This window comes from Glutamicibacter sp. NPDC055354, from assembly GCF_053644955.1.
On record NZ_JBSHMB010000002.1, the window covers coordinates 437,986 to 649,383 of the forward strand.

The window sequence follows — 211,398 nt, forward strand, 5'->3', positions numbered from 1 at the left end:
AGATGCTGCCAGGCTGCACGGTGAAGTCCAGTCCGCGCAGCACGGGCAGCTTCTTGAATGACTTGACCAATCCGGTGACCTCGATGGCCGGTTCCGGGGCCAATGCGGTATTCACGTCATTGCTCCTTCGATTCGTTCTCTGCTTCGGAAATGGTGTCGGCCAGGCGGCTGCGTTCCTTGTCGGTCCAGCGCTTGCCCCCGTAGGCCTGGGCGAAGTCATCGGCGAATTCCGCCGGGTCCTGGCCAAGCAGTTCGCGCAGCGCGGTGCCGTTGGCGGCTGCTCCTTCGAAGAGGTCGGCCAGGTCCGAATACATGGAGATCATCGTTTCGGCATCGGTGACCCCGCTCTGGTTCAGCAGGTAGCGCTGCACTCCTGCAGCGGCCTTGGCATAGGGCTGGGGCAGGGCCTTGAGGCGTGCCATGCTCTGCTTGTACTGCTTCTTCTGCTCCAGTGAGCCGGTGAAAGCTTCAATCCATTTGGCGACCATGATCAGTGCCCTTTCTGCGGGGTGCTCGGGTGGGGGAGGTTGTTGATGCGGGAGACGAGCAGGTTCCAGGTGGTCCAGAAGTCGTCGAGCTGCTGCTTGCCGCTGGGGTTGAGGGTGAAGACCTTGCGGGGAGGCCCTTTTTCGGACGGGACTTTCTCCACCGAAACGAGGCCTTTCTGCTCGATGCGCACCAGCAGCGCGTAGATCGTTCCCTCGGCCAGATCGGTGAAGCCGCGTTCGCGCAGTTCCGTGGTGATCTCGTATCCGTAGGCCGGGCATTCGGCCAGGATCGCCAGGACGATCCCTTCCAAGGTGCCTTTGAGCATCTCGGTCATCTGTGTGGCCATACTGCACCCCTCTCTACTTAGTGTCATTGAGTACGAGTAGATAGTAGAACTAAGTAGCGGTATTTAGCAATACTTAGTACCAAGATTTTCCAGATATTTTTCGTGGCTTTGGAGAACCGCCATTTGACCAGTGGCAAGATGGCGCAACCGGAAATCCGGTATGCTCCTGGAAGCTGAGCCGGTACTGGATCTATGGGGATGAGGCGCCATGAAGGATGCGAGATGGCATTGGGAGATGGTCCATGCCGAGCGTGCGCGGTTGGCAGGATTGCTGGGCAGCTTGGCTCCGGAGCAGTGGAACGCCCCATCGCTATGCGCGAACTGGCAGATCCGCGATGTGGCGGCGCACCTGGCGGCCGCCGGATCCACTTCGACCGCCCGCTGGCTGGTGAATATGGCTCGTTCCGGATTCAATGCCGACCGGCACAACGAGCGGCTGCTGCGCCCGCAGCTCGGGAACGGCGCCCGGCAAACGCTGGATAATTTCAATCGTTCTGCCAGCAAGTCCATTGCCCCGCTGAACTCGGTGACCGGTTTGCTGGGCGAAGTGGTAGTGCACGGTCAGGACATCGTCCAGGCGCTCGATCTGATCCTGCGGCCTGAACCCACGGCACTGCGAGCGGTGGCAGGATTCTTCGCCTCCAAGGACTTCGCAGTCAATAGCAGCACCCTGGTTAAGGGGTTGCGGATGTCGGCGGTGGACGACGCTTTCAGTTGCGGGAACGGTCCCGAGGTGCGTGGCGAAATGCTGGATCTGGTCCTGGCGATGGCCGGAAGGGAACAGGTCCTCCCGCGGCTTCAGGGCGCAGGGGTCGGCGAGCTGGCACGCAGGATCACGGCACAGCCGCGGAAATAGCAAGCATCGCGCCGCACGATGACTGTACGGCGCGATGCTGGGGAAGCTGGCAAATCAGCCAGCGGGAATGAGAGCGGTGGCCAGCGGGTTCTCCAGATCGCCTGCGTAGACCAGGCCTCCGGACTGGTCGGCGAGATCCAGCATCTGCTGGTTGTTGCGCAACTGCAGGCGGTTCAAGCACGACAGCGGGAAGTTCTGCGCAAAAAGTCCCAGCTGATCAAAGCGTTCAGCGAACTGCGGGTGCTGCCCGCGATAATCCAGCAGCCGTTGAACTACGGTCTTCCAGAAATCTGCTTCGGAAAGCAGTTCTTCGGCATCCAGCAGCGGCGCGAGGAAGCGGAAGAACGAATCAAAGACATCCGTGAAGACCGACAAAACCGGATCTCCACCGGTGCGTACCCGGCGAATCTCCTCCGGGAGTTCCACCCGGTCCGAGAGCACGGCAATCTCTTCGCCCAGATCCTTGAGCAGGACCTTCTTCACAGCACCGTTCTCAAGCACCATGATCACGTTTTCGCCATGCGGCATGAACACCAAATCATAGGCAGCCAGGCAATGCACCAGCGGAATGAGGTAGGCATCGAGGTAACGGCTTAGCCAGTCGGCCGGTGCTAGCCCGCTGCGGCGAATGAGGGCGCCGGCAAAGGACCTGCCGGACGCATCGACATGCAATAGGCTGGCCATCGTAGCCAACTTTTCTTCCGGGCCCAGCAGGCTGATCGGGGACTCCCGCCACAGCGCAGCCAGCATCTTCCGCTGCGGATCGCTCTTGCCGGTGGCTGCTTCGAACTGCGGGTTGCGGTAGCCTACGGCCGCAATTTCACGCAGCAGGGCGACCGGCTGGATCGAGAGCACCGGGTCCTTTGCGAACAACTCGCCCAACCACTGGTTGATCGCGGGAGTCACCTTCATGTACTCGGCACTGAGCCCGCGCATGAACCCCATATTCAAGATCGACATTGCCGTCTTGACGTAGTGTCGTTCCGGGTTGGACAGGTTGAAGAAGGTGCGGATCGACTGCTGCGCCTGGTACTCGTCAACGCTGGTGCCCAGCCAGATCAATTGCTTGCGCGCAATATCATTGGCGAACGTGATCGACAGGCGGTTCTCCCATTGCCAAGGGTGCACCGGAATGAAGATGTAGTCCCCGGCTGCATAGCCGGTGCCGGACAAGGAGGCCTCCAGGGCCGCATCCAAGCGCTGGCGCTCGGCTGGATCCAGCTCGGCGGCCAGCAGCCCTTCGTAATCCAGCGAATCCACGGCGTCGAATTGTGCTCGGGACTTGTGGGCGGCAGCCCAGCCAAGGTGCAGGGCGGAACCGGTTTCGGGGGCGTACCTCAGGTAGTCGGTGCGCCCGATGCCCATTCTTCCGTTGTTGGCTATGAAGCACGGGTGGCCCTCGGTCATGGAAGATTCGATGAGCTGGAAGGACTGAGCGGCTGTGCCGTCGAACCGCGCCAGCTGTGCTGAATTATGGGTTGCATGAACCAGCTTGTAGCAGTGGCTGGCCAGTGTGGATGAGAGCTCTTCAAGGTAGGTGGGCAACTGCACCGGGGAAAGCGTGAGTTCCTGGCAGAAGTGGGTGATGAACTCAATGGCGTCCACCTCTGCCTGCTGCCAGCTGCCGTCAACGAAGTGGTGGTGTTCCACGGACTGCGGTGAGACCAACCAGTGGTTCAGCTGGTACCGCTGGGCGCTGAAGCTGTAGCGGTGGGCATCCTTCTGGACTGAGTAGCGGTTTTCTCCATGGCCGGCAGGCTCCAGGAGGCGCTCATGCGAAAATTCGCCCAGGGCCTTGGCCAAGACATGGCGGTTGGCGATGTCCCAACGTGCAGGGGAGAGGAATGAGGATTCCAAGCCGCGGCCGGTAGCGGTTTCGAAGTCCTGGCGAGTGCAGATGGACAGCAGTGCCTGCTTGATTGAGCCGTCTGCTTCGGAGAGCTCCACTGGACGTACCGGGCGGAAGCCAACTCGGGCATTCAGGGCATGGATGGCTTTGTTGCGCAGGTCAGGTTCCACGATGATTCGTTCGGTTCCGGGCAGGGCGAAAGCCTGGACCATGGCCGAGGAGAGAGCTTCGAGGGTGAACCCAGGCTGCGGCTCGGTGGCTGCCGGAGCCAGGAAGTGCAGTCCACGGTCGCCGCGGACGCAGTTGTACGCATCGGCCAGGGGCGATGCTGCGGGGTCGTAGAGCTCGACAAGGAATTTCTCGTCTCCTGATGCGTCGATGCCGAAGAGGACTTCGTAGCCTGGGGTGCCAAGCAATGTGCGGTATTCTGCTTCGATTTCCTTTTCGGTTGCGTTGGCCATGCACCAGAAGGAGGCATGCGCGGTGGCAATCCACGAATGCAGCAGCGCAGTATCCCCGGGCAACGTCACGGAACGGAAAGTGTAGTTGGTCATCGGAAGTTCCTTAGGCTCGTGCGCTGGCAGTGGCGGAAGTGGGCAAGCCGCTGAGTTCGGCGGCGCCGAATCGCTGGAAAGCGATCCGTCGCTCGACCGGGTAGACCTCGCGTCCAGCCAAGCGGTTGATAATTACTGAATTGCGGTAGGCTCCCATGCCCAGATCCGGAGCGGTGAAGCCGTGGGTGTGCAGTTCAGCGTTCTGCACGAAGATGTCCTGGTCCAACCCGATGGAATATTCGCGATCTACATTGAAGCGGCCATCGGGAAGGTAATCGATGCGTTGGCTGATGCCTTGCAAGAAGTCCGGAGTGCCTGCGCGGTAGCCGGTTGCCATGACTAGGTGGTCGGCGAGGAATTCCAGGTCTTCTCCGGTGCGTTCATGGCGCAAGCTGATGGCCAGGTGATCCGTGTCAGCGCCGATGCTCGTGGCCGCGCAGCCGGTACGCAGGTGCACATTCGCTGCGCCATTGACGCTTCGCTGGTAGAGCTCCTCGTGGATTTCGTTGATCAAGTCCGCGTTGATCCCCTTGTAGAGCCCCTTTTGCTCTGCTGACAGGACATCCCGCTGATCCATGGGCAGGGCATGGAAGTGGTCGATGTATTCCGGAGATGTCATCTCCAAAGTGAGCTTGGTGTATTCCAGCGGGAAGTAGCGTTCTGAACGCGTTGCCCACACCAGATGATCCTCTTCTGGCAAGCTGCGCAGAAGATCCAAGAAGATTTCTGCGGCGCTCTGGCCGCTGCCGAGCACAGCAGTTACTTTCGGGCCGGAACCTGCGGTCCGGGAGGATAGGAGTTTCTCGCGGTGGAAGGCGTAGTCGCTTGAGTGCACCAAGTTGCCGGTGGCTTGTGCTTCCGTGGTGAGAACCGGCGGCAGATAAGGCTGGGATCCGGTGCCCAGCACCAACTTGTCTGCGGTGAAGCGGGTCAGTCCTGCGGCAGTGAGCACCGACAACCGGTAGACCCCGTCGTGGTATTCGGCTTCGAGCACCCGGTGCCCGAATCGTACGCTTTGAATATTTTCTGCGGCCCACGCCAGGTAGTTGGAATACTCCTCGCGCAGCGCGTAGAAGTCTTCGCGGATATAGAACGGGTAAAGCCGCTGTTTTTCCTTGAGATAGTTCAAGAACGAATGCTTGCTGGTCGGGTCCGCCATGGTCACCAGATCTGCCATGAAGGGAACCTGGAGATGGGTTCCGGGAAGCATCATGCCAGGGTGCCAGACGAACTTCTCTCCTGCTTCCAGAACTGCAACGTGCAGATCATCCAATCCATCGGCCAAGGCGGCAAAACCCAGATTGAAAGGGCCAGCGCCAATAGCGATGACGTCAAAGTGCTCGGTAGGTTCAATCATTTCTTCTCTCCAAGGGTGCGTTCGGCCAGCAGTCCGGAACCAATCCGGCAGATAGCGTCGAGGATCTCGCTGATATCGGCCAGGGTCGTATTCGGGTTGAGCAGCGTCAGTTTCAGCAGGCGTTTGCCTTTGACCGTGGTGGCGGCGATCATCGCTTCGCCGCTGGCATAGAGGCGTTGGCGGATCTGGTTGGCCAGGGCATTGTGCTCGTCCAGTTCCAGTGGGTGCTGTGGATCTTCAAAGGAGAAGACCAGCGTGCTCAGCTGCACGTCGGCTGCCATCCGTAGCTGGGCGCGCATGGCAACTTCCTGTTGAGCGTCCTCTGCCAAGGCGATGACCTGGTCGAACATGGCACCCAAACGGCTGGCCCCCAAAGAGCGCAACGTGACCCACAGCTTCAGCGCATCGAAGCGCCGTGTGGTCTGCAGGGACTTCGAGACCTGGTTGGGGGTGGACTCGGCCTCCGCACGCGGGTTCAGGTACTCGGCATAGTGGGCGATGGATTCCATGGAGGCCGCCGAGCGGACCACCAAGGCGCTGGAGCCGATGGGCTGGAAGAAGGACTTGTGGTAATCCACGGTGACCGAGTCGGCCAATTCAATGCCGTCCAGCCGGTGGCGGTGGGAGTTGGAGACGAGCAGGCCGCAACCGTATGCGGCATCCACATGGAACCACGCGCCTACTTCTGTGGCGATAGCACGCAGCTGGGGCAACGGATCGATGGCCCCGAAGTCGGTATTCCCGCTGGTGGCGGAGATGGCCATGGGCACCAAACCGGCGGCGAGGTCTGCGTCCAGGCGCACGCGCAATGCATGCGCATCCATGCGGTGCTGGGCGTCTGTAGGGATCGCCACGGCCGCGTCGTAGCCCAGGCCAAGGAGCATCGCGGCGTTGCGAATCGAGAAGTGCGCATCTTCCGAGCAATAGATCCGCAGATTAGCCAGCCGTTCAGGCAAGGTGCCCCGCAGCTTTGCGGTTGCGGTGTTTCGTGCGATCAGCATGGCCTGAAGGTTGGATTGAGTTCCGCCAGAGGTAAAGATTCCGTCGGCCTGCCCGGTCCCGAAGCCGATCAGATCGGCGGTGAAATCGATGAGTTTGCGCTCGATCAGTGTTGCTCCAGCGCTCTGGTCAAAAGTGTCCATCGAGGTGTTGATGCTAGTGACGAAGTTCTCGGCGACCACCGCAGGGATCACGACGGGGCAGTTCAAGTGCGCCGCGTACTTCGGGTCGTGGAAGTAGACCGCGTCGTTGAAATACAACTCATTCAGCTCGGCGAACGAGTCCTGGGTTGAACCCAACGGACTATGCAGGTCGACCAGGTCGATGCGTTCCTGCAACTGCTGCGGAGTCGGTCCGGTCGTCGGCGCGTTCACCGATGCCAATCGGTGGGCCACGCGTGAAATGGCTTCACGCGACTCGTTTTCGTAGACACGGGCGGTGTCTGCGCAGAGCAACGAATCATCGTAGATCGGCAGTGGTAGATCAGGCATTTGCAGGGTAGGCAGTGAGGCACCCAAAAGCATGCTCCTCAGATAGAGACAATCAATAGTTGGTCAGGCTCACCTAACAAGAATCTATTAACAACACACTTCAATTAGTTAATGCAAGCCGAGTAATTCACTCTCTCCGCCAGGAGAAAAGTTTCTACATTTTCCTGCGGACGGCACCCGGCTGTGATAAGTTAGCCGCTGACCTGCATCTGAGCGGGGCTGAAGTTGGACCCCTGCGAGGTTGAAGTGGAGAGAACTTCTCGACTTCCAATGTCCCGGAATTATCACTAATCGTTTGATTGCACTTTCAAGCTAGAACTGTATGATCAAACAGTTAGAGCAAGGGAGGGCAAGTGGCCACGGCAAGCCAGGGAAAAGTCCAGCGATCCCAGCGTCTGCTCCTCGGGTCGAACGCAACGGACGCGGCAGGACGCTCACTTTCTGATATCACGATTGATCTGCTGTTCGTGGGTACCCTTGGCGCAACTGCCATGCAGATGGGAGTGCTCAATGCGCTTGGTTCCCTTTCCTTTGTGCTCGCCAGCATCCCCGCGGGCCATTTGGTCGACAAGTATTCCGCGTTGCGGGTCCTGCGCATCGGTCTCGGGTCCAAGCTTTTCCTGCTGGGGTGCCTAGCGGCGCTGTCCTTCGCCGAGGAGCTAACGATCCCGCTGGGGATGCTGTTGTGCGCATTGCTCGGCTTCTGCAATGTTTTTTCCGAAACGTCCCAAACCACTGCCGTTCCGCAGCTCATCGGAGATGAGCCTGAAGTCCGAGCGGCGAGCATTAGCAAGTTGATCGCCTCGCTGGGAGCTGCGGACCAGTCAATGACCGTGATTGTCCCGGCCTTGGCGGGAACCGGCTTCGCGCTGTGGGGAGCGCCAGCGCTGCTGAGCATCTCGACGGCTCTGGGCCTGCTGGCAATGCTGATGGCCCTGCAGGTGCGTTCCTCTCGCCTGTCGCCAGGCCCTGGCCGCCGCCCCGGGCCGTCGACCGAACGGGGCGGCATCCTGGCTGGCCTCAGGTATCTGGCCCGGCACCGCCTGCTCTTGGCAATTACCGTTGCAGTGATGTTCTCCAACTTGGGGCTGGCCATCGGGTCATCGGTGGAAGCGATCTTCATTATCAACGAGCTCGGCTTTGGCGAATTCGGGTACGGCCTTTTCGCCTCGGTGAGTGGCGTTGGCGGGCTAATTGGAGCTGCTATCGCAGGAACGCTGGCTGGAAAATTCGCTCCGGCAACCTTGCTGATCTACACCGGTTCGATGCAGGCAGTTTTGGCGGGCTGCGTATTGGCCGCGGCTTATGCAACCGAAATGTGGTCCATGGTGCTGCTGGGAATTTTCGCGCTGGGATGGGGAATCGTCGTGCTGCTCTTCAACATTGCTGCCTCGTCCTGGATTGTGCAGATCGTTCCGGAGCAGCTGCTGGGCCGGGTCCTAAGCGCACGCCGGTTATTCACCTTTGGAGTCGTACCCGTTGGCGGATTGGCGGGCGGCGCATTGGCCAGCGCGTGGGGGATTACCGCTGGACTGCTTGCCTGGGTCGTTGCCGCAACCCTCTCAGTTATTAGCTACCTAGTGATGCGCGGCCCCGCAAGCCGTTAGGCTGGAAAGCATACGCACCACGAAGTAAAGGCAACCGCGCACGTGAAACTCGTTATCGACGCTCGATACACCCGCATCACCCACCATGATGGCATTAGCCGGTATACCGCCGGGTTGATCGAGGCCGCCAGCAAGCTTGCCGAGGTCACGATGCTGGTCAACGACACCAGGCAGCTGGCAATGCTCCCCGATGTTCCGTATCTGAAGATTTCCGGCCCCACGAGCGTGCTCGAGCCATTCGTCGCCCTGCAGATCAACAAGCTCAAGCCGGATGTCGTGTTCTCGCCCATGCAGACCATCGGATCGTTGGGGCGGAAATATCCCTTGGTCTTGACCTTGCATGATTTGATCTACTACTCGCATCCGCATGCACCGAAGTTCCTGCCTGCTCCGATTCGCGCTGGATGGTTCTTGTTCCATCAGGTCTACTGGCCGCAGCGGATGCTCCTGAATCGTGCCGACGCGGTGGCTACCGTTTCCAACACCACAGCCGATCTCATGCGCAGGCATCGACTGACCAAGAAGCATATTGGACTGGTGTCCAACGCCCCCACCGGAAATTTTGCTCGTCGAGACCAAGCGAAGCGTCCCAAGAAGACCTTGGTCTATATGGGTTCCTTCATGGAATACAAGAACGTCGAGACACTCATCCGCGGCATGGCGCACCTGCCGGACTATGAGCTGCACCTGCTAAGCGGGATCAACGAGCAACGTCATGCTGAATTATCCAAGCTCATCCCCTCGCAAGCCACAGTGGTATTCCACCGCGGTGTCAGCGACGAGGAATACGAGCAGCTGCTCAGCGAATGCACTGCCTTGGTAACCCTTTCGCGAGAAGAAGGCTACGGGCTTCCCCTGGTCGAAGCGATGAGCATGGGAACTCCGGTGATTGCCACCGATATGCCGATTTTCAGGGAAGTCGCGGATGACGCCGCGCTGTACGCTTCGGCAGATGATGTACAAGGCTTCGCGGACCAAGTACGCACTTTGGATGAGCAGGCTACCTGGAGACAGTATTCGCAACGCGCCGTGGAACGAGCCAGGCACTATTCATGGGAACAATCAGCGCAGCAGCTGCTGGATTTGGCCAGATATGCGGCAGATCACAGAAAGTAGTTTGCTGCTGCTTGGTGGATAAGCATCCGGTCTCGCCCGGAAAATGGCGGAATTTCGGGGCAGGGAACGCATGCTCCGCAACGGGAACTTCCGATTTGAAAACGGCACTTGGCCAGTGCTAAAGTATTACTCGTTGCATTCCTCCATAGCTCAATTGGCAGAGCATTCGACTGTTAATCGAAGGGTTACTGGTTCAAGTCCAGTTGGAGGAGCCAAAGAAACCTCCCAGCTCCGCAAGTAGCTGGGAGGTTTTGTTTTACCCAAAAGCGGTCGTTGCCATGCGCAAATTCGAAGTGAAAACCCAACAACACCCGAACCTCCTATAACCACAGGTGATTAGACGATAGACTTTCGAATCGTTAACAGTTACACCCACAGCATGAGATAAATGCAGTGGGTTTTACGCCTGAAGACTGAGTCGTATGCGGCAACCGGGGTGTTAGCGTTTGATGTACCGGTTGCTGAGCGATCGAGAATATGGAGAAACCATGTCTGAAGCTGAATCGACGCAAGCTGACGAAAGCCTTAAGTCGAGTGTCAAGAGTGCTAAGACGCAGGTTGATGGTCTCAAGGAGCTTGTTCCACAACAGCTCTCGGACGAGATCAAACTCGCGACTACGGTACTCAAAGGCAAGGGAATCAGCATTGGCATGGCGGCGGCGCTCGCCGGAGCTGCACTGCTCGTAGTGCTGCTCTTCGTCATTGCTGTTGTAGTTACCCTGGTCAATGTATTGGCTCTCTGGTTGCCCGGTTGGGCAGCCGCATTGATCGTTGCAGGATTCTTCTTGCTGGTTGCTGCCATCTTGGGATTGGTTGGATATGCCAAGGTCAAGAAGGCACTGCCGCTGAAACCGGAAGCAGCTATTCGCGGACTCCGCCACGACTTGGGCGTGCTCAAGGACGGCAGCGCCTTCGATGTCAGCACTCTTGATGAGCCGCTGAAGAAGAAGTCGGCTGAGGATGACGAGAAGGCTGAAAAGAAGAAGGAACCGAAGCCTCCGGCACCGAGTGTCGATGAGCTGATCCTTCGCACCAAGCGTCGCCGCCGCCAGATCCAGGCTCTGCGTGACAACCTGGGCGAGAGCGTGCAAGCGCCACTGGCCAAGATCGACAAGATTCGTTCCTTCACCCAGGGAGCTGGGGAAAAGTTCTCCGGAGCAGCTGCCAAGGCGAAGGGATTCGTTCGCCCTTCCTCGTCTTCGTCTTCCGAAGACCAATCGGAGGCTGACAGAGCCGGCTCAAACCGCTTAGAGCAGGCACGACCGTATATCGTGATGGCAGGTTCCGGGCTGGCGCTGATGGCTGTTGTCCGCGCATTGTTCAAGCGCTCCTAGGTCTTTCGCCGACGGGGCCAGGCATTAGCCGTACCAAGCGTGCGCGTGCCCCGTCGTATGAAAACTTAGGCTAGAAAGGCACTGACATGGTTTGGATCGCTATTGCAGCGGCACTATGCAGTGCCTTTTGTCTTGCCTTTGGAGCGCACTTCCAATCGCAGGCAGTCCGCAGTGCTGTTGGCGGTCTGGACCTGACAATTAAGAATGTCGGGAAGCTGGCCCGCAACAAACGCTGGATGAGCGGACTGGGGCTGATGGCTCTTGGCATGGCCTTGAATGTTTTCGCGCTAGCCAGCGCGCCCTTGACGGTGGTGCAGCCAATTGGTGCCATTGCATTGGTGATCACTGCGATGGTCAATGCCAAGGAAACCGACCTGACGATGAATCGTCCCACCGTATTGGCGATCATCAGCTGCATGGTGGGTTCGGTTGGCTTCGTGCTTCTGGCCGTCACTGCCACTAGCAGCAACCAGGAGGTAAACGACTACGAAGCGCACTTGATTGAAATGATCTTGGCGGTAGTCGTTGCCATCGTGGGATTGGCCACCATCTTCTTCCACAAGAAGCTCGGTGCGTTCTTCTTCATCCTCGGTGCTGGCGTTCTATTCGGATTCGTCGCCGTACTGGTTCGAACCATTGCAATCGCCGTGATGAATATCGGCGACGGCAGCTTTGTCCAGCTGCCTTGGCTGGCTGGCCTAGCGGTAGTTGTAGCTGGCCTTCTCGGCTCGTATTTTGTGCAAAAGGCCTACTCAAAGGGACCTCCTGACCTTGTCATCGCAGGGTTGACGGTGATTGACCCGATAATTGGCATTGCCATTGGAATCGGCATCCTCGGGGAGCTGCGTCCTGATGTTCCGGTACTGGTCACCGTGCTGATGCTGGTGGCTGCTGGTTTGGCTATCGTCGGTGTGACCGCACTGTCCAGGCATCACCCGGATGTTATTGAACGCCGGAACCAGTCTGAAGCAGAAAAATCCATGCCTGATTCCAAATAGACTGAAGCTGCAGATTTTAATAGAAACTACAACGCGTGTGAACGCCGAAGGATGCTCGTGGCCAAGGAAAAACCGCTGACCATCGTCATTGCTGCTGACACTTATCCGCCAGACGTCAACGGTGCAGCGATGTTTTGCTACCGGTTGGCTACTGCGATGCATGCACGCGGCCACCGGGTGCATGTGCTGGCGGCCCGTGGAGATAAGGGCAAGACCTACACCGAGATCCGTGATGAAGCAATTGTGCATCGTCTGGAATCGCATTCGGTACCTACCCACGAGTACTTCCGCATCGTGTTCCCGTGGGAGGTCAATCGGCAGATCAGCAAGCTGCTCTCGGATATCAAGCCCGATGTAGTCCATGCCCAGAGCCACTATATGATTGGCCAGCGCACGATCGGATGGGCTCGCAAGAACAAGGTTCGTTCCATCGCCACGAACCACTTCATGCCGGAAAACCTTGACCCATTCCTGCCTTTCCCGCAGTGGTTCAAGCGAATTGTCGCGCAGAATTCGTGGAGAGACATGGGGAAGATCTTTGGGCGGGCAGACGCCGTCACGACCCCGACTCCACTGGCGGCCAAGGCAATGCGTGAGCGTGCCAAACTGAGCCGGGTGCTTCCGCTGTCTAACGGGATCGAGATCGGCAACTACGAGCTGGCGGCAGGGGAAGAAATCATTAAAAACGAGTTCCCCACGATCTTGTTCGCAGGCCGTCTTGCCGTTGAGAAGAACATCAATGAACTCATCGAGGCATTGCCTTTAATGAGCCAGGTGCCGGATGCCATCATTGAAATTGTTGGCGGGGGAGAGCAACGCCCTCACTTGGAGAAGATCGCTGACGAATTGCAGCTGCGAGACCGTGTCCGTTTCCTTGGGCATGTAAGTGATGAACAACTGCGCCAGGCCTACCTGCGTTGCGATGTGTTCTGCCAACCAGGCACCGCCGAACTGCAGTCATTGGTAACCTTGGAAGCACTCTCGGCTTCCAAACCCGTCGTTCTGGCCAACGCGATGGCCCTGCCGCACCTGGTAGACGAAGGCATCAATGGTTACATGTTCACGCCGGGAGACCGGCAGGATCTGGCCAACAAGCTAGACCAGGTTCTGGCCTTGGATGAGCAGCGCCGTGCCAAGATGGGTGAAGCCGGGCATGAAAAGGTGAAGAACCACGCGCAGGAAAAGACGATGAACTCCTTCGAAGCCCTTTACCGCGGCCACGAAGTTTCCAGCCATTAATAGGTTCATCGTCATCGGGTGCGTCAAATCGGTGTTTCGGCTAGTGATGCCCTAGAATATTTCGAGTGTGGTTACACCGCTTCGGCGATGGGCCCATGTGGGGAGTTAGCTCAGTTGGTTAGAGCAGGGGACTCATAATCCCTTGGTCATGGGTTCAAGTCCCATACTCCCTACCAAACAAGATCGTCCAGCAGCTTATGCAAGAAAGCTGCTGGGCGATTTTTCGTTCCGGGGTATGGAAACTGGAAGAAGCAAGTTCCCGGCCATTGCGCGGTGCCAACTTGCAACTCTCATGGCAGTCCAAGGAACAGGCTGCGCGGCTGCGCGGCATGGAGCTCTCGCCAGGGGCAAGAACACGCAGAGGATCCGGTCTGCAAGACCCGCGACAGTAACCGTGGCTCTTCATGGTGCACCCCTGGGAGCCTTCACGGTCATTCGTGCAGCGGCAAGAGTATTGATGGACGCATGTCGCGGATCAGCAACACCGGGTCAATGTATTCGCCGTCGAGTCGCACGCCCCAGTGAATGCATCGGCCCGAGCAGTGCGCCCCGGTTGCTACCTGTCCCACCTTCGCGCCAGCCTCGACCCAATCGCCCACCGAGACTCCGGCGGCTACCGGTTCGATGCTGGTCTTGAATCCGGAACCGTGGTCGATGACCAGCACGGGTCGATCCACGATCACTGAAGCGAAGGCGACTTGGCCGCGCTGGGGCGCGAAGACCGAGTCTCCGGAGCTGGCAGCCAAATCCACGCCGCGATGACCGGGAAGCCAATTCTCCTCCGGCTTATCGAAGGGCTCCAGAATTTCCGGTTCGCCAGCTAGTGGCCAACGCCAGCCGTTGCCGGCGGCGAGTGCAGCTTGTGCTTGGACTGGTTGTGGCGCCGCAGTCAGGGGCGAGGCCGGAGGACCACTGAAGGCCAGCAGCAAAACCTGCAGCCCGGCGACTAGATACTTGGATTTCATGCTCTCAGGCTGGACCCAATAGCCGGATCTTGAGCAGTTGGGAGAGCGAATTGTGGGCAAGCGAATGGGCTGCAGATCACCGATATCGCCGTGTAAAGCGTTGAGTTCTCTGTAGTACACTTGAAACAGCAGTGTCCTGTCACAGGTGTGTCCAAAACTGGGTGCGTCGGGCAGGGGATTGACTTCGCGTATGAGTATCCACAGCTTCATGAGCTGTGGCCTGAGGTTCCAGTGGTCCGAGAGAATCGGTGGACCGAAGGCGAGATGCCAAGCATCTATCGGTATTCATGCTAGGGCGGATATCCACAATGGCTATCTGCATCAACCCGAACAAACAAGAGCAGTTACCGCGGGCGCATGCGCGCCCGGTCCGCCACTGCTGAAAGGAGTTGCGACATGCCAGTCGTAACCATGCGAGAGCTGCTTGACAGCGGCGTCCACTTCGGCCACCAGACCCGTCGCTGGAACCCAAAGATGAAGCGCTTCATTTTCACCGAGCGCAACGGCATCTACATCATCGACCTGCAGCAGTCGCTGTCGTTCATCGACCGCGCTTACGAGTTCGTCAAGCAGACCGTTGCCCACGGCGGCACCGTACTGTTCGTCGGTACCAAGAAGCAGGCTCAGGAATCGATCGCCGAGCAGGCTAACCGCGTTGGCCAGCCATACGTGAACCAGCGTTGGCTCGGCGGTATGCTGACCAACTTCCAGACCGTCTCCAAGCGCGTTCAGCGCATGAAGGAACTGGAAGAGATCAACTTCGAGGACGTTGCTGGCTCCGGTCACACCAAGAAGGAACTGCTGCTGCTGAAGCGCGAGCTGACCAAGTTGCAGAACAACCTCGGTGGTATCCGTAACCTGACCCGCACCCCTTCCGCTATCTGGATCGTTGACACCAAGAAGGAACACTTGGCTATCGACGAAGCACAGAAGCTGGGCATCCCAGTTGTGGCCATCCTGGACACCAACTGCGATCCGGACGAAGTTACCTACCCAATCCCAGGCAACGACGACGCAATCCGCTCCGTCAACTTGCTGACCCGCGTTGTTGCTGACGCTGTGGCCGAAGGCCTCATCGCCAAGAACAACAAGGCTGCCGGCAAGACCGAGGGTGCTGCTGAGCCAATGGCTGAGTGGGAGCGCGAGCTGCTTGAGGGCGAGAAGGCCAAGGCCGAAGCTCCAGCTGCAGAAGCTGCAACTGAAGCACCAGCTGCAGACGATGCAACTGAGGCACCAGAAGCCAAGTAGTCACCTCGGTGACTCCAGAAGTTTGCCTGGGCGCACTAGCGTGTAGCTCGGGGTGAACTTCACCAAGTCTTGTGGGACGGGCCGGAAATCCGACCCGTCCCATAAGCAAAATAAACTTGAAACTCCTAGCTGAATGGGATTGCACGTGGCAAACTACACCGCTGCTGATATCAAGGCACTGCGCGAGCGCACTGGCGCCGGCATGATGGACGTTAAGAAGGCACTGGACGAGGCTAACGGCGACGCCGAGAAGGCCATCGAGATCATCCGCGTCAAGGGCCTGAAGGGCGCTACCAAGCGCGAAGGCCGTTCGACCGCTGAAGGCCTGGTTGCTGCCAAGGTTGAAGGCAACGTCGGCGTCATGATCGAGATCAACTGCGAGACCGACTTCGTTGCCAAGAACGAGAAGTTCATTGCACTGGCCAACAAGGTCCTGGATGCCGCTGTGGCTTCCGGTGCTGCAGATGCAGAAGCACTGCTGGCTTACGAGCTGGACGGCAAGACCGTTGGCGACATCGTTATCGAAGAGGGCGCAATCCTCGGCGAGAAGGTTGTTGTACGCCGTGTTGCACGCATCGAGGGTGCCAAGGTTGCTTCGTACCTGCACAAGACCAGCAAGGACCTGCCAGCTCAGGTTGGCGTTCTGATGGCTGTTGACGCTGACAGCGAAGCTGCCGCAACCGTCGCACACGACGTTGCTGTCCACACCGCTGCAATGGCTCCTACCTTCCTGTCCCGCGAGGAGGTTCCAGCTGACAAGGTTGCCGACGAGCGCCGCATCGCAGACGAAACCGCTCGCGCGGAGGGCAAGCCAGAAGCTGCACTCACCAAGATCGTTGAAGGCCGCCTGACCGGTTTCTTCAAGGAAATCGTCTTGGTTGACCAGGCTTTCGCCAAGGACGCAAAGAAGTCCGTAGGCAAGGTCTTCGAAGAAGCTGGCACCAAGCCAGTTGCCTTCGCACGCTTCCGCGTTGGTGCCTAAGCTTTTACAGCTCTAAGCATTAGCCGTACGCATTAAGCGAACCGCGTTCAGGGCAACCTGAGTGCACAAGATCAAAGGGAGGTGAGCACCGAGAGAAAACTCGGTGACTCGCCTCCCTTTTCTTGAGCCCGGATCTCACGATAGCTTGGGATCTGGGAAGTAGTACCCCCAGCTTGATTCCGACCTCCAGGAGTAAGACACCTCATGCCAAGCACCCCAGAAACCAAACGACGCCGCGTACTGCTCAAGCTCTCCGGTGAAGTATTCGGCGGCGGCAAGATCGGCGTTGACCCGGATACCGTTCGCGGCATCGCCAAGCAGATCGCTGAAACCGTAGGCGAAGTAGAGGTCGCAATCGTGGTTGGCGGCGGCAATTTCTTCCGCGGCGCAGAACTCTCGGCCTCCGGCATGGACCGCTCGCGCGCAGACTACATGGGCATGCTTGGCACCGTCATGAACTGCCTGGCACTGCAGGACTTCCTGGAACAATGCGGCGTCGAAACCCGCGTCCAGTCGGCCATCGCCATGGCCCAGGTCGCAGAGAACTACATCCCACGCCGTGCCATCCGCCACATGGAAAAGGACCGCGTTGTCATCTTCGGCGCTGGCGCAGGCCTGCCGTACTTCTCCACCGACACCGTGGCCGCGCAGCGTGCCCTGGAAGTCGATGCTGACGAAGTTCTGATGGCCAAGTCGGGCGTCGATGGCGTGTACACCGCGGATCCGAAGAAGGATCCGACCGCCAAGAAGCTGGAGACCTTGACCTACAGCGACGCGCTGGTCAACGACATCCGCGTGATGGACCAGACCGCCATGACCATGTGCCAGGACAACAAGCTCAATATGCTGGTCTTCGGCATGGAAGGCGAAGGAAACGTGGCCGCGGCAATTCGCGGCGAGCGGATTGGCACCACCGTCACCGTCTAATCGGTGATCGTGGCTTAGGATTGAAGTAGATTTAATTTCCCGTAGCGGAAACACAGATGAAGTACTTGAGGAGTACCGGTGATTGACGAAACGCTGGCGGAAACCGCCGAAAAGATGGAACGCACCATTGAGGCCGCCAAGGAGGACTTCGCGACGATCCGTACCGGTCGCGCCCACCCAGGCATGTACTCGAAGGTCATGGTGGACTACTACGGTTCCCCGACCCCACTGCAGCAGTTGGCTTCCTTCGCAGTGCCAGAAGCACGCACCATCACCATCACCCCATTCGATGTGACCGCTATGCGCGCAATCGAAAAGGCTCTGGGCGATCCAGAAGTTGGGGCAAACCCATCTTCGGACGGAAAGATGATCCGCGTTGTCCTTCCAGTGCTGACCGAAGAACGCCGCAAGGAATACGTCAAGCTGGCCAAGGCCAAGGGTGAGGACGCCCGCGTTGCGCTGCGTAATCACCGCCGCAAGGCAAAGGACTCCATCGACAAGTTGGTCAAGGATGGCGAAATTGGCGAGGACGAGGGCACCCGTGCAGAAAAGGACCTCGACGCGCTGACCAAGAAGCACGTTGACGCAGTTGACGAGATCTTGAAGAAAAAAGAAGCAGAGCTGCTGGAAGTCTAATGCCAGGCTCGACAGACAACACTGAGGGCAACGCTTCGGCGGTGCCCTCAGTGGCATCCGGAGAATCCCAGCCCCTGACCCGACGCGAAGCTCGTGCCCAGCGTGAGGCTGCCGCCAAGGGGAAAAAACGCGGTTTCATGAAGAACCGCGCGGCCAGGGAAACTCCAGAACCTGCCACTGGAATCCAAGAACCGGTCACGACTGAACCGGCCAATCCGGTAGCTGCTCCAATGGCCACGCCAGCACCGGCACCAGCCGTGGAGCAAGTTGTCGGCACCGATGGCGTTTTGCCGACCCCTCAGCCAGGGGCTGGCGCGAGCCCGGCAGCCGAGGTTTCCCCAGGCAAGGATGCAGCCGCTACGGCTGATACCGGGCAAGCGAAAGAGCGTGCCAAGGCAGCCTTCAAGGCTGATACGTCCAAGTCGGTGGCGGCCCCGGGGCCAATCGCTGCCCAGCAGGCCGGACCAGCCGAGGAACCGGCTGAGCCCGTAGAATCGGCGGAACCCGGCAAAGCCAAGATCTTAGCGGCCCCAGCTGCCCAGGGTGGTATGCCAGCGAAGGGCGAAACGACCAAACCGGAAGCCGAATCAGCGGCGCAGAATCCAGCGCCTGCCGAGGGCAAGATGCCTGCTCCACCGGTTTCCGACTCCACGGACCTGGCCGAGACCGGCCAGCCCGACGCGGCAGAAGCAGACATCCCTGCCGAGCTGTTGGTAGGAACCCCGGAGCCGAAGAAATCGCGCGCCGGACGCAACCTGCCCGCGGCAATCGGCGTAGGCTTGCTGATGCTCGGCGTCGTCCTCGTTGGCCTGATGTGGTCGCAGCCATTGCTGGTCATCGCGCTGATAGCCCTCAGCGGCATTGGCTGCTGGGAAGTTGCGAGAGCTACTACTCACGCCAAGACCGCGGTGCCTCAATTGCCGTTGTACCTGTCCTCGGTCTTGCTGCCGGTCAGTGCCATTTGGGGCGGGGTGGAAGCCCTTGGATTCAGCTACATTGCCTGTATCCTCATCGCTTTGCTCTTCCGGCTCATGGAAGGACTCAAGGGTGCTGTGGCCTCGGTGATGAGCAGCGTGTTCATCATCAGCTGGGTGCCGCTGCTGCTTTCCTTCGCCCTGCTGATTCTTGATTCCGAGAATGGCCAATGGCTCATTGCCACGCTTTTGCTGCTCGCGGTCGCCAACGACACCTTCGGCTACATCGTGGGTGTGCTAGTAGGCAAGCATCCGATGGCGCCAAAGATTTCTCCGAAAAAGTCCTGGGAGGGCTTCGCCGGATCAATGATTGGTTCGATGGCTATTGGTGCTTGCGCAATGCACTTCTGGCTGGAAATGCCATGGTGGACGGGCGTCATCTTGGCGTTCTTCACCACCATTGCCGCGACCACTGGCGACTTCGCGGAATCCATGGTCAAACGTGAACTGGGCATCAAGGACATGAGCAACTTGCTGCCGGGCCATGGCGGAATCATGGATCGCTTGGACTCGATATTGTTTGTCATTCCTCTGGGCTACGTGATTTCGCATGTGTTGGCCTGGAGCGTCGAAGTCTTCTGACCGGTCCCGCCAGCGGGTGTGATCCTCTACTGGAATGCACTGGCTGGTGTGGCCATTAAGCCAACTATTGGCCCAAGCCAATAGAATATGAGGGGTATCGCCTTACCGGGGTACCCAACTGATATCTCTCTAGAGAAAAAGGAACTGTCGTGTCGCAGCAGCAAGATGCTCCGTTTTCCCGCGTACCGGACTCGGAATTCGGCTACAACGCAAAGCAAGTTGATGCATTCCTGAGCCGTGCCCGCGCCACCTTCAACGGTGGAGGAAACGACGACAGTGTGGTCACCAGCCACCTGATCCGCCGCACCACTTTTGCGCCGCAGAAGGGCGGGTACCAGGCCCGCGAAGTCGATGGTGCGCTGGACCGCTTGGAAGATGTCTTTGCCAAGCGCGAGCGCGACGACTTGATTGCCCATCAGGGCGAGGAGGTCTGGCTGCAGCAGGTAGGCCGCCTGGCCGCGATCCTGCGTGGCCGCCTGCACCGTGCCAAGGGTGAGCGTTTCCGTCGCCCGTCGCGTTCCAACGCGTCGAGCTACAACATCGAAGATGTCGATCGCCTATGCGATCAGCTCATCGACTATTTCGAGAACGACGTGCCCATGGCCGTTGACACCGTACGCCGCGTGGAATTCCGCTCTTCGCAGGGAACCGATGGCTACGAGGAATCGCAGGTCGATGCATTCCTTGACCGCGTGGTCGAGCTGATGGCTTCGATCGACTAGCAGCTGTCTCCAGCGCAAACGCATTGCCGCGCAGGGCAGTGGGAAATTCTTCCCGCTGCCCTGCGCGGCTTTTTGCATTCTTGGCGACGCGCTGGCCGATAAGGCTAGGGCCGGGTCTGTTCATAGTGGGCCAACCAGTTTCGCAGCATTTCTTCGAGCACAGGACGATCAGCGGGGGCCAGCTGGTCCACGAGGCGCTTTTCGTTGCGCATGTGGGCGGTAAACGCTTCATCGATTTTCTTCTTGCCGCTAGCCGTCAAGGAGATGCGGCGCCCACGCCTGTCATCACCGGATAGCGCGCGGGTGACCCAGCCGTTGCTGACCAGCTTGTCGAGCCGCTTGGTCATGGCTCCGGTGGTCACCATCGTCTGCTGTGCCAGCTCGCCGGGGGCCAGGGAGTGGGGTTCTCCTGCCCGCCGCAAGGCCGCGAGCACATCGAATTCGGCTTCGGTCAGCCCATGCTCTGCATAAACCGTGCAGAGCTCCTCGGTCAGGTAATTAGCCAAGCGATGCAGCCGGCCGATGATTCCCTGGGGAGCTGGGTCGAGATCCGGCCGTTGTTCTGCCCACTGCTGTTGAATGCGCGATACGTGGTCGTTTTGCTCCATGCCTTTATTATATCTTCCAAGGAAGCTAAAGTATCTTCCATGGAAGATACTTTGAATTCCGCGGGGCACCGGCTTCGAACGCTGGGCTGGGTAGCACTGACCGCGATAGCCCCGATCGCGTGGGGCTCCAATTACTATGTCACCAAGGAATTTCTTCCCGACGGCTCAGCGCTCTGGGGTGCGGCGATCCGCGCATTGCCGGCGGGCTTGGTGTTGCTGGGGCTAGCCAGGAAACTCCCGCAGGGCAGCTGGTGGTGGAAATCCGCGGTTCTGGGAGTGCTGAATATCGGTGCCTTCTTTGCCCTGATCTACGTGGTGGCGCAACTTTTGCCATCGGGTGTCGCTGCTACGACCATGGCGATTTCTGCCGGTGTGCTCATGCTGTTCGCATGGCTATTGCTCGGTGAACGTCCTGCACGTTGGCCTTTGGTTGGGGCCCTCTTGGGCTTCGTCGGCGTGGGCATCATGGTATTCGATGCACAGGCCGGCATCGATATCCTGGGGATCGTCTTGTCGCTGGTAGCAATGGTCCTGTCCAGTGCCGGGTTCATCCTGACCAAACGATGGTCTGAAGGGATGCCGATTATCCGTGTCACCGCCTGGCAGCTGGTGGCCGGAGGGGCAGTACTGGTCCCCTGCGCGCTGTTCGTGCATGGAGCACCCCCTCAGCTTGACCTGCAGGCGATGGCGGGCTTCGGCTATGTCAGCCTCATTGCCACCGCGGCTGCCTATCTTGCCTGGTTCACCGGGCTGCGCCATCTCCCTGCATCGTCAGTTGGCCTCATTGGCCTGCTCAATCCAGTGACAGGGGTCCTGCTGGGAACATTGCTGGCAGCGGAAAGCCTCGGCCTCCAAAGCCTGATCGGGATGGGCTTGGTTCTCGGCGGAGTCCTTCTGGGGCTGGCCAAGGGATCCCGGCGCAGATCAGCTTCGGCACGCGAAGCATCTGGCCGCGACGCGCCTGCCGGAGAATCCGTGGAGACTGGCTAGAACTTCGTCCGCCAGTCCGGGACATGGAGCAACGCCATGACGCGTTCAACGTTGGCGGGCACGCTCCGCTTGGTGCTGCGCGATACGAAGATCATCACCATGAAGGCCAAGGGAACGCTCCACGCCGCAGGCTGGCGCAAGAGGTGGATCCAGATCTCATCTTCCTGGGGCAGGAAGGCGCCGGTCATCAAGGCCAGCCCGCAGGAGATGCCGCCAGCCAGCAGTCCGGCAACAGCACCTCGAGCGGTCAGTGAACGCCACCAAATGCCCAAGAGCAGCAGCGGGCAGATGGTGGATGCAGTGAAGGCGAAGACGTTTCCAATGGCGCCCGCCAAGGCCAATGAATTGGTCACCACCGCGACCAGGACGGGCAGGGCGGTGGCCAGCACGGTAGAGATCCTGAAGCCCCGCACGGTACCCGAGAAGAATTCCTGGGACAGCGCACCAGCCAGGGATACCACCAAACCGGAGGTGGTGGAGAGGAAAGCTGCGAATGCGCCACCGACGACAATTGCGGTCAAGGCGTCGCCCAGGAATCCGTCGAAGAGGCGCCCGGGCAAGAGCAGGATGGTGGCATCGGTTTCATTGGTGGCACCGAGCTCCGGGGTGTAGAGCAAGCCCAGCACGCCCAAAGTCGTCGGCAAGAGGTAGAACGCGGAGAGCAGGCACAGCACAATCACCGTGGTGGTACGCGCAGCCTGGCCTGTGGGGTTCGTGTAGAAGCGCACCAGCACATGCGGCAGCCCCAGGGTGCCGAAGAGCAATGCCAAGATGATGGATACCGTCTCGTAGAGGTTCATCGCGTTCACGGACTCCAGCTGCGCATACAGGGCCTGGGCATGCCCGGATGCCGAATGCTCGGGGATGGCCCGCCCCAGCAGGAAAATCGTGGGAATAACCAAGGCCGCCAGCTTGAACCAGTACTGGAAGGCCTGGACGAAGGTCACCGAGCGCATCCCGCCGGACAGCACCGTCACGCAGACAACCGCGGCAACAATGACCGGACCGGCCCAACTCGGGAATCCGGTAGCGATGGATAGGGTCAGGGCTGCTCCGTGCATTTGCGGAACGATATAGAGCCAGCAGATCACCACCACCAGATAGGTGGTGATTTTCCGCAGCATCGGCGAGCCTTCGAAACGGATCTGCGCGAAATCGGGAATTGTGTATGCCCGGGAACGTCGCAGGGGAGCGGCAACAAACAGGAGCAGCATCAAGTAGCCTGCGGTGTAGCCGATGGGGAACCACAAACCTGATTGCCCAGAGAGCACAATCAGCCCGGCAACGCCCAGGAACGAAGCTGCCGACAGGTATTCGCCGCCAATCGCAGAGGCATTCCACCACGGGCGTACGGTGCGTGAAGCTACGTAGAAGTCGGAAGTCGTGCGGGACAGGCGCAGGCCGTGGAAGGCAATCAGCATGGTGGTGAGGCAAACGATCACCAGGGAGGAAACGGACAGCAGGCTAGCCACGGCTGATGCTCCGATACCGTTCTTCATTGCGTCCCGCGGCCCTGTTGTAGAGCATTCCGGCCACGATGATCAGTGGATACATGCCGATGCCCAAAACCCACCATGGCAGGGGCAGGCCTAGCAGGTGGATGTCCTCGAAGACCGGCCAAAAGACGAGCAATGCACTGATGCCTACCAGCATCGCCAGCAGGCCCGCCGCGACGGCACAGGCCAGCCGCAGCTGGGAGCGGATCAGCTGGCGAACATAGAATTCTTCTGCTGTGTGCTCGGGACGGTCGGGGGAGACAGTCAAGGATGCATCCTGCGGAGCCTGGACACGCACGCGTTTTGGACGCTGCTCAGCGAAACGTCCGGGCATGAGGGGCTCTCGCCGGCTGTTGTCTTGGGGAAGGTGCTCCACGGAAGGCCAACAGCTTCCTACAGCGGGCGGACGCGGTTGGCAGCCAAGCGTTCCCGCAGGTATGGCAACGCGCGACGAGAAATCGGAAGTTCGGTGCTGTTGACCAGCACAGCGGCCTTGCCGGTCTGCAAGCGAACGGTTTCGATCTTATCCATGCACACCAGGTAGGAACGGTGGATCCGAACGAAACCGGACTCGCCCCACTGCTGTTCCAAATCGTTGAGCGGAACCCGGATGAGATAGCTCGAATCCTTGGTGTGCAGCCGGGCGTAGTCTCCCTGGGCTTGAACGTAGGCGATATCCGCCCGAGGGATCAGCTTGGTGATGCCTCCCTGGTCCACCGTGATCATTTCAGGCTTGGCAGGGGTCTCCTCGACCAGCTCGCAGATGCGGCGAACGGATTCGGCCAGGCGCTGCGGGCGAATGGGCTTGAGCACGTAGTCGATGGCGGCCAACTCGAATGCTTGCAGCGCTTGATCTTCATCGGCGGTGACAAAAACAATCAGTGGGGGATTGGTGAAGCGGGAGATGACGCGGGCAATATCCAAGCCTGACAAAGCCGGCATGTGGATGTCGAGGAAAAGTGCGTCGACAGTATTTTCCTCCAGCGCCTTCAGCGCCGCGGCACCAGAGGTGGCGCGGTGAATTTTCCCGATGCGGGAATCCTGGCTGAGCAGAAAAGCGATTTCTTCTACCGCTGGAAGTTCATCATCGGCGACCACCACGTTAATCATGCGAAAATTCTACCGTTTATTGGATTTTTCTATGCATCGGAAGTGATCGTGTTGGGCGGACGGAACTTCGGGACACGCAAAGTGATCAGCGTTCCGGCCCCCGGCGCGGTCTCCACCACCAGTCCATTGGAATTGCCGTAGAGCTGGCGCATGCGCAGGTCGACGTTGCGCAGGCCTACGTGCATATTCGGGGTATCGCCAGCTAGCACACTGGACAGCTGCTCGGGATCCATGCCCATGCCGTCATCTTCCACGCTGATAACTGCGTGCATTCCGTCTTCGGTGGCCGTGATGGAGATGACTCCGCCATCTGGCCGGGCTTCGAGTCCATGGCGTACCGCGTTTTCAACCAGCGGCTGCAAGGCCAGGAAGGGAATTTGCGTGGGCAGCACCTCGGGAGCGATCTGCAAGGAGACCTTGATGCGCTCACCGAAACGGGCCTTTTCCAGCAACAGGTAGCGGTCGATCGCTTCCAGTTCCTCGGCCAGGGTGGTGAATTCACCGCGGCGGCGGAAAGAGTACCGGGTGAAGTCGGCGAATTCTATGACCAGCTCACGGGCTCGAGCGGGATCCGTATTGATGAACGAGGCGATCGCATTCAGCGAGTTGTAGATGAAGTGCGGGGAGATCTGAGCGCGCAAGGCACGCATCTGCGCTTCGAGCAGCATGGCCTTGGATTCATCGAGCTGGGCGGTGGAAACTTGCGCGGATACAAAGACCGCTACCTCGGAAACTGCCCGAACGAAGCTGGCGCCGGCCCTGCGTGATAGCGCGGTCACCGTTCCCACGCTTTGATCTCCTACGGTGATCGGAGCGGACACGAAGTCCATGCCGGAGGAACGTTCTACCTGGGTTTTGCCGGTTGCCAGCGCGCTTTTGGAAACCTTGGAGGCTGCTTCTTCGAGTTCCGCGGTGAAATCGGCCCCTGCATCGGTGGCCAGCACATGGGTGGTGTCGCTGATCAGCAATACCTGGCAGTTCAAGAGCCTGCGCAGCGCCTTGGCGCTTTTGGCCGCCCCGTCCTCAGTCAGGCCGCGCTCCAAATGGGGAACCGCAACGGACATGTGGTGCAACGTCTTGTAGGTGGCTTCCTCGACGTCGGTACCCATTTCCGTAGTGGAGCGGGAAATCCTGAAACCGATGTAGCCGACAAGAGCGATTCCGACCATCGCAATGGCGACGATCAGGGTGACTTGCAGCGCTGGAGACATGTATCCCATCTTAGGGCCCTGCCTGATCTGCCGACCGTTCAGCGCGCCATGCTGCGCCGTTGGGCGCAGAAAGCAGTCCGTTGAGCCACGAGCTGTGCAGGCCCCCTAGTCGCCAACGGGTTTATCGCCAATAGTGAACTTAGTCACAAAACCGATGTGCGCCCAGTCACATCATCAACTCGCTCAAGGAGGGCATCATGAGTGCCAACCCGGAACACGGCGTCGCTGCTGACGTTGATTTCGTCAAGGAGAGCCAATCCGAGGAATTCCAGGAACTGCGAAAGACCCACCGCAGTTTTGTTTTCCCGATGGCAGTCTTCTTCCTCGTCTGGTATTTCGCCTATGTGCTGCTAGCCGACTACTTCCACGACTTCATGTCCATCAAGGTTCTCGGCAATATCAACATGGGTATTGTTCTCGGGTTGCTGCAGTTCGTGTCGACCTTCGCGATCACCGCGGCCTACGTCAGTTTCTCGAATAAGAAGCTCGACCCCAAGGCAACCAAGATCCGTGAACGCCTAGAGAGCGAGGGAGTGAACTAAATGAACCAGCTCAGTATCCTGGCCCAGGCCGCGGGAGAGTCGACCCAGGTCGGCAACCCCTTGGTCAATATCGCCATCTTCCTGGCCTTCGTGGGCGTCACCATGGTGATCGTGCTCCGCGCCTCCAAGAACAACAAGACCGCTGCGGATTACTATGCAGGCGGCCGTTCCTTCACGGGAACGCAGAACGGCACCGCAATTGCCGGTGACTACCTCTCGGCAGCCTCCTTCCTGGGCATCGTTGGCGCTATCGCCATCCAGGGCTACGACGGCTTCCTCTACTCGATCGGCTTCCTGGTTGCTTGGCTGGTTGCCTTGCTGCTGGTTGCGGAGCTGCTGCGCAACACCGGCAAATTCACCATGGCCGATGTGCTGTCCTTCCGCCTCAAGCAGCGTCCGGTGCGCATCGCCGCGGCCATCTCCACGCTGGCAGTGTGCGTCTTCTACCTGCTGGCGCAGATGGCTGGCGCCGGCGCGCTGGTTTCCCTGTTGCTGGGTATTGACGAGAAGCTGGGACAGTCGCTGGTGATCGTTATCGTTGGCGCATTGATGATCCTCTATGTGCTGGTTGGCGGCATGAAGGGCACCACCTGGGTGCAGATCATCAAGGCCTGCCTGCTGATCGCCGGCGCGCTGATCATGACCGTGTGGACGCTGGCCATGTTCGGCTTCAACTTCTCCGACCTGCTGGGCAAGGCAGCTGAAGTAGCCGGCAACCCCGAGATCCTGAATCCGGGCATGAAGTACGGTGTTTCTGAAACTGCCAAGCTGGACTTCATCTCGCTGGCCCTGGCCTTGGTGCTTGGCACCGCCGGCCTGCCGCACGTGCTGATGCGCTTCTACACCGTTCCTACCGCGAAGGAAGCCCGCAAGTCCGTCGTCTGGGCTATCTGGCTGATCGGCGCCTTCTACCTGTTCACCCTGGTGCTGGGCTTCGGCGCCGGTGCACTGATTGGCCCGGATCGAATCCAGGCGGCTCCAGGCGGCGTGAACTCTGCGGCACCGCTGCTGGCCTACGAATTGGGCGGCACAGTGCTGCTGGGCCTGATCTCTGCAGTGGCCTTCGCAACCATCCTTGCTGTGGTGGCGGGCTTGACCATCACCGCGGCGGCATCCTTCGCCCATGACGTGTACGCGTCGGTGATTGCCAAGGGCAAGTCCACTCCAGAGAAGGAAATGAAGATTGCCCGCCGCACGGTCTTGGTTATCGGAGTCTTCGCTATCGCTGGCGGCATCGGTGCCCAGGGGCAGAACGTGGCCTTCCTGGTGGCATTGGCCTTCGCGGTGGCCGCTTCGGCTAACCTGCCAACCATCTTGTACTCGCTGTTCTGGAAGGGCTTCAAGACCCGCGGCGCAGTGTGGTCCATGTACGGCGGCCTGGGTTCGGCTTTGCTGCTGATCATCTTCTCGCCAGTGTTCTCGGGCTCGGAGACCGCAATGATCCCAAGCATCGATATGGTGATCTTCCCGCTGGCTAACCCGGGTATCGTCTCCATTCCGCTGGCCTTCTTCCTAGGCTGGCTGGGCTCGGTTACCGACAAGCGTGTCGAGGACATTACCAAGCAGGCGGAAATGGAAGTTCGTTCGCTGACCGGTGTCGGTGCCGAGAAGGCAGTCGACCACTAAGGCGAAGAATTCATAAAACTCAATAGCGAAGTTCCGGGAACCAGCCAGCAGGCTGGTTCCCGGAACTTTTTGCTGCCCTGTGCGCTACGCGTTATTGGCTAGCGAGTGCTGAAGCAAAGCGGTGGTGCGGTAGGGGACGAGCTCGGCCATGGATAGTGCCGAGTCCGCACGATTCACTCCGTCTATATGCAGCAGATGTCCATGGACCCGAAACAGCTCCTCGGCGTCTTTGGCCGCTACCCGCACCAAGATGTCGGCAGAGCCGGTGAGCCCGTGTGCTTCAAGCACCTCGGGGATGGCTTCGAGCTTGGCGGCGATATCCCCGAGATGGCGTTGCTCAACATGCAGCTCGACAAAGGAGAGCAGCCCGTAGCCCAGCACTTCGGGCGGGATGCGGCGGTCAATGGAATCAAGAACTTCATTCTCCAGGCGGGTCATCCGCGTCTGCACGGTATTTCGCCCGAGGTTCAAAGCCGTGGCGATAGCCGAGCCGGTGCGTTTGGCTGCGGTCGAGAGGGCCAGCAGGATGCGCCGGTCGGTAGTGTCCAGAAGTTGCATAATGTGCACGTTAGCACTGACCGGTTCTCATAAACAGTGCGTTTTGCTCTAATTCCAAAAACACCATTGTGCATCCTGCCTTGCGTGAGTAGCATCACATTAAGCGGTGTTTGTGAATGAAAACCCGCAACCGACTACGTGAGAGTAAGGATGCCGATCGTGTCCACACAGCACATTGACGTAGCCGCCGGATGCCTACCCACGCATCAGCTGCTGAACGTCGACGGGAAACGAATCCCGGACGAAGAACTTGACCATTATCTGAAGGACCTCAAAGAAGCGGACCTTGCAGATTTCCTTCGCGACATGGTGGTCCTGCGCCGCATGGACAATGAAGCCACCGCATTGCAGCGCCAGGGCCAGCTAGGACTCTGGGCCCCGTTGCTCGGCCAGGAAGCCGCACAAATCGGCTCGGTCCGCGCCACCGAAGCGGATGACTTCATTTTCCCTTCCTACCGCGAGCATGGCGTCGCATGGGCCAGGGGAGTGAAAGCAGAAGATCTGCTCAGCGTGTGGCGCGGGGCCCAGGCCAGCGGCTGGGATCCGAATGAAGTCAATATTGCTTGCCAGCAGATTGTCATTGGCTCCCAGGCTTTGCACGCAGCCGGATACGGAATGGGAATCAAATTCGACGGGGGCAAGCAAGTTTCTGTGGCCTACTTTGGCGATGGCGCCACCAGCCAGGGCGACGTGAGCGAAGCCATGGTCTTCGCCGCCAGCTACCAGGCGCCAGTGCTGTTCTTCTGCCAGAACAACCAGTGGGCCATTTCCGAACCAGTCCACCTGCAAAGCCGCACCCAGATTGCCGACCGTGCCCACGGCTTCGGGCTGAAGACCTGGCGGGTGGATGGCAATGACATCCTTGCAGTCTACGCAGCCACCAAGGCCGCCCTGAATCACGCGCGCAACGGCCTGGGCCCAACCTTCATTGAAGCGGTCACCTATCGCATGGGGTCGCACACCACCGCCGATGATCCAACCCGCTACCGCAAGAGCGAGCAGCTCGAAGAGTGGAAAGCCAAGGATCCTATCGACCGCCTGGTGAAGTACCTGCATGAGATGGGTGCCGATGTGCAGTCCTACGAGCAGCGTGCCCAGAACGCAGCCGATGATCTGGCCGCGAAGCTTCGCGCCGCGATCACCACCATGGAGGACCCCAAGGTGGAAGAGCTGTTCACCAATGTATATGCCGAGAAGCACGAACCAACCGAACGCGCAGCCAAGAACTATCTGGACTACTTGGCAGATTTTGAAGGTGGAGAGTAACTGTGGCAACCACCATGCTCAAGGCGCTGAACAAGTCGCTGCACGATGCCCTGGACGAGGACGAGAAAGTCATCCTGCTTGGTGAAGACATCGGAACCCTCGGCGGCGTCTTCCGGGTCACCGATGGCCTGAAATCCAAATTCGGCGAGCACCGCGTCGTCGATACCCCGCTGGCAGAATCCGGCATTGTCGGCAGCGCCATCGGCCTGGCCTACCGAGGCTATCGCCCAGTAGTGGAGATCCAGTTTGACGGCTTCACCTACCCGGCCTTTGACCAGCTAGTTTCCCAGCTGGCTAAATTGCATTACCGTTCCCGGGGCCGTGTGAAGATGCCGGTGACAGTTCGAATTCCCTACGGCGGAGGAATCGGTTCACCGGAGCACCACTCCGAATCGCCGGAAGCATATTTCGCCCACACCGCCGGTCTGCGCGTCTTCGCGCCTTCAAGTGTCGAAGATGCCTATAGCATGTTGCGCCAGGCCATCGATTGCGATGATCCGGTCATCTTCTTCGAGCCGAAGCGCCGCTACCACGAGAAAAGCACGGCTGAACTTCTGGCTCCAACGCCAGACGGATCGCCAAAGGCCAAGATCATCCGACCCGGTGAAGATGTCACCGTGGTCGGCTATGGCCCGACCACCTACACCTTGGTGGATGCGGCCAAGGCCGCAGAAGATGAAGGCACCAGTCTGGAGGTCATCGACCTGCGCACCTTGGATCCGTTGGATATCGACACCGTGGCCGAATCCGTCAAGCGCACCGGCAAGCTGGTTGTAGTCCATGAAGCCAGCCGCACCAGCGGTATCGGTGCAGAAATCTGTGCCGAAATCACCGAGCGCTGCTTCGACTATCTGGAGCACGCCCCATTGCGCGTCACCGGATTCGATATTCCGTATCCGCCATCGCGGCTCGAAAGCCACCACCTGCCCGATTTGGATCGAGTGATGCACGCGGTCGATACCGTGATGCGCCACCACGAGGCAACCGAAGGAGCTGCCAAGTGATGACCGCCCACACATTCAAACTCCCGGACCTCGGCGAAGGGCTCACCGAGTCCGAGGTGCTGAATTGGAAAATCAAGGTTGGCGAGCATGTTGCGCTCAACCAGATCATTGCCGAAGTTGAAACCGCCAAGGCAGTGGTTGAACTGCCCTCGCCGTATGCCGGCTTCGTTCAGGCTCTGCATGCCACCGAAGGTGAAACAGTGCAGGTTGGCGGTCCGCTGGTCACTTTTGATCAGGAGCCAGGCGCTTCCGGCGGGCAGCCGCCAGCAGCAGGTCCCGGAAATCATGGGGAAAGTGCGGCCGTCGAGCGCACCCCAACCCTCGTTGGCTACGGTGCCCCGGCAGACACCGGCAACCGTCCAACGCGAAAAGCTCGTGGCTCCCGCAACGGGGGAGCGGCGCAATTGGCGGAACCAGTTGCATCCGCACCGGATGCCGCGCCGGCCAGTCCTGAGCGCGAACAACATGAGACGACTCGATGCACACCGCCCGTACGCAAGCTGGCACGCGATCATGGAATCGATATTTCGGCGCTCGCCGGCAGCGGCGAGGGTGGGCTGGTGCTGCGTAGGGATGTTCAGCAGGCCATCGATTCCGTAGGTACCAGCACCTCATCGGCAAGGGGAAATGGGCCAGCGTCCTCGCCGGATGTGGACCGCCATGTGAAGATCACTGCCGTCCGCAGAGCCACAGCCAAAGCGATGGTGCAGTCGGCGTTTACTGCACCGCATGCCACCGAGTTCCTCACTATTGACGTCACCGAATCCATGGCGTTGGTGGAAAGAATGCGTTCGCATCGCTTGCTGAAGGACCGGAAACTCAACATCACAACGTTGGCGGCGCTCGTGGTGACGAGATTGCTGAAGACTTATCCTGCGCTGAACTCGACGTGGGATGAAAAGGCTGACGAAATCATTGAGTTCGGGTCAGTGAATCTGGGCATGGCTGTGGCAAGTGACCGCGGCTTGCTGGTTCCGGTGCTGAAAAATGCCCAAGCCAAGACGTTGCCCGTATTGGCAACTGAACTCAGCGAGATTATTCTCCAGGGCCGCGAAGGAACGTTGTCACCAGCCCAATTGACCGGTGGCACATTCTCCATTACCAATGTGGGGGTTTTCGGCGTGGATGCCGGGACCCCGATTCTACCTCCGGGGCAGGCTGGAATCCTGGCATTAGGCCAAGTGAAACGAAGGCCTTGGGAATACCAAGACCAAGTTGCCCTTCGTCATACCATGACTTTGGCTTTGTCCTTCGATCACAGAGTGGTTGACGGCAAGGAAGCAAGCGAGTTCCTCGCAGGTGTCGGCTCGGTATTGGAAGACCCCGGAATGATGAATATTTTTATTTGAGCTTAAATAAAAACTGACCCGGCTGAAGTTATTTCAGCCGGGTGAGTAACCCGATTTCAAGCATTGCTTTCATGACTATTCATTGGTTGTTTCGCAATGTTTGATGTAATCTCATTCACTACGTGCTATAGCTCACGCTTGCCTGCACGGCTCTGCGAAATGCAGAAGCAGCAACGATCTGTTGAGGAGAAATAGGATGCGATACTCGCACGCATCTAAGGCTGTCGTTTTATCTGCAGCCTTGGCGCTGACCTTGTCCGCTTGTGGCGGCGGTTCCAATGAAACCGCCGGTGGCGAAGGTGACGGCTCGTACGTCGTCACCGCAAACACCACCGAACCGCAGAATGGCCTTCTGCCGGCTAACACCAACGAAGTTGGCGGCGGCCGCGTAATGGACCTGATCTTCACCGGTTTGGTCAGCTATGACGCAAAGGGCGCTCCGGTCAATGAACTCGCTGAGTCCATCGAAACCGAAGACTCCCAGAACTACACCATCAAGCTGAAGGCCGGACATACCTTCTCGGATGGTTCCCCAGTAACTGCTGCTTCGTTCGTGGATGCCTGGAACTTCGGCGCCGCGGCAAAGAACGCACAGCTGAACTCGTACTTCTTCGAATCCATCAAGGGCTTCGATGAGGTCAACAAGGAAGGCTCCAAGAAGGAAGAGATGGAAGGCCTGAAGGTAGTGGATGACACCACCTTCACCGTCGAGCTGTCCCAGCCTGAGTCCGACTTCCCGCTGCGCTTGGGCTACACGGCGTTCATGCCGTTGCCTGAAGCGGCCTTCGAGGATCCAAAGGCCTTTGGCGAAAAGCCGATCGGCAACGGCCCATACACGTTGACCGAGTGGAACCACGATGTGAACCTGAAGCTGGACGTCAACGAGAGCTACGACGGACCACGCAAGGCGGCTAACGCCGGCATCGACTTCAAGGTCTACCAGTCCACCGACTCGGCGTACAGCGATCTGCAGTCCAACAACTTGGACGTGCTGGACCAGATCCCGCCAAGCTCGCTGGCTTCCTACGAGACTGATCTGGGCGACCGCTCGATCAACTCGCCCTACGCTGGCAACGCAACCATTACCATTCCGGGTTACCTGGAGCACTTCAAGCAGGGTGAAGAGGGCAACCTCCGCCGTGCAGCGATCTCCCGCGCCATTGACCGCCAGCTGATCATCGACAAGGTGTACAACGGCGGCAAGATCAAGGCCGACGACTTCACCGCACCGGTACTTGAAGGCTATAACGCAGAGGTTCCAGGCAGCGAAGTCCTGGACTTCGACGGGGCTGAAGCCAAGAAGCTGTGGGAAGAGGCTGATGCAATCAGCAAGTGGGACTCCGGCGATGAATTCTCCGTCGGCTACAACGTGGATGGCGCTGGCAACAAGGAATATGTCGAAGCTGTCGTCAACCAGTTGAAGAGCAACCTGGGCATCAACGCCGTGGCCAAGCCATTCAGCTCCTTCAAGGAATTGCGCGAGAAGGTCACCAGCTACGAGATGACCGGTGCATTCCGTACCGGTTGGCAGGCCGACTACCCATCGCTGTACAACTTCCTTGGTCCACTATTCGGTACCGGGGCTGGTTCGAATGACGGCAAGTACTCCAGCAAGGAATTCGACGCCAAGCTGACCGAGGGCCTGTCCGCCACGGATCCTGTTGAGGGTGCGAAGATCTTCAACGAAGCACAGGAAATCCTGTTCAAGGATCTGCCGGCTATCCCGCTGTGGTACCAGGCAGTTCAGGGTGGTTGGAGCGAAAACGTGGATAACGTTGAGTTCGGCTGGAACGGTGTTCCTATGTACCAGCAAATCACTGGCAAATAAGTTTCCTTCAGCATTCGGCCTAATCAGAGCGAATAGAAGCTGAAAACTCGTCAAGGGAGATCCGAGCAGCTCAGGGTCTCCCTTTGGCGTGTCCGTCCTGCCTCGCAAAAATAAACGTCGATTACTTTATCGACGGAAAGAGGATAAAAATGGCCTTGTGCCCTCATGTGTCTCGAGGTGAGATGCAAGCATGTTAAGTTTTACCCTGAAGAGAATCGCGCAGCTGATCCCGGTGTTTATCGGTGCTACTTTGCTGGTGTACTTCTTGGTTTTCGCGACTCCCGGTGACCCAATCTCGGCACTCTCCGGCGGCAAGCCAATGAGTGATGCCACCAAAGCGGGCCTAACTGCGCAATACAACTTGGATAAGCCTTTTTGGGTCCAATACGGCCTGTACTTGAAGAACCTGGTGACTTTGGACCTGGGAACTTCATTCTCGGGCCAAGAAGTCAAGGAGATGCTCGCACGAGCATTCCCTGTCACTGCACGCCTGGCGATACTGGCGTTGCTGATCGAATCTGTCTTCGGCATCATCTTCGGCGTCATCGCCGGCATGCGCAAGGGCAAATTGTTCGACTCGACCGTCCTGATCGCATCGCTGCTGGTCATCGCAGTTCCAACCTTCGTACTGGGCTTCCTGCTCCAGTACGTGGTCGGAGTCAAGCTCGAATGGGCAAAGCCAACCGTTTCCGGTTCGGCAACCTGGGGCGAACTGATCCTGCCGGCCTTGGTCCTGGGACTCGTTTCTCTGGCTTACGTTTTGCGACTGACGCGTACCTCCATCATTGAGAACAAAACCGCTGACTATGTGCGCACCGCAACTGCCAAGGGCCTGAGCCGCAACCGCGTTGTCACCGTGCACATCTTGCGCAACTCGCTGATTCCAGTCGTGACCTACCTTGGCGCCGACTTGGGCGCACTCATGGGCGGCGCCATTGTTACCGAGGGTATCTTCAATGTCCCCGGTGTCGGCCACTTGCTCTACCAGGCAATCCAGAAGGGCGAAACCCCGACGGTGGTTGCCGTTGTAGGCGTCTTGGTGATCGTCTTCGTGATCGCCAACCTGATCGTGGATATGCTGTACGCACTGCTTGACCCAAGGATCCGTTATGCCTGAGAACCAGAACTTTAATCCCGAAGACGGCCTTCCCATCCGAAACACCCGTGCCGGCAAAGTTTCCAAGTACAAAATTGAGCACTACGTGGCCCCATTGGAGGAGACTCCGCTGCAGGCGGTGGATTCTGTCAAGGAAACCGGCAAGCCATTGTCCATGTGGGCTGAAGCATGGCGTTCACTGCGCAAGCAGCCGCTGTTCATCATCTCCACGCTTCTGATCATCGCCGTCGTGGTTGTAGCTGCGTTCCCGCAGCTGTTCACGTCCATTGATCCGACTGGCAACCAGGCCTGCTTGCTGGAAAATTCCAATGAGCCAGCACGCCAGGGACATATCATGGGCTTCAACCTGCAGGGTTGCGACATCTACGCCCGTACGATCTACGGCACGCGTGCTTCGCTGCTCGTAGGCGTATTCACTACCCTCATCGTGGTGCTGCTCGGCGGTGCCATTGGCGCGCTGGCAGGCTACTACGGCGGCTGGATCGACACCATCCTGGCTCGTCTGGGCGATATCTTCTTCGCGCTACCGCTGATCCTTGGCGCCATCATCGTGATGCAGCTTCCTGCCTTCCGTGAAAACCGAAGCGTTTGGACGGTTATCATCACCCTTGCGATCTTCGGCTGGCCGCAGCTGGCACGCATTACCCGCGGCGCAGTGATCGAGGCCCGCAACGCGGACTTCGTGAAGGCCTCGCGCGCGTTGGGCCTGTCCAAGTTCAGCGCTTTGGTCAAGCACGTCATCCCGAACTCGTTGGCACCGATCATTGTTGTTGCCACGGTGAACCTCGGCGTATACATCGTTGCCGAGGCCACGCTGTCCTTCCTGGGCGTCGGGCTTCCGCCAGACGTCATGAGCTGGGGCAACGATATTTCCTCCGCACGTACCCAGCTGCGCAATAACCCGACCATGCTGATGTGGCCAGCACTGTTCCTTTCGGTAACGGTATTGAGCTTCATCATGCTCGGCGATGCAGTGCGCGACGCACTGGATCCGAAGGCCCGGAAGGGAGCCTAAGCAATGACTCAGAGTGCAACTCCCAAGCCTCTGCTGGAAGTCAAGGACCTGGCGATCACTTTCTCCACTCCTGACGGTCCAGTGCACGCAGTGCGCGACGCCAACTTCACCGTGATGCCCGGGGAAACCGTGGCCATCGTGGGCGAGTCCGGTTCCGGCAAGTCAACTTCGGCACTGGCTGCTATCGGCCTGTTGGCCGGCAACGGCAAGGTCTCATCCGGCCAGATTCTTTTTGACGGCGAGGACATCGCCCAAGCGAGCGAAAAGCGATTCGTAGAGCTGCGCGGCAACCATATTGGCATGGTTCCGCAGGATCCGATGTCCAACTTGAACCCGGTCTGGAAGATCGGGTTCCAGGTCAAGGAAACCCTGAAAGCCAACGGCTTGGCGGGGGATAACCCGAACAAGCGTGTAGCCCAGGTCTTGGCCGATGCAGGTTTGCCCGATCCGGAGACGCGTGCGAGGCAGTACCCGCACGAATTCTCCGGTGGCATGCGTCAGCGTGCGCTGATCGCCATTGGCCTGGCCTGCCGCCCGCGCCTGCTGATTGCTGATGAGCCAACCAGCGCACTGGACGTCACCGTGCAGCAGCAGATCCTGGACCATCTGGACACCATGACCAGTGAACTGGGCACCGCCGTGCTGCTGATTACCCACGACCTGGGCTTGGCAGCAGAGCGTGCCGAGAAGGTCGTCGTGATGTACAAGGGGCGTGTCGTCGAATATGGCCCAGCGCTGGAGATTCTGCGCAACCCCAAGCACCCGTACACCCAGCGCCTGATCAACTCGGCTCCATCGTTGTCAGCACAGCGTGGAGACAAGCACGAAGCGATTGTTGATGAGGTAATTCCGGGCAAGGCCGAGCCGCTGCTGAAGGTCAGCAACCTGACGAAGGTCTTCGATATCCGCAAGGGGTTCGGCAAGAAGGAGAAGTTCACCGCGGTGGACAACGTGTCCTTCGAGATCCCCAAGGGCACCACCACCGCCGTGGTAGGCGAGTCCGGTTCCGGCAAGTCCACCATCGCCCAGATGGTGCTCAACCTGTTGGACAAGACCGAGGGCGAGATCATCTTTGATGGCGAACAGATTGGCAACCTAAGCGAGAAGCACTTGTTCAAGTACCGCCGACGTGTCCAGCCGATTTTCCAGGATCCGTACGGATCCTTGGATCCGATGTACTCGATATTCCGAACCATCGAAGAACCACTGCGCATTCACGGTATTGGTAACGCGGCATCACGGGAGAAGAAGGTCAAGGAACTGCTGGATCAGGTTTCCATGCCGGCATCCACCATGCACCGCTTCCCGAACGAGCTGTCCGGCGGACAGCGCCAGCGCATCGCGATCGCGCGTGCTCTGGCCTTGCAGCCGGAAATGATCGTTTGCGATGAGGCTGTTTCGGCGTTGGACGTGCTGGTGCAGGCCCAGGTGCTGGAGCTGCTCGATGAGCTGCAACGCGAAATGGGCCTTACCTACCTGTTCATTACCCACGACCTGGCTGTAGTCCGCCAGATCGCGGACAACGTATGCGTGATGGAACACGGAAAGATCGTCGAACAGGGAACGACGGACGAGATTTTCGATGCGCCAAAGAGTGCATATACCCGCAACCTGCTGGCTGCGATCCCTGGAGCTTCGCTGATCTAGCAGCTCGGAAATCCGCTGAATGGGCCGGTGAAACCGTAAGGTTTCACCGGCCCATTTTGCGCTTAACCTGAGCTCAAGCAACGTCATATTCAACGAATATTTCAGATTTAATCAATCTGAAACAAACGTTGCAAAAATGTTATAAATCACTCCGCGAGTCAACATGCATGAAACAGTTGCCCGATTGATTTTTCCCAATCTGAAAGAAATCCTTGAAATCTCGGGGATGTGAGATGGATCTCGTAAACCCGTGGGTAACAAGCGCGTTGCGAATGACTCTCAGGGGGAGAGTCGCGGCAATATCTGAAGCGCTTCTTTCTATATCCAAGCCAGAAAATTCGGGTTAGTCTATTGCTCAATGGATTGATCATGTGATCTGATCCACATTGGATCCACCGATCCAGCACTCGTATCGTTCAAGAACTCAAGGAGGCGAAATGCGGTTTCAGCGCGTTTCGAAAGCAGTAGCTGTAGGCGCAGCACTGGCCCTGGCCCTTTCGGCTTGTGCACCAGGCGGCGGAGACACAGGCGCCGATGCATCAAAGGATGCTGGCGCAGGTGGCGGCAACGGTTCGGCAGAAGCAGCAAACAGCGGCAAAGCCGATCTGGGTGATATCAAGACTGCCGAAGACAATATCAACGTCACCGTCGGTGCCCCGGAATTCCTGAGCTACAACGGCTTTACTCCGAACACCTATTCCACCTACAACTCGGCCATCGTGGACCGGATGTTCGCTGGGTTCAGCTACTTCGGTACTGACGGCACGCTGTACCCCAACGAGGCCTTGGGCAGCTATGAGAAGGTGAGCGACGATCCGCTCACCATCAAGTACACCATCAACGAAGAAGCCAAATGGTCCGATGGCACGCCGATCACCGTAGCCGACTCCGTGCTGGCATGGGCAGTGCAGAACCTGAACCTCAACGAAGGTGCCAAGGACAAGCCGCTGTTCAACTCGGTCTCTGTTGATCTCGGCGACACTGTTCCAGCTGGTCCGCAGGGCGACTGGGATGGCAAGGAATTCACTGTTGAATTCGCCGAGCCTGACCCGGACTGGGCCCTCCAGTCATGGATGCTCCACCCAGCACATGTGGTGGCCGAAGAGTCGGGCATGAGCACCGAAGAGCTCGTCAAAGCCATTCTCGGTGGGGAATCCGACAAGCTGAAGAAGGCTGCCGATTTCTGGAACGAAGGCTGGATGACTGACCCGGGCAAGCTGCCCGATGAGAAGATCTCGCCTGTATCCGGTCCCTACAAGCTGGGTAGCTGGAAAGCTGGAGAGTCCGTAACCCTGGTTGCCAACGAGAACTACTATGGCCCCGCGCCTGCAACCAAGGAACTGACCTTCCGCTTCCTTGAAGACGCAAGCATGGTCCAGGCATTGCAGAATAAAGACGTTGACGTCATTAACCCGCAGCCCACCGTTGATACGCTCGCGCAGCTGGAGAATCTTGGCGACGCTGTAGCAATCCAGAAGGGCGACACCCTGACCTGGGAGCACCTTGACTTCAACTTCGCCAAGGGCAACGAAATGACCAATCTGGAACTGCGCAAGGCCTTTGCCATGTGTGTTCCACGTCAGCAGATTGTTGACAACCTGATCAAGCCGCTGAACCCCGACGCCATCGTGATGAACTCCCGCGAAGTCTTCCCGTTCCAGGATAACTACCAGGAAGTAGTGGACGCATCCTACGACGGCCGCTACGACCAGGTTGATATCGAAGGCGCCAAGAAGATCCTCGAAGAGCAGGACGCTGTGGGTACCGAAGTACGCATCGGCTACTCGGCACCTAATGAACGCCGCGCCAACCAGGTCTCGGCCATCAAGTCCTCCTGCGATGAAGCGGGCTTCAAGATCGAGGACACCGGTTCGGCTGACTTCTTCTCGCCAAACGGTGCGCAAGACCGTGGCGACTACGAAGTAGCACTGTTCGCTTGGGCAGGTTCCGGCCAGATCAGTTCCGGCCAGAACATCTACGCCACCGGCAAGCCGCAGAACTTCGGCCAGTACTCGAACGCTGAAGTCGATGCAGCATGGGCGACCCTGGCAAGCTCGCTGGACCCGGCTGTCCATGCCGAGCAGACCAAGAAGATCGAGAAGCTGTTGTGGGATGACCTGTTCGGCATCCCGGTATTCGCCCACCCAGGCTTGAGCGCCTCGGGTTCGGATATCCAAAATGTCCGTCACACCGCAACGCAGGACCAGATCGTCTGGAACGCCGAGCAGTGGGTACGTGCTGAGTAATTGCCCCTAGGCAACGTACTTGCACAATGTGAGTGAGCACATGTGGGGCCCGATCAAAAATCGGGCCCCGCAGTGTGTTCAAAGGTCCCCAACCTCAAGGGCCGGCTCACTTCCGTGAGATGAAAGTAGGACATTAGAACCGTGTGGAAATTTATCGCCAAGAGACTAGGCTCAGCACTTGCCGTGCTGTTCGCCGCATCGCTCTTGCTCTACGTACTGGTTATCAATTCAGGTGACCCGCTCAAGGACCTCCGCGAAAGCAACGCGGATAACCGCGAGTACTTGATGGCCCAGCGTGTGGAATACATGAACCTGGATGCACCCTGGTACGGACGCTACTGGGACTGGCTGACCGGCGCCAGCAAATGCCTGATTGGCCAATGCGACCTGGGACAGAATATCAACGGCGTAGAGGTCTCCGGCTTGCTGGCCAACGCCGCATCGTCCACCTTGCGGCTGGTAGTGCTCGCTACGGTGATCGCCGCGGTTCTGGGTATCGCCATTGGCGTTTTGACTGCAATCCGCCAGTACTCCGGCCTGGATTACATCGTTACCTTCATGACCTTCCTCTTCTTCTCGCTTCCCGTCTTCTGGGCAGCTGTGCTGCTCAAGGAGTACCTGGCAATCAGCTACAACGACTGGCTGGCGGATCCGCAGATATCCCTGGGGTCATCCATAGCCATAGGCATCGTCGTCGGACTCGTCCTGCAGATGTTCCTCGGGGGCTCCTTGAAGCGCCGTGGCATCACCTTCATAGCTGCCGCTGTTTTCGTCCTGCTGGTGCTGCAGTACAGCATTTGGCTGAATTTCTACCGCTACCCGCAAATGGGCCCCGCAATCATCATCGTGCTGACGGCACTCGTGGCCTTGAGCGCCACTGCCATGAGCGTTGGCCTGAAGGAAAAGCGCGTGCTGTACCCGGCACTGATTACCGTCGTACTGGTCTTGGCCATGTACTACGCGACCTTCTACATGCTGCTGGAACCAAACGCATGGATCCTCTTGTTCGGATTGGTCCTCGCGGTAGCGATTCCGGCAGTAGTCGGGCGCTTCATGGGCGGCCGCTTGCGCAAAGCAGCGATGTCCGTCTCCGTAGCCACCGGTGTTGTCGGTGCAGGATTGACCGTTGTCGATCACATGTTCCGCGCCTGGCCTGGTTTCCTGGACGTCAAGGGACGCCCCATCGCGACCATCGGGTCGTCCACTGCTAACCTAGAAGGCGGTTTCTGGGATCACTTCCTGGATAACGGCACCCAGTTGCTGATGCCGACCATCCTGCTTGCAGTGATTTCTTTGGCTAGCTATTCGCGCTACACGCGTTCTTCCATGCTCGAAGTGCAGCGCCAGGACTACATTCGCACCGCCCGTTCCAAGGGATTGAGCGAACGCACCGTGATTTTCCGGCACGCGTTCCGCAACGCGATGATCCCCATCGCCACCATTGCAGCCTTCGACTTCGCCGGCCTGATCGGCGGTGCCGTGATTACCGAGCGCGTCTTCGGCTGGAAGGGCATGGGCGAAATGTTCGCAACCGGCCTGGATCATGTCGACCCGGCACCTGTGATGGCGTTCTTCCTGGTTACCGGTACCGCCGCAATCATTTTCAACTTGCTGGCGGATATCGTTTACGCCCTGCTTGACCCACGAATCCGAGTCTAGGAGGCATGGACCAATGAACATCCTTCATGCCTGCAACCCTAAGGACCAGCGATGAGCACCCCGAACAAGAACTTGAACGAGAACGAGCCGCAGAACCTGAATTCCGTGGCCGAGGTGGAAGACGCCAAGCTGGCCCAAATCCACGAAAAGCCGAAGAGCCAGGGACGCATTGTTCTCGAGCGCTTCGTCAGCCACAAGCCGGCGATGATTTCCGCAGTGATCCTGGTCGTCATCACCGTTTTCGCTTTCAGCTCCATTGGCTGGGGACCGATCCCCGGCTGGTGGGGACAGAACTTCTACCACGCTGGTGCCGTTGTGGATGGCGGCAAGCCGACCTTGAGTCTGGTCCCCGCCTGGCTCGGCGGCGAAGGCATCCGCATCGGCGAGCACCCCTTCGGGCAGGACTCGGTCGGCAAGGACTACTTCGCCCTGGTCATGAACGGCACGCAGAAGTCCATCATTATCGGCGTTGTCGTTGGCTTGGTCGCCACTGTCCTGGGAACCGTCATCGGTGCTGTTGCCGGCTACTTCCGCGGATGGGTCGACGAAATCCTGATGCGCATCACTGACCTGTTCATCGTGATCCCATTGCTGGTCCTGGCCGCTGTTCTGGGCAAGATGGCTGGTGCATCCACCGGTTCCATCATCATCCTGGCCCTCGTGCTCGGCCTGGTGACCTGGACCGGCTTGGCCCGACTGGTGCGCGGTGAAATCCTTTCGCTGCGCGAACGCGAATACGTTGCTGCCGCCCAGGCCATGGGTTCGAAGACCAGCCGCGTGATCTTCAAGCACCTGATCCCCAACACCATGGGCGTGATCATCGTGAACGCAACCTTCGCGATCGCTGGCGCGATCCTGCTGGAGTCCTCGCTGTCCTACCTGGGCTTCGGCGTGAAGGCTCCAGAATCCTCGCTGGGCCTGCTGATCAGCCAGTACCAGAACGCCTTCACCACCCGCCCGTATTTGTTCTGGTGGCCAGGCATGATCATCGTTACCATCGCCCTGTCGGTGAACTTCTTGGGCGACGGCTTGCGCGATGCGTTCGACCCGCGCCAAATCGGAAAGAAGCGCCGCCGCCGCGCCGGCCTGTTCGCCCTTCCAACCCGCAAGGAGAAGCCATGAGCCACGCAGCACCAATGAACGAACAAGGCTCAGACGGCTACGCGCTGAGCTTCACCGACCTCAACGTCGTCTTTGCCACCGGTGGTGCAGACGTCCACGCAGTCAAGGGCTTGTCCTTGACCGTCCGCCCCGGGCAGGTCGTGGCGCTGGTTGGCGAGTCCGGTTCCGGCAAGTCCGTCACCTCAACTGCGGCGATGGGCCTGCTGCCGGAAAACGCCAATGTCTCAGGTGCCGCCAAGGTCGGCAACGTCAACGTGGTTGGCCTGGACGAAGGCAAGCTGCGCAAGATGCGTGCCACCGACATCGCGATGGTCTTCCAGGAGCCCATGACTGCGCTGAACCCGGTGCTGACCATTGAGCGGCAGTTGACTGAAGCGCTGGAACTGCACGACATCGCCTATGGCAAGGAAGCAACCGACCGGGCCATCGAGCTGCTGGACATGGTGGGCATCCCGGATCCCGCCAAGCGCGTCAAGCAGTACCCGCACCAGTTTTCCGGCGGCCAGCGCCAGCGTATCGTCATTGCCATGGCGATATCCTGCGATCCCAAGGTGATCATCGCCGATGAGCCAACCACCGCACTGGATGTAACGGTGCAGGCAGAAATTCTCGATCTGCTGCGCGAGCTGAAGGATCGACTGAATACCGGCATCTTGCTGATCACCCACAACATGGGTGTTGTCGCGGATATGGCCGATGAAGTGGCCGTGATGTTCCAGGGCAACCTCGTCGAGACCGGCACCGTGGAGCAAGTTCTGCTGCGCCCGGAACATCCATACACCCAGCGCCTGCTGGCCGCGGTACCGCGCTTGTCTGCTCCGGCTGTTACTACTGCGACGCCCCCGCACAGCTCCGAAACTGCGCCTCCAGGACGCGAGCTGGTGCTGGAAGCCAAGGACCTCGTGCTGGAATACGACATGCGGGGAAAGATCTTCCGCGCCGTGGAAGAGGTGAGCTTCGATATTGCCAAGGGCGAAGTCCTAGGCATTGTGGGCGAGTCCGGCTCTGGCAAATCCACCATCGCCAAGGCGGTGCTCGGCTTGTTGCCTGTGGCTAGCGGCAGCTTGTCGGTCCAGGGCCATGATCTGCCGAAACTTTCCCCGAAGGAAGCCCGTGCGGTTCGCAAGAAAATCGGCGTCATCTTCCAGGACCCGGCAGCATCCTTGAACCCGCGTTTCCCTATTGGCGATTGCATCACCGAACCAATGGTGGTTCACAAGGTTGGCAGCAAAGCAGGGCGCATCAAGCGTGCTGAAGAACTGCTCGATGCGGTGAAGCTGCCGCGCAACGTAATCAACCGATACCCCCACGAGCTCTCAGGCGGCCAGCGTCAGCGTGTTTGCATTGCTCGCGCGTTGACCTTGAACCCCGAGCTGCTGATTGCCGATGAGCCAACTAGTGCTTTGGATGTTTCGGTGCAGGCAGTCGTATTGGAAATGCTGCAGGACCTGCAACGGGACTTCAACTTCGCGTGCCTCTTTGTCAGCCATGATCTGGCTGTCGTTGACATGCTGGCTGATGCGGTCGTAGTGATGCAGTCAGGCAGGGCGGTTGAGCAGGGCATGGTGGATACCGTGCTGCATGCCCCAACGCACGACTACACCAAACGCCTCTTGGCCGCGGCTCCGGTGCCGGATCCGCATGAGCAGGCAGTACGCCGTGAGGCTTGGCGCTTGCTGAACAGCACGAAGTAGATGCTGAGCTGAACGACGAATAAGGGGGCTCGTTTCCAGATCTTTCACTGGAAGCGGGCCCCTTCCGTCTGCCCGGGAGAGCTGGACATGGCGAAAGCCGATTCCCCGGATCCGGCCTCGGTCCGGGAAAGCGATACAAGTACTTGCGGGCCTACGAGCAGGTGCTGGGCGGCAGAACTTGGACCAGCTGAACGAGAGGGAGTGCCTCGGGCTCAACACTCATCGCTGCAGGAATCACAGGATGACCCGCACTGGCGTTCTTGCACGGATCGTGCAGCAGAAAACCAGCTCGGGCGGAACCCGCAGACGCCTGCCTGGGGCTTTGCGCCGGGCGCGGGACGATGCTGATCCAGGAAAGGACCAAGGGAACCTCGGCGGTAGAGGCCCGTTAATAGGCAAAAGCTGGCTCTCTGCCGAGAGCCAGCTTTTGCCTATCTTTTGGAATCTAGTCCAGCTGCATGACGTTTTCGGTAACGACCTCTGCGCGGGCGTTGGAGAAGATCTGCTCGGTGCCAACGGTCTTGAACCCTCGGCGTTCCAGGACCTTGATGGAACCTAGATTGTCCTGGACCACATGCGCGGTCAATGGGCGCTTGGTGTATTCGGCGAGGAAGGTGTCTACCGCGCTGGTGGTCAGTCCCTTGCCCCAGTACTTGGTCGAAGTCCAGAAATTGATCTCTGGTACTTCGCCGTCGAAGACCAGAATGGATCCAACGACTTCGCCCTCATGCTCGATGGTGCGAACCAGAACATTCGGATCGTTCAGAATCGAGTTCCAGTGGTGGTCGAATACCGCGCGGTCGGCTGGGTTACGCGCTTGATAAGCGGCCATGAGGTTCGCCTCGGGTTCTTGCTGATGAGCGAAGAATGCGTCCAAGTCGGAAGGGCGGACTTCTCGTAGCTGCACGATAAAGGCCTTTCAATCGTGTGGGTCAGCGTGCCGGTATTGGCACACCAGTGAACAATGGCTTGAAACCTACACTACCGGGGAAGTGAGTGCGGCGAGTGCCATGTTGGACAATAACGGCTTCAGGCCGGACTTTTTAGTCCTCGGCGAGTGTGCGGAATGAGCAGTCGAGTTCAGCAAGCCGAAGACGGCGTGCGCGCGGAATCTGTGCGACTGCTTGCTTCCGGTGGGATGCAATTTGGCCAGTTCCGTAGTCCAAAGCCCGATATAGGAGTTCTGGAGTTTGCGGACTAATGCCAGTTCGGCCTTCGGGAGCGATTTCAAATCACGGTCCTGGACCTGCAAAATGTCCGGGCGGGACAGCGAGAAGTCAGTGTGGAAATCAACCAGACGCGAAAGCACCTCCAGGGGAGTGCCGCCGGCTTCCGTGGCCGTGCAGCCCCCGGCATAGATATCTTTGGACATATCTACTAGCAGAGCGATAAGCACTGCCTGCTTGCCGGCGAAATGCCGGTACACGGCCGGACCGGAGATGCCGCAGGCAGCGCCCAGATCCTCCAGCGAAACACCCGCGTAGCCATTCAAGGCGAACAGTCGAGTGGCTTCGCGCAAGAGTGCTTCTCGTCGTTCAGCTTTGGCGCGCTCACGCTCTGTTGGTTCATTGAGCGACTGGTATTTGCTCGCCAACACAATCAACTCCTTACGTTTGCCAAGCCTCGGTCTGGACAAGTGTGACCGCTGCCACTAATGTCAAAAATGTAGCTGTTTACCCACCCGTAGGCAGCAACCAGTTAATAAATATTAACCATACGCGTCGCGGCGTGTGCTTCCAAGAAACTCACGCACCTGGCGCAGAACATGACCGCCACCGGTTTATGCACATCCCGCAGCCGATGCCGGTTCGTCCCTCAACGAAGAGAGAGCCTGATGATTGATCTCGAACTCGACGACCAGTATCAAGACCTGGTCGACATGGTCCGCGAATTCGCCCAGGAAGTCGTAGCCCCGCAGAGCGCGCAGAACGATGCCAACCATGCGTTCCCCTATGACATCGTCAAGCAAATGGGGCAGATGGGTCTCTTCGGGCTGCCAGTCTCCGAAGAATACGGCGGTTCCGGCGGCGACTACTTCCACCTCGCGCTGGCGCTCGAAGAACTGGGCAAGGTAGACCAGTCGGTAGCCATCACTCTCGAAGCCGGCGTCTCCCTGGGCGCGATGCCGATCTACCGCTTTGGCAGCGAGGGCCAGAAGCAGAAGTGGCTGCCAGCCCTGGCCGCCGGCGAACGCTTGGCCGGTTTTGGCCTGACCGAACCCGGTGCAGGCTCCGACGCCTCAGCTTCCTTGACCAAAGCGAAACTGGAAAATGGCGAATGGGTTATCGATGGCGCCAAAGAATTCATAACCAACTCCGGTACCGACATCACTTCCCTCGTCACGGCCACCGCTGTCACCGGTGTCGACGAAGCAACCGGCAAGAAGGAAATCTCGGCAATCATCGTGCCGACGGGAACCGAAGGATTCACCGCGGAGAAGGCCTACGACAAGGTGGGTTGGCGTGCCAGTGACACCCATCCGCTGAGCTTCAGCAGCGTGCGAGTTCCGGAGGAGAACCTGCTTGGCGAGCGCGGACGCGGATACGCCTACTTCTTGGAAATTCTCGATGAGGGACGTATCGCCATCGCGGCGTTGGCCACCGGAGCCGCCCAGGGTTGCCTCGACGAGGCGGTGAAGTATGCCAAGACACGGACTTCCTTCGGTCAGGCCATCGGCCAGTACCAAGGCATCTCCTTCATGATCGCTCGCATGGCTTCGCGCGCCCACACGGCCCGTCTGGCCTACTACGCGGCGGCGGCGAAGATGCTCGCCGGCAAGGACTTCAAGATCGAAGCCGCGCATGCCAAGCTGATTGCCAGCGAAGCGGCGATGGATAACGCCCGTGATGCTACCCAGATCTTTGGCGGCTACGGATTCATGAATGAGTCATTGGTTGCACGGCACTACCGCGATTCGAAGATCCTGGAAATCGGCGAAGGAACCACGCAGGTCCAGCAGATGCTCATTGCCCGCAGCTTAGGTCTCTGATTCTTGCCAGAGGGGGCGCTGCATCCTGATTTTGGGGTGTGGCGCTCTTTGGGCGCTCACAGTAAAACGAACCATAATGGGTAGGGTGAGCTCCCAGAAAACTTTCATTCCAGCCGGACATCCCCGTCGCGTCAGCCTGATCGGTTCCACCGGTTCCATCGGCACGCAGGGACTGGACGTCATCGAAAACGCATCCGGACAATTCTCCGTGGCAGCGCTGTCCGGTGGGTACAACCTTGAATTACTGGCTCGCCAGGCAATTAAGCACCGCCCTGCGCTCGTTGGCAGCGCCGTGGAATCCAAGGAGGAGCTTGCCGCGGCCATTCAGAGAGCCGCAGAAGATGCATCGGTAACCGGATACACTCCCGAGCTGGTGGCCGGCGCGCATGCGGCAACCGAGGTTGCCGCTTTCGCCGAGGCCGACGTGGTGCTCAATGGCATCACCGGTGCCATTGGCCTAGCCCCGACCATTGCTGCCTTGGAAGCCGGCCATCTGCTGGCACTGGCCAATAAGGAATCCCTGATCATCGGAGGCCAGGTAGTCAAGCGGATCGCGGCACCAGGCCAGATCTCGCCCGTTGATTCCGAGCACTCCGCCCTCGCCCAGGCCCTGCGCTCTGGCGCGCCCGAGGAAGTGGCCAAGCTGCTGGTGACTGCCTCTGGCGGTCCATTCTTCGGTTACAGCCATGAGCAGCTGCGTGATGTCACCCCCGCCCAGGCGCTGGCCCATCCAACCTGGGACATGGGGCGCATGGTCACCATCAACTCGGCCACCATGGTCAACAAGGCTTTGGAAGTCATCGAAGCCCACCTGCTGTTCGACGTGCCACTGGAAAAGATCGAGCCTGTGGTGCATCGCCAGTCAATCATTCACTCGATGGTGGAGTTCATCGACGGTTCGGTGATCGCCCAGGCATCGCCGCCGGATATGCGCCTGCCGATCGCTTTGGGCATTAATTGGCCGCATCGGGTTGCCGGTGCCGCGAAGGCTTGCGATTTCTCCACCGCAGCAAGCTGGACCTTCGAACCACTGGATGAGGAGGTCTTCAGCGCTGTAAAGCTTGCCAAGCAGGCCGCAGCGTCGTCGGGAACGCATATGGCTGTCTATAACGCCGCCAACGAAATTGCAGTGGATGCCTTCCATGATGGAAAGATCCGCTTCACCGACATCGTTGAGACCGTGGAACGGGCCTTGGACGAGTACACCCCGATGAGCGCAGCGCTATCGGTCGAAACAGTGCTGGAAACAGACCGCTGGGCCCGCGCCCATGCAACGAAGATCATCGAGGCCAAAGCATGAGTGCATTGCTGTTCATCGGCGGCGTCCTATTCATGGTGGTAGCCGTCGGGCTGTCCATTGCACTGCATGAAATCGGGCACCTGGTACCCGCGAAACTGTTCAAGCTGCGCGTTCCGCAGTACATGATCGGTTTCGGCAAAACGCTGGTTTCCTTCAAGCGTGGCGAAACGCAATACGGCATCAAGGCCCTGCCCCTGGGCGGCTACATCTCGATGGTGGGCATGTACCCGCCACGCGACCAGGTCGTCTCGGATGCTTCCGGGAAGAAGCCGAATCTCTTCCAGAGAGTCTTCGGACAGATGGTGGATGACGCACGCTCGCAGGCCAACGAGAACGTGCTGCCCAGCGATGAAGGCCGGCTGTTCTACCAGCTGCCGATCTACAAGCGCGTCATCATCATGCTCGGTGGCCCAATCATGAACCTGGTCATCGGGTTCGTGGTGATCGGCATCGTGCTGACCAGCTTCGGCCAGGCTACGCCAACCACCACAGTCTCCGAGGTGTACCAGTGCATTGCCAGCGCACAGAACGCAGAGCAGGCCGAATGCACCGACAAGGATGTCCCAGCGCCGGCTTACGAGGCAGGCCTCCTGCCAGGGGACACGATCACCGCCGTAAACGGCACCGCTGTTGCGGAAGCTGAATGGAATAAGCTCACCGATGTCATCCGCGATCATCCAGGAGAACCCATCACCCTGGACTATGCCCGCGACGGGCAGATTCGCACCACCGAGCTGACTCCGTACCTGACCGAACGCCCGGCGACCGACGAAAATGGCTACGTGCTGCTCGATGAGCAGGGCGAATACATCATGACCAAGGTCGGTTTCGTCGGGATGGGCTCCTTGCAGCGGGACCTGACCCAGCCGCTGAGCGCGGTTCCCGGCGTGATCGGGGATCAGTTGCTGAGAATTGGCGATGTCATCTTGCACCTGCCCCAGCGCATGGTGGATGTCGCCCAAGCTGCTTTTGGCAGCGAGGAACGCGACCCGAATGGGCCGGTGTCCATCGTGGGCGTTGGGCGCATTGCCGGAGAGATCAGCGCGGAGGATTCCATCTCGGTAGCTGACAAATTCGCAACCTTGCTGTCATTGGTGGGCGGTTTGAACTTGGCCCTGTTCGCCTTCAACCTGATCCCGCTGCTGCCGCTGGATGGCGGCCACGTGGTGGGCGCGCTGTATGAGGGGCTGAAGCGCACAGTTGCCAGGATCTTCAGGATCAAGAAGGTACGGCCTGTGGACACGGTCAAGCTTTTGCCGCTGACTTATGTCGTGGTGGTAGCGATGCTGGTCATGGGCGGGCTCTTAATATATGCGGATATCTTCAAGCCGATACAGCTGTTCTAAGCAGGGAGAAATATGCTGTAGGCATGACTGTTTTTGCTGTTGAATACGCGTACGCCGAGAACTCCACCGAGCTGCGCAATGAACACCGTCCAGCACACCGCCAGTACCTTTGCGGCTTCCTCGGCGAAGGTGCGGTACGCCTTCTTGCTTCGGGGCCGACCCCGGTCAACGACGGCGCGCTGTTGATCTTCGCGGCAGAATCGCAAGCTGCGCTGGACGAAGTGCTTTCCAATGATCCTTTCCAGAAGGTTGGCGGAGTCGGCGCGGCCACCGTCACCGAATGGAACCCGGTAATTGGCCTGCTGGAGGATTTCGCGTCCTAGGCGATAGGTACCTTGCACCAGCCTCCGCTGTTCTTTTCCGAGAACAGCGGAGGCTGCCTGCATTAAACGGCTCGGATGGCGCAGACTGGTAGGGGAGAGGAAGTGGAAAACATCATGGATGTGCAGATCACGTCAACGCTGGCGATCCCTGCAGCCGAGCTGAACTGGCATTTCTCCCGTTCCTCGGGCCCCGGCGGGCAGCATGTGAATACCTCGGACTCACGGGTGGAACTCACCTGGGTTATTGGCGCTTCGCGGGCCTTGTCCGACTGGCAGCGTCAGCGCTTGCTGGCGAAGCTCGGACCTCGCTTGGTGGCCGGGGCCATCGTCGTGACTGCTTCCGAAGAGCGATCGCAATGGCGCAACCGCCAGCTCGCCCAAGAGAAGTTGGGGCGCATCGTGGAAAAAGCGCTGGCGCCGGATGCACCGGCACGCAAGGCAACGAAACCTACCCGCGGTTCTCACCGGCGCAGGCTGAGTGCCAAAGCTACTCGCTCAGCCACCAAGCAACTTCGCCGCAAACCAGGGATGGACTGATCCCAGCGATCAGCTACTGTGCTTCATGTCACTTTGCTGCACGGAATGGTTGGGGTGGGGAAACGGTTGAAAGTAGGTGAAGCGTCAGCTTTCTATTATTTCTGCCTTTAGGAGAACACCCTATGACCACCAAGGTCCTCACCCTCGTCGGTTCCCTGCGCAACGGTTCGACCAACCAGCAGCTGGCCGAAGCCACTTCGCACAACGCACCTGAAGGCATGGAAGTTTCCGTGTTCAGCGGCTTGGAGAACATTCCTTTCTACAACGAGGACCACGACGTGGAAGGTGGTGTTCCTGCCGCCGCCCAGGCCCTGCGCGACGCAGCCGGTGACGCCGATGCGCTGATGCTGGTCACTCCTGAGTACAACGGCACCATGCCAGCTGTCCTGAAGAACGCCATTGACTGGCTGTCCCGCCCCTTCGGCGCCGGTGCGCTCAAGGACATGCCAACCGTGGTCGTTGGCACCGCTTTCGGACAGTACGGTGGCGTCTGGGCGCAGGACGAAGCGCGCAAGGCACTGAACATCGCCGGCGCCAACGTGCTTGAAAACGTCAAGCTGGCTATCCCTAACTCGGTAGTACGCTTCGCTGAACTGCACCCGAAGGATGACGCTGAAGTTGTCGAGCAGGTCTCTGGCGTGCTGAGCAGCATCAAGGAAATCGCCGAAGCCAACTAGGTTTTCACGATCCCCGGAAGCTCAATAGTGCAAGAAAGGCCACGGTAACCGTGGCCTTTCTCGCATGAGTACCCGCTCACCGCGATACGGTGACATACTTGGACTAGAGAAATACCCACAATCTATTCGGAGGCGTCCATTGACTTCGGTCAGCCTAGGCATGCCGGCAGGCCCACCGCCGGTACTCGCACCACGTCGCAAGACTCGCCAATTCCAGGTTGGATCCGTAGGTGTCGGCTCCGACTCGCCGATTTCGGTTCAGTCGATGACTACCACCAAGACCCACGACATCAACGCCACCTTGCAGCAGATTGCCGAGCTGACCGCTGCCGGCTGCGACATCGTGCGTGTGGCCTGCCCCACGGATAAGGATGCGGAAGCGCTGAAGATCATTGCGATGAAGTCGCAGATCCCGGTGATCGCCGATATCCACTTCCAGCCAAAGTACGTCTACGCTGCCATCGAAGCAGGCTGTGGCGCGGTGCGCGTGAATCCCGGCAATATTCGCCAGTTCGATGACCAGGTCAAGGAAATCGCGCAGGTCGCCAAGGACCACGGCACCTCCATTCGCATCGGCGTCAATGCTGGCTCGCTGGATCGCCGCTTGCTGCAGAAGTACGGCAAGGCCACCCCTGAAGCGCTGGTTGAATCAGCTGTTTGGGAAGCTTCCCTGTTTGAAGAGCACGGATTCCATGACTTCAAGATCTCGGTAAAGCACAACGACCCTGTGATCATGGTCCGTGCCTACGAGATGCTGGCTGAACGCGGGGACTGGCCACTGCACCTGGGCGTGACCGAAGCCGGTCCAGCATTCCAGGGCACCATCAAGTCCGCCACCGCTTTCGGTGCACTGCTCTCCAAGGGCATTGGCGACACCATTCGCGTATCGCTGTCCGCTCCACCGGTAGAAGAGGTGAAGGTCGGCAACCAGATTCTGGAATCGTTGAACCTGCGCCCCCGCAAGCTGGACATCGTTTCTTGCCCATCCTGCGGTCGTGCCCAGGTGGATGTCTACACCTTGGCCGAGCAGGTTACCGCTGGGCTCGAAGGCATGAAGGCTCCACTGCGCGTGGCCGTAATGGGCTGCGTTGTCAACGGACCGGGTGAAGCCCGCGACGCTGACCTCGGCGTTGCCTCCGGCAATGGCAAGGGACAGATCTTCGTTAAGGGCGAAGTCATCAAGACCGTCCCGGAAGATCAAATTGTTGAGACTTTGATTGAAGAAGCCAACCGTTTGGCAGCAGAAATGGGACTGGACAATGACGAGAATCCTTCCTCGGGTTCTCCCATGGTCTCCGTCAGCTAGAACTAGCCGCCGGAGCGTCGAGGGAGAGCCGCGCATCTTGGGCCGTCGTGATACGACAGCCCTCATTGAGCTGCTCGATCGCGACCCCGTCGCAAATATATTCACCCGTTCGCAGGTGAGCATCCACCGGTCAGCGGTCCCAGACGGGTTTGCCCACATCGTTGGCTTGGACGGCAGCGAAGGTCTTGAATCGGCATGCTGGGTGGGCGCCAACATGGCGCCCACCGCCATGCCGGAGTCCGATGCCCAGAAGTACGCTATGCATGCCATCGATTCCCGACAGCGATTCGCCTCGGTATTCGGACCGGCAGAAACAGTTCTGGCCATGCATGACGTCTTGCGGGATGGTCCGCAAGAAATTTTTGATGTCCGGGAAAATCAGCCACTAATGGCCATCACCCAAATCCCGGAGGGAATTCGCCGCAACCGGATTCGGCCGGCTCAGGTTCAGGAATTCGACCTAGTCCTGCCTGCCAGCGCTGCCATGTTCGAAGAAGAGCTTGGATATTCGCCGTTGGAAAACGGTGGAAGCTTCTACCGCAACCGTGTACGCCAGTTAATTCGTGAGGGGCACACGCTCATGGACTGCGACCAGCGCGGCAACGTGATTTTCAAGGCTGATTTAGGCACCGTCACCGACGAAGTAGTGCAAATCCAAGGTGTTTGGGTGAACCCGATGTATCGCGGCCAAGGCTTGGCTGCCGGCTACATGGCCTCCACGGTGGACTACGCGATGCAGTTCGCTCCTGTAGTGAGCCTGTACGTCAACGACTACAACACCGCTGCAATCAAGACTTATCAGCGCATCGGCTTTGAACAGGTCGGCACCTTCGCAACGATCCTGTTCTGAACAGCAGTGGCACGGGCAACGTGGAAATCAACCGGTTCTGCTCTTGAGCCACCTGCAGCTACTTCGCCAGAAACAATTCCGCCTTACCGCGGATCTGGCTGGCTGCAAAGAATCCCGCAGGTGAAGGCGAAAACGAAGTTGATTGCGGATCCCGGTTCATCGTCAGTTGTGCAACGTTCTCATGACTAATACGGCGCTATAACGGGCCATTCGGTATTCGCGGCAGTCAGTGCTCCAGCTGCGCGGCCAATGAAGCCCGAGCATCGACAAATAAAGTCGCATGAACGACTGTTGCCGGAAGTTGAGCTTATCGCCGCGACCCACTTAGCCGCTATGAGTCCCCATTACCTGCTTTTCCTTTGTATCGCTGGCGAAGCTCGAGTGGCGGGAAACCTGTTTAGCATCCTTTGAGGACTTTCGCTTAGCTGCGGCAAACATCCATTTCTCCGGCTAATGGAGAGCAATCCATTCGCTTAATGACCCGGCAAGGGAAACGGGGCCCAGGTGCTATGCAACTTGGGCTATTTCTTCTTCCGCTCAACGCGGGAGCAACAATGCCCATCGAATGATCATCAGTCTTCTAGACTCGAAAGTGTAAAAGTGATGGTGATGGGAAAATTTGTGGTTCAAGCCATTGGTACTAAAGCGTATTTGGGTGCTGCTATGGGCGCAGCAGTACTCCTCATTGGTGGGTGCAGTTCGCCAGAAGTCGAAACCGGTGCCTCGACGGTCGCCCCAGTCCAGCTCGACGACGGACAGCTGGAAAATCTGCTTGAGGATTTCGCCAAAGACGAAGAAAACTCCCATGTCATCAACGACAAACAGCTACGCAAGAGCATTCCGCAAGCACAGGAGTGGATAGAGGACGTCCAAGTGAATCCCAGTAAATGCGGAGTTACCTTTGCTGAGCCGGTCGCAGATCAATTGCAGAGCGCCACGATGGGCGCCATCGAATTCGAGGACAGCTACCTATCTGTTGCAATCTACAAAGACCCTGAAGTTTTGCAAGCGCAATGGGTTGCCAAAACTGAGGCCAATGCTGATTGCTCGCGTTACACAGTCAAATTAGGCAATGAGACTCGCGCTTACCACATTGCAAAGCAGCCTATTGATTCTGCTGCAGGATTGGCCGACGGGTATGTAATTACCAGCAGTGATGGGTCGTCCACCAAACAGCAGCTCATCATTCGCTCCGCTAATTCGAACGTTCTGCTCGGCATTCAGCGTTCCACTTCTGCCGCGAACACCGCGAACGAAGTTGAAGAAGCATCCGGGATCCTCCAAGAACTCATGAACCGACTTACCCAGTAGTTCATTTCAAGACGCCATCGGTCTTCCGGTGGCAATTACGGAAAGCAATAGATGACTAAGCGTTTAGCCCTCTGGGCATTGCCATTGGCCACGACCATGATGCTGGCTGGATGTTCTTCGAATTCCGCGACAGAACCAGCGGAAACGGCTGTTTCGACGGCCCCGGCGGAAAGCAAGAAGACTTCTGCCTCGGGTGATGTGCTCAGTGCGGAGCAGGTAGAGTCCATTGCTTCCAAGCTTTTGGAAGGCGACAACGCAGTCCAGATAGTTGGCAATGAGCAGATGCAGAAGCAACTGGAAGTTGCCAAGAACGCTGAAACTCCCAGCGGAATCAAGCCGGAAAAGTGTGCCGAGATGAATGCCAAGTATTCAGTTACCGACTTGACGGCATCGGTATCCGCAACGGCGACCAGTTCCTCCGAATCCGTCGGCAAAGTCGTGCAGGTCTTCTCGTTGACCGACGAGGCCACCCGCAAGAACGTATCGGAGGCATTGACGCTGGATGATCTGGAGGGATGTGAAAAGGCCACTGTTGAGCTGGGCGGCGAGGAAATCGAAACTCAACGCCAGATCCTGCCGCTGGACGTCGAAGCGGATCAATCGTTGACCATGTCCACCCAGATGGATGCGGGTGGCGGACAGCTACTGACCTCGGTCGTTGTGCAGGCTCTGCAAGATGGCAATTTCGTGCTGGTTACCCTGCAGACCGGTTCGCAGCAACCAGCTGAACTGGCCGCACAGGCAGTGGAGCTGGCAGATCGGGCGTTCGCCGAAATCGAGGCGGTTCAGTAGCCGAACGGGCGGGGTATCCGTTTTATGGACTCTCCAACATCAGTTGGCCTTGCACCGAGGAGTGCAGAGCTCGTGGTTTAGCAGCCAACATGCCTTTTCCTCGAAGCAGCGTACCTCCGAGTCGTATTGGCCCCCTTGGCAGATGAACGATAAATCAACTGCTGGGACCTTGTTTCTGTGCGGTGCCTGCCGATTTCTCTTTGACTGGTGCTTTTCCTGGCAACGGGTGGCAAGCGACCAACCCTTGACCATTCAAGTGAACTTTGGACTCTATTCCATTCGCTGCAACACTCTCTCATAGTCCTTTTATTTCCAACACATTGTGAAATACTGTGGATGGCTTATCATCACCAATGTGAGGAAATCACCATGAAGAAGCGTTCACTCTGGGTGCTGCCTGTAGCAGTTGCCCTTGCCTTGACCGGTTGCAGCTCGAATTCAGGGACCGAGGGCGCTGCTGGCTCTTCGGAGGCCCCTCAGGAGCAGGAGAGCGCGGGGGTGCCAGCGCTGACTGCTGAGCAAGCCGCTGCAGTTGCCAAAACCTTGGGTGGAGACGGACCGAATGTGCAGGTTCTGGATAGCGATGCACTTAGCGGCTCATTGGAAAGCGCCAAGGGCCTGATCGATCAGATGGAGATCGAACCTGCGAAGTGCGCCGAGTTCGTCTCGCAGCAGGGGACCCAGGACCTGGACGGCGTCAACATGGCCGCAGCGATCGTCGTTGGCGAAACAGGCGAGAGCAACAGCTACTCCGTCGCTGGCTACGAGGATACTGCCAAGCTGGATGCAATCAAGGACATGGTAGATGCCAAGGACCTGCAGGGCTGCGAGGACTTCTCGATGAGTGTTGCGGGCCAGAAAGTTTCTGCCTCGGCCAAGATCCTGAATGCTGAATCCGATGCGGACAAGACCATCGCAACCCACACTGCCATGACCATGAATGGCGAAGAGGTCCCAGGCGGTTCTTACCAGATTCAGGGCGTAGTCGGTGAAAATGTTGTGGCCGTTTCTCGCACCCAAACTGGCGAACAAGCTGATGGCGAGGCTGTGAAAGCACTCGTTGAGGAACTGAACAAGGCAGTTGAAGAGGTTAAGGCCACGGCCAAGTAGGCCTCCTTCAGCCGTTGAAGGCTCTTCTGGTTCCAAGGGAATCAGAAGAGCCTTCACTTCTTTGCGCGGCAAATGCTTCCCAATGATGCGCGAGTCATGGCATTCTCAATGGATGACCCTGGAACACGGTGCGCCACGCAAATCCATCGAGGCTGCCTTGACTGCGGGCGAGGATCCGACGCGCAAAGCCCGAAGCTTGAAGTCCCTGCATCAGCTCTGGGCCGAAGGTGCGTGCATCCCTGAAGTGGTGCGGCCAGTGGTGGCTCGTTCATGGTCCAGGGCCGGCAAGCTTGGAACAGATATCGTTCCCTTGGATACTTCTGAAATACGCGAGCGCAGGCAGGCCAACGAAGAACTCAACGGACTGGTCGAGCTCTTCAAGGAGCGTTTGCTCTCCTTGGCCACCCAGGCGGGAAACCAGCTGGTCATCTCCGACGAGCAAGGATTCGTGCTCTGGGTGCTCGGGCCCTCTGCAGTACGCCGCCGAAGTGACGGCATCGGATTTGTCGCCGGTGCACGCTGGCGCGAAAGCGACGTGGGCACTAATGGGATCGGCGCGGCAATGGCCGAGCGTGCCCCGGTGCAGATTTTCGGCCCGGAGCATGCCCGGGAAGAACAGCACAACTGGGTCTGCACATCGGCGCCGGTCATGAATCCTGCCGCCTCGGCGTTGATTGGCACGATCACGCTGGCAGGCTCGTTCCGCACGGCGCATCCGCACTCCTTGGCTCTGGTCTCATCCGTGGCCCGAGAAGCAGAATTATTCCTGCAAACCGAGCATGCCTTGAAAATGCAGACGCTCCAGCTTTCCACCCAACTGCCCGAAGGCGAGTACGTCCTAGTTGACGTGCAAGGCTCTATAGCCGCCGCCCAAGGCTACAGTGTTGGATCCAAGCTCAATTTGCCGATGTCCATGGAAGAAGGGCGGAACTGGATTTCCGGGCTGGGATCAATTGATGCGCGGCGGACACCGGGAGGCTGGCTGCTGCAAAGGGCAGAAGGCCAGGTGAGCCTCCAGCTGTACGCAGGGGCTTCACTGCAGGCTATTGTCCATTCGCCCGGTGGGGCGACGCGCATCAACTTGAGCGCGAAGCATTGGCAGATCCTTGAGCTGCTGGCTGCGAACCCTCACGGAGTGAGCTCAGGGCAGTTGGCGAGCCTGTGGCCTGCGGATACGCCGAACGTCACCATCCGCGCCGAAATATCCCGCTTGCGTTCCAAGCTGCGTGGCCTGATCGCCTCACGTCCCTACCGGATCGTGGTCCCGGTGAGCAGCCACTAGCAATCCCGGAGCAGCTGCAACCTATTGCAACGCTTTTCTTTTGTGACGCAGATCATATTCTTTCATTAGTCGCGGAGGGCCCGAATGGCCATCCATTGAATCCCGATGAAGAGATGAGACGCAAATGACTGACAATGATTGCTTGTTGCAAGCCCGGAGCTGGTTCCATTCCTTGCAGATAGCGTTGGAAGCGGGTGACGCGCCAGCAGCTGTGCAGCTATTTTCGGAGGAGTGCTACTGGCGGGATCTGGCCTCGATGACATGGAACCTTCACACCAGCGAGGGCCGTGACGGGATCGAGAAGATGCTGCTTGGCGTTGAACGAGGCGCGTGGCCGCGGAACATCGAAGTCACCAGCGCACAAGAGGCTGACGGCGTCATTGAAGCCTGGTACACGTTCGAGAACGACGCATTCAACGGGCTTGGATTACTCCGCTTGCGCGATGGGAAGGCCTGGACCCTGCTGAGCACCGCGCAGGGCCTGCGCAAATTCCCCGAACCTGCTGGTCCGCGCCGCGAACTGGGCGCCGAGCACGGCGTAGCGATGAGCAAGGAAAACTGGCTTGATCGGCGCACCGCGCAGCAGCAGTCCTTGGGGATCACCGACCAGCCCTACACGCTGATTGTCGGCGGCGGCCAAGGCGGCATAGGCTTGGCCGCTCGGCTCAAGCGCATGGGTGTTCCTGCCCTGGTCATCGATAGGCATCCGCGTCCCGGTGACCAATGGCGTTCGCGCTACCATTCCTTGGCGCTGCACGATCCGGTCTGGTATGACCATATGCCCTACATTGATTTCCCCGACCACTGGCCGGTGTTCACGCCCAAGGACAAGATGGGGGATTGGCTGGAAAGCTACACCAAGCTCATGGAGCTGGACTATTGGTCCCTGACTGAAGCGACCAGCGCCCGGCAGGATCCGGAAGGAGAGGGGTGGATCGTCGAGGTAGAACGCGACGGAGTGCCGTTGACCCTGCGTCCCACCCAGCTGGTGCTGGCCACTGGCATGTCCGGTATTCCGAACATTCCCCAGTACCCGGGAGCCGAGATCTTCAAAGGAGAGCAGAACCATTCCTCCAAGCATCCAGGCGGCGAACGGTACGCGGGCAAGAACGTCGTGGTCATCGGCGCCAACAACTCCGCACACGATATCTGCGCGGATCTGGTGCAAAACGGGGCCAAGCCGACTATGGTCCAACGTTCCAGCACGCATATCGTGCGCTCCGAATCGCTGATGAAGCATGTGCTGGGCGGACTGTACTCGGAAGAAGCCCTCGCTGCCGGCATAGACCACAACAAGGCAGACCTGATCTTCGCCTCCATCCCGTACAAAGTCCTCCCGGAATTCCATAAGCCGGTCTTCGAGAAAATCCAGCAGGAAGATGCGCACTTCTACAAGTCGCTGGCGGATGCGGGATTCGAGCTGGACTTCGGCGACGACGGTTCAGGGCTGTTCCTCAAGTACCTGCGCCGCGGCTCGGGGTACTACATCAACATCGGTGCCAGCGAGCTGGTGGCCGACGGATCGATTGCTTTGGCCCATGGCGAGGTATCGCACTTGACCGAAGAATCGGTGGTGCTGGCCGATGGCACTAGGCTGCCGGCGGACGCGGTGGTCTACGCCACCGGTTACGGCTCGATGAACGGATGGGCGGCGAAGCTCATCTCCCAGGAAGTCGCGGATGAAGTCGGAAAATGCTGGGGCCTGGGGTCGGGGACCGCCAAGGATCCGGGTCCATGGCAGGGGGAGCTGCGCAATATGTGGAAGCCCACCAAGGTCAAGAACCTCTGGTTCCACGGAGGCAACCTGCACCAGTCCAGGCATTATTCGAAGTATCTGGGCTTGCAGCTCAAGGCACGGTACGAGGGCATCGGAACTCCGGTGTATGCGCTCGCCGAAACCTATCATCAATCCTGATAACACCGTTTCCCTGCCCGTGAATCGGTTTCCCGGACCCGGAGCAAGCGCTGTATGGCGCTTCCTCCGGGTCACCCGCGCGTCTGCCACGTGGCGGTTTTCGGGCCTTATCCGGACGTTTCGTTGAACTGCAACGGCCTGGAAATCGCACAACGAATTGAACGGAAAGCCGGATGAACCATGATTCCCACGCTCCTGGCACCTGCGCAGTTTATGAATCGGCGCAGACCGCGGATGCCGCAATAACGCCGGTGCACCGGCCTGCGCGCCGCAGCCGACCCAGCTGCACCATGCTTCCGCGTAAGCCTCGCCATGGGTGCTGGCAAGTACAAATCGGCGGGGAACTGGCACCCGACTGGGATGTCCTTTGCTGGCAGCGACTCAACGAAACAGAACCCTGCAGCGCCCACCATCTATCCAGAGGCCCGCATCCGGCCCCGGGCACGCAACACGATTCCGCGCAAGCCCTTGAATTTATTGGGAAGTGGCCGAAAGCTGTAGCATTGATTAAGGCCAATTTTGCGGCCAAAACCCATTTGATTTTGCATAGCTAGTCGGCATCCGAAATTATTTCTGAAGTCGACGGACGGAAAAGGACACCCCGAGTGGTTTTGAAGCTTTCCACTACCTTCTTGCGCACCTTGCGTGAAGATCCGGTTGACGCCGAAGTCGCCAGCCACAAGTTGTTGGTACGCGCCGGTTACATCCGTCGTGCGGCCCCGGGCATCTACACCTGGTTGCCGTTGGGTTTGAAGGTCCTTGCGCGCGTTGAAGCTATTGTTCGCGAGGAAATGAACGCTATCGGCGGCCAGGAAGTCCACTTCCCAGCGCTGCTGCCACGTGAACCTTACGAGCAGACCGGCCGTTGGACCGAATACGGCGAAGGCCTGTTCCGTCTCAAGGACCGCAAAGATGCAGACTACCTCTTGGCACCGACCCATGAGGAAATGTTCACGCTGCTGGTGAAGGATCTGTACAACTCGTACAAGGATCTTCCGGTCTACCTGTACCAGATCCAGAACAAGTACCGCGACGAAGCACGTCCACGCGCGGGCCTGCTGCGTGGCCGCGAATTCATCATGAAGGATTCGTACTCCTTCAACATCGATGATGAAGGCCTGGACGAAGCCTACATGGCTCACCGCGGCGCCTACCTGAAGATCTTCGAGCGCCTGGGTCTGGAAGTTATTCCGGTCTTCGCGCAGGCTGGTGCCATGGGCGGCTCCAAGTCCGAGGAATTCCTGCATCCAACAGCTATTGGCGAGGATACCTTCGTCCGTTCGGCCGGCGGTTACGCAGCCAACGTGGAAGCTGTCACCACCGTAGTGCCAGCGTCCATCGATTACGCCAACGCACCTGCGTTCGAAGTTGTCGATACCCCGGATACCCCGACCATCGAGACGCTGGTTGCCGCGGCCAACGAGCTGCGCCCACGCGAGTCCGGTGTTTGGGAAGCCAAGGACACCCTGAAAAACGTTGTCCTGGCGGTGACCGATCCAGAAGGCAACCGCCAGTTGGTAGTCATCGGTGTTCCAGGCGACCGCCAGGTGGACCTGAAGCGTGTCGAAGCTACCGTGGGTGCCCCGCTGGGCATCATCGGCGAGGTCCAGGTTGAAGCCGCTAGCGGTGAAGACTTGGCCAAGCACCCGGAATTGATTGCCGGCTACATCGGCCCAGGCAACGGCCTGGATCAGGCTGTTCTGGGTACCGAAGGCACCAGCGGCATCACCTACCTGGTTGATCCTCGCGTAGTATCCGGTACCTCGTGGATCACCGGCGCCAACGAAAAGGGCAAGCACGTTTTCGGCTTGGTGGCCGAGCGCGACTTCGGCTTTGACGGCACCATCGAGTCGGTCAACGTGCTAGAGGGCGACCCGGCACCGGACGGCTCGGGCCCATTGCGCACCGAACGCGGTATCGAAATGGGTCATATCTTCCAGCTTGGCCGCAAGTACGCTGAGGCTCTGGATCTGCGGGTCCTGGACCAGAACGGCAAGCTGAAGGTTGTCACCATGGGCTCCTACGGCATTGGCGTCACCCGTGCGGTAGCAGCACTGGCCGAGGCTTACCATGACGAAAACGGTCTGGCATGGCCAAAGCAGGTTGCTCCAGCCGACGTCCACATGGTCGTTACCGGCAAGGGCCCAGAGCTGCTTGAGGCTGCTGAGAAGTTGGCCGCAGAACTAGAATCGGCCGGTTTGGAAGTTATCTTGGATGACCGTCCAAAGGTGTCCGCGGGCGTGAAGTTCTCGGATGCCGAACTGATCGGCATTCCAACCATCGTTGTTGTGGGCCGTGGACTTGCTGAGGGCGTAGTTGAGGTCAAGGATCGTGCCACCGGCGAACGCCGCGATGTCAAGGTCGAGGACGTTGTCGCTGAGCTGAGCGCCTAAAAGGCTGTAGCCAATAACTGAATAGGGGAGTAGCGCGGTGCAAGAGTTCTTGGAATTGCTGTCCGTCAACGGTGAACCCGTCTCCTTCTGGCCCCTGGTGTTGCTGCTTCTTGCAGCTTTGGGCGCTGGATGGATTGACGCGGTAGTTGGCGGTGGCGGCCTGATTCAATTGCCCGCGCTGCTTCTTTTCCCCGGCATCACACCGGTGCAGGCGCTGGCCACGAATAAGCTGGGCTCAATCTTCGGAACGGCTACCAGCGCGGTGACGTACTACCGGCGCACCAGCCCGGATTTGAAGACCGCTATTCCGATGGCATTGACTGCCATGCTCGGTGCCTTCGGCGGAGCTGCGCTGGCCACAATTCTTCCCTCTGGAGCCATTCAGCCCATCATTATCGCAGCGCTCATTGCGGTGCTGCTGTTCACGATCCTGAAGCCCAAAGCCGGGGAGCTGTCGCGCCTGCGCTACGCCGGGCATGGGCATTATCTTCGAGCCATCCTGATTGGGCTGCTGATTGGCGGCTACGACGGGATGATCGGTCCCGGGACTGGATCGTTCTTGATCATCGCCATGGTGACAGTGCTGGGTTACAACTTCTTGCAGTCCTCCGCCAAGGCGAAGATCGTTAACCTTTGCACCAACGCAGGTGCTCTGCTGCTCTTCATCCCCACGGGGCACGTTCTAGTCGCATTAGGCCTGGCCATGGGCGTGATGAATATGCTCGGAGGCTATCTCGGGGCGCGCATGGCGATCTCAAAGGGCAGCGCCTTTATTCGCATTGTTTTCGTGATCGTCGTTTCGGCACTGATCATCAAGCTCGGCTCGGATCTGATCCTCGCCGGCAAGTGATAGCTTTAGCGGCCGCTAGCTGCTGATGTGTCGATTGGCGGGTATCCGGCGTAGTGCTGGACATGCTGGGGTTCAATGGCATGGACCATGGAACTGGTCGCCATTTGCGCGATCCTGAAAGTCAAGAAGCTGGAACCCATTGCAGTTTTGTAGAGTTGGGAAACCGTAGTGTGGCTTGCCAGCGGATCTACAACCTTCAACGCTGTGCAACCGATGGATACATACAGGAACCACAAATCGTTGTTCTCCGGATCGAGAGTAGCGATCAGAGCTGGCGGCTGGTGCGCGGCCACGAGCGACATGACGTCGTTGACTGTTTCCTCAGGTTGCGCAATGACAATAGGCATGCCTTGGACCCAACCATGTGAACTGAGTTGCGCCCGACCTTGCCTTGAACCGATCACTTCGCTGACCAGTTCTGCTGTCTTCGAACGCATGAATCGACCTGACATTACCCAACCTCCAATTGACGACCTAGCCACAAGTTGTTAGTTCCCCAATAAGTGGAAGAAAACGGAGAATCCCGCTCCGTGTTATGGGAGCCAAATTCCGTATCTCAAGCACTTGATATTCACGATAGCCCCTTTCGGCGCGAATATCGAGAGCCAGTGAATAGGAACGAGATTCATATATCTTTGAAATCATTCCATGGCGGAGGAAATGGTGGTCGTTGATAAATTGGTTTCGGGTAATACCGCGTAAAACCCGCATGCCATATGCGGGTTATATCTTATAGTGCGGATGGAAATTACGGATCATCCGTGAATTTTAGTGCGCCTCGCGCTGTTTTGGCTCTACCCGAACCCGTGCTCTATTTCGACTCAGGGCAATTAGCAGTCGTGATTATTTCGTGATAATTCAACGAAACGTGAAATACGGCTAAATTCTAGCTGAATCCAAAACTATTTCCCGGCTTCGCCAGTCTCCAAGATGCGGTATTCCTCATTCGCTCCCTGCTGGCCATTGAGAGCCTGGAAAGCGACGGCGGAAATTTTTGCGCCGGCTGCACCATCGCTAGCGCCCGCTGCTACGACCAATGCATCAGCAAAATCCCCTTCGGCTTCCGCGGATAGGGCAGCCAGGTCTTCGAGGCCGCCTTCGGGTAGCGCATAGGCGGGTTCACGCAGGTCTGCGCACTGTTCGTCAACGGCCGCGCGCAGGCCGCGAAGCTGGCGTCCCAGCTCGCTGCGTCGAGCTTCGACGGCTTCCTTGGCGCTGTCGGCACCACGTGCAGCCGTGAGTTGCAGAAGGAAATCCAGTGCATAGCCGCGGTCCAGGGCCCGGGCGACGGCTGTTGGTTCGATGTTCTGCGCTTCGGTGATTTCCTTCGCGGGGTCCAGCAGCTCCTCATTAGGCAGGCAGGCTACTGGCTGGTCTTTCTGCTCTTCTTCACCCGAGACTGCACTCAGTGGCAAGGCCAAGTCCACATCACGCTCTTCTCCCAAAGATGCAACAGCGCTGCGGGCGTCCAGGTTGATCTGGAAAGCAATCTGGGCCAGCTTCGAATCCCTGGACAGCGACGGTTCTGCAAAGGCAGGCATCGCTGACGATGCGTCGGCGACATTCGTGGCAAGCGCAACCAGCGCGTCGGGGGAGAAGCTTTGCGGCAATGCCGCGGGCTCTTGGTCGTCGAAGCGCAATTCACCGAGCACCGCTGACCCCTGCGACAAGGAAGTCGCCAATGCGGATAGCCTCGAAGCGTTATCCTCGGGTGCCAGCTGGGCCAAGGCTTGGGCCTGAGATGCCAGGTCTGCCAGCTTTGCTCCGTATTCCCACGTCATGCGGGCATCGGCGCTGGCCTCATTGACCTGTTCGGGCAGGCCCCGCTCCACCAGGGCGCCTCGGAAGATGGTGCTGCCAATGCCCCACGTCACGGCAAGGGCAACTGCACCAGCCAGTACCGGAGCAATCCAGCCTGGAGCGCGGCGTACTTGCCTGTCGGTGCGACGGGCGGAATGGGGCGATTTTTCAGTCATAGCGTTTCGATCATGCCATGATCAATGCAGGTAAAGAGGGCAATAGCGGTGTCGAGCGCCACGATGGATAGAAAATGGGCGTGAGTTCCTTCACCTGTGCCCGTTTAGATGTTCTCAATGAGCGGAACGCAATATAGGCTTAACGGACAACATCGAATAGCGTGGGAGGATATCCATGACCGGAATGCCGGCCGATACCGAACAGGAAGCGCAGCGTCTGACTGCATTGCTCTCCAAGGAAGTAGAATCCCACGGGCTTCTCCTGGAGGAAGTCGCCTTGCGTCCCTCCGGCAAGCAGATGATCGTGCAGATCATCGTCGACAAGGCCGACGGTCACGAAACGCTGACTCTCGATGAACTTGGTGAAGTTACCACCACCATCTCCAACGCTCTGGACAAGGACGCCGTCTACGCATCGTCGGCTCCTTACGAACTCGAAGTCAGTTCCCCAGGACTCTCCCGCCCATTGACTGCCCAGCGCCACTGGATCCGCGCCCTCAACCGCATGGTCAAGATTTCGCTGGCCGACGGCACGAAGCTTCGCGGGCGCCTGCTTGAGGTCAACGACGGCGACGTGTTGATTGCTGAGCACCGCGAGCCGGCCAAGAAGGGCATGAAGGTCAAGGTGCTCGATCCTGCGGCCTATGCCTTTGAAAATATCCGTAAAGCTGTTGTCGATCCAGAGCTGAACTTCGATGACGCACTATTTGACACTGCCGATACTGAAGATTTGGAGGGCTAAGCGTGGATATCGATCTGAATGCGCTGCGCATCCTGGAAAAAGACCGCGACATCCCAATGGATGTTTTGATTCCGACCATCGAGTCGGCACTGCTGCTGGCTTACAACAAGACCGAAGGCGCCATGCCTGGCGCCCGCGCGCACATTGAGCGCAGCAACGGCCATGTGGCGATCCTGGTAGAGGACCGCGACAACGCCGGCGTGCTGCTGGGCGAATTCGACGACACCCCGCACGGTTTCGGCCGCATCGCCGCCTCCACCGCCCGCCAGGTAATCATGCAGCGCCTGCGTGAAGCTGAAGATGCGCAGGTTGTCGGCGAGTTCGCAGCCCGCGTTGGCACCCTGATCTCCGGCGTCATCCAGCAGGGCTACTCCTCGCATATGGTGCAGGTCAAGATCGGTGATCTGGAAGCGCTGCTGCCACCAGTTGAGCAGTCCCCAGGCGAGAAGTACCAGCACGGAAACCGCCTGCGCGCCTACGTTGTTTCCGCTGAGCGCGGCAACAAGGGCCCAGCCGTTACCCTGTCCCGTTCCCACCCGAACCTGGTTCGCCTGCTGTTCGAAATGGAAGTTCCAGAAATCGCTGACGGCACCGTCACGGTCGAGGCACTGGCTCGTGAAGCTGGCCACCGTACCAAGATTGCTGTGCGCGCAACCAAGGCCGGTGTCAACGCCAAGGGCGCTTGCATCGGTGAAATGGGAACCCGCGTGCGCGCCGTGATGAACGAACTGAACGACGAGAAGATCGACATCGTTGACTACAACGAGGATCCAGCGAAGTTCATCGCCGCGGCCCTGTCTCCATCGAAGGTCGTCTCGGTAGAGATCCTGGACGAAGCCGAACGCCGTGCTCGCGTGGTTGTTCCCGACTCCCAGCTCTCGCTGGCAATCGGCAAGGAAGGCCAGAACGCTCGCCTTGCTGCCAAGTTGACCGGCTGGCGCATTGACATCCTGGCTGCCTCGGGCGGCAAGGAACCGCAGCTCTAAGCAGCTGCGGGAAATAATTCCAGTTCAGCGTGTTGGAAGCCTAGCTGCGTGTGAGCCACAACTCATGCGTGCTATGGCGTCCAAACGCGCTAGACTAGTAGATGGCTCGTAATAACTAGGGAAGGTGGCGACGGCGCTCGCATGAAGCTGCATCAGCAACGCACGTGCATTGGCTGTCGAACCGTAACCAGTAAAAATGAGCTGCTCCGTTGGGTCCTGAAAGACGGTACACCGCTGCATGCGGTGAGTTTGGATCAACAGGGTTCCGCTTCCGGGCGGGGCACTTGGACCCACGGGACCGAAAAGTGTGTGCAGCAAGCGGTGCAGCGCCGGGCGTTCGCGCGGGCCTTCAGGTCTGCGGTAGACGATTCGCAGGTGCTGCAGGAATTCACTGCATACGAAGATCAGCTGGCAAGCAACCAGCTATCTGGCAAACATGATGAAAGCGGGTCAGAAATCTGATGGCAACCCGATGAGTCGGCAATGCTGAGCGCACAACGATGAACAATCAGTTCTGCGTGATCCACCGTGCGACGGAAGAATTTCACGAATTACACAGCTGATCTGCCAGACCGCTGATCTAAAGATTTATCTTTTGATACCGGGGTTTGAGCAGATCACATCGACACAGGAGAGATGTGGCTAAACCCCGCGTTCACGAGCTCGCTAAAGAGCTCGGAATCACTTCAAAAGAAGCACTAACCAAGTTGCAGGACATGGGCGAATTCGTTCGCTCGGCATCCTCGACCGTTGAACCGCCAGTAGCGCGCAAGCTGCGCGACGCATTCCCAGGTTCCAACGGTGCCGCTAAGCCAGCAGCTGCTGCCAAGCCAGCCGCCGCCAAGCCAGCGACCCCTGGAGCACCGAAGTCGGCTTCCAAGCCGGCTGCTACCCCAGGTGCCTCGGCCCCGAAGCCAGGCGTTAAGCCAGCTGCGGCAGCTCCGGCTCCTGCAGCCCCAGCTGCCCCAGCCGCACCTGCGGCGCCTGCAGCTCCGGTCGCGAAGGCAACCCCTGGCGCTCCATTGCCAGGTGCAGCCCCGGCACCGAAGCCAGGTGCCAAGCCAGCTCCGAAGCCAGGCGCTCCACGCCCAGGCAACAGCCCGTTCTCTTCCCAGCAGGGTATGCGCGGCGCTGAGTCCGGCGAACGCCGTGGTGGCGGCAACCGTGAAGGCGGTCGTGCCCCACGTCCAGGCGCACCTCGTCCGGGCGGTCCACGCCCAGGCAACAACCCGTTCTCCTCGCAGCAGGGTATGCGCGGCGAAGGCGGCCAGGGCGGTCCTCGCCCACCACGCGACGGCCAGCGCGGTCCACGCCCAGCAGGTGCCGGCGGTCCACGTCCGGCTCGTGACGGCCAGGGCGGTCCACGTCCGGCACGTGACGGCCAGCGCGGTCCACGTCCAGCAGGTGCCGGCGGTCCACGCCCAGCAGGCCAGGGCGCTCCACGCCCAGCCGGCGCAGGTGGCCCACGCCCAGCAGGTGCCGGCGGTCCACGCCCAGGTGCTGGCGCAGGTACCACTGCAACCCCGCGCATGATGCCTAACCGCACCGATCGTCCAGCGCCAGCAGGCGGCGGACGTCCAGGTGCAGGTGCCGGCGGCCGCGGTCGCCCAGGTGGCGGCAGCGGTGGCGGCAGCGGTACCGGTGGCGGCTTCCGCCCAGGTGCACCACGCGGTCGCGGTGGCGTTGGCGGTGCTTTCGGCAAGGGAGGCGCCGGTCGCGGCAAGCAGCGCAAGTCCAAGCGCGCAAAGCGCCAGGAATTGGAGCAGATGAGTGCTCCGTCATTGGGCGGCGTGAATGTTCCACGCGGCAACGGCGACACCGAGATCCGTCTGCGCCGCGGCGCGTCGATCACCGACTTCGCTGACAAGATTGGCGCGAACCCAGCAGCACTGGTGACCGTACTGTTCCACCTCGGTGAAATGGCTACCGCCACCCAGTCGCTGGATGAGGCAACCTTCGAGGTGCTCGGCGAAGAGCTGGGCTACAAGGTGCTTGTCGTCTCCCCTGAGGACGAAGACAAGGAACTGCTCGAAGGCTTCGGCCTGGACCTGGATGCCGAACTTGAGGCTGAAGGCGAAGACGTGCTTGAAGAGCGCGCCCCAGTCATCACCATCATGGGCCACGTCGACCACGGTAAGACCCGACTGCTGGATGCTATCCGCAAGTCGAACGTTATCGAGGGCGAGCATGGCGGCATCACCCAGCACATCGGTGCGTACCAGATCAACCACATCCATGAGGGCCGCGATCGCGCAATGACCTTCATCGATACCCCGGGCCACGAGGCGTTCACCGCCATGCGTGCCCGTGGTGCCGAGGTCACTGACGTGGCCGTGCTGGTTGTCGCCGCGGATGACGGCGTCATGCCGCAGACTGTGGAAGCACTGAACCACGCACAGGCTGCCGGCGTGCCGATCATCGTCGCTGTGAACAAGATCGATAAGGAAGGCGCCAACCCTGACAAGGTCATGGGCCAGCTGACCGAATACGGTTTGGTTCCAGAAGAATACGGTGGCGACACCATGTTCGTGAAGGTTTCGGCACTGCAGAAGCAGGGCATCGACGAGCTGCTGGACGCTGTCCTGCTGACCTCGGACGTGCTTGAGCTCAAGGCCAACCCGGACAAGTCCGCTCGTGGCGTGGCCATTGAAGCGAACCTGGATAAGGGCCGCGGTTCGGTTGTTACCGTCCTGGTCCAGTCCGGTACCCTCTGCGTTGGCGACACCATGGTGGTGGGCACCGCCCACGGCCGCGTGCGTGCAATGTTCAACGAGAACGGCGAAAACCTCGACGTGGCACTGCCATCGCGTCCGGTACAGGTCCTGGGCATGTCCTCGGTCCCGCGTGCTGGCGACGGCTTCCTGATCACCGAAGACGAGCGCACCGCCCGCCAGATCGCTGACAAGCGCGAAACCGCAGAGCGCAACGCAATGCTGGCCAAGCGCCGCAAGCGCATCACCTTGGAAGACTTCGACAAGGCTGTTGCCGATGGCAAGATCGATACCCTGAACCTGATCCTCAAGGGTGACGCTTCCGGTGCTGTTGAAGCACTGGAAGACTCGCTGATGAAGATCGAGGTCGGCGACGATGTGCAGCTGCGCGTGATCCACCGCGGTGTCGGTGCGATCACCCAGAACGACGTCAACTTGGCAACCGTGGACAACGCCATCATCATTGGCTTCAACGTCCGCCCAGCCGAGCGCGTGGCAGAACTGGCCGACAAGGAGGGCGTCGACATGCGCTTCTACTCGGTCATCTACTCCGCTATCGACGACATCGAGAATGCGCTCAAGGGCATGCTCAAGCCGGAGTTCGAAGAAGTGGCCCTCGGCACCGCCGAGATCCGCATGGTCTTCCGCTCCTCGAAGTTCGGCAACATTGCCGGTTCGATCATCCGCTCGGGCACCATCAAGCGCAACACCAAGGCTCGCCTGGTACGCGACGGCAACGTCGTGGGCGACAACCTGAACATCGATTCGCTGCGCCGCGAAAAGGACGATGTCACCGAGGTCCGCGAGGGCTTCGAATGCGGTATCGGCCTGGGGTCGTTCAACGACATCAAGGAAGGCGACATCATCGAGACCTTCGAGATGCGCGAAAAGCCACGCGACTAATTGCCGACAAGCAATTAGCAGTGTGACTCACTGATTCGTGGGCGTTTGACCGATAAGCTTTGGTCAAGCGCCCACGAGTTTTGAACCATTAGGAGAAAACCATGGCTGATTCAGCCCGCGCCGCACGCCTGGCTAAGCGCGTACAGGTCCTCATGGCCCAGTCGCTGCGCAACGTCATCAAGGACGAGCGCATTGACAACGTCACCGTGACCGACGCTCGCGTCACCAACGACCTGCAGCACGCTACGGTGTACTACACCGTCTTTGGCGATGACGAGATGAAGAAGGACATCGCCACCATGCTGGAAAAGCGTGGCGGTGCCCTGCGCAAGGAATTGGGCCGCAATCTGACCATCCGCCTGACCCCGACGCTGGCATTCGTCGCCGACGAAATCCCCGAGGGTGCCTCGCATCTGGAGGAATTGCTGGCCAAGGCCCGCGAGAAGGACGCCGAGGTTGCAGCTCTGCGCGAAGGCAAGGACTTCGCCGGAGACCAGGACCCGTACAAGAAGGACGAGGACGCCGAAGAAGCCTAAGGGTTTCTGGGCTTCATCCTGACTGGAGCAACGCCCCGGCCAGCACGCATTGTGTGCTGGCCGGGGCGTTATGCGTTGGCCTCGATTACCCCCACAGCGAAGCGCGAATCCCTGCCGAAGGCTGGTCGCCGGGAAGATGGTGGGATAGCGTGATCAGAAACCGCCGGATCCGACCAAAGGTGCAGCACATGCCAGAATTCACCACAACATTGAGCGCAACCGGCGGGAACAACGTGGGCATCGTGGTTCCCGATGGCATCGTGCTCGGATTCGGCCGCGGCAAGCGCGCGCCGGTCATCGTGTGCATTGACGGGGACTACACGTACCGGAACAGCATTTCCTCCATGCACGGGCAGTTCCTCATTGCATTCAGCTCCGAGACCCGTGCTGCCACGGGCAAGGGTGCGGGCGATGAAATCAGCGTGAAACTCGAGCTGGACGAAGAGCCGCGCACCGTCGAAATCCCCGAACCGCTGGCCGTGCTGCTCTCCGCCGAGCCAGAGCTGCTGGACGCCTGGAACAAGCTGTCCTACAGCAAGCAGCGCGGCCACGTGGACCCCATCGTGGCTGCCCGCGGCGAGGACACCAGGACGCGCCGGGTCGAGAAGGTCATCAAGACGCTGCGCAGCCACTAGCCTGCCGGGGCCATGCCCGCTGAGCCAGCAGGCCAGCCAGCCCCGGTCGCAGTCGGCAGCAGCGTGAGCAACCCACCGGTGCCCCGGAGCTACTGCACGGTGAATTGCAGGCGCTGCCAGCCGCTGGCGCCATTGGGCACCGGGTTAGCTTTCTCGCTGGTCTGCAGCGTGCCCTGTGCATCATAGGCGCGGACGGTTGCCGAGTGCGTTCCGGGTGCTGCGTCCTTCCATACGAAGCGCCACTGCCGCCAGGTATCCAGCGAGGCTTCGGTCGCCAGTTGGGCATCTGCCCACGGTCCGTCGTCGATCTGCACCTGCACACGCGAAATGCCCCGGGTCTGCGCCCATGCAGTTCCGCCCAAGACGACTTCTCCGGCAGGCACCTGGGCGAACGGGCGAGGGGTATCGATGCGGGAAGACATCTTGATTGGACCGCGTTCGGACCAGCCGCGAGTAGTCCAGTAGGCCGCCTTGTCCTGGAACCGCGTCACTTCCAAATCGACCACCCATTTGGTGGCCGACACGTAGCCGTAGAGACCTGGAACCACCATGCGCACCGGGAAACCATGCTCGAAAGGCAGCGGCTCGCCGTTCATGCCGATGGCCAGCAAAGCCATCCGGTCGTCGGTGAGCGCTTGGAGCGGGGTGGAGGCACTGAAACCGTCGTGCGAAGTCGAAAGCACCATATCCGCGCCGGCCTGCGGAACCGCGCGCTCCAGCAGCTTACGCAGCGGGTAGCCCAGCCATTTCGCGTTGCCTACCAGATCGCCGCCGACGGGATTCGACACGCAAGTGAGCGTCAGATAGGTTTCCACGAGTTCTTCGCCCAGCAGCTCGTCGAAGTTCACGGTGAATTCCTTCTCCACCATGCCGTGCACGCGCAGCGACCACTGGTTCGGGTCGATCTGCGGCACCGAAAGCGCGGTATCGATGCGGTAGAAATCCTGGTTGGGAGTCACGAAGCGGGGCATGTCCGCTACTTCTACCTGCACACCTTCGGGCAGGGGTTCCGCCTTGGTCCGGGCCGCAGGCAGGCGCAAGGCCTTGCGTGCGGCGGCGGCCATATTCCGCGATGCCGACAGCGAGGTGGAAACACCGGTGGAGACGGCCGCGGCGGCCAGGGACAGGGCTGCGCCTATCAAGAACTTCCTGCGGCTTGGACCCGTCGCGTTGGCGCCCTCGTCCTGCCTTGGGGCCGCGGCCACAGCCAGCCGGGTCAGCCACTGCAGAAGCCCGATACCGGCGATCGCGCCCAGTACCGTCGGGATGATATCCAGCAGGCTGGTGGAAGCACGAGCGGCCACGGCACTGGAGAGCAGTACGGCCAAGCCGATGATGGCCGTGCAGGCCAGCGCAAAACTTCGCTTGGCGATCAGGCCGATCATCGCCGCCAGGACTGCGGCGGCTGCACCGATGGAAATGAATAACGCCAACTTGTCATTGGTCCCGAAGGTCGCGATGGCGAAGTCCTTGAGCCATGGGGGAGTCAGGTCGATAATGGCTGAACCCAGCGCGAAAAACGGCGAGGATGCATTGTTGAAAAATGCCGAGGCGAATTGGGCCACGGCAAACATGATTGCGGCCGAGCAAATTCCAGCCACCGCGTGGAATACGAGTTTACTGCTGCTGCGCTTCTGCCAAATGCCCACTGCCACTCACCTCATGCGTTGCGGTCCATGTTCCCCTGCAGAATGCAGGGGAACAACTTCTCACAGTGTTTTCGGAACGGGCAGCATTGCGGATTGGAACAGGCTACAAGAACTTCCGCACGCTCACAGCGATTGGACCATGATGGGGTCTGTTGTAGGGGCAGGGGAGCCGGTGGCCGGCTCGACCGTGATCCCGAAGTGCGTGATGCCCTTCATTGGATCCGAAACCATGATCATGCCGTTGGCATCACCGCCGGTGAGCATTCCCGCAGGAACCGCCCCTTCTGCCGAGATCAGCCACAGCTCGTAGCCTTTGTCGCTGGACAGGGCTGGCATGCCCGAGGTGGACACCGCCATCAGGCCTTCGTCGGCAGAATAGGACAGCGTGATTCGCGCGCCGTCGTCCAGTGTCTGCGTTTTCGACTTGGCATCCGGGGCAGCCAGGATCCGGCTGAGCTCTTCTTGATGCGAGGCCATGGCGGCCATCCGGCTTTCCAGCTCGCGCTGCTGGGAATTCTGGTTGATGGCCAAGCCGCCCAGGGCCACCGCTGCGAGCAGCAGGACGCCGGCGGCCAAGGCGAAGAAGCGCTGCGGGCCGCGTTCTGCGCCAGGTTGCGGGGCCTGGTGCGTTGCAGTGGTTTCGGTTTCCCGTTCAGCAGGAGCAGCTGGTTCAGCAGGAGCTATTGGGTCCTGTGCCTGGACGCCGTCGTGATCGAGGGCCGTCTCCTGCACAGGTGCCAATTGCTCGGTAGTGCGGATAGCGGCCATGATGTTGTTCTTCAGCCGGGCCGGAGGATTGACCGGTTGCGCTGACAAGCCGAGCAGTCCAGCAGTTTCCTGCAGGGCATCCAGTTCCCGGCGTGCCTGGGCAGAGTCGGGACCCCCATGCTGGAGGGCTTCGCGTTCCTTGTCTTCCAGAGCATCCAGGGCGAAGCTGTCGGTCAGCTCGTTCTCGTGCTTGTCCATTACGCCGCTCCCATCAGTTCTCGAAGTTTGCCCATTCCATCGCGTATTCGCGTTTTCGCGGTTCCCACCGGTATTTTCAGCAGCTCTGCGACTTCCGTGTGGGTGTATCCGCCGAAGTAGGCCAGGTGTATCGCCTCGCGTTGCGGGGCGGTGAGCCGCTGCAGGGCTTGGGCTACGCGCATGGTCTCGTCGTGCAAGATGGCATTCTCTTCCACGTCGTCGTAGCTGTCCTGGAATTCCTTGATTCCAACGCGCAAATCCCGGTCCTGGCTCGCTTGGCTTGCTCGCACCCGGTCGACGGCCCGGCGGTGGGCAATAGTCAGCAGCCATGATGCTGCCGTGCCACGCGTCGGATCAAAGCGCCTTGCCTGTTGCCACGCTTCGACAAACACTTCCTGGGTGACTTCTTCGCTCTGTGCATTATCGCGAAGCACCCGCAGCACGAGTCCGAAGACCCGTGAAGCCATGGCATCATAGAGCGATTCGAAGGCAGATTCATCTCCCAGCGCGACCTGTTGCAGCAGGACGTCTGGCGTTTTCACGGAATCGTCTTCCATGGCATCGAGTCTATTGGAACTCATGAATCCTAGGGTCTCATGCATCTGTGGCTAAGCGGCTATCTGCTGTGGCGTGGCGTTTGGCGAAAAGATCCGTCCAAGGGAACCAGGTTCCCGTTGCACCGGCGAAGGTGATGCCTGGAAGGTATTCCATGCACCACCTTCATGCCAGCGGCCTTGATGATTCTGGCGATACTACTTCTTTGCCGGTGGCATCAGGACGGTGTCCACCAGGTACACGGTTGCGTTGGCGGTCTGCACGCCGCCGCAGATGACCGAAGCCCCGTTGACTTCCAGATCGTCGCCGCTACCGGTGACTTCCACCTCTTCGCCCTGGACCGTTGCGTGGGTTCCGGGAAGATCATCTGGTGCAATCTGGCCGGAAACGACGTGGTAGGTCAGGATGCTGGTCAGGGTGTCGGCATCCTTGGCAACTGCGGACAGGTCATCCTTCGGGATTGCCGCGAAGGCGTCGTCAACCGGTGCGAAGACGGTGAATTCGCCGCCATTGAGGGTATCGACGAGATCGACATCAGGATTCAGCTCACCGGAGACTGCAGAAGTCAGGGTGGTCAGCAGCGGGTTGTTCGAGGCAGCGACGGCCACTGGATCCTGGGCCATTCCGGCTACCGAGCCATCACCGGTCGGGACTGCTTCGGCGTAGGCCGCGCAACCCTTGCCCACAAGATTGCTTGCTGGATCCATTGCCGATTCGCTGGCCATGGGCGAGCTGCTTTCCGAGGCGGACGCCGTGGGCGATTCCATGGTTTCCGAACCGGTCGAGCAGGCGCTCAGTCCCATGGCGGCGACTGCGATGAGCCCGAATGCTCCAGCGACTTTGCTGTATGTGCGCTTCATGATTTTCTCCTTGCTTCGCCGCGACTGATGTCGTCGGTCCTTTTCCTGTCCGTGCGGATCAGGTTGTCAATGAGCATTCGGGGCAGGTTGCCCGACGGATTGGATTCTCTTGGAAATTTTTTTTGCGTCTTGCTGGCAGGCCGTGAAGCTGCCGGATCCGCGGGCTGGCGGGCCCGGTCCCGGAGCATTGCCGGCTCATGGAAATAGGCTGCAAGTGGGATCTGCCACGCTTGGAACCAGCGACAGCCTTATTCTCTGCACAAGCCATATACTGGAAGGCGTGAGTAAAGCCGGGCAGAACACGCAAGAGCAGGCCTCAGGCCTCGTATTAGTCGACAAAGAGCAGGGAATGACCTCCCATGATGTGGTCGGTCGCATCCGCAGACTTGCAGGGACTCGAAAAGTCGGCCACGCCGGCACCCTGGACCCCATGGCCACCGGCGTGCTGGTTATCGGCGTGAACAAGGCAACCCGGCTGCTGACCTACATCGTCGGCCACGACAAGACCTATACCGCCACCATCCGGCTGGGGCAGAACACCGTCACGGACGATGCCGAAGGCGAAATCATTTCCGAGCGCATCGCCGCAGCGGTCAGCGACGAAGACATCGAGCGCGAGATCGCCCAGCTGCGCGGAGACATCGAGCAGATCCCGAGCTCGGTCTCGGCCATCAAGGTCGATGGCAAGCGTTCCTACGCTCGCGTGCGCGCTGGCGAACAGGTAGAACTCAAGGCCCGCCCGGTCACCATTTCGCGGTTCGAGATCCATGAGGTGCGCCGCGAAAACGGCGGCAAGATCCTCGACGTCGACGTCACGGTATCGTGCTCTTCTGGAACCTACATCCGGGCGTTGGCCCGCGACCTGGGCGAAGCATTGAACGTTGGCGGGCACCTGACGGCGCTGCGCCGTACCGAGGTGGGCCCATACAAGATCGAGCTCACCCGCACCCTGGAGCAGCTGGCCGGGGAATTCGAGATTCTCCCAATCGAAAAGGCTGCTGCCGCGCTGTTCCCGAACCGCACGGTCAGCGTCGACGAAGCCGTGGAATTGTCTTTCGGCCGCACCATCCCCGCCTCGCATCTGGGCATGGACATTGCCGAAGGCCAGACCGTTGCGGCTTTCGCTCCCAATGGCGTGCTGGTCGCACTGCTGGAAGACAAGGGCGACAAGGCGCGTACGGCCTTGGTCTTCACCGCTAAGTAATCCCGAAAGGAACTGGCTTGATTGCCGTCAATGGATTCTTCATCGCCGGAGCGGTGGTCTGCGCACTGGCATTGCTGGTGGCAGTTATCGCAACCGCTATCCGCAAGCACCCGGATGACTGGGCGCTGATCGGTGCGGTGGCTACCGAGCTTTTCCTGATTGCCTACGGCATCGCGGCCGCGATCCGCCAGGTCGGGGGAAATGCGGTGCAAGGCGACCCGGTGGAATTCTGGGGCTACTTCATCACAGCGCTGATCATGCCGCCGGTGGCCTTCTTCTGGGCGATCAGCGAGAAGAGCCGTTGGTCCAACGCCGTGCTGGCCGCGTCGGCCGCCGTCACCTTCGTAATGGTGTTCCGCATGGAACAGATCTGGCAGTAGGAGTACTCACATGGGTGAAAAGCCGCGAAATTCGCGAATCATGCAGGCCGCTCAGGCGCGCAGCACCAATAAGGCCCCCAAGCCAAGCCGGTCCACCGGACTGGGCCGGGTGATCATTGCCGTGTACGGCATCCTCGCCCTGGCGGCGAGCGTGCGCGCGGTGTACCAGATCATGAGCAAATTCGACGAAGCGCCGATAGCCTACAGCCTGTCGCTGTTTTCTGGCCTGGTCTATATCCTTGCCACATTCTCGCTGTCTTCAGCCAAGCGTGGTGCCTGGCTGGTTTCGCTCTGGGCGGTAGCCGTTGAATTGGCAGGCGTGATCGTGGTCGGCATCTTGTCGCTGACCCACCCCGAAGACTTCGCCCATCCCTCGGTGTGGAGCGGTTTCGGCGAAGGATACGGCTACGTTCCACTGGTGCTGCCGATTGTCGGCTTGTGGTGGCTGTACCGTAACCGTAATGAGCGTCACGCCTAAAGACGTGCAAGAATTACCACGGTGGGTTTTCCATCCACCGCAGCAGAATTTCTGAAGGAGCAAAGTGCACTATTGGAAGGGCTTGGATGCCGTCCCCGCGGATATGGCTCCCACTGTCGTGACCATTGGCAACTTTGATGGTGTCCACCTGGGCCATTGCGAGGTGCTGGATGCAGCTGTCGCGCAGGCCAAAGCGCGCTCGGCTCAATCGGTAGCGATCACTTTCGACCCGCACCCGGCGCTGGTGCACCGTCCCGATGATGCTCCTGAATTGATCATGGGTCTGGCTGACCGCGTGGACACCTTGGCCAGCGTTGGCCTGGATGCCACGCTGATGATCCACTACACCCTGGAATTCGCGGACCAGAGCGCTGAAGAGTTCGTTCGCTCCATCATCGTAGAGAAGCTGAATGCCGTGGCCGTTGTGGTCGGGCATGATGTGCGTTTTGGCCGCGGCAATTCCGGGGACTTCAGCTACATGCAGGAACTGGGCACCAAGTACGGTTTTGAAGTCATAGGTGTCGAAGACGTAGGGGACAAGCGCCGCTTGTCCTCGACCTGGGTCCGTGAAGAACTAGCCGCCGGCAATGTCGAAGCTGCCGCCGCGATCCTCGGCCGGCCGCACCGCATGCGCGGTGAAGTAGTCCATGGCCATGCCCGTGGGCGCGAGCTGGGATTTCCCACCGCGAATCTGGACACCGAAGCCACTGGCATCATCCCCGCCGATGGGGTCTATGCCGGCTGGGTGATCGACGAGGCCGAGGTGCGTTGGCCAGCAGCAATTTCCGTCGGGTCGAACCCCACCTTCGATGGCGTCTCCCGAGTGGTTGAAGCCCACGTGATTGACCGCCCCGAAGAAGGCGTGGAAGATTTCGATCTGTACGGACAGCAGATTGTCGTTGAGTTCATTTCCCACCTGCGTCCGATGGTTGCCTACCGCGGCATCGAAGCCCTCATTGAGCAGATGACCGAGGACGTTGACCAGGCCCGTGCGGTGCTGGCTATAGAACGCCACTAGGAATCATGGCTGAGATACCATCATTGCCGCAGAGGGCCTTCGTCGTGGGCGCCCAGCGCCGCGATGAATTAGCTTCCGCTTTCCAAGCCGACGCTGAAAGCTATGACAAGATCCGTCCTTCCTATCCGCAGGAAGCCTTGGAATTCACGCTGCAGCACCGACCGGTGAGTGCCATTGACATCGGTTGCGGTTCGGGGATCTTCACCGAACAGCTCATCCGTGCAGGCCTGGAAGTCAGGGCCGTAGACCCATCGGCAGAAATGCTCTCGGTCCTGTCCAAGCGGCTGCCAGCGGTCGAGGTAACCTGCGCCGCAGGTGAAGCGACCGGCTTGGAGGCCGATAGCGCTGGCCTGGTGACCTATGCCCAGGCATGGCACTGGGTGGACCACCCTCAAGCCAGTGCCGAAGCGGCCCGATTGCTCCATGATGGCGGTTGGCTCACCCTGCTGTGGAATCAGCTGGATGTCGCCATTCCCTGGGTTCACCGCTTGGCACGCATCATGCATGCCGGCGATGTGCACCGGCCCGAGCTGGAGCCGCCGTTGGGACCGCAGTTCCAGAAGGCGGAGCATGGCATCTGGCATTGGTCCATGGAACTGGATTTCCACGAGATCGTCGAGCTGACCAAATCCCGCAGCTACTACCGCAAGTCTTCAGAGACTACCCGCGCCAAGGTGGAAGCGAACTTGGCCTGGTATTGGCAGGAGCATCTGGGGCACGAGCAGGACGCAAAGGTGCAGGTGCCCTATCTCACCCATGCCTGGAGGTCCCGCCGGCGCACCCGTCGGTGATATGATTGACGATGGTTCTCGCTGCAGTCCGCGGTTGCGAGTTTCCGCCGTGAGCGTCTCGACGTTCGCACCGACTTATGAACGCGGTCCAACTCTAGGAGTTTGTTATGGCATTGGATGCCACTATCAAGAACGAAATCATCAAGGCTTACGCTACCCACGAGGGTGACACCGGTTCGCCTGAGGTTCAGATTGCCGTCATGTCCCGCCGTATTTCGGACCTGACCGAGCACCTGAAGATGCACAAGCATGATCACCACACCCGCCGTGGCCTGATGGCTCTGGTTGGTCGTCGTCGTCGTATGCTCGGCTACCTGAAGAACACCGACATCGAGCGTTACCGTTCGTTGATCGAGCGTCTGGGCCTGCGCAAGTAGTCCTCTGCTTCAGAGCAAGAAATTCCCCGTCTCCGCTTCAGGAGTCGGGGATTTTTCTTTGCCTCCGGACCTTGGCAACGCCGTTCATGTGTTCGCTATTTGCCGGCACGAATCAAGATCAGTAATCGACAGAGGCAAGAATCGGATGAATTCCTGCTCTCCCAAGCTCATCCCGCAGGCAAGCACATGACGGAACAGGCGTCGGAGCGACCTTGGACGCACCCGCTAAGGTTTCCCCGGATTAAATTCCGCCCCGAATATCTCGGTATCTGACCTTCCTGTGGAGCCACGTACCGTTGGGCTAAGGCTAATGAGCCATCCCGCGACATTTTCCGAAACCTGAAGGTCACTTTGACCTCAGGTTTCTTCTCGTTTCTCCAGTTTTCCATGCCCTTTCCGAGGCGCCGCCGAAGTGGTTGCATGGCTACCAAGCACGGAAAAAGCGCGAAATAGAGGGGAACAGGGATGAATAATTTCAAACGGTTGAACTTTCGTAGCATGGGCACGGCGGCGGGGCTGACGGCAGCAGCGTTCTTTTTAGCCTCATGCACTGCGTCAGCTCACGGCACGGATCTTGAGAACCCTGACGGCACAATAACCGTCCGCTACGAAGGAAGCGCCAATACCGTGATCCTTCCGGAGCTGGCTGAAGACCTGGGCTACCTTGACGGTGTGTCCTTGGAATGGGTTGGCAACAACTCCAGCGGGCCCTCGGCGATCCAGAACACGGCCACCGGTGCCACCGAGATCGGCAGCGCGTTCTCCGGAGCAGTGGTGAAGCTGCAGGAAGCTGGATCGCCTGTCACCGCGGTGGTCTCATCCTATGGTTCCAATGCAGACTACTTTGTCGGGTTCTACACGAGCGAAGACAGCGGCATCGAAGAACCGAGGGACCTCATTGGCAAGACAATTGCAGTCAATACTTTGGGCGCTCATTCTGAAGCGGTCGTTAGCAGCTATCTGAAATCCGAAGGCCTGACGCCGCAAGAGATCGAGCAGGTGCAGCTGGTCGTTTTGCCACCTACCGACACCGCACAAGCTGTTCGCACCCATCAGGTCGACGTTGGCGCTCTTTCCGGGGCTTCCCAAGTGCATGCAGTGAAGCAAGGCGGCTTGCGAGAAGTTTTCAGGGACACGGAAGTCTTCAGCAACTTTGATGCCGGAGAGTACGTCCTTCGGGATGATTTCATCGCTCAATACCCTGAAGCAGCGCATTCCCTGGCCACTGGCATTGCCAAAGCAGCGGACTGGGCTTCGACGCATCCGCGCGAAGAGGTCATCAAGAGATTCACCGCAATCGTTGAATCCAGGGATCGCGGAGACGACGTTGAAGCCCTGCAGTACTTCAACGGCTATGGCTTGGGCGAACACGCAGCCATCGAAGACGAGGACTTCAGCAGATGGGCGCAATGGCTCAACGATGCGGGGATTATCGAAGGAGAAATCACCCCCAGCGAGTACTACACCAACGAATTCAACGACGTCGCAAACGAAGGGCAGTAATCGCGCATGTCTACCATTGAGATCAAGAACTTGGGCAAGAAATTCCTCCGCTCCGGATCGAGTGAAGATACTGCCGTCACGGCCATTGAATCACTGGATCTCCGGATCCAGGACGGAGAATTCTTCACCCTTGTCGGCCCCAGCGGATGCGGCAAATCCACTCTTCTGGATATCTTGGCCGGGTTGGCCGCGCCAACTTCGGGCGAAGTTCTCGTTGATGGCGAGCCGGTTTCCGGTCCCAGCCTGGAACGTTCAGTAGTCTTCCAGCAATACGCGCTCTTCCCATGGCTCACGGCAGTGGCCAATGTCGAGGTGGGGCTGGAGAGCCAGGCCCGTCGCGGTCGGGGACTGGACAAATCGGGAAGGCGGATCCGCGCTAACGAATATCTGCGACTCGTTGGCCTGCAGGGTGTGGAAGACAAGTACCCCCATGAACTATCCGGCGGCATGCGTCAACGCGTGGCCATAGCCCGTGCCTTGGCCCATGAACCCAAGGTGCTGCTGATGGATGAGCCGTTCGCCGCCCTGGATGCCCAAACACGCGAACAACTCCAGGACTTGCTGCTAGATATCTGGAGTCGCACCCGAACCACGATTGTCTTCATTACGCACGGCATCGAAGAAGCCGTGTACCTGGGGCAGCGGGTAGCGGTGATGTCCTCCAAACCCGGACGAATCAAGGAGATCATCAACATTGAACTCGACGGGCGCCACAGTGTTGATGACATCCGCTCGGCTCCCCAATTCAGCGATTACCGCCATCGCATCTGGACGCTGCTTCACGAGTCCGCTCCCAGTGCCGGCAAATCGCCGGTGAGCCACAAGTCGCTCGTTTCTCCAGGAGTACCAGCATGAGCACCTTAGCCGTACCGGACCAGCGCCTGCAGGGCTCCACCGGGGAGTCAAATCGGCCTTCTCCTTTCCTGCGTTTGGCCGGAAGACTGCGGTCAACGCTGTACCGTTCGGGTGCGATCATCGGTTTTCTCCTGGTGTGGGAGCTTGTCCCGCAATTCGTCCTGGAACCATCATCCCGGGTCTTTCTTCCTCCCTTGCATGAAGTACTGCAGGCACTGGGGAAGATGATTGCCTCAGGGGATCTGGGCACGCACATCCTGGCAAGCCTGGGCCGGGCGGCCGTAGGATTCACGCTCGCTGTCCTCATCGGCGTGCCCGTCGGATTGGTCGTCGCGTGGTTCTCGAAAGTCGGCGATTTCCTCAACCCGTTGCTGGAGGTATTCCGAAATACCGCGGCCTTGGCGTTGCTTCCGGTCTTCACGCTCCTTCTCGGTATTGGCGAAGTATCCAAGGTATCGATTGTCGTCTACGCGGCGTTCTTCCCGGTGCTTCTCAACACGATCCTTGGAGCACGCAGCGTAGATCCCTTGCTGATCAGGGCGGCAAAAACCTTGGGGCTCACCAGCTACGAGATCTTCGCGAAAGTTGTCTTGCCCTCGTCCGTACCCATCATCTTTACCGGCGTCCGGATGGCAGGAACGTCGTCCGTGCTGGTGCTCATCGCCGCCGAAATGATCGGCGCCAAGGCTGGACTGGGCTTCCTGATCACCAATTCGCAAGCCAGTTTCCTGATCCCGAAAATGTACGCAGCCATACTCACTGTCGCCATCCTAGGGTTCACGGTCAACGCAGCACTTGTAGCGCTGGAGCGCCACTTCTCGCGCTGGGCTCGCGCCTAGACAATCTTCCTACCGAAGGGACTACAACCATGACACGAACTTTGACTCTCAACGCGTTCTTGATGACTACCGGGCATCATGAATCCTCGTGGCGCCTGCCGCTGAGCGACCCTCTTGCCGGAACGGACATCGGCCACTACATCCGTTTGGCGCAGCTGGCCGAGAAAGCGAAGCTCGACGCGATCTTCTTCGCAGACGGCCCAGTGCTTCAAGGGCCGGTCGCCCAACGACCTGCAGGAATCCTCGACCCTGTGACAGTGCTTTCTGCCATCGCCCCGTTGACCCGGCACATTGGGCTGATAGCGACCGCATCAACCAGCTACAACGACCCCTATAATCTTGCCCGCCGCGTTGCAAGCCTGGATGTGATCAGCAATGGGCGTGCGGGCTGGAACGTCGTCACCACAGCAGGCGATGCAGCGGCGAGGAATTTCTCCCAATCCGCCCAATTAGACAGCTCGCAACGATACCGTCGCGCCGAGGAATTCCTGGAGGTGGTGAAGAAGCTCTGGGACTCCTGGGAGCCGGATGCAGTCGTTGCTGACAAGGGAAGCGGGATCTGGGCGGATCCGGGCAAGATACACTCCGCGGCCCACATCGGGGAGCACTTCCAGGTTGCTGGAGCGCTCAATGTCCCGCGGTCGCCCCAGGGGCATCCGGTGATCGTCCAGGCGGGAGCTTCGGCCGCCGGCAAGGAATTCGCCGGGCGATGGGCTGAAGCCATTTTCACCGCTCACCAATCATTTGAGTCTGCCAGGGACTTCTACCAGGAAATCAAGGACAAGGCAGCAGGTAACGGCCGAGCAGCGCATTCGGTCAAAGTCCTTCCAGGAATTGTTCCCATCCTTGGTTCCACGGAAGCCGAAGCCAATGAATTGGCGGATTCCCTGGATGAGCTCATTCTGCCGGAATACGCCAGGAATACGTTGGCCCAGCAGTTGCATGTGGAGCCGGCAATCCTTGAACTGGACCGAGAACTTCCCGCCGAGCTGGAGAATACCGTGGCCAAGGAGAAATCCACCTCCCGAAGGGATCTCATCTTGGATTTGGGTTACCGAAGGAAGCTCACAGTTCGCCAGATCATCCGGGAGCTAGGTCCTGGCCGGGGACACCAGACGTTCTCGGGTACGCCGGAGCAGCTGGCGGACCGGATCGAGTACTGGTTCAAAGCCGGAGCGGCCGATGGATTTAATATCATGGCTCCGGTCTTGCCGGCAGGTCTCGAAGTATTCACGGAGCAGGTAGTCCCGATTTTGCAGCAGCGCAAGCTTTTCCGTACCGAATACGAGCAGAGTACGCTTCGCGGAAACTACGGGTTGCCAGTACCGGCAAATAATCGCTTGGACTTGGCATTCTAGAGCCTGATAGTCGTGTACCGAAGGACGAGAGCCATTGCTCTCGTCCTTCGGTTGCCGGTGGGATCAGGCCCCGGCGGATACCGGTTGCTGGTTCAGCTGCGTCCTCCGGGAATGCCTTGGGCGATCAGCATGGAGAAACCGCAAGGAAAGTACTGGCGAGGGGAGCCGCACGAAGTTGATTCGACAGGGCTCCCACCACGGGCAGCAGCTGGTGAAAAGCAAATCGAAGTAGCGCGATTACTACCCGGCATCGCGCAAGAGCAATAAGAGCTTCATCAGCGCCAAGACCCTGGCCAAAACCAAGGCTGTCACCCGTGGCAAGAAGGGCAACGGCGTTTGGGCGCTTTCCAGGAACAAAGCAAAATCATTAGCTGCAGCTACTAAGGACGGCAAGGCGCCAGTTGGACCCGAAATCAGTGGAGGAGGCAAGAAGGGTACATGTGGCACTTCCACCCCAACAAGCGGACCCCTGACGTTCATCTCTTCTGCGGAAGCTCGACCTGGGAAAGAACTTGCACGAAGCATTGGTGCCGCCAGCTACTGTTGGCGGTACCAATAGTGCTTGAATTGGGGAACTATGACTGACTACCAAGAACTCTTGCAGGCTGCTCGTGCACACTACGGGGTTGGCGCTGCTCCACGCGTGTCGGAAGCTGCAGCACTTCTCACCTCGTTGGGTGGCAAGACCTTCGACTACTCCAGGTTCGCCGGCAACCTCATCGATGAATATGTAGACTCGGCACGTGTAGTTGCAGCCTACGATATTTCCGACCCAGAGCTCCTTGCTTCCCGGTCCTTGCCGGTTGAACGCGAAATGATGGAATGGCCTCCCGAAGAAGATGAAGACAGCTACGACGTTGTGTTCACTAAGGATGAAGAGCTGTGGAACGTCATTCAGGACGAGCTCGGTGGGATGAGGCGAGCAATTGTCTTGCTTGAGCATGCTGAAGGGGATGCAGGCGCTGTAGGCAACTTCCGTGTAGCTGGATTCGCACAGTGGCTAAGGGAGACGCTCTGGGCTGCTACCGGTGTCGTTCCGCGAGATCCAGGCTGGCCGGATGAGAGCGCCATTCTGTATGAGAAGGCTTTTGCGATGCAGGGACGGCCAGGTTGCGAACCAGACCCAATCGATTGACGAGTATTGTCGGGTCAATCCGAGACACTTTCCAAGCTGCTTGCATCACCAGCCACGCTTTCGGCAAGGGGTGCATGGCGTTGCATGGAGTACGGAATGCGTCATACAAAGTCCAGTAGAAGTCGAAAACGCTTGGATCCGCGAAGCTACACGGATCCAAGCGTTTTTTATGAGATTTCGGGCTGGGTTACGACTTAGCTCATTGTGCCTCGGCCTCGGACTCGGCGGCTGCGGCTTCAGCGGCCTTCTCCTGGTGGATCACTTCGGCCAAGAGCTTTTCCATTTCCTTGGCGACACCTGCGGCGGAAGCTGGGTTCTGTCCGGTGACCAGGCGTTCGGAGACTTGTACATTCTCTTCGAAGTTATCGGCGGCGATATGCGTGGCGCCTTGCTCGGTGAGCTTGTCGGCCAGGAAGAACGGAATGATCTTATCCTTGCCTACGGCCACTTCTTCATCGTTGGTGAATGCTGCAACGGTTTTGCCACTTAAGAGTTTCAAACCATGATGCAGCTCGACATCGAGCAGACCGGCCGGGCCGTGGCAGACTGCACCGACAACGCCGCCCTTGTTGTAGATAGCGCCGACCAGCTTTTGCAGGCCCTCATTATTGGGGAAGTCCCACATGGTGCCGTGGCCTCCCACGAGGTACACGGCGTCGTACTGTTCGGGGTCGACGACTTCAACCCTGGCGGTGTTGTACAAGCCGGCACGGGTCGTTTCGTCCTGGGTGAACTGGACCTGGACCGGGTCGTCCTGGTCCACTGTGTCGCGCGGGGGCTGTCCGCCCTTAATGGAAGCGAAGTCGACGAAGTGCCCGGAATCCCGGAACACCTTCCATGGATGTGCGGCCTCGGCGACGTTGTATCCGGTAGGTTCCTTGTCATTACCGATTTCGGAAACGCTGGTCAGGACCATGAGGATTTTCTTCAAGGTGTGCTCCTTTCGCATTCGTCCTTCCACCCTTGTACAACAGGCAGGCTGTCGCAAGGGCGATGCGCAAGTTGCCAGTTTGCTTTCCGGAATCGTGCTCCGGAGGGAGAACAAGTGGGACGTGGCTCCTGTTTCTAGCCCCGGAGCGAGTTTGGCGTGCGTTGCCAACTAAGCATGCGCTTAAAGCCAACGCCCTTGGGGCGGACTTTGCGAGAATGAATGCACCGGCCGGGATATGCCGTGCATCACTTCTTGAACCTTGGAGAGCCATCCCGGATTGGTATCTTTCGAAAGGATTGCACTCGTGAACACCGCCCCTAGCCTTCTCTTGGTCAACGGCACCATCCATACGCTGGATCCGCATGAACGCATAGTCAATGCGATGGCCGTCCGCGCAGGAAAGATTGTCGCGCTCGGAGAGGATGCGCTGGCGCTGCGTGGGCCGGAAATGGAAATTATCGATCTGGACGGGGCCACGATCATGCCCGGGCTGATGGACGTGCACAATCATCACATGCTTGCCGGGCAGATGGACCTGTTCGAGCTCAACGTTCCGCCAACTCTCAACCTGGACGAGTTCCTGGAGGCAGTCGCGGTCTGGTCGGATAAGCTGGCTGCGGACCAGTGGGTCATCGGTGGCAGCTGGGGTTCGGGCCTGTTGAGCGAGATCAATACGCCCCAGGCACTGGCGCGGCTGGATCAGGCCACCGGCGGCCGGCCGGCCTTGCTCAAGGATGATGCTAAGCACAACCGATGGGTGAACAGCCATGCCTTGGAGCTTGCGGGCATCACCGGCGCGACCCCTCACCCCGAAGGCGGGGAAATCATGCGGGATGCCGAAGGCCGAGCCACCGGCGTGCTGCTGGAAGCCGGCGGGGTCATTGTCGAACAGGTCCGCGAATCAATGAGCCCCACGCCGACTTGGCAGTTGGCCGAAGCGGCATCGCGGGGCATGGAAATACTGCATTCTTACGGCATCACCGGTTTCCAGGATGCTGCCGCCTCCTTGCAACTCATGCAGGCCCTGAAAGAACTCGATGAATCCGGGAATCTGCACGCCTGGGTGGTTTCCAGCATGCAGGCCAATGACTTCATTTTCGGGACCCATCCGCTGGGCGAGGGGATCATTGCCGAGCGCGAGCAAACCAGGTCAACTCATCACCGCCCGGATTTCATCAAGATCTTCCTTGATGGCGTTCCGCCGGCAGGGACCGGAGCCTTCATCGAACCGTATCTGGAGGGTGCGGGATTCCCTGAATGCCATTGCGGCAACACCACAATGCCTCCAGAAGAACTCGAGGGCTGGCTGATGAGCACGGCGCGGCGGGGCATTTCCGCGAAGATCCACTGCACCGGCGATGCTTCGGTGCGCCTGGTCCTGGACACAGTCCAGAAGGTGCGCGATGCAGGTCTGGGCGACCCGAATTACCATATCGCCCACGGCCAGTTCATTCACCCGGATGACCTGCCGCGCTTTGCAGAACTGGGAGTCACCGCGGATATCTCGCCGTCACTGTGGTTCCCCGGGGTGATTACCGAAGCCATGAAACTCGTCCTTCCCGCCGACCGGGCATCCAAGATGCACCCGAACAAGACCTTGCTGGCCACCGGGGCGCTAGTTGCCGGCGGCTCGGACTGGCCGGTGAGCGTTTCCCCGAACGCCTGGGAGGGAATCTACGGTCTGGTCACCCGCAAGGATCCTACCGGAGCTTTCCCCGGAACGCTCTGGGAGGAAGAAGCCGTGACCTTGGCGGATGCCTTGCGCATCTACACGATCAATTGCGCCAAAGCGATGGGACTGGATGACCTGACCGGGTCGCTGGAAATCGGTAAGTCCGCTGACTTCATCATGCTCTCGGCAGACCCGTTTGAGGTGCAACTCGAAGAGCTGCCGCAGATCACTGCCCAGCAGACCTGGTTCAGCGGGCAAAAGGTCTACGACCGACTCGGATCCTCGAGCGTGCCGGTGCGCTAATCGCCTGCCCAGCACGTTGTTCTCAGCCGGCCAGGGTATCGGCCGGAGCATCATTATTTACCCGCGGCAACTCGCCGCTGTCTCGAAGGAAAGCCATGGACTCGATACTGGCTGGCGCGCGCACAAAAACAGGCGGCGACCGCGGAACCTACATCTACATCGGTGCCTACAGCGCGGTGCTGTACATGGTGCTGCTGACCGCACCGGTGATCGCCTCCAAGCTGGTGGCGCAATTCGGCCTGACGGCTACCCAAGTAGGCGGGCTGCTGTCCATGGAGCTCGGGGCCTTCAGCTTGGCGACTATCCCCGCCTATCTGTGGCTCAAGCGCGTCAACCTCGTGACGGCAACTCGTGTCTTCACGCTGGTTGCCGTGGCCGGAAATGTGGTCTCGGGCTTTGCGGACAACTACGCGCTCTTGGCGGTGTGCCGCATTGTGACGTCCCTGGCTGCTGGCTCGATCACCGTGGTGATCCTGAGCTTGAGCGGCAGGAGCGCGAACCCAGGACGGGCCTATGGGTTATTCGTTGCGGCCCAGCTGGTCATGGGCGCCGTGATTCTGGCGCTCTTCCCGGTGCTCTTCGCGGATTCCGCGGTGTCGGCGATCTACTGGACCATGGCTGGGCTAGCCCTGTGCTGCATGGCGGTTGCGCACCGCATCGATGGCAACGTGCTGTTGGGAAGCGCCGCTGACCCGGCTGCCGATAGTGCCAACTACGGGCACCGGCCGGCCCCGAGATCCAAGGCGTTTCTGGCCCTGGCGGCGGTAATGCTTTTCTACGTAGCGTTGAGCGGGGTGTGGTCGTTCATGGGGCAATTCGCGGCGTCCGCGCAGATCAATTTGGGTACGACGAGCCTGATTCTCGCTGTTGCGACAGTCCCGGGAATTGCTTCCTCCTTGCTGGCCACATTCCTGGGCGACCATCCGCGCCGCCCGCTGTTCCTCATTCTCGGTTATCTGGCGATGCTGCTGTCCATCGGCTTGCTGTTCGGGTTGAGCGGAGCCGTGCAGTTCGCGGCCGCGGCGATCATCTTCAAATTCTCCTGGACCTTCATCCTGCCCTACTTGCTGGCCACGGTCTCCGACCTGGACTCCAGCGGCCACCTGATGAATTCCACGAACTTGATGATCGGCACCGGGTTCGCGCTTGGACCAGTTCTGGGCGGCATGCTCATCGAGGCTGCCAGCGGCTTTGGTGTGCTTCTCGTCGCCTGCAGTGTCGGAGTGCTGCTGTCCATGACCTGCGTGGTTCTCGTCCAGGGCCGCCATCAGCACGGCTTGCCCCAGCGCGTCGCTCCAATGGGAATTCCTGAATAGCAGTGCACGGTCCACCACCGGCACATGCCAACCAGTGGAAAACAACGACTTTCCAGGACCTGCGCCGCTGGTAAAGGTGCCGAGGCATGTTCAGGGACCACAACGATTCGCCCAGAGCGCCATGAAGCCCCAGCCGGTGTCCTCGATCCTGTAAGGTTCACGGACACCCGCTGGGGCCCAGGCGCGCTTTTCCGATTGGCGAGGCGCTAGACTGCCAGCTTGCGGCGGATGAATCCGGACGCTTGGTCAACGACGATGATCAGAATCAGCACGATGATGATGTGCGTAAGCATCGTATCGAACTGGAACGACTTGATCGCCTGGTTGATGAGCAAGCCGATGCCGCCAGCACCGACCAGGCCCAGGACCAGTGACGATCGGACGTTGACGTCGAAGCGGTACAAGAGCAAGCCAACGAACTGCGGGATCACCAGCGGCAGTGCGCCATGGGTAAGCTGCTGAACCCGTGATGCGCCGGTGGTGGACAGCGCTTCCTGCGGGCCCTGATCGGTTTCTTCCAGGGACTCGGCCCAGAGCTTTCCCATCACTCCCGTGTTGTGGCAGATCAGCGCCAGCACACCTGCGAAGGGACCCAAGCCCACGGCGGTGACGAAGATGAGCGCAAAGACGATATCCGGTACCGCGCGGAAGAAGGACAAGATGCTGCGTGCTGCTTGGTAGGCCAGCGGATGCGGCGTCGTGGTGCGGCATGCGAGCACAGCGAGCACCAAGGCCGTAGGAATGGAGAAGGTCGTACCCAGCAAGCCGATCCACAAGGTGACCAGCGTTGCCTCCAAGCCAGGAAGTATGACTTTGTCCCAGCTCAGATCCGGCGGGAATGCGTCGCTGATGAATCGTGCCATCCCGCGCCAGCCTTCCACGAGCAGCGCCGGATCAAAATCAGTTCCCGCGATGGCCAGCAGATGAAGGGCGGCAATCACTGCAACTGCGGTAATCCAAAGGGTACGCCGGGCGGCCTTGTGCGGGTCCCTGGGCAGTGCTGGGGCGGATTTTCCAGCGATCATTTGCGAAGTGCTTTCCACTGCCTGCTCCTTGATGCGAGTCCGGGTATGGAGGCTCATGCTGCAATCCTCTCGGGAGAGTAGAGAACGTCCAAGAAGTCGTCGCCGAGATTCTGGACCGGACCGTTGAAGGCGATACGTCCATGCAGCAACCCGATCGCCCGGTCTGCGTAGCGTTGTGCAAGCTCTGGCTGGTGCAGAACCGCGGCGACTGCAAGGTTTTCGTCGTGCGCCAAGGTAGCGAGCAATTCCATGATGTTCTCGGCCGCATGCGGGTCCAGAGCAGAAACCGGCTCATCGGCAAGCAGCACCGACGCGCGCTGGCACAGGGCCCTGGCGACGGCTACGCGCTGCTGCTGTCCGCCAGAAAGGCGCCCGACCTTGTCCAGGGCGCGGTCGGCCATGCCAACCCGGTCCAGGCAGGCCATTGCTTCTTCCCGCAGTTCGCGGGAGAAGAAAGCGGGGGAGAATGAGGCCAAGCCGGTGACACGGGCCAGGGCGCCTGCGCAGACATTGTCCAGTGCTGTGCGGCGGGGCACCAGATGGATCTTCTGGAACACCATGGCTGCCCGGGATCGCGCACGGGCTAGATCGCGGCCATGGAGATCGGCCAGGTGGATGCCATCCAATTCGATGCTTCCCGAATCCGGCGTGGCCAATCCCGCGACGCACTTGAGGGTGGTGGATTTTCCGGAGCCGTTGGCACCCAGAAAGGCCACGAGCTCGCCGCGGTTGACGGTGAAATCGACGTCATCAAGCACGCGGCGCTGGTTGAAGGACTTGGCCAGGGACTTCACCGAGAGGGCCGGACGGGGCAATTGCGTGGTGTCCATGGTTAGATATCGTCCTCGGTGAGGCCCATTTCGGAAGCCAGGTCGAACAGCGGGCCGTAGGTTTCCTTGGTGACTTCCAGCAATGGGCCCGGAGGGGTCACATCCAGGAAAGCTCCTACCTGGGCGATATCTTCCTCCGGCAGGTTCAGCAGCGCGTGCTTAACGGCTTTCTTCAGTTCCGGGTCGGCATCGGCGCTGATGGTGATCGGGTCATTCGGGATGGGTTCCGAGGTCCAGATCTGGCGGTAGTCTTCCGGGTTGAAGGTACCTTCTTCTTCGGCAACCGCCTGGGTCTGCGAGTTGAGCTGGGCGGCGTCGACAGTTCCGTTGGCCAAGGCCAGCAGTGATTCAGGATGCCCTCCTGCGTAGTTCAAGTTGACTTCGGACTCGGCAATGCCGGCAGTCTTCAGCGCGTAGCGCGGCAGGACATCTCCGGAGGTTGAGCCCACGCCGCCAAGTGCGAAGTCCTTTCCGCGCAGGTCTTCGAGGGTCTTGATTTCTGAATCCTTCGCAACCCAGATGCCACCGGTGTAGGTGCTGAGCTCGCCTTGGGCGGTCCCGAAGGACACGAGCGGTTCAGCGCCGGCCTGCTGGCTGGCGAACACGTATCCCACGGGACCGAACTGGCCAAGATCCAGTTTTCCATTGCGCATTGCCAGTACCTCTGCGGCGTAGTCCTCGACAACTTGGACCTCGACTTCGCATCCGAGCTCGCGCTCCAATGCGTCGGCGAGCACGCCGTACGCCGGTTCGAGCTTGGCTGGTGCTTCGTAGGGCTCGATGCCGAAATTGATGGGCCCATCGGCGCAGAACGCGGGGGCAGCGGAGTCGGCCTGCTCATCCGCCTGGGCGGACCCGCAAGCGGTGAGGGCCAGCAGGCCCAGCGAGACGGCAGAGAATTTAAATGCCTGAGAGATCTTCATGGTTTGCTCCAATGCGTGGTGTAGCTAAGCTAGGCGGTGATCGACGAAGCCATGGCCGGCTTGGCGAGGTTTTTGATGTTCTTGTCGGCCAGGCCGAAGGACAGGGTCATTCCGACTCCGGCGGTCACGGAGACGACGGTAATGGCGTCGGCGGCATTGCGGATGAGCAAGGGGCCGATAGCGCTGGAGGCATAGATTCCTTGCCAGCGTTCAATGACTTTCAGCTCGGTGCCACTCATGTAGCCCCCGATGGCCGAGAGCAATGTTTGCGAGGTCGCTTCCTTGAGGAAGGGAGCTTGGGTTGCGGCGTAGCTGTGCGAATCTCCCATGAGCAGGGTGCCGTCGGGCCTTTGGGTGAACATGACATTCGCCTGGATATCCAGCAGCTCCGGGTGCTCGGCGAGAACTTCAGCCTGCAGGGCCTTGGCTGCTGGCACTTCGGTGAAGGCCTCGTAGCGCAGCATGGAGGTGGCGGTGAGGACGGCCGGCTTCAATTCCAGGTCTTCGGAAGCTTCTGCGCGGAGCATCTGCAGCGCGCACCGGGTGATCTGGTGCTCCTGCGCGATCTGCGGGAAGAGGTAGTCCACGTCGTGGCCGACGCAAACGAAAACCTGGTCGGCTTCGAAGGCGCCGCGATTAGTTTGCACGCTGGCCCGGCGATGCCGGCCGGCACCGAATCCCAAGGCGCTGGTGCTGAACTGGACGTTGCCAGCAACATGGGCGTTGACCCACTGGGCCAGCTTGGCCACCGTGGTGCGCGGGTCGACGCGCAGGTCATCACGCAGGAACGCGCCGCCGAGGAATCCTTCGGTGCTTTCGCGTCCGAGCTGTTCTGCGATGTCCTGCGCGTTGAGCATCTCGACCTGCCCGGTTTCGCGGCGTGCGGACAGTTCGCGCAGGACCTGCAATTCCGTTTCTGTCGAGGCCACCACGACAGCTCCCGATTCAACGGCCCAGAAGCCAGCGCGTTCAGCGTAGTCAAGCCACAAGGGACGTCCTGACTGCGCCAGGTCGTAGAGTTCGCCGGACTGCGCGGTGATGCAGCAGTGGCCGAAGTTGCGGACCGATGCGCCGATGGCCTCATGGTCACGTTCAATGGCGATTACCGAGAGGCCGGCGTCCAGGGCTCGAGCGGCATGGGCCAGGCCGACAATGCCGGCGCCGACCACCAGCACATCTGCGTGGTTGGCGACTGGCCGGGTCTGCGGGAAATTTTTTTCGTTGCTCACGACAGTGATCATCCATGCCCGGGATGAGCGGATTCAACCCAAAATGGCACTTGTTTGAACAAGTTTGCCTAGAGTTCAGAATGGGGTCCGTCTATTCACTTTCCGTTCACTGGAATGTCTTGTGAATCGCTGATTTCACAATAAAACCACTTGTATGATCAAGAGGTGATGGAGAACAAGAAGCAACCCAAGTACCAAGCCCTCACCACCTGGTTGCGGCAGGAAATAGCGGCTGGCACATGGCACGAAGGAGATGTCCTGCCCAGCGAGGCAGAACTCTGTGCCCGCGCCAATGCCTCGCGTGGCACGGTCCGGCATGCGCTCGCCCAGTTGCGTTCGGAGGGCCTCATTGCGGGGGGACAAGGCAAGCCGCCAATCGTGGCGCAACAGGTGCAATCCCAATCGTTTACCACCTTCATGTCCTTTACTGATTGGGCGCGCTCCATCGGATTGGAGGCTGGACAGGAAACGCGGGAATTGGCGCAGCGCCCGGCCGATGCCCTCGTGGCCGAGCAGCTCGAACTCGAAGAAGGTGCCAAGGTGGTGCAGATCCTGCGCCTGCGCTTGCTCGATGGGAGCCCGGCGATGCTGGAGCGGACTAGCTTTACCCAAGAAGTCGGTCGGCTGCTCTTCGAATTCGATGCGGATGACGGTTCGATTTTCGAGTACCTGCGGGAGCAAGGCGTAGACCTCTACCGAGGCAAGCACACCATCGACGCGGTGGCGGCCGATGAACTGGACGCGCAGCTGCTGGGTGTCCGGCTCGGCGCCCCGCTCCTGCGCGAACGGCGCGTGACTTCCTCCAAATCGGGGCAGAAACTTGAGTACTCCGATGATCGGTATTTGCCGGATCTGGCCAACTTCACCATTGAAAACACCAGCGAGCATCGCGCCTCATTGAGCCGTGTGCGAAGCATTGCTATCTGAACAGGAAAACACGATGAAACGAGAAGACATGTTTGAACTCATTGCCTGCGATATGGCTGGAACGACCATTGACGAGCATGCCGATGTGTACCGGGCTCTGGAGAATGCGGTGTGCGAATTCGGTGTTGAGGTCAAGGAGGAGGATCTGCAGCATTGGATGGGCGCCGAGAAGAAGGAAGCGATCAAAGCGCTGATTGAACTTGGCGGAGCTGTTGCCAGCGATGAGCAGGTGCAAGTGCAGTTTGGCCGTTTCCGCGATCTGCTGCTGGGATATTACCGGGAGAATCCGCCCGTCGCATTGCCAGGTGTCGTGCAAGCGCTGGAACGCTTGGCTGCCAGCGGCAAGAAGATCGCATTGACAACGGGGTTCTCGCGCGATGTTGCCGATATCATCCTCGATGGCTTGGAGTGGAAGGTCGGTCCTGGCGAACTTCTCGACGCAGTGGTTGCCGGCGATGAAGCAGCAGCGGGACGCCCTGCGCCGTACATGATTCATCGAGCGATGGAGCTGACGGGAATTCGCGATGTAGCCAAGGTTGTTGCCGCAGGCGACACCGCCAACGACCTGCTGGCCGCGCATCACGCGGGAGTGCACGGGATCGGTGTGCTGACCGGGAAGCTGGGCCGCGAAGAGCTGGACCGGTTCCCTCATGCCGCCATCCTCGAATCCGTGGCGGAGCTGCCGGATTATCTCGAGGCGATCGAGCCCGCGGCCGTGTAGTTCGACCCGAGTAATTTTGCAATGCGGAAGATATGTTTCGTTTCGGGTTGGGGTGCGGGATATGCTGAGCTCTAGTTGGAACATCCCATTGAGATGAAAGAGAGTCGTCATGAGCAAGACTGTTCTTCAGCGCCACCTGTTCGGACCGGGTCCATGCAACCCGTATCCCGAGGCAACGGCAGCGCTCGGCCTTCCGCTGCTGGGCCATCTGGATCCGGAGTTCATTGCACGCATGGATCGCGTTGCTGATGGCTTGCGTACTCTCTGGGGAACCGGAAACTCCCGTACCTTGCCTTTGAGCGCCACGGGCTCAGCTGGCATGGAAGCCGCTTTCGTCAACACCATCAACCCAGGCGACGTAGCGGTCATCGCGATCAACGGCTTATTCGGCGAGCGCATGTGCGAAGTTGCCGCGCGCGCTGGCGCTGAAGTAGTCCGCGTCGAGCATGAATACGGCACGCCGATCGATGCCGAACGCGTTGCCGCGGCGCACCCGAACCCAACCGTCATTGCCGGCGTGCATGCTGAAACCAGTACCGGAGTTGTTTCCGATATAGCCGCGCTGGGCGCAATCAAGGGCGATGCACTGCTGATCACCGATGCAGTGACCTCCATTGGCGGCATGCCGGTGCTGGCTGATGAATGGGGGATCGACGTTGGCTATGCCGGCACGCAGAAATGCCTCGGCGTGGCTCCGGGATTGGCACCATTTACCATTTCAGACCGTGCTTTCGAGCGCCGCGTCCAGAAGCCCCAATCCTGGTATCTGGATCTAGGCTTGCTCGGCGGCTACGCCACAGGTTCCACCGGGGGCCAACGCACCTACCACCACACCGCACCGGTCTCGATGGTCGCATCGCTGGAAGCCGGCATCGACCGCATCCTGGCTGAGGGCCTGGACGCGGTCACCGCCCGCCATCAGGAAGCGGGAGGCTTGCTGCAAGATGGCTTGCAGGAAATGGGCCTGGAGCTATTCGCCCAGGAGGGGTACCGCCTGCCGCAGCTGACGACGGTCTACGTTCCTGAAGGCGTTGATTCGGCGAAGGTCCGTGGATACCTGCTCGACCGCTTCAATATTGAAATCGGCGGCGGTGTCGGCAAGTACGCGAGCACCGTATGGCGCGTCGGCATGATGGGCCCCAACGCTAATCCGGGTTCGGTGGCGCTGCTGCTGGCTGCGCTGAAGGAAGCGATCGACAAGGCCTAAGCCCGTGAGGGCCGTGGCCTACTGAGCGCAAAGCAAGGCGGGGCCAACCAGGAGATGGAATGGTCCCGCTTTTTGCCGTGGCCCTTGGGCTAGCCCAGCTGGTCTTGTGAATGCGCAAAGTGCAGCTGCACCGAATCGTCACCGGTCGAAAGCCTGGCGTAGCCGCCAATCGGCAAGGTGAACATCGGGGAAGTGTGGCCGAAATCGAGGTTGGCCACAACCGGGATGCGCTGCAAGATCGGGTGCTTTGCGATGACTTGCTCCAGCAGGCTACGGGTGATGCCGGATTGCCGCTGGAAACGCCCAATGGCCAGCCCGGTCAGGCCAGCGGCGCCAGAGGACTGCAGGAAAGAGGCGAGCTTCCGGGCGATTTCGTGGATGTCCTCGGAGGAGTCTTCCTCGATGAAGAGCATCGCGCCGTGCAAGGATGGCATGAATGCGCCGCCCTGCAACAAATGCAGCGTGCCCAGATTCCCTCCAATCACCGTGCCCGTGGCCGCTCCTTGATTCAGGATCCACGGTCCGCCGGATGCCTGGACGGACCTGTTGTCTTGATCCATGAACCACAAATCGTCGGTGAATTCGCTGGCGTGCTCGATGGTCCACGCGTGCTCGTGGGTTGCGGTCCGGAACCACTGTCCGGTTGGTTCAAAATGATCACGCATGCCGAAGCTGGACCAATGCGCGCCGACATAGGTAACGAGGCCGGTCTTGGCATGCACGGCGTTTGCCAGCGCGGTGAAATCCGAATAGCCGCAGAAGACCTTGGGATTGGCGGCAATGAGATCCCAATCGAGGTAGGGGAGCAGCTCGTTTGAATTGAAGCCGCCAATGACCGAGATGATTCCGGCGACAGAAGGATCGGCAAATGCGGCGTGCAGATCGGCCACGCGCGACGGGATCGGCGAGCTGTCGAAGTCATCGTTCTCGTCTACGTGATCTCCGAATTCCTGCTTGAGCCCCATGGCCTCGAAGCGTTCAGTGATCCACTTCGTATTGTCGAATTCCATCACGAAGGCGCGGGAGCACGATGGCGCGATGGCCCTGATGGTGTCTCCGGATTGCAATCGGGCTGGGACGATGGTCGGCTTCTCATGGCTTGTCATGCAATCAGTCTAGGGTCTGGCTTGGCAGGGGATAATAACCCGCACGCAGTCGCAGGCGACTAGTTGGCGAAATTTTCGCAACAAATGAAGATATTCCGCTCCAGCTACTGGGAGAATACTGCGAAATTCGATAACGTGGGCGGGACAGCGCAATTTCTCTAAAGAAAGAAGCAAATAAGGTGAAGTCCCTCTTCGACTTGGAATTCAAACAATTCATCACGCCATCGATCATCAAGATCGTTTACATCCTGATCATGGTCCTGTTGGCGATCGGCTACCTCGGAATCGTGATTTCCGGGTTCATGGCTGATGCAATGCTCGGCTTCCTCATGCTCCTGATCGTGGGTCCTTTGGTGTCCCTGGTCTATTTGGTCCTGGTCCGTGCAGGACTCGAATCCTTGCTGGCACAGATCCGCACGGCAGAGAACACCACTGAACTCGTTCGTCTGGCCGGTGGCATCCCGCCGGCAGAAGGCGGCTACCGCCCGCACCCGGGTAATCCTCCTGCTCCCCAGCAGCCGCAGGATCCAACCGCCAATGGCGGCGGCACTCCGCCAGCCAACCCTTACCAGAAGTAAGTCCAACGGCCAATGGCCCGCACCCGTGGTGCGGGCCATTGGCCGTTGTTGAGCGAACAGCGTGCAGAACTACCAGTCGCTGGACGCTTTGAGCGACAGCACTGGGCAGGAAGCCTGGAGCAGAATCCGTTGCGCGTTGCTTCCCATGAGGAACTTGCCCATTGCCGTCCGCTTGCGCAGGCCGATCACGATCAGCTCGGCTCGTTGGGCCTGGGCTACATGCAGGATCTGGTCTGCCGCATCGGCACCCTGGGTGTGGCGCTCAATCCAGAAATCGATGCCGGCATCAGAAAGGCGGGCTTCCAGCTCGTGGTACTGCTTCGCGTCAATGAGCCTGTCGTCAACGAGCTGATCGCCCTTCGAAGAGTTCACTACGATCAATCGCACCTCGCTGCGCCTGGCTTCGAGAATGGCTCGTTCCAAGGCGGCTTCGCCTTCTGGCGAGGGAATATAGCCCACTACGATCGTCATGATTCATTCCTTTCAGCAGCCTTGCTGTTCTCATTTCCGTGGCCAGGCTTCGCCTGTTCCGGTTCGGGGCCGCCAGCTGCATCGTCGCCCAGCAGGGCCTCGGCGGCGGCAGACGCTGTCCCGCGTTTGCGCCGAATAGCGGAGATCAGCACTGGCAGCAGGAGCAGGACGGCGATGAGCACGTAGATGCCCACGGCCAGCGGCTCGCTCCAGAGACCTGAGACTTCACCAGCAGAAAGCTGGAAGGTCTTGCGCAGCTGTTCCTCGGCCATGGGGCCGATGATGACACCAAGGATCAGCGGAAGCACTGGCAGGCCGAAGCGGCGCAAGGCAAAGCCCAGCAAACCGATCAGCAGCAGCAGCCAGAGATCAGCTACCTGCATGTTCACCGAGAAGGCGCCCAGCGTTGCGAAGAACAAGATGCCTGCGTACAGGTAGGGGCGCGGGATCTTCAGCAGCTTCGCCCACAGCGGCGCTAATGGCAGGTTGATCAGCAGCAGCAACGTGTTGCCAATGAACAAGCTGGCAATCAGGGCCCACACCAGGTCTGGTTCATTCTCGAAGAGCAGCGGACCGGGCTGGATGCCTTTCATGGTCAAGAACGCCAGCATCACCGCAGCGGTGGCATTGGTGGGCAAGCCCAAGGCGAGCATCGGAGTCAGGGTGCCAGCGGCAGAGGCATTGTTCGCGGCCTCCGGGCCGGCAACGCCCTCAATGGCGCCGTGGCCGAACTCCTCAGGATGCTTGGACAGCTTCTTTTCGGTGACGTAGGACAGGAAGGTCGGAACTTCGGCACCGCCGGCAGGCAGCGCGCCGAAGGGGAACCCAAAGGCGGTACCGCGAAGCCAGGGCTTCCACGAACGCTTCCAATCTTCCTTGCCCATCCACGGGGCACCCACCGGAATGGTGCGGGCCGGGCTGGTGCGCAAGTGCGCGGCAATCCACAGCGCCTCGCCAATGGCGAAGATCGCCACGGCGACCACCACGATGTCCATGCCGTCCACCAGGGGAGCGAAGCCGAAAGTCAGGCGCTGCTGCCCGGAGACCGGGTCCATGCCGACCAGGCCAATGGCCAAGCCCAAGCCCAGGGAAGCGAACCCGCGGATCTTGGAAGAGCCCAAGACTGCGGTGACAGTTACCAAAGCGAGGACCATGATGGCGAAGTAGCTCGGTGCGCCAAGGCCCACCGCGAACTTCACGACGATCGGGGCGACGGTCACCAGCAGCGCGGTACCGATGGTTCCTGCAACGAAGGATCCAATGGCCGCGGTGGCCAAGGCCTGTGCCGCACGGCCGGCCTTGGCCATCTTGTGGCCTTCGATGGCCGTGATGACTGTTGCCGATTCACCCGGGGTATTGAGCAGGATCGAGGTGGTTGACCCGCCATACATCCCGCCGTAGTAGATGCCGGCGAACATGATCAGTGCGCTGGAAGTTTCCATGCCGAAGGTCAATGGCAGCAGCAGTGCCACAGCCATGGCCGGGCCGATGCCCGGGAGCACTCCTACAGCGGTTCCCAGGATGACACCGGCGAAAGCGAAGAGCAGGTTAATCGGGGTCAGCGCCGAGGCGAAGCCGCCCATCAATAAATCCAGAGTTTCCAATTAGAGCACCCCCGAGAGGATTCCGGCCGGAAGCTTGATGCCCAGACCCAGATAGAAGCCGTAGAACGAACCAAGCGCCAAGGCAAGCGAAATAACCAAGGTCAATACCCAGCGCCGTGCACCCAGGCAGGTGGCCGCGCCGAAGAACATGATGGTTCCCGAGATGACCCAGCCAGCCCAATTCACGATCAGCAGGTTCAGCACGAAGATGCCGATCAGCGGGAGCAGGACCTTCCAATCCGAAGGTTGGCTCAGGTCCACGTCTTCGCCTTCTTCGCCCGCTGCAAGGTTGCCACGCATGACGGTGATGGCCAAGGCAATGGACGAAAGAATGAGAATGCCCGAGACGACGTAAGGCAGGGCCTTGGGACCTACAACGTCTGCCTGGGAGTACGTCACATGAAGCTGCGACGCGTCAACAAACACGATGATTCCGACGATAAGAAGAAACGCGGCGAACAGGAGTTCGACGCGTTTCTTCTTTGCGGTGCCTACTTCGCTCACGCCAGGCCCAGGGTCTTCAGGACGCTGGCAACGCGCTCGTCCTGGTCGGTGAGGAAGGCGGAGAATTCGTCACCGGTCATGAAGGCGTCGCTCCAGCCGTTGGTCGCCAGGGCTTCCTTCCACTCGGCCGAATCATGCATTTCGGTGACCAGGTTGACCCACTTGGCCTTGTCCTCTTCGGAAATCTCAGGTGGAGCCACCAGGCCGCGCCAGTTGGAGAACACCAGATCGATATCCGATTCCTTCAGGGTCGGGGCATCTACGCCTTCCAGGCGCTCTTCGCCGCTGGTGGCCAGTACGCGAACAGAGCCCTCTTCGATCTGCTGCATGTACTCGCCGGCACCGGAGGCAGCGAAGGCCAGCTTGTTGCCCAGGATGGCCGGCAGCAAGTCGCCGCCGCCATCGTACGATACGAAGTTCACGTCCTTGGGATCAATGCCCACGGCTTCGGCCAGCTGCATTGGCAGCAGATGGTCCGGGCCGCCAGGGGAGGAGCCGCCGCCGACCGAGAGCTTGCTTGGGTCGTCCTTCCAGGCCTTGACCAAGTCGTCAATGCTCTTGTACGGAGAATCCTTGGAAACCATGATCGCTCCGGGCTCTTCGATGAGCTTGGCAATCGGGGTGGTATCGGTCAGCTTGGAGTCCGTTTCGTTGGTGTAGCTTGCACCCACCACGCCCAGGCCCATGAGCATGGCCAGATCGCCATTGCCCTTCTCATTGACAATGCGGGCCAAGCCGACGGTGCCGCCGGCACCGGCAAGGTTGAAGACTTCCGGGTTGCTGGCCAGCGATGCGTCATCCATGACCTTGGCGGCAACACGGGCAGTGGTGTCGTAGCCGCCGCCTGGGGTGTTCGGCACCATGATGCGGAGGTTCGCGATGGGGCCCTTGGACTCTGCGGCGTCAGTGCTGGAAGACTCTGATGTCACGCCGCAGCCAGTGGCGGTCAGGGCCAGTGCAGCGGCAGCTGCCAGCGCGCTCAGCGCACGGAACGACTTGAAGGGTTTCATGGGGATTCAGCCTCTTTGCTTTCATCGGGGTTGCGAGTGATACCAACTTACGTGCCATCGTGAGCCGGGTCACTCTTGCGTACTCAAAGAAAATACTGTTCATTGTGTAACCGGAAATTGTGATCTGAACCATTCGAATCTTCGGTAAGGTAGCACAGTGCCAGGATGCAGGTGCCAGCAAGGACCTGCCGGGTGCAACGTGGATTTCTGGAATATTGGGGGCGAGGCAATGGGTGCCGTGCGTTTCTGGCTCGCTAATCTGTACACGCGCCGCAAGCTGACCCTTGCAGGGCAGTACCTGATATTGCAATTGCTCATTATCGCGGTGGTGCTGGCCGGGGTCATCACGGTATCGCTGACCCAGGCCACCAATAACTTCGAAAAAATCGAGGGGCGCCGCAGCCTCTCGGCCGCCGAATCGCTGGCTGCGAACCCCCTGCTGCGCGTGCTCCTGCCCGAGGCGGAGCCGGAAATGGGTTCGGCGTTGCCTGCCATGGGCGAATCGGTGCGCAGCACCTCGGGTCTCCAATTCGTGACCATTGCCGATCCCCGGGGAACGGTCGTCACCTCCAGCTACCCGGATGAAGTCGGAACCTCGATACTGCACCCTGAATCCGCCGTCACCGAAGGCCGCGGATGGACCGGGGAAATCTGGCGCAATGGCAACCACGTCTTGATTGCGCAGGTTCCGGTGCTGGACGACGAGGGGAAGATGGTCGGCATCGTCAGCGCCGGCCAAAGCTATCCCAGCACCGGCGAGATGATCCAGGAGATCGCTCCCAACGCCTTGTTCACCCTGGTCATTTCGCTGCTGCTGGGCACCGCCGGCTCAGTCTTGCTGGCCCGCCGGGTCAAGCACCAGACCCGTGGGCTTGAACCGCGGGAAATTGCAGAGCTTTTCGAGCATCGCGAAGCCCTGCTGCACGGAGTCAAAGAGGGAATCATCTCGGTGTCGCCGGATAGCCGGGTGATGCTGGCCAATGATGTCGCCATCGAGCTGCTCCAGCTGCCCAGCCACTGCGTGGGCAGGACCCTGGACGAATTGGATGTTGTTCCGCAGGTCCGCCATGCACTGACCACCAGCCAAGAGCTGCCCGACCGGCAATTCCTTGTCGGCGAGCGGGTATTGGTCTTCAACCGGATGCCGGTCAAGACCGCCAGGCGGGATTTGGGATCGGTCACCACCTTCCGAGACAAGACCGAACTGACCCTGCTGGAACAAGAACTTGGGGACAGCAAGGCCACCGCCGACATGCTCCGGGCGCAGACCCATGAATTCGCCAACCAGCTGCACGCAATTTCCGGGTTGATCCAGCTCGGGGAATACGACGAGGTCGTGGGCTTCATCGATGGCGTGAGCTTCAGCCGGAGCAAGATCTTCGAGGACGTCTCCGCGTGCATCGCCGAACCCACGATTGCCGCGTTGCTGATTGCCAAGTCCAGCGTGGCCGCCGAGCGAGGGGTGCACCTGAAGATGGCGCCTAGCTCAACCTTGGGCAGGTGCGAGGACCAGCTGGCGCGAGATCTGACCACCGTGATCGGCAATCTCGTCGATAACGCGATGGACGCGGCCGCTGCGGCTGCCAATCCGGAAATCCAGGTCGGGATCGAGGAAACCAGCGAGCTGGTGCGAATCACCGTGAGGGACAATGGAGAAGGCATCGCGGAAGATGCCATGGACGAGATCTTCACCCAAGGTTTCTCCACCAAGGACAGCGCGGTTTCCGGCGGCAGGGGCTTCGGCCTTGCCATCAGCCGCCTGGTTTGCCGCCGCCGCGGTGGAGAGCTGGCCGCGGCCAATGCCCAAGGCGCCCGGTTTACCGCCACACTCAGGAAGTAGGAAGCAAGAAGTGATCAAAGTACTGGTGATCGACGATGACTTCATGGTCGCCAAGGTGCACGCTGGATTCGTCAACAGCGAACCGGGGTTCACCGTGGTCGGCGTGGCGCACTCCGCCGGTGACGCGATCAAGGCCGCCGGCGCGCTCTCGCCGGATCTCATCTTGCTCGATATCCATTTGCCGGACATGAACGGCCTGGACCTCTTGCAGCGCCTGCGCGAAGTCCAGCCGGAGCTCGATGTCCTGGTGATCAGCGCGGCGCGGGAAATGGATACCGTGCGCCGCGCGCTTCGTGGCGGCATCGTCCACTATCTGATGAAGCCCTTCTCGCGGGATGACCTGCGCGAACGGCTGGAGCACTACGCGAAGGCCTACCAGCCACTGGGCGAAGCAGCGGACCAGGAATTGCAGCAGGCCGATGTGAACATGCTCTTCGGGCTCGGCGGACAAAAGCGCCGGCCTCTTCCCAAAGGCTGCAGCGCCGAAACCATGGAACTGGTTGAGAGCATCGTCAAGGAAGCAGCCGAACCCATCTCGGCCACCGAAACCGCGCAGAAGCTGGGCACGTCCCGGGTGAGCGCTCGCCGGTATCTGGAATACCTGGCAGAGGAAAACCTGGCTCAGGTGAACCTGCGCTACGGGGGAGTCGGCAGGCCCGAACGCCGCTACTCATGGAGGAGCTAGCCCCGGAACCTGGGTTTTGCAGATCAGGAAGCACTGTGGCTGCGTCCAAAAGCACGCAGCCACAGTGCGCGGTTCCGCTCAGCGCTACTTTGACGTGGCCTTTTCAGTCGCGGCCAAGTCTTCCACGCTTTCGGACGGAACGGGAGCCATGTAGCGTTCCAAGCTGTCGTCCAATTCGCTGAGCCACGGCGTATGGTGCGTGGCTGCCATGGTACCGGTCATGACCGAAGGATAAACCTTGTCCCGGTAGGTCATGATGTTTTTCTTCTTGTCGTTCTTCCATGCCATGAAGGTACGGGTGACCTCATCCAGGTCGAACATGGGGTAATCGGTCTGCTCGATGAGATCGCGAATGTAGTCGGCCTGGAACTTCACTTCGTCTTCAGCAGTTTCAATGGCATTGAAACGCCTCAGCCACGCATCGATGCTCATCCGCTGGTCGCCCGCTGCGGGGATCGAGGCCTTCCCGGTAATCAGATCACGGACGTACCATGCTTGGGCATCGAACATGTTGAAGGTAAACCACTGGTCCTGGGCGCCCAGGTAGTACAGCTTGTTGTTGTTCTCGGATGCGACACCACGGTACAAGGTATCCGGATAGACGTTGTTCGGCGAGTCCAGAGCCAACCCGGAGGGCAAGAACGGGTAATGGTGGAGGTAGCCGGTGCACAGGATTACCGCATCGAACTTGCGTGACACGCCATTGCTGAAATGGGCCGTGGACCCTTCGAAGCGATCGATGAGCGGAAGCTCCTCAATGCCCTCGGGCCAATCGAAGCCCATCGGTGCGGTGCGGTAGCTGTAGGTGACCGAGCGCGCACCCATCTTGAAGGACTGGACGCCGATGTCCTCGGCAGAGTAACTGGCGCCGATGAGCAGGATGTCCTTGCCGGCGAAGCGCTCGGCTCCACGGAAATCGTGGGCATGCATGAGCTCGCCGGGGAAAGTGCCTATTCCTGCGAATTCAGGAACGTTAGGGAAACTGAAGTGGCCGGTTCCGACCACGACATGGGTGAAGTCGCTGGACGCAGTCTTGCCGGTTTTCAGATCTTCGGTGGTGACGGTGAAGAGCTCGGTGCTTTCGTTGTAATCTACCCAGCGGACCACGCTGGCAAAGCGCACGTACTTCTTTATATCGGATTTCTCTGCGCGGCCATTGATGTAATCCCAGAGCACGGCTCGTGGCGGATAAGACGAAATCGGCCCGCCGAAATGCTCATCGAAGGTGTACTCGGCGAATTCCAGGGCTTCCTTCGGGCCATTGGACCAGAGATTGCGGTACATGCTCGAGTGCACTGGTTCGCCGTATTTGTCGATCCCGGAGCGCCAGTTGTAGTTCCACTGGCCTCCCCAATCATCCTGCTTTTCGAAGCAGACGATTTCTGGGATATCTTGCCCTGTTTTCTTGGCAGAATCGAAAGCCCGCAGCTGGGCGATGCCGCTGGGTCCTGCTCCAATGATTGCGACGCGTTGAGTCAAGCGTTCCTCTCCGGCCTGTAAGCCTTGAAAATCTCGCGCAGGCCGCAGTACCGGAATCCGGGATATTTGGCCGCGCGTTACAACAAATGTGCTCTAAACCAGTTCTCTAGCCGTGTGGACGGGAGGTGCAGATTTCTATATGAAAACCTTCCATAGGCACAGGCTATAAATCCCCATTCTACCAGCCGTCAATTATATGGATCTTGAATGCAGAGGTCAGTGGGTATTTTCGGAATGAGTCAGCCGGAAGAATAGCGTGCAATCGAATGCCAAAGAGGGTGGTCAGGAGTTGGTACAGAGCAGAAGGGAACGCTGTGGTGCAGCCCCGATGGAACCCGGATCAGCTGCACAGCGGAATGCGGGTGCTGGAACTTTTGCGAGAGTCTGAAAATACAGGGGCGCAACGTTGAAAACCGCGCGTAATCATGTCGTTGAAAGGGGAGCTGTGGCAGGGCTGAAGGGTCCAGCAGCTTCGTCGCGGTGCCGGGACCTGTCCGGAGGAATTAGCTCCAGGGATCAAACGAAGGACGCTACAGTATTCTGTCGGTGCTCGCTGGCCGGATAGGAGCCGAGGATCTTGATTTCCCAGGTGAAGAAGTCCAGCTCCTCCAGGGCTCGGCGTACCGGAAGATCGTCGGGGTGTCCTTCGATATCAACCATGAAAGTTGTGGCCGCGAAGCCGGAACCCACCATGTAGCTTTCCAAGCGGGTGAGGTTCACGCCGTTGGTAGCGAAACCGCCCAGAGCCTTGTACAGCGCACTAGGAACGTTGCGAGCCTGGAAGACCAATGTGGTGATCACGGATTCTGGCATGGTGGAGCGACTCGGGAGATCCTGCCGGCGTGCAAGTACAACGAAACGAGTTGTATTGGTCTGGTCATCCTCCACCCCTGTAGCCAGCGCTTCCAAGCCATAGAGTTCTGCTGCCAGAGGTGGCGCCAAGGACAGCTTGGTGGGATCATTCCAATCGCGCACCTCGCGCGCGGAACCTGCGGTATCCCCAGCAATGATCGGAGTGAGCTGATGCTCGCGAATGATCTTGCGGCACTGGCCCAGCGCATGGATGTGGCTGTGCACTTCAGTAGCGCCCGAAATGGTGCTGCCTGGCAGCCCCAGCAGATCGAATCGGATTCGCAGGTAGTGCTCGGCCACGATCTGCAGCTGCGATTCGGGCAGCAGGACGTGGATATCGGCAACGCGTCCGGCCAGCGAATTCTCGATGGGGATCATGGCCAACTCAGCTTCGCCGTTTTCCACCAGGGCGAAAGCATCCTCGAAGCTGGCGCAGGGCACGGCTTCCATATCGGGAAAAAGTTCTGTGCAAGCCATATTGGAATTGGAACCGGCTTCGCCCTGATAGGAAATCTTGTTGCGCATTGAATCAACATAACCCAGTGCCCCTTTCCTGATGAAAAACTTGTGTCAAGGTTGCGGGGACGGGGCTTCTGGACGTCGAGGGCGCGACACCTGACGATGCTTGCGCCCCTTGCCGAACGGAGCTTGGAGTGCTGATGAATTACGGCAAGGTATGCGGATCGGCGACGAATTTTCACGCGAACATAGTTCCGTTCCTCTGCTCCTGGGCCAATTGCGGTCGTTATGCTGTAGACCACAGTGCAAAGGAGCATCAACCATGGCGAGCATATTGGTTCGGCAAGATGACGGGGCATGGTTTGAACCCCAAAAAATTGGGTATGCCTTGGAATCAGAATTACAGGAGATCCTTGAGAACCACCCGGAACTGATTCCAGGCGTGAGTTCCGAAGCGAAAGCCTGTCGCGAATTCCAGTCCGAGGTCGGCCCCGCAGATATTGTCGTGGTGGATGCCGGAGGGGAAGTCACCCTCGTCGAATGCAAGTTGGCGTCTAATCCGCAGATCAGGCGTGAAATCGTTGGCCAGATGTTCGACTATGCCTCGCGTCTATGGAAGATGGACGTCGACGAATTTGCGCAGCGCTGGAGAGACCGTTCTTCCACGCCGCTTTGGGATGAAAATACTGAGACGGCGACGACACTGAAAGAGTCCCTTGCGCTGAACCTGACGCAGGGAAATTTTCGAATCGTGCTAGCGGTCGATGCAATCAATGCCCAGTTGAGACTCATGGTTGAATACTTGAATATGATGGCCGGCCCAGGAACATCGATCGTTGCAGTCGAATATGCCCGGAGGCGGCATGGGGAGCTTGAACTCCTGTTGCCTCACGTATTCGGCGAAGAATTGGCCAATGCGAAATCAACACCGGAGAATCGCCAGACCACCCGGTGGGAAGCAAGCAGCATCCGCTCCTGGCTTCTTGAGAGTGACAGGCAAAGCCTGGAAGCGTTCGACGAACTGATTAATTCTGCGCTCAAGTCGGAATTGCCATTCCTAGGGTCGAGGTCAAAATACCCCGCGGGCACGATTCCCATTTTCGATTCAATGGGAACTCGGCTTGGCACCGTATCGATATTCTATTTCAGTGTGCAAGGGCTGTCCCTGGAATTCAATTTCAAGCCTCTTTCCCAGTTGCCACTCGAAGAAGCGCCTGAATCTGAGGCCAGAGAATTCTTCTTGAATGAGCTGATTGGAATCCCAGGACTGGAAGAGGTCGGAAGGAGCCTGCGGCGCAGCAGCTTTGCCAGTCGAAAGCCTAACGTTCCGCTCTCGCAGATTCCCCCGGATTCGGTGCAACGCGTCGTCAATGCGCTAAGGATTTTTACAAGCTTTGGATCGCAGCAATCCTATTGAGCTGGAGCTAATCCTCCGGAGGAAAAGCTTGCTCACCGCCGGTAGTGCTCCGCCAGCTTCTCCAGACCCTCGTCAATGCCTACCGCAGGTTTCCAGTCCAGGACTTCATGGGTTTCGCGCTGGTCGAACCAATGCGCGGTAGACAGCTGCTCGGCCAGGAAACGGGTCATCGGCGGCTCATCATGAACCAAGTTGCGCGAACCGGCTGCCAACCACAACTTCTCGATCACCGAACCGGCCGCACGGGCCAGCCAGCCCGGAACGTTGAGCTTCGGAGCCGGGGCGCCGCCCGCCTTGCAGATGCCGGCGATCAGCTCGCCCACCGGCCGAGGTTCGCCATTGGTGACCACCAGGGCTCGCCCGTGGGCGTGGTCCATGCGTTCCAGACCGCGGACAATCGCCGCAGCGGCATTGTCGATATAGGTGGTGTCGATCAGTGCTGCGCCCTGGTCCAGCAGGGGCAGCCGTCCGGCCTTGGCCCGCTGGATGACGCGTTCCACCAGCTGGGTATCGCCGGGTCCCCACACAACGTGCGGGCGGATGGCGGTGACGCGAAGTGCTGGCGAATCGGCGCCCAGGGCATTGAGCTCGGCCGCTGCCTTGGAGCGTGCATAGAATCCATGCGCCTTGGCCGGATCGGCCTCGCCCGCACCGGCGCCCGCCAGAGAATCGCCGAAGTGCGCCACGGAAGGGGAAGAGACGAACACGAAATCCTTGATTCCTGCGCGCTTGGACGCTTCGAGCAGATTGCTGGTTCCCGCGATATTGGTGGCGGCGAAGTCTTCCCATGCACCGGTGAAGGAGACCTTGGCTGCCAGGTGGATGACCGCGTCCATGGACTCCACGGCCGCGGCGACAGCCTGCGGATCCGTAAGCGAGCCGTGGACTTCATCGATGGCTGATGCCGAGCTGCCGCGCTGGAAGGTGCGCACATGGTGGCCCCTGTCGCGCAATAGCTGGGCTACAGCGCCACCCAGCATGCCACTGGCTCCGGTGACCAGAACGCGACGGGCAGCGTCTTCATTTTTCGATGGGCTCACGGATTGCGGATCCTTCCACCTGCGAGGGACGCGGCAGCCCAGTGGGCGAGCGCGGCCCGGTCAATCTTGGAGTTGTGCCGGATATCGGTGGGCAGGCTTGGGACTACCAGGACCGCTGCCACCTCGGTGCCGGTAGCCGCGACCGCGGCGCGAACCTGGCGGGCCAGATCGCTGGCGGCCGGACCGGATTTGCGAGCCGCGGGCACCGTTTCCATGACGACCACCGCGGCCTGGGTTCCGTCAGGTCCCACGCCGACCAGCGCGGCACGGCCAGCGCCAGCAACCGACTCGACAGCGTGCTCGGCGGCTACCGGGGTAATCGCGCCCTTGGCGGTGCGCAGTACGTGGCCAAGGCGTCCTTCGACCCACAGGCGTCCGGCCTCATCCAGGTGCCCGACATCGCCGGTGCGATGCCAGCCGGGGATGGAGACGCTGAGCTGTTCGGTGATCCACAGCCGGTCGTAGCGGTCCTTGACGTGCGGGGCGCGGACCAGGATTTCGCCGGTGGCATTCGGGGTGTATTCCGGCTTGTCTCCGGCCACGCCCAGGGCATCAATCGGTGCGATGGCAACGGTGGCTCCGGCGACAGCGGTGCCCACGCACACGCCATTGCCCGCTCCGGCAGCGCGGATGCCGGCCAAGTCGATATCGGTGACCGGCAAGGCCTCGGTCATGCCGTACGGGGTGTGGACCCGGGCATTGGGAACCAGATCCTGCACCTTGGCCAGCAGATGCTCGGGAATCGGGGCGCCGGCGGACAGCATCAGCGCGACGCCTTCCAAGGTTTCCCGCTGAGCCTGGTTCAGCGCATCCTGGGTTTCCAGGACATTAGCCAGCGCGGCGGGGGAGGCGAAGACGGTGGTTGCATCCACTGCGAGGGCGGCATCTGCCAACGCGGCGGCAGTCAAGGTCCGCGGTGCGGTGACGTCCATGTCCGGGGTGACCGAGGTGGCACCCAAAGCAGGGCCCAGCAGCGCGAACGGCGCGAAGCCTGCCACCAGCGCAGAGCCGGCCTTGAGGTTGTAGGTTTCACGCAGGGTATCGCGCATGGCGGCCAGTTCGCGATGCGTGTACACCACTCCCTTGGCCGGACCGGTGGAGCCGGAGGTGAACAGGACCGCCGCATCGGCATCCGGATCGGATGGCTCGAAAACCCGGGACCCGGAAGCGGCCTGGCTGCCGGCTTCATAGAGCTCGGGCAGGGTATGGGCTACCCCCAGCAGCTTGCGCTTCGCAGCAGGCAGGTCTCCAGCGGCAATCCTGGTTCCCGGCCAGCCGAACAGCCGCGCACCGGTGAGCGCACGGTCGATGCCAATCAGGTAGCTCGGGCCAGCGCCCTTGATGGCTCGTCCCATGCCCTTGGTGCCAAGGCCGGCATCGGCCACCACAATGACCGCCCCCAGACGCAGGCAGGCGTAGATCAGGGTGGTCAGTTCAATTCCCGGTGGAACCAGCAGGTTCACCCGGTCGCCAGCCTGCACTCCGATCTGGCGCAATCCTGCGGCCAGGGCATTCACGCGCTGGCCCAGTTCGGCCCAGGACAGCGATCGCGCAGGATTGATGTCCACCACCGCGGCCGATTGGTCCTCGGTGCGCGAATCGAGTTCGGCAAGCATCGGACGGTATTCGCCCAGGGATTGGGCACGCGAGGTGTTCTTGGAACTCTTCTCGCCGGCAAGCCACTGGAAGATCGGGGTGGCAATATCGTTGTCTTCGCCCACCAAATGGCTGGAGCCTTCAAAGCGGTGTACCTGGGCGTGGGGCAGTCGCGACATCAAATCGCGCAGGTAGCGGTCGGAGAAGACCGGGTCCTTGGGTCCCCAGAGCATCAGGGCCGGGACCTTCAAGGAGCGCACTGCTTCCGAGATCTCGTCCAAGGCCGGACGGCTTGGGTGATCCTGGGAGAACGGGATATCGGCGACAAAGTTGGCTACGCCCTCACGCTTCTCAGCGTTGGTGTACGGGGCCATGAAGGCCTTGCGGATATCCGGGGCCAAGGCCGGCTGCGCCAGCGCGTGGGTTACCTGCAAGAAGGCAGGGGAAGTCTTGGTGCCCCAACCGTGCACTGCGGGATGGGACGCGAGTTTCAACGCGGCGGGAAGCTCGAAGCCTGCAGGGTGGATTGCGGTGTTGGTCAACACCACGTTCTCCAGCTGGTCCGGGTGGGAAACGGCCCAGCCCAGGGAGATGATGCCGCCCCAGTCATGGCCCACGGTGGTAATTTTGCCGGCCAGCCCCAGTGCGCCAGTCAGATCGCCGAGATCGTTGACGCGGTCGGCCAGGCGGCGGAACTTGCCGCTGCGCTCGGAGAAGCCCATGTCCAGCTGGTCCACTGCCACCACTCGCCACGGCAGCCCGTGCTCGGACACATGGTTCAGCAGGCTGCGCCAGAGGTAGGACCAGGTGGGGTTGCCGTGCACGCAGAGCAAGGTGCCGGCCGGCTCAATTCCGCGTTGCTTCAGTTCTTCGTTGTTATCCAGGACGTGCCACCGGTGCCTAGTGCCCGGGGAGTCCACCTGCGACGTGGACGGTACTTCCAGATACTTCGAATAAATGGCATCTACACCGGGGAAAAGCTCGGTCACCAGGCAATCTCCATCATCGCGGTGTTCAGGCCGGAACCCACACCCATGCACAGCACCCGGTCGCCCTTCTTCAGCGAGTCGGCTTCTTGGGACAGGGTCATGGGCAGGGAAGCCGGTCCGACGTTGCCCCACTTGGAGAAAGTGATTGGCACGCGGTCCTTGACCAGGCCGACGGCCTTGATAATGGCATTGGTGTAGGACTTGGAAACCTGATGGGTCACGTAGCGGTCCATGGACTTCCAGTTCCATCCGGATTGATGGGCTTCATCCCAGGCATCCACGACCAGTTCGAGGCCGTTATCCAGCAAGCCCTTCGTGTCCGTGTACATGCCCGAGGGTCCGCCGACACACAGCTCGTGGTGCTCGGTGCCGGCACGCGATACGCCGCCGACGATGCGGTGCGCTTCCGGGTGCGCATCCGCTGGGCCAATGACCGCAGCGGCGGCGCCGGAACCCAAGGTCAGCGTGGCGAATTCACGCATGTAGTCATCGCGCGTGGAAGTTTCAGCGTTCAGCCGCTGGAAAGTGGTTTCCTGCGTTGGCTTGGCGTCTTCGCCGGCAACAATCAGGGCGTACTTGATCTGGCCGGAGTCGATCATGTTCGCTGCCAGGCTCATGCCGTTGACGAAGCCGAGGCAGGCGTTGGCCACGTCGAAATTCATGGCGGAGGATGGCAAGCCCAAGCCGTTGTGCACCTTGGAAGCGACCGATGGCTCCAAGTTGCGGCGGGTGACCGAAGTGTTGATCAGCAGGCCGATTTCGCTGGCATCGACACCGGCCTGGGCCAGCGCCTTCTTGCCGGCAAGAATTGCAGCGTCGTCGAATTCAACGCCATCAGACCACCAGCGGCGTTCCTTGACCCCGGAAACTCGTTCCAGAAGCTTCTTGGACAGGCGAAGGCGTTTCAGGCTAGGAGCAAGTCGCTCGTCGAATTCTGCAGAGCTCACCACCTCGGGTGCGAGGACGCTGTTCACTGATAAAAGCGCAACGTTGTGGTGCTTAAAGGTGGCATTGCCGTTCAAAATGGTGCCTTCGTTTCTGCTGGACTATCTATGTGCTGCGTGCTGCATTGAAACGTCGTGGCCGATGGGTGTGCGCCATCGGTTGCGTATGTGTTCTCCCTAGGTTATTCCCTGCATGACGCCAAGACCTATTTGAGCGCGTGTTTTCAGCCGAAAGCTGGAATCAGTGCCTATGCAGACTATATCGATCCTACAGACTAGTCCTATGAGAATCATGGCAAGTGGGGGCGATCGTTCTGTGGGCCTGCTTCCATCTGCGCAGCCACAGGAAGCGCGCAGAAGCGCTCATCTGCGCGAAGTCTGAAACTCCGGACAATTAAAGCGATCCCCGTCACATTGCTGGGCCAGAGTCGCGTTGTATGGATAGCGCATCAAATCACGCTGATGCCCTCGCCCTCATCGACAAGGCGGTATCCAATGACAACTTCAAGCGTTGAAGCACAAAGCACTCTTCCGGTCGTTCTGCGATTCGTGATCTATAGCCTTATCGGTATCTTGTTCTTCTTCCTCCCCATCACCATCAACGGCAAGAGCACCATCCCGCTGGATCACTTGGTGACGTGGATTCAAACTGCCGCGGCACCGGTCGTTCCGTACATTATCTTGCTGATGCTCATCTGCGGGACAGTTATTCCCTTCGTCACCGGAGGATGGAAGGCATCCAAGGTACGTGGCATATTCGCATTCCTGAACATCTTCGGGCTGGCTGTCGGCTGTTCGCTGCTCTTCAACTTTGCCCCGGCGTGGCTCAGCGATCCGGACATGGGTCCTTTTCTGCTGGACAAATTGGTCATTCCCGTTGGCTTGATCGTTCCAGTAGGTGCCATCTTCTTGGCCTTGCTAGTTGGCTACGGGCTGATGGAGTTCCTTGGTGTCTTCTGCCAACCGGTCATGCGTCCAATTTGGCGCACCCCGGGACGTTCGGCCGTGGATGCCGTGGCTTCGTTCGTGGGAAGCTACTCGCTGGGTCTGCTGATCACCGACCGCATGTACCGTGGCGGCCGCTACACGGGTCGCGAAGCTGCCATCATCGCTACCGGTTTTTCCACGGTGTCAGCCAGCTTCATGGTTATTGTTGCCAAGGCGCTGGACCTGATGGACCACTGGAGCCTGTACTTCTGGCTGTCGCTGGTCGTCACCTTTGCGGTGACCGCCATTTCGGTGCGCATTCCGCCTTTGAGCCGGATTCCAGACACGACGTACCTGGGCATGGAACATGACAAGGAAAAACTGGTCACGGGCAATCGTGCACGCGTTGCCTGGAGCGAAGCCATGGGAGCCTCGCGGCGAGCGCCATCGCTGCTCAAGAATGTCGGCGCCAACGTATGGGATGGGCTGAAAATGGCCATGGCAATTTTGCCGTCCATTCTCTCTGTCGGATTGCTCGGACTGGTGGTTGCCCGCTTCACTCCAGTTTTCGACTGGCTAGGCTACCTGTTTGTCCCATTTGCCTGGATCGTCGGGCTGGATGACCCGTTGCTGGCTGGCAAGGCTTCGGCTACCGGCATTGCTGAAATGTTCCTTCCAGCAACCCTCATTGCGGGACACGAATCCATCGAGCTGCGCATGGTGATCGCCATCGTTTGCGTCTCTGCAATCATCTTCTTTTCAGCATTGGTGCCATGCGTCCTGGCGACGCAGATTCCGCTGAACATCCCGCAGATGGTAGCTATCTGGTTCGTGCGCGTTGTCCTGACCATCCTCATCGCGACACCAATCGTGCGCATGCTGCTATAGGTCGGCTGCGCTGACGCACGGCAGCTTGCGAAACCAATGGGTTGAACCGAGTGATGCTTTCCGATTCGACGCGACCACGCCATGTCGCGGCACTGTTGCAGCTTTGCGATTCCTGAATGCCGTTGCAAGGCGGAGACGATCCGTCGTTGAATGGTCGAACCGATACGACGGAAAGCAGGTTCCAATGAATCACTTACACGAATCAGGTGCTCCGATGCAGGGTGATCCGAGTATTCCCGACCAGCCAGAACCGCCAGCGCAACCGCCGACACCAGATGCTCCGCCAAGCCCGGCGCAGCCGGACGTACCACCAAGCCCTTCGCATCCGGATGGGCCGATCCCGCCCCCGGGCCCGCAGGATCCCACGGAGCCGGCGCCGGGGCACCCAACTGACCCCACGACTCCGCCACCGCCTGCATTCGCCTAGGCGCAACGACCGAGGCTGGCGACAACCAATGCCCTGCAGGAACCTGGTTCCTGCAGGGCATTGGCCATAACTGCAAGAAGTTGGGTCAAACGCCTATCGAGATCAAGGAGATCTGCCTCCGCTCGGCGATGCCCGTGAGCGCTTGCAGCAAGCCGGGACAGCGACGAAGCCAACCGGGTGAGCTATTTACCGAAGTCGGGATCGCAGGTAGAAGCGGAACGGTTATCGTGACCGCATCAATGTCCTCGTTCGCTATTCCGGTCGACGACGCAAGGACGCAAATCAACCGTGGGAACGCTATCGGGGCCGCTCAGGTAGCTCTACTGTCGCCGCGCATCGGTACAGTGGATCCAAGCAGTTTTACTCTGCATTGGCGACCACCCTGTGAAAGGCGCAAATGGCACATTCAGTACAGGTGAAAGATCGAATTCGTGGAGTCCTGACCGGGATGGCTGCCGGAGATGCCCTGGGCGCGGGCTACGAATTCAACGCACCGTTGCCCGAATCCGCCAAAATCTCGATGATTGGTGGCGGGTTGGGCGATTTTGCGCCCGGGGAGTGGACCGACGACACCTCAATGGCCATAGTCATTGCCCAGGGCCTGCTGGATTCCAACGGCAAGCTTGATGGTGCCGCGAGCAACTACATGGTTCGGGAATGGGCCAAATGGGCCACGAACGCACCAGACGTCGGCAACCAGACGCGGGCAGTCCTTGCCCACGCCCAGCATGTTGCGTCTGCTGACGGAAGAGCCGAGCCGACCGCTGATGATGCGCTAGCTGGTTCTGAACAGATTCACCGGAGAACTGGCCGCTCCGGCGGGAACGGCAGTCTCATGCGCACAGCGCCCGTGGCGCTGGCTTATCTGTCTGAACCGCCTGCTGCCGCATTCGAAGCTGCGGCAGCTATCAGCAAGCTGACCCATTTTGATGATGAAGCCGCTGAGGCCTGCGGGCTTTGGACAGTAGCCATTCACCACGCTGTGCTCACCGGCGAACTAGATATTCGCAGAGGTCTTGCGATGCTTGAACCAGAACGCGCACAAGCATGGGAGCAGCGCATCCACCAGGCCGAAAACCATCGACCTCGGGACTTCACAAATAACGGTTGGGTCGTTGAAGCGTTCCAAGGTGCTTGGAGCGCGATCGCCACCGCCGAACCGGAAGACGGGAACGCTCGCTTGGTTCCGGTGCTGGAAGCGGCTGTTCGCGGAGGCGTGGATACCGACACTGTGGCAGCCATCGCCGGATCGCTCATTGGCGCAGCTTCAGGGTTCTCGAGTGTTCCGGCGCAGTGGGTGGATATGGTCCACGGTTGGCCCGGAATGAGGATGCAACAGCTTGTCGATATTTCGAGTGAGCTCGCGGGCTAAGTTCTCCTGCGGGATCTTGCTTCTAGTCCCGGGCTGGTCGTCGAGCTTCCAGCTTCTGTGGCAGCACGATGCTGACTTCGTGGCGCACCCCACGCGCACCGAGGCCAGTCAGATCAATCGCTAGAAACCAGGGTCCGGTATGGGGCACCTTGATTCGGTATGGAGCACGGCGTGCCAGTCCACCGTATGCTTCGAATTCTTCTCCGTCCTGGAATGCCGCGAAATTTTCCGGATCCATCAACCGCAGATGAGCCGGTCCACTGAGAGTCACTACCAAGATGCTTCCCCGCTCAATGAAATCCCAATAATGTTCAGCAAAATTAGGCTCCGCCAATGCCAGCCTCCTCGATCCCAGGTGATCCGCCGAGCAGCGGACCCAGACCCATTAACTCAAATTCAGGCCAGTGTCGCCAACGCACCCAAGGCAAGAGCACTGTACCGGTTCGGGCATTTGCAACGGCAAAGCTGCAGGAGTCTGGAGAACGAGGCCTTCTGGTCTTTGGGGTGCGTCGCGTTGCCACCTCAACCGATGCCAGATCCGCGATCGCAAGAGGGCTAGTGGCAATTACCATTCGAGCTGCCGGCAGGTGGCATGAGCCGATCGCTGCATTGGACGAGCCGGAAGCCATCGGCTATTGGGTCCCGGATACCGGGGCAAGGAAGCAATATGACGACTCGAACGATTCGATCTCAACCGGATTGACGTGCTAGGCGGCAATTAATCCGCTGCTCGCGATAGCGTACCTAAGTGGGATGAAGTAACGCACAACTTGGGTCATGGCGGCCCAGAGCAATGAGGCAAAGTTCATGGATTTACTGACGGGCATTGGCCTGGAACAACTGCGAATGTGGATTTGGATTCTGGTGATTGGTTTTGCCGTGGCGGCGGGGCTATGGCGGAGGCACCAGCTAGTGGCGGTCGCCCTGGCCTCGGTGCTCTTATTCGCCGCTGCCAGCGCCGGTGCCGGGATCTATATCTTGAAGCGGCCAGGTGATCCGCGATGGACCATGGGCGAGCCTCCGGTGAATGCCCCTGATCTTTCCGGAATACCAGTTGTGGGCAAGCAACTGGCTCCCGTGGAATCTGCATTGGAATCGATTGCCGGGGGAGTGAATTCCTTCTGGGAATTCAATCAGGCCCTGCCGGTGGCCCTCGACTTCTTTGAACGCAGCGGCTGGGCCCTGCTCGCGGCCATTCCGCTGATCATCGCCATGATGATCAAGACTTTCAGGGCTGCCAGCCGCCGCAGGCAGGAACTGAAGAACCTCAGTGGTGCCGTGGCGCAACTCCAATCCGAGCTTGCCGCGATCAAGGGGAATTTGTCTGAGCAGGGCACTGCGGCCGAGGCTCCAGAACAGGGCAGCCAACGGGAGAACGCAGGCACTCGTAGATCGCGCCGGGGCGAATGAACGTTAATTAGCCAGACGCGAAACGGCGCCGGATCTGTCCTGCACTGCTGGACAAGACCGGCGCCGTTCTCTGCGACCCGAGTGAGATGGGGTAACTAGGCCAACGTCGCGGTATCGATTACGAAGCGGTAGCGGACATCGGATGCCAGCACGCGCTCGTAAGCCTCATTGATCTGCGTGGCACCGATGACCTCGATCTCTGCGCCAATGCCATGCTGGGCACAGAAATCCAGCATCTCCTGGGTTTCCTCGATGCCGCCGATCTGCGAACCTGCGAAGGAACGGCGTCCCCCGATCAGTGCGAAGGCATTGACAGGCAACGGTTCTGCCGGAGCACCAACGTTGACCATGGTGCCGTTCACGCGCAGCAGTCCGAGGTAGGCACTGACGTCGATGGAAGCGCTGACGGTGTTGATGATCAGGTCGAACTTCTTCTGCAGATCCTTGAAGGTGTTCTCATCGCTGGTGGCCCGGTAGTCGGTTGCGCCCAGCTTCAGTCCATCATCCTTCTTCTTCAACGACTGCGACAGAACGGTGACCTCAGCGCCCATGGCACTGGCGATCTTGACCGCCATGTGGCCCAGGCCGCCGAGTCCCACGACGGCAATCTTCTTGCCCGGCCCTGCACCCCAGTGCCTCAGCGGGGAGAAGGTGGTGATGCCGGCGCAAAGCAGGGGCGCGGCAACATCCAGATCGATGCCTTCAGGAATGTTCAGGGCGAAGTTCTCGGTAACCACGACATGCGTGGCGTAGCCACCTTGGGTCATGCTGCCATCACGGTCACGAGCACCGTAGGTACCAACACTCTGCTCGCAGAATTGCTGGTCTCCGGCAAGGCAGTTCTCGCATTCCATGCAGGAATTGACCATGCAGCCCACGCCAACGCGGTCGCCCACCTTGTGCTTGGTTACCTCTGGCCCGACTTCGGCAACGATGCCGGCAATTTCGTGGCCCGGGACCAGCGGATAGTTCTGGTTTCCCCATTCTCCGCGCACCGTGTGGATGTCGGAGTGGCAGATGCCGGAGAACTTGATATCAATCAAGACATCGTGCGGACCTACTGCACGACGTTCAATCTGCGTCGGAATGAGTCCATCAGTCGCAGAGTGCGCTGCGTATGCATTGACCATAGTTGCCATCAGGTTTTTCCTTTGTCTTGCGGGTTGCGACTGGAAATGTTCTGGACTGCGGCGATTGCCGCGGTCCGTCAGGGCAAAGCCCATGGAGAACAACAATCGACAGGCTATGAATAATCCCGGCTGGAGAAAATTTCCTTCCGCAGGTTTCCCTGCCTAAATGAGGATCAACGCGCACCGTGCTGATTGCGCCCGGGGATCGCCAGGGCAGCAGCGCCGCATGATCTTCGCTGGTTGCCCAGGTTGCAAGGCCGCTCTCAAACGATGAATGGCAGCGACGCAAGTGGCTGGCACGCGCCTATCGCCCAAGAACTGCGTCTTTTGCCAATTCCCGGTAGGCTAGTACCTGGGTCTGCATGTTCTATGCGGGCCCCAAAAGAAAATAACTCCCAGGGCTGACTGACCGTTGGTCCCGACCGCCAGTTTCGCGGTCCTCGGTAGTGACTTTCGCTAGGGCAAATATGCGCCTCAGCGCGGGTCTCGATCGAAGACCAGATCTGGGTAGGGCCACACGGTTCGCTCATCCACCACGTGGGAGCGATCGAAAGGAGCACCCCCTTAATGGAGGGTCCAGAAATCCAATTCGCCGAAGCACAGATCGACAACGGTCGCTACGGCACCCGCACCATTCGCTTCGAAACCGGCCGCATTGCCAAGCAGGCTGCAGGTTCGGCAATGGTCTACATCGATGACGAGACCGCACTGCTCTCGGCAACTACCGCTGGCAAGCACCCACGCGAAGGCTTCGACTTCTTCCCACTGACCGTGGACGTTGAAGAGCGCATGTACGCAGCCGGCCGCATCCCAGGCAGCTTCTTCCGCCGCGAAGGCCGCCCATCGACCGAAGCCATCCTGGCTTGCCGCCTGATGGACCGCCCACTGCGCCCAGCCTTCGTCAAGGGCCTGCGCAACGAGGTCCAGGTTGTCGTCACCGTGCTGTCCATCGAGCCAGATGAGCTGTACGACGTCGTAGCGATCAACGCTTCGTCGATGTCCACCCAGCTTTCGGGCCTGCCATTCTCCGGCCCAATCGGCGGCGTTCGCGTTGCACTGGTTGATGACGGAAACGGCGCACAGTGGGTTGCCTTCCCACGCCACTCCGAGCTGAAGAACGCTGTCTTCAACATGGTTGTTGCCGGCCGTATCGCTGGCGACGACGTTGCCATCATGATGGTGGAAGCTGAAGCTACCGACAACGCTTGGGAACTGATCAAGGAACGCGGCGTCCAGGCTCCAACCGAAGAGGTTGTCGCTGAGGGCCTTGAGGCTGCGAAGCCATTCATCAAGGTCCTGTGCGAGGCCCAGGCCGACCTGGCTGCTCGCGCTGCCAAGGAAACCGTTGAATTCCCAGTCTTCCGCGATTACGAAGAAGATGCCTTCGCCGCTGTCGAGGCTGCTGCTTCGACCCGCCTGACGGAGATCTACACCATCGCTGACAAGCAGGAGCGCGACAACGCTGCCAGCGCATACAAGGAAGAGATCGTTGCATCGCTGGCTGGCGAAGGCAACGCTTTCGCAGGCCGCGAGGGTGAAATCTCCAAGGCATTCGGCGCTGTTACCAAGCACATCGTGCGCCAGCGCATCCTGACCGACCAGATCCGCATCGACGGCCGCGGCCTTGCTGACATCCGCCAGCTCTCGGCCGAGGTCGAGGTTCTGCCTCGCGTTCACGGTTCGGCAATCTTCGAGCGTGGCGAAACCCAGATCATGGGCGTCACCACCTTGAACATGCTGAAGATGGAACAGCAGATCGACTCGCTGTCGCCGGTGAAGACCAAGCGCTACATGCACAACTACAACTTCCCTCCATATTCGACCGGTGAAACCGGCCGTGTTGGTTCGCCTAAGCGCCGCGAAATCGGCCATGGCGCACTTGCTGAGCGCGCACTGGTTCCAGTGCTGCCTAGCCGCGAGGAATTCCCATACGCAATCCGCCAGGTCTCCGAGGCATTGGGCTCCAACGGCTCCACCTCCATGGGCTCGGTTTGCGCATCGACCCTGTCGCTGCTGAACGCTGGCGTGCCACTGAAGGCTGCCGTTGCAGGCATCGCCATGGGCCTGGTTTCGGACACCGTAGACGGCGAAACCCGTTACGCTGCCCTGACCGATATCCTCGGTGCCGAAGATGCCATGGGCGACATGGACTTCAAGGTTGCAGGTACCTCCGAGTTCGTTACCGCGATCCAGCTGGACACCAAGCTGGATGGTATTCCGGCATCGGTTCTGGCCGCCGCGCTGACCCAGGCTCGCGAAGCACGCCTGCACATCCTGAACGTTCTGAACCAGGCTATCGACGCCCCGGATGAACTGAACGTCAACGCTCCACGAATCATCTCCGTGAAGATTCCAGTGGACAAGATCGGCGAGGTCATCGGCCCTAAGGGCAAGATGATCAACCAGATCCAGGAAGACACCGGCGCTGACATCTCGATCGAAGATGACGGCACCGTGCTGATCGGCGCAACCAACGGCGAGTCCGCTGAAGCTGCCCGCTCGGCCATCAACGCTATTGCCAACCCTCAGGTTCCTGAGGTCGGCGAGCGTTACCTGGGTACCGTCGTGAAGCTGACCACCTTCGGTGCGTTCGTTTCGCTGACCCCGGGCAAGGACGGCCTGCTGCACATCTCCGAGCTGCGCAAGATCAACGATGGCAAGCGTGTCGAGGACGTCGAAGACGTCGTCGGCGTTGGCCAGAAGCTGCAGGTGGAGATCACCAAGATTGATGACCGTGGCAAGCTGTCGCTGGCTCCAGTCGTCGAGGAAGAAGCTGAAGAAGCAGTTGCTGCTGAGTAGTCTTTAGATTCTTGCTGAAAACCCCGATTCGCTTGGCGAATCGGGGTTTTTGCTTATTCTTGCCCGGGAGCAGGTTCCTGCCAAAGTCTTTGGCGGTCCTGGATGGAGGCAAGGCCTGATGACGCAGCCCATTGGACTCTCGCAGATCTTCTTCATATTCCAAAGCGGGTGCCGCTTGGCGGAGAGAACCTATCGCGGGGGCTCACGCTTCCAATTCAAGAAGCATCTGCAGTGCCTCGCGAGAAATTGTGCGCAAGGCATTTCCACTGCGCCACGCTGCCCTGGCTAGCTAAGGTGCTTGTCGTAGAACTCGCGCAGCTGGACGCTCTTCTGCTTGGCGATGTCATCCCATTCGTCGATCGACGCCGAATCATCCGCGTAATCGGAAGGGATCTTGAAGATCTGCAGCGGCACGTTGAAGCGCTGGCAAATGCTTGCGTAGGCGTAGCCCTCCATATCGACCAACGAGGCGCCCAAGGAGTTGATGTGGATACGCTGCTCGTCATTCGAGACGAACACATCGCCGGTAGCCATGGTGACCTGGAAATCAGGAAGCAGGATTGGACCGGTAGGGTCCACATCTGCCGAGGGCAGCGGGAAATCATGCTGGATCAGTTTGGTGATCTGGTAAATGGTGTCCAAGCTCGGACGGTCTTCGCCGGCATGGCCAACAACGCCAGCGGTGCCAAGCACGACGACGTTTTTGATGCTGCCTTCAGCAAGCGCGCCAGCCAAGGCTACCGACGCATTGACCTTGCCAACACCGGAAATCAGGTGCTCGACATCTGCAAAGGCTACGGCTTCGTCTGCATGCGCAAAGACGAGCAAGGACTTCTGGTCCGACATGAACTTCCCCTCTAAAGAAATCAGTTCGGGGATTGGTGCCCCGAACGTCCTAAGAAGTCTATCGGTTACCTCCCGCGTTATGCTCTCGATTCGCCAGACGGTGAGCAGATAGACTTTGCATATGAGTGATATTGAACTTGCTGAAGTTGAAAGCTTTGCACTGGACCACACCAAGGTCAAGGCGCCGTATGTGCGCAAGATCGGGGTTGAGCACGGTCCCAAGGGAGACGCCATCTCCAACTACGACATCCGATTAGTACAGCCAAACCACGGTGAGATTCCCACGGCAGGTTTGCACACCATCGAGCACACCATGGCTGGCCTGCTGCGTACCCGCATCGATGGCCTGATCGATTTCTCGCCATTTGGCTGCCGCACCGGCTTCCACATGATCTTGTGGGGCGAGCCAACCCCAGAGGTCGTCGCCGCAGCCATCAAGAGTTCGCTGGAAGATATCGCGCAGAAGGTTACCTGGGAAGACGTACCCGGAACCGAAGCCGTCAGCTGTGGCAACTACCGCGACCATTCCCTGCACTCGGCTCGCGAGTGGGCCAAGGTCGTCCTGGAGCAGGGCATCAGCCTTGATGCATTCGATCGTTCCAAGCTTGCCTAGGCTATAGCTTGAGATCTGAAAATCCCGCGTGTTCCATTTGGAACGTGCGGGATTTTCTTTCTTAGCCGTCCCTTCGCCAAGTGGAAACGCTGGCCGTCAAAACGCAGATTCGCAGCGTCCCGTCGGCAGCAAGGACGCTATGCGCAAAATTCGCTTCTTGGCCGCGGCACTAGACGCCAGGACACTAGCTATCAGCGGATGCGTGAATTTTGATGCAGAGAGCACTGTTTATCTTGCCGGCTCATCTAGCGACCCGGAGCTGCAGACCCCAGCGCGCGCTGACGCAGAGCAGCGCGGATATCTTGACGCAACGTAGTCCGCTGACCTAGCTGGAGCGTATTTGCGCAGGCCCGATCCGATCGCCTATTTTCCTAGAATGTGATGGCTCCGTCACCACTGGGCTATTGCTTTCAAACCGCGGTTCTATGGGAGAATGAAAGACAGTGTACTTAGCTTGAAATGGCTATTCTCGACGACTTAAGGACGTATATTCGTGGCCATGATTCCATTGCCGTTGCATTCGGTGGAGACCGCGCAGTTTTCTCCGATTGACCCGGCGGACCCGACGTTGGTCCACCGAGGCGAAGGCGGCTCTGAAGTCCGGCGCAGCATCCTGCCCGGTGGCGTACGAGTCCTGACAGAAGCGATGCCCGGACAGCGGTCCACCACAGTGGGCTTCTGGGTACCGGTCGGTTCCCGCGACGAGGAATCAGGGCACTTCGGCTCCACGCACTTCCTGGAGCACCTGCTGTTCAAGGGCACTGCCAAGCGCACTGCCTTGGAAATCGCCCAGTCCTTCGATGCCGTGGGCGGCGAATCAAACGCAGCCACCGCCAAGGAATCGACCTGCTATTACGCCCGCGTCCTGGACACGGAGCTGCCAATGGCCCTTGAGGTCATCGCCGACATGGTCACCTCGGCAGTTATCGACCCGCAGGAACTGGAGCAGGAACGCGGGGTGATCATCGAGGAGCTGGCCATGGATGCAGATGACGCGATGGATGTCGCCCACGAGCGGTTCGTTGCCAATGTCTTGGGCGATCACCCATTGGGGCGTCCCATTGGAGGAACTCCTGAAGAGATCATGGAGATCTCCCGCGAGGCAGTCATGGAGCACTATCGTGCGCACTACCGCCCAAGCGAGTTGATTGTTACTGCCGCCGGATCCCTGGAGCACGACAAGCTGTGCGAGCTGCTTCTCAAGGCGCTGACCGAAGCAGGCTGGGAACTGGACCCGATGGCTGTGCCAGAACCACGCCGCATGGGTGAACCAGCGCAGATCACTTCGAAGGCCGGGCTGGAAGTAATCAACCGTCCGGGCGAGCAAGCCAACATCATCATGGGATGCTCCGGCATCACCGGCCATGATGACCGCCGTCAGGTTCTCGCAGTGCTGAACGCTGTTCTCGGCGGCGGCATGAGCTCAAGGTTGTTCCAGGAAATTCGCGAGAAGCGTGGACTGGTGTACTCGACCTACTCCTTCTCCGCCGCCTACACCGATGCCGGCTACTTTGGCATGTACGCGGGCTGCGCCCCGGCTAAAGCCGCTCAGGTTATCGGGCTGCTGGGGGCCGAGCTTGATCGGTTGGCCAAGGACGGCATCACCGAAACTGAATTGGCGCAGGCCAAGGGCCAGCTATCTGGTGGAACGGTGCTGGCTCTGGAGGATCCAGGAAGCCGCATGTCCCGTTTGGGCCGGGCAGAAATGATTACCGGAGAATTCCAGGACATCGACGAAGCACTGTCTCGCGTCAATGCCGTCACGGCCCAGGAAGTTCAGGATCTGGCCCAGGAACTGGCCTCCAAGGATCGAGTGATCACCGTGGTGGGACCGTTTGAAAGTGAAGCCGACTTGGGCCTCTAGAGTTGGGTGCCGTGCCCCTGGAATCGAATCTGAGGATTTCGATTCCAGGGGCATGACCGTTTTCTCTGGGTCATGCCGCGGCATCTACTAGCGCGGCAAGCTCGGGCGCATGAGAGAAATTGAACCCATGCGCACCATGATGCATGACAGTGAGCTTGGCTTGCGGTGTTCTTGCGACCAGGCGAAGACCGAACTCCGGTGGAGACAGCGGATCCCGGGTGCCGCACACGACATCAATCGGGCACTGGACCGTACGAAGCAATTCAACGGTGGAGTAGTCCAGCATCTGGGCGCAGCTTTTGGCCCACCATGGGATGCCGCAGCGCAGGTAATCGACGAGCAATATTGCCTTCACCGAGTTCAACTCGTGCGGGAAATCTTCAAAGAGCCGGCGGGCCTGCCTGAACAGCGTCGCTTCACGGTCGTTGACCGCAGGAGCTGCAATGACCAGGTGCTTGACCAGATCCGGCCACGCGCGAGCTAGCTCAATGGAAACCTGCGCGCCCATGGAATGCCCGAGGACGATAGCGTTCTCAACCTTCAGCTCGCGCAACGCCAATGCTACTTCGTGCGCGAAACGCGGTACGGTCACCGGGCGGCCATCATCCAGATTCTTGCCGTGGCCTGGAAGTTCGGGAACGATCACTCGATACTTCTTAGCCAAGATGTTGGCCAGCGGAGTGAAATAGCGGCTGGATGCTCCGAGCCCGTGAATCAGCACCACGTCAGGGCCATGGCCCGCGACACGAACCGAAAGCCTGGTCCTGAGGGATTCGGGCAATTGCCCAAAGTAATCGTGGCGCACGCCAGCCTTTCATCGTGCGAAAAGTGCGCACACACTATCGGTAGGGAAAATCGGCACGCTCACCTGAAATGGCGAGACAGGCAAAAAGGAATTAACCGCCCGCCCCGGTCGAATGCTGGGTAATAGCGGAACGAAGGTCTTCCGGGAAGAGCTCCTGCACGCCTTCCTCGTATTTGGAACCGTCATCTGGACGGCGCAGTTCCTGCCCGTCAATGCGGAACGGGAAGGCATCCGCCTGGGCAGCGGTGTCCGCCGAGTCCTGGCTATCGGGTGCGCAAGTAGCCCAGCCGTAGGTCGTGGAGTCCTCGATACGGAAAACCTCAACCTGGCAAGTCGGCGAATCGATGACCGTTCCCTGTTCTTGGACGACATCAGTAATAGTTGCTCGCTCGTCATCGGACAGGGTGATTGGTTCATCGCCTGAACCGCAGGAAGTGATTGCAAAGGTCGCGACAAGCGTTGCGCCGATGCCGAAACCAAAGCGCTTAATTTTCTGACCCATGGCCCTGCTTACTACTTGGAGACTCCTGACACATATTTTTCCCCTATTTGCTAGGCAAAACAAGTTGGGCTGGCCGTAGGGAACAAGCAGAATCAAATATCTGGGAAATCGCCTCAGGGTATTCGCTGCAAAACTCGCGTGAGATCACGTAATCGTTGGCAAGGCAGGTGCCTGCAGGGCGATAGGCTTAAGCCCATGAGTGCACAGATCAAGGTGGCCGTGCTCGGCGCGGCCGGACGAATGGGCTCGGAAGCGGTCAAGGCCGTAACTGAGGCTGCAGACATGGAATTGGTAGCAAGCTTGGGAAGAGGCGACGATTTGTCGCAGATCCTTGAAGCCGGCGCAACGCACATTGTTGACCTTTCTGTGCCGGCATCCACCGAGGCCAATGTGCGTTTTGCCGTCGAGAACGGGCTTCATGCAGTGGTTGGCACCACTGGCTGGGATGATGATCGCCGCGCGAATTTGGAAGGGCTGCTGGGCAAGCATCCGCAGGCAGGTGTGCTGATTGCGCCCAACTTCGCCCTGGGCTCGGTGCTCGCCAGCGCTTTCGCGGCTACGGCCGCCAAGTACTTCGAATCCGTAGAGATCATTGAGCTGCACCACCCGAACAAGGTGGACGCGCCTAGCGGCACCGCGGTGCGTACCGCTGAACTGATCGCGAAGTCGCGTGAAGCCGCTGGAGTCCCCGCGAGCCCGGACGCTACCGAGACCCAGCTCGATGGCGCCCGTGGCGCAGTCGTCGATGGAATCAACGTTCATTCGGTACGCCTGCGCGGCCTCGTAGCCCACCAGGAAGTGCTCTTTGGCGGCCCGGGGGAGCAGTTCACCTTGCGCCATGATTCCTTCGACCGTGCCTCGTTCATGCCAGGCGTCCTCCTGGGCCTGCGTACTGTTGGCTCCCGCCCGGGCCTGACCTATGGCCTTGATGGCTTCCTGGAGCTGGGCCAGTGAAAACGAAACTTTGGGTAGGCGGCATTCTGCTGCTGTTCGCGCTGTACATTGGAATGACCTTCACCCAGGCGATCCGTCTGCTGAAAACCGGGGAACTGGTCGCGCAGGTCATGGGCATTGCAATCCTGGTTATTCCTGCACTGTGCGTCTGGATCCTCATTCGCGAGGTGCTCTTCGGGCTGCGCACTGAGAAAATGGGCAAGTCCTTGGCCGCCTCAGGTGAGCTGCCAGAGGATCTTCCCCGCATGCCGTCGGGACGTTTCCTCCGTTCGGCCGCCGACGCTGATTTCCCTATCCATCAGCAGGATGTGGAAGAGAACCCGGAATCATGGAAATCCTGGTACCGTCTGGCACTGGCGTATGAAGCCTGCGGTGACAAGCCGCGCGCCCGCAAATCCATGCGTACTGCGATCGAATTCTGGCGAGCAGACCAGAAGGTCAGCCAGTAATTGCATAAAGCAGCATCATGTTGATGGCCCGGACTCACGAGAGTCCGGGCCATCGCTCTAGAATTTGCTCTTCGTCTCGGGGGTGCTGTCAGCTCCGCTAAACACCCGGACGCCATATTCCAAAGGGCCAGAGGCCTTGCTGAAGCCAAGCCAAATTCCGAAGACGGCCGTCGTTGCACAGAGAACCCACCAAATCACCATTGGGTCCAAGTGCTCTTTCAGCGCCGGCAGCAAGATAATGTGCCCTGCATACAGGGTCAGCGGGGCCCGGCCGGCGCCAGCCAGAATCCGGCCGAGCGCACCCAGCCGACCAATAATCAGCTGGAGCAGGCCGATGATAGCGACAGCGCAGGCGGCGTTGTGCAGCGTGGAGAGCGAAGAATTGCTGTGACCGGTCGGCAGCCAAAGATAGGCTGGATTGTCCAGGAACGGATCCAGGTTGGCGCCCGGCAAACGCCCGGTGGTGATCATTGTGGGAACGAGGGATAATTCCAGGCCCAGTTCACGGGCTATGAGCCCGGCATTGTGCATGCTCACCGAATGGCCCGCCCATTGGGTTGCCGCCGCGATAATCGAACCGCCCAATGCAAGCAGGCTCGCAGTCCTCGTGCTGTGCAGGTTGCATCTTGCGATGGCTATTCCAAGAAGGCCGAAACCGAACCAGACCATCAATGGGTAGTATCCGGTGACCGTTAGATCCTTGAGGAGCAGTTGCGGGGTGAGAATGTCGCCGAAGCTCGGATTATGGTCCAGCGAGTCCGCAATCCAGTTGCTGGCCAGCGGTCGCCAAAGAACCGGCATAAGCAGCAGCCAAATGGCCGAGACTACCCAAATGGTTGTTCTCGACAGCTTCAGCGCCAGTGGAAGCAATAGAAACAGTAGCCCATAGTGGACAAGAATGACCGCGATGGCTTCATTTACTGACCCAATTGCCATTCCGAGCACGGCAATAATTAATGCTCTCAGCACAAGGACTGAGTAAACCTTAGGGTGGGAACAGCCCTTTCGAGCCAAGGATTTCGAGAGCAGGACCAAGGATAAACCCGCCAGCACCATGAACAGGACAGATGCTCGGCCGGAGGCGAAAGTCCCGGTAAATGTTGGGGAGTAGGCGGGTGCGCCGCTGGTTTCATAGAGCGCGAAAACGTGCGCGGCGAACATCCCGAGGATGGCGGCAAGCCGTGCCGCGTCCACGCCCAGCAACCGCTGGGAACTACCCAAATCGTTCATGGAATCATCGCACCACGAATTGCGCGGGGGATGCCATTGCAACATGCGCGAGTGTAGATTTAATGCCATGGCTACAAGTGCAATTGATAATCAGGCATACCCGTTCGGTACCGTGCTGACCGCTATGGTCACGCCCTTCGATGAAGCGGGTGAAGTCGATTACGCGATGGCTGCCAAACTGGCAACGAAGCTGGTTGATGATGGCTGCGACGGACTGGTCGTCACCGGCACCACCGGCGAGACCTCGACCCTGACCGATGAAGAGAACATCGAGATGTTCCGTACCGTCGCCGAGGCGGTGGGGGACCGTGCCGCAGTGCTGGCCGGTTCCACTACCAACGACACCCGTCACTCCATCAAGCTCTCGCTGGCTGCCAAGGAAGCGGGCGTAGACGGTGTGCTGTTGACCACCCCCTACTACAACAAGCCAAGCCAGGCCGGCGTCATCGCCCACGTCAAGGCCATCGCCGAAGCCGTTGAGCTGCCCATCATGCTCTACGACATCCCGGGACGCACCGGCATCGCGCTGGCGCCCGAGACCATCATTGAACTGTCCAGGATTCCTCAGGTCATTGCCCTGAAGGACGCCAAGGCGGATTACCAGTCCACCACCACCGTGCTGGCCACAACCGATCTGCACGTGTACTCCGGCGACGATGGGCTGACTTTGCCGCTGATGGCGGCAGGTGCTGTCGGCGTGGTTTCGGTCACCGCTCACGTTGCGGCCGCTAAGTACCGTACGCTTGTTAATGCAATGCATGCAGGAGATCTGGCGACTGCACGCACCACACACTTTGAGCTGGACGCGATCCAGCGCGGCATCATGGGCCACATTCAGGGCGCCGTGGCCGCAAAATATGGACTTCACTGGCAGGGTGTCCTGCCGAACACCGTCGTCCGACTGCCGCTGTTGGCACCGTCGGACGCAGAGCTCGATGCCATCCGCGCGGACCTACGTGAAGGTGGATGGGATCTGTAACGAAAGGGACTAACCACATATGACTGAGAGTTCAGTAGGCAAGGCTGACGCTGCGCGTATGCAGACTCCGGCGAAGCTGAAGAAGGGAACAATGCGAATTGTTCCCCTCGGCGGCTTGGGCGAGGTCGGCCGAAACATGACCGTTTTCGAACTCAACGGGAAACTGTTGATCATCGACTGCGGCGTGCTCTTCCCCGAGGAGCACCAGCCTGGCGTGGATCTGATCCTGCCAGACTTCTCCTACATCAAGGACCGCTTGGACGACGTGGTGGGCCTCGTGCTGACCCACGGCCACGAGGACCACATCGGTGCTGTTCCGTACCTGTTGCGCCTGCGCGAAGACATCCCTTTGTACGGGTCGAAGCTGACCCTGGCCTTCGTCGAAGCAAAGCTGGCAGAACACCGCATCAAGGCCAACACCAATATCGTGGTGGAGGGCGAGATCGCGCAGGTTGGCAACTTCGAATGCGAGTTCGTAGCTGTGAACCACTCGATCCCGGATGCCTTGGCAGTATTCCTGCGCACCGAAGCCGGTACCGTGCTGCACACCGGCGACTTCAAGATGGACCAGCTGCCACTTGACGGCCGCATCACCGACCTGCGCCACTTCGCGCGCCTGGGCGAGGAAGGCGTGGACTTGTTCCTGCCGGACTCCACCAACGCCGAAGTTCCGGGCTTCACCGTTGCCGAACGCGAAATCGGCCCGGTACTCGAGGCCAAGTTCGCGCGCGCCCGCCGCCGCATCATCGTCGCTTCGTTCTCCTCGCACGTCCACCGCGTGCAGCAGGTTCTGGACGCCGCAGCGGTGCACGGCCGCAAGGTGGCCTTCATCGGCCGCTCGATGGTGCGCAATATGGGCATCGCCGAACGCTTGGGCTACCTCGAAGTGCCACAGGGTGTCCTGGTCGACCTGAAGCAGATCGATTCGCTGCCAGACCACAAGGTCGTGCTGATGTCCACCGGTTCGCAGGGCGAGCCGATGGCTGCACTGTCCCGCATGGCCAACGGCGAGCACAAGGTCCAGATCAACCCGGGCGACACCGTCATCCTGGCCTCCAGCCTGATCCCGGGCAACGAGAACTCGGTCTTCCGCGTGATCAACGGCCTGATGCGCTTGGGCGCCGAGGTCATCCACAAGGGCATGGCCAAGGTCCACGTTTCCGGTCACGCATCGGCTGGCGAATTGCTCTACTGCTACAACATCCTGCGCCCGAAGAACGTGCTTCCGGTGCACGGCGAAACCCGCCACCTGATTGCCAACGGCCGCCTGGCCGCGCAGGCCGGTGTCCCGGAGGACAACGTGCTGCTGGCAGACGACGGCTCGGTCATCGACATGAAGGACGGCGTAGCAAAGCTCGTTGGCCAGGTCGAATGCGGCTACGTCTACGTTGACGGTTCCAAGGTCGGCACCATCACCGATGATGACCTGAAGGACCGCGTCACCCTGGGTGAAGAAGGCTTCATCTCGGTCATCACCGTGATCAACCGCCAGAACGGCACGATCATCTCCGGCCCGGACATCCACGCACGTGGTGTAGCCGAAGAGGACTCGGTCTTCAACGAGATCAAGCCGAAGATCGCAGCTGCGATTATGGAAGCGGTGGGCAACAACCCGAACCACTCCACGCACCAGCTGCAGCAGATCACGCGCCGCGTGATCGGCTCGTGGGTATCGCGCAAGCTGCGTCGCCGCCCAATGATCGTTCCTGTAGTGCTCGAAGCCTAGGCTTCCAAAAATATTGCCTCGAACCAATTAAGGTTCGAGGCAATATTTTTATGGGAAATCAAGCGCAAGGCATGCACCACAGCTCAAGCGTCAGCCAAAGAAGCCCAGGTATGCAGGACTTGGCGAGTCATCGAGCTCGATTGCCGGGGCGGGACTTTGCGGCAGGATTTGTCCTGTTTGCGCGTCTACTACGACGACCGAATCCCACTGGTCCATATCGATCTGCTCCAGCACCTCGCCGGTGCGGGCTTCCATGGACACTGAGCTGTCCCAATCACCGGATGGGGCGACGTCTTGCTGGCCAGCGAGTGCCGGTGATGAGAGTGCCAGGGCGCCAACGATTAAGGTTGCTGTCGCGATGCCAATTGAGCGTATGCGCAAGGTCTTCTCCCAATGCAGTAAAGATGATTTTCACTGACTCTACCGATGTTCCCGAAGGAAACCGGGAACCACCACGCAGCCTGAAACTGGCTATTTCCCGGACATCTGGTGCTGTCACAGCACTTTTAAGGCAGAATTGGGCTCAACGCCAGCTCAAGGAGACGAAATATGCCCGGGCATCACCCAATGGGTTGGATCGAAGCCGCTGTGGAGGAATGTGCATGATTGAGTTCGATAACGTTTCCAAGCACTATCCGGATGGCACCGTTGCCGTCAAGGATTTCAGCCTGCAAATTCCGGCACACCGCACCACAGTCTTCGTCGGTTCCTCAGGCTGCGGCAAGACAACATTGCTGCGGATGATCAACCGCATGGTTGATCCGAGCAGCGGTACGCTGCGTATCGACGGCGAGGACATCGCCAGCAAGCCGGCGGTGGGCCTGCGCCGCAGCATCGGCTACGTGATGCAGAACTCCGGCCTGCTGCCTCATTTCACTGTCGCACAGAACATTGCGACCGTGCCGCGGCTCATGGGTGAAACGAGCAAGGCATCACGAGCGCGTGCCTTGGAACTGATGGGCACGGTTGGGCTTGCCGGCTCCATGGCCGACAGGTATCCGCATCAGCTCTCTGGAGGCCAGCAGCAACGCGTTGGCGTGGCACGCGGGCTGGCCGCCGATCCGAACATCCTGCTCATGGACGAGCCCTTCGGCGCCGTGGACCCTATCGTTCGCGCCGAGCTGCAAGAAGAATTGATTCGTCTCCAAAGAGAACTCGATAAGACCATTGTTTTTGTCACCCACGATATTGATGAAGCCTTCCTCCTGGGGGACCAGGTGGTAATTCTGGCGGCGGGCGCACAGAAGCTCCAGGTCGGCAGCCCGAGTGAGATCATTGAAAATCCGGCCAATGATTTTGTCGCCTCCTTCATTGGCGCGCAGCGTGGGGCACGGGCGCTGAGCTTGAAGCAGACCGAGCACGGAACCGTCCTGGTTGATGCGCAAGGCCGGACTCAAGGCAAGCTCGTCGAGGATGGGTCAGTCCAGTGAACTGGGTCCTGGAAAATCTCGGACTCATTGGTTCGCTATCGCTGGAGCACCTGCGCCAGTCCCTGATAGCAATCATTCTCGGATTCATCCTGTCGATTCCGCTGGGTTGGGTGGCCTGGCGCTACAAACTGGTGCGCGGACCGGTCGTGAGCATCACCGGATTGCTCTACACGATCCCTTCGCTGGCTCTGCTGATGATCCTGCCCGTACTCACCGGGATGAGCGCGATCAGCGAAGCCAATCTCATTCTCGCCTTGGCGATCTACGCGATAGCGATCATGGTGCGCAGCGTGGTCGATGGGCTGAACTCGGTGGACCCGGCAACCAGGTCGGCCGCAACTGCCATGGGCTACGGATCGGCACGCCGCTTCTTCGCTGTCGACCTTCCCTTGGCCGGTCCCGTAGTTCTGGCTGGTCTGCGAGTGACAGCGGTCAGCACCATCTCGCTGGCAACCGTCGGCATCCTGGTCGGGGTAACCAACTTGGGCTACCTGTTCACCAACGGTCTGCAGCGTCGCATCATTGAAGAAGTCCTGGCGGGGATCATCGCGGTGGCAGCGATCGCGTTGCTCGTTGACCTGTTGTTGCTCCTGGCCGGCCGTTGGCTGATGCCTTGGGCTGCAACGAGCACCAGGCAAAAACGAACTGCAGCGCAGCCGTCCACGCAGAAGGTGTCCTCATGAATCTGATTTCCGATGCGCTGGCGTGGATCTTCGCTCCCGAGCAGTGGCAGGGCGATGGGGGACTGGCTAGCTTGCTGGGGCAGCACTTGCTGTTCACGGTGGTTGCTGTGCTGATTGCTAGCGCGATTGCCATCCCTGCGGGATGGGCCATTGGGCATACGGGGCGAGGAAGGGAATTGGCCGTCGGGCTGGCCGGCGTTGCGCGTGCGGTGCCATCCTTCGGACTGCTGATTCTGCTGGTGCTGCTTCTGGGAGTTCTGCACAAGCCAGAAGCGGCCATGCTGACCTTCGTCGTGCTGGCAATTCCATCACTGCTGGCCGGAGCCTATACCGGCTTCGAAGCAATTGACCGCAAGACCATCGATGCTGCCCGGGCCATGGGGATGACCGAATGGCAGATCCTCGTCAAAGTCGAGATCCCACTGGGACTTGCGCTGCTCGTAGGCGGGATCCGCTCCGCCGTTCTTCAAGTAGTCGCCACCGTTACTGTTGCCGCCTACGTAAATCTCGGCGGCCTGGGACTGCCCATCATCACCGGTCTGAACCTGCGGCGCTTCGACATGGTCCTGGGCGGCGCCTTGATGGTTGCCGCGCTGGCCTTGGTGCTGGATTTGGCATTTGCCATCGCGCAGAAAGCGGCTGTACCCCACGGGCTGGGCGTGCCCTCGAAGAAGAAGAAGAAAACTTACCAAGATACCGATGACTCAATCACCCGCGAAAGGGAAATGTCATGAGAACCAAGAAGATATTGTCCACGAGTGCTCTCGTGCTGGCCGGAAGCCTCGCACTCGCTGGATGCTCCGGTGCGGATCCGTTGGCCACCGAAAGCGATGCCACCCGGGAGGGTGGGGAAGCGATCGCAGTCGGTTCGCAGGCCTACTATTCCAATGAAATCGTTGCTGAGATCTATGCCCAGGCGCTTGAGGGAGCCGGCATGGAAGTGGAACGGAAATTCAGCATCGGGCAGCGCGATGCCTACATGCCCCAGCTGGAACACGGCAGCATTGATGTCTTCCCTGAATACACCGGCAACCTGCTGCAGTTCTACAAGGAAGACACCGAAGCACGCTCCGCCGATGAGGTGTACAGCGAGCTGAAGGAATCCTTGCCGGATTCGCTGGCCGTGCTCGAAGCCGCGCCAGCTTCGGATCAGGACTCCTACACGGTGACCAAGGAATTCGCTGAAGCCAATAAGCTTGCGAGCATCGAGGATTTGGCCGGCATTTCCGAACCCTTGACCGTGGGCGGCCCGCCTGAATTGGCGCAACGCCCCTATGGACCCAAGGGCTTGGAGAGCGCATATGGCGTCAAGGCCGAATTCTCGGCAACTGGCGACACGACCGTTGAAGACCTGGCCGCCGGCACGGTGAATGTCGCCAACGTCTTTACCGCGGATCCGCGGATCCAGACGGAGGACTTGGTAGTCCTTGAAGACCCGAAGTCGCTATTCCTGGCATCGAATGTGGTGCCATTGGTGGCCGCTGATCAATCCGGGGAATTGGCAGAAGTCCTGAATCCGGTCAGCGAAAAACTGACAGCGCAGGTTCTGGTGGACCTCAACGTGCAGAGCACCGTGGACAAGAAGTCTGCCGCCGACATCGCTTCGGCATGGCTGACGTCCGAGGGGCTGTAGCCCGGCAACCCAGCACGAGAATATAGCTTCACAGCAGCCGCACCGCCCACGCAATGACGGGCAGTGCGGCTGCTTTTCCTTGTCCGGAAACGGCAGCGGCTTGGCTGAGTGGGTCTTCCGTGGCTTGCTCGTTTTGACAATTGATAATGATTCTCATTAGTGTTTAGCTCTGTTGGCAGAGGAGCTCGCCGGATCTCGGCGGCCGAGGCCTGCCCGCCATGAATGGAGCACTGATAGATGAAAAAACTCAATCCCTGGAAGTTGGCCGTGCCGGTTGCCATCCTGGCCCTGGCCACCGGATGCGGCGCGCCAGCCGGATCTGCCAGCGGTGCACCGCAGGGCACCGGCGCCAAGAGCATTTCCCTGGACAGTTGCGGAAGGCAGGTCGTCTTCGACAAGGCGCCGGACAGCGTTCTTGCAGTCGGGTCGGAAGCCCCGGCCCTGCTGGCCGCCGCTGGAGCGGGAGACAAGCTTACGCACTACGCAGGCAGCTGGCAGGTGCCTTTCGACGAAGAAACCATGGCGGCAGTGCGCAACGCGGAGCGGATTACCGAGGACTCGCATGATGTCTCCTACGAAATGATCCTGGACTCGGGAGCAGACGTGGTGATCGGCACCGATATCGCTGCTGGAATCGATCTCGACTCGTTGGCTGAACGCCTGGAAAGCGCCGGAGTGAAGATGCTGACCGTCAGCGGATATTGCGCCGGATTCGAGGACCGATCCACCGGCGGGCTCAGCGGCTTCGACCAGATCTACAAGGATGTCCAGTCCTACGGCCAGCTCTTCGGCACCGAGCAGGCGGCCGAAGACTCCGTGCAGCAGATGCGAGCACGCGTCGAGCAAGCCGCGCGCAGCGTCAAGCAGGAAAGCCAGCAGCGCGGGATGCCGCTGTACGTGCCCACCGCAGGCACCTTGGGATCCTACGGCCATGAATCGCTGGTTGCCGAGCAGATGGAACTGCTTGGCCTTCAGAACGTCTTCAACGACGTGCCCAAGCGCTACTTCGAGCCCTCCACCGAAGAACTCGTGAACAGCGGCGCCGACAAGGTCTTCGCCATGTACCTGCCGACAGGCTCCTCGAACTTGGAAACCGACCAGCAGGTCATCGAGGCGCTGCGCGACCGCCCCGAATTGGCCGGATTGCCCGCCATCGAGCAGGACAGCGCCATCGTGCCGCTGAACTACTACTATTCCTCGCCCGGTCCGCTGGCAGTGGACGGGGTCGAGCTGATCGCCGACCGGCTGGCCCGTTGATGAGCCAGCCAGCGGCGCTGCGCCGGCAAGCGGCCTCATCGCGCCCCGTGGCCCGCCCGGGGCACGGACGCGGCCCCAACCGCGGCCTGGTCCGGGGCGCCACCCCCATGGAATTCGTCAAGCTCAGTCCGGCATCGAATACCACCGTGCTGGTGACCAGCCGGCACCCGGCGGCGCACTACCGCAGCATCGCTGACCGGCTGCTGCGCGCCGAACATGTGCACGCCGAGCAAGTCGGGTTCATCCTGCCTCCCAGCTCGCCCCGGGCCCAGGCCCGGCTGCACATGGCCGGTGGCGAATTCTGCGCCAATGCCGCGTTGTCGCTGGCCGCGCTGCAGGCCGCGCGCCGCGCCCGCAGCGGCCCGCTTGAGCTGCTGATCGAAGCCTCCGGCGCCGCGCAGCTGCTGGGCTGCCGGGTCGAGCCGGACGGTGCCGTCTACCGCTGCCAGCTGAAAATGCCCTGGCCGCTGCGCATCGACCCGTACCCGTTCCCGGGCGTCGCCGGCGCCGGGCTGGTGCGCTACGCCGATGCGGTGCATCTGGTCGCCGAATGCGACGGCTCGGATCCCCAGCTGCGCGGGCGTGCGCAGCAGCTGGCCCTGGATCTGGGCGCCAGCGAAGCGGTGTCCGTCGTGGGCATCATGCTCTACGATCCGGACCGCGGGCAGCTGGCCCCGCTGGTCAGCGTCCCGGCACTGGGCAGCCTCATCTGGGAGGGCAGCTGCGGCTCGGGAAGCGCCGCGCTGGGCGCCTTCCTGGCAGCGAAAGCCGGCGCTCCGGTCAATGCCAGCGTGAAACAGCCCGGAGGCACCGTGCAGGTGCACGCCGATGGCAGCCGCGCCAAGGCCACCGCGCTGCAGATCAGCACCGAAGTAAGCATCGTGGCCGAAGGGACTGCATATATCCATGACTGAAACACCACTGGCCACCCAGGCCGCCGCCGCCGGCCTGGCCGGCGTGCTGCACGGCTACCTCGGACGGTTCGCCGAAGCCGCCCGAGACTATGACGGATCGACGCGGCACGCGGCGGCGCTCGAAGAGCTGCTGGCCGGCTATGCGCAGCTGGTCACCGACCCGGCCAATGAACCGGGCTATGCCCAGATGGCCGCCACCGACCAGGGCACGGCGATGGTGGCGGTGCTGCGCACCGAATCGGCGCGCTGCGTCGCAGTCATCGAGAAGTACCGGGCGCTGCGCCTGCTCGAAGGCCGCAGCGGAGCCGAGGGCTACTTCGCCAACATCGAATCGTGCATCGCCGGGGAATTCGGCGCCGTCGCCCCGGACTCCAGCTCCAAGGTGCTGCTGGTCGGTTCGGGTTCCTTCCCGATGACCCTGCTGAACCTGGCCTCGCGCACCGGGGCCAGCGCCGTGGGGATCGACATCGATCCCGAAGCGCTGGAGCTGGGCCGCCGGGTCGTGGCGCAGCTGGGGCAGGGCCTGGACATCGGCCTGCAGGGCGATCAAATCCACCAGCTGGACTTCCTGCCGCAGGCCACGCACATCGTCTTCAGCTCCACGGTGGCCGTGAAATACGAGCTGCTGCACCAGCTGCACGCGCGCACCCGGCAGGACGTGGTGGTCGCAATGCGCTTCGGCGACGGGCTGAAGTCGCTGTTCAACTACCCGATGCAACCAGTGGACCCCCGGCGGTGGCAGCTGGACGGAACGATCCGCCAGCCCGGGCAGGTCTTCGACATCGCTCTGTACACCAAGGCGCGCACGAGAACGGAAAGCAATTAGCCCATGGATGAACTGGGAAATATCCTCATTGCCGGAACCGGACCGGTTGCGGTGCAAAGCGCCGTGCTGCTCGGGGCGCTGCCCGGGGAACTGGGCATTGCCGGGCGCGCCTCGCAGCGCTGCGCCGCCTTCTTCGACGCGCTGGAGGCCAACGCCGGCACCGCCCGCGTCCAGGTGCAAAACCCCTCCCATGCCGCACTGGCCGGGCAGGTGCGCATCGAGCACCGCTACCGCGGCTACCAGCAGGTGCGCGGCGGCTGGGACACCCTGGTACTGGCGGCCACCGCCGACGCCTACCTGCCGGTGCTGCGCGAACTGCCGCCGGGGGTGCTCGCATCGCTGGCGCGGATCGTGCTGCTCTCGCCCACGCTGGGCTCGGCGGCACTGGTGCGCGAATTCGCCCGCCGCAGCGGCGCCGACCCGGAAATCATCAGCTTCTCCAGCTATCTGGGGGACACCCGGCAGGTGGAGGGGACCGGCGGAGCGCTGGTGCTGACCGCCGGCGCCAAGGCCCGCATCTACGCCGGCTCCACTGGCGGGGCCACGCCCGCGCTGCAGCGGCTGCGAGCGGTGCATGCCGCGGCCGGCACCGAAGTGCAGCTGGCGGGATCGCCGTTTGAAGCCGAGGCGCGGAACATGTCGCTGTACGTGCATCCGGCCCTGTTCTTCAACGAGCTGGCGCTGCGCGCGGTCTTCGCTCCCGCCCCGCCCGTCCAGTACGTCTACAAGCTCTATCCCGAAGGCCCGGTCACCCCGGCGCTGATCCACTCCATGGCCGAGGCCTGGCGGGAACTGTCGGCCATCACCGCCGCACTGGGCGGCCAGCCGGTCAACCTGCTGGCCTTCATGCTCGATGACGGGTATCCGGTGCACCCCCAGAGCATCGACCCGGGGAAAGCGGCCAGCTTCGAGCAGCTGCCGGCCATCGAGCAGGAGTACCTGCTCTACGTGCGCTACGCCTCGCTGCTCATCGACCCCTTCTCGCAGCCCGACGCGCAGGGCCGCTACTTCGACTTCTCGGCCATCGCCTTCCGCCCGGTCTTCCGCGATGACCAGGGCCAGTGGGATGTGCCGCGGATGCCCAAGGAAGACTACTACCGCACCAGGATCATCGCCGGCCTGGCCCGGGAACTGGCCGTGGCCTGCCCGATGATCGACGCGCTGCTCGCCGCCTACGAAGACGCCCTGGTGCAAGCGGCCTCGGCCCGGGAGGGCCAGGGCTGCTCGCCGGCCTTCGCGGTGCAGGATTTCGCCGAGGACCTGGCCATGATCAGCGCCGGAATCGGGAGTGCGGCATGAGCCATCCAGAAGTCGAAACAGCGCAGCAGCTGCCCAGCGAACGGCGCATCATCGCCGAGATCTGGCCGGCGCTGCTGGCCTCGGCGCTGGGCCTTTTGCCCTTCACGGTGCTGAGCACTTTCCTGGTGCCCATCGCCGACTGGGCCGGGGCCGGCTATGCCGAAACCGGCACCCTGCGCGGGCTGGCCGGCGTCGGCGCGGTGCTCGCCGGGGTTGCGCTGGCCCCGCTGATCGGGCGCATCGCCCCGGGCACCGTGGCCGCCGCGGCGCTGGGGCTGATGGGCGCCGCCGCCATCGCGGGGACCTTCTCGGGCCTGGCGGCACTGGCAGTTTTCTGCCTGGCCACCGGGGTGTCCAACGCGCTGCTCTACCCGGCGCTGTCCACCGCGGCCGCGGACCGCTTCGGCACCACCCCGGCCGCGGGCCGGGCAGCCACCTTGGTGATGACGGCCCAGACCCTGGCCTCCACGATCGGCGCGCCGCTGCTGGTGCTGCCGGCGATGTTCTGGGGCTGGCAGGGAAACCTGGTCGCCATCGCCGCCATCAGCATCGCCCTGATCCCGGCGGTGCTGCGCTACGGCCGCCGCGGTGCCGGGCACTGCGCCGCAGACCCGGCTCCGGCTCCAGCCCGGCTGGGCTATCTGGCTGCCTTCCGCACCCTGGCCGGCGTGCCCGGAGCACGGGCGCTGCTTCTGGTCTCCTTCGGCCGCGCCGGCGCCTTCATGGGGCACCTGGCCTTCCTGGCCCCGCTGTACACGGAGAAGTTCGCGCTGACCGCCAGCTGGTTCGCGTTCATCTGGTCGGTCAGCGGCGGAGCCTTCTTCCTGGGGCACCTGCTGGCCGGGCGGGTGCTCAACGCCGGGGATTCGCAGCGGCGCACCCGTGCGGTGATGGTTTTCAGCCTGGGCATTTCGCTGGTGGCGCTGTTCGGCGTCTACCTCTCACCGGTGCTGCCGCTGGCGGTGGCCGGCACGGCGCTGCTTTCGGCTAGCCACGCGGTGGTCGCGGCCGCCGTGATGAGCCTGCTGGTGAGCCGTTGCACGCAGGTGCGCGGCACCGCGCTGAGCCTGAACGCGGCCGGCATGTCCCTGGGCCTGTTCCTGGGCACAGCAGCCTCCGGAGCGGCGCTGGCCGCCGCCGGCTACCTGGCCGCCGCTGCCGTGCTTGGCGCATTGACCCTGACTGCGCTGGGTGCCGCACTGGGCCTGCGCACCGATTCCATTGGCGAAACCCCCGAAAGGCAGCCATGACCCCGTTGGAACCTATCGTGCGAGAACCCCGGGAACCGCTGGCCTGCGCCGGCGATGACCTGGACCATGACCGGCGGGCCCGGAACACCTGGCTGTGGATCGCCGGGCTGCTGGCCGTACTCGTGGCCACCTTGCCGGTGGCCGTAGGGCTCGGCCCGGTGTCCATCGAGCCGGGCACCGTGCTGCAGATCCTCAAGGCGCACCTTTCCGGGATGCCCGCACCTGGTGCATTCAGCGCCTCGGACCAGTCCATCGTCCTGCTGCTGCGCGTGCCGCGGGTGCTGCTGGGTGCCGCCGTCGGGGCCGGGCTGGCCCTGGCCGGGGTGGCGCTGCAGGCGCTGACCCGCAACATCCTGGCCGAGCCCTACCTGCTGGGCGTGACCTCCGGGGCCTCCACGCTCTCGGCGGCCGCGATCCTCTTCGGCGCCACGGCCGGCATCGGCACGGCCTCGCTGGCCACCAGCGCCTTTGCCGGGGCGCTGGCCGCCGGGATCTTCGTCTACCTGCTGGCGCGGGTCGGTTCGGAGATGACGTCCACCCGGCTGGTGCTGGCCGGGGTGTCCGTGGGCTATGTGCTGCACGCGCTCACCTCGCTGCTGATCTTCGCTTCGGATGATCCCAATGCGGGCCGTTCGGTGCTTTTCTGGACGCTGGGTTCACTGGCGCAGGCGACCGGGCAATCGGCAATGATCACCTGGATCGTGGTGCTCGGGACCGCCACGCTGCTGGCCTATTGGTCGCGGCCGCTGGACGCGCTGGCCATCGGCGATGGCACCGCGCAAGCGCTGGGAATATCTCCGGCGAAGCTGCGTGCGGCCGTCATGGTGGTGACCGCGGTGTGCGTGGGCGCGCTGGTCGCGTCCTCCGGCGGCATCGGATTCGTCGGGCTGGTGATTCCGCACGTAGCCCGGCTGTGCGTCGGTGCCACGCACCGCACCCTGATTCCGGTAGCCGCCCTGCTCGGCGCGATCTTCCTGGTCTGGGCCGATGTGCTGGCCCGGACGGCCATGGCACCGCAGGAATTGCCGCTGGGAATCGTTACCGCATTGCTCGGCGCCCCGCTGCTGTTCGCGCTGGTTCGCAAGCTCAATGCGGCCCAATAGGAACCAAGGACCTGGAAGAAGGCAAGAACCATGATTACTGCTACAGATATTTCGGTGGGCTATGGCGGAAAGCTGGTCATTGAATCGGCGGGGCTGCAGGCAGGCCCCGGGGAAGTGGTGGGGCTGATCGGCCCCAACGGCAGCGGCAAGTCCACCCTGCTGCGCACGCTCTATGCGGCGCTGCGGCCCACGGCAGGGCTGGTGCTCGTGGACGAGCGCCCGGTCAGCGGACTGCGCGGCAACGAACTGGCCCGCAGGATTGCCGTCGTGGCCCAGGAAACGCCGAGCGAACTGCCGGTCAGTGTCGCCGAAATGGTGCTCCTGGGCAGGGTTGCGCACCGCAAGGCGCTGGCCGCCTTTGCCCGCGAGGACCACCAGGCGGTTGCTTCGGCACTGTCCCGGGTCGGCGCCCGGCATTTGGCCGACCGCCGCTACTCGACCCTGTCCGGCGGCGAGAAGCAGCGCGTGCTGGTTGCCCGGACACTGGCCCAGCAGGCCGAGCACCTGCTTCTGGACGAACCCACCAACCACCTGGATATCCGCTACCAGCATGAGCTGCTGCGCATGGTCGGGGAACTGGGAACCACCACGGTGGTGGTGCTGCACGATTTGAATCTGGCCGCCCGCTACTGCAGCAAGCTGGTCATGCTGGCCAACGGCGGGGTCATCGCTGCGGGCACGCCCCAAGAGGTGCTGGACCCTGGGCTTCTGCTGCAGGTCTACGGGGTCCACGCGGAGCAGGTGCTGGTCAACGGCATCGTGCAACTGGTCTTCAGCCTGGCCGATGAGCCCAAGGTGCAACATAGTGGCACTCCAGTGCCCGGATGATAGCCTGCCCGGTAGGCAAGCATTGGCCAAGCGCCTGCCTGCCGGGCCCCAGCATTGACCGTGAAAGGTATCCCTGCCATGACGAATTCCGCCGCATTCGAGGCTGACAAGCACTACGATCTGATCATCCTCGGCACCGGTTCGGGCAACTCCATCCCCGGTCCAGAATTCGATGGAAAATCCATTGCCATCATCGAGAAGGGCGCTTTCGGCGGTACCTGCCTGAACGTCGGCTGCATCCCGACCAAGATGTATGTCTACGCCGCAGACGTGGCCCTGGAAACCAGGCAAGCGGCACGGCTGGGAATCGAGGCGCAGGTCAATTCGGTGGACTGGCCAGGCATCGTCAGCCGGGTCTTCGGCAAGCGCATCGATCCCATTGCCCAGGGCGGCGAGGGCTACCGCCGTGGCGCGCAGACGCCGAATATCGATGTCTACGACCAGCACGCGCGGTTTGTCGGCGAGCGCACGCTGCGTACCGGGCAGGGAACAGAAGCCAGGACCATCAGCGCGGACCAGATTGTCCTGGCCGCCGGGTCGCGCCCGTTTATTCCGCAGGAAATCATCGATTCCGGCGTAGCCTTCCACACCAACGAGGACATCATGCGCTTGGCCCGCCAGCCCAAGTCCATCGTGATCATCGGTGGCGGCTACATTGCCATGGAGTTCGCCCACGTCTTCGAGGCACTGGGCACCAAGGTCACCATCCTGGCCCGTTCCGAGCTCATGCGCCAGCTGGATGCCGATCTGCGCGGTCCATTCAACCAGATGGCCGCAGAACGCTATGACGTGCGCCAGGGCAGGAGCATGGTCAGCGCCGTGCAAGAGCCCGACGGGGTGAAGCTGACCCTGGATGACGGTTCCACCGCCAGTGCGGAGGTGCTGCTTGTGGCCACGGGGCGCATCCCCAACGGCGACCAGCTGGATCTGGACCGTGCCGGCATCGACTCCGAGGACGGCCGGGTCAGCGTGGATGAGTACGGCCGTTCGACATCTGCCGAGGGCATCTGGGCGCTGGGCGATATTTCCTCGCCCTTCCTGCTCAAGCATGTGGCCAACGCGGAAATGCGCGCGGTACGCCATAACTTGCTGAACCCACAGGACATGAAGCAGATGCCCCATGAGCACGTGCCAGCGGCGGTCTTCACCCACCCGCAGATCGCCTACGTCGGCATGACCGAGGACGAAGCCCGCGAGGCAGGCCATGACATTACCGCCAAGGTGCAGAAGTACGGGGATGTGGCCTACGGCTGGGCCATGGAAGACAGCACCGGTATCGCCAAGCTCATCGCTGATCGGGAAACCGGCAAGCTGCTGGGCGCGCACTACATGGGACCGCAGGCGTCAACGCTGATCCAGCAGATGATTACGGTGATGGCCTTCGGGCTGGATGTGCGCGAGGTGGCCGCCAAGCAGTACTGGATCCACCCTGCACTTCCCGAGGTGACCGAGAACGCCCTGCTCGGCCTGGACTTCTCCTAGCGGCGGCCCGGCCTCCCGGCAGCGAACCGAGGCCACCTGGCAGCTGAACCCGCTGGCAGTAGCAAATATTGCCTAGTCGTCCTAGGCTGTAGCCATGAATGGGAAAACTTCAAGGACCGTGGCCTCGATGACCCGAAGCATGTTCGCGATCGCTGCAGGGGTGGGCATGGTGCTCGGTGCGCTGGCGGTGCTCTGGATGTTCTGGCCGATCCGCGGGGACGGCTATGGCAACGGCCTGGGTGATCTCGGCCTGCCCTTGGCCTACGGCGCGCTCGCAGGAGTGGTGGTGGGTCTGATCTGCTGCAGCGGTGCGTATGCGGCCATTGAAATCCAGGCCATGGGGAACCATCCGGTCTCAGCAGCCAGGCAATCGGCCGCTGCTGGGATCGGCGCGGGCATCGCTGCACTGCTTCCGGCGTCGGCAGTGGCCGCGCTGGGCTGGGGCGAAATCGATCCGGCCCCGTTCCTGGGCACAGCCCTGGGGCTGCTGGCAGTGTGCTTCGCCTCGGGATTCGCCATCCGGGCCGGGCTCAACCGCTGCGCGGCCCGCGGCTGAGTCCATTCGGGCTGCGCAGCCAGGCGCTGGCTGGATCTTGGCTGGACGCCGCTGGCAGTGCAGGGCCGAGCTGTGGCACCTTGGGAAGCAGGCGCTTGGCCCAAGCGCCCGGCACGAAAGCGGACCAGGAGTGGAAATGAAGTTCAAGAGCCATCTCGGCGCAGGCGCGGCGGCAGGAATGCTGGCCGGGGCGGTGGGGCTGGCCGGAATCCCGGGGGCCCACGCCAGCGGCACGACCTACACCCAAGAGGTCTCCAGCGCCGCTACCTGCGCCATGATGGAAACCGCCACGGTGGATGCCTTCAAGGCGTCCGGGTACGAAGTCGGCAGCCACGCCTGCCTGGAAGGCAATGGCCGCTACACCTTGGTGATCGAGTACTCGCAATAGTTCCCGGGCGCCACGTGACGATTATCTAGCTGCTGGCGCACCCCGTGCAGACGTGTAAATTCGGGGCGCATCCAGCCGGGGGCGATACCCTTGGAGTATGGCCCCACGTACCCAGTCTCAGGGGACGAAGAAGACCGCGGCGCGCAAACCCAAGGCGCCTGGCTCCTCGTCCTCCAAGAAAACGCCCGAGAACCCGGATGCGGAACTCGCCCTGCCGCTGCGCGCAATACGCAGCGTGTGGATGGGCATTGCCCGGATCTTCGGCGGCGCATTCCGCCGCATCGGCGGAACCGTCAAGCCTGACTACGAGCTGCGCCGCGACGGCACCGGACTGTTCCTCGCGCTGATCTCGATGATCGTCGCGATCATCGAATGGTGGGGCCTGCGCGATGCGGGCTGGTTCGGTACCGGCGTGCACGCGGTCGCCGGCGGCACCCTGGGCTTCATGGCCGTGCTGCTGCCGGTGATCTTGTTCATCGGCGCCTTCCGGCTCTTCCGCTACCCGGAGGCGGTCACCGCGAACAACCGCATCGGCATCGGCCTGCTGATCATGACGCTCTCCGGCTCGTCCATCGCCTCGCTGGCCAACGGCTCGCCAGCGGTCTCCGACGATTTCCAAGCCCTCTGGAATGCCGGCGGCATGGCCGGTTCCATCCTGGGCACCCCGCTGGGCATGCTGATCTCGGTCCCGGGCGCCATGGCCGTGTTCATCTTCCTGGTGGTCATGTCCATCCTGATCGTCACCGCCACGCCATTTACGCAGATCCCTTCGCGCGTGCGTTCGGGCTACAACCGCCTGCTCGGCCAGGACCCGGACGCACCCCGTGCCGCCCGCCCCACGGCCGCAGTGGAACTTGATCCAGCCGGCGAGGACCATGACCAGTCCTACCTCTACCCGCAGGACGAGGCTCCGGCCCCCGCTGCCAGGAAGAAGAAGCCCGGCTTCTTCGAACGCCGGGCCGCGGCCGCCCGCAAGGTCACCGAGGTCTACGACGTGGACGGCGGCGAGCACGCTGAACGCCCCGGCGATGTCGCCTACGACAAGGCGGTCATCGGCCAGGATGATCCTGCCGAGCAGTCCACCGGCGCGATGCCTGCCGTCAACCGCAACTCCGGCAAGATCTTCGACGCCGACGAGGCCGCCACCCAGGCCATCGCCCGCCCGGACTTCGAGTCCGCCGCCGCCCCGGCCCAGGAAGACACCGCCACGGTGGCCATCCCGAAGCCCTCCGGTCCTCCGCCCGGGGTCAAGCGCCCGACCAAGGCCGAATCCGAGATGGCCGAGATCATGGCCAATATCGGGCTGAAGGCCGAGCCCGAGGCCACCACCTCCGCGATGGACCAGGTCTCCTCGCGCGCCGCCGGGCTCGCCGCATCCCCGCAGGCGCCGATCCCCGCGCGCAGCGAGCAGCTGCAGCTGTCCGGGGATGTCACCTACACCCTGCCCGAGGAGCACTACCTTCCTGCCGGCCCGCCGGCCAAGGAAGCCTCCGAGGCCAACCAGGTGGTGGTCGATGCGCTGACCAACACCCTGCAGCAGTTCAAGGTCGACGCGAAGGTCACCGGGTTCTCCCGCGGGCCCACGGTGACCCGCTACGAGATCGAGCTGGCTCCGGGCACCAAGGTGGAGAAGGTCACCGCGCTGTCCAAGAACATCTCCTATGCGGTGGCTTCCTCGGATGTGCGCATCCTCTCGCCGATTCCGGGCAAGTCAGCCATCGGCATCGAGATCCCGAACACCGACAAGGAAGTCGTGGCGCTGGGCGATGTGCTGCGCAGCTCCAATGCCCGCAAGACCGAGCACCCGATGGTGATGGGCGTGGGCAAGGACGTGGAAGGCGGCTTCGTCGTGGCCAACCTGGCCAAGATGCCGCACCTGCTGGTGGCAGGCGCCACCGGCGCGGGCAAGTCCTCGTTCGTGAACTCGATGATCACCTCGATCCTGATGCGCTCCACCCCGGACGAGGTGCGCATGGTCATGGTCGACCCCAAGCGCGTGGAGCTGACCGCCTACGAAGGCGTGCCGCACCTGATCACCCCGATCATCACCAACCCGAAGAAGGCCGCCGAGGCACTGGGCTGGGTGGTCCGCGAAATGGACACCCGCTACGACGATCTGGCCAACTTCGGTTTCAAGCACATCGACGACTTCAACAAGGCGGTCAAGGCCGGCAAGGTGCACCCTCCGGAGGGTTCCAAGCGCGTGCTCAAGCCCTACCCGTACCTGCTGGTGATCGTCGATGAGCTCGCCGACTTGATGATGGTCGCCCCGCGCGATGTCGAAGAGTCCATCGTGCGCATCACCCAGCTGGCGCGTGCCGCCGGCATCCACTTGGTGCTGGCCACCCAGCGCCCCTCGGTGGATGTGGTTACCGGCTTGATCAAGGCCAACGTGCCCTCGCGCATGGCCTTCGCGACCTCCTCGGTCACCGACTCCCGTGTGGTCCTGGACCAGCCCGGGGCCGAGAAGCTGCTGGGCCAGGGCGACGCCCTGTTCCTGCCGATGGGCACCTCCAAGCCGATGCGCGTGCAGGGCGCCTGGGTGACCGAATCCGAAATCCACCGCGTGGTCGAGCATGTCAAGAGCCAGCTGAAGCCCGAGTACCGGGAAGACGTGATCCCGGCTGCCGAGAAGAAGAAGCAGATCGATGAGGACATCGGAGACGATCTGGATCTGCTGCTGCAGGCTACCGAGCTCGTGGTCACCAGCCAGTTCGGCTCCACCTCGATGCTGCAGCGCAAGCTGCGCGTGGGCTTCGCCAAGGCCGGACGCCTGATGGACCTGATGGAATCGCGGGGCGTTGTCGGCCCTTCCGAGGGCTCCAAGGCCCGCGATGTGCTGATCCAGCCCGATGACCTGCCCATGGTCCTGGCCGCGATGCGCGGCGATGACCCGGCGACCAGCACCCCGTCGGCCACCGAGGCCGCGCTGGTGGCCGAAGCCAACGTGAACCACGCCGAGCCGGTCACCGACTATGCCGAGGACCTGGTTGCCAAGGATCTGGAAGATCGCCCGCAAGCCGTCGACTACTTCGATGGCTCCGACGAACCTGGCGAAGACGCCTGGGACCTGACAGGAAGAAACTGAAACCCATGAGCGAGCAAGCTGGCCGCAGTGCCCAGCCACCGGTACCGACGCTGAATATCGCCAACGTGCTCACTACCATCCGCATCATCATGGTGCCTTTCTTCGTCTGGGCCCTGATGGCCGATAACCACGAGCAAGGCCTGTGGCGCTGGGTCGCGCTGGGACTTTTCGTGGTGGCCATGTACACCGACAAGCTCGACGGGGACCTGGCGCGCAGCCGCGGGCTGGTCACCAACTTCGGCAAGATCGCGGACCCGATCGCCGACAAGCTGCTCACCGGTTCGGCGCTGGTTTGCTTCTCGATCCTGGCCGAGCTGCCTTGGTGGGTCACCATCGTGATCCTGGTGCGCGAATGGGGCATCACCTTGCTGCGCGTGGTGGTCATCCGCTACGGCGTGATTGCCGCGAATATGGGCGGCAAGATCAAGACCGTGTTGCAGGCCATCGTGATCGGCCTGTACCTGCTGCCCTACACCCACACCATTGACTGGCTGGGCACCGTGGCGTGGTACCTGATGCTGCTGACCCTGGCCGTCACCGTGGTCACCGGACTGGAATACCTGGTCAAGGCCGGCCAGCTGGCAGCCGCGGCCAAGAAGCAGAAGTAGGGCCGGCACCATGAAGCCCCAGGCACCCGAGGTGATCGCCAAGGCCATTGAAGGCGATGTGCAGCTGGCTACGGCCGAATCGTTGACCGCTGGCATGATTGCCGCGCGCCTGGCCGAGGTGCCCGGCGCCTCGGCGGTGCTGCGCGGGGGAGTTGTCAGCTATTCCTCGGCGGTGAAGTCATCGCTGCTGGGCGTCGATGAGTCGCTGCTTGCCTCCAAGGGATCGGTGGATCCCGAGGTTGCCCGGCAGATGGCCGTGGGGGCGCAGCGTGCCTGCGGTGCAGACGCGGCGATTTCTGCAACCGGGGTCGCTGGACCGGACCCGCACGATGGCAAGGCGGTGGGAACCGTGTATATTGGGTGGGCCATGGGCGCTGACTCGGGATCCGAAGTCCACCACTTCGTGGGAGACCGGGCACAGATCCGCGAGCAGAGCACCCTGGCGGCACTTCACCAGTTCGCTGCCATCTTGGATAAAGCTTCTTCACAGTAAGACGCGAAATACTCTTCTTCCCGAGATGTTACGCAAAAATCACGGCATATGTGGCGTAGGTCGCATTTAAGTGATTAGGGTGAATGTACGGGAACAAAATCGTATGACCTGTCGTTGTACGAATTGCAGGGCCGCAAGGATGGCCCCCGTATTTGATTAGATCTTCGAGATGGACCTAGGAGCAGAGGCTAAATTCATGGTCAAGCAACCCGTAACTGTCAATGGTGTCGTCCGTTGGCGCGATATGGGAGAAGCCCATATGGTCCAGCCCGAGAAGGAGGAGCACAAAATGGTAGTACTCCGTCATGAAATCGGCGATGTTCTGCGCGACGTCCGTCAGCGCCAGGGACGTACCCTTCGCGAGGTTTCGCATAGCGCACGTGTTTCCCTTGGCTACCTGTCCGAGGTTGAGCGTGGCCAGAAGGAGGCCTCTTCGGAGCTGCTCTCCTCGATCTGCGTGGCGCTGGAAATCCCATTGTCCCTGATGCTCCGTGAAGTATCCGAGCGCGTTGCCCTGGCAGAGGGCATTGCTATCCCGGATACCGTCCCTACGGATATGGCCGACGAGTTTGCGGCCAAGAGTGGCAACAAGCCATTGGCCTCGGTCTAGAACCAATTTTTTTAGGGCTACCGCTACTCAGTAATCGAGACTGCCGGCAGCCGTGCAAGGAGCCTGCGCGAAATGCGTGGGCTCCTTGCCTATGCGTGGGAGAATAATTAGGTGAAAATCAGCGATTTCTGGCGCAACATGGAAAACGAGTTCGGCGCGCGGTACTCCCACGTGCTAGCCGATTCCATGGCCCTTACCGAACTTGGCAGCCTTACCGCCGCGCAGGCGCTGGACAAGGGCATCAAGCCCAAGCAGATTTGGGAAGCCCTGTGCAAGGCGCAAGACATTCCGGCCGAACGCTGGCTTGGCGTGGATATCGAGCCGAAGGAATCGTAGCGACTCCGTTCGAAAGTCCCGGCACTGGATCTTCGAACATGCCGTGTTGAATTTCGAACACCTGTTCGGATAGGGTTATCCTAGAAGCAACGCAGGAAACTGCACCAAGAACTTAAGCACTGAGACTGTCCACACTTGAGGGCTATCGGAGTCCAAAGTGTCGGTGGGCAAGCATACTGTCTATTGCAGGACAAAATTCATGAGCAAGTACGTAGCAGGCTTGCAAGAGCAAAGGTGAACCATGGCAGCAAAAAATGATCGGGAAAAGGCGCTAGAGGCTGTCCTGGGCCAAATCGACAAGGCCTACGGCAAGGGCTCGGTCATGCGCCTGGGCGATGAAACCCGTGCACCTATTGAAGTAATTCCTACCGGTTCGGTTGCCTTGGATGTCGCCCTTGGCATTGGCGGCCTGCCACGCGGCCGCGTGGTGGAAATCTACGGCCCTGAGTCCTCGGGTAAAACCACGGTTGCCCTGCATGCAGTCGCCAGCGCGCAGAAAGCCGGCGGCGTTGCGGCATTCATCGATGCTGAGCACGCGCTTGATCCGGAATACGCCAAGAAGCTGGGCGTCGACACCGACGCACTGCTGGTCTCCCAGCCGGATACCGGCGAGCAGGCTCTGGAAATCATGGATATGCTCGTGGGCTCCGGCGCGCTGGATATCATCGTCATCGACTCCGTGGCAGCACTGGTTCCACGTGCCGAAATCGAAGGCGAAATGGGTGACAGCCATGTCGGCCTGCAGGCCCGCTTGATGTCCCAGGCTCTGCGCAAGATCACCGGCCGCCTCTCGGCCTCGAAGACTACCGCAATCTTCATCAACCAGCTGCGTGAAAAGATTGGCGTCTTCTTCGGCAGCCCGGAAACCACCACTGGCGGCAAGGCGCTGAAGTTCTACGCTTCGGTCCGCATCGACATCCGCCGCATTGAGACCCTGAAAGAGGGCACCAATGCGGTCGGCAACCGCACCCGCTGCAAGGTCGTCAAGAACAAGATGGCGCCTCCTTTCAAGCAGGCTGAATTCGACATCCTGTACGGCCACGGCATCTCCCGCGAAGGTTCGCTCATCGACATGGGTGTCGAGCACAACCTGGTCAAGAAGTCCGGTGCCTGGTTCACCTACGACGGGGACCAGCTGGGCCAGGGCAAGGAAAACGCCCGCCGCTTCCTGCGCGACAACCCGGATCTGGCCGACGAACTCGAGCGCCAGATCTTGCAGAAGCTCGGCGTTCTGCCACAGGAAGAAGTTGAAGAAGACGAGACCGAACTGCGAGTCGTCGAGGGCGATAAGTAGTGGCCCCAGGCTTCCAGCGACGTAGCGTCCGACCCGGAAAGAATTCCGGGTCGGACGCTACGTCCGTTTCCAAAGAGTTCCAGGGGGATCCCGAGGACATGCCGGACTGGGCAAAACCCAGCCCGGAAGAAGTGGAAGCACAAGCGGCTGAGGAATCAGCTAGGCGGGAACGCGCCGCCCGGCGCGCCGCAACCCCAGCCATGCCAGCGGGCAGCACCTCCCGCACCATTGCCAGCTTCCCGGAGGAATCCAGGAAACCGGGCAGTGTTGAAGAGCTGCGTGCGGCGATGGAACAGATTGTTGCCGCGCCCGCACCGGCCAAACCCTCGAAGCAGGAACGCCGCGAAGCACGCGAAGCGAGAAAAGCGGCGCGCGAAGCGGGGGAGCCCGAAGAGCTCAGCGATGACCACTGGCGGGAAAAGGCGCGTGGCATTTTGCTGCGCCAGCTCACAGCCAGCGACAAGACCGCGAAACAGCTCAAGGACAAGCTTCTTGACAACCAATGCCCTGAGGATATCGCTGATGAAGTCATCGACCGGTATGCCGAGATCAATCTCGTTGATGATGAACGCTTTGCGAAGTCGTGGGTAGTTGCCCGCGCGCGCTCGCGCGGTTTGGCCCGTGGGGCGATCAAGCGCGAGCTGCGCACCAAGGGCGTAGACGATGAACTGGCCGCTGAAGCGCTTGAGCAAATTGATGATGAGGCCGAGGAGCAGCGGGCCCGTGAACTGGTTCGCGCGAAACTTCGCCCGGAATCCATGGGCGCAGATCGGGATAGGGCATTACGCCGACTAGTAGGGATGCTGGGGCGTAAAGGCTACAACGGCGGCTTGGCCTTCAAGGTCGCGCGCGAAGAATGGGAAGAGCGCTTCGGTAGCCGCTACTGATTGCGCTTCGGATCCTGGGCAGGTGCTTTGCTGCGGCGTCCAAGCCAATCGTCGATGCCCTGGTATGCCCACAGGATCAAGGCGGCGATCCCGGCAAGCACCGAGCCAACACCGATATTGAACAGCAGGTCATCGGTCTCGTGGTCCATCGGCGGGAGGAGGCCGATGGCGATCGGGATGGCGAAAAGGAAAAGTGCGGATATTCCGGCCATCCAGATATGGAAGACCTTCATGCCGCGTGACAAGCGCAATGGGCGGGATTTCTCGGGTTCCGGTTGTGGGCGGGGTGAATGGTTTTCCACGGAAATCTCTCTCATAGGCCGAATTGGCTAGTTGATAGTCTAATTCAATCCTAACCCTTCCGAGGGAAGCGGTGAATTCGGCGATTAGCGGGCACGCGCTGCGAACAGCACGCAGGAGCGCGTCCTATGGTCACCTGTATTTCAGCAGTACCCAATCTTCGGTAATCTTGAAGAGTGACTGAGCAACATACCTTGAGCAACATCGGCAGTGGAGAACTACCCCGTACCTATGAAGTACGTACCTTCGGCTGCCAAATGAACGTGCACGATTCCGAGCGGCTCTCCGGTCTCCTGGAAGATGCGGGCCTAAGCCGCAAATCCGAAGAGCTGGCCGAAGAAGCAGCCGACGTCGTCGTCTTCAATACCTGCGCAGTGCGTGAGAACGCAGACAACAAGCTCTATGGGCATCTGGGCCTGCTGAAGAACCTGAAGGCCGAACGCCCCAATATGCAAATTGCCGTCGGCGGGTGCCTTGCCCAGAAGGACCGGGACACCATCGTCAAGAAAGCCCCATGGGTAGACGTGGTGTTCGGCACGCACAATATCGGTTCGTTGCCTACGCTGCTGGCCCGCTCGCGCCACAACCAGGAGGCGCAACTGGAGATCCTGGAATCACTGGATGTCTTCCCATCCACCTTGCCGACTCGACGCGAATCCGTGTACGCAGGCTGGGTCTCCATTTCCGTGGGTTGCAACAATACCTGCACCTTCTGCATCGTCCCATCCTTGCGCGGCAAGGAGCGCGATCGCCGCCCGGGCGAGATCCTCGCCGAAATCCAGGCCCTGGTCGATGATGGGGCCATCGAAGTGACCCTGCTGGGCCAGAACGTGAATTCCTACGGCGTGGAATTCGGAGACCGCTTGGCCTTCGGCAAGTTGCTGCGCGCTTGCGGCGAAATAGAAGGACTCGAACGCGTGCGCTTCACCAGCCCGCACCCAGCGGCCTTCACCGATGACGTCATCGATGCCATGGCCGAGACCCCGAACGTGATGCCGCAGCTGCATATGCCGCTGCAGTCCGGCTCGGACAGGGTGCTCAAGGAAATGCGCCGCTCCTACCGGTCCAAGAAATTCCTGGGCATCCTGGAAAAGGTTCGCGAACGCATCCCGCATGCCGCAATCACCACCGACATCATCGTTGGCTTCCCGGGCGAAACCGAAGAGGACTTCCAAGCCACCCTCGACGTGGTTGAAGCGTCGCGATTCTCCTCGGCATTCACCTTCCAGTATTCCAAGCGGCCGGGAACACCGGCAGCCGACCTGGAAGACCAGCTGCCCAAGGCGGTGGTCCAGGAACGCTACGAGCGCCTGACCGCGCTCCAGGACCGCATTGCCAAGGAAGAGAATGCGAAGCAGCTGGGCCGTACCGTAGAAGTGATGGCCACCGAGCAGTCCGGACGCAAGTCCGGGGAAACCCGGCGCCTGTCCGGACGCTCGCAGGACCAGCGCCTGGTGCACTTCTCTGTGCCTGACGGAGCCCAAGCCCCGCGCCCAGGCGATCTGGTCACCCTGCCTATTACCGAAGTGGCATCATTCCACCTGATTTCCGATCCCACCGCTGACCAGTACTCCCTGCGCTGTTCGCGTGCCGGGGATGCCTGGGGCCGTGCCCAAGCCGAAAGCTGCGGGGTACCTTCCCCAGCTGCGAACGGTTCCATCGGCCGCACGAGCTTGGGCATGCCAACCTTGAAAGTGCGTAGCTAAGTACATGACCAATTCGAACCTGCCGGTCATCGCCATCGTCGGCCCCACCGGCACCGGCAAGTCAGATTTGGCTATTGCCCTGGCCCGGGAACTGGGCGGGGAAATCGTCAATTCAGATGCCCTGCAGTTCTACCGCGGCATGGATATCGGCACCGCGAAGCTGCCGGTGGATGAACGTGGCGGCATCGAGCATCATTTGCTCGACACCATGGCCATCACCGAGGAAGCGTCCGTCGCGGCCTTCCAAGCCCAAGCCCGCGACCACTTCGCCCGAATCCGGGCCCGCGGCAAGATTCCGGTGATGGTCGGCGGCTCTGGACTGTATGTGCGCGCAGCACTTGACGTCATCGATTTCCCGCCGACAGATCCCGGGGTCAGGAAACGGCTGGAGGCTGAGGTCGAGGCCGAAGGCGACGTACCCCTGCGCCGCCGATTGGCCGAGGTGGACCCGGTGTCCGCTGGGCGCAACCTGGATTTGCGCCGCGCGATCCGGGCCCTTGAAGTCTACGAGATTTCCGGGCGGGCCTTCAGCTCCTTCATGCCGCAACGCGAGTATGCCGCACCGGCAATCCAGATCGGTTTGAACTATGACCGGCATGCATTGCACGAAGCCCTGGAAGCCCGCGTGCACAAGATGGATGCCATGGGATTAGCCGAAGAAGTCGCAGGACTTCTTGAACAAGGATTACGCGAAGGCAAGACCGCTTCGCGTGCCATCGGGTACCAGCAGTACATTGACTACTTGGATGGGCAGATCACCCGAGCCGAAGCCATTGACCAGACGATCATCGCCACGCGCAAGTTCGCGCGACGGCAGATCACCTGGTTCAATGCAGACCAGCGGGTCAACTGGCTGAACCCGATCGAACCGGGACTGCTGGAAAAAACGCTGAAGATCATTGGCTAGCCAACATACGCAGGAAAACTCTAGGAGCATAGATGTACCGCACCGAACTAGGACAGCTGGCTGGACAACATTTTGCCAAGGGCCACGCTACCGGCAACGACTTCGTACTGGTTGCAGACCCTGAAGCAAAGCTCGACATCACCCCCGAACAGGTAGCGGCCCTGTGCCATCGCCGATTCGGCATTGGCGGCGACGGGCTCATCCGTGCCGTGCCAACCTCCAAGGTTCCGGGATACGAAGAGCAGTTCCTGGAGAACCCCAAGGCCTACTGGTTCATGGATTACCGGAACAACGACGGTTCCATCGCCGAAATGTGCGGCAATGGCGTGCGTGCCTTCGCGCACTACTTGATTGCCGAGGGGCTGGTGAGCCTCCAGGTGGGGCAAAGCTTCCAGATCGGCAGCCGTGCAGGGGTCAAGGAAATTACCCGCCTGGTCGATGGCTACGCAGTGAACCTGGGTCCTTGGGGCCTGATCTTCGAGCAGGACGCGGCCGAAAAATCCGTGGACTCCATGGTCAAGCCGCGTGGCTGGGAACAGGCCCTGCCTGCCTTGAGTATCACCATGGGCAATCCGCACACCGTTGTGGCGTTGCCCGATGCCCGAATGCTCGAAGCATTGGACCTGTTCCAGGCACCAGAGGTATCTCCCGTTCCTGCCCACGGCACCAACGTGGAATTCGTGGTTCCATCCGAACCGCTGATTGAAGAAGACGGAGTTGCCCAGGTCCAGATGCGCGTCCATGAACGCGGGGTAGGAGAGACCCTCTCTTGCGGTACCGGTGCCTGCGCGGCTGCAGCTGCCGTGCGGTACTGGGCGCGCAGCACCGCGCTGATCAACCAGTGGGCTGTTGCGGTGCCAGGCGGCGTGGTCGGCGTTGAATTCCGCGGCAATGCAAGCGGCCGAGAAGATACGATCCTCAGTGGCCCCGCGGATCTGGTGGCACGCGGGATCCTCGGTGCGCAGTAGAACTGATCCGGTTCTTCGCAGAACCGCAGATTGGCTCGGCTAGCCGATCTGCGGTTTGCCTTCGGTCCTCTAGGCCGGGCGCGCTACCTTCAGCACGCGGAAGGCCTTGGCGGTCGCTTCGCGGGTGATCTTCCACTCCGAGGGAAGCTGCTCAACCAGCCACTTCTGCAACGAGTCACTGCCAAGGTTCTTCTGCACCACCATCCAGGCCTCGCCGCCCGGCGCCAAACGCGGCAACCACAGCATCAGCAGCTCATGCAGGGCATCCTTGCCGATGCGAATGGGCGGGTTGGACCAGATGGTGTCGAATTCCAAGTTCGGATCCACGGATTCAGGAGTGCCGACAACAACGTTGGACAAGCCCAACGCAGTGGCGTTCAAGCGGGCCAGATCGATGGAACGCTCATTGACGTCGACGCCGTAGACCTCGGACTGCGGGGACTGCTCGGCAGCGGCCAAGGTGATGGGCCCCCAGCCGCACCCGATATCCAGGATGCGTCCGCGAGGGGCCGGCACGTACTGCAGTAATACCGCTGTGCCCTTATCCAGCCCGGCAGGGGAGAAAATGCCGGAGGCCGTCTGCACTTTGCGCAGCGAGCCATTGAGCTCGACTTCGATGGTGCGACGTTCGTCTGCCGAGGCCGGGCTGGCGGTGAAGTAGTGATCCGAGGTCATAGGCAAAGTTTATCGCCCAGTACGGTTACCCCAAAGAACGGGGTCGCCAACGTGAGCAAAGCGATATAGGCACGACACGATATCACTGATAGAGTTTTCCCTATGACTTTCATTTTCGTCTAATACGTAATCCTCTTGGTTACCCGCGATTCCACGAGCTGGCCGTGCACTTCTTGCGCGCCCACCTGCATGAATCAGCAGACAGCAAAGTCATTTCCCCTTCTTGGCAGTTCTTCTTTTTGGAACCCCGCATTCGCCTTTGCTCACCGGTAACCATGCATTCACCTGTCTGCTCATAGACCTTTACTCCTTGCAAAGGACCACGAATGTTTGATGAACCAACCGAAACTGAACGCGCCACGTCGCAAAGTGGGGCCCACCCGCACTATTCTGGAAAGCGAAGTACTTCTAAGGAGACCATGACTAACTCCGAGTCACACGAGCACGATTCGGCATCTATGGATGATGCCCAGATCCAGGCCGCCATCGATCGAATCCTCGCAGCCGACGATGCGCAGAGCCCGCAGGTCCAGCACTTCGGCGAAGAAGAGAGTTCCATCTTCGCCGGGCAAGCCTCTGCACTGAACCGTTTTTCCTCCGGCCTCACCCATTTCGACGGGGACCAGGAAGATTTGGACGACCGCCGTGCGCTGCGCCGCGTCGCAGGCCTGTCCACGGAACTGGAAGACGTCACCGAAGTCGAGTACCGCCAGCTGCGCCTGGAACGCGTCGTGCTGGCTGGCATCTGGAGCGACGGCACCGTCACCGACGCCGAGAATTCCCTGCGTGAGCTCGCCGCTTTGGCAGAGACCGCCGGCTCGGAGGTCCTGGACGGGCTGGTGCAGCGTCGCAGCAAGCCGGACCCATCGACTTTCCTCGGCTCGGGCAAGGCTGAAGAGCTGCGCGGAATTGTTGCTTCCACTGGCGCCGATACCGTGGTTGTCGATGCAGAGCTGGCTCCTTCGCAGCGTCGCGCCTTGGAGGATATCGTCAAGGTCAAGGTGATCGACCGCACCAGCCTGATCCTGGATATCTTTGCGCAGCATGCCCAGTCGCGAGAGGGCAAGGCGCAGGTTGAACTGGCCCAGCTCGAATACCTGCTGCCGCGCCTTCGCGGTTGGGGAGAATCGATGTCCCGCCAGGCCGGTGGCCGCGTGGGTGCCGCCGGTGGCGGTATCGGTTCGCGTGGACCGGGTGAAACCAAGATTGAAATGGACCGCCGCCGCATTCGCGACCGCATGGCGAAGCTGCGCCGCGAGATCAAGGCCATGAAGCCTGCGCGCGAAGCCAAGCGTGCCAACCGCAAGCGCAATGAGGTTCCGGCCGTAGCCATTGCCGGCTACACCAACGCTGGCAAGTCATCGCTGCTTAACCGACTGACCAACGCCGGTGTGCTGGTGGAGAACGCGCTGTTCGCTACCCTGGACCCGACCGTTCGCCAGTCGGCGACCGAAGACGGGCTGACCTACACCCTGGCCGATACCGTGGGATTCGTTTCCAACCTTCCGACCCAGCTGGTGGAAGCCTTCCGTTCCACTTTGGAGGAAATCGCCGATTCGGATCTCATCCTGCACGTCGTTGACGGGTCCCATCCGGATCCCGAAGGGCAGATCCAGGCCGTGCGCACCGTGCTCGGCGAAGTCGACGCGTTGAACATCCCAGAGATCATCGTGGTGAATAAGGCTGATGTGGCTGATCCGTTCGTTATCGAACGCATCCGCAACAAGGAATCCAACACTGTGGTTGTCTCTGCGCATACCGGTGAAGGCATCCAGGAGCTGCTGGAAAAGATCAGTTCCTCGATTCCACGCCCCGGAGTCCAGGTTGAGGTACTCATTCCCTACAACCGGGGGGATTTGATCGCCAAGCTGCACCAGAGCGAATCCGAGATCCTGGAAAGCGAACACCTGGAGGAGGGCACCCGGCTGATCGTCAAGGTGCGCGATTCCTTTGCCGCAGAGTTGGAGACCTTCAACCTTCATGGATAAGCAAGAGCAGGCCCTGGGGCTCCTGGAGGCCGCGGTCACTTCCATGGGCGGCGCCATGCGCACCGGCCAGCAGGAAATGGTCAAGCACGTGGTCAGCGCGTTGGAAGACGAAAAGCATTTGCTGGTGCAGGCCGGTACCGGAACGGGCAAGTCCATGGGCTACCTGATTCCGGCACTGGCCCACGCGCAAACCAGCGCCAAGCCAGTGATCGTCTCCACCGCGACATTGGCGCTGCAATCGCAGATTGTCGGCCGTGACGTACCGCGATTACTCGACTCGCTCAAGGGCAAGCTCTCGCGCCCGATGGATGTCGCGCTGCTCAAGGGGCGCTCGAACTACCTGTGCCAGTACAAGCTCGGCGGCGGATACCCGGATGACGAAGGCACTCTTTTTTCCATGGACGAGCCGGCGATACCTGCCGGCACCACTTACTCGCCGCTGGCTAGCGAAGTAATGAAACTGCGTGAATGGGCCGAAGAGACCGACACGGGTGACCGCGATGAACTGGTGCCCGGGGTTAGTGACAAGGCTTGGAAGCAGGTCTCGGTTTCGGCCATGGAGTGCCTCGGCTCGCAGAAGTGCCCGATGGCGGACGAATGCTTCTCGGAAATGGCGCGTGCCCGTGCCGCCGAGTCCGACGTGGTCATTACGAACCATGCGTTGCTGGCGGTTTCGGCCTTCGAGGGGCTTTCGGTTCTCCCGGACTTCGAAGTCGCGATCATCGATGAGGCCCACGAACTGCAAGATCGCGTGACCAGCTCGGTTTCGGGCGCGCTCTCCTCGCGCATGGTGCTTACCGCCGCTGGCGGTGCCAAGCGCCATTGCGGTATCAATGCGGATGAGATGGTCAAGGCCGCAAACCGCCTGGAAAAGTCGTTGACCGGGTTGCCGACAGGCTTGCTGGAACATGGTCTGCGCGAAGACATGGGCATTGCCCTGAACGACATCGTGGAGCAGGCCCGGCTGGCTCTGGCGCTGTCCAAGCCCGAAGCCAATGCACCGGCCGATGGCGGCCGCCAGACTGCCCGCTCCCAGCTGCAGGCCGTGATGGATGATGCGATTCGCATGCTCGAATCCGAAGAACGCCGCGAGGTCCTGTACACCACCCGTCCGCGGGAGTTTGTCGAAGGCCGGGGCTACGTCGAGGCCGATGAGAGCCAGCCTGCAACCTTGAACGTGGCACCGTTGTCGGTGGCCGGCAAGTTGCGCGAGGGCCTCTTCGACGGGCGCACGGTCGTATTGACCAGCGCCACCTTGGCCATTGGCTCGCAGTTCGACTCGGTAGCAGGCTCCTTGGGCCTGATGGGCGCCGGCGCTCCATCATGGACCGGCGTAGATGTTGGCAGCCCTTTCGATTACCCCAAGCAGGGCATCCTCTACGTGGCCAAGCACCTGCCCAAGCCAGGACGCCAACTGGCGGCGGAGACGCTGGATGAGATCGAAGATCTCATCAAGGCCTCCGGTGGCGGCGCCTTGGCGCTGTTCACTTCCAAGCGTTCCGCCGAGGAAGCGGCAAGCATCTTGCGCGAGCGCCTGGACGTGGAAATCTTGTGCCAGGGTGAAGCCAGCATGAAGTCGCTGGTCGAACAGTTCAGCAGCGAACGCGACACCTGCCTGTTTGGAACCATGACCTTGTGGCAGGGCGTGGACGTGCCAGGCGATTCTTGCCGGCTGGTCATCATCGACAAGATTCCTTTCCCGCGCCCGGATGATCCTATCTCCAAGGCCCGTTCCGAGGACGTGGCCAAGCATGGCGGAAATGGCTTCATGCAGGTTGCCGCCACCCATGCGGCGATTCGCCTGGCCCAGGGTGCTGGGCGCTTGATTCGTTCGGTCGGGGATAAGGGCGTTGTGGCGATCCTTGATTCGCGCATGGCCACGGCGCGGTATGGCAGCTTCTTGAAAGCTACCCTGCCTCCGATGTGGCCGACTGTCGATAAGAAGGTCATTACTGGTGTTCTCAAGCGATTGAACCCGGGCGGGAAATAGCCGCAACCAGAATATGAACTTGAGCTGTCCTTCGGGACAGCTCGTGTTCTTTAACCGGTACCAGCATGATGCTTCCAGATGCACTAAGGTCTGTGACAAGAACTGATGAAGCTCGAATCGGAAGGCACCATGGAGTCCATGCAGGAATTGGCGCACCAAGCCGCGATCGACACCCACCAGCGGTTCGGGCATCGCCTCATGGGGTTGCCCGGAACGTGGATTGGACAGAGCTACAGCAAAGCGCATCGGTTGCGCGACGGAAGCATGCTCAGCAATCTCAATGGTTTCGCGCACCCGCTTGCGGAGTGGAACTATTGGTGGCAGGCGCACTATCTGGATGCCATCATCGATGAGGGCCGATCGTACTGGGACGAAGGCAACGAACACCGGGCGCGCGAAGCGCTTGCCCGGGCCAACGGCCTATTGCGCGGCATTCGAATTCGAAACTTCGGGATCTTGCCCAACTACTTCTTCGACGACATGGCTTGGCTTGCCCTGGCCAGCGGCCGCCTGTCAAAGTTCACGCAGCTGGTGACGGGGCACAGGAGCCGTCCTGCCGAGGCGGCAGTTCGGACGCTGGGACGGCAGCTCCATGCCGGCATGGATGGGGTGCTGGACGGCGGCCTGTACTGGTCCAGAAAGCGGGATTTCAAGAACACGCCAGCCAACGCGCCGGCGGCACTGTTCTTTGCCCGTACCGGGGAGAAAGAGACCGCGCGAGAGCTTCTCCAGTGGCTGGAAAAGAATCTGTTCAGCGTGGAGCGAGGACTGTATCTGGACGGACTTCGGTTGACCACGCAGGGACACGCCGTGGAACCAGCGGTCTACACCTATAACCAGGGCCTGGTGCTCGGGGCATTGCTTGAGCTTGGCGAGCCTGCTGATCTGGCTCACGCTCAAGTACTGATCGATGCCACCACGAAATCGCTGTCAACTGCTGCCGGGGTCCTCTCGTTCAACAGCGGGGGAGACGGCAACCTGTTCGCGGGGATACTCTGCCGATATCTGGCCCTCGCCGGTAATGATGTCCGCTTGGAAGCCCGGAGCCGGGAGCAGGCCAGGAGGCTGGTCATGGCAACGGCGCGCCATCTGGCTGACCAGGAGCCACGCCGGCTTTCGGCGGCAATCCAACGCTGGATGATCTTCTCGGCGGCCGCTCAATTCGAGTTGAACGCCGGCCAATAGCGGGTTAAACGAGAATTGCGCTGGTGCCAAGCACCAGCGCAATGACCGTACGTATTCTAGAGCGAGCGCATCACCGAGACGACGCGTCCCATGATCGTTGCGGCATCACCCAAAATTGGTTCGTAGCGCGAGTTCTGCGGAAGCAGCCAGGTGTGCCCGTCACGCTGCCGGAAAGTCTTTACCGTGGCTTCTTCATCGAGCAGGGCAGCTACGATGTCGCCGTTGTCCGCCGTCTGCTGGCGGCGGACAACTACCCAGTCGCCATCGCAAATCGCAGCGTCAACCATTGAATCGCCGGAAACCTTGAGCATGAACAGTTCGCCGTGGCCTACGAGCTGACGAGGCAACGAGAAAACATCCTCGACGGACTGTTCGGCAAGGATCGGACCGCCGGCAGCGATACGGCCAACCAGGGGAACCATGGTGGTGTCAGCGGAAGTGCTCAATTCAATGATCTTGGCGTCTTCGCTGGCATCTGGCTCGACCGGCTTCGAAACTTCGGCCTTCTCGGCGTCTTCGGCCAGCTGCAGAGGCAGCAGGATTTCCATTGCGCGCGGACGGCGTGGATCTCGACGGATATAGCCGAGCTTTTCCAGCTGGCTCAGCTGGTGGGTGACGCTCGAAAGGCTCTTGAGCCCCACTGCGTCACCAATCTCACGCATCGATGGTGGATAACCGTTCTTGCCGATTGACCGCTGGATCGTCTCCAGGATCTTCTTTTGGCGAATCGTCAGCGAACGTGCATTCGATCGGGGAGTGCGTTGTGAAGCTGACATGAGATTTTGCCTTCCCTAGCAATCATTCGAAAGTTCGTAAGTCCAAACTGTCGGCGCTAGATGGTGAGATGTTTTCATTGCTCGTCTACTTCGAAATCTTAGTAGATAAGCGAGCTTCTTTCAAAGATTTGTTCGAAAACTTCTGGACAAGTTCCGCAAACCTCTGTTAGAACAGATATACGAGGTTCGAACAAGTTTTCGAATCTACGCTTTCGAATACAAATTCGCATCACTTGAATTTCTTGAGGAGACAAAGTCATGGCAACCGTCGCACTTGACTCAAATCAGACCCAGGCACCACTGAAGATCCGCATCAACCGTCGCGGATGGGCCGTGCTTGTGGGTATGCCCATTTTCGCACTCACCATCGCCGCAGCTTTCTTCATCTCCATGTTTGCCTCTGACGCGCATGCCGCAGCCGATACTCCTGTTGGAGTCGGAACCGTTGATGTCACCGTTATTCCAGGGGATACGCTGTGGAGCCTGGCCCGGGATTACGCCACCGGTTACGACGTGACCTCGGCAGTGGGCCACATCGCCGAACTCAATGCCCTGACCGGCAGCGAAATCCAGGTCGGCGAAACCCTCTCGATTCCGGTCCTTGCCGGCTAGCTTCCCCAGCTTGCTTCGAGTTTGTTACCTGTGGCCGTAGCGGATTCACCGGCAGGCGCGCTGCGCACGTAGACTTGATGCGTGAATGACCGCAGTGAACTTTTGAGTCAGCTGCCCTTGCGTGAGAATCTCCGCGGGCTATCCCCTTATGGCGCACCACAAATTGACGTGCCCATCCAGCTGAACGTCAACGAGAACACCCATCCGTTGCCACCGACAGTCGTCGATGCCATTGCACAAGAGGTGGCCAAGGCGGCGGCAACGTTGAACCGGTATCCGGACCGCGAGTTCACCGAGCTTCGCGAACTCCTAGCCGATTACCTCGGCCACTCGCTCACAAAGGACAATATCTGGGCCGCTAACGGTTCCAATGAAATCCTGCAGCAAATCCTGCAAGCCTTTGGCGGCCCCGGCCGTGCCGTGATGAGCTTCGGCCCTACCTACTCCATGTACCCGCTGCTTGCCAGTGGTACTGACACGAAATATATCGCCGGTGAACGCGCCGCAGATTTCACGTTGTCCGCCGATTCCGCAGCCGCACAGGTTCGCGAGCACAAGCCGAACATCGTTTTTCTCTGCTCTCCGAATAACCCCACCGGCACGGCCCTTGGCCTGGACGTCATCACCGCGGTATATGAAGCCATGAGCGAGCATAACGGCATGGTGATCGTGGATGAGGCGTACGCCGAGTTCTCCTTGGCCAGCACCACCTCGGCGCTGAGCCTGCTCGAAGGCCGCCAGCGGCTGATTGTCTCGCGCACCATGTCCAAGGCTTTCGGCCTGGCCGGTGCGCGCGTAGGCTACCTGGCCGCTGCGCCAGAAGTCACCGATGCCATCCGCTTGGTGCGACTGCCATACCACCTGTCGGCAGTGACCCAGGCAACCGCCATCGCGGCCTTGAAGAACATCGAGTTGCTGTTGGCCCAGGTCGAGGACATCAAGTCCCAGCGGGACCGCATCGTCGCGCGCCTGAAGGAACTTGGCCTCAAGCCATCGGTCTCCGACTCCAACTTCGTCTTCTTCGGTGGCGTCGAAGACCCCCGCAAGATTTGGGAAGGCCTGTTGGAAGCCGGCATCATCATCCGCGACAATGGAATCCCGGGAACCTTGCGTGTTACGGCAGGAACCGAATCGGAAACCACAGCCTTCTTGGAACGACTTGCCGAACTGCTCGGCTCGCAGAAGTAATCAAAGACAAGCGAAGGAAGACATGTCTGCCGAATTGATTGGCGCACGTCGCGCCCGCATGGAACGCGTGACCAGCGAATCGTCCGTATTCGTTGAACTGGACCTCGATGGCACCGGTGTCTCTGAGATCAGCACCTCGGTGCCGTTCTACGACCACATGCTGACTGCGCTATCCAAGCATTCGCTCATCGATCTCACCGTGCGTGCAACCGGCGATACCCACATCGACGTTCACCACACCGTCGAGGACACCGCGATCACCATTGGCGAAGTACTGCGCGTGGCACTGGGCAACAAGGCCGGCATCCGCCGCTTCGGCACCTCCTACGCTCCACTGGACGAAGCCCTGTCCCGTTCGGTAGTCGATGTGTCGGGCCGGCCATACCTCGTGCACTCCGGCGAGCCTGCGGGCCAGGAATACCACCTGATCGGTGGTCACTTCACCGGTTCGATGACCCGTCACGTCTTCGAAGCCATCACTTTCCACGCACAGATCTGTGCTCACATCGAGGTGCTCTCGGGTCGCGACCCGCACCACATCGTTGAAGCGCAGTTCAAGTCCTTCGCGCGCGCATTGCGCGAAGCGGTAGAGCGCGATGAGCGCATGGGCGACAAGATCCCATCCACGAAGGGTGCACTGTAAGTGGAAAAGAAAACAGTAGTTGTCCTGGATTATGGTTCCGGCAACGTCCGCTCCGCTGTGCGCGCTTTGGAAGCCGCCGGCGCCGAAGTGGAACTGACCGCAGATCCGAAGAAGATCGTGGCCGCCGACGGCCTGGTAGTCCCCGGTGTTGGCGCCTACGCCTCGGTCATGGAGCAGCTGGCCAAAACCGGTTCCCTGCGCTGGATCGGTCGCCGCATTGCCGGGGGCCTGCCGGTTTTGGGTATCTGCGTGGGACACCAGGTCTTCTTTGAAGAAGGCGTGGAACACGGTGTGAAAACCGAAGGCATTGGCGAATGGCCGGGCAAGGTTGAACGCCTGCAGTCGGATGTCATCCCGCACATGGGCTGGAACACGGTACGCCCGCCGGAAGGATCCAAGCTGTTCGCCGGCATCGAGGGTGAACGATTCTACTTCGTGCACTCCTACGCTGTTCAGAAGTGGGAATTCGACGTAACGCAGCCAGCGATGACCCCGCCACAGGTGACCTGGTCGACGCACGGAACGCCCTTCGTGGCCGCCGTCGAGAACGGCCCGCTATCGGCAGTGCAGTTCCACCCGGAGAAGTCCGGGGACGCTGGCGCGCAGCTGCTTCGCAACTGGTTGGGGACGCTCTAGGCATGTGGACCCTCATTCTGGGCGTTGTCGGGGCCTTCCTGATTGGCGGAGCCATTTCGCTGAAGAGCCAGAAGGCCCATATCTCATGGATCATCGCGCTGTGGGTACTTGCAGGCCTGAGCCTGATCGCAGCCTGGTCATTGACTTACTAATCACATTACTTCTTCACTAAGGACATCATGAGCGAGCAACCAATCCTCGAACTTTTGCCTGCAGTAGATATCGCTGGCGGACAGGCAGTGCGCCTGGTCCAGGGCGAAGCCGGTTCCGAGACCGGATACGGCGACCCGCTGGAAGCTGCGCTCTCCTGGCAGAATGCCGGCGCTGAATGGCTGCACCTGGTCGACCTGGACGCAGCCTTTGACCGTGGCAGCAATGTTGAGATTGTCCAGCGCATTGCCAAGGAACTGGATATCAAGGTCGAGCTCTCCGGCGGTATCCGCGATGACGCTTCACTTGACCGGGCCCTGGAATTCGGTGCTACCCGCGTCAACCTCGGAACCGCCGCGCTGGAGAACCCGGAATGGACCAAGCAGGCCATTGCCCGCCACGGTGACAAGATCGCCGTGGGCATGGACGTGCGCGGAACCACCTTGTCCGGCCACGGCTGGACCAAGGACGGAGGCGACCTGTGGGATGTTCTGGCCCGCCTCGAAGATGCCGGATGCGCCCGTTACGTCGTCACCGACGTGACCAAGGACGGCACCCTGCGCGGACCGAACGTTGAACTATTGCGCGAAATCGCTGCCAAGACCAGCAAGCCGATTGTCGCCTCGGGCGGCATCTCCTCGCTCGAAGACCTCCGGGTCTTGCGCGAGCTGGTTCCAGAAGGCATCGAAGGAGCCATCATGGGCAAGGCGCTGTACTCGGGCCAATTCACCTTGCAAGAAGCGCTCGATGTAGCAGGTCGCCGCTAGGCCCCATGCTGCAGCAGGGAAAGACGATTCAGAAGCTCGTGCTTTTGAATCGTCTTTTTTTATTCGTGAAAGCGGATCCCGGTCTTTCCCTCCTCGGGCCCGCGACTGCGCGCAGGTGCTGGGAAAGAAATCTGAAATCATCGGATAGGGGTGTCCAAGCTCATGACTGCAGTTTTGAAACTTCCCTCCAACAACCCCGAAACCACCGATAGCATGGAGCTATGAGTACCGAGCAACCTGAATCTGCACCCAAACGCCACCTGCCGGGACATATTGTCGCTGCACTGGCGCAGGCAGGCTCTAGCACCGACTCTGCCGGTCAGGACTGGGAAGGCCGGGACCTGAGCGGTGAAGGCAACCCCCTGCATAATTTCGACAAGGACGACGGCAAGGCCGACGCCAACGTCGTTGCCGCACTGGCGGCCTTGCGCGATGGCAGCGCAGGGGAGGGCGAGGTGCATAAATCCTTGTCCGAGGCACGCGTTTTCGTTGCGGTGGTAGCCCAGCTCGGCGAAGAAGCCATGACGGAACACGGCTTCGCATCCGACAAGGAAGCCGATATGGCGCTGGTGAAAATCAAGGCTCCAGATGGCCGCATGGCCCTGCCGATCTTCACGACCGTCGAACGATTGCAAGCTTGGCACAAGGAAGCTCGACCAGTGGCGGTTTACGCCCCGCGGGCGGCCCTCTCGGCAGTCAGCGAGGAATGCCAGCTGCTGGTACTCGATCCCGGAAGCGAATTCACCTTCGTACTTCGACGACCGGGGGTCTGGAACCTGGCGAAGCAGATCGACTGGATTCCGAGTTATCAGAACCAGCAGATCGCCAACCTGGTGCAGGATGCAACCGAAGGCTTTGGCCAGTTGCAGACCGTCAAGGTTGCCCCGGGCAGGGGAGTCGGCTCACGCAGCAAGGACGGGCAAGTGGTCCTTGGCGGAGGTCCCGGACCGGAACTGAACTTGCAGTTTGTTTTTGCTCCCGGAACGAGCGAGAACGACGCTCGCGAGACGACTCGCGCAATCCACGGACGTTTGTCCCAAAACACCGAATTCGCTGAAGCAGTGGATTCCCTCGAACTCAGTTTGCACAGCGCGCCGAACTAAACCGGCGGGCTCCTTTCGACCAGACAAGGAACTTTCCGGGCATGAAAAGCTATTGGCAGATTTTGCGTCAACCGCAGATCTCACTTCTGTTGCTGATTGGCATGATTGCCCGACTTCCGCACTCTGCATTGAGCATGCTGCTGCTCCTGCACCTGGTGAACAACCTCGGCCAATCCTGGGTTTCGGCCGGTCTGGTCACGGCCGTCATGACCTTGGGCATCGCCATTGGCGCCCCGTGGCGCGGTGCCCGCGTTGATGTCTGGGGACTGCGCCGCGCGATGATCCCATCGGTGATCGTCGAAACACTCGTCTGGTGCACGGTGCCGCATGTTCCACTGGTCTGGGTGTACCCGCTGGCCTTCATCGGCGGACTCTTCGCGCTACCGGTCTTCTCAGTGGTGCGTACCGCGCTGGGCATCATGACCACCGGCGAACAACGCCGTACCGCCTTCGCCTTGGATGCCACCGCCACCGAACTGGTGTTCATCGTCGGACCTGCAAGCGCCGGCATTGTCGCCACCCAGATCAGCAGCGTCATTGGATTGAGCGTCATCGGCGTGACCTCGACGGTTGCCGGGTTGGCGCTGATGATCCTGAATCCGCCAACGCGCAGCGATGATCCCAAGGCGATCGCCTCGCGGGCCAACGTGCACGAGGAACGCTTGGGGGCGGAGGCCAGCTTCATTGCGGCCGCGCCGATGGGTGTACCCGAAGTCGAGGGCGAGCTGATCGCAGCCGGCATGAAGTCTGCCCGCGCCCGCATCAAGCAGCGTGGCCGCAACTTCAAGAACCGTTTCAACTGGGTCAGCGCTTCGGTCCTGGCAGTATTCATTGCCGCGGCCGGAGCAGGCATGCTGCTCACCGGCACAGAAGTGGCCATCGTGGCCGAATTGGACGCGTCGGCGCAGAGCCACCAGCTGGGTCTGGTGTTCTTCTTCTGGTGCGGAGCTTCGCTGGTCGGCGGCCTGATCTACGGGTCGATGAAGCGGGTTATTTCTCCACTGGTGCTGCTGCTGAGCATGGCCGTGCTGACGATCCCCATGTACTTCGCGTGGGATACCTGGTCATTGGCGCTGTTCTCCGCACTTCCCGGCTTCCTGTGCGCGCCGACGCTGTCGGCGGCCTCTGAGTGGCTCACCGACTTGGTGGCCGAAAAGCGTCGCGGCGAAGCCATGGGCTGGTATGGCTCTGCGATGACCGCTGGCACCGCGTTGGGATCGCCGATCACCGGCATATTCGTCGACAACCTCGGACCCGCCCCGGCCTTCCTTGGCATCGGCGCCATGGCTGCAGTGGTCGTGGTGATTGCCTTGATTGCGCAGCAGATCCGCCGCCGCGTTCGCCGCGCCCGCCGCCGTCGCCTGGAAACGATCGCCTAGGCTCGTGGAGCTGCCCTGAGCCGCGAGTACATGTACATGTCCCTGCGTGCGGTGCCCACCTGTTCCCAGCTGCGCAGCAAGCCTTCACGCTGGAAGCCGCACGCTTCAGCGGCCCGCCACGACCCCTCGTTCCACGGCTCCACGTAGAGCTCGATCCGGTCGATTCCCGGATGCTCCAATGCCCAGGCGCCGAGCGCTGCCAACGCGTGCTTGGCAATGCCGCGCCTGCGGTGCTCCGGTGCGATCCAGTACCCGATGCTGGCCCTGCCGTGGTCGGCATTGCGCAGCCACAAGCCGATTTGCCCGACGGCACGATCCGTGGCCGTTTCGGCTATGGCAAATGAATACCCGCTGCCCTCGGCCACCCGGCGGTGCTGGCGCTCGATGAATGCCGTATAGCCGGCTTCAGTTCCTTGCGCCGGGACCGTGGTGATTTGCGTAATGTAGGGGTCCGTGGAGGCCTGCCTCACGGCAGGAATGTCGCTGGGCTGGAAGGGGCGGAGCCGGAAAGCGCCGGCGACGATCACTGGTTGTTCGAGCATCTGCATGATTCCAACTTAGCGTGGTGATCCAGACAACAATGGACCCGTTTCCCTGGGGAAACGAGTCCATGATGTTAATCTCTTAAAATTCAGCCAATATTACCTAGTTGACCGGTCCGGTGAACTTCTCGCCCGGGCCCTTGCCTGGTGCATCCGGGATGATCGAAGCTTCGCGGAAGGCCAGCTGCAGGCTGCGCAGGCCGTCACGCAAAGGCGCTGCGTGCTGCGAGCCGATCTCAGGCGCACCGGCGGTGACTAGGCCTGCCAGTGCGGTGATCAGCTTGCGGGCCTCATCGAGATCCTTCAGCTCATTGGCATCTTCGCCCTCTGCAAGTCCGCACTTGACTGCTGCTGCACTCATCAAGTGGACGGCGGCCGTGGTGATGATTTCAACGGCTGCAACTTCTGCGATATCGCGCACCTGCTGGTCGACAGCGTGCTGGTGCGAGTTGGTGTCTTCGTTAGTCATACTGCTAAGCTTGTCACAGACCGACTCGATGCCGGTACTTCTCGCAGTTCTCCAGCTAGCACTGGATGAGGGATTCGTACTAGTATTGAGCCATGCAAGTGGAGGCCAACTCCCACCCGCTGTCGCCGTTTCCAGGCTTCCGGGTATTTCGGCAGGATTGCAGCAATGCATTCCCCAAGCGCTTACGCAGGAGCAATCCCGTGTTCGGCTTTGTCGTTCTTTTGGCCTTCGCCTGCAATCGCAGACGGGGGCCTTCTTTGTTTGCGGTCATGGATTACGAATTTCAGGAGTGACACATCAGCGATCCACGCATTAATGAGCGCATTCGCGTGCCAGAGGTACGTCTCGTCGGCCCTAATGGCGAGCAGGTAGGCATCGTCCGTATCGAGGACGCGCTTCGTCTTGCTCTCGAGTCCGATCTGGACTTGGTCGAGGTGGCACCCAGCGCCAAGCCTCCAGTGTGCAAATTGATGGATTTCGGCAAGTACAAGTACGAAGCCGCTGTCAAGGCTCGCGAAGCTCGTAAGAACCAGACCAACACGGTCTTGAAGGAAGTCCGCTTCCGCCTGAAGATCGACACCCACGACTACGAGACCAAGGTTGGCCACGCACTGCGCTTCCTGGGCGCCGGCGACAAGGTCAAGGCCATGATCCAGTTCCGTGGTCGTGAGCAGCAGCGTCCAGAGATGGGCATTCGCTTGCTTGAAAAGTTTGCAGCAGACGTCGCCGAAGTTGGAATCATTGAATCCAGCCCGCGCATCGATGGCCGAAACATGGTCATGGTTGTTGGTCCGCTGAAGAACAAGGCAGAGGCTCGCCGCGAACAGCAGCAGAAGTCGGGTGGCCGCAGCGCGGCCAAGCGCAAGATCCGCACCGACGCGCCGGCTGAGACCGAGGGCCAGAATGTCGCAGCTTCCATGGATGATGAAGCCCGCGCCAAGTTGGAGCAGGCACGTCAGGCAGCTGAAGGCGACGCCTAGCCAAGCCTGTTGGGCTTTCGAGCCCGTCACCGTTCACGGTGAAGGATCTTCTTCCGGGAAGGTCCAACTACAAGAGAACAACAGCGGTCACCTTTATCGGGGCCCGCTTCGGATGATCCCCACCCGGTGCTTTACCGGGTGGAGCACGTAAGGAGAACGGCAGCTATGCCGAAGTTCAAGACTCACAGTGGCGCCAAGAAGCGCTTCAAGCTCACCGGTAGCGGTAAGCTCGCTCGCCAGCAGGCCAACCGTCGCCACTACCTGGAGCACAAGTCCTCGCGCGTTACCCGTCGCCTGGCTTCTGACCAGATCGTCGCTAAGGCCGATGTAAAGACCATCAAGCGGATGCTGGGCCTCTAAGCTCTCCCTTTCGCAATACGGGGAAGCAATACCCCACCACCCATAGATTTCACCCATCCCGCAAAATCGCGGGCACTGGGGAACTGACTTGAAGGAGTACACACGTGGCACGTGTGAAGCGGGCAGTAAACGCCCACAAGAAGCGTCGCGTCGTTCTGGAACGCGCAAAGGGTTACCGCGGTCAGCGTTCGCGCCTGTACCGTAAGGCCAAGGAGCAGCTGCTCCACTCGTTCGTTTACAGCTTCAACGACCGCCGTAAGCGCAAGGGCGACTTCCGCCGCCTGTGGATCCAGCGCATCAACGCTGCATCCCGCGCCAACGGCATGACCTACAACCGTCTGATCCAGGGCCTGAAGGCTGCTCAGATCGAGGTTGACCGTCGTATGCTCGCAGAGCTGGCTGTTTCGGACTCGAACGCTTTCGCTACCCTGGTAAAGCTTGCCAAGGATGCACTTCCAGCTGACGTCAACGCCCCAAAGGCTGCCGCTGCTGAGGTTGCTGCACCTAAGGCTGCCAAGGCTCCAAAGGCTGCTGCCAAGTCCGTCGAGGGCGAAGGCGTAGTCAAGGCCGTTGAAGGCGAAGACGCACCTGAGGGCTTCATCATCAAGGGCAACGCTGGCTCGAACAAGTACCACGTTCCAGGCTCGACCTGGTACGACCAGACCGAAGCCGAGTTCTGGTTCAACTCCATCGAAGCTGCCAAGGCTGCAGGCTTCGAACCAGCTGGCGGCGAATCCCGTCAGCAGATGAAGTAAATCTCTTCTCTCTTTGAGCTGAGGCTCAGGTAGGACAGATCACACCGAAGGGTGGGTCCCGCGCACAGCGCGGACCCGCCCTTTGCATGTTTCTACCGGTATTCTCGAGACATGAGCAGTTTTCCTCCAGAAGTGATGTCCAATCCACGCGCCGAACGAGTCAAGGCCATCGCGCGTCTGGCCAAGAGCAAGGGGCGCGAAGCCACCGGCGAATACCTCGTTGAGGGCCCGCAGGCGGTACGCGAAGCACTCAAGGCCCATCTGGAGGACGACAACCTGGTCCAGGGCGTCTATGTTGTCGGCGGCTTTCTGGAGAGCCACGAAGAATTCGTGCAGCTGCTCGATAGCGCCAAGGTTCCAACCCGCATCGTCACCGGCGAAGTGCTGCACGCCATGGCTGACACCCAGACCCCGCAGGGCATTCTTGCCGTGGTCGCCATGTCCCAGCCGCAGCTGAGCGAGGTGCTGGACACCAAGCCGAAGCTGATCGCCGTGCTCTGCCGCATCCAGGACCCGGGCAATGCCGGCACCATCCTGCGTGCCGCCGATGCCGCCGGAGCCGATGCGGTGATCCTGACCAAGGGCAGCGTGGATATCTACAACCCGAAGGCCGTGCGCTCCACCGCCGGTTCGCTGTTCCACGTACCGGTGCTGAACAACATCGAATTCGACCTCCTGGTCGCCGCCGCGAAGACCACCGGAAGCCAGATCCTGGCCGCCGACGGCTATGCTGCCCACAACCTGGACACCCTGCAGGATGCCGCCGTGCTGCGTGCAAGCCAGCCAGGCACCGAAGCGCCAGAAGCACAGCCGGTGCTGGAAGCGCCAACCCTGTGGCTGTTCGGCAATGAAGGCCAGGGGCTGGAGGAGCGCGAGAAGGACGCCGCCGACTACCGCGTGGCTGTGCCGCTCTACGGTGTTGCCGAATCCCTGAACGTGGGTACTGCATCCACCGTCTGCCTGTACGCTTCGGCCCGCGCCCAGCGCTCAGCGAATCGGAGCGCACTGGACTCCCATGGCAGCTGAACTCAAGCAAATTGTTGCCGTGGCCATCGTCGATGACCTGGCCCGGCCCACCAAGCTCCTGGCCGCGCGCCGCAACCGCCCTCAAGCCCTTGCCGGGCTCTGGGAATTCCCCGGTGGAAAAGTCGAACCCGGCGAGAGCGAAGTCCAGGCCGTGCACCGCGAGCTGCGCGAGGAACTCGGGGTGCAGATGCGTCTTGGCGCGCCCATCCCAGGCCCGCATCCCCAAGGGTGGCAGCTGAACGAGAAGGCCGCCATGCGCATGTGGTTCGCCCAGATCACCGAGGGCGAGCCAGCGACCCTGGACGGGCATGACCAGCTGGCCTGGCTGGAACTCGATGACTCGCTGTCCGCCGTCGTCCCGTGGATTCCAGCCGATGCGCCGATCGTGGCGGCATGCCTGGCCCAGGCACGTGCCGGGGCGCAGCACTAAACACCCGTAAGCTTGTTACCGCGCCAACTTCTGGCACTGTGCCTATAGCCGATATTTTGAGGAGCACTTTTCGTGAAGCGATTTATGAGCGTTATCGCTCTGGCCTTCGCCGCCGTCCTAGCCCTTTCTGGTTGCGTCAACATGAACGCAGAAGTCGACGTCTTGGGCAAAGACAAGGTCGCCGGGGCCATGCAGCTGACCCTGCACAAGTCGACGCTCAATGGCGTCAGCTTTGAAGAAGTCCTCGAGAGCCAGATCGACATCGAAATGATGGAACAGCAGCTGGGGGACCAGTGGAGCTACAGCAACATCGATGATGGCGAAAACGTCGGCCTGCGCTTTGAAACCACCAGCCCGATGACCTACGTCCAGCTGGCTGACGCATTCCGCGTCTTCGGCTTCGAAATCAACCTGGGCGATGACGGGAAGGAATACTCCTTCTCGATGCCGGGCGACAAAGCCACCGTGGATTCTTCCTTCACCGAAGCGAACCTGCACGTCACCTTCCCCGGCGCAGTCACCTCGCACACCCCGGGTACCGTCGAGCACCACACCGTCACCTTCGACATGATCAAGGGCGCCGCCGCCTACCAGGCTACCGCCAAGGTCGACCACACCATGTTCTACTCCGCAGTATTCGGCGGGGCGCTGCTGGTTTTGACCTTCGTCTTCGTTGCCGCTTTCGCGCCAAAGGGTGCCAAGGAATCGCATTAATGAGCAGCAATCCTGCTTCAAGGTAAGAAGCTTCACGCCAAGGGCCCGTCATCGGTGAAACGATCACGGGCCCTTAGCCATAGAATGGAAGCAAAGTGTTCTACGCGTAAGTACAAGATAAGAGTAAGGATCGATCGATCCCATGTCTGATCAGACAACTGAACAAGCTCCTGTCGGGGAGTCCAATGTTCCGCACCCAACCGATGAAGCCGGCATCCAGGGCGCGGTCGATGCCGCCCTGGCAGCCATCCAGGCCGCTGGCGACCTGAACGAGCTGAAGGAAGCGCGCCTGGCCCACACCGGCGAGAAGTCCGCGCTGTCCCTGGCCAACCGCCAGATCGGCAAGCTGGACAAGACCCAGAAGGCTGTTGCCGGCAAGCTGGTCGGCGGTGCCCGCGGACGGGTCAACAAGGCCCTGGCTGCCCGCACCACCGTGCTCGAAGAAGCCGAAGCCGCCCGCATCCTGGTCGAAGAAACCGTGGATGTCACCGCGGCCGCCCGCCGCCGCAGCGTTGGCGCCCGCCACCCGCTCTCGGTCCTGCAGGACCGTGTATCCGACATCTTCGTCGGCATGGGCTGGGAAATCGCCGAGGGCCCGGAAGTCGAATCCGAATGGTTCAACTTCGACGCGCTGAACTTCAAGCCGGACCATCCTGCCCGCGAAATGCAGGACACCTTCTTCGTGGAGCCTGCCGACGCGCACCTGGTGCTGCGTACCCACACCTCCCCGGTGCAGGTCCGCTCGATGCTCGAGCGCGATGTGCCGGTCTACGTGCTGTGCCCTGGGCGCACCTTCCGCACCGATGAGCTCGATGCCACCCACACCCCGGTTTTCCACCAGTTCGAAGGCCTGGCCGTGGACAAGGGACTGACCATGGCCGACCTGCGCGGCACCCTGGAGCACTTCGCCCGGCAGATGTTCGGTGCCGAAGCGCAGATCCGTCTGCGCCCTGCCTACTTCCCGTTCACCGAGCCATCGGCAGAGCTGGACATCTGGCACCCAGGTGCCAAGGGCGGACCGCGCTGGATCGAGTGGGGTGGCTGCGGCATGATCAACCCGAACGTGCTGCGCGCAGCTGGCATTGATCCCGAAGAGTACTCCGGCTTCGCCTTCGGCATGGGCATCGAGCGCACGCTCATGTTCCGCAACGATGTCCCAGACATGCACGACATGATCGAGGGCGACATCCGTTTCAGCCAGCACTTCGGGATGGAGATCTAAGCAATGCGTATTCCACTATCTTGGCTGCGCGAGTACGCGCAGGTACCAGCCGACGCATCGGCTGAAGACGTCATGGCAGACCTGGTCAAGGTCGGCCTCGAAGAAGAAGACGTCCACCGTCCAAGCGATGAGCTCTCGGGCCCCATCGTGGTCGGCCAGGTGATTTCCCTGGAAAAGGAAGTTGCCTCCAATGGCAAGACCATCAACTGGTGCCAGGTTCGCGTGGTTCCAGAAGGCGCCGAGCAGACCCTGACCGGCAAGGGCATCGACCCCTCGGGCGTGCAGGGGATCGTGTGCGGTGCGCACAACTTCGTGGAAGGCGACAAGGTCGTTGTCACCCTGCCCGGCGCCGTGCTGCCAGGGGACTTCAAGATCTCGCCGCGCAAGACCTACGGCCACACTTCGGCGGGCATGATCGCTTCCTCCCGCGAGCTGGGCATCGGCGAAGACCACGACGGCATCATGGTCCTGTCCAAGCTGGGCCTGGACCCGGAACTGGGCACCGACGTCTTCGAGCTCTTCGGCCTGGATGACCAGGCGGCGGAGATCAACGTGACCCCGGACCGCGGCTACTGCTTCTCGATCCGCGGCGTAGCGCGCGAATACGCGCTGGCCACCGGCACCTCCTTCACCGATCCCGCATCGATCGTGACCGTTTCGGAAACCACCGAAGCCGGCCATGAAGTAGTTCTCCGCGACGAAGCGCCGATCTACGGCGTACCGGGCTGCACCCGCTTCGTGACCCGCGAGGTCACCGGCATCAACCCGAGCCTCCCGACCCCGCGCTGGATGGCTTCGCGCCTGCAGCTGGCCGGCATGCGCTCGATCTCGCTGGTAGTCGATATCTCCAACTACGTCATGCTGGAACTCGGTGCGCCACTGCACTTCTACGATGCTGACAAGCTGGCCGGTGCGATTACCGTGCGCCGCGCCAACGCCGGCGAAAAGCTGGTGACCTTGGATGCCAAGGAACGCGAGCTGTCGGTCGAGGACCTGCTGATCACCGATGAGTCCGGCGCCATTGGCATTGCCGGCGTCATGGGCGGCGCGGCCACCGAGGTCTCGGATTCGACCAGCCGCGTGCTGATCGAAGCCGCGCACTTCGACACCGTGTCCATCGGCCGTTCGCGCCGTCGCCACAAGCTGCCTTCCGAAGCCTCCAAGCGCTTCGAGCGCGGCGTGGACCCACGCATCATGCAAATCGCGGCCCAGCGTGCCGTGGACCTGCTGGTGCAGCTGGCCGGCGGCACCGAAACCACCAAGGCCACCGACGCGGGCCAGATTCCTGCCGACACCCAGATCCAGCTGCCGGCAGGTTTCGCTGGAGCCCTGATCGGCGTGGACTACACCGATGAGCAGACCATCACCGCGCTGGAAGGCATCGGCGCGAGCGTTGAGCAGAACGCCGAGGGCTTCCTGGTCACCGCACCAAGCTGGCGCCCGGATTTGGACATCAAGGAAGACCTGGTCGAGGAAGTAGCCCGCGTAGTCGGCTATGACAAGATCCCGGCGACCTTGCCTGTGGCCCCTCCGGGCCGTGGCCTGACCCGCGCCCAGTCCCAGCGCCGCCGCCTGCTGCAGGGCTTGGCAGATGCAGGGCTGACCGAGGTCTTGAACTACCCATTCGTTTCCGAAGCGCAGAACAGCACCTTTGGTGCTGCGCAAGCCGGTACCGAGGTCAAGGCCATTTCGCTGGCCAACCCGATTTCCAAGGAATTCCGCTTCCTGCGCACCTCGCTGCTGCCGGGCTTGCTGGAAACCGCTCGCCGCAACATCGGCCGTGGCTTCCGCGACCTGGCACTGTATGAAGGCGGCCTCGTCTTCCTGCCAGGTACGCAGCTGGGTTCCTCGGTTCTGCCTCCGCTAGGTGAAAAGCCAAGCGATGAGGTCCTGGCCGAACTGTTCAACGGCGTCCCTGACCAGCCATGGCACCTGGCCGCGGTTCTCACCGGCCGCGAAGCATCGGCTGCGGCCGGCTTCGCACCGCGTGCCTGGGACTGGGCCGACGCGCTGGATGCGGCGCACTGCGCAGCAGATGTCCTCGGCGTTGAGCTTGAGGTTGCCCAGGGCAGCCACCAAGCCTTCCACCCGGGCCGTGTTGCAGTACTGAAGGTTTCCGGGCAGGTCGTTGGCTACGCCGGTGAACTGCACCCGCAGCTGCTCAAGGACCAGGACCTGCCAGCACGTACCGTGGCCATGGAACTTAATGCTGCCGCACTGATGGCTGCTGCACCTGCAGTGGTTGTGGCCCAGCAGCACCTGTCCGCCCAGCCGCTGGCTACCCAGGACGTGGCCTTGGTTGTCGACCAGGACGTCGTGGCTGGCGATGTGCTTGCCGCCCTTCGCGAAGGCGCCGGTGAACTGCTCGAAGACATCGCGCTGTTCGACGTGTACCAGGGCCAGGGCATCGAAGACGGCAAGAAGTCGTTGGCCTTCGGCCTCAGGTTCCGTGCCGCCGACCGCACCCTGACCGCCGACGAGGCGTCCGAGGCTCGTGCCGCCGCGGTGGCTGCGGCTACCGAGAAGTTCGGCGCTTCCCAGCGCTAGGCTTTCGGCCTGCCAGATGCCCTGCTGCTCTCCCGATGATCGGGAAGCGGCAGGGCATTTTGCTTTGTCGCCATGCCCGGGTTGGACAGGTTGAGGACTACACTTGATCTGGGATACCGACAAGGCGACTAGATGAGGGAAGAGGCTTGAAGTGAAGGGATTGCGGTCATGCGGTGCTGTGCTGCTGGTGTTCTTCCTCGGGATCCTGGCCATTGCCGTCCTCATCGCGGCAGGCTGGGCAGCGGTGCTGTTTATCCAGCGTGGCGCCGGAACCCACCTCGAAGAACCGGCGACCCCGAGCGCTACGGTAGAGGAAGAAGCACCCGATAGGCTCCGCCCATCGGAAACCTACACGCCCTAGCTGGCAGGTGGCACCGGTACAGTGGGAAGAACCCGTGTCAACGTTATGAGCCCAGGGCCTTCCTTCGCCTGCGCGATGAACCCGTAACGGGCAAGCACTTTCAGCGAGGCGATATTCGAGGCATCGGCACGAGCGATAAATGCGCTTCGACCGGTTTCCTGCAATTGCGCGAGCCCCTCGCTGACTATTTCCTTCGCCAAACCTTGGCCCCAGCATTCCGGGGCGATCCAATAGCCGATTTCGGTGGCATGCCTGCGTTCGGTAGCGGTGAAAAGTCCAACCGGAGAATTCTGGCGGCGCGCGATAAACCAGGAGATCTCCGGAGTGCTCAGGGCATGATCCACGCGTTGCGCGGTGTACTCCAGGCTCCAAGTGCTTCCGTCGCCGATATGGGCCATGACGCGTTCGTCTGCAGCCAGGCGCGCAACGAAATCTGCATCCGCCTCGGTCATTGGCGTTAGCAGCAGTGAAGGACCCATGGGTTCAGCCTATGCGGGAACGAAGCGCGGGCAAACTTGTTTCATTGGCCGTAGCTTTCCCGAAAAGGTACAAGGCCAGCCCTAGATGCGGGATTCCGCTGCTGCTATCGCCAGACGCGAAGATGCGAGTTGATCTTCAGAGGCGTTCAGCCTCTGCCTTAGGGATAGGGAACTGCGGAAACAGTCCAGGGCTTGGCCGATCAGGCCCCGGTCCAAATAGAGCTTGCCATGGTGTTGCAGGGCAAAAGCTTCAAGGGTGGTGGCTACGTGTTTCTCTGCAGCGGAGGCGCAGTCCCTATTCTGAATAGACGCTCGCGCTGACTCAAAGATTGCCTGGGCGAGTTCGAAACGACCCTGCCAATGCAGAACATGGGCTAAGCGAAGCGCTGCAGCAACGCCAGAATAGGGCAGTGCATTGCTGCTCGCGAAATCCTGGCTGGCAAAGCCGCTTCGACGCAGGCAGCTCCATGCCAGCTCTTCGGCTTCTTCCAGTCGCCCGGTCATTCTCAGCCACCCGATGCGTTCTGCTTCGCCTGGTGTCCCGAGTTCTTCCAGATGGAGGATTCTTGCCTCCACGGCTGAAACGTCGGTAACAATTTCACGCAGCGTCGGTGGATCAATCGAATATTCCGCTGCAACGGATTCTTTGCTTGTCGAGTTGGCAGTCATATTCGAATCCACATTTGCGCTCCGAACCTTTCAAACTCTTCGAATTACGGGGCCGATCCCTGTATGCGCGTAGCCACATTTTTTTCCAATTCTTCATCGACGCGAGCTCGCCATGAAGGCAACCAGCTTCTGATCTGCAAATCCATCACTGATGCACAGAGGTCTTGATCAACGCCGAAAAGATTAGCCAGATCAGCTATTGCAGTTTCCCAGTCTGTAGCCTGATCCACTATGGCAAAAACTTCATCACGGCGGTCTAATGCCATTTTCATTACTTCAAGGGTTTCTTCGGTGAGAGATTTCGCTGGATTGGCCACGACCCTATCCTGCCAGACCTTTGGGAACTGACGTGAATGGAATTTCGGGTGATTTAAGCCTGCACCGAACGCCCATCTGGAGGTCCCCTTCATGGACAAGAACTAGATATCGGAGCATGCTAAAGGCATGAGAAAGGATGGACGTGTTGATGCGGCCACGCCGGATCCACGCTTGGCACAAGCAGAACAACTCAAGCTCATGCCTGTTGCGATAATGGGACTGCGCGCACAGCCACTGTTGGACGATGCGGGATACCTGAGTATTCAAGACAACTATGACGACCATGGTCTGTGCGATATGAGTGTGACTGTCGGCTACACCCTTTGGGATGCTGCGGATGATCGATCGAAATTCCTAAGTGGCTTGGAGCAAGGTGCAGTCGAAGGGGTGGTGCCTGGCTCCGTTCACCAGTACAAGCGGCCGCGGTGGCTGGAAGAATACGTCCGTCGCATGAACTATCCGCAATTATTTGAGGCCGTAAGAACTACATGGACGCGTGATGCAGAAGCAGCCCAGCCGTTGGCCGCAGCGCTGGTTGATCATGCCAACTACGTACTTATCAACCAATTTCGGCAGGAGCTCGGATTGCCTCAGGAATCGTCGGCGATACCGCCGATGATGTTGACCGAGAAGACGGTCAACGGCCACGCAGAGGTCCAGATTGAGGATAGTAAAACCGCAGGTGCTGAGATCGACACCGACCCGTACATCTACGCGGCCGGGGTGGAATTTCCTAGCGGCGCACTCATGACCGCGGTCCTGCCACGCAAGTACTTGCATCAGCTGGAGCTGCGATTTGCGGCTCGCCCGCAAGGAAAGGGATCAGCCGCCTAGAGGCGAGCATTTCTTTTGATAGACCGCTTCATGCTCGACCGGCACAAAGCCGATTTTCTCATTGATCGCATGCATCCAAGTATTCTGGTCGTCGCTGCTAGTTCTTACCCGGTGAATCGTCCCCAGGCGTTTGGTAGCGTCCAGGCTAGCTGCCTTCACCGCTGTCCCGAGCTGATGTCCTCGATGCTGGCGAAGAACGAGCGTCCCGTCGATATTCGAAGGGCTCTCCGGTGCCGGCGCAACAACAAGGCAGGTCCACGCAGCCACGTCACCGTGCTTGTCCAGCGCAATGGATTCAATGGCCGTGGAACCTTGGGCGATCCATTGCGTGATTTCCTGAGCGTATTCTTCCGCGGAAACCGCTGACTCGCTCCAGCCTAATTCGCCATTTGGAGCCTGCGCATCTACGAGCCCCTTGATTTGTCCAACTTGTTTTCGCAGGTGCTCCGGAACGCCGTTGACGTGGGTCGAAACTTCGTAGCCACGAGTGGCTCCTTGGCACCAAGGAGTCCAGGAATCAAGGTCCAGCTCCAGCACGGTTTCAGTAGTAGCTACGTGGTAGCCAAGCGGGGCAACGAATTCCTGTTCCAGGGCACCAAGTTCAGCGGAAGTGCCGCGGTAGGCGCTGGAGACGAATCGTTTCACCGACGAAGGGCTAATCTCTTCAGCAGCGGAAACTAGCGCGCTTCCGATGGAACGCGACTGGTAGATGGGATCGACCCAAACATAGATCCACGACGTGTCGGGAGCGGAGTGGTGGGTCATCGATGCCGAGAAGCCGAGTAAGGAAGAACCTTCCCAAGCACCGCGGAGGTTCTTGCTCCATCCGTCAGCGGCACGCCACTGGAGCATTCGAGCCTCGACACCGATTCCTTGCCAACCAGGACGGGCCTTCTCGTTCGCGGCAGCCTCGATTCGGCTGGCAGCGCGAAGCGCGTCGTCGTCGAAAACGCTGAGGCTGCCAATTCGCATGCCAACATCTTATGGCCTCGCTTCGCTGAATTCCGCCAGGCGCTGCCGGAAGATGATAATGAACGGGAAAAATTCATGGGGCGCACGCGGCGCACCGAAAACGCTTCTAGGATCGATGCATGAGTACTAGTTCGAATAGCATTCGTCGCGCCAGATCAGGCGATACCGCGGAGATCTACCGTCTGGCGCGTCTGTTTACGCCGAGTGTAGGGCTGGACGCAGAAGACTTTGAAAAGAATTTCCAGTCGCTGGTAAATGATTCCAGCTGGTTCATCTGCGTTGCCGAATCCGTCCAGGGGCTATCGGGCTATGCGGCGGCCCAGGATTACGGACGGGGGCTGCGCGCCCCGTTCAGCGTTGGCCGATTGCATGACTTATTTGTGGCACCTGCCGCCCGGCGCACGGGTACCGGAAAGAAGCTGGTTGAAGGAGTTTTCCACTGGGCTAGGCAACGCACGGTTCCGATGATTTTGGACTGGCAAGCCACCCCCGAATCAATTGCCTTCTACGAGTCCTTCGGGATGGAAGCCGACTTCACCGGGGACTTTCCGCAATGCCCCGGATTCAGCCTGGACTTGCGCCCGCGGCAGTAGCTTCGAAACAAAAGCAGGGAACGGCGAAAGTTCGCCGTTCCCTGCTGAAATCCAAATACTTTACTTGGCTGCGCCAGCGGTAACTGGTGGCAGATCCGACCATGGGAAGGTAATCCACTTGTCGGTGCGGCGCCATTCGTAATCCGGGACCATGATGGTGCGCGGCTTGGTGTACAGGCAGACGGTCTTGACCTCGGCGCCCCAGGCAGACACCAGATCGACAACCTTTTCAAGGGTGCGGCCGGAGTCGGAGACATCGTCAACGATCAGGATCTTCTTGTCGCGCAGGTGGCCATCGTCCAGCATTGGAGGAAGAACCACTGGCTCCGGCAGGACGGTGCCGATGCCGGTGTAGAACTCCACGTTCAGCGCACCGCAGGCCTTGACGCCCAGAGCGTAGGAAATCGAGCCGGCCAGCAGCAGGCCGCCTCGTGCTACTGCCAGAACGATGTCCGGCTCGAAGCCGTCGTCGACAATGGTCTGTGCCAGTTCGCGGGAAGCTTCACCGAAGGTGTCCCAAGTGAGGATCTCGCGCTCTGGTTCTGAAAGGACGGATGCCCCGGAATCGTCAATGCTAGTCATTCTGCAATTTTAGCCCCGAATTTGGTGCGGTGCTGTCCAGTTCAAACCAATCGATCATTTTTTCCTCCCATGCCCGGAGGATTCCCATCCGTTGATCAGGCATGAATAGGCATGCAATGCACCTGCTTGAGGAATCCATCACTTTTCGGCGAATCCCGGTTGGAACAAGCGCGTTGCGGCCCCAATGCGCCGAAAGCCGTCTTAAGGATGATCGATGCCACACCCCGGCTCGCTAGGATAGGAGAAAGGCCATCAGCCGGAGATAACCCGGAACTCGAAAGAAGGAGACGCATCGTGGGCCCACGAACCCGAAGCATTCGAATAGCCGTTACCGCAGCGGCACTTTCCTTGGGCCTGGCTGGCGCCCTGCCTGCCGCGCAAGCTGCCACCGGTGTGCAGGTCGTGGCCGGGCAGAACCTGGAATCAGTCACCATCGAGGATTCCACCGGCAAGCTCAATGAGCAGCGGCTGCGTGATGCACTGGACGAGCTCGATTTCAACGAGCCCACGGACGTGGCAATCTACGCCCGCAACGGAGAATACTCCGATGACATCAACACCAAGACGCTGGAATACGCCAAGTCATCCCATCCGGAATGGATATCAGGGAAGCCCGAAGACTATGGCGACTACTGGGCCGACGGCCTGTTCATCATCACCTTGTCCATCGAAGGAGAAGGAGATGGACAGATCGGCACGTACTTCGGCGAAGACCGCAAGGTCTCAGAGAGCTCCATGGAGAGCATCCACGAAGCCGGCTACGACGACTTCAATCTATCCCGGTGGACCGACGGCGTCATTGCGGTAGCCGATCAGGCGGCCGTGATCATGAATCGGCCCTGGTACCAGCACCCGGCCTTGTGGATATCCACGGGCGTCGGAGGCCTCGTGGCTGCCATTATCGGCGGCGTCGCACTGCACACTCGGTCAACGCGGCGGAAAACCTTCGCGGAAGAACTGCATCAGGGGACCTTGCACCTGACCAACGTCACGATGGATCTGGAAGAAACCGAATTGGCGGCTCGTACGCTGCCGTCGGCTTCAGGGCATGCAGCCGAGCTGGAGCAGCGCTTCACCAAGTTCATGGCCAAATACCGTGCTTGTTTTGAAGCGCAGCAGGCACTGGAAGACTCGGGCAAGAAGGAGCGCTCCGGCTCCGAAGGCGTTCGCTTCGCCAAGGAGTTCCGCGAAACAGCGCAGTCCCTGGACCTGACCGATGACGCCATCATCGCCGCGGCGGCGCTTTATACCCGTTCAGCATCCTGGGAAGAGGCGTGGCATGCACAGACCGAGCCGCTAGAAGAGGACCTGGACGAGATCAGGGAGTTGCTCAACGACGTAGAGCCGGAATTGATGGGCAGCGCGGCCGCCTTGGCTTCCTACCGGGAAATGGCAACCACGCAGCTCGGCGAACTGTCAGCGCAGCTGAAGGAAGAATCGATCACGGTGGATCAAGCGCTCGATGGATTATCGGAGTTGCGTGCCGAATTGACCGAAAAGCTGGATGTCTTCGGCCAAGCTCAAATCGAAGTGTATGCGGAAAGTGCCGAAGAGAAGGCCGACATGCAATCGGCATTGAAGAAATCCCGCTACGAATCCGGGGCATATGACGGCCGTTCCGGCACCATCCTGGACGTTTTGAATCCCGCATCGATGTATTGGCGGGTGGGTGGCTACCACCACGGATATTCCGCGGGCGTCAGCGCAGTGGCCGAGTCGCGTGAAGCAGCGAGCTCGTCGGGCGGAGTCTCCGGCGGATACTCTGGGGGCGGAAGCTTCTCCGGCGCTGGCGGATCTTCGCGCTTCTGATAGAAGGCAACGATATCTTCGCAGAGCTGCTGCCGTCTTCGGTACATGTGGTCCAGTCGCGTACCGAGCTGGAAGACGGCCGATCCTATGGGGAAGAAGAACGGTACATCGCCGAGGCGGTGCCTGAGCGGCAGCAGGAATTCCGTACTGTCCGTGTCTGCGCTCGCCGAGCGCTGGCACAACTGGGCCATGCGGGCGTTGCCTTGGTTCCAGATCAAAAACGGGCACCGATCTGGCCAGCTGGCGTGGTGGGGAGCATGACCCATTGCGCTGGCTTCCGTGCAGCGGCAGTAGCCTCCGCCAACGATATTCGCGGCCTTGGCATCGACGCCGAACTGCATGCTCCGCTGCCGGCAGAAATCCTCGACATCATCTTGCTTCCCGAAGAGCAGGTGATGGCCGCCGAGCTATCGGCGCACCATCCGGGCATCGCCTGGGACCGGCTGATTTTCAGCGCCAAGGAAAGCGTCTTCAAGGCGTGGTTCCCGCTGACCAGGCAGTGGCTGGATTTCCTGGAATGCGAGATTCGCGTCGATGCGCAGTCCCGCCGTTTCTACGCAGGAATCCGGGCTACGGGACCGGTTGCCGCGCGGCATGCTCTCGCATCGATGAGCGGTCGCTGGAACGCCGAAGGACCGCGCGGCCAAGGGCTGCTGGGGACCTGCGTCATCGTTCCCTAGCAGCGGTGCACCGGGAACGGATCTAGAATTCTTCGCCGTGGGTAATCACATTGGCCGCGCGGCCCACGATTTTCGGATCGGGGGAGCCCACCAAGTGGTGGTCCTTGCCCTTGTACTCGAAAAGGTTCAGCACGTGGCGCATCGCCTGCAACCGGGCGCGCTTCTTGTCGTTGGACTTCACAACGGTCCACGGGGCATGCTCCGTATCGGTCTTGAGGAACATTTCCTTTTTGGCTTGGGTGTACTTTTCCCACTTATCCAAGGACTCGAGATCCATGGGCGAGAGCTTCCACTGGCGCACCGGATCGATGCGGCGGATGGTGAATCGGGTCAGCTGCTCGCTGGCGGACACCGAGAACCAGAACTTCACCAGGTCGATGCCCTCGTCGACGACCATCTTCTCGAAGGCGGGAGTCTGCTCCAGGAAGTGGTCCACCTGGGTTTCGGTGCAAAATCCCATCACGCGTTCGACGCCGGCACGGTTATACCAGGAGCGGTCGAAGAGCACGATCTCGCCAGCCGACGGGAAGTGCTGCACATAGCGCTGGTAGTACCACTGGGTGGACTCGCGCTCGCTCGGCTTTTCCAAGGCCACCACGCGGGCGCCACGCGGGTTCAGGTGTTCGGTGAAACGCTTGATCGTGCCGCCTTTGCCGGCCGCATCGCGGCCTTCGAAAACGATCATAATCCGGCGGCCATGGGCTTTCGCCCATTTCTGCAGTTTCAGCAGTTCGATCTGCAGTGCCCGCTTTTCAGCCTCGTAGGTGGCGCGATCCAGTTTCTGGAAATACGGGTAGTTCTCCCGCCAGGTATCGACGATGCTTCCATCGGCGCGGACCAGCACCGGATCGTCATCGTCGTTATCGAGGACGGAATAGCCCTGGAAGGCTTCATCGAGCAGGGGGATCTCTACAGTCATGCAATGACCGTAGAGCTATCCGGTGAACAGCTTGTGAACAAATGCTGAACAAGACCAAGCCAGAGGGTTGTTTGTGATGAAGGACAACAGCCCTGCGGACCTGGCCGGAACATCATGGCGCCGTGCGCCGATCAGGCAGGGAAGGGCGGAAGCGCCTCGGAAAACAGCCATGCGTCCAGGATGGCCTGGATCTCTTCCGCCGGTGCGTAGTGGCCCAATAGGTCAGCGAACTTCTGCGTGCTCACCGTCGAATGCTGATGCGTGGCGGTCCATTGGCGAAGCATCGTGTAGAAGTCCGTTTCGCCCAACCGCCGCATCAGCGCATACAGGGCCAGCGCTCCGCGCTTGTACACCCGGTCATCGAACATGTCCTGGGGCCCGGGGTCCCCGACCATGATGTCCTGCGGCAAGCCTTCGAGCAGGGCCCACGCGTGGCGGGCACGCTCGTCCAACGCCATCACCTGGGCTTCTTCGGAGTACACCCATTCGCTGAAGCAAGCGAAACCCTCGTTGAGCCAGATATCCTTCCAGCGCCCCGGAGTCAGGGAGTTGCCGAACCACTGGTGCGCGAACTCGTGGGCGATCAGGCGCTGGGCTTCCCACTGCAACGACAAGTGGTTCTTGCCGAAGATGCTCAGGCCCTGGGCTTCGAGCGGGATCTCCAGCTCGTCATCGACCACGACGATCTTGTAGCTCTCGAACGGGTACGGGCCGAATTTCCGCTCGAACAGCTCGGCCATCGCCGTCTGCTTCGCGAACGCGCCGCGCACCGGCACCTCGGTTCCCGGAACCGAGTAGGCCACCAGGTGGCCGCCTTCATCGAAAGGAATCTGGCTATAACGGCCGATCTGCACGGTGGCGAGGTAGCTGGCCATCGGCTCACGCTGCTCGTAGACCCACGTCTCGCGGCTGGCCGAACGGCGATGGTCCACCAGCTGGCCATTGGCCACGACGCGGTAGCCGGCATCCGCTGAGATCTCGAAGCGGTAGCTGGACTTGTGGCTGGGGTGGTCGTTGCACGGGTACCAGGTCGAGGCGCCTACTGGCTGGCCGGAGACCAGGATGCCATCGGTGAGCTCTTCCCAGCCAAGCTCGCCCCACAGCCCGTTTTCTGCCTGCGGGCTGCCGGCATAGCGCAGGTTCAGCTCCACGCGCTCGCCGGCTTTCACCACTGCTGGCAGGGAAACGACCATCCGGTGGTGCTTCTTGGCCACCGGCACCTTGCGCCCCTGGCAGGTGGCCTTGATGATCTTCAATCCGCTGAGGTTCAACGCGACCTCATTGATATCCTCCAAGGCGCGGATGCGCAGCATGGCCCGGCCATCGAGCAGGTTGCTGGCGAGCTTGATGGCCAACGACAGGTCATAGTGCTCCACCGTGTACGTCGGGGACCCATGGTGCTTGGTGTACTCATCGAGTATGCGGTGGGGCATCGGCGGGGAATCCTCAGGCTTGTTGGTCAGCCGGTTGCTCGGCTTTGGTCTCGGGTTCGATGTTCCAGCGTACCGCCGGATTGCCGCGCCAGTAGGTATTTGCCGGAAGCACCTCGCCGCGCAGCACCAGGCTGGCTGGCCCGGTGGTGGTGCCTTCGGAGATCCGCGCGGCGGGCAGGATGACGCTGTGCGGGCCGAGCGTTGCCCCGGCGCCCAGGGACACCGCGTCGATGGACATGATCCGGTCGTGGAACAGGTGGGTTTGCAGGACACTGCCGCGGTTCACCGTGGCGTGGTCTTCCAATGTCACCAGGTCCGCTTCCGGGAACCAGTAGCTCTCGCACCACACGCCATGGCCGATCTTTGCCCCCTGCGCGCGCAGGAACCAGACCAAGGCCGGGGTGCCCGAAGCCAAGCGGGCGAACCATTGGGCGCAGACCAGCTCGGTGAAGGAATCCACCATTTCGGTGCGCCATATGAAGGAACTCCACAATGCGTGCTCGCCCGGGCGAATCACGCCAACCACCAGCCACTTGGCGGCGACCGCCACCAGGGCGGCGACTGCTCCGGCCAGGACCAGCACCGCGCCGGAAAGCAGGATCGCGACCAGCGGGTTGAAGTAGGCGGTCAAGGCGGACAGCGCCCAAAGCACGCCGCCGGCAATTCCGACCGTGGTGAACACCGCGAGGCCACGGGTCAGCTCCCACCCCGCCCGCATCGCCTTGAGCTTCAGGGTTGGGCGGTAGGTCAGATCCGATTCGCCTTCCACGGTGGTGCGGCGCAGCTTGTGCGGGGGCGAGCCGATCCACGAGGTGCCGGCCTTCATCTTCTTCGGCGTGGCCGACAGCACCGCGATCAGCGAGCGCTTGGGCACCCGGCGCCCGGCATGCAGGATGCCGGAGTTGCCCAGGAAGGCCTTCTTGCCCACGCGAACCGGGGCAATGTGCATCCAGCCGCCGCCGAGCTCGTAGGAAGCAACCATGGTGTCATCGGCCAGGAACGCACCCGAGGAAATGGTGGTCATTTTCGGAATCAGCAGCACCGTGGAGATCTCCACATCGCGGCCCACCTTGGCACCGAGCAGGCGCAGCCAGATCGGGGTGAAGAGCGAGGCGTAGAGCGGGAAGAGCAGGTCGCGGGCGGTATCCAAGACGCGTTCGGTAGCCCAGGCCTGCCAGCCAACGCGGGAAGTGACCGGATGCCACCCCTCTGCCAGGCCGATGGAAAGCAGGCGGACAATAACGATGGTCAGCACCATGGTGGCCAGGAACCACACGGTGGCGCCTAGCAGCACGGCCGGAATGAACCGCCAGCCGATCCCGGCCAGCGATTGCGCGCTGCCAAGTACCGGGGCTATGGCCAGCAACGCGGCGATCACCGGGAGCCACTGTGCGAGGTTCAACGCCATGGAACCGATGCCGCCCAGAATACGGGGCAGCGCCTTGTGCTCCGGTTCCTGCGTTGGCCACTTCGGCTTGGCCTTGCCTTCGCGCTGCGCCGGCGAACCGGCATAGCGGGAATGGCTGCGGGCCTGGCCGTAGACCGCGGATCCGGCTTCAACGATGGTGTGCGCACCGATGGCTGCCCCGGGGGCCAGGGTGCTGCGGGCGCCGATGGAGGCGTGGGCGCCGATCTCAATGGTGCCCACGTGCAGCTTGTCCCCGTCGATCCAGTAGCCCGAGATATCCACCTCGGGCTCGATGGATGCTCCGGGGCCGACTCGCAGCATGCCGGTGACCGGTGGCAGGGTGTGCATGGTCGCGGTGCGGTCGATCTGCGCACCGAGCATCCGCGCATACCAAGGCAGCAGCGGAGCGGACGCCAAGGACACCGGATCGACCACGTCGGCGATGTGCTGGGCCACCCAGAGGCGCAGGTGCACCGAACCCGAGCGGGGGTAGGTCCCCGGCTTCAAGCCGCGGAGCAAGAGCTTCGTGGCCGCGATGGACAGGCCCATGCGCCCTACCGGGGTCACGAAGACCAGCCAGAGGCCGGCAAGCACGTACCACGGGGTCGGCAGGTGCGCCTCGAAAACACCGAGGAACACCAGCACCAGGTGTCCGAGCATGAGGTAGGTGAACCAGCGCAGGCCCGAGAGGATGAACAGCGGCGCGGCGGCCAGGGACTGCGCCCATTGGGTTTCCCGCTGGGTGCGCTTGACCATGCGAGGCTGCGCCGGCGTCGCGGATGGCTGCTGGCTGCCGAGGTATTCGAGCAGTGCACCAAAACGCGGGTAGTCGTAGAGCTGCGCGACGGTCAGGTCCGGGTAGCGGGCACGCAGTGCCGAAACCAGCTGGGCCGCGGCCAGCGACCCGCCACCGGAAGCGAAGAAATCGGCGTCCAGGCCGGCGGCCGAAGCGCCCAGCGCGCCGCGCCAAGCTCCGGCAATAAACTGCCCGGTCTCATCGAGTTCGGGCAGGCCGGAGCCCTCGGCAGCCAGTTCGGCGCCCGGCAACGGCCACGGCAGCGCATTGCGGTCCACCTTGCCGCTGGTCTTCATCGGCAGGCTGCCCATCACCGCCAGGATCGGCACCATCGGCGCCGGCAGGTCGGCAAGCAAGCGGGTGCGCGCTGCACCCAGATCATAGTTTTCCGCTGCCTGCAAGTAGCCGACAAGGACCTTGTTGCCGGTGGCGGTCTCGCGTACCGCTACCGCCGCGGAAGAAACTTCGGGAAGGGAGTTGAGCGCGGCGTCGATTTCGCCCAGCTCGATACGCCGTCCGCCGATCTTCACCTGGTCATCCACGCGGCCGATGAAGATCAGCCCCAGCGGGTCATTGATGACCATATCGCCCGAGCGGTAGGCGCGCTCCCAGCCCAAGGTGGGCATCGGCGCGTACTTCTCGGCATCTTTTTCCGGATCCAGGTAGCGGGCCAGTCCCACGCCGCCGATGATCAGCTCCCCGGATTCCCCTTCGGCGACCGGGATCCCCTCGGTATCAACCACCGCCAGATCCCAACCGTCCAGCGGCAGGCCGATGCGTACCGGCACGCTGCCGTCCATGGTGGCGCCGCAGGCTACCACGGTCGCTTCAGTCGGTCCGTAGGTGTTCCAGACTTCGCGGCCTTCGGTGGCTAGCCGCCCGGCCAGTTCCGGCGGGCAGGCCTCGCCGCCGAAAATCAGCAGGCGCACCGAGTCCAGGGCCTGCGCCGGCCACAGCGCCGCCAAGGTGGGCACGGTGGAAACGGCGGTAATGGAACGGGAAATCAGCCACGGGCCCAGGTCCATGCCGCTGCGCACCAGGGCGCGCGGGGCCGGGACCAGGCAGGAGCCGTTGCGCCAGGCGATCCACATTTCCTCGCAGGAGGCATCGAAGGCGACCGACAGTCCGGCGAGTACCCGGTCGGTGGTGTTCAGCGGATCGCCGGGCAGGAACATCTTCGCTTCGGCATCCACGAAGGCCGCTGCCGAACGGTGGGTGACCGCGACGCCCTTGGGCTTGCCGGTGGAACCGGAAGTGAAGATGATCCATGCGTCATCTTCCAGTCCAGGCATTCGCGGGTTCGCAAAGGGCTTGGGGCGCTGGCTATCGGCCACGACGGTATCGCGTCCCTTGATGATGCCCGCGACTTCGGCCTCGGTGAACACGGTCTTGGCGCGCTCGTCAGGGTCATCGGCATCGACCGGGACATAGGCGGCCCCAACCCACATGATCGCGAGGATCCATTCATACAGGTGCCGGGTGCCCGATTCAACGCGCACGCCGATGCGGTCGCCGGCGCCTAGGCCCTGGGCATGCAGCCGCCGGGCCTTGTTCTTGACCTCTTCGAGCAGCTCCGCGTAGCTCTCTACGCGTTCGCCGTCGTCAATGGCCGGCGCATCGGGATGAGCCTGGGCGGTGGCCTGCAGGATGTCCATGAGGGTGCGCGCAGCCGGCGCCAGGGTTCCGGAGGGGAACTGGGGTGGATGGATTGGTGCATCCGGCGCTGGAGTTCGTTCGTTGTCCATGCTGATCGGATCCGCCCTTCACTAAGAGTGCAAGATGGGTCGCTGGGGGAGAGCGTCCCGGAAGTGAAGTGGATCCTGGAGGGGTGGAACGCAAGGGTTCCAGTCACCATTAAAGCGTGCCGCGGGCGGCCCGCACCAAGAATATGGTTGAACTGTCATGCATCTCTCAACTATTGCGCACCGCCTGCAGCAATTTGCGCGGGGTGTGGTGCAGCACGTCGCGCATCCAGTCCGCGCCCAGCCCCCAGGATTCCAGCGCCTGGATCTGGTGGCTGTAGGAGTAGGGGATGTTCGGGAAGTCGGAGCCGAACACGATCTTGTGCGATAGCCCGGCCACGAGCTGCGGATACTCCGCCGGCAGTGGGGCGATGCGGTTCATGAATCCGGTGCCCACCATGGTGGTATCCAGGTAGACGCCCGGATGCTGCACGGCCAGCTGCGCGAACTGCGCATAGTCGGGCAAGCCGGCATGGGCGATGACCAGCACCAGCTGCGGATGGCGGGCGAGAAGTTCGCGGATCGGCCCGATCCCGGTGAACCGCCCGGCATGCGGCCCATGGCCGCAGTGGATCACCACCGGCGTCCGGGCCTCGGCCAGCAGCGCCCAGGCGCCTTCGAGCAGCGGATCGAGCGGGGTGAAGCCGCCCACCTGCACATGCACCTTGAACAGCTGCACCCCCTCGGCCAGCGGGGCGCGCACCAATTCGGTGGCCCCGGGCTCCGGGTAGAAGGTCCCCGAGCGGATCGCCTCGGGATGGCGGTCGGCGAACTGCCGCGAGTATTCGTTGAGCCAAGCGGCCATGTCCGGGCGGTGGGCATAGTTCAAGGTGCCGTAGGCGATCACGCCCAGTTCCCTCAGCGCGGCAACGCGCTGGGCCTCGGGCAGCCGGTAGCCGATCGGCCAAGGGTATCCGGCGCGCTGGGCTTCGCCATCGAAGTAGGACCAGACCTTGGCCAGCACTTTCTCCGGCATGAAGTGCACGTGCACGTCGATCAGGCCCGGGATGCCTAGGGCCTGCAGGTATGCCGGCACCGCCTCGTCGGTGGCGGGGCGGATGCCGGCGTGCTGGCTCAGTTGCTGCTCGATCATTGCTGGTGAGCCATCGCTAGGGAACCAGGATGACCTTGCCGGTGGTGGCGCGCGATTCCAGCGCGGCATGGGCCGCGGCGGCTTCGGCCAGCGGGAATTCGGCGCCGATGCGCACATCGATGTCCCCGGCGGCCACCCAGCCGAAGATATCGCCGAAGCGCCAGTGCATCTCTTCTTCGGTCGCCAGGAAGTCATCGAGCTTCGGACGGGTCACGCTCAGCGACCCGCCGGCGTTCAGCCGCTGCAGGTTGAAATCCGGGACCTGGCCGCTGGCTCCGCCAAAGAGCACCAGGGTGCCGCGGCGGCGCAGGGCGGCCAGCGAGGTTTCGAAGGTGTCCTTGCCGATGCCGTCGTACACCGCATGCACGCCGGCCCCGCCGGTGACCTGCTCGACGGTGGCGGCGACCTGGTCGTAGTCCACCACGTAGTCGGCGCCGGCAGCCTTGGCCAGGTCCTTTTTCTCCTGGGTCGAGGCGGTGGTGATTACCGTGGCGCCCTTGAGCTTGAGCAGCTGGGTGAGGATCAGCCCCACCCCGCCGGCGCCGGCGTAGGTCAGCACGACATCTCCGGAGTGCACCATGTAGCTCGAATGCACCAGGTAGTGCGCGGTCATGCCCTGCAGCGGCAGGGCAGCGGCAATGCGCAGCTCCACCGCATTCGGGACCTTGCCCGCACGCTTGGCCTCAACCAGCGCATACTGTGCGTAGCCGGCGGTGCCCGAGGCAGTGGCCACCCGGTCGCCGATCTTGTAGTTCTGCACCCCGTCGCCGATCTGCTCCACTACGCCGGAGAATTCGCTGCCCGGGGTGAAAGGGTAATCCACCTTGTAGACGCCGCTGCGCTGGTAGGTCTCGATGAAGTTCACTCCGGTGGCGGCGACCTTCACCAGCAACTGGCCGGGTCCCGGGGCGGGAACGGGCACCTGGCCCAGTTCCAATCCGTTGGCATCTGCTGGTTCATTAACCACAATGGCTTGCTGCTGCATGGCGCGGTACTCCTGGCGTGCGTGCGGGGGGATCCGGGGGAACGGTTCCCGGGTTGGTCTCTACGGCAAGTGTAGGACTTTGCGTCGTTGCGCGGGCCCGCCTGGGCTGGATGTCGGGTTACGTGACAAATAATTTTATGAATATTTATTAGCGCGGGTGAATATTTCGCGGTAGAATCTGGTCATGACGATTTCAGTAGCTGTTTCCGGCGCCAGCGGATACGCCGGTGGCGAGGTGCTGCGCATCCTCGCGGCCCACCCCGACGTAGAGATTGGCGCGATCACCGCCCATTCACAGGCCGGGCAGCGACTCGGCTCGATCGCACCGCACCTGCATGCGCTCGCCGATCGCGTACTGGTGGACACCACCGTGGAAAACCTCGCCGGGCACGACGTCGTGTTCCTGGCCCTGCCGCACGGAGCCTCGGCCGCCGTGGCCGCAGCCCTTCCCGAATCCACCCTGGTCATCGACGCCGGTGCGGACCACCGCCTGGAATCAGCCGTTGCGTGGAAGAAATTCTATGGTTCCGAGCATGCCGGCTTCTGGCCCTATGGCTTGCCTGAACTTCCCGGGCAGCGCGAAAAGCTGGTCGGCACCAAGCGCGTTGCGGTTCCCGGCTGCTACCCGACCGGCGCGCAGCTGGCCCTGGCCCCGGGCTTTGGAGCAGGACTGTTGGAGCCCGACGACGTAGTGATCGTCTCGGCCTCGGGCACCTCGGGTGCGGGCAAGTCGCTGAAGCCCAACCTGCTGGGCAGTGAAGTCATGGGCTCGATGAGCACCTACGGCGTGGGCGGCTCCCACCGCCACATCCCGGAAATGGAGCAGGGCTTCTCCAAGCTGGCCGGCGAGCCGGTCACCGTCTCCTTCACCCCGACTCTGGCCCCGATGCCGCGCGGCATCCTGACCACCGCCACCGCCAAGGTCAAGGCGGGAGTCACCGAAGCGATGCTGCGCGAGGCCTGGACCGAGGCCTACGCCGGCGAGCTGTTCGTGCACTTGCTGCCCGAAGGCCAGTGGCCCACCACCGGAGCGGTGCAGGCCTCCAACCATGTCCAGCTGCAGCTGGCCTTCGACACCCACGCCAACCGCGTGATCGTCACCGCCGCACTGGATAACCTCACCAAGGGCACCGCAGGTGCCGCCGTCCAGTCGATGAACATCGCCCTGGGCCTGGAAGAAAACACCGGATTGCTCATGCAAGGAGTTGCACCGTGAGTCTTGCCCACACCAGCACCCACCCATCGGCCGCCGCCACCGGCGTCACCGCCCCGGCAGGCTTCAGCGCCGCCGGCGTGCCAGCGGGCCTGAAGTCCACCGGCAAGAACGACGTCGTCGTGGTCAAGAACCACGGACCGGAATTCACCGCCGCCGGTGTCTTCACCTCCAACCGCGTGGCCGCCGCCCCGGTGCACTGGTCCAAGCAGGTGCTGGCCGACGGCCGCATCGACGCCGTAGTGCTCAACTCCGGGGGAGCCAATGCCTGCACCGGCGTCGAAGGCTTCGCCAATACCCACAAGACCGCCGAATACGCCGCGCAGCTGCTCGAAGTGTCCGCAGGTGACGTTGCCGTGGCCTCCACCGGCCTGATCGGCGAACAGCTGCCCATGGACAAGCTGCTTCCCGGCGTGAAGGCCGCTGCCGATACGCTGGCCGACGACCAGAACGCGGCCGATGCGGCCGCCGCGGGCATCATGACCACCGACACCGTGCCGAAGCTGGTCTCCCGCATCGTCGGGGCACCGGGCTCCGGCCAGGTCATCATCGGCGGCATGGCCAAGGGCGCGGGCATGCTCGCCCCGGCACTGGCCACCATGCTGGTAGTGCTCACCACCGACGCGGTGCTTACCAGTCAACAGGCCGATGACGCACTGCGCGCGGCCACCGCGATGAGCTTCGACCGCGCGGACTCCGATGGCTGCATGTCCACCAACGACACCGTGCTGCTGCTGGCCTCCGGCGCTTCGGGAGCCGCCCCGGTGATGGAAGAATTCACCGCCGCGCTGACCGATGCCTGCTGCGAGCTGGCCGCGAAGCTGATCGAGGACGCCGAGGGCGCCGATCACACCATCGCGATCCGCACCTACAACGCCGCCACCGAAGCCGACGCCCTGGAAGTTTCCAAGGCCGTCTCGCGCTCCAACCTGGTCAAGACCGCGGTCTTCGGCAAGGACCCGAACTGGGGCCGAGTGCTCTCCGAGGTCGGCACCACCAAAGCCGCTTTCGAACCCGATGAGCTGAACGTGTCGATCAACGGCGTCATGGTCTGCAAGAACGGCGGGGTCGGCGAAGACCGCAACCTGGTCAATCTCGATGAGCGCAACGTATCCATCGAGATCGATTTGAACGCGGGCACCGAGCAAGCCACCGTGCTGACCAACGATTTGACCCACGACTACGTCCACGAGAACTCCGCCTACTCCAGCTAGGCAGAAACAAGGAACACTCCCATGGCCCACACCGCCCGCACCAACCTGGATATCGCCCAGTCCAAGGCCGAAGCGCTCATCGAGGCGCTGCCCTGGATCCAGCGCTTCGCCGGGACCACGATGGTCATCAAGTACGGTGGCAACGCGATGGTCAACGACGATCTGCGCCGCGCCTTCGCCGAAGACATCGTGTTCCTGCGCCACGCCGGGGTCAACCCGGTCGTAGTGCACGGCGGGGGACCGCAGATCAACAAGATGCTCGACACCTTGGGGATCGAATCCGAATTCCGCGGCGGGTTGCGCGTGACCACCCCAGAGGCCATGGACGTGGTGCGGATGGTGCTCACCGGCCAGGTGCAGCGCGACCTGGTCGGCCTGATCAACTCGCACGGACCCTACTCGGTGGGCATGTCCGGCGAGGACGGCGCCACCTTGCAGGCAGTGCGCACCGGCACGGTCGTGGACGGCCTGCCCGTGGACCTGGGGCTGGTCGGCGAGGTCACCACCGTGCGCACCGACCAGGTGGACTCGCTGGTGGATGCCGGGATGATCCCGGTCATCTCCACCGTCGCCCCGGAATTCGACGAATCCGGCGAGCCCACCGGAGCGGTGCTGAACGTCAACGCGGATACCGCGGCGGCCGCGCTGGCCACCGCGCTGGGCGCCGCCAAGCTGGTGATCCTCACCGACGTGGAGGGCCTGTACGCCGCCTGGCCGGACAAGTCCTCGCTGATCAGCTCGATCACCAACGACGAGCTGCGCTCCATGCTGCCGTCGCTGGAATCGGGCATGATCCCGAAAATGGGCGCCTGCCTCAAAGCCGTCGACGGGGGCGTGGGCCAGGCCCACATCGTCGATGGCCGCGCCCCGCACTCGATGCTGCTGGAAATCTTCACCACCGCCGGCGTGGGCACCCAGGTGCTCCCGGCCACCGCACAAAAGAAGGACGCCAAGTGAGCGAGCACGCCGCTGAAACCACCTCCTCCGCCCTGGCCGGAACCGCTGAAGCTGCCGGGCTGGCGCAGCTGTCCTCGGCCGCCCTGGCCGAACGCTACTCCAGCTCCCTGCTCGGCGTCTTCGGCACCCCGCAGCGCGTGCTGGTGCGCGGGGCCGGCTGCCATGTCTGGGACGCCGATGGCCACCAGTACCTGGATCTGCTCGGCGGCATCGCGGTCAACACCCTGGGCCACGGGCACCCGCTGCTGGCTTCCGTGATCAGCAGCCAGCTGTCCACCCTGGGCCATGTCTCGAACTTCTTCACTTCCCCCAGCCAGATCGCGCTGGCCGAGAAGCTGCTGGACATCTCCGCCGCCCCGGCCGGCTCCAAGGTCTTCTTCGCCAACTCCGGCACCGAAGCCAATGAGGCCGCGCTGAAGCTGACCCGGCGCAACGCCGGCACGCCGCAGGCCCCGCGCACCAAGGTGATCGCCCTGGAGCATTCCTTCCACGGCCGCACCTTGGGCGCGCTGTCGCTGACCTACAAGGAAAAGTACCGCGCGCCCTTCGCCCCGCTGCCCGAAAACGTCAGTTGGATCCCGGCCGGGGACATCGACGCGCTGCGTGCCGCGGTGGACGAAACCGTCGCGGCGGTCTTCATCGAGCCGATCCAGGGCGAAGCCGGCGTGAAGATGCTCTCCGCGCAGTACCTGCAGGCCGCCCGCGACATCACCCGCGAAGCCGGCGCCCTGCTGGTCTTCGACGAGGTGCAGACCGGCATGGGCCGCACCGGGGCGTTCTTCGCCTCGGCCCCAGTGATCCCGGACGTGATGACCCTGGCCAAGGGCCTGGGCGGAGGCTTCCCGATCGGGGCGATGATCGTGTTCGGCGAGCAGAACACCGCCTGGCTGGCCCCGGGCGACCACGGCACCACCTTCGGCGGCAACCCGGTGGCCTGCGCCGCCGGCCTGGCCGTCATCCACACCATCGAATCCCAGAACCTGCTGGCCCATGTGCGCGCCACCGGCGATTGGCTGCGCGAGCAGCTGGCAGGCGTCGAGGGCATTGCCGCCGTGCGCGGCGCCGGGCTGCTCACCGCCTTCGAACTGGCCGCCGCCAACGCGCCGAAGCTGGTCGCCGCGGCGCTGGATGCCGGATTCATCGTGAACGCCACCGACGAGAAGACCATCCGCCTGGCCCCGCCGCTGGTAATCACCACCGAGCAGCTGGGCACCCTGATCGCGGCCCTGCCGCAGCTGATCAGCGCCGCCAGCTAGCGGCCGGCAGCAACTTCGCGACCACCCCCTGCGACAGCAAAGGACTAACACCATGAGCGCAACCCGCCACTTCCTGACCGACCTGGATTTCACCCCCGACGAGCAGTCCAAGGTGCTGGACCTGGCCGCGGCGATGAAGGCCGACAAGTACGGCTACCAGCCGTTCGCCGGCCCGCAGAGCGTTGCGGTCTTCTTCGACAAGACCTCCACCCGCACCCGCGTGTCCTTCCACGCCGGCATCGCCGAACTCGGCGGCTCGCCGCTGATCATCAACTCCGCCGATTCGCAGCTGGGCCACAAGGAATCCATCGCCGACTCCGCCAAGGTGCTCGAGCGCATGGTCTCCACCATCGTGTGGCGCACCTTCGCCCAGTCCGGCCTGGAGGAAATGGCCGCGAACTCTTCGGTTCCGGTGATCAACGCGCTATCCGACGACTACCACCCCTGCCAGCTGATCGCCGACCTGCTCACCGTGCGCGAGCACAAGGGCAAGACCGCCGGGCTGACCATGGCCTACCTGGGCGACGCGGCCAACAACATGGCCAACTCCTACCTGCTGGCCGGGGTCACCGCCGGCATGCACGTGCGCATCGCCGGCCCCGAGGGCTACCTGCCCGAAGCCCGCATCATCGAGGCCGCGCAGCAGCGCGCCGCGCTGACCGGGGGATCGGCCACGATCACCACCGATGCCGCCGCTGCGCTGCAAGACGCCGACGTGGTCGTCACCGACACCTGGGTGTCCATGGGCCAGGAAGCCGAGAAGGCCGAACGCCAGCAGCTGTTCACCGGCTATTCGGTAACCGCCGAAGCCATGAAGCTGGCCAAGGACGACGCGATCGTGCTGCATTGCCTGCCGGCCTACCGCGGCTACGAGATCGAAGCCGAGGTCATCGACGGCCCGCAGTCGGTCGTGTTCGACGAGGCCGAGAACCGCGTGCACGCGCAGAAGGCCGTGATGGCCTGGCTGATGGTCGCCTCCGGCCTGGCCGAAGATCCACGAGTGGAGCTCTAGGATGTCCGCCCAGCCAAGCACCAAAACCGCCCGCCAGGCCCGCATCCGCGCGTTCCTGGGCAACAACTCGGTCAAGTCCCAGGCCGAGCTGCTCGGCCTGCTCAAGGACGACGGGCTGGAAGTCACCCAGGCCACGCTCTCGCGCGACCTGGTGGAAATCGGAGCGGTGCGCATCCGCGACAATTCCGGGCAGCTGATCTACGCGGTGCGCCAGGAAGGCGGGGACCGTTCCCCGAAGACCGCGATCACCCAGGAAGTGCTCGACGCGCGCCTGGCCAAGATCTGCGCCGAGCAGCTGGTCACCGCCGAGGCCTCGGGGAATATCGTGGTGCTGCGCACCCCGCCGGGCGCGGCGAACCTGCTGGCCCTGGCCATCGACCACTCGCAGATGCCCTCGATCCTGGGCTGCATCGCGGGGGATGACACCATCATGGTCACCACCCGCGCGGCCGACGGCGGCGCCGAAGTGGCCGCCCGCTTCCTGCAGCTGGCCGAGCCGCGTTGACCGGCGCCGCCAGGTGATCGGGCGCTTGCCGCCGCGAACTTCTCCACAGTCCGCGGCGGCTTTGCCATGCCGGTCGAGATGGCGCCCGATGATCGGGGCATGGAACCACTTCAGAGCGCCAGCGCCACGAGCACCGCGGGACCCGCACTGGCCGCCAGCCTGGGGACCGTGGCGCAGCAGCTGGCCAGCGGCACCCCGCTGGACGCCGCCAGCTTGCTGCGCGCCGAAGCCGCGTGCCTGTTGCTGTTCCAGAACCTCTGCGCCCAGGCCTCGGGCTGCGCCGATCCGCGCCTCGCGCTAGCCCACGCCCACTTCGCCGAAGCCTTCAGCCGGCAAGCCGCCCGCACCGTCGTGATGGCGGCAAGCCAGGTGGAGACCAGCGCCGCCCACGCCCTGGACCTCGCCGAATTCGACCACCTGCGCGCGGGCACCACCGATTTCAGCGCTCCTGCGCAATTCGCGCCCGGCCGCACCCTCTACCTCGATGCGGCCACCGTCCTGTCCCAGATGCTGGATGTGAATTATTTCGAGGCCGACCGCCGCGTCAAGGACGCCCATCTGGTCCACGCCCGCAAGGATATCGCCGGCGCTGCCTGCGCCCCGCGTTTCACCCTGCTCGCAGAACACTTCGCCGGCACTCCCGCCCCAGGCACGCCAGTCGCAGATCCGTCCACGGAGGCCCTGCTGTCGCCGGCCGGCTGGGCCCTGCCGGGCCTGCACAGCACGTCGGATCCCCGCGAGGTGCTGAAAACCGCCCGCGCGCTGGACAAGTTCGAACCCGAAGACACCACCTTCGACGGCCTGCCCACCACGGCCACTGCCAAGGCCGCGGACGGCACCTTGCTGGAGGAGCATGCCGCCGCGCACCTGAGGGAAGACCAGATCCGCATCCGGCAGAAGCGCATCAATGGCTTGATCAAGGAGTACAAGGACGCGCACGACCAGGCTACGACCCCGAAGCTGGGCCTCTTCCGCGGCAAGGTGGTCAATGGGGTTCATGAATTCATCGTCCGTGTCCGGGAGATCGACGCGGAACTCTGGGAATCGCTGATCACGCAGGCCGACAACAAGCGCACCAAGGCCGGCGCCGCCGCCCGCCAGGCCGCAGGCGCCGCCAGCGACAGCCCTTCCGGCCCGGAGCCCGACCCCGACCCCGGCCCGGAGCCCGACCCCGACCCCGACCCGGAATCCGACGGCGGCCAGCAAGCGCCTGGTGGCAAGGCCGAGTGGGAAGAACCCGCGGAGCACCTCTGGAACAGCGACCAACCTGCTCCGGACTGGGCGGGCGTTGGCCTGCCAGCTCCTGCGGATGATGCCACGCCAGATCCCGACCCGCCGAACCCGCCGGGCACACCACTGCCGGGCTTGCCGGCAACTTGTTCGGTGCCCGAACGCCGGCTCAATGCGCTGAATGCAATCCTGCGCAATATCGGCCCCGACAGCCGGGGCAAGCGCATCACCCCCGAAATCGTGGTGCACGCGCGCTTCGAGGATCTCCAGGATCTCGCATCGCTCACCGGCATCAGCGCGCACGGCGTGCAAATTTCCGCGCCCCAGTTGCGCACCATGCTGTGCGAAGCCAAGGTGATCAGCCCGATCTACAACGCGGACGGGGTGGTCATGGATATCGGACGCGACGCCCGGCTCTTCCCGCGCTGGATGAAACTTGCCGCCCGCGACCGGGACGGCGGCTGCCTGGTCCCAGGCTGCACGGCAGACCCGGCACTGATCGAATTCCACCACTTCAAACCGTGGGCCAAGGGCGGCCATACCCGACTCCAGGACTGCTGCCCGCTTTGCGCACTGCACCACACCATGGTCCACAGCGGCTATCTGAAAATGGTCAAGATCAAGGGCCTGCCCCATGTCATCCTGCCCAAGCATCTGGATCCGCAGCAGCTGCCGCGGCGCAACACCTATTTCGCCCGCACCTAGCTGCCCGACCTCGCAAAACTGCCGCGCCCTCGACTGGGAGTGCGCGGCAGAGTTCGTGCGTTAATGCCATTCGGATTCGGTCAGGCGGCAATATCCTCCACTGCATCCAGCGAGAACGCCCGCTCGAAGGCGGCCTGGACCTCATCGGTATGCGCGACCAGGATGATCCTGTGGATCGGCGAAATATGCTTATTGGTCTCGATCCACCGGCTGATCGCTGCATGGGCGATGCTGGCAACCTGCTCAGGATCCCACCCGAACGCCCCTGCGCCAATCGCCGGGAACGCGATCGAGTGGGCCTCGTGGCGGGCCGCGACATACAGGGAGTTCACGAAGCAGTCGTCGAGGATCTTGGGGTTCGGCTTGATCAGCGCCAAGTTGGGGGCCGCGGTGTGGACGACCCACTTGGCATGCAGGTTGCCGGCCTTGGTGACGACGGCAATGCCCGAAGGAATCCCGTCGGGGTAGCGATTGGCCCGAATTTCCCGGCAGGCGGCCAGCAGGCTGGGACCAGCAGCTGCATGGATCGCGCCGTCGACGCCGCCTCCACCGAGCAGCGAAGGATTGGCCGCATTGACGATGGCATCAACATGAAGGGTGGTGATATCACCCCGGTACAGCTGGATTTCCATTGGGTACCTCCGAAGAACGTTCCGTATCGGCTCTATGATCACACCATACGCCCGGGCGCTGAGTACTGGAAGAGGCAAAACCTAAGGTTTCCTGCGTGTTCCGGAGCCTAGCCAGGCCCCGCAGAGCAGGCCGCAGCGATAAGCATGTGATGCATGAATCGGCACACCGTTGCATAAATATGAGTTACATTGCATAAAGCTTTGCTAGAGTAGGGTGCAACGTCAATTTTCTCCGGCAGAAAGGAACGGGCCATGGCCTCGTCAACAAATGAAGGATCGCTCTGGGGCGGTCGCTTCTCCGGCGGCCCAGCGGATGCAATGGCGGCGCTGAGCAAGTCCACCCACTTCGACTGGCGCCTGGCCAGCTACGATATTGCCGGATCCCGTGCCCATGCCAAGGTGCTGAACCGCGCGGGCCTGCTCACCGATGCCGAGCTGGCAGACATGATCGCCGCCCTGGACCAGCTCGAAGCCGACGTCATCTCCGAGGCCTATGTCGCAGCGCCAACCGACGAAGACGTCCACGGCTCGCTGGAACGCGGCCTGCTGGAGCGCGCCGGCACCGCCCTGGGCGGCAAGCTGCGCGCCGGCCGGTCGCGCAATGACCAGATCGCCACCCTGGGCCGGATGTTCCTGCGCGACCACGCGCGGATCATCGCCCGCGGCGTGATCGACACCCTTGACGCCATGGTCGAGCAGGCCAAGGCGCACCCCTATGCGCCGATGCCCGGGCGCACCCACCTGCAGCATGCCCAGCCGATCCTGCTCTCGCACCTGCTGCTGGCCTACTCCTGGCCGCTGCTGCGCGATGTGCAGCGCCTGGTCGACTGGGACAAGCGTGCCGCCGTGTCGCCCTATGGTTCCGGTGCGCTGGCCGGCCAGACCCTGGGCCTGGATCCGAACTTCGTCGCCGCCGAGCTGGGCTTCGACTCGGCCGTGCACAACTCGATCGACGGCACCGCCGCCCGCGACGTGTTCGCCGAATTCTCCTGGATCGCGGCCATGATCGGCGTTGACCTCTCGCGCGTCTCGGAGGAGGTCATCCTCTGGGCCACCAAGGAATTCAGCTTCGTGAAGCTGCACGATTCCTTCTCCACCGGCTCCTCGATCATGCCGCAGAAGAAGAACCCCGATATCGCCGAGCTGGCCCGCGGCAAGGCAGGGCGCCTGATCGGCGACCTGACCGGCCTGCTGGCTACCCTCAAGGCCTTGCCCCTGGCCTACAACCGCGACCTGCAGGAAGACAAGGAACCGGTATTCGACGCCGCGGACACCCTGGAAATCCTGCTGCCGGCGGTCGCCGGAATGATGGGCACCTTGACCTTCAATACCGAGCGCATGGCGGATCTGGCCCCGCAGGGCTTCGCCTTGGCGACCGACATCGCCGAATGGCTGGTCCGCCAGGGCGTGCCGTTCCGCGACGCCCACGAACTCTCCGGCGCTGCGGTGCAGCTGGCCGAATCGCGCGGCGTGGAACTGTGGGACCTGACCGACGAGGAATACGCCGGCATCTCCGAGCACCTGACCCCGGCGGTGCGCGAGGTGCTCTCCACCGAGGGTTCGCTGAACGCCCGCAACGGCCAGGGCGGCACCGCCCCGAGCGCAGTCGCAGCGCAGCTCGCCGAGTTCGAGCGTCAGCTCGACCAGATCAAGGCCTGGGCCAAGTAGCACCAGGCAGGGCCAAGCGGCCGCCGCGCGGGAAGAATCCTGCCCGGCGGCCACTTGCGCCTTAACCACGGCTTCGAGCCCTTGCGCATTTGCGCCCGATTCGCGCTAAAGTGTGATTCATGACTCGACTCCTGGCCCCTGCCGAACTCATTGGGCAGGTCACCACCGCATTGGATGAACTTTCCGTACAGGTGCGGGAGGTTCCCGACACCCAGTACAGCAAGCCCAGTTCGCTGCCGGGCTGGAGCACCGCCCAGCTGATCGCGCATCTGGCCTCCTTCGCGAAGGCCGCCGTGCGCCAGTTCGAGTACGCCGGAGCCCAGCGGCCGCCGCTGATGTACGACGGGGGCGCCGAGGGCCGGATCGAGGCGATCAACATGACCGCGCTGATGCGCCCGGAGTCCCTGCGCGCCTTGGCCGCCGACGCGCTGGCCCAGTTGCGCGCCACCCTGCCTGGTGCCGAAGCCACGTGGGAGCAGCCGGTGGGGTACCGCCCGGGGGCCAAGGCCGCGGACCTGATGTACGCGACCTGGCGAGAGATGCTGATCCACGCCACCGACCTGGACGAATTCCTGCGCCCGGCCGCCAGCTGGCCGCCGGCATTCAGCGCGCATCTGTTCCGGGCGCTCGAAGCCCGCGTTCCGGAAGGAACCCGCCTGGTGCTGCAGCCGCATGGCAAACCCCGGATCGTGCTCGGGGACGGGGCGAAATCGTGGGTGCTCTCGGGCACCGATTTCGACTTGGCCGCATGGATGGCCGGCCGCCCGGCGGCCGGGCCGGTGCAGGTTACCGCGGCCGCCGACGGGGCCGCGGACCCGCAGCTGCTGCCCTGGCCCAGCGATCGCTTGATGAACCGCTAGCCTGGATGGTTAACCGCCGTACCGCATGGACACCGCCCAAAATGTGCTCATGATTATGCACGATCGTGCGGCGTGCGGCGCGCGAAGGGACTAAAATTACTAGGCGTGACTACTTCTGAGAGCATTAGCGACCTGCTGGATCGACTGTGCGAGATCGTGCCCGACTACCCGCAGCCAGGGATCTCCTTCAAGGACCTCACCCCGGTCTTCGCCGACCCGACCGGCCTGCGCCGCATGGTCGACGAGCTGATCGCCCCCTTTGAGGGGCAGTTCGACATCGTCGCGGGCCTCGAAGCCCGCGGTTTCGTGCTGGCGGCGGCCGCCGCCTACGCCTCGGGCAAGGGCATGCTGACCATCCGCAAGGCCGGCAAGCTGCCGCGCGAGGTCTACCGCGACGAGTACACCTTGGAATACGGCACCAGCTGCCTGGAGGTGCACAAGGACGAGATCGCCCCGGGCACCCGCGTGCTGATCCTCGACGATGTGCTGGCCACCGGCGGCACCGTGGGTTCAGCGGTCCGCCTGCTGGAGCAGACCGGTGCCAGGATCGCCGGCGTCGGCGTCGTGCTGGAACTCGATGGCCTCGAAGGACGGGCCAAGCTGCCGGGGCACAAGGTGCTCTCCTTGCAGGTCGTCCACTCCTGAGCCGGGCAGCGCGGTGCCGAAGCGGCAGCCGGGAAGCGGCGCGCAGGTAACAAACCGCCACGCTTCCACGCCGCTGGCGAACAGCCCGGCAGCGGGCCCGGCCAGCGCTTGGCACCGGTGCGCGCGATTACCTGCGCCGGGCCAAAGGCGCGTATCATTATCTGTCCTGTGTTTTTACGTGGGAACCGTTTTACGTAGGGCCCTGTGCTTTGCGCAGGGGCACATTTTGAGCGCGAGGGGAAACTGGGTTGACCGATACGATCGAGGCCGATCTGTTAGCTGAATCCGACTATGTGGGCCGCCTGTACGCGCGGCTGGACGAGTTGCGCGCCGAAAAGGTGGAGCAGCTTGAGCGCACCCGGGCCCAGGGGGCGGTGGGCACCTTCCAGAACATGTCCGAACGCGACTCTTTCGCCACCCTCTACGAGGACCGGATTGCCCAGCTCGACGCCGTCGAGGACCGCCTGGTCTTCGGCCGCCTGGATATGGCAGCCAACGGCCAGGGGCAGGAAGCCGGCAACGGCTCATCCTCCGGCACTCCCCGCTACATCGGCCGCATCGGCCTGTCCGACGAGGACCTGAACCGGCTGATGATCGACTGGCGCGCCAGCGAAGCGGCCCCCTTCTACCAGGCGACCGCGCTGAATCCGCGTGGGGTGCGCCGCCGCCGCCACCTGATGCTCAAGGGCCGGACCGTGGCCGGCATCGAGGACGACGTGCTCGACGAGACCTGGCTGGATGAGGGGCACACCCACCACGGCGAGGGCGCGCTGATGGCCGCTTTGCGCGAGAAGCGCACCGGCCGCATGGGCGATATCGTCGGCACCATCCAGGCCGAGCAGGATGCGATCATCCGCGCGCAGCTGCCCGGCGCCGTCGTGGTCCAGGGCGGTCCGGGCACCGGCAAGACCGCCGTCGCCCTGCACCGCGCGGCGTTCCTGCTCTACGAGTACCGCGAACGGCTGAAGAACGCCGGGGTGCTGATCGTCGGCCCGTCCACTTCCTTCATGCGCTACATCGAGCGCGTACTGCCCTCGCTGGGCGAGACCGGCGTGGTCATGTCCTCGGTGGGCGAGCTGTACCACGGCATCCACGCCGTGCCGGAAACCAACCGCACCGTCGCCCGGCTCAAGGGCCAGCTGTCCATGGCCAGGGTGATCGCCACTGCGGTGCGCAACCGCCAGCGGCTGATTCCGGAAACCCGCACCCTGGTCGTGGAGGGAACCCGCCTGACCCTGACCCCGAAGATGGTCAAGAACGCGCGCGAACGAGCCCGCCACACCCACAAGCCCTACAACGAGGCCCGCGAAACCTTCGTCAAGGTGCTGGTGGGGGACCTGGCCGAGCAGTTGCGCCGCAAGCTGGAGGAATCGGCCGGGCAGTCCTCGACCACCGACCGTTCCTACCTGCCCCAGGAAGTGCGCGAATCGCACGATGTGCGCGTGGCGCTGAACCTGTGCTGGATGCCGATGACCCCGCAGCAGCTGGTGGCCGAGTTGTTCGCCACCCCGCACCTTTTGGCCGCCGCGGCCCCGCACCTGAAGGAAACGGACCGCGACGCCCTGTACCGCCGGGCCGGCTCGCCGTTCACCGAGGCCGATGTGCCGCTGCTCGATGAGGCATCCGGGCTGCTCGGCGAGTTCGCCGACCCGCTGGCCGGCACGCACACCGCCCAGTACGAGGCCGACGTGGAAAATGCCAAGGCCGCGCTGCGCAATATGCACACCATGCTGGAAAACGCCGGCATCGACGGTGTGGTCACCGCGGAGCAGGTGGCCGGGGTGAACCAGGAAACTGCGGCCCGGCTCACGGCCGCCGAACGCGCCGTCGCCGATCGCACCTGGGCCTACGGGCACATCGTGGTCGACGAGGCGCAGGAGCTTTCGCCGATGCAGTGGCGCCTGCTGGTTCGCCGCTGCCCGATGAAGTCCTTCACCATCGTGGGCGACATCGCCCAGACCTCGGCCGCCTCGGGCGCCAGCAGCTGGTCCCAGGCCCTGGAGCCGTTCTTCGGTGAGCGCTTCGAGCTCGAAGAGCTGACCGTCAACTACCGCACCCCGGCGCAGATCGCCGACGCGGCGGTGCGCGTGGCCCAGGCCGCCGGCCTGCGGATCACCACCCCGCAGGCGGTCCGCGAAGGCGACTGGCCACCGGTGCTGACCAAAACCACCGAGGCCGAAGTCCAGGATGCGGTCCTGGCCGCGCTGGGCGAAGAGCTGGAGTACTCGGCCGGGGGACTGCAGGCGATCATCGTGCCGCAGCAGGATCTGGCCCGCATCCGCGCGGCGGTCCAGGACGTGCATGGCGACCGCGTTGGCGCCGGTTCGGGCGGATTGAGCCAGGACATCGTGGTGATCACCGCGCGCGAGTCCAAGGGCCTGGAATTCGACGGCGTGCTGATCCTGGAACCGGCCGAGCTGGTCGACGAGGTGGACGGCGGCGTGGGCGATTTGTATGTGGCAATGACCCGTACCACCCAGCGCCTGCGCGTGGTCCACACCCGCGAACTGCCTGAAGGCCTGGAAGGCTAGCAGCGCACCGCGGGGTCGGCTATGTGACCAAGGGGCGGGCCGGGGAAGTGGCACGAGCCTGCCACCAAGCGATAACCTTAAACCCATGCGCCGGGAAGGCAACCCCAACTCCCGGTGCGATCACAGGTGCACGCAAGCAGCAACGCGGGCACTCGGGGCAGAACGAAGACAGAAAATGGTCACAGTGAGCATGTCTGATACGAAGCAGAATCCCGTGATTGCGGGACAGAGCAACGACGCATCTTTCGAGAACGTCTGGCAGGAACTCAAGTGGCGCGGCCTGGTGCACGTGTCCACCGACGAAACCGAGCTGGAACGAGCCCTGTCCGAAGAGTCTGTGACCTACTATTGCGGGTTCGATCCCACTGCGCCGTCCCTGCATCTGGGCAACCTGGTGCAGTTGCTGAATATGCGCCGCCTGCAGCTGGCCGGCCACAAGCCGCTGGCCCTGGTTGGCGGTTCCACCGGCCTGATCGGCGACCCGCGCCAAACTGCGGAGCGCACCTTGAACACCAGGGAGACGGTGACCGAGTGGGTCGCCAAGCTCCAGGCGCAGGTTTCCCGCTTCCTCTCCGATGAGGGCGAGAACGCGGTGCAGCTGGTCAACAACCTGGACTGGACGCAGCAGCTGTCGGCCTTGGACTTCTTGCGCGATGTGGGCAAGTACTTCCGTGTGGGCACGATGATCAAGAAGGAGATCGTCGCCGCGCGACTGAACTCCGACGAGGGCATCAGCTACACCGAGTTCTCCTACCAGGTGCTGCAGGGCTACGACTTCCTGGAGCTGAACCGCCAGTACGGCTGCACCCTGCAGACCGGCGGCTCGGACCAGTGGGGCAACCTGACCAGCGGCACCGACCTGATCCGCAAGGTCCAGGGCAACTCGGTGCACGCCTACGGCACCCCGCTGATCACCAACTCCGACGGCACCAAGTTCGGCAAGTCCGAGGGCAACGCCATCTGGCTGGATGCCGAAATGTGCAGCCCGTACACCTTCTACCAGTTCTGGCTGAACACCTCCGACGCGGATGTGATCGACCGCTTGAAGGTATTCACCTTCCTGACCCGCGAGCAGATCGCGGAACTGGCAACCGAAGTTGCAGAGCGCCCGTTCAAGCGCGTCGCCCAGCGCACCTTGGCCTGGGAAGTCACTTCCCTGGTTCACGGTGTGCAGGCTACCGAGCAGGTGATCGCCGCTTCGGCTGCGGTCTTCGGCAATGGCGATCTGGGCGCGATTGATCTTCCTACCCTGGAATCGGTTATAGCGGAGCTGCCTTCGGCGAAGGTTGCTGCGGACGATCTGGGCATTTTGAATGTCCTGGTTGCCTCGGGCCTGAGCAAGTCATTGTCCGAAGCACGCCGTACGGTCGCTGAAGGTGGCGCCTACGTCAATAACGGCAAGGTTGGCGGCATCGAAACTGAACTGGCCGAGGCGGACTTCCTGCATGGCCGCTACGCGATCGTGCGCCGCGGCAAGAAGAACATGGCAGTGGCTGAACTGGCCAAGTAGGGCCCAGTAACTACCGCACTACACTAAACCGCCGGAAAAGCTTGTGAACCAAGACACTTTTCCGGCGGTTTTGTTTTACCTAATTATGATAATCCCTAGTCAAGGTCGGATTAGGGGCTGAAATTCGACCCGTAGGCCGATTTTGCGTCGTAGCTGAACCCGTGTAGAGTTTTATCTCGCGCCGCTGATCCGGACAGCCTGAAAGGGCGAAACGGAAACGGCGGGGTGAACAAGACTGAAACGTCGAGTTGACAACAGTCAACTTGGTGGTAAGCTTGTAAAGTTGCTCCGGAGCGAAGCAGTCATCGAAGGATTGGTGGTTGTGGTGTCGAGAGTGTTTGTTGTTTGAGAACTCAATAGTGTGCCAAGTTTGTTGATACCGAATATTTTTATTTGGTGAATACATAACATTTGCTTGAGGCATTGCA

196 protein-coding genes and 2 tRNA genes (1 of these 198 only partly in view) are annotated in these 211,398 nt (G+C 61.1%); 139 read left to right on the plus strand and 59 right to left on the minus strand.

Annotated elements, in window-relative coordinates:
* The 3 genes in view from ACWICV_RS12280 to ACWICV_RS12290 are tightly spaced (at most 2 nt apart) and all read right to left on the minus strand, a layout consistent with a single transcriptional unit that may run on beyond the window.
* Positions 1 to 115, minus strand: partial view of an ABC transporter ATP-binding protein gene (locus ACWICV_RS12280; protein WP_454091084.1) — the beginning only. Its footprint begins 677 nt before the window's first position; the window shows 115 of its 792 coding nt (coding positions 1-115); its start codon is at positions 113 to 115; its stop codon lies beyond the left edge, outside the window.
* Between the two features lies 1 nt (position 116).
* Positions 117 to 488: a DUF1048 domain-containing protein gene (locus tag ACWICV_RS12285; RefSeq protein ID WP_454091085.1), complete on the minus strand. Its 372-nt coding sequence runs from the start codon at positions 486 to 488 to the stop codon at positions 117 to 119.
* Between the two features lie 2 nt (positions 489 to 490).
* Positions 491 to 835, minus strand: coding sequence for a PadR family transcriptional regulator (locus tag ACWICV_RS12290; RefSeq protein WP_454091086.1), 345 nt, complete (start codon positions 833 to 835; stop codon positions 491 to 493).
* 208 nt (positions 836 to 1,043) lie between these two features.
* Here ACWICV_RS12290 and ACWICV_RS12295 point away from each other — a divergent pair, with 208 nt between their 5' ends.
* Complete coding sequence (locus ACWICV_RS12295) at positions 1,044 to 1,691, plus strand: maleylpyruvate isomerase family mycothiol-dependent enzyme (RefSeq protein WP_454091087.1); 648 nt, start codon at positions 1,044 to 1,046, stop codon at positions 1,689 to 1,691.
* A gap of 54 nt (positions 1,692 to 1,745) precedes the next feature.
* Here ACWICV_RS12295 and ACWICV_RS12300 read toward each other — a convergent pair whose 3' ends face one another.
* Genes ACWICV_RS12300 through ACWICV_RS12310 form a run of 3 tightly spaced genes read right to left on the minus strand, consistent with a single transcriptional unit; the run spans position 1,746 to position 6,941 of the window.
* Positions 1,746 to 4,094, minus strand: a complete 2,349-nt coding sequence (locus tag ACWICV_RS12300; protein WP_454091088.1) for a GNAT family N-acetyltransferase — start codon at positions 4,092 to 4,094, stop codon at positions 1,746 to 1,748.
* Between the two features lie 10 nt (positions 4,095 to 4,104).
* Positions 4,105 to 5,451, minus strand: a complete 1,347-nt coding sequence (locus tag ACWICV_RS12305; RefSeq protein WP_454091089.1) for a lysine N(6)-hydroxylase/L-ornithine N(5)-oxygenase family protein — start codon at positions 5,449 to 5,451, stop codon at positions 4,105 to 4,107.
* The gene (locus ACWICV_RS12310) at positions 5,448 to 6,941 is read right to left on the minus strand and encodes a pyridoxal phosphate-dependent decarboxylase family protein (RefSeq protein WP_454091090.1); all 1,494 of its coding nucleotides are present in this window, start codon (positions 6,939 to 6,941) and stop codon (positions 5,448 to 5,450) included. The genes ACWICV_RS12305 and ACWICV_RS12310 overlap by 4 nt, the downstream gene beginning before the upstream one ends.
* A gap of 353 nt (positions 6,942 to 7,294) precedes the next feature.
* Between ACWICV_RS12310 and ACWICV_RS12315 the strand changes: the two genes are divergently transcribed.
* From ACWICV_RS12315 to ACWICV_RS12345, 7 genes are all read left to right on the plus strand, one after another.
* Positions 7,295 to 8,548, plus strand: coding sequence for an MFS transporter (locus tag ACWICV_RS12315; protein WP_454091091.1), 1,254 nt, complete (start codon positions 7,295 to 7,297; stop codon positions 8,546 to 8,548).
* Between the two features lie 42 nt (positions 8,549 to 8,590).
* Positions 8,591 to 9,664 carry a glycosyltransferase family 4 protein gene (locus ACWICV_RS12320; protein WP_454091092.1) on the plus strand — a complete coding sequence of 358 codons (1,074 nt, stop codon included), beginning with the start codon at positions 8,591 to 8,593 and terminating at the stop codon, positions 9,662 to 9,664.
* A gap of 139 nt (positions 9,665 to 9,803) precedes the next feature.
* Positions 9,804 to 9,879 (plus strand) — tRNA-Asn (locus ACWICV_RS12325).
* A gap of 273 nt (positions 9,880 to 10,152) precedes the next feature.
* A complete protein-coding gene (locus tag ACWICV_RS12330) occupies positions 10,153 to 10,998 on the plus strand; it encodes a phage holin family protein (RefSeq protein ID WP_454091093.1) in 846 nt (281 codons plus the stop codon).
* Positions 10,999 to 11,084: 86 nt separating this feature from the next.
* Complete coding sequence (locus ACWICV_RS12335) at positions 11,085 to 11,996, plus strand: DMT family transporter (RefSeq protein WP_105657236.1); 912 nt, start codon at positions 11,085 to 11,087, stop codon at positions 11,994 to 11,996.
* 51 nt (positions 11,997 to 12,047) lie between these two features.
* Positions 12,048 to 13,235 (plus strand): glycosyltransferase, encoded by a 1,188-nt coding sequence (locus ACWICV_RS12340; RefSeq protein WP_400290337.1) that lies wholly within the window; start codon positions 12,048 to 12,050, stop codon positions 13,233 to 13,235.
* A 99-nt stretch (positions 13,236 to 13,334) separates the two neighbouring features.
* Positions 13,335 to 13,411 (plus strand) — tRNA-Ile (locus ACWICV_RS12345).
* Between the two features lie 255 nt (positions 13,412 to 13,666).
* On the opposite strand, the gene ACWICV_RS12350 is transcribed toward ACWICV_RS12345, so the two are convergent.
* A complete protein-coding gene (locus tag ACWICV_RS12350; protein WP_454091094.1) occupies positions 13,667 to 14,200 on the minus strand; it encodes a M23 family metallopeptidase in 534 nt (177 codons plus the stop codon).
* 396 nt (positions 14,201 to 14,596) lie between these two features.
* Between ACWICV_RS12350 and rpsB the strand changes: the two genes are divergently transcribed.
* The 6 genes from rpsB to ACWICV_RS12380 all read left to right on the plus strand — a co-directional run bounded on the left by rpsB (position 14,597) and on the right by ACWICV_RS12380 (position 20,271).
* Positions 14,597 to 15,448 (plus strand): 30S ribosomal protein S2, encoded by an 852-nt coding sequence (gene rpsB / locus ACWICV_RS12355; protein ID WP_105661810.1) that lies wholly within the window; start codon positions 14,597 to 14,599, stop codon positions 15,446 to 15,448.
* Positions 15,449 to 15,593: 145 nt separating this feature from the next.
* Complete coding sequence (gene tsf / locus ACWICV_RS12360) at positions 15,594 to 16,430, plus strand: translation elongation factor Ts (RefSeq protein ID WP_105657303.1); 837 nt, start codon at positions 15,594 to 15,596, stop codon at positions 16,428 to 16,430.
* A 204-nt stretch (positions 16,431 to 16,634) separates the two neighbouring features.
* Positions 16,635 to 17,357: a UMP kinase gene (gene pyrH / locus ACWICV_RS12365; RefSeq protein ID WP_105657240.1), complete on the plus strand. Its 723-nt coding sequence runs from the start codon at positions 16,635 to 16,637 to the stop codon at positions 17,355 to 17,357.
* Between the two features lie 78 nt (positions 17,358 to 17,435).
* Positions 17,436 to 17,993 (plus strand): ribosome recycling factor, encoded by a 558-nt coding sequence (gene frr / locus ACWICV_RS12370; RefSeq protein WP_105657241.1) that lies wholly within the window; start codon positions 17,436 to 17,438, stop codon positions 17,991 to 17,993.
* Positions 17,993 to 19,549, plus strand: coding sequence for a phosphatidate cytidylyltransferase (locus tag ACWICV_RS12375; RefSeq protein WP_454091095.1), 1,557 nt, complete (start codon positions 17,993 to 17,995; stop codon positions 19,547 to 19,549). Before frr ends, ACWICV_RS12375 begins: the two co-directional genes overlap by 1 nt.
* Before the next feature lie 149 nt (positions 19,550 to 19,698).
* On the plus strand, positions 19,699 to 20,271 hold the full coding sequence (locus tag ACWICV_RS12380) for a DivIVA domain-containing protein (protein WP_105657242.1): 573 nt from the start codon (positions 19,699 to 19,701) through the stop codon (positions 20,269 to 20,271).
* Between the two features lie 104 nt (positions 20,272 to 20,375).
* Here ACWICV_RS12380 and ACWICV_RS12385 read toward each other — a convergent pair whose 3' ends face one another.
* Positions 20,376 to 20,879, minus strand: a complete 504-nt coding sequence (locus tag ACWICV_RS12385; protein ID WP_105661811.1) for a MarR family winged helix-turn-helix transcriptional regulator — start codon at positions 20,877 to 20,879, stop codon at positions 20,376 to 20,378.
* A 39-nt stretch (positions 20,880 to 20,918) separates the two neighbouring features.
* On the opposite strand from ACWICV_RS12385, the gene ACWICV_RS12390 reads away from it, so the two are divergent.
* Positions 20,919 to 21,869, plus strand: a complete 951-nt coding sequence (locus ACWICV_RS12390) for a DMT family transporter (RefSeq protein WP_454091096.1) — start codon at positions 20,919 to 20,921, stop codon at positions 21,867 to 21,869.
* Here ACWICV_RS12390 and ACWICV_RS12395 read toward each other — a convergent pair.
* From ACWICV_RS12395 to ACWICV_RS12410, 4 genes are read right to left on the minus strand one after another with little or no spacing between them, the layout of a single operon-like run.
* On the minus strand, positions 21,866 to 23,341 hold the full coding sequence (locus ACWICV_RS12395; RefSeq protein ID WP_454091097.1) for a sodium/solute symporter: 1,476 nt from the start codon (positions 23,339 to 23,341) through the stop codon (positions 21,866 to 21,868). The two genes, ACWICV_RS12390 and ACWICV_RS12395, sit on opposite strands and share 4 nt — an antisense overlap.
* Entirely contained in the window at positions 23,334 to 23,699 is a 366-nt protein-coding gene (locus ACWICV_RS12400) for a DUF485 domain-containing protein (protein ID WP_105657246.1), read from the minus strand. The genes ACWICV_RS12395 and ACWICV_RS12400 overlap by 8 nt, the downstream gene beginning before the upstream one ends.
* Before the next feature lie 59 nt (positions 23,700 to 23,758).
* Complete coding sequence (locus ACWICV_RS12405) at positions 23,759 to 24,475, minus strand: LytR/AlgR family response regulator transcription factor (protein WP_105657247.1); 717 nt, start codon at positions 24,473 to 24,475, stop codon at positions 23,759 to 23,761.
* A gap of 29 nt (positions 24,476 to 24,504) precedes the next feature.
* The gene (locus ACWICV_RS12410; protein WP_454091098.1) at positions 24,505 to 25,686 is read right to left on the minus strand and encodes a sensor histidine kinase; all 1,182 of its coding nucleotides are present in this window, start codon (positions 25,684 to 25,686) and stop codon (positions 24,505 to 24,507) included.
* A 197-nt stretch (positions 25,687 to 25,883) separates the two neighbouring features.
* Here ACWICV_RS12410 and ACWICV_RS12415 point away from each other — a divergent pair, with 197 nt between their 5' ends.
* Positions 25,884 to 26,228 carry a DUF485 domain-containing protein gene (locus ACWICV_RS12415; RefSeq protein WP_105657248.1) on the plus strand — a complete coding sequence of 115 codons (345 nt, stop codon included), beginning with the start codon at positions 25,884 to 25,886 and terminating at the stop codon, positions 26,226 to 26,228.
* Positions 26,229 to 27,854, plus strand: a complete 1,626-nt coding sequence (locus ACWICV_RS12420; protein ID WP_105657249.1) for a solute symporter family protein — start codon at positions 26,229 to 26,231, stop codon at positions 27,852 to 27,854.
* An 84-nt stretch (positions 27,855 to 27,938) separates the two neighbouring features.
* Here ACWICV_RS12420 and ACWICV_RS12425 read toward each other — a convergent pair whose 3' ends face one another.
* Positions 27,939 to 28,412: an Lrp/AsnC family transcriptional regulator gene (locus ACWICV_RS12425; protein WP_454091099.1), complete on the minus strand. Its 474-nt coding sequence runs from the start codon at positions 28,410 to 28,412 to the stop codon at positions 27,939 to 27,941.
* Positions 28,413 to 28,562: 150 nt separating this feature from the next.
* Between ACWICV_RS12425 and pdhA the strand changes: the two genes are divergently transcribed.
* From pdhA to ACWICV_RS12480, 11 genes are all read left to right on the plus strand, one after another.
* Positions 28,563 to 29,678 carry a pyruvate dehydrogenase (acetyl-transferring) E1 component subunit alpha gene (gene pdhA / locus ACWICV_RS12430; RefSeq protein WP_105661813.1) on the plus strand — a complete coding sequence of 372 codons (1,116 nt, stop codon included), beginning with the start codon at positions 28,563 to 28,565 and terminating at the stop codon, positions 29,676 to 29,678.
* Positions 29,679 to 29,692: 14 nt separating this feature from the next.
* On the plus strand, positions 29,693 to 30,682 hold the full coding sequence (locus tag ACWICV_RS12435; RefSeq protein ID WP_332594836.1) for an alpha-ketoacid dehydrogenase subunit beta: 990 nt from the start codon (positions 29,693 to 29,695) through the stop codon (positions 30,680 to 30,682).
* A complete protein-coding gene (locus tag ACWICV_RS12440; protein WP_454091100.1) occupies positions 30,682 to 32,031 on the plus strand; it encodes a dihydrolipoamide acetyltransferase family protein in 1,350 nt (449 codons plus the stop codon). The genes ACWICV_RS12435 and ACWICV_RS12440 overlap by 1 nt, the downstream gene beginning before the upstream one ends.
* Positions 32,032 to 32,227: 196 nt before the next feature.
* Positions 32,228 to 33,859, plus strand: a complete 1,632-nt coding sequence (locus ACWICV_RS12445; protein ID WP_105657253.1) for a peptide ABC transporter substrate-binding protein — start codon at positions 32,228 to 32,230, stop codon at positions 33,857 to 33,859.
* Positions 33,860 to 34,049: 190 nt separating this feature from the next.
* Positions 34,050 to 34,976, plus strand: coding sequence for an ABC transporter permease (locus tag ACWICV_RS12450; RefSeq protein ID WP_454091101.1), 927 nt, complete (start codon positions 34,050 to 34,052; stop codon positions 34,974 to 34,976).
* Entirely contained in the window at positions 34,969 to 35,991 is a 1,023-nt protein-coding gene (locus tag ACWICV_RS12455) for an ABC transporter permease (protein WP_286134154.1), read from the plus strand. The genes ACWICV_RS12450 and ACWICV_RS12455 overlap by 8 nt, the downstream gene beginning before the upstream one ends.
* A gap of 3 nt (positions 35,992 to 35,994) precedes the next feature.
* Positions 35,995 to 37,638 carry an ABC transporter ATP-binding protein gene (locus ACWICV_RS12460; RefSeq protein ID WP_105657255.1) on the plus strand — a complete coding sequence of 548 codons (1,644 nt, stop codon included), beginning with the start codon at positions 35,995 to 35,997 and terminating at the stop codon, positions 37,636 to 37,638.
* Between the two features lie 437 nt (positions 37,639 to 38,075).
* Positions 38,076 to 39,884 (plus strand): ABC transporter family substrate-binding protein, encoded by a 1,809-nt coding sequence (locus ACWICV_RS12465; protein ID WP_400290355.1) that lies wholly within the window; start codon positions 38,076 to 38,078, stop codon positions 39,882 to 39,884.
* Between the two features lie 141 nt (positions 39,885 to 40,025).
* The gene (locus ACWICV_RS12470; protein WP_454091102.1) at positions 40,026 to 41,543 is read left to right on the plus strand and encodes an ABC transporter permease; all 1,518 of its coding nucleotides are present in this window, start codon (positions 40,026 to 40,028) and stop codon (positions 41,541 to 41,543) included.
* 51 nt (positions 41,544 to 41,594) lie between these two features.
* Positions 41,595 to 42,665 carry an ABC transporter permease gene (locus ACWICV_RS12475; RefSeq protein ID WP_105657258.1) on the plus strand — a complete coding sequence of 357 codons (1,071 nt, stop codon included), beginning with the start codon at positions 41,595 to 41,597 and terminating at the stop codon, positions 42,663 to 42,665.
* Positions 42,662 to 44,359, plus strand: coding sequence for an ABC transporter ATP-binding protein (locus ACWICV_RS12480; RefSeq protein WP_332486603.1), 1,698 nt, complete (start codon positions 42,662 to 42,664; stop codon positions 44,357 to 44,359). Before ACWICV_RS12475 ends, ACWICV_RS12480 begins: the two co-directional genes overlap by 4 nt.
* Before the next feature lie 445 nt (positions 44,360 to 44,804).
* Here the strand turns inward: ACWICV_RS12480 and ACWICV_RS12485 are convergent, their stop codons facing one another.
* Together ACWICV_RS12485 and ACWICV_RS12490 are read right to left on the minus strand one after the other, a co-directional pair.
* Entirely contained in the window at positions 44,805 to 45,266 is a 462-nt protein-coding gene (locus ACWICV_RS12485) for a GNAT family N-acetyltransferase (RefSeq protein ID WP_105657260.1), read from the minus strand.
* Positions 45,267 to 45,335: 69 nt separating this feature from the next.
* Entirely contained in the window at positions 45,336 to 45,956 is a 621-nt protein-coding gene (locus ACWICV_RS12490) for a TetR/AcrR family transcriptional regulator (protein ID WP_105657261.1), read from the minus strand.
* 237 nt (positions 45,957 to 46,193) lie between these two features.
* On the opposite strand from ACWICV_RS12490, the gene ACWICV_RS12495 reads away from it, so the two are divergent.
* From ACWICV_RS12495 to ACWICV_RS12565, 15 genes are all read left to right on the plus strand, one after another.
* Positions 46,194 to 47,348: an acyl-CoA dehydrogenase family protein gene (locus tag ACWICV_RS12495; RefSeq protein WP_105657262.1), complete on the plus strand. Its 1,155-nt coding sequence runs from the start codon at positions 46,194 to 46,196 to the stop codon at positions 47,346 to 47,348.
* A gap of 76 nt (positions 47,349 to 47,424) precedes the next feature.
* The gene (dxr, locus tag ACWICV_RS12500) at positions 47,425 to 48,648 is read left to right on the plus strand and encodes a 1-deoxy-D-xylulose-5-phosphate reductoisomerase (protein WP_454091103.1); all 1,224 of its coding nucleotides are present in this window, start codon (positions 47,425 to 47,427) and stop codon (positions 48,646 to 48,648) included.
* A complete protein-coding gene (locus ACWICV_RS12505; RefSeq protein ID WP_400290363.1) occupies positions 48,645 to 49,994 on the plus strand; it encodes a M50 family metallopeptidase in 1,350 nt (449 codons plus the stop codon). Before dxr ends, ACWICV_RS12505 begins: the two co-directional genes overlap by 4 nt.
* 23 nt (positions 49,995 to 50,017) lie before the next feature.
* The gene (locus tag ACWICV_RS12510; RefSeq protein WP_400290364.1) at positions 50,018 to 50,317 is read left to right on the plus strand and encodes a YciI family protein; all 300 of its coding nucleotides are present in this window, start codon (positions 50,018 to 50,020) and stop codon (positions 50,315 to 50,317) included.
* 114 nt (positions 50,318 to 50,431) lie between these two features.
* Positions 50,432 to 50,854 (plus strand): alternative ribosome rescue aminoacyl-tRNA hydrolase ArfB, encoded by a 423-nt coding sequence (gene arfB, locus ACWICV_RS12515; protein WP_105661823.1) that lies wholly within the window; start codon positions 50,432 to 50,434, stop codon positions 50,852 to 50,854.
* Between the two features lie 122 nt (positions 50,855 to 50,976).
* Complete coding sequence (locus ACWICV_RS12520; protein ID WP_105657266.1) at positions 50,977 to 51,531, plus strand: NAD(P)H-dependent oxidoreductase; 555 nt, start codon at positions 50,977 to 50,979, stop codon at positions 51,529 to 51,531.
* Between the two features lie 139 nt (positions 51,532 to 51,670).
* A complete protein-coding gene (gene ispG / locus ACWICV_RS12525; protein WP_402472336.1) occupies positions 51,671 to 52,837 on the plus strand; it encodes a flavodoxin-dependent (E)-4-hydroxy-3-methylbut-2-enyl-diphosphate synthase in 1,167 nt (388 codons plus the stop codon).
* Positions 52,791 to 53,687, plus strand: coding sequence for a GNAT family N-acetyltransferase (locus ACWICV_RS12530; protein ID WP_332498225.1), 897 nt, complete (start codon positions 52,791 to 52,793; stop codon positions 53,685 to 53,687). The genes ispG and ACWICV_RS12530 overlap by 47 nt, the downstream gene beginning before the upstream one ends.
* 516 nt (positions 53,688 to 54,203) lie before the next feature.
* Positions 54,204 to 54,998, plus strand: coding sequence for a hypothetical protein (locus tag ACWICV_RS12535; RefSeq protein ID WP_402472332.1), 795 nt, complete (start codon positions 54,204 to 54,206; stop codon positions 54,996 to 54,998).
* Positions 54,999 to 55,049: 51 nt separating this feature from the next.
* Positions 55,050 to 55,790 carry a hypothetical protein gene (locus ACWICV_RS12540; protein ID WP_402472329.1) on the plus strand — a complete coding sequence of 247 codons (741 nt, stop codon included), beginning with the start codon at positions 55,050 to 55,052 and terminating at the stop codon, positions 55,788 to 55,790.
* Positions 55,791 to 56,159: 369 nt separating this feature from the next.
* Positions 56,160 to 56,900, plus strand: coding sequence for a hypothetical protein (locus tag ACWICV_RS12545; RefSeq protein ID WP_402472327.1), 741 nt, complete (start codon positions 56,160 to 56,162; stop codon positions 56,898 to 56,900).
* A gap of 112 nt (positions 56,901 to 57,012) precedes the next feature.
* Entirely contained in the window at positions 57,013 to 58,182 is a 1,170-nt protein-coding gene (locus ACWICV_RS12550; protein ID WP_332727080.1) for a helix-turn-helix domain-containing protein, read from the plus strand.
* Positions 58,183 to 58,306: 124 nt separating this feature from the next.
* Positions 58,307 to 60,097, plus strand: a complete 1,791-nt coding sequence (locus ACWICV_RS12555) for an NAD(P)/FAD-dependent oxidoreductase (protein WP_105657274.1) — start codon at positions 58,307 to 58,309, stop codon at positions 60,095 to 60,097.
* Between the two features lie 605 nt (positions 60,098 to 60,702).
* The gene (locus ACWICV_RS12560; protein WP_332728082.1) at positions 60,703 to 62,490 is read left to right on the plus strand and encodes a proline--tRNA ligase; all 1,788 of its coding nucleotides are present in this window, start codon (positions 60,703 to 60,705) and stop codon (positions 62,488 to 62,490) included.
* 37 nt (positions 62,491 to 62,527) lie between these two features.
* Positions 62,528 to 63,340, plus strand: coding sequence for a TSUP family transporter (locus ACWICV_RS12565; RefSeq protein WP_181148826.1), 813 nt, complete (start codon positions 62,528 to 62,530; stop codon positions 63,338 to 63,340).
* Between the two features lie 5 nt (positions 63,341 to 63,345).
* Here ACWICV_RS12565 and ACWICV_RS12570 read toward each other — a convergent pair whose 3' ends face one another.
* Together ACWICV_RS12570 and ACWICV_RS12575 are read right to left on the minus strand one after the other, a co-directional pair.
* Positions 63,346 to 63,777 carry a hypothetical protein gene (locus ACWICV_RS12570; protein WP_332730583.1) on the minus strand — a complete coding sequence of 144 codons (432 nt, stop codon included), beginning with the start codon at positions 63,775 to 63,777 and terminating at the stop codon, positions 63,346 to 63,348.
* 465 nt (positions 63,778 to 64,242) lie between these two features.
* Complete coding sequence (locus ACWICV_RS12575; protein ID WP_454091104.1) at positions 64,243 to 65,316, minus strand: hypothetical protein; 1,074 nt, start codon at positions 65,314 to 65,316, stop codon at positions 64,243 to 64,245.
* A gap of 175 nt (positions 65,317 to 65,491) precedes the next feature.
* On the opposite strand from ACWICV_RS12575, the gene ACWICV_RS12580 reads away from it, so the two are divergent.
* The 6 genes from ACWICV_RS12580 (at position 65,492) to ACWICV_RS12605 (ending at position 71,829) form a co-directional block, all read left to right on the plus strand.
* A complete protein-coding gene (locus ACWICV_RS12580) occupies positions 65,492 to 66,058 on the plus strand; it encodes a ribosome maturation factor RimP (RefSeq protein ID WP_105657278.1) in 567 nt (188 codons plus the stop codon).
* Positions 66,059 to 66,060: 2 nt separating this feature from the next.
* Positions 66,061 to 67,044: a transcription termination factor NusA gene (nusA, locus tag ACWICV_RS12585; protein WP_105661830.1), complete on the plus strand. Its 984-nt coding sequence runs from the start codon at positions 66,061 to 66,063 to the stop codon at positions 67,042 to 67,044.
* Positions 67,045 to 67,185: 141 nt separating this feature from the next.
* Positions 67,186 to 67,506 (plus strand): YlxR family protein, encoded by a 321-nt coding sequence (locus ACWICV_RS12590; RefSeq protein WP_105657280.1) that lies wholly within the window; start codon positions 67,186 to 67,188, stop codon positions 67,504 to 67,506.
* A gap of 176 nt (positions 67,507 to 67,682) precedes the next feature.
* A complete protein-coding gene (gene infB, locus ACWICV_RS12595; protein ID WP_133832994.1) occupies positions 67,683 to 70,658 on the plus strand; it encodes a translation initiation factor IF-2 in 2,976 nt (991 codons plus the stop codon).
* Positions 70,659 to 70,759: 101 nt separating this feature from the next.
* The gene (rbfA, locus tag ACWICV_RS12600) at positions 70,760 to 71,194 is read left to right on the plus strand and encodes a 30S ribosome-binding factor RbfA (RefSeq protein WP_105657282.1); all 435 of its coding nucleotides are present in this window, start codon (positions 70,760 to 70,762) and stop codon (positions 71,192 to 71,194) included.
* A 188-nt stretch (positions 71,195 to 71,382) separates the two neighbouring features.
* Complete coding sequence (locus ACWICV_RS12605; RefSeq protein WP_454091105.1) at positions 71,383 to 71,829, plus strand: YdeI/OmpD-associated family protein; 447 nt, start codon at positions 71,383 to 71,385, stop codon at positions 71,827 to 71,829.
* An 89-nt stretch (positions 71,830 to 71,918) separates the two neighbouring features.
* Here ACWICV_RS12605 and ACWICV_RS12610 read toward each other — a convergent pair whose 3' ends face one another.
* From ACWICV_RS12610 to ACWICV_RS12625, 4 genes are all read right to left on the minus strand, one after another.
* Positions 71,919 to 73,403: a molybdopterin-dependent oxidoreductase gene (locus tag ACWICV_RS12610; protein WP_400290574.1), complete on the minus strand. Its 1,485-nt coding sequence runs from the start codon at positions 73,401 to 73,403 to the stop codon at positions 71,919 to 71,921.
* 198 nt (positions 73,404 to 73,601) lie between these two features.
* On the minus strand, positions 73,602 to 74,444 hold the full coding sequence (locus ACWICV_RS12615; protein WP_454091106.1) for an anti-sigma factor: 843 nt from the start codon (positions 74,442 to 74,444) through the stop codon (positions 73,602 to 73,604).
* Positions 74,444 to 75,025, minus strand: coding sequence for an ECF RNA polymerase sigma factor SigK (gene sigK, locus ACWICV_RS12620; RefSeq protein ID WP_286172043.1), 582 nt, complete (start codon positions 75,023 to 75,025; stop codon positions 74,444 to 74,446). The genes ACWICV_RS12615 and sigK overlap by 1 nt, the downstream gene beginning before the upstream one ends.
* A gap of 171 nt (positions 75,026 to 75,196) precedes the next feature.
* Positions 75,197 to 75,859, minus strand: coding sequence for a fasciclin domain-containing protein (locus tag ACWICV_RS12625; protein ID WP_105657286.1), 663 nt, complete (start codon positions 75,857 to 75,859; stop codon positions 75,197 to 75,199).
* Between the two features lie 280 nt (positions 75,860 to 76,139).
* Here ACWICV_RS12625 and truB point away from each other — a divergent pair, with 280 nt between their 5' ends.
* From truB to ACWICV_RS12680, 11 genes are all read left to right on the plus strand, one after another.
* Positions 76,140 to 77,063, plus strand: a complete 924-nt coding sequence (gene truB, locus ACWICV_RS12630) for a tRNA pseudouridine(55) synthase TruB (RefSeq protein ID WP_105661834.1) — start codon at positions 76,140 to 76,142, stop codon at positions 77,061 to 77,063.
* Positions 77,064 to 77,080: 17 nt separating this feature from the next.
* A complete protein-coding gene (locus ACWICV_RS12635; protein WP_105657288.1) occupies positions 77,081 to 77,443 on the plus strand; it encodes a hypothetical protein in 363 nt (120 codons plus the stop codon).
* Positions 77,444 to 77,453: 10 nt separating this feature from the next.
* Complete coding sequence (locus tag ACWICV_RS12640; protein ID WP_181148828.1) at positions 77,454 to 77,921, plus strand: hypothetical protein; 468 nt, start codon at positions 77,454 to 77,456, stop codon at positions 77,919 to 77,921.
* Positions 77,922 to 77,985: 64 nt separating this feature from the next.
* The gene (locus tag ACWICV_RS12645) at positions 77,986 to 78,939 is read left to right on the plus strand and encodes a bifunctional riboflavin kinase/FAD synthetase (RefSeq protein WP_105657289.1); all 954 of its coding nucleotides are present in this window, start codon (positions 77,986 to 77,988) and stop codon (positions 78,937 to 78,939) included.
* Positions 78,940 to 78,944: 5 nt separating this feature from the next.
* Positions 78,945 to 79,730 carry a class I SAM-dependent methyltransferase gene (locus ACWICV_RS12650; protein WP_454091107.1) on the plus strand — a complete coding sequence of 262 codons (786 nt, stop codon included), beginning with the start codon at positions 78,945 to 78,947 and terminating at the stop codon, positions 79,728 to 79,730.
* 107 nt (positions 79,731 to 79,837) lie between these two features.
* Positions 79,838 to 80,107, plus strand: coding sequence for a 30S ribosomal protein S15 (rpsO, locus tag ACWICV_RS12655; protein ID WP_013348393.1), 270 nt, complete (start codon positions 79,838 to 79,840; stop codon positions 80,105 to 80,107).
* Positions 80,108 to 80,734: 627 nt separating this feature from the next.
* Entirely contained in the window at positions 80,735 to 81,610 is an 876-nt protein-coding gene (locus ACWICV_RS12660; RefSeq protein ID WP_400290389.1) for an ABC transporter substrate-binding protein, read from the plus strand.
* Between the two features lie 6 nt (positions 81,611 to 81,616).
* Positions 81,617 to 82,465 (plus strand): ABC transporter ATP-binding protein, encoded by an 849-nt coding sequence (locus tag ACWICV_RS12665; protein ID WP_105658237.1) that lies wholly within the window; start codon positions 81,617 to 81,619, stop codon positions 82,463 to 82,465.
* Positions 82,462 to 83,304: an ABC transporter permease gene (locus tag ACWICV_RS12670; RefSeq protein WP_105658236.1), complete on the plus strand. Its 843-nt coding sequence runs from the start codon at positions 82,462 to 82,464 to the stop codon at positions 83,302 to 83,304. Before ACWICV_RS12665 ends, ACWICV_RS12670 begins: the two co-directional genes overlap by 4 nt.
* Positions 83,305 to 83,333: 29 nt before the next feature.
* Complete coding sequence (locus ACWICV_RS12675) at positions 83,334 to 84,662, plus strand: LLM class flavin-dependent oxidoreductase (RefSeq protein ID WP_454091108.1); 1,329 nt, start codon at positions 83,334 to 83,336, stop codon at positions 84,660 to 84,662.
* A gap of 577 nt (positions 84,663 to 85,239) precedes the next feature.
* Complete coding sequence (locus tag ACWICV_RS12680) at positions 85,240 to 85,797, plus strand: hypothetical protein (RefSeq protein ID WP_400290395.1); 558 nt, start codon at positions 85,240 to 85,242, stop codon at positions 85,795 to 85,797.
* A gap of 199 nt (positions 85,798 to 85,996) precedes the next feature.
* Here the strand turns inward: ACWICV_RS12680 and ACWICV_RS12685 are convergent, their stop codons facing one another.
* Positions 85,997 to 86,728: a type 1 glutamine amidotransferase domain-containing protein gene (locus tag ACWICV_RS12685; protein WP_133832988.1), complete on the minus strand. Its 732-nt coding sequence runs from the start codon at positions 86,726 to 86,728 to the stop codon at positions 85,997 to 85,999.
* A 304-nt stretch (positions 86,729 to 87,032) separates the two neighbouring features.
* Between ACWICV_RS12685 and ACWICV_RS12690 the strand changes: the two genes are divergently transcribed.
* Together ACWICV_RS12690 and ACWICV_RS12695 are read left to right on the plus strand one after the other, a co-directional pair.
* Positions 87,033 to 88,703, plus strand: a complete 1,671-nt coding sequence (locus ACWICV_RS12690) for an amidohydrolase (protein ID WP_454091109.1) — start codon at positions 87,033 to 87,035, stop codon at positions 88,701 to 88,703.
* 95 nt (positions 88,704 to 88,798) lie between these two features.
* Positions 88,799 to 90,019, plus strand: coding sequence for an MFS transporter (locus ACWICV_RS12695; protein ID WP_454091110.1), 1,221 nt, complete (start codon positions 88,799 to 88,801; stop codon positions 90,017 to 90,019).
* A gap of 206 nt (positions 90,020 to 90,225) precedes the next feature.
* Here ACWICV_RS12695 and phnE read toward each other — a convergent pair whose 3' ends face one another.
* From phnE to ACWICV_RS12715, 4 genes are read right to left on the minus strand one after another with little or no spacing between them, the layout of a single operon-like run.
* Entirely contained in the window at positions 90,226 to 91,101 is an 876-nt protein-coding gene (gene phnE, locus ACWICV_RS12700; protein ID WP_400290401.1) for a phosphonate ABC transporter, permease protein PhnE, read from the minus strand.
* On the minus strand, positions 91,098 to 91,874 hold the full coding sequence (locus ACWICV_RS12705; RefSeq protein WP_400290402.1) for a phosphonate ABC transporter ATP-binding protein: 777 nt from the start codon (positions 91,872 to 91,874) through the stop codon (positions 91,098 to 91,100). Before ACWICV_RS12705 ends, phnE begins: the two co-directional genes overlap by 4 nt.
* Before the next feature lie 2 nt (positions 91,875 to 91,876).
* The gene (locus ACWICV_RS12710; RefSeq protein WP_105658230.1) at positions 91,877 to 92,797 is read right to left on the minus strand and encodes a phosphate/phosphite/phosphonate ABC transporter substrate-binding protein; all 921 of its coding nucleotides are present in this window, start codon (positions 92,795 to 92,797) and stop codon (positions 91,877 to 91,879) included.
* Positions 92,798 to 92,826: 29 nt separating this feature from the next.
* Positions 92,827 to 94,026, minus strand: coding sequence for a TIGR03364 family FAD-dependent oxidoreductase (locus tag ACWICV_RS12715; protein ID WP_454091111.1), 1,200 nt, complete (start codon positions 94,024 to 94,026; stop codon positions 92,827 to 92,829).
* Positions 94,027 to 94,194: 168 nt separating this feature from the next.
* On the opposite strand from ACWICV_RS12715, the gene ACWICV_RS12720 reads away from it, so the two are divergent.
* From ACWICV_RS12720 to ACWICV_RS12730, 3 genes are all read left to right on the plus strand, one after another.
* Positions 94,195 to 94,953: a GntR family transcriptional regulator gene (locus ACWICV_RS12720; protein ID WP_400290576.1), complete on the plus strand. Its 759-nt coding sequence runs from the start codon at positions 94,195 to 94,197 to the stop codon at positions 94,951 to 94,953.
* 13 nt (positions 94,954 to 94,966) lie between these two features.
* Positions 94,967 to 95,674: a phosphonatase-like hydrolase gene (locus tag ACWICV_RS12725; RefSeq protein WP_400290407.1), complete on the plus strand. Its 708-nt coding sequence runs from the start codon at positions 94,967 to 94,969 to the stop codon at positions 95,672 to 95,674.
* 109 nt (positions 95,675 to 95,783) lie between these two features.
* Positions 95,784 to 96,881: a pyridoxal-phosphate-dependent aminotransferase family protein gene (locus ACWICV_RS12730; protein ID WP_332730822.1), complete on the plus strand. Its 1,098-nt coding sequence runs from the start codon at positions 95,784 to 95,786 to the stop codon at positions 96,879 to 96,881.
* A gap of 89 nt (positions 96,882 to 96,970) precedes the next feature.
* On the opposite strand, the gene ACWICV_RS12735 is transcribed toward ACWICV_RS12730, so the two are convergent.
* Entirely contained in the window at positions 96,971 to 97,987 is a 1,017-nt protein-coding gene (locus tag ACWICV_RS12735) for a S66 family peptidase (RefSeq protein WP_454091112.1), read from the minus strand.
* Positions 97,988 to 98,166: 179 nt separating this feature from the next.
* Here ACWICV_RS12735 and ACWICV_RS12740 point away from each other — a divergent pair, with 179 nt between their 5' ends.
* Complete coding sequence (locus ACWICV_RS12740; RefSeq protein WP_105661845.1) at positions 98,167 to 98,565, plus strand: DUF4282 domain-containing protein; 399 nt, start codon at positions 98,167 to 98,169, stop codon at positions 98,563 to 98,565.
* A 69-nt stretch (positions 98,566 to 98,634) separates the two neighbouring features.
* Here ACWICV_RS12740 and ACWICV_RS12745 read toward each other — a convergent pair whose 3' ends face one another.
* The 4 genes from ACWICV_RS12745 to ACWICV_RS12760 are packed head-to-tail and all read right to left on the minus strand — an operon-like array spanning position 98,635 to position 102,154.
* Positions 98,635 to 99,036 (minus strand): universal stress protein, encoded by a 402-nt coding sequence (locus ACWICV_RS12745; RefSeq protein WP_332727091.1) that lies wholly within the window; start codon positions 99,034 to 99,036, stop codon positions 98,635 to 98,637.
* The gene (locus ACWICV_RS12750) at positions 99,033 to 100,619 is read right to left on the minus strand and encodes a tripartite tricarboxylate transporter permease (RefSeq protein WP_402472734.1); all 1,587 of its coding nucleotides are present in this window, start codon (positions 100,617 to 100,619) and stop codon (positions 99,033 to 99,035) included. The genes ACWICV_RS12745 and ACWICV_RS12750 overlap by 4 nt, the downstream gene beginning before the upstream one ends.
* A gap of 21 nt (positions 100,620 to 100,640) precedes the next feature.
* On the minus strand, positions 100,641 to 101,144 hold the full coding sequence (locus tag ACWICV_RS12755) for a tripartite tricarboxylate transporter TctB family protein (protein WP_332594928.1): 504 nt from the start codon (positions 101,142 to 101,144) through the stop codon (positions 100,641 to 100,643).
* Positions 101,141 to 102,154 (minus strand): Bug family tripartite tricarboxylate transporter substrate binding protein, encoded by a 1,014-nt coding sequence (locus ACWICV_RS12760; protein WP_105661846.1) that lies wholly within the window; start codon positions 102,152 to 102,154, stop codon positions 101,141 to 101,143. Before ACWICV_RS12760 ends, ACWICV_RS12755 begins: the two co-directional genes overlap by 4 nt.
* Before the next feature lie 229 nt (positions 102,155 to 102,383).
* Between ACWICV_RS12760 and ACWICV_RS12765 the strand changes: the two genes are divergently transcribed.
* A complete protein-coding gene (locus tag ACWICV_RS12765; RefSeq protein WP_105661847.1) occupies positions 102,384 to 103,994 on the plus strand; it encodes a sensor histidine kinase in 1,611 nt (536 codons plus the stop codon).
* Positions 103,995 to 104,004: 10 nt separating this feature from the next.
* Positions 104,005 to 104,679 (plus strand): response regulator, encoded by a 675-nt coding sequence (locus ACWICV_RS12770; protein WP_400342810.1) that lies wholly within the window; start codon positions 104,005 to 104,007, stop codon positions 104,677 to 104,679.
* An 84-nt stretch (positions 104,680 to 104,763) separates the two neighbouring features.
* On the opposite strand, the gene ACWICV_RS12775 is transcribed toward ACWICV_RS12770, so the two are convergent.
* Together ACWICV_RS12775 and ACWICV_RS12780 are read right to left on the minus strand one after the other, a co-directional pair.
* A complete protein-coding gene (locus ACWICV_RS12775) occupies positions 104,764 to 106,158 on the minus strand; it encodes an NAD(P)-binding domain-containing protein (protein ID WP_454091113.1) in 1,395 nt (464 codons plus the stop codon).
* Positions 106,159 to 106,674: 516 nt separating this feature from the next.
* Positions 106,675 to 107,535 carry a prephenate dehydratase gene (locus ACWICV_RS12780; protein ID WP_400342814.1) on the minus strand — a complete coding sequence of 287 codons (861 nt, stop codon included), beginning with the start codon at positions 107,533 to 107,535 and terminating at the stop codon, positions 106,675 to 106,677.
* A gap of 256 nt (positions 107,536 to 107,791) precedes the next feature.
* Here ACWICV_RS12780 and ACWICV_RS12785 point away from each other — a divergent pair, with 256 nt between their 5' ends.
* A complete protein-coding gene (locus ACWICV_RS12785; RefSeq protein ID WP_400290423.1) occupies positions 107,792 to 108,886 on the plus strand; it encodes a hypothetical protein in 1,095 nt (364 codons plus the stop codon).
* Between the two features lie 32 nt (positions 108,887 to 108,918).
* Here ACWICV_RS12785 and ACWICV_RS12790 read toward each other — a convergent pair whose 3' ends face one another.
* Genes ACWICV_RS12790 through ACWICV_RS12800 form a run of 3 tightly spaced genes read right to left on the minus strand, consistent with a single transcriptional unit; the run spans position 108,919 to position 113,533 of the window.
* Positions 108,919 to 109,926: an NAD-dependent epimerase/dehydratase family protein gene (locus tag ACWICV_RS12790; RefSeq protein ID WP_400290425.1), complete on the minus strand. Its 1,008-nt coding sequence runs from the start codon at positions 109,924 to 109,926 to the stop codon at positions 108,919 to 108,921.
* A complete protein-coding gene (locus tag ACWICV_RS12795) occupies positions 109,923 to 112,514 on the minus strand; it encodes an alpha/beta fold hydrolase (protein ID WP_454091152.1) in 2,592 nt (863 codons plus the stop codon). Before ACWICV_RS12795 ends, ACWICV_RS12790 begins: the two co-directional genes overlap by 4 nt.
* Positions 112,508 to 113,533, minus strand: coding sequence for a 3-oxoacyl-ACP synthase III (locus ACWICV_RS12800; RefSeq protein ID WP_013348415.1), 1,026 nt, complete (start codon positions 113,531 to 113,533; stop codon positions 112,508 to 112,510). Before ACWICV_RS12800 ends, ACWICV_RS12795 begins: the two co-directional genes overlap by 7 nt.
* A gap of 417 nt (positions 113,534 to 113,950) precedes the next feature.
* On the opposite strand from ACWICV_RS12800, the gene ACWICV_RS12805 reads away from it, so the two are divergent.
* On the plus strand, positions 113,951 to 115,270 hold the full coding sequence (locus ACWICV_RS12805; RefSeq protein ID WP_400290428.1) for a YjiH family protein: 1,320 nt from the start codon (positions 113,951 to 113,953) through the stop codon (positions 115,268 to 115,270).
* Between the two features lie 824 nt (positions 115,271 to 116,094).
* Positions 116,095 to 117,069 carry an ADP-ribosylglycohydrolase family protein gene (locus ACWICV_RS12810; protein WP_454091114.1) on the plus strand — a complete coding sequence of 325 codons (975 nt, stop codon included), beginning with the start codon at positions 116,095 to 116,097 and terminating at the stop codon, positions 117,067 to 117,069.
* 22 nt (positions 117,070 to 117,091) lie between these two features.
* On the opposite strand, the gene ACWICV_RS12815 is transcribed toward ACWICV_RS12810, so the two are convergent.
* Positions 117,092 to 117,403 (minus strand): DUF1883 domain-containing protein, encoded by a 312-nt coding sequence (locus ACWICV_RS12815; protein WP_454091115.1) that lies wholly within the window; start codon positions 117,401 to 117,403, stop codon positions 117,092 to 117,094.
* Positions 117,404 to 117,876: 473 nt separating this feature from the next.
* Between ACWICV_RS12815 and ACWICV_RS12820 the strand changes: the two genes are divergently transcribed.
* Complete coding sequence (locus tag ACWICV_RS12820; RefSeq protein ID WP_133832980.1) at positions 117,877 to 118,479, plus strand: hypothetical protein; 603 nt, start codon at positions 117,877 to 117,879, stop codon at positions 118,477 to 118,479.
* A 95-nt stretch (positions 118,480 to 118,574) separates the two neighbouring features.
* Here ACWICV_RS12820 and ACWICV_RS12825 read toward each other — a convergent pair whose 3' ends face one another.
* A complete protein-coding gene (locus ACWICV_RS12825; protein WP_133832979.1) occupies positions 118,575 to 119,618 on the minus strand; it encodes an NAD(P)-dependent alcohol dehydrogenase in 1,044 nt (347 codons plus the stop codon).
* A 558-nt stretch (positions 119,619 to 120,176) separates the two neighbouring features.
* Here ACWICV_RS12825 and ACWICV_RS12830 point away from each other — a divergent pair.
* Entirely contained in the window at positions 120,177 to 122,408 is a 2,232-nt protein-coding gene (locus tag ACWICV_RS12830) for a polyribonucleotide nucleotidyltransferase (RefSeq protein WP_332731277.1), read from the plus strand.
* A 285-nt stretch (positions 122,409 to 122,693) separates the two neighbouring features.
* Here ACWICV_RS12830 and ACWICV_RS12835 read toward each other — a convergent pair whose 3' ends face one another.
* On the minus strand, positions 122,694 to 123,254 hold the full coding sequence (locus ACWICV_RS12835; RefSeq protein ID WP_454091116.1) for a phosphorylase family protein: 561 nt from the start codon (positions 123,252 to 123,254) through the stop codon (positions 122,694 to 122,696).
* 121 nt (positions 123,255 to 123,375) lie between these two features.
* Here ACWICV_RS12835 and ACWICV_RS12840 point away from each other — a divergent pair, with 121 nt between their 5' ends.
* Together ACWICV_RS12840 and ACWICV_RS12845 are read left to right on the plus strand one after the other, a co-directional pair.
* Positions 123,376 to 123,867 (plus strand): S-ribosylhomocysteine lyase, encoded by a 492-nt coding sequence (locus ACWICV_RS12840; protein ID WP_105658194.1) that lies wholly within the window; start codon positions 123,376 to 123,378, stop codon positions 123,865 to 123,867.
* A 493-nt stretch (positions 123,868 to 124,360) separates the two neighbouring features.
* Positions 124,361 to 125,731 carry a M16 family metallopeptidase gene (locus tag ACWICV_RS12845; protein WP_286134282.1) on the plus strand — a complete coding sequence of 457 codons (1,371 nt, stop codon included), beginning with the start codon at positions 124,361 to 124,363 and terminating at the stop codon, positions 125,729 to 125,731.
* 70 nt (positions 125,732 to 125,801) lie between these two features.
* Here ACWICV_RS12845 and ACWICV_RS12850 read toward each other — a convergent pair whose 3' ends face one another.
* Together ACWICV_RS12850 and ACWICV_RS12855 are read right to left on the minus strand one after the other, a co-directional pair.
* Entirely contained in the window at positions 125,802 to 126,512 is a 711-nt protein-coding gene (locus tag ACWICV_RS12850) for an alpha/beta fold hydrolase (protein ID WP_402472259.1), read from the minus strand.
* 115 nt (positions 126,513 to 126,627) lie between these two features.
* Positions 126,628 to 127,038 (minus strand): hypothetical protein, encoded by a 411-nt coding sequence (locus ACWICV_RS12855; protein WP_105658192.1) that lies wholly within the window; start codon positions 127,036 to 127,038, stop codon positions 126,628 to 126,630.
* 195 nt (positions 127,039 to 127,233) lie between these two features.
* Between ACWICV_RS12855 and dapB the strand changes: the two genes are divergently transcribed.
* Together dapB and ACWICV_RS12865 are read left to right on the plus strand one after the other, a co-directional pair.
* A complete protein-coding gene (dapB, locus tag ACWICV_RS12860; RefSeq protein ID WP_332727695.1) occupies positions 127,234 to 127,992 on the plus strand; it encodes a 4-hydroxy-tetrahydrodipicolinate reductase in 759 nt (252 codons plus the stop codon).
* Positions 127,989 to 128,441: a tetratricopeptide repeat protein gene (locus tag ACWICV_RS12865; RefSeq protein ID WP_133832973.1), complete on the plus strand. Its 453-nt coding sequence runs from the start codon at positions 127,989 to 127,991 to the stop codon at positions 128,439 to 128,441. The genes dapB and ACWICV_RS12865 overlap by 4 nt, the downstream gene beginning before the upstream one ends.
* A gap of 57 nt (positions 128,442 to 128,498) precedes the next feature.
* Here ACWICV_RS12865 and ACWICV_RS12870 read toward each other — a convergent pair whose 3' ends face one another.
* On the minus strand, positions 128,499 to 129,671 hold the full coding sequence (locus tag ACWICV_RS12870; RefSeq protein WP_454091117.1) for a heparan-alpha-glucosaminide N-acetyltransferase domain-containing protein: 1,173 nt from the start codon (positions 129,669 to 129,671) through the stop codon (positions 128,499 to 128,501).
* A gap of 67 nt (positions 129,672 to 129,738) precedes the next feature.
* On the opposite strand from ACWICV_RS12870, the gene dapA reads away from it, so the two are divergent.
* The gene (gene dapA / locus ACWICV_RS12875) at positions 129,739 to 130,650 is read left to right on the plus strand and encodes a 4-hydroxy-tetrahydrodipicolinate synthase (protein ID WP_400342829.1); all 912 of its coding nucleotides are present in this window, start codon (positions 129,739 to 129,741) and stop codon (positions 130,648 to 130,650) included.
* Positions 130,651 to 130,669: 19 nt separating this feature from the next.
* Positions 130,670 to 132,376 (plus strand): ribonuclease J, encoded by a 1,707-nt coding sequence (locus ACWICV_RS12880; RefSeq protein ID WP_105658187.1) that lies wholly within the window; start codon positions 130,670 to 130,672, stop codon positions 132,374 to 132,376.
* Between the two features lie 90 nt (positions 132,377 to 132,466).
* On the opposite strand, the gene ACWICV_RS12885 is transcribed toward ACWICV_RS12880, so the two are convergent.
* Positions 132,467 to 132,757: a hypothetical protein gene (locus tag ACWICV_RS12885; RefSeq protein WP_146112310.1), complete on the minus strand. Its 291-nt coding sequence runs from the start codon at positions 132,755 to 132,757 to the stop codon at positions 132,467 to 132,469.
* Positions 132,758 to 132,978: 221 nt separating this feature from the next.
* Here ACWICV_RS12885 and ACWICV_RS12890 point away from each other — a divergent pair, with 221 nt between their 5' ends.
* From ACWICV_RS12890 to ACWICV_RS12990, 21 genes are all read left to right on the plus strand, one after another.
* Positions 132,979 to 133,806, plus strand: a complete 828-nt coding sequence (locus ACWICV_RS12890; RefSeq protein WP_400290445.1) for an ABC transporter ATP-binding protein — start codon at positions 132,979 to 132,981, stop codon at positions 133,804 to 133,806.
* Positions 133,803 to 134,489 carry an ABC transporter permease gene (locus ACWICV_RS12895; RefSeq protein ID WP_332731422.1) on the plus strand — a complete coding sequence of 229 codons (687 nt, stop codon included), beginning with the start codon at positions 133,803 to 133,805 and terminating at the stop codon, positions 134,487 to 134,489. Before ACWICV_RS12890 ends, ACWICV_RS12895 begins: the two co-directional genes overlap by 4 nt.
* Positions 134,486 to 135,223 carry an ABC transporter permease gene (locus ACWICV_RS12900; RefSeq protein WP_454091118.1) on the plus strand — a complete coding sequence of 246 codons (738 nt, stop codon included), beginning with the start codon at positions 134,486 to 134,488 and terminating at the stop codon, positions 135,221 to 135,223. Before ACWICV_RS12895 ends, ACWICV_RS12900 begins: the two co-directional genes overlap by 4 nt.
* Positions 135,220 to 136,122 carry an ABC transporter substrate-binding protein gene (locus ACWICV_RS12905; protein ID WP_454091119.1) on the plus strand — a complete coding sequence of 301 codons (903 nt, stop codon included), beginning with the start codon at positions 135,220 to 135,222 and terminating at the stop codon, positions 136,120 to 136,122. The genes ACWICV_RS12900 and ACWICV_RS12905 overlap by 4 nt, the downstream gene beginning before the upstream one ends.
* Before the next feature lie 237 nt (positions 136,123 to 136,359).
* Positions 136,360 to 137,379 carry an ABC transporter substrate-binding protein gene (locus tag ACWICV_RS12910; RefSeq protein WP_332594695.1) on the plus strand — a complete coding sequence of 340 codons (1,020 nt, stop codon included), beginning with the start codon at positions 136,360 to 136,362 and terminating at the stop codon, positions 137,377 to 137,379.
* Entirely contained in the window at positions 137,379 to 138,293 is a 915-nt protein-coding gene (locus ACWICV_RS12915; RefSeq protein WP_454091120.1) for a hypothetical protein, read from the plus strand. Before ACWICV_RS12910 ends, ACWICV_RS12915 begins: the two co-directional genes overlap by 1 nt.
* Positions 138,286 to 139,119, plus strand: coding sequence for a class I SAM-dependent methyltransferase (locus ACWICV_RS12920; RefSeq protein ID WP_454091121.1), 834 nt, complete (start codon positions 138,286 to 138,288; stop codon positions 139,117 to 139,119). The genes ACWICV_RS12915 and ACWICV_RS12920 overlap by 8 nt, the downstream gene beginning before the upstream one ends.
* 3 nt (positions 139,120 to 139,122) lie before the next feature.
* A complete protein-coding gene (locus tag ACWICV_RS12925; protein WP_454091122.1) occupies positions 139,123 to 140,418 on the plus strand; it encodes an opine metallophore biosynthesis dehydrogenase in 1,296 nt (431 codons plus the stop codon).
* Positions 140,415 to 141,668, plus strand: a complete 1,254-nt coding sequence (locus tag ACWICV_RS12930; RefSeq protein ID WP_454091123.1) for an MFS transporter — start codon at positions 140,415 to 140,417, stop codon at positions 141,666 to 141,668. Before ACWICV_RS12925 ends, ACWICV_RS12930 begins: the two co-directional genes overlap by 4 nt.
* Positions 141,669 to 141,685: 17 nt before the next feature.
* Positions 141,686 to 142,771 carry a FecCD family ABC transporter permease gene (locus ACWICV_RS12935; protein ID WP_454091124.1) on the plus strand — a complete coding sequence of 362 codons (1,086 nt, stop codon included), beginning with the start codon at positions 141,686 to 141,688 and terminating at the stop codon, positions 142,769 to 142,771.
* 30 nt (positions 142,772 to 142,801) lie between these two features.
* Positions 142,802 to 143,599, plus strand: coding sequence for an ABC transporter ATP-binding protein (locus tag ACWICV_RS12940; RefSeq protein ID WP_400290461.1), 798 nt, complete (start codon positions 142,802 to 142,804; stop codon positions 143,597 to 143,599).
* 78 nt (positions 143,600 to 143,677) lie between these two features.
* Positions 143,678 to 145,081 (plus strand): mycothione reductase, encoded by a 1,404-nt coding sequence (gene mtr, locus ACWICV_RS12945; protein WP_454091125.1) that lies wholly within the window; start codon positions 143,678 to 143,680, stop codon positions 145,079 to 145,081.
* Between the two features lie 94 nt (positions 145,082 to 145,175).
* Entirely contained in the window at positions 145,176 to 145,637 is a 462-nt protein-coding gene (locus ACWICV_RS12950; RefSeq protein WP_454091126.1) for a hypothetical protein, read from the plus strand.
* A 136-nt stretch (positions 145,638 to 145,773) separates the two neighbouring features.
* Positions 145,774 to 146,025 (plus strand): hypothetical protein, encoded by a 252-nt coding sequence (locus ACWICV_RS12955; RefSeq protein WP_454091127.1) that lies wholly within the window; start codon positions 145,774 to 145,776, stop codon positions 146,023 to 146,025.
* Positions 146,026 to 146,122: 97 nt separating this feature from the next.
* A complete protein-coding gene (locus tag ACWICV_RS12960; protein ID WP_454091128.1) occupies positions 146,123 to 149,113 on the plus strand; it encodes a DNA translocase FtsK 4TM domain-containing protein in 2,991 nt (996 codons plus the stop codon).
* Between the two features lie 5 nt (positions 149,114 to 149,118).
* Positions 149,119 to 149,721 carry a CDP-diacylglycerol--glycerol-3-phosphate 3-phosphatidyltransferase gene (pgsA, locus tag ACWICV_RS12965; RefSeq protein WP_332487900.1) on the plus strand — a complete coding sequence of 201 codons (603 nt, stop codon included), beginning with the start codon at positions 149,119 to 149,121 and terminating at the stop codon, positions 149,719 to 149,721.
* Positions 149,722 to 149,731: 10 nt separating this feature from the next.
* Positions 149,732 to 150,214 carry a CinA family protein gene (locus tag ACWICV_RS12970; RefSeq protein WP_400290473.1) on the plus strand — a complete coding sequence of 161 codons (483 nt, stop codon included), beginning with the start codon at positions 149,732 to 149,734 and terminating at the stop codon, positions 150,212 to 150,214.
* A 196-nt stretch (positions 150,215 to 150,410) separates the two neighbouring features.
* Positions 150,411 to 150,824, plus strand: a complete 414-nt coding sequence (locus tag ACWICV_RS12975) for a helix-turn-helix domain-containing protein (RefSeq protein ID WP_400290474.1) — start codon at positions 150,411 to 150,413, stop codon at positions 150,822 to 150,824.
* 111 nt (positions 150,825 to 150,935) lie between these two features.
* Positions 150,936 to 151,160: a DUF3046 domain-containing protein gene (locus tag ACWICV_RS12980; protein WP_105658168.1), complete on the plus strand. Its 225-nt coding sequence runs from the start codon at positions 150,936 to 150,938 to the stop codon at positions 151,158 to 151,160.
* 241 nt (positions 151,161 to 151,401) lie between these two features.
* Positions 151,402 to 152,454 (plus strand): recombinase RecA, encoded by a 1,053-nt coding sequence (gene recA, locus ACWICV_RS12985; protein ID WP_105658167.1) that lies wholly within the window; start codon positions 151,402 to 151,404, stop codon positions 152,452 to 152,454.
* 98 nt (positions 152,455 to 152,552) lie between these two features.
* The gene (locus ACWICV_RS12990) at positions 152,553 to 153,341 is read left to right on the plus strand and encodes a regulatory protein RecX (RefSeq protein ID WP_400290478.1); all 789 of its coding nucleotides are present in this window, start codon (positions 152,553 to 152,555) and stop codon (positions 153,339 to 153,341) included.
* On the opposite strand, the gene ACWICV_RS12995 is transcribed toward ACWICV_RS12990, so the two are convergent.
* Positions 153,335 to 153,658, minus strand: a complete 324-nt coding sequence (locus ACWICV_RS12995; RefSeq protein ID WP_146112308.1) for a hypothetical protein — start codon at positions 153,656 to 153,658, stop codon at positions 153,335 to 153,337. The two genes, ACWICV_RS12990 and ACWICV_RS12995, sit on opposite strands and share 7 nt — an antisense overlap.
* Before the next feature lie 159 nt (positions 153,659 to 153,817).
* On the opposite strand from ACWICV_RS12995, the gene miaB reads away from it, so the two are divergent.
* The 3 genes from miaB to dapF are packed head-to-tail and all read left to right on the plus strand — an operon-like array spanning position 153,818 to position 157,222.
* Positions 153,818 to 155,347, plus strand: a complete 1,530-nt coding sequence (gene miaB, locus ACWICV_RS13000) for a tRNA (N6-isopentenyl adenosine(37)-C2)-methylthiotransferase MiaB (protein ID WP_400290480.1) — start codon at positions 153,818 to 153,820, stop codon at positions 155,345 to 155,347.
* Positions 155,348 to 155,351: 4 nt separating this feature from the next.
* Positions 155,352 to 156,254, plus strand: a complete 903-nt coding sequence (gene miaA, locus ACWICV_RS13005) for a tRNA (adenosine(37)-N6)-dimethylallyltransferase MiaA (RefSeq protein WP_400290483.1) — start codon at positions 155,352 to 155,354, stop codon at positions 156,252 to 156,254.
* Positions 156,255 to 156,286: 32 nt separating this feature from the next.
* On the plus strand, positions 156,287 to 157,222 hold the full coding sequence (gene dapF, locus ACWICV_RS13010) for a diaminopimelate epimerase (protein WP_400290486.1): 936 nt from the start codon (positions 156,287 to 156,289) through the stop codon (positions 157,220 to 157,222).
* Between the two features lie 69 nt (positions 157,223 to 157,291).
* Here the strand turns inward: dapF and ACWICV_RS13015 are convergent, their stop codons facing one another.
* On the minus strand, positions 157,292 to 157,897 hold the full coding sequence (locus tag ACWICV_RS13015; RefSeq protein WP_105658161.1) for a class I SAM-dependent methyltransferase: 606 nt from the start codon (positions 157,895 to 157,897) through the stop codon (positions 157,292 to 157,294).
* A 419-nt stretch (positions 157,898 to 158,316) separates the two neighbouring features.
* On the opposite strand from ACWICV_RS13015, the gene hflX reads away from it, so the two are divergent.
* From hflX to ACWICV_RS13030, 3 genes are all read left to right on the plus strand, one after another.
* Positions 158,317 to 159,885: a GTPase HflX gene (gene hflX / locus ACWICV_RS13020; RefSeq protein ID WP_454091129.1), complete on the plus strand. Its 1,569-nt coding sequence runs from the start codon at positions 158,317 to 158,319 to the stop codon at positions 159,883 to 159,885.
* A complete protein-coding gene (locus tag ACWICV_RS13025; protein WP_105658159.1) occupies positions 159,878 to 161,875 on the plus strand; it encodes an ATP-dependent DNA helicase in 1,998 nt (665 codons plus the stop codon). Before hflX ends, ACWICV_RS13025 begins: the two co-directional genes overlap by 8 nt.
* 105 nt (positions 161,876 to 161,980) lie before the next feature.
* Positions 161,981 to 163,060, plus strand: coding sequence for a glycoside hydrolase family 76 protein (locus tag ACWICV_RS13030; protein WP_400290492.1), 1,080 nt, complete (start codon positions 161,981 to 161,983; stop codon positions 163,058 to 163,060).
* A 56-nt stretch (positions 163,061 to 163,116) separates the two neighbouring features.
* Here ACWICV_RS13030 and lexA read toward each other — a convergent pair whose 3' ends face one another.
* A complete protein-coding gene (gene lexA, locus ACWICV_RS13035; protein ID WP_105658157.1) occupies positions 163,117 to 163,836 on the minus strand; it encodes a transcriptional repressor LexA in 720 nt (239 codons plus the stop codon).
* A gap of 258 nt (positions 163,837 to 164,094) precedes the next feature.
* Between lexA and ACWICV_RS13040 the strand changes: the two genes are divergently transcribed.
* The 8 genes from ACWICV_RS13040 to ACWICV_RS13075 all read left to right on the plus strand — a co-directional run bounded on the left by ACWICV_RS13040 (position 164,095) and on the right by ACWICV_RS13075 (position 170,314).
* Positions 164,095 to 164,448: a LysM peptidoglycan-binding domain-containing protein gene (locus ACWICV_RS13040; protein ID WP_105658156.1), complete on the plus strand. Its 354-nt coding sequence runs from the start codon at positions 164,095 to 164,097 to the stop codon at positions 164,446 to 164,448.
* 81 nt (positions 164,449 to 164,529) lie between these two features.
* Positions 164,530 to 165,636, plus strand: a complete 1,107-nt coding sequence (locus ACWICV_RS13045) for a histidinol-phosphate transaminase (protein WP_400290496.1) — start codon at positions 164,530 to 164,532, stop codon at positions 165,634 to 165,636.
* A gap of 22 nt (positions 165,637 to 165,658) precedes the next feature.
* A complete protein-coding gene (gene hisB / locus ACWICV_RS13050) occupies positions 165,659 to 166,279 on the plus strand; it encodes an imidazoleglycerol-phosphate dehydratase HisB (protein WP_013348471.1) in 621 nt (206 codons plus the stop codon).
* Positions 166,280 to 166,915: an imidazole glycerol phosphate synthase subunit HisH gene (hisH, locus tag ACWICV_RS13055; protein WP_105658154.1), complete on the plus strand. Its 636-nt coding sequence runs from the start codon at positions 166,280 to 166,282 to the stop codon at positions 166,913 to 166,915.
* 2 nt (positions 166,916 to 166,917) lie between these two features.
* Positions 166,918 to 167,067, plus strand: a complete 150-nt coding sequence (locus tag ACWICV_RS13060; protein WP_166650645.1) for a hypothetical protein — start codon at positions 166,918 to 166,920, stop codon at positions 167,065 to 167,067.
* A 27-nt stretch (positions 167,068 to 167,094) separates the two neighbouring features.
* Positions 167,095 to 167,832: a bifunctional 1-(5-phosphoribosyl)-5-((5-phosphoribosylamino)methylideneamino)imidazole-4-carboxamide isomerase/phosphoribosylanthranilate isomerase PriA gene (gene priA / locus ACWICV_RS13065; RefSeq protein ID WP_105658153.1), complete on the plus strand. Its 738-nt coding sequence runs from the start codon at positions 167,095 to 167,097 to the stop codon at positions 167,830 to 167,832.
* A gap of 221 nt (positions 167,833 to 168,053) precedes the next feature.
* Positions 168,054 to 168,935 carry an SseB family protein gene (locus ACWICV_RS13070; RefSeq protein ID WP_105658152.1) on the plus strand — a complete coding sequence of 294 codons (882 nt, stop codon included), beginning with the start codon at positions 168,054 to 168,056 and terminating at the stop codon, positions 168,933 to 168,935.
* Positions 168,936 to 168,976: 41 nt separating this feature from the next.
* Complete coding sequence (locus tag ACWICV_RS13075; protein ID WP_105658151.1) at positions 168,977 to 170,314, plus strand: MFS transporter; 1,338 nt, start codon at positions 168,977 to 168,979, stop codon at positions 170,312 to 170,314.
* On the opposite strand, the gene ACWICV_RS13080 is transcribed toward ACWICV_RS13075, so the two are convergent.
* Positions 170,311 to 170,856, minus strand: a complete 546-nt coding sequence (locus ACWICV_RS13080) for a GNAT family N-acetyltransferase (RefSeq protein ID WP_454091130.1) — start codon at positions 170,854 to 170,856, stop codon at positions 170,311 to 170,313. The two genes, ACWICV_RS13075 and ACWICV_RS13080, sit on opposite strands and share 4 nt — an antisense overlap.
* A gap of 103 nt (positions 170,857 to 170,959) precedes the next feature.
* Positions 170,960 to 171,325, minus strand: coding sequence for a DUF1844 domain-containing protein (locus ACWICV_RS13085; protein ID WP_013348478.1), 366 nt, complete (start codon positions 171,323 to 171,325; stop codon positions 170,960 to 170,962).
* Between the two features lie 329 nt (positions 171,326 to 171,654).
* On the opposite strand from ACWICV_RS13085, the gene infC reads away from it, so the two are divergent.
* The 9 genes from infC to ACWICV_RS13130 all read left to right on the plus strand — a co-directional run bounded on the left by infC (position 171,655) and on the right by ACWICV_RS13130 (position 179,720).
* Positions 171,655 to 172,305, plus strand: a complete 651-nt coding sequence (infC, locus tag ACWICV_RS13090; RefSeq protein WP_388023856.1) for a translation initiation factor IF-3 — start codon at positions 171,655 to 171,657, stop codon at positions 172,303 to 172,305.
* Positions 172,306 to 172,470: 165 nt separating this feature from the next.
* Positions 172,471 to 172,665: a 50S ribosomal protein L35 gene (gene rpmI / locus ACWICV_RS13095; RefSeq protein WP_013348480.1), complete on the plus strand. Its 195-nt coding sequence runs from the start codon at positions 172,471 to 172,473 to the stop codon at positions 172,663 to 172,665.
* Positions 172,666 to 172,769: 104 nt separating this feature from the next.
* A complete protein-coding gene (gene rplT / locus ACWICV_RS13100; RefSeq protein ID WP_105658148.1) occupies positions 172,770 to 173,420 on the plus strand; it encodes a 50S ribosomal protein L20, sunset domain variant in 651 nt (216 codons plus the stop codon).
* A 111-nt stretch (positions 173,421 to 173,531) separates the two neighbouring features.
* Entirely contained in the window at positions 173,532 to 174,446 is a 915-nt protein-coding gene (locus ACWICV_RS13105) for a TrmH family RNA methyltransferase (protein ID WP_454091131.1), read from the plus strand.
* A complete protein-coding gene (locus ACWICV_RS13110) occupies positions 174,436 to 174,876 on the plus strand; it encodes a (deoxy)nucleoside triphosphate pyrophosphohydrolase (protein WP_400290507.1) in 441 nt (146 codons plus the stop codon). The genes ACWICV_RS13105 and ACWICV_RS13110 overlap by 11 nt, the downstream gene beginning before the upstream one ends.
* A 72-nt stretch (positions 174,877 to 174,948) precedes the next feature.
* The gene (locus tag ACWICV_RS13115; RefSeq protein WP_388023849.1) at positions 174,949 to 175,590 is read left to right on the plus strand and encodes an LppM family (lipo)protein; all 642 of its coding nucleotides are present in this window, start codon (positions 174,949 to 174,951) and stop codon (positions 175,588 to 175,590) included.
* 142 nt (positions 175,591 to 175,732) lie between these two features.
* The gene (gene pheS / locus ACWICV_RS13120; RefSeq protein WP_105661889.1) at positions 175,733 to 176,812 is read left to right on the plus strand and encodes a phenylalanine--tRNA ligase subunit alpha; all 1,080 of its coding nucleotides are present in this window, start codon (positions 175,733 to 175,735) and stop codon (positions 176,810 to 176,812) included.
* A 3-nt stretch (positions 176,813 to 176,815) separates the two neighbouring features.
* Positions 176,816 to 179,359, plus strand: coding sequence for a phenylalanine--tRNA ligase subunit beta (gene pheT / locus ACWICV_RS13125; RefSeq protein WP_454091132.1), 2,544 nt, complete (start codon positions 176,816 to 176,818; stop codon positions 179,357 to 179,359).
* Positions 179,360 to 179,510: 151 nt separating this feature from the next.
* Entirely contained in the window at positions 179,511 to 179,720 is a 210-nt protein-coding gene (locus ACWICV_RS13130) for a hypothetical protein (protein WP_454091133.1), read from the plus strand.
* On the opposite strand, the gene ACWICV_RS13135 is transcribed toward ACWICV_RS13130, so the two are convergent.
* From ACWICV_RS13135 to ACWICV_RS13145, 3 genes are all read right to left on the minus strand, one after another.
* Positions 179,717 to 180,199 (minus strand): GNAT family N-acetyltransferase, encoded by a 483-nt coding sequence (locus ACWICV_RS13135; protein WP_454091134.1) that lies wholly within the window; start codon positions 180,197 to 180,199, stop codon positions 179,717 to 179,719. The two genes, ACWICV_RS13130 and ACWICV_RS13135, sit on opposite strands and share 4 nt — an antisense overlap.
* 81 nt (positions 180,200 to 180,280) lie before the next feature.
* A complete protein-coding gene (locus ACWICV_RS13140) occupies positions 180,281 to 180,868 on the minus strand; it encodes a hypothetical protein (RefSeq protein WP_454091135.1) in 588 nt (195 codons plus the stop codon).
* A gap of 44 nt (positions 180,869 to 180,912) precedes the next feature.
* Positions 180,913 to 181,185, minus strand: coding sequence for a hypothetical protein (locus tag ACWICV_RS13145; protein WP_454091136.1), 273 nt, complete (start codon positions 181,183 to 181,185; stop codon positions 180,913 to 180,915).
* Positions 181,186 to 181,312: 127 nt separating this feature from the next.
* Here ACWICV_RS13145 and ACWICV_RS13150 point away from each other — a divergent pair, with 127 nt between their 5' ends.
* Positions 181,313 to 182,020, plus strand: coding sequence for a hypothetical protein (locus tag ACWICV_RS13150; protein WP_454091137.1), 708 nt, complete (start codon positions 181,313 to 181,315; stop codon positions 182,018 to 182,020).
* Here the strand turns inward: ACWICV_RS13150 and ACWICV_RS13155 are convergent.
* The gene (locus tag ACWICV_RS13155; protein WP_454091138.1) at positions 182,009 to 182,992 is read right to left on the minus strand and encodes a GNAT family N-acetyltransferase; all 984 of its coding nucleotides are present in this window, start codon (positions 182,990 to 182,992) and stop codon (positions 182,009 to 182,011) included. The two genes, ACWICV_RS13150 and ACWICV_RS13155, sit on opposite strands and share 12 nt — an antisense overlap.
* A 119-nt stretch (positions 182,993 to 183,111) precedes the next feature.
* Here ACWICV_RS13155 and ACWICV_RS13160 point away from each other — a divergent pair, with 119 nt between their 5' ends.
* Positions 183,112 to 183,585: a GNAT family N-acetyltransferase gene (locus ACWICV_RS13160; RefSeq protein WP_454091139.1), complete on the plus strand. Its 474-nt coding sequence runs from the start codon at positions 183,112 to 183,114 to the stop codon at positions 183,583 to 183,585.
* A 60-nt stretch (positions 183,586 to 183,645) separates the two neighbouring features.
* Here ACWICV_RS13160 and ACWICV_RS13165 read toward each other — a convergent pair whose 3' ends face one another.
* Entirely contained in the window at positions 183,646 to 184,167 is a 522-nt protein-coding gene (locus tag ACWICV_RS13165; protein WP_105658140.1) for a phosphoribosyltransferase, read from the minus strand.
* A 294-nt stretch (positions 184,168 to 184,461) separates the two neighbouring features.
* On the opposite strand from ACWICV_RS13165, the gene ACWICV_RS13170 reads away from it, so the two are divergent.
* Positions 184,462 to 185,976, plus strand: coding sequence for a DUF5129 domain-containing protein (locus tag ACWICV_RS13170; protein WP_400290519.1), 1,515 nt, complete (start codon positions 184,462 to 184,464; stop codon positions 185,974 to 185,976).
* 47 nt (positions 185,977 to 186,023) lie between these two features.
* Positions 186,024 to 186,656: a 4'-phosphopantetheinyl transferase family protein gene (locus ACWICV_RS13175; protein ID WP_402472192.1), complete on the plus strand. Its 633-nt coding sequence runs from the start codon at positions 186,024 to 186,026 to the stop codon at positions 186,654 to 186,656.
* 22 nt (positions 186,657 to 186,678) lie between these two features.
* Here ACWICV_RS13175 and ppk2 read toward each other — a convergent pair whose 3' ends face one another.
* The 5 genes from ppk2 to ACWICV_RS13200 all read right to left on the minus strand — a co-directional run bounded on the left by ppk2 (position 186,679) and on the right by ACWICV_RS13200 (position 195,032).
* Complete coding sequence (gene ppk2 / locus ACWICV_RS13180) at positions 186,679 to 187,575, minus strand: polyphosphate kinase 2 (RefSeq protein WP_400290525.1); 897 nt, start codon at positions 187,573 to 187,575, stop codon at positions 186,679 to 186,681.
* Between the two features lie 131 nt (positions 187,576 to 187,706).
* Positions 187,707 to 189,008, minus strand: coding sequence for a M1 family metallopeptidase (locus tag ACWICV_RS13185; protein WP_454091140.1), 1,302 nt, complete (start codon positions 189,006 to 189,008; stop codon positions 187,707 to 187,709).
* Between the two features lie 13 nt (positions 189,009 to 189,021).
* Positions 189,022 to 192,957, minus strand: coding sequence for a Pls/PosA family non-ribosomal peptide synthetase (locus tag ACWICV_RS13190; RefSeq protein WP_454091141.1), 3,936 nt, complete (start codon positions 192,955 to 192,957; stop codon positions 189,022 to 189,024).
* A gap of 166 nt (positions 192,958 to 193,123) precedes the next feature.
* Positions 193,124 to 194,047 carry an amidohydrolase family protein gene (locus ACWICV_RS13195; protein WP_454091142.1) on the minus strand — a complete coding sequence of 308 codons (924 nt, stop codon included), beginning with the start codon at positions 194,045 to 194,047 and terminating at the stop codon, positions 193,124 to 193,126.
* Between the two features lie 16 nt (positions 194,048 to 194,063).
* The gene (locus ACWICV_RS13200) at positions 194,064 to 195,032 is read right to left on the minus strand and encodes a quinone oxidoreductase family protein (RefSeq protein WP_400290537.1); all 969 of its coding nucleotides are present in this window, start codon (positions 195,030 to 195,032) and stop codon (positions 194,064 to 194,066) included.
* 184 nt (positions 195,033 to 195,216) lie between these two features.
* Between ACWICV_RS13200 and argC the strand changes: the two genes are divergently transcribed.
* The 7 genes from argC to ACWICV_RS13235 all read left to right on the plus strand — a co-directional run bounded on the left by argC (position 195,217) and on the right by ACWICV_RS13235 (position 203,124).
* Positions 195,217 to 196,248 carry an N-acetyl-gamma-glutamyl-phosphate reductase gene (gene argC, locus ACWICV_RS13205; protein WP_402472183.1) on the plus strand — a complete coding sequence of 344 codons (1,032 nt, stop codon included), beginning with the start codon at positions 195,217 to 195,219 and terminating at the stop codon, positions 196,246 to 196,248.
* The gene (gene argJ, locus ACWICV_RS13210; RefSeq protein WP_400290543.1) at positions 196,245 to 197,459 is read left to right on the plus strand and encodes a bifunctional glutamate N-acetyltransferase/amino-acid acetyltransferase ArgJ; all 1,215 of its coding nucleotides are present in this window, start codon (positions 196,245 to 196,247) and stop codon (positions 197,457 to 197,459) included. Before argC ends, argJ begins: the two co-directional genes overlap by 4 nt.
* Positions 197,460 to 197,480: 21 nt before the next feature.
* Positions 197,481 to 198,416 carry an acetylglutamate kinase gene (gene argB, locus ACWICV_RS13215; protein WP_400290545.1) on the plus strand — a complete coding sequence of 312 codons (936 nt, stop codon included), beginning with the start codon at positions 197,481 to 197,483 and terminating at the stop codon, positions 198,414 to 198,416.
* The gene (locus ACWICV_RS13220; RefSeq protein ID WP_105658131.1) at positions 198,413 to 199,672 is read left to right on the plus strand and encodes an acetylornithine transaminase; all 1,260 of its coding nucleotides are present in this window, start codon (positions 198,413 to 198,415) and stop codon (positions 199,670 to 199,672) included. The genes argB and ACWICV_RS13220 overlap by 4 nt, the downstream gene beginning before the upstream one ends.
* 52 nt (positions 199,673 to 199,724) lie before the next feature.
* On the plus strand, positions 199,725 to 200,684 hold the full coding sequence (gene argF / locus ACWICV_RS13225) for an ornithine carbamoyltransferase (RefSeq protein ID WP_454091143.1): 960 nt from the start codon (positions 199,725 to 199,727) through the stop codon (positions 200,682 to 200,684).
* Position 200,685: 1 nt separating this feature from the next.
* Positions 200,686 to 201,189 (plus strand): arginine repressor, encoded by a 504-nt coding sequence (locus ACWICV_RS13230; RefSeq protein WP_105658129.1) that lies wholly within the window; start codon positions 200,686 to 200,688, stop codon positions 201,187 to 201,189.
* A 99-nt stretch (positions 201,190 to 201,288) separates the two neighbouring features.
* The gene (locus tag ACWICV_RS13235; RefSeq protein ID WP_454091144.1) at positions 201,289 to 203,124 is read left to right on the plus strand and encodes an HNH endonuclease signature motif containing protein; all 1,836 of its coding nucleotides are present in this window, start codon (positions 201,289 to 201,291) and stop codon (positions 203,122 to 203,124) included.
* Between the two features lie 80 nt (positions 203,125 to 203,204).
* On the opposite strand, the gene ACWICV_RS13240 is transcribed toward ACWICV_RS13235, so the two are convergent.
* The gene (locus ACWICV_RS13240) at positions 203,205 to 203,756 is read right to left on the minus strand and encodes a macro domain-containing protein (protein ID WP_454091145.1); all 552 of its coding nucleotides are present in this window, start codon (positions 203,754 to 203,756) and stop codon (positions 203,205 to 203,207) included.
* 252 nt (positions 203,757 to 204,008) lie between these two features.
* Between ACWICV_RS13240 and argH the strand changes: the two genes are divergently transcribed.
* The 5 genes from argH to tyrS all read left to right on the plus strand — a co-directional run bounded on the left by argH (position 204,009) and on the right by tyrS (position 210,970).
* Entirely contained in the window at positions 204,009 to 205,424 is a 1,416-nt protein-coding gene (argH, locus tag ACWICV_RS13245) for an argininosuccinate lyase (protein WP_105658126.1), read from the plus strand.
* 119 nt (positions 205,425 to 205,543) lie between these two features.
* Positions 205,544 to 206,284, plus strand: a complete 741-nt coding sequence (locus tag ACWICV_RS13250; RefSeq protein WP_454091146.1) for a maleylpyruvate isomerase family mycothiol-dependent enzyme — start codon at positions 205,544 to 205,546, stop codon at positions 206,282 to 206,284.
* Between the two features lie 105 nt (positions 206,285 to 206,389).
* The gene (locus ACWICV_RS13255; protein ID WP_105658124.1) at positions 206,390 to 206,929 is read left to right on the plus strand and encodes an adenine phosphoribosyltransferase; all 540 of its coding nucleotides are present in this window, start codon (positions 206,390 to 206,392) and stop codon (positions 206,927 to 206,929) included.
* 248 nt (positions 206,930 to 207,177) lie between these two features.
* Entirely contained in the window at positions 207,178 to 209,460 is a 2,283-nt protein-coding gene (locus ACWICV_RS13260; protein ID WP_454091147.1) for a HelD family protein, read from the plus strand.
* Between the two features lie 190 nt (positions 209,461 to 209,650).
* On the plus strand, positions 209,651 to 210,970 hold the full coding sequence (gene tyrS, locus ACWICV_RS13265) for a tyrosine--tRNA ligase (RefSeq protein WP_402472729.1): 1,320 nt from the start codon (positions 209,651 to 209,653) through the stop codon (positions 210,968 to 210,970).
* Positions 210,971 to 211,398: the final 428 nt, after the last annotated feature.

Excerpts from the sequence above, each read along its gene's own strand:
- ACWICV_RS12695 (WP_454091110.1), top strand. The coding sequence starts at position 88,799 with ATGGACTCGATACTGGCTGGCGCGCGCACAAAAACAGGCGGCGACCGC.
- ACWICV_RS12545 (WP_402472327.1), top strand. The coding sequence starts at position 56,160 with ATGAAGAAGCGTTCACTCTGGGTGCTGCCTGTAGCAGTTGCCCTTGCC.
- ACWICV_RS13015 (WP_105658161.1), bottom strand. The coding sequence starts at position 157,897 with ATGACCTCGGATCACTACTTCACCGCCAGCCCGGCCTCGGCAGACGAA.
- ACWICV_RS12285 (WP_454091085.1), bottom strand. The coding sequence starts at position 488 with ATGGTCGCCAAATGGATTGAAGCTTTCACCGGCTCACTGGAGCAGAAG.
- ACWICV_RS12495 (WP_105657262.1), top strand. The coding sequence starts at position 46,194 with ATGATTGATCTCGAACTCGACGACCAGTATCAAGACCTGGTCGACATG.
- ACWICV_RS12930 (WP_454091123.1), top strand. The coding sequence starts at position 140,415 with ATGAGCCATCCAGAAGTCGAAACAGCGCAGCAGCTGCCCAGCGAACGG.
- ACWICV_RS12750 (WP_402472734.1), bottom strand. The coding sequence starts at position 100,619 with ATGGGCGGCTTCGCCTCGGCGCTGACCCCGATTAACCTGCTCTTCGCT.
- ACWICV_RS13070 (WP_105658152.1), top strand. The coding sequence starts at position 168,054 with ATGAGTACCGAGCAACCTGAATCTGCACCCAAACGCCACCTGCCGGGA.
- ACWICV_RS13160 (WP_454091139.1), top strand. The coding sequence starts at position 183,112 with ATGAGTACTAGTTCGAATAGCATTCGTCGCGCCAGATCAGGCGATACC.
- ACWICV_RS12705 (WP_400290402.1), bottom strand. The coding sequence starts at position 91,874 with ATGGACACCACGCAATTGCCCCGTCCGGCCCTCTCGGTGAAGTCCCTG.
- ACWICV_RS12925 (WP_454091122.1), top strand. The coding sequence starts at position 139,123 with ATGGATGAACTGGGAAATATCCTCATTGCCGGAACCGGACCGGTTGCG.
- ACWICV_RS12725 (WP_400290407.1), top strand. The coding sequence starts at position 94,967 with ATGAAACGAGAAGACATGTTTGAACTCATTGCCTGCGATATGGCTGGA.
- ACWICV_RS13185 (WP_454091140.1), bottom strand. The coding sequence starts at position 189,008 with ATGCCCCACCGCATACTCGATGAGTACACCAAGCACCATGGGTCCCCG.
- ACWICV_RS12425 (WP_454091099.1), bottom strand. The coding sequence starts at position 28,412 with ATGCAACTTCTGGACACTACCGACCGGCGCATCCTGCTGGCCCTCTCG.
- ACWICV_RS12910 (WP_332594695.1), top strand. The coding sequence starts at position 136,360 with ATGAAAAAACTCAATCCCTGGAAGTTGGCCGTGCCGGTTGCCATCCTG.
- ACWICV_RS12435 (WP_332594836.1), top strand. The coding sequence starts at position 29,693 with ATGCTCAAGGCGCTGAACAAGTCGCTGCACGATGCCCTGGACGAGGAC.
- ACWICV_RS12375 (WP_454091095.1), top strand. The coding sequence starts at position 17,993 with ATGCCAGGCTCGACAGACAACACTGAGGGCAACGCTTCGGCGGTGCCC.
- recA (WP_105658167.1), top strand. The coding sequence starts at position 151,402 with ATGGCAGCAAAAAATGATCGGGAAAAGGCGCTAGAGGCTGTCCTGGGC.
- ACWICV_RS12580 (WP_105657278.1), top strand. The coding sequence starts at position 65,492 with ATGACCGGAATGCCGGCCGATACCGAACAGGAAGCGCAGCGTCTGACT.
- ACWICV_RS13075 (WP_105658151.1), top strand. The coding sequence starts at position 168,977 with ATGAAAAGCTATTGGCAGATTTTGCGTCAACCGCAGATCTCACTTCTG.
- ACWICV_RS12855 (WP_105658192.1), bottom strand. The coding sequence starts at position 127,038 with ATGGGTCAGAAAATTAAGCGCTTTGGTTTCGGCATCGGCGCAACGCTT.
- ACWICV_RS13150 (WP_454091137.1), top strand. The coding sequence starts at position 181,313 with ATGAGAAAGGATGGACGTGTTGATGCGGCCACGCCGGATCCACGCTTG.
- ACWICV_RS12505 (WP_400290363.1), top strand. The coding sequence starts at position 48,645 with ATGAGTGCATTGCTGTTCATCGGCGGCGTCCTATTCATGGTGGTAGCC.
- ACWICV_RS12720 (WP_400290576.1), top strand. The coding sequence starts at position 94,195 with ATGGAGAACAAGAAGCAACCCAAGTACCAAGCCCTCACCACCTGGTTG.
- ACWICV_RS13250 (WP_454091146.1), top strand. The coding sequence starts at position 205,544 with ATGACTCGACTCCTGGCCCCTGCCGAACTCATTGGGCAGGTCACCACC.
- ACWICV_RS13110 (WP_400290507.1), top strand. The coding sequence starts at position 174,436 with ATGGCAGCTGAACTCAAGCAAATTGTTGCCGTGGCCATCGTCGATGAC.
- ACWICV_RS12295 (WP_454091087.1), top strand. The coding sequence starts at position 1,044 with ATGAAGGATGCGAGATGGCATTGGGAGATGGTCCATGCCGAGCGTGCG.
- ACWICV_RS12615 (WP_454091106.1), bottom strand. The coding sequence starts at position 74,444 with ATGGACAAGCACGAGAACGAGCTGACCGACAGCTTCGCCCTGGATGCT.
- miaA (WP_400290483.1), top strand. The coding sequence starts at position 155,352 with ATGACCAATTCGAACCTGCCGGTCATCGCCATCGTCGGCCCCACCGGC.
- ACWICV_RS12445 (WP_105657253.1), top strand. The coding sequence starts at position 32,228 with ATGCGATACTCGCACGCATCTAAGGCTGTCGTTTTATCTGCAGCCTTG.
- ACWICV_RS12450 (WP_454091101.1), top strand. The coding sequence starts at position 34,050 with ATGTTAAGTTTTACCCTGAAGAGAATCGCGCAGCTGATCCCGGTGTTT.
- ACWICV_RS12340 (WP_400290337.1), top strand. The coding sequence starts at position 12,048 with ATGCTCGTGGCCAAGGAAAAACCGCTGACCATCGTCATTGCTGCTGAC.
- ACWICV_RS13190 (WP_454091141.1), bottom strand. The coding sequence starts at position 192,957 with ATGGACAACGAACGAACTCCAGCGCCGGATGCACCAATCCATCCACCC.
- ACWICV_RS13195 (WP_454091142.1), bottom strand. The coding sequence starts at position 194,047 with ATGATCGAGCAGCAACTGAGCCAGCACGCCGGCATCCGCCCCGCCACC.
- dapA (WP_400342829.1), top strand. The coding sequence starts at position 129,739 with ATGGCTACAAGTGCAATTGATAATCAGGCATACCCGTTCGGTACCGTG.
- ACWICV_RS12330 (WP_454091093.1), top strand. The coding sequence starts at position 10,153 with ATGTCTGAAGCTGAATCGACGCAAGCTGACGAAAGCCTTAAGTCGAGT.
- ACWICV_RS12460 (WP_105657255.1), top strand. The coding sequence starts at position 35,995 with ATGACTCAGAGTGCAACTCCCAAGCCTCTGCTGGAAGTCAAGGACCTG.
- ACWICV_RS12305 (WP_454091089.1), bottom strand. The coding sequence starts at position 5,451 with ATGATTGAACCTACCGAGCACTTTGACGTCATCGCTATTGGCGCTGGC.
- ACWICV_RS12480 (WP_332486603.1), top strand. The coding sequence starts at position 42,662 with ATGAGCCACGCAGCACCAATGAACGAACAAGGCTCAGACGGCTACGCG.
- ppk2 (WP_400290525.1), bottom strand. The coding sequence starts at position 187,575 with ATGACTGTAGAGATCCCCCTGCTCGATGAAGCCTTCCAGGGCTATTCC.
- sigK (WP_286172043.1), bottom strand. The coding sequence starts at position 75,025 with ATGAGTTCCAATAGACTCGATGCCATGGAAGACGATTCCGTGAAAACG.
- ACWICV_RS12825 (WP_133832979.1), bottom strand. The coding sequence starts at position 119,618 with ATGGCAACTATGGTCAATGCATACGCAGCGCACTCTGCGACTGATGGA.
- ACWICV_RS12665 (WP_105658237.1), top strand. The coding sequence starts at position 81,617 with ATGTCTACCATTGAGATCAAGAACTTGGGCAAGAAATTCCTCCGCTCC.
- ACWICV_RS12530 (WP_332498225.1), top strand. The coding sequence starts at position 52,791 with ATGACGAGAATCCTTCCTCGGGTTCTCCCATGGTCTCCGTCAGCTAGA.
- ACWICV_RS12970 (WP_400290473.1), top strand. The coding sequence starts at position 149,732 with ATGAAGCCCCAGGCACCCGAGGTGATCGCCAAGGCCATTGAAGGCGAT.
- rpsB (WP_105661810.1), top strand. The coding sequence starts at position 14,597 with ATGCCAGTCGTAACCATGCGAGAGCTGCTTGACAGCGGCGTCCACTTC.
- ACWICV_RS13080 (WP_454091130.1), bottom strand. The coding sequence starts at position 170,856 with ATGCTCGAACAACCAGTGATCGTCGCCGGCGCTTTCCGGCTCCGCCCC.
- ACWICV_RS13030 (WP_400290492.1), top strand. The coding sequence starts at position 161,981 with ATGAAGCTCGAATCGGAAGGCACCATGGAGTCCATGCAGGAATTGGCG.
- ACWICV_RS12675 (WP_454091108.1), top strand. The coding sequence starts at position 83,334 with ATGACACGAACTTTGACTCTCAACGCGTTCTTGATGACTACCGGGCAT.
- ACWICV_RS12810 (WP_454091114.1), top strand. The coding sequence starts at position 116,095 with ATGGCACATTCAGTACAGGTGAAAGATCGAATTCGTGGAGTCCTGACC.
- ACWICV_RS13240 (WP_454091145.1), bottom strand. The coding sequence starts at position 203,756 with ATGGAAATCCAGCTGTACCGGGGTGATATCACCACCCTTCATGTTGAT.
- ACWICV_RS12520 (WP_105657266.1), top strand. The coding sequence starts at position 50,977 with ATGACCACCAAGGTCCTCACCCTCGTCGGTTCCCTGCGCAACGGTTCG.
- ACWICV_RS12805 (WP_400290428.1), top strand. The coding sequence starts at position 113,951 with ATGACAACTTCAAGCGTTGAAGCACAAAGCACTCTTCCGGTCGTTCTG.
- ACWICV_RS13200 (WP_400290537.1), bottom strand. The coding sequence starts at position 195,032 with ATGCAGCAGCAAGCCATTGTGGTTAATGAACCAGCAGATGCCAACGGA.
- ACWICV_RS12410 (WP_454091098.1), bottom strand. The coding sequence starts at position 25,686 with ATGTCTCCAGCGCTGCAAGTCACCCTGATCGTCGCCATTGCGATGGTC.
- ACWICV_RS12335 (WP_105657236.1), top strand. The coding sequence starts at position 11,085 with ATGGTTTGGATCGCTATTGCAGCGGCACTATGCAGTGCCTTTTGTCTT.
- ACWICV_RS12385 (WP_105661811.1), bottom strand. The coding sequence starts at position 20,879 with ATGGAGCAAAACGACCACGTATCGCGCATTCAACAGCAGTGGGCAGAA.
- ACWICV_RS12350 (WP_454091094.1), bottom strand. The coding sequence starts at position 14,200 with ATGAAATCCAAGTATCTAGTCGCCGGGCTGCAGGTTTTGCTGCTGGCC.
- ACWICV_RS12455 (WP_286134154.1), top strand. The coding sequence starts at position 34,969 with ATGCCTGAGAACCAGAACTTTAATCCCGAAGACGGCCTTCCCATCCGA.
- argF (WP_454091143.1), top strand. The coding sequence starts at position 199,725 with ATGAGCGCAACCCGCCACTTCCTGACCGACCTGGATTTCACCCCCGAC.
- ACWICV_RS12940 (WP_400290461.1), top strand. The coding sequence starts at position 142,802 with ATGATTACTGCTACAGATATTTCGGTGGGCTATGGCGGAAAGCTGGTC.
- ACWICV_RS12710 (WP_105658230.1), bottom strand. The coding sequence starts at position 92,797 with ATGAAGATCTCTCAGGCATTTAAATTCTCTGCCGTCTCGCTGGGCCTG.
- rpmI (WP_013348480.1), top strand. The coding sequence starts at position 172,471 with ATGCCGAAGTTCAAGACTCACAGTGGCGCCAAGAAGCGCTTCAAGCTC.
- ACWICV_RS12540 (WP_402472329.1), top strand. The coding sequence starts at position 55,050 with ATGACTAAGCGTTTAGCCCTCTGGGCATTGCCATTGGCCACGACCATG.
- ACWICV_RS12605 (WP_454091105.1), top strand. The coding sequence starts at position 71,383 with ATGCCAGAATTCACCACAACATTGAGCGCAACCGGCGGGAACAACGTG.
- pheS (WP_105661889.1), top strand. The coding sequence starts at position 175,733 with ATGTCTGATCAGACAACTGAACAAGCTCCTGTCGGGGAGTCCAATGTT.
- ACWICV_RS12900 (WP_454091118.1), top strand. The coding sequence starts at position 134,486 with ATGAATCTGATTTCCGATGCGCTGGCGTGGATCTTCGCTCCCGAGCAG.
- ACWICV_RS13140 (WP_454091135.1), bottom strand. The coding sequence starts at position 180,868 with ATGACTGCCAACTCGACAAGCAAAGAATCCGTTGCAGCGGAATATTCG.
- ACWICV_RS12870 (WP_454091117.1), bottom strand. The coding sequence starts at position 129,671 with ATGAACGATTTGGGTAGTTCCCAGCGGTTGCTGGGCGTGGACGCGGCA.
- ACWICV_RS12610 (WP_400290574.1), bottom strand. The coding sequence starts at position 73,403 with ATGTTTGCCGTGGCCCAATTCGCCTCGGCATTTTTCAACAATGCATCC.
- ACWICV_RS12640 (WP_181148828.1), top strand. The coding sequence starts at position 77,454 with ATGGGTGAAAAGCCGCGAAATTCGCGAATCATGCAGGCCGCTCAGGCG.
- ACWICV_RS12835 (WP_454091116.1), bottom strand. The coding sequence starts at position 123,254 with ATGTCGGACCAGAAGTCCTTGCTCGTCTTTGCGCATGCAGACGAAGCC.
- rpsO (WP_013348393.1), top strand. The coding sequence starts at position 79,838 with ATGGCATTGGATGCCACTATCAAGAACGAAATCATCAAGGCTTACGCT.
- ACWICV_RS12290 (WP_454091086.1), bottom strand. The coding sequence starts at position 835 with ATGGCCACACAGATGACCGAGATGCTCAAAGGCACCTTGGAAGGGATC.
- ACWICV_RS12995 (WP_146112308.1), bottom strand. The coding sequence starts at position 153,658 with ATGAGAGAGATTTCCGTGGAAAACCATTCACCCCGCCCACAACCGGAA.
- ACWICV_RS13025 (WP_105658159.1), top strand. The coding sequence starts at position 159,878 with ATGGATAAGCAAGAGCAGGCCCTGGGGCTCCTGGAGGCCGCGGTCACT.
- ACWICV_RS12405 (WP_105657247.1), bottom strand. The coding sequence starts at position 24,475 with ATGATTAACGTGGTGGTCGCCGATGATGAACTTCCAGCGGTAGAAGAA.
- hisB (WP_013348471.1), top strand. The coding sequence starts at position 165,659 with ATGTCTGCCGAATTGATTGGCGCACGTCGCGCCCGCATGGAACGCGTG.
- ACWICV_RS12960 (WP_454091128.1), top strand. The coding sequence starts at position 146,123 with ATGGCCCCACGTACCCAGTCTCAGGGGACGAAGAAGACCGCGGCGCGC.
- pdhA (WP_105661813.1), top strand. The coding sequence starts at position 28,563 with ATGCCGATCGTGTCCACACAGCACATTGACGTAGCCGCCGGATGCCTA.
- ACWICV_RS12570 (WP_332730583.1), bottom strand. The coding sequence starts at position 63,777 with ATGCGTTCGAAGACAGCAGAACTGGTCAGCGAAGTGATCGGTTCAAGG.
- ACWICV_RS12390 (WP_454091096.1), top strand. The coding sequence starts at position 20,919 with ATGGAAGATACTTTGAATTCCGCGGGGCACCGGCTTCGAACGCTGGGC.
- ACWICV_RS12400 (WP_105657246.1), bottom strand. The coding sequence starts at position 23,699 with ATGCCCGGACGTTTCGCTGAGCAGCGTCCAAAACGCGTGCGTGTCCAG.
- hflX (WP_454091129.1), top strand. The coding sequence starts at position 158,317 with ATGACTAACTCCGAGTCACACGAGCACGATTCGGCATCTATGGATGAT.
- ACWICV_RS13230 (WP_105658129.1), top strand. The coding sequence starts at position 200,686 with ATGTCCGCCCAGCCAAGCACCAAAACCGCCCGCCAGGCCCGCATCCGC.
- ACWICV_RS12575 (WP_454091104.1), bottom strand. The coding sequence starts at position 65,316 with ATGACTGAAAAATCGCCCCATTCCGCCCGTCGCACCGACAGGCAAGTA.
- ACWICV_RS12440 (WP_454091100.1), top strand. The coding sequence starts at position 30,682 with ATGACCGCCCACACATTCAAACTCCCGGACCTCGGCGAAGGGCTCACC.
- tyrS (WP_402472729.1), top strand. The coding sequence starts at position 209,651 with ATGTCTGATACGAAGCAGAATCCCGTGATTGCGGGACAGAGCAACGAC.
- argC (WP_402472183.1), top strand. The coding sequence starts at position 195,217 with ATGACGATTTCAGTAGCTGTTTCCGGCGCCAGCGGATACGCCGGTGGC.
- ACWICV_RS12760 (WP_105661846.1), bottom strand. The coding sequence starts at position 102,154 with ATGAAACCCTTCAAGTCGTTCCGTGCGCTGAGCGCGCTGGCAGCTGCC.
- ACWICV_RS12510 (WP_400290364.1), top strand. The coding sequence starts at position 50,018 with ATGACTGTTTTTGCTGTTGAATACGCGTACGCCGAGAACTCCACCGAG.
- ACWICV_RS12955 (WP_454091127.1), top strand. The coding sequence starts at position 145,774 with ATGAAGTTCAAGAGCCATCTCGGCGCAGGCGCGGCGGCAGGAATGCTG.
- ACWICV_RS12830 (WP_332731277.1), top strand. The coding sequence starts at position 120,177 with ATGGAGGGTCCAGAAATCCAATTCGCCGAAGCACAGATCGACAACGGT.
- ACWICV_RS12950 (WP_454091126.1), top strand. The coding sequence starts at position 145,176 with ATGAATGGGAAAACTTCAAGGACCGTGGCCTCGATGACCCGAAGCATG.
- dxr (WP_454091103.1), top strand. The coding sequence starts at position 47,425 with ATGGGTAGGGTGAGCTCCCAGAAAACTTTCATTCCAGCCGGACATCCC.
- ACWICV_RS12670 (WP_105658236.1), top strand. The coding sequence starts at position 82,462 with ATGAGCACCTTAGCCGTACCGGACCAGCGCCTGCAGGGCTCCACCGGG.
- argB (WP_400290545.1), top strand. The coding sequence starts at position 197,481 with ATGGCCCACACCGCCCGCACCAACCTGGATATCGCCCAGTCCAAGGCC.
- ACWICV_RS12785 (WP_400290423.1), top strand. The coding sequence starts at position 107,792 with ATGGCGAGCATATTGGTTCGGCAAGATGACGGGGCATGGTTTGAACCC.
- ACWICV_RS12990 (WP_400290478.1), top strand. The coding sequence starts at position 152,553 with ATGCCGGACTGGGCAAAACCCAGCCCGGAAGAAGTGGAAGCACAAGCG.
- ACWICV_RS12745 (WP_332727091.1), bottom strand. The coding sequence starts at position 99,036 with ATGACGATCGTAGTGGGCTATATTCCCTCGCCAGAAGGCGAAGCCGCC.
- ACWICV_RS12730 (WP_332730822.1), top strand. The coding sequence starts at position 95,784 with ATGAGCAAGACTGTTCTTCAGCGCCACCTGTTCGGACCGGGTCCATGC.
- ACWICV_RS13235 (WP_454091144.1), top strand. The coding sequence starts at position 201,289 with ATGGAACCACTTCAGAGCGCCAGCGCCACGAGCACCGCGGGACCCGCA.
- dapF (WP_400290486.1), top strand. The coding sequence starts at position 156,287 with ATGTACCGCACCGAACTAGGACAGCTGGCTGGACAACATTTTGCCAAG.
- mtr (WP_454091125.1), top strand. The coding sequence starts at position 143,678 with ATGACGAATTCCGCCGCATTCGAGGCTGACAAGCACTACGATCTGATC.
- ACWICV_RS12555 (WP_105657274.1), top strand. The coding sequence starts at position 58,307 with ATGACTGACAATGATTGCTTGTTGCAAGCCCGGAGCTGGTTCCATTCC.
- ACWICV_RS12650 (WP_454091107.1), top strand. The coding sequence starts at position 78,945 with ATGGCTGAGATACCATCATTGCCGCAGAGGGCCTTCGTCGTGGGCGCC.
- ACWICV_RS12780 (WP_400342814.1), bottom strand. The coding sequence starts at position 107,535 with ATGCGCAACAAGATTTCCTATCAGGGCGAAGCCGGTTCCAATTCCAAT.
- ACWICV_RS12550 (WP_332727080.1), top strand. The coding sequence starts at position 57,013 with ATGACCCTGGAACACGGTGCGCCACGCAAATCCATCGAGGCTGCCTTG.
- ACWICV_RS13085 (WP_013348478.1), bottom strand. The coding sequence starts at position 171,325 with ATGACTAACGAAGACACCAACTCGCACCAGCACGCTGTCGACCAGCAG.
- arfB (WP_105661823.1), top strand. The coding sequence starts at position 50,432 with ATGGATGTGCAGATCACGTCAACGCTGGCGATCCCTGCAGCCGAGCTG.
- ACWICV_RS12820 (WP_133832980.1), top strand. The coding sequence starts at position 117,877 with ATGGATTTACTGACGGGCATTGGCCTGGAACAACTGCGAATGTGGATT.
- ACWICV_RS12475 (WP_105657258.1), top strand. The coding sequence starts at position 41,595 with ATGAGCACCCCGAACAAGAACTTGAACGAGAACGAGCCGCAGAACCTG.
- ACWICV_RS12905 (WP_454091119.1), top strand. The coding sequence starts at position 135,220 with ATGAGAACCAAGAAGATATTGTCCACGAGTGCTCTCGTGCTGGCCGGA.
- ACWICV_RS12300 (WP_454091088.1), bottom strand. The coding sequence starts at position 4,094 with ATGACCAACTACACTTTCCGTTCCGTGACGTTGCCCGGGGATACTGCG.
- ACWICV_RS12680 (WP_400290395.1), top strand. The coding sequence starts at position 85,240 with ATGACTGACTACCAAGAACTCTTGCAGGCTGCTCGTGCACACTACGGG.
- phnE (WP_400290401.1), bottom strand. The coding sequence starts at position 91,101 with ATGAGCCTCCATACCCGGACTCGCATCAAGGAGCAGGCAGTGGAAAGC.
- ACWICV_RS12975 (WP_400290474.1), top strand. The coding sequence starts at position 150,411 with ATGGTCAAGCAACCCGTAACTGTCAATGGTGTCGTCCGTTGGCGCGAT.
- ACWICV_RS12310 (WP_454091090.1), bottom strand. The coding sequence starts at position 6,941 with ATGCCTGATCTACCACTGCCGATCTACGATGATTCGTTGCTCTGCGCA.
- ACWICV_RS12415 (WP_105657248.1), top strand. The coding sequence starts at position 25,884 with ATGAGTGCCAACCCGGAACACGGCGTCGCTGCTGACGTTGATTTCGTC.
- ACWICV_RS12465 (WP_400290355.1), top strand. The coding sequence starts at position 38,076 with ATGCGGTTTCAGCGCGTTTCGAAAGCAGTAGCTGTAGGCGCAGCACTG.
- priA (WP_105658153.1), top strand. The coding sequence starts at position 167,095 with ATGAGCGAGCAACCAATCCTCGAACTTTTGCCTGCAGTAGATATCGCT.
- pyrH (WP_105657240.1), top strand. The coding sequence starts at position 16,635 with ATGCCAAGCACCCCAGAAACCAAACGACGCCGCGTACTGCTCAAGCTC.
- ACWICV_RS12420 (WP_105657249.1), top strand. The coding sequence starts at position 26,229 with ATGAACCAGCTCAGTATCCTGGCCCAGGCCGCGGGAGAGTCGACCCAG.
- ACWICV_RS12765 (WP_105661847.1), top strand. The coding sequence starts at position 102,384 with ATGGGTGCCGTGCGTTTCTGGCTCGCTAATCTGTACACGCGCCGCAAG.
- ACWICV_RS13135 (WP_454091134.1), bottom strand. The coding sequence starts at position 180,199 with ATGGGTCCTTCACTGCTGCTAACGCCAATGACCGAGGCGGATGCAGAT.
- ACWICV_RS12880 (WP_105658187.1), top strand. The coding sequence starts at position 130,670 with ATGACTGAGAGTTCAGTAGGCAAGGCTGACGCTGCGCGTATGCAGACT.
- ACWICV_RS13155 (WP_454091138.1), bottom strand. The coding sequence starts at position 182,992 with ATGCGAATTGGCAGCCTCAGCGTTTTCGACGACGACGCGCTTCGCGCT.
- ACWICV_RS12735 (WP_454091112.1), bottom strand. The coding sequence starts at position 97,987 with ATGACAAGCCATGAGAAGCCGACCATCGTCCCAGCCCGATTGCAATCC.
- pheT (WP_454091132.1), top strand. The coding sequence starts at position 176,816 with ATGCGTATTCCACTATCTTGGCTGCGCGAGTACGCGCAGGTACCAGCC.
- dapB (WP_332727695.1), top strand. The coding sequence starts at position 127,234 with ATGAGTGCACAGATCAAGGTGGCCGTGCTCGGCGCGGCCGGACGAATG.
- ACWICV_RS12920 (WP_454091121.1), top strand. The coding sequence starts at position 138,286 with ATGACTGAAACACCACTGGCCACCCAGGCCGCCGCCGCCGGCCTGGCC.
- rbfA (WP_105657282.1), top strand. The coding sequence starts at position 70,760 with ATGGCTGATTCAGCCCGCGCCGCACGCCTGGCTAAGCGCGTACAGGTC.
- lexA (WP_105658157.1), bottom strand. The coding sequence starts at position 163,836 with ATGTCAGCTTCACAACGCACTCCCCGATCGAATGCACGTTCGCTGACG.
- ACWICV_RS13040 (WP_105658156.1), top strand. The coding sequence starts at position 164,095 with ATGGCAACCGTCGCACTTGACTCAAATCAGACCCAGGCACCACTGAAG.
- ACWICV_RS13060 (WP_166650645.1), top strand. The coding sequence starts at position 166,918 with ATGTGGACCCTCATTCTGGGCGTTGTCGGGGCCTTCCTGATTGGCGGA.
- argH (WP_105658126.1), top strand. The coding sequence starts at position 204,009 with ATGGCCTCGTCAACAAATGAAGGATCGCTCTGGGGCGGTCGCTTCTCC.
- ACWICV_RS12590 (WP_105657280.1), top strand. The coding sequence starts at position 67,186 with ATGAAGCTGCATCAGCAACGCACGTGCATTGGCTGTCGAACCGTAACC.
- ACWICV_RS12890 (WP_400290445.1), top strand. The coding sequence starts at position 132,979 with ATGATTGAGTTCGATAACGTTTCCAAGCACTATCCGGATGGCACCGTT.
- ACWICV_RS12625 (WP_105657286.1), bottom strand. The coding sequence starts at position 75,859 with ATGAAGCGCACATACAGCAAAGTCGCTGGAGCATTCGGGCTCATCGCA.
- ACWICV_RS13165 (WP_105658140.1), bottom strand. The coding sequence starts at position 184,167 with ATGACTAGCATTGACGATTCCGGGGCATCCGTCCTTTCAGAACCAGAG.
- ACWICV_RS13105 (WP_454091131.1), top strand. The coding sequence starts at position 173,532 with ATGAGCAGTTTTCCTCCAGAAGTGATGTCCAATCCACGCGCCGAACGA.
- pgsA (WP_332487900.1), top strand. The coding sequence starts at position 149,119 with ATGAGCGAGCAAGCTGGCCGCAGTGCCCAGCCACCGGTACCGACGCTG.
- ACWICV_RS12840 (WP_105658194.1), top strand. The coding sequence starts at position 123,376 with ATGAGTGATATTGAACTTGCTGAAGTTGAAAGCTTTGCACTGGACCAC.
- ACWICV_RS12915 (WP_454091120.1), top strand. The coding sequence starts at position 137,379 with ATGAGCCAGCCAGCGGCGCTGCGCCGGCAAGCGGCCTCATCGCGCCCC.